Source organism: Neobacillus sp. D3-1R, from assembly GCF_052180215.1.
Lineage (GTDB): Bacteria > Bacillota > Bacilli > Bacillales > Cytobacillaceae > Pseudoneobacillus.
The window spans coordinates 4208338-4439023 of the sequence record NZ_CP197471.1 but is presented as its reverse complement, the minus strand read 5'-3'; the positions used below and the strand labels follow the sequence as shown (position 1 = coordinate 4439023).

Annotated in this window: 215 protein-coding genes, 28 tRNA genes, 3 rRNA genes and 2 riboswitches (2 of these 248 running past the window's edge); of the genes, 192 read left to right on the top strand and 54 right to left on the bottom strand. The window is 39.0% G+C overall.

The window, feature by feature from the left end; translation table 11 throughout:
- From ACSBPO_RS22295 to rlmH, 17 genes are all read left to right on the top strand, one after another.
- A protein-coding gene (locus ACSBPO_RS22295; protein ID WP_442597216.1) for a DHH family phosphoesterase crosses the window boundary here: on the top strand, positions 1–1464 show its 3' portion. Its footprint begins 510 nt before the window's first position; the window shows 1464 of its 1974 coding nt (coding positions 511–1974); the start codon falls outside the window, past its left edge; the stop codon is at positions 1462–1464.
- Positions 1461–1910: a 50S ribosomal protein L9 gene (gene rplI, locus ACSBPO_RS22290; RefSeq protein ID WP_442597214.1), complete on the top strand. Its 450-nt coding sequence runs from the start codon at positions 1461–1463 to the stop codon at positions 1908–1910. The genes ACSBPO_RS22295 and rplI overlap by 4 nt, the downstream gene beginning before the upstream one ends.
- Positions 1911–2038: 128 nt before the next feature.
- Positions 2039–3388 (top strand): replicative DNA helicase, encoded by a 1350-nt coding sequence (gene dnaB, locus ACSBPO_RS22285; protein WP_442597212.1) that lies wholly within the window; start codon positions 2039–2041, stop codon positions 3386–3388.
- Positions 3389–3685: 297 nt separating this feature from the next.
- A complete protein-coding gene (locus ACSBPO_RS22280; protein WP_442597210.1) occupies positions 3686–4978 on the top strand; it encodes an adenylosuccinate synthase in 1293 nt (430 codons plus the stop codon).
- 169 nt (positions 4979–5147) lie between these two features.
- Positions 5148–5220, top strand: a tRNA-Lys gene (locus ACSBPO_RS22275).
- A 16-nt stretch (positions 5221–5236) separates the two neighbouring features.
- Positions 5237–5308: transfer RNA gene (locus tag ACSBPO_RS22270), tRNA-Glu, on the top strand.
- An 88-nt stretch (positions 5309–5396) separates the two neighbouring features.
- Positions 5397–5472: transfer RNA gene (locus tag ACSBPO_RS22265), tRNA-Asp, on the top strand.
- Between the two features lie 6 nt (positions 5473–5478).
- Positions 5479–5551 (top strand) — tRNA-Phe (locus tag ACSBPO_RS22260).
- 434 nt (positions 5552–5985) lie between these two features.
- Entirely contained in the window at positions 5986–7440 is a 1455-nt protein-coding gene (locus ACSBPO_RS22255) for a peptidoglycan DD-metalloendopeptidase family protein (RefSeq protein WP_442597209.1), read from the top strand.
- Between the two features lie 148 nt (positions 7441–7588).
- Positions 7589–8296, top strand: a complete 708-nt coding sequence (gene yycF / locus ACSBPO_RS22250; protein ID WP_442597207.1) for a response regulator YycF — start codon at positions 7589–7591, stop codon at positions 8294–8296.
- A 9-nt stretch (positions 8297–8305) separates the two neighbouring features.
- Positions 8306–10132: a cell wall metabolism sensor histidine kinase WalK gene (gene walK, locus ACSBPO_RS22245; RefSeq protein WP_442597205.1), complete on the top strand. Its 1827-nt coding sequence runs from the start codon at positions 8306–8308 to the stop codon at positions 10130–10132.
- On the top strand, positions 10129–11451 hold the full coding sequence (locus ACSBPO_RS22240) for a YycH family regulatory protein (protein WP_442597203.1): 1323 nt from the start codon (positions 10129–10131) through the stop codon (positions 11449–11451). The genes walK and ACSBPO_RS22240 overlap by 4 nt, the downstream gene beginning before the upstream one ends.
- Positions 11438–12232, top strand: coding sequence for a two-component system regulatory protein YycI (locus ACSBPO_RS22235; RefSeq protein ID WP_442597201.1), 795 nt, complete (start codon positions 11438–11440; stop codon positions 12230–12232). Before ACSBPO_RS22240 ends, ACSBPO_RS22235 begins: the two co-directional genes overlap by 14 nt.
- Before the next feature lie 5 nt (positions 12233–12237).
- Positions 12238–13032 (top strand): MBL fold metallo-hydrolase, encoded by a 795-nt coding sequence (locus tag ACSBPO_RS22230; protein WP_442597199.1) that lies wholly within the window; start codon positions 12238–12240, stop codon positions 13030–13032.
- Between the two features lie 356 nt (positions 13033–13388).
- Positions 13389–14609: a S1C family serine protease gene (locus ACSBPO_RS22225; protein ID WP_442597197.1), complete on the top strand. Its 1221-nt coding sequence runs from the start codon at positions 13389–13391 to the stop codon at positions 14607–14609.
- Between the two features lie 145 nt (positions 14610–14754).
- On the top strand, positions 14755–14910 hold the full coding sequence (locus ACSBPO_RS22220) for a CxxH/CxxC protein (RefSeq protein WP_442597195.1): 156 nt from the start codon (positions 14755–14757) through the stop codon (positions 14908–14910).
- A 97-nt stretch (positions 14911–15007) separates the two neighbouring features.
- The gene (gene rlmH, locus ACSBPO_RS22215; RefSeq protein ID WP_442597193.1) at positions 15008–15487 is read left to right on the top strand and encodes a 23S rRNA (pseudouridine(1915)-N(3))-methyltransferase RlmH; all 480 of its coding nucleotides are present in this window, start codon (positions 15008–15010) and stop codon (positions 15485–15487) included.
- A 162-nt stretch (positions 15488–15649) separates the two neighbouring features.
- Here rlmH and ACSBPO_RS22210 read toward each other — a convergent pair whose 3' ends face one another.
- Positions 15650–16654, bottom strand: coding sequence for a DUF3231 family protein (locus ACSBPO_RS22210; protein ID WP_442600428.1), 1005 nt, complete (start codon positions 16652–16654; stop codon positions 15650–15652).
- 214 nt (positions 16655–16868) lie between these two features.
- Between ACSBPO_RS22210 and ACSBPO_RS22205 the strand changes: the two genes are divergently transcribed.
- Together ACSBPO_RS22205 and ACSBPO_RS22200 are read left to right on the top strand one after the other, a co-directional pair.
- On the top strand, positions 16869–17657 hold the full coding sequence (locus ACSBPO_RS22205) for a hypothetical protein (protein ID WP_442597191.1): 789 nt from the start codon (positions 16869–16871) through the stop codon (positions 17655–17657).
- A gap of 5 nt (positions 17658–17662) precedes the next feature.
- Entirely contained in the window at positions 17663–18121 is a 459-nt protein-coding gene (locus ACSBPO_RS22200; protein WP_442597189.1) for a hypothetical protein, read from the top strand.
- Positions 18122–18352: 231 nt separating this feature from the next.
- Here ACSBPO_RS22200 and ACSBPO_RS22195 read toward each other — a convergent pair whose 3' ends face one another.
- Positions 18353–19345, bottom strand: a complete 993-nt coding sequence (locus ACSBPO_RS22195; RefSeq protein WP_442597188.1) for an NADP-dependent oxidoreductase — start codon at positions 19343–19345, stop codon at positions 18353–18355.
- Positions 19346–19488: 143 nt separating this feature from the next.
- On the opposite strand from ACSBPO_RS22195, the gene ACSBPO_RS22190 reads away from it, so the two are divergent.
- Entirely contained in the window at positions 19489–21237 is a 1749-nt protein-coding gene (locus ACSBPO_RS22190; RefSeq protein ID WP_442597186.1) for an ABC transporter substrate-binding protein, read from the top strand.
- Between the two features lie 230 nt (positions 21238–21467).
- Here ACSBPO_RS22190 and ACSBPO_RS22185 read toward each other — a convergent pair whose 3' ends face one another.
- Together ACSBPO_RS22185 and yedE are read right to left on the bottom strand one after the other, a co-directional pair.
- On the bottom strand, positions 21468–21620 hold the full coding sequence (locus ACSBPO_RS22185) for a sulfurtransferase TusA family protein (protein ID WP_442597184.1): 153 nt from the start codon (positions 21618–21620) through the stop codon (positions 21468–21470).
- 96 nt (positions 21621–21716) lie between these two features.
- Entirely contained in the window at positions 21717–22946 is a 1230-nt protein-coding gene (yedE, locus tag ACSBPO_RS22180) for a selenium metabolism membrane protein YedE/FdhT (RefSeq protein ID WP_442597183.1), read from the bottom strand.
- Between the two features lie 370 nt (positions 22947–23316).
- On the opposite strand from yedE, the gene ACSBPO_RS22175 reads away from it, so the two are divergent.
- Complete coding sequence (locus tag ACSBPO_RS22175; protein WP_442597181.1) at positions 23317–24192, top strand: selenium metabolism-associated LysR family transcriptional regulator; 876 nt, start codon at positions 23317–23319, stop codon at positions 24190–24192.
- A 104-nt stretch (positions 24193–24296) separates the two neighbouring features.
- On the opposite strand, the gene ACSBPO_RS22170 is transcribed toward ACSBPO_RS22175, so the two are convergent.
- The gene (locus tag ACSBPO_RS22170) at positions 24297–24776 is read right to left on the bottom strand and encodes a PAS domain-containing protein (protein WP_442597178.1); all 480 of its coding nucleotides are present in this window, start codon (positions 24774–24776) and stop codon (positions 24297–24299) included.
- A gap of 343 nt (positions 24777–25119) precedes the next feature.
- Positions 25120–26565 (bottom strand): DEAD/DEAH box helicase, encoded by a 1446-nt coding sequence (locus tag ACSBPO_RS22165; RefSeq protein WP_442597176.1) that lies wholly within the window; start codon positions 26563–26565, stop codon positions 25120–25122.
- A gap of 317 nt (positions 26566–26882) precedes the next feature.
- On the opposite strand from ACSBPO_RS22165, the gene ACSBPO_RS22160 reads away from it, so the two are divergent.
- A complete protein-coding gene (locus ACSBPO_RS22160) occupies positions 26883–27506 on the top strand; it encodes a 2OG-Fe(II) oxygenase (protein WP_442597174.1) in 624 nt (207 codons plus the stop codon).
- Between the two features lie 137 nt (positions 27507–27643).
- Here the strand turns inward: ACSBPO_RS22160 and ACSBPO_RS22155 are convergent, their stop codons facing one another.
- A complete protein-coding gene (locus ACSBPO_RS22155; protein WP_442597172.1) occupies positions 27644–28507 on the bottom strand; it encodes a dimethylarginine dimethylaminohydrolase family protein in 864 nt (287 codons plus the stop codon).
- Positions 28508–28710: 203 nt separating this feature from the next.
- Positions 28711–29682 (bottom strand): NAD(P)H-dependent flavin oxidoreductase, encoded by a 972-nt coding sequence (locus ACSBPO_RS22150; protein WP_442597170.1) that lies wholly within the window; start codon positions 29680–29682, stop codon positions 28711–28713.
- A gap of 364 nt (positions 29683–30046) precedes the next feature.
- On the opposite strand from ACSBPO_RS22150, the gene ACSBPO_RS22145 reads away from it, so the two are divergent.
- The 3 genes from ACSBPO_RS22145 (at position 30047) to ACSBPO_RS22135 (ending at position 32793) form a co-directional block, all read left to right on the top strand.
- The gene (locus ACSBPO_RS22145; RefSeq protein WP_442597168.1) at positions 30047–30922 is read left to right on the top strand and encodes a GNAT family N-acetyltransferase; all 876 of its coding nucleotides are present in this window, start codon (positions 30047–30049) and stop codon (positions 30920–30922) included.
- Between the two features lie 80 nt (positions 30923–31002).
- Positions 31003–31794: an arylamine N-acetyltransferase family protein gene (locus ACSBPO_RS22140; RefSeq protein ID WP_442597166.1), complete on the top strand. Its 792-nt coding sequence runs from the start codon at positions 31003–31005 to the stop codon at positions 31792–31794.
- Positions 31795–31833: 39 nt separating this feature from the next.
- Entirely contained in the window at positions 31834–32793 is a 960-nt protein-coding gene (locus ACSBPO_RS22135) for a DMT family transporter (protein WP_442597164.1), read from the top strand.
- 154 nt (positions 32794–32947) lie between these two features.
- Here ACSBPO_RS22135 and ACSBPO_RS22130 read toward each other — a convergent pair whose 3' ends face one another.
- Entirely contained in the window at positions 32948–33844 is an 897-nt protein-coding gene (locus ACSBPO_RS22130) for a MerR family transcriptional regulator (protein WP_442597162.1), read from the bottom strand.
- 178 nt (positions 33845–34022) lie between these two features.
- Between ACSBPO_RS22130 and ACSBPO_RS22125 the strand changes: the two genes are divergently transcribed.
- From ACSBPO_RS22125 to ACSBPO_RS22110, 4 genes are all read left to right on the top strand, one after another.
- A complete protein-coding gene (locus ACSBPO_RS22125) occupies positions 34023–34847 on the top strand; it encodes a methyl-accepting chemotaxis protein (RefSeq protein WP_442597160.1) in 825 nt (274 codons plus the stop codon).
- A gap of 255 nt (positions 34848–35102) precedes the next feature.
- A complete protein-coding gene (locus ACSBPO_RS22120) occupies positions 35103–35672 on the top strand; it encodes a bifunctional transcriptional activator/DNA repair enzyme AdaA (protein WP_442597158.1) in 570 nt (189 codons plus the stop codon).
- Positions 35659–36567 (top strand): DNA-3-methyladenine glycosylase family protein, encoded by a 909-nt coding sequence (locus ACSBPO_RS22115; RefSeq protein ID WP_442597156.1) that lies wholly within the window; start codon positions 35659–35661, stop codon positions 36565–36567. The genes ACSBPO_RS22120 and ACSBPO_RS22115 overlap by 14 nt, the downstream gene beginning before the upstream one ends.
- Positions 36560–37039: a methylated-DNA--[protein]-cysteine S-methyltransferase gene (locus ACSBPO_RS22110; protein ID WP_442597155.1), complete on the top strand. Its 480-nt coding sequence runs from the start codon at positions 36560–36562 to the stop codon at positions 37037–37039. The genes ACSBPO_RS22115 and ACSBPO_RS22110 overlap by 8 nt, the downstream gene beginning before the upstream one ends.
- A gap of 278 nt (positions 37040–37317) precedes the next feature.
- On the opposite strand, the gene ACSBPO_RS22105 is transcribed toward ACSBPO_RS22110, so the two are convergent.
- Positions 37318–38325, bottom strand: a complete 1008-nt coding sequence (locus ACSBPO_RS22105; RefSeq protein ID WP_442597153.1) for a LacI family DNA-binding transcriptional regulator — start codon at positions 38323–38325, stop codon at positions 37318–37320.
- A 201-nt stretch (positions 38326–38526) separates the two neighbouring features.
- Here ACSBPO_RS22105 and ACSBPO_RS22100 point away from each other — a divergent pair, with 201 nt between their 5' ends.
- The 4 genes from ACSBPO_RS22100 to ACSBPO_RS22085 all read left to right on the top strand — a co-directional run bounded on the left by ACSBPO_RS22100 (position 38527) and on the right by ACSBPO_RS22085 (position 42689).
- On the top strand, positions 38527–39855 hold the full coding sequence (locus ACSBPO_RS22100) for an ABC transporter substrate-binding protein (protein WP_442597151.1): 1329 nt from the start codon (positions 38527–38529) through the stop codon (positions 39853–39855).
- Between the two features lie 78 nt (positions 39856–39933).
- Entirely contained in the window at positions 39934–40818 is an 885-nt protein-coding gene (locus tag ACSBPO_RS22095; RefSeq protein WP_442597149.1) for a carbohydrate ABC transporter permease, read from the top strand.
- Positions 40818–41654 (top strand): carbohydrate ABC transporter permease, encoded by an 837-nt coding sequence (locus ACSBPO_RS22090; RefSeq protein ID WP_442597147.1) that lies wholly within the window; start codon positions 40818–40820, stop codon positions 41652–41654. Before ACSBPO_RS22095 ends, ACSBPO_RS22090 begins: the two co-directional genes overlap by 1 nt.
- Positions 41655–41897: 243 nt before the next feature.
- Positions 41898–42689 carry a hypothetical protein gene (locus tag ACSBPO_RS22085; protein WP_442597145.1) on the top strand — a complete coding sequence of 264 codons (792 nt, stop codon included), beginning with the start codon at positions 41898–41900 and terminating at the stop codon, positions 42687–42689.
- A gap of 138 nt (positions 42690–42827) precedes the next feature.
- On the opposite strand, the gene ACSBPO_RS22080 is transcribed toward ACSBPO_RS22085, so the two are convergent.
- Entirely contained in the window at positions 42828–43964 is a 1137-nt protein-coding gene (locus tag ACSBPO_RS22080) for a DUF4179 domain-containing protein (RefSeq protein ID WP_442597143.1), read from the bottom strand.
- Between the two features lie 12 nt (positions 43965–43976).
- Positions 43977–44486 carry an RNA polymerase sigma factor gene (locus ACSBPO_RS22075; RefSeq protein WP_442597141.1) on the bottom strand — a complete coding sequence of 170 codons (510 nt, stop codon included), beginning with the start codon at positions 44484–44486 and terminating at the stop codon, positions 43977–43979.
- Positions 44487–44675: 189 nt separating this feature from the next.
- Positions 44676–44859, top strand: a riboswitch (Lysine riboswitch).
- Positions 44860–44964: 105 nt separating this feature from the next.
- On the opposite strand from ACSBPO_RS22075, the gene ACSBPO_RS22070 reads away from it, so the two are divergent.
- The 3 genes from ACSBPO_RS22070 to ACSBPO_RS22060 all read left to right on the top strand — a co-directional run bounded on the left by ACSBPO_RS22070 (position 44965) and on the right by ACSBPO_RS22060 (position 47381).
- On the top strand, positions 44965–45801 hold the full coding sequence (locus tag ACSBPO_RS22070) for a transporter substrate-binding domain-containing protein (RefSeq protein ID WP_442597139.1): 837 nt from the start codon (positions 44965–44967) through the stop codon (positions 45799–45801).
- A gap of 71 nt (positions 45802–45872) precedes the next feature.
- Entirely contained in the window at positions 45873–46622 is a 750-nt protein-coding gene (locus ACSBPO_RS22065) for an amino acid ABC transporter permease (protein WP_442597137.1), read from the top strand.
- A gap of 24 nt (positions 46623–46646) precedes the next feature.
- Positions 46647–47381 carry an amino acid ABC transporter ATP-binding protein gene (locus ACSBPO_RS22060; RefSeq protein WP_442597135.1) on the top strand — a complete coding sequence of 245 codons (735 nt, stop codon included), beginning with the start codon at positions 46647–46649 and terminating at the stop codon, positions 47379–47381.
- 130 nt (positions 47382–47511) lie between these two features.
- Here ACSBPO_RS22060 and ACSBPO_RS22055 read toward each other — a convergent pair whose 3' ends face one another.
- Together ACSBPO_RS22055 and ACSBPO_RS22050 are read right to left on the bottom strand one after the other, a co-directional pair.
- The gene (locus ACSBPO_RS22055; protein WP_442597133.1) at positions 47512–48150 is read right to left on the bottom strand and encodes a 3D domain-containing protein; all 639 of its coding nucleotides are present in this window, start codon (positions 48148–48150) and stop codon (positions 47512–47514) included.
- Positions 48151–48529: 379 nt separating this feature from the next.
- Positions 48530–50119: a serine hydrolase domain-containing protein gene (locus ACSBPO_RS22050; RefSeq protein WP_442597131.1), complete on the bottom strand. Its 1590-nt coding sequence runs from the start codon at positions 50117–50119 to the stop codon at positions 48530–48532.
- Positions 50120–50321: 202 nt separating this feature from the next.
- Between ACSBPO_RS22050 and ACSBPO_RS22045 the strand changes: the two genes are divergently transcribed.
- From ACSBPO_RS22045 to ACSBPO_RS22030, 4 genes are all read left to right on the top strand, one after another.
- Positions 50322–51314, top strand: a complete 993-nt coding sequence (locus ACSBPO_RS22045) for a DUF3231 family protein (protein ID WP_442597129.1) — start codon at positions 50322–50324, stop codon at positions 51312–51314.
- 191 nt (positions 51315–51505) lie between these two features.
- Positions 51506–52174: a TerC family protein gene (locus ACSBPO_RS22040; protein ID WP_442597127.1), complete on the top strand. Its 669-nt coding sequence runs from the start codon at positions 51506–51508 to the stop codon at positions 52172–52174.
- 110 nt (positions 52175–52284) lie between these two features.
- Positions 52285–53808 carry a sensor domain-containing diguanylate cyclase gene (locus tag ACSBPO_RS22035; RefSeq protein WP_442597125.1) on the top strand — a complete coding sequence of 508 codons (1524 nt, stop codon included), beginning with the start codon at positions 52285–52287 and terminating at the stop codon, positions 53806–53808.
- The gene (locus ACSBPO_RS22030) at positions 53805–54290 is read left to right on the top strand and encodes a hypothetical protein (protein ID WP_442597123.1); all 486 of its coding nucleotides are present in this window, start codon (positions 53805–53807) and stop codon (positions 54288–54290) included. Before ACSBPO_RS22035 ends, ACSBPO_RS22030 begins: the two co-directional genes overlap by 4 nt.
- A 48-nt stretch (positions 54291–54338) precedes the next feature.
- Here the strand turns inward: ACSBPO_RS22030 and ACSBPO_RS22025 are convergent, their stop codons facing one another.
- Positions 54339–54767, bottom strand: coding sequence for a MarR family winged helix-turn-helix transcriptional regulator (locus tag ACSBPO_RS22025; protein WP_442597122.1), 429 nt, complete (start codon positions 54765–54767; stop codon positions 54339–54341).
- A 186-nt stretch (positions 54768–54953) separates the two neighbouring features.
- Here ACSBPO_RS22025 and ACSBPO_RS22020 point away from each other — a divergent pair, with 186 nt between their 5' ends.
- From ACSBPO_RS22020 to ACSBPO_RS22010, 3 genes are all read left to right on the top strand, one after another.
- A complete protein-coding gene (locus ACSBPO_RS22020) occupies positions 54954–55409 on the top strand; it encodes a CBS domain-containing protein (protein ID WP_442600427.1) in 456 nt (151 codons plus the stop codon).
- Positions 55410–55454: 45 nt separating this feature from the next.
- A complete protein-coding gene (locus tag ACSBPO_RS22015; RefSeq protein ID WP_442597120.1) occupies positions 55455–56693 on the top strand; it encodes an MFS transporter in 1239 nt (412 codons plus the stop codon).
- A gap of 360 nt (positions 56694–57053) precedes the next feature.
- Positions 57054–57539 carry a PaaI family thioesterase gene (locus ACSBPO_RS22010; RefSeq protein ID WP_442597118.1) on the top strand — a complete coding sequence of 162 codons (486 nt, stop codon included), beginning with the start codon at positions 57054–57056 and terminating at the stop codon, positions 57537–57539.
- A gap of 44 nt (positions 57540–57583) precedes the next feature.
- On the opposite strand, the gene ACSBPO_RS22005 is transcribed toward ACSBPO_RS22010, so the two are convergent.
- The 3 genes from ACSBPO_RS22005 to ACSBPO_RS21995 all read right to left on the bottom strand — a co-directional run bounded on the left by ACSBPO_RS22005 (position 57584) and on the right by ACSBPO_RS21995 (position 61652).
- Positions 57584–59194, bottom strand: coding sequence for a DUF4179 domain-containing protein (locus ACSBPO_RS22005; protein ID WP_442597116.1), 1611 nt, complete (start codon positions 59192–59194; stop codon positions 57584–57586).
- Positions 59172–59738 (bottom strand): RNA polymerase sigma factor, encoded by a 567-nt coding sequence (locus tag ACSBPO_RS22000; protein ID WP_442597114.1) that lies wholly within the window; start codon positions 59736–59738, stop codon positions 59172–59174. Before ACSBPO_RS22000 ends, ACSBPO_RS22005 begins: the two co-directional genes overlap by 23 nt.
- 264 nt (positions 59739–60002) lie before the next feature.
- Positions 60003–61652, bottom strand: a complete 1650-nt coding sequence (locus ACSBPO_RS21995) for a M20/M25/M40 family metallo-hydrolase (RefSeq protein ID WP_442597112.1) — start codon at positions 61650–61652, stop codon at positions 60003–60005.
- A 186-nt stretch (positions 61653–61838) separates the two neighbouring features.
- Positions 61839–62021: riboswitch (Lysine riboswitch) on the top strand.
- A 108-nt stretch (positions 62022–62129) separates the two neighbouring features.
- Between ACSBPO_RS21995 and ACSBPO_RS21990 the strand changes: the two genes are divergently transcribed.
- The 5 genes from ACSBPO_RS21990 to ACSBPO_RS21970 all read left to right on the top strand — a co-directional run bounded on the left by ACSBPO_RS21990 (position 62130) and on the right by ACSBPO_RS21970 (position 66572).
- Positions 62130–62918, top strand: a complete 789-nt coding sequence (locus tag ACSBPO_RS21990) for an ABC transporter substrate-binding protein (protein ID WP_442597110.1) — start codon at positions 62130–62132, stop codon at positions 62916–62918.
- 37 nt (positions 62919–62955) lie between these two features.
- A complete protein-coding gene (locus ACSBPO_RS21985) occupies positions 62956–63639 on the top strand; it encodes an amino acid ABC transporter permease (RefSeq protein WP_442597109.1) in 684 nt (227 codons plus the stop codon).
- Complete coding sequence (locus ACSBPO_RS21980; protein ID WP_442597107.1) at positions 63636–64358, top strand: amino acid ABC transporter ATP-binding protein; 723 nt, start codon at positions 63636–63638, stop codon at positions 64356–64358. The genes ACSBPO_RS21985 and ACSBPO_RS21980 overlap by 4 nt, the downstream gene beginning before the upstream one ends.
- A gap of 438 nt (positions 64359–64796) precedes the next feature.
- Entirely contained in the window at positions 64797–65981 is a 1185-nt protein-coding gene (locus ACSBPO_RS21975; protein ID WP_442597105.1) for an Alp7A family actin-like protein, read from the top strand.
- Between the two features lie 9 nt (positions 65982–65990).
- Positions 65991–66572 carry a hypothetical protein gene (locus ACSBPO_RS21970; RefSeq protein WP_442597103.1) on the top strand — a complete coding sequence of 194 codons (582 nt, stop codon included), beginning with the start codon at positions 65991–65993 and terminating at the stop codon, positions 66570–66572.
- Positions 66573–66780: 208 nt separating this feature from the next.
- Here the strand turns inward: ACSBPO_RS21970 and ACSBPO_RS21965 are convergent, their stop codons facing one another.
- Together ACSBPO_RS21965 and ACSBPO_RS21960 are read right to left on the bottom strand one after the other, a co-directional pair.
- Positions 66781–67146, bottom strand: coding sequence for a VOC family protein (locus tag ACSBPO_RS21965; protein WP_442597101.1), 366 nt, complete (start codon positions 67144–67146; stop codon positions 66781–66783).
- Between the two features lie 53 nt (positions 67147–67199).
- Complete coding sequence (locus tag ACSBPO_RS21960; protein ID WP_442597100.1) at positions 67200–68060, bottom strand: helix-turn-helix domain-containing protein; 861 nt, start codon at positions 68058–68060, stop codon at positions 67200–67202.
- 162 nt (positions 68061–68222) lie between these two features.
- On the opposite strand from ACSBPO_RS21960, the gene ACSBPO_RS21955 reads away from it, so the two are divergent.
- Entirely contained in the window at positions 68223–68690 is a 468-nt protein-coding gene (locus tag ACSBPO_RS21955) for a DUF2243 domain-containing protein (RefSeq protein ID WP_442597098.1), read from the top strand.
- Between the two features lie 11 nt (positions 68691–68701).
- Positions 68702–68851, top strand: coding sequence for a hypothetical protein (locus tag ACSBPO_RS21950; protein WP_442597096.1), 150 nt, complete (start codon positions 68702–68704; stop codon positions 68849–68851).
- Here ACSBPO_RS21950 and ACSBPO_RS21945 read toward each other — a convergent pair.
- The 5 genes from ACSBPO_RS21945 to ACSBPO_RS21925 form a co-directional block, all read right to left on the bottom strand.
- Positions 68840–70522 carry a glycoside hydrolase family 13 protein gene (locus ACSBPO_RS21945; RefSeq protein WP_442597094.1) on the bottom strand — a complete coding sequence of 561 codons (1683 nt, stop codon included), beginning with the start codon at positions 70520–70522 and terminating at the stop codon, positions 68840–68842. The two genes, ACSBPO_RS21950 and ACSBPO_RS21945, sit on opposite strands and share 12 nt — an antisense overlap.
- A 105-nt stretch (positions 70523–70627) precedes the next feature.
- Complete coding sequence (locus ACSBPO_RS21940; protein WP_442597092.1) at positions 70628–71449, bottom strand: carbohydrate ABC transporter permease; 822 nt, start codon at positions 71447–71449, stop codon at positions 70628–70630.
- Positions 71449–72312, bottom strand: a complete 864-nt coding sequence (locus ACSBPO_RS21935; protein ID WP_442597090.1) for a carbohydrate ABC transporter permease — start codon at positions 72310–72312, stop codon at positions 71449–71451. Before ACSBPO_RS21935 ends, ACSBPO_RS21940 begins: the two co-directional genes overlap by 1 nt.
- Before the next feature lie 78 nt (positions 72313–72390).
- On the bottom strand, positions 72391–73641 hold the full coding sequence (locus ACSBPO_RS21930; RefSeq protein ID WP_442597087.1) for an ABC transporter substrate-binding protein: 1251 nt from the start codon (positions 73639–73641) through the stop codon (positions 72391–72393).
- 73 nt (positions 73642–73714) lie between these two features.
- Positions 73715–74719 (bottom strand): LacI family DNA-binding transcriptional regulator, encoded by a 1005-nt coding sequence (locus tag ACSBPO_RS21925; protein ID WP_442597085.1) that lies wholly within the window; start codon positions 74717–74719, stop codon positions 73715–73717.
- A 229-nt stretch (positions 74720–74948) separates the two neighbouring features.
- Between ACSBPO_RS21925 and ACSBPO_RS21920 the strand changes: the two genes are divergently transcribed.
- The gene (locus ACSBPO_RS21920) at positions 74949–76154 is read left to right on the top strand and encodes an MFS transporter (RefSeq protein ID WP_442597083.1); all 1206 of its coding nucleotides are present in this window, start codon (positions 74949–74951) and stop codon (positions 76152–76154) included.
- Positions 76155–76488: 334 nt separating this feature from the next.
- Here the strand turns inward: ACSBPO_RS21920 and ACSBPO_RS21915 are convergent, their stop codons facing one another.
- From ACSBPO_RS21915 to ACSBPO_RS21905, 3 genes are all read right to left on the bottom strand, one after another.
- Positions 76489–78144 (bottom strand): glutamine--tRNA ligase/YqeY domain fusion protein, encoded by a 1656-nt coding sequence (locus tag ACSBPO_RS21915; protein WP_442597081.1) that lies wholly within the window; start codon positions 78142–78144, stop codon positions 76489–76491.
- A 194-nt stretch (positions 78145–78338) separates the two neighbouring features.
- Positions 78339–78986 (bottom strand): glycoside hydrolase domain-containing protein, encoded by a 648-nt coding sequence (locus ACSBPO_RS21910; protein WP_442597079.1) that lies wholly within the window; start codon positions 78984–78986, stop codon positions 78339–78341.
- Between the two features lie 75 nt (positions 78987–79061).
- Positions 79062–80849 (bottom strand): TIGR04190 family B12-binding domain/radical SAM domain protein, encoded by a 1788-nt coding sequence (locus ACSBPO_RS21905; protein ID WP_442597077.1) that lies wholly within the window; start codon positions 80847–80849, stop codon positions 79062–79064.
- 545 nt (positions 80850–81394) lie between these two features.
- Here ACSBPO_RS21905 and ACSBPO_RS21900 point away from each other — a divergent pair.
- From ACSBPO_RS21900 to ACSBPO_RS21720, 37 genes are all read left to right on the top strand, one after another.
- Positions 81395–83260, top strand: a complete 1866-nt coding sequence (locus tag ACSBPO_RS21900) for a GAF domain-containing sensor histidine kinase (protein WP_442597074.1) — start codon at positions 81395–81397, stop codon at positions 83258–83260.
- The gene (locus ACSBPO_RS21895; RefSeq protein WP_442597073.1) at positions 83235–83882 is read left to right on the top strand and encodes a response regulator; all 648 of its coding nucleotides are present in this window, start codon (positions 83235–83237) and stop codon (positions 83880–83882) included. The genes ACSBPO_RS21900 and ACSBPO_RS21895 overlap by 26 nt, the downstream gene beginning before the upstream one ends.
- 406 nt (positions 83883–84288) lie before the next feature.
- Entirely contained in the window at positions 84289–86763 is a 2475-nt protein-coding gene (locus tag ACSBPO_RS21890) for a S8 family serine peptidase (RefSeq protein WP_442597071.1), read from the top strand.
- Positions 86764–86985: 222 nt separating this feature from the next.
- On the top strand, positions 86986–89448 hold the full coding sequence (locus ACSBPO_RS21885; RefSeq protein ID WP_442597069.1) for a S8 family serine peptidase: 2463 nt from the start codon (positions 86986–86988) through the stop codon (positions 89446–89448).
- A 245-nt stretch (positions 89449–89693) separates the two neighbouring features.
- Positions 89694–91361: a glycoside hydrolase family 13 protein gene (locus ACSBPO_RS21880; RefSeq protein ID WP_442597068.1), complete on the top strand. Its 1668-nt coding sequence runs from the start codon at positions 89694–89696 to the stop codon at positions 91359–91361.
- Between the two features lie 382 nt (positions 91362–91743).
- Positions 91744–93293 (top strand): 16S ribosomal RNA (locus tag ACSBPO_RS21875).
- Between the two features lie 219 nt (positions 93294–93512).
- A 23S ribosomal RNA gene (locus tag ACSBPO_RS21870) occupies positions 93513–96449 on the top strand.
- Positions 96450–96541: 92 nt separating this feature from the next.
- A 5S ribosomal RNA gene (gene rrf / locus ACSBPO_RS21865) occupies positions 96542–96657 on the top strand.
- The 16S, 23S and 5S rRNA genes sit together here with 24 tRNA genes alongside, the layout of an rRNA operon.
- A gap of 10 nt (positions 96658–96667) precedes the next feature.
- A tRNA-Asn gene (locus tag ACSBPO_RS21860) sits at positions 96668–96742 on the top strand.
- Between the two features lie 17 nt (positions 96743–96759).
- A tRNA-Glu gene (locus ACSBPO_RS21855) sits at positions 96760–96834 on the top strand.
- Positions 96835–96905: 71 nt separating this feature from the next.
- Positions 96906–96981, top strand: a tRNA-Val gene (locus ACSBPO_RS21850).
- A 97-nt stretch (positions 96982–97078) separates the two neighbouring features.
- Positions 97079–97151: transfer RNA gene (locus ACSBPO_RS21845), tRNA-Thr, on the top strand.
- A 10-nt stretch (positions 97152–97161) separates the two neighbouring features.
- Positions 97162–97237 (top strand) — tRNA-Lys (locus ACSBPO_RS21840).
- A gap of 33 nt (positions 97238–97270) precedes the next feature.
- A tRNA-Leu gene (locus ACSBPO_RS21835) sits at positions 97271–97355 on the top strand.
- Between the two features lie 27 nt (positions 97356–97382).
- Positions 97383–97457 (top strand) — tRNA-Gly (locus ACSBPO_RS21830).
- A gap of 6 nt (positions 97458–97463) precedes the next feature.
- Positions 97464–97552, top strand: a tRNA-Leu gene (locus tag ACSBPO_RS21825).
- A 71-nt stretch (positions 97553–97623) separates the two neighbouring features.
- Positions 97624–97700, top strand: a tRNA-Arg gene (locus ACSBPO_RS21820).
- 6 nt (positions 97701–97706) lie between these two features.
- Positions 97707–97783: transfer RNA gene (locus ACSBPO_RS21815), tRNA-Pro, on the top strand.
- Between the two features lie 22 nt (positions 97784–97805).
- Positions 97806–97881, top strand: a tRNA-Ala gene (locus tag ACSBPO_RS21810).
- A 39-nt stretch (positions 97882–97920) separates the two neighbouring features.
- Positions 97921–98013, top strand: a tRNA-Ser gene (locus tag ACSBPO_RS21805).
- A gap of 49 nt (positions 98014–98062) precedes the next feature.
- Positions 98063–98136, top strand: a tRNA-Met gene (locus ACSBPO_RS21800).
- Positions 98137–98167: 31 nt separating this feature from the next.
- A tRNA-Asp gene (locus tag ACSBPO_RS21795) sits at positions 98168–98243 on the top strand.
- 29 nt (positions 98244–98272) lie between these two features.
- Positions 98273–98348, top strand: a tRNA-Phe gene (locus ACSBPO_RS21790).
- A gap of 16 nt (positions 98349–98364) precedes the next feature.
- A tRNA-Tyr gene (locus tag ACSBPO_RS21785) sits at positions 98365–98448 on the top strand.
- 67 nt (positions 98449–98515) lie between these two features.
- Positions 98516–98591: transfer RNA gene (locus tag ACSBPO_RS21780), tRNA-His, on the top strand.
- A gap of 16 nt (positions 98592–98607) precedes the next feature.
- Positions 98608–98682: transfer RNA gene (locus tag ACSBPO_RS21775), tRNA-Gln, on the top strand.
- A 7-nt stretch (positions 98683–98689) separates the two neighbouring features.
- Positions 98690–98763 (top strand) — tRNA-Cys (locus ACSBPO_RS21770).
- Between the two features lie 13 nt (positions 98764–98776).
- A tRNA-Gly gene (locus ACSBPO_RS21765) sits at positions 98777–98850 on the top strand.
- A gap of 10 nt (positions 98851–98860) precedes the next feature.
- Positions 98861–98937, top strand: a tRNA-Ile gene (locus ACSBPO_RS21760).
- A 9-nt stretch (positions 98938–98946) separates the two neighbouring features.
- A tRNA-Asn gene (locus ACSBPO_RS21755) sits at positions 98947–99021 on the top strand.
- Positions 99022–99033: 12 nt separating this feature from the next.
- Positions 99034–99124, top strand: a tRNA-Ser gene (locus ACSBPO_RS21750).
- Between the two features lie 7 nt (positions 99125–99131).
- A tRNA-Arg gene (locus ACSBPO_RS21745) sits at positions 99132–99205 on the top strand.
- Positions 99206–99414: 209 nt separating this feature from the next.
- A complete protein-coding gene (locus ACSBPO_RS21740; protein ID WP_442597066.1) occupies positions 99415–100509 on the top strand; it encodes a PRK06851 family protein in 1095 nt (364 codons plus the stop codon).
- Between the two features lie 561 nt (positions 100510–101070).
- Entirely contained in the window at positions 101071–101526 is a 456-nt protein-coding gene (locus ACSBPO_RS21735; RefSeq protein WP_442600426.1) for a hypothetical protein, read from the top strand.
- Between the two features lie 283 nt (positions 101527–101809).
- On the top strand, positions 101810–102613 hold the full coding sequence (locus ACSBPO_RS21730; RefSeq protein WP_442597064.1) for an ABC transporter permease: 804 nt from the start codon (positions 101810–101812) through the stop codon (positions 102611–102613).
- A gap of 2 nt (positions 102614–102615) precedes the next feature.
- Positions 102616–103425: an ABC transporter permease gene (locus ACSBPO_RS21725; RefSeq protein ID WP_442597062.1), complete on the top strand. Its 810-nt coding sequence runs from the start codon at positions 102616–102618 to the stop codon at positions 103423–103425.
- Positions 103426–103521: 96 nt separating this feature from the next.
- A complete protein-coding gene (locus ACSBPO_RS21720; protein ID WP_442597060.1) occupies positions 103522–104523 on the top strand; it encodes an ABC transporter ATP-binding protein in 1002 nt (333 codons plus the stop codon).
- Positions 104524–104568: 45 nt separating this feature from the next.
- Here ACSBPO_RS21720 and ACSBPO_RS21715 read toward each other — a convergent pair whose 3' ends face one another.
- Positions 104569–105855: a short-chain fatty acid transporter gene (locus tag ACSBPO_RS21715; RefSeq protein WP_442600425.1), complete on the bottom strand. Its 1287-nt coding sequence runs from the start codon at positions 105853–105855 to the stop codon at positions 104569–104571.
- A gap of 187 nt (positions 105856–106042) precedes the next feature.
- On the opposite strand from ACSBPO_RS21715, the gene ACSBPO_RS21710 reads away from it, so the two are divergent.
- Together ACSBPO_RS21710 and ACSBPO_RS21705 are read left to right on the top strand one after the other, a co-directional pair.
- Positions 106043–106174, top strand: coding sequence for a hypothetical protein (locus tag ACSBPO_RS21710; RefSeq protein ID WP_442597058.1), 132 nt, complete (start codon positions 106043–106045; stop codon positions 106172–106174).
- 32 nt (positions 106175–106206) lie between these two features.
- The gene (locus tag ACSBPO_RS21705; protein ID WP_442597056.1) at positions 106207–106419 is read left to right on the top strand and encodes a hypothetical protein; all 213 of its coding nucleotides are present in this window, start codon (positions 106207–106209) and stop codon (positions 106417–106419) included.
- Positions 106420–106589: 170 nt separating this feature from the next.
- Here ACSBPO_RS21705 and ACSBPO_RS21700 read toward each other — a convergent pair whose 3' ends face one another.
- Positions 106590–106724 (bottom strand): hypothetical protein, encoded by a 135-nt coding sequence (locus ACSBPO_RS21700; protein ID WP_442597054.1) that lies wholly within the window; start codon positions 106722–106724, stop codon positions 106590–106592.
- A gap of 126 nt (positions 106725–106850) precedes the next feature.
- Between ACSBPO_RS21700 and ACSBPO_RS21695 the strand changes: the two genes are divergently transcribed.
- The 3 genes from ACSBPO_RS21695 (at position 106851) to ACSBPO_RS21685 (ending at position 109510) form a co-directional block, all read left to right on the top strand.
- Entirely contained in the window at positions 106851–107351 is a 501-nt protein-coding gene (locus tag ACSBPO_RS21695) for a GNAT family N-acetyltransferase (RefSeq protein ID WP_442597052.1), read from the top strand.
- A 209-nt stretch (positions 107352–107560) separates the two neighbouring features.
- Positions 107561–108424, top strand: coding sequence for a Cof-type HAD-IIB family hydrolase (locus ACSBPO_RS21690; protein WP_442597050.1), 864 nt, complete (start codon positions 107561–107563; stop codon positions 108422–108424).
- A 12-nt stretch (positions 108425–108436) separates the two neighbouring features.
- Positions 108437–109510 carry a PQQ-dependent sugar dehydrogenase gene (locus tag ACSBPO_RS21685; protein WP_442597048.1) on the top strand — a complete coding sequence of 358 codons (1074 nt, stop codon included), beginning with the start codon at positions 108437–108439 and terminating at the stop codon, positions 109508–109510.
- A 183-nt stretch (positions 109511–109693) separates the two neighbouring features.
- Here the strand turns inward: ACSBPO_RS21685 and ACSBPO_RS21680 are convergent, their stop codons facing one another.
- The 7 genes from ACSBPO_RS21680 to ACSBPO_RS21650 form a co-directional block, all read right to left on the bottom strand.
- On the bottom strand, positions 109694–110596 hold the full coding sequence (locus ACSBPO_RS21680; protein WP_442597046.1) for a FixH family protein: 903 nt from the start codon (positions 110594–110596) through the stop codon (positions 109694–109696).
- Positions 110593–111270 carry an ABC transporter ATP-binding protein gene (locus ACSBPO_RS21675; protein ID WP_442597044.1) on the bottom strand — a complete coding sequence of 226 codons (678 nt, stop codon included), beginning with the start codon at positions 111268–111270 and terminating at the stop codon, positions 110593–110595. Before ACSBPO_RS21675 ends, ACSBPO_RS21680 begins: the two co-directional genes overlap by 4 nt.
- Positions 111267–112064, bottom strand: a complete 798-nt coding sequence (locus ACSBPO_RS21670) for an ABC transporter permease (RefSeq protein ID WP_442597043.1) — start codon at positions 112062–112064, stop codon at positions 111267–111269. Before ACSBPO_RS21670 ends, ACSBPO_RS21675 begins: the two co-directional genes overlap by 4 nt.
- On the bottom strand, positions 112028–113368 hold the full coding sequence (gene nosD, locus ACSBPO_RS21665; RefSeq protein WP_442597041.1) for a nitrous oxide reductase family maturation protein NosD: 1341 nt from the start codon (positions 113366–113368) through the stop codon (positions 112028–112030). The genes ACSBPO_RS21670 and nosD overlap by 37 nt, the downstream gene beginning before the upstream one ends.
- Entirely contained in the window at positions 113365–113931 is a 567-nt protein-coding gene (locus ACSBPO_RS21660) for a hypothetical protein (protein ID WP_442597039.1), read from the bottom strand. The genes nosD and ACSBPO_RS21660 overlap by 4 nt, the downstream gene beginning before the upstream one ends.
- Positions 113932–114206: 275 nt before the next feature.
- A complete protein-coding gene (gene nosZ / locus ACSBPO_RS21655) occupies positions 114207–116078 on the bottom strand; it encodes a Sec-dependent nitrous-oxide reductase (RefSeq protein ID WP_442597037.1) in 1872 nt (623 codons plus the stop codon).
- Between the two features lie 44 nt (positions 116079–116122).
- A complete protein-coding gene (locus ACSBPO_RS21650) occupies positions 116123–116569 on the bottom strand; it encodes a cytochrome C (protein WP_442597035.1) in 447 nt (148 codons plus the stop codon).
- A 246-nt stretch (positions 116570–116815) separates the two neighbouring features.
- Here ACSBPO_RS21650 and ACSBPO_RS21645 point away from each other — a divergent pair, with 246 nt between their 5' ends.
- Together ACSBPO_RS21645 and ACSBPO_RS21640 are read left to right on the top strand one after the other, a co-directional pair.
- Complete coding sequence (locus ACSBPO_RS21645; RefSeq protein WP_442597033.1) at positions 116816–117559, top strand: Crp/Fnr family transcriptional regulator; 744 nt, start codon at positions 116816–116818, stop codon at positions 117557–117559.
- Between the two features lie 393 nt (positions 117560–117952).
- Positions 117953–118924: an NERD domain-containing protein gene (locus ACSBPO_RS21640; RefSeq protein ID WP_442597031.1), complete on the top strand. Its 972-nt coding sequence runs from the start codon at positions 117953–117955 to the stop codon at positions 118922–118924.
- Between the two features lie 221 nt (positions 118925–119145).
- Here the strand turns inward: ACSBPO_RS21640 and bshB2 are convergent, their stop codons facing one another.
- Both bshB2 and ACSBPO_RS21630 read right to left on the bottom strand, forming a co-directional pair.
- Positions 119146–119811: a bacillithiol biosynthesis deacetylase BshB2 gene (bshB2, locus tag ACSBPO_RS21635; protein WP_442597029.1), complete on the bottom strand. Its 666-nt coding sequence runs from the start codon at positions 119809–119811 to the stop codon at positions 119146–119148.
- 24 nt (positions 119812–119835) lie between these two features.
- Positions 119836–120183, bottom strand: coding sequence for a YojF family protein (locus ACSBPO_RS21630; protein ID WP_442597027.1), 348 nt, complete (start codon positions 120181–120183; stop codon positions 119836–119838).
- A gap of 190 nt (positions 120184–120373) precedes the next feature.
- Here ACSBPO_RS21630 and mobA point away from each other — a divergent pair, with 190 nt between their 5' ends.
- The 6 genes from mobA to ACSBPO_RS21600 all read left to right on the top strand — a co-directional run bounded on the left by mobA (position 120374) and on the right by ACSBPO_RS21600 (position 126079).
- The gene (mobA, locus tag ACSBPO_RS21625; protein ID WP_442597025.1) at positions 120374–120958 is read left to right on the top strand and encodes a molybdenum cofactor guanylyltransferase; all 585 of its coding nucleotides are present in this window, start codon (positions 120374–120376) and stop codon (positions 120956–120958) included.
- A gap of 111 nt (positions 120959–121069) precedes the next feature.
- The gene (locus ACSBPO_RS21620; RefSeq protein ID WP_442597023.1) at positions 121070–122299 is read left to right on the top strand and encodes a molybdopterin molybdotransferase MoeA; all 1230 of its coding nucleotides are present in this window, start codon (positions 121070–121072) and stop codon (positions 122297–122299) included.
- A gap of 12 nt (positions 122300–122311) precedes the next feature.
- Positions 122312–124234, top strand: a complete 1923-nt coding sequence (locus ACSBPO_RS21615; protein WP_442597021.1) for a molybdopterin biosynthesis protein — start codon at positions 122312–122314, stop codon at positions 124232–124234.
- Positions 124235–124325: 91 nt separating this feature from the next.
- Positions 124326–124793: a molybdenum cofactor biosynthesis protein MoaE gene (locus ACSBPO_RS21610; RefSeq protein ID WP_442597019.1), complete on the top strand. Its 468-nt coding sequence runs from the start codon at positions 124326–124328 to the stop codon at positions 124791–124793.
- Positions 124786–125019, top strand: coding sequence for a molybdopterin converting factor subunit 1 (moaD, locus tag ACSBPO_RS21605; protein ID WP_442597017.1), 234 nt, complete (start codon positions 124786–124788; stop codon positions 125017–125019). The genes ACSBPO_RS21610 and moaD overlap by 8 nt, the downstream gene beginning before the upstream one ends.
- 40 nt (positions 125020–125059) lie before the next feature.
- Positions 125060–126079 carry a thiazole biosynthesis adenylyltransferase ThiF gene (locus tag ACSBPO_RS21600; RefSeq protein ID WP_442597015.1) on the top strand — a complete coding sequence of 340 codons (1020 nt, stop codon included), beginning with the start codon at positions 125060–125062 and terminating at the stop codon, positions 126077–126079.
- A 104-nt stretch (positions 126080–126183) separates the two neighbouring features.
- On the opposite strand, the gene ACSBPO_RS21595 is transcribed toward ACSBPO_RS21600, so the two are convergent.
- Positions 126184–126507, bottom strand: coding sequence for a general stress protein (locus tag ACSBPO_RS21595; RefSeq protein WP_442597014.1), 324 nt, complete (start codon positions 126505–126507; stop codon positions 126184–126186).
- A gap of 538 nt (positions 126508–127045) precedes the next feature.
- On the opposite strand from ACSBPO_RS21595, the gene ACSBPO_RS21590 reads away from it, so the two are divergent.
- Together ACSBPO_RS21590 and ACSBPO_RS21585 are read left to right on the top strand one after the other, a co-directional pair.
- Positions 127046–127327 (top strand): YwdI family protein, encoded by a 282-nt coding sequence (locus ACSBPO_RS21590; protein ID WP_442597012.1) that lies wholly within the window; start codon positions 127046–127048, stop codon positions 127325–127327.
- A 32-nt stretch (positions 127328–127359) separates the two neighbouring features.
- Complete coding sequence (locus ACSBPO_RS21585) at positions 127360–127731, top strand: DUF423 domain-containing protein (RefSeq protein WP_442597010.1); 372 nt, start codon at positions 127360–127362, stop codon at positions 127729–127731.
- A gap of 50 nt (positions 127732–127781) precedes the next feature.
- Here the strand turns inward: ACSBPO_RS21585 and gerQ are convergent, their stop codons facing one another.
- Positions 127782–128276, bottom strand: a complete 495-nt coding sequence (gene gerQ, locus ACSBPO_RS21580) for a spore coat protein GerQ (RefSeq protein WP_442597008.1) — start codon at positions 128274–128276, stop codon at positions 127782–127784.
- Between the two features lie 267 nt (positions 128277–128543).
- Positions 128544–129287: a hydrogen peroxide-dependent heme synthase gene (gene hemQ, locus ACSBPO_RS21575; protein ID WP_442597006.1), complete on the bottom strand. Its 744-nt coding sequence runs from the start codon at positions 129285–129287 to the stop codon at positions 128544–128546.
- Between the two features lie 281 nt (positions 129288–129568).
- On the opposite strand from hemQ, the gene pta reads away from it, so the two are divergent.
- The gene (pta, locus tag ACSBPO_RS21570) at positions 129569–130540 is read left to right on the top strand and encodes a phosphate acetyltransferase (protein ID WP_442597004.1); all 972 of its coding nucleotides are present in this window, start codon (positions 129569–129571) and stop codon (positions 130538–130540) included.
- An 84-nt stretch (positions 130541–130624) separates the two neighbouring features.
- Positions 130625–131461 carry a lipoate--protein ligase family protein gene (locus tag ACSBPO_RS21565; protein ID WP_442597002.1) on the top strand — a complete coding sequence of 279 codons (837 nt, stop codon included), beginning with the start codon at positions 130625–130627 and terminating at the stop codon, positions 131459–131461.
- 261 nt (positions 131462–131722) lie between these two features.
- Here the strand turns inward: ACSBPO_RS21565 and ACSBPO_RS21560 are convergent, their stop codons facing one another.
- Positions 131723–132484: an RsfA family transcriptional regulator gene (locus tag ACSBPO_RS21560; RefSeq protein WP_442597000.1), complete on the bottom strand. Its 762-nt coding sequence runs from the start codon at positions 132482–132484 to the stop codon at positions 131723–131725.
- 339 nt (positions 132485–132823) lie between these two features.
- Between ACSBPO_RS21560 and ACSBPO_RS21555 the strand changes: the two genes are divergently transcribed.
- The 3 genes from ACSBPO_RS21555 to ACSBPO_RS21545 all read left to right on the top strand — a co-directional run bounded on the left by ACSBPO_RS21555 (position 132824) and on the right by ACSBPO_RS21545 (position 135063).
- Positions 132824–133045: a DUF1450 domain-containing protein gene (locus tag ACSBPO_RS21555; RefSeq protein ID WP_442596998.1), complete on the top strand. Its 222-nt coding sequence runs from the start codon at positions 132824–132826 to the stop codon at positions 133043–133045.
- 173 nt (positions 133046–133218) lie between these two features.
- A complete protein-coding gene (locus ACSBPO_RS21550) occupies positions 133219–134517 on the top strand; it encodes an HD domain-containing protein (protein ID WP_442596996.1) in 1299 nt (432 codons plus the stop codon).
- A gap of 36 nt (positions 134518–134553) precedes the next feature.
- Positions 134554–135063 (top strand): YwgA family protein, encoded by a 510-nt coding sequence (locus ACSBPO_RS21545; RefSeq protein ID WP_442596994.1) that lies wholly within the window; start codon positions 134554–134556, stop codon positions 135061–135063.
- A gap of 631 nt (positions 135064–135694) precedes the next feature.
- Here the strand turns inward: ACSBPO_RS21545 and ACSBPO_RS21540 are convergent.
- A complete protein-coding gene (locus ACSBPO_RS21540) occupies positions 135695–135880 on the bottom strand; it encodes a 2-hydroxymuconate tautomerase (protein WP_442596992.1) in 186 nt (61 codons plus the stop codon).
- Positions 135881–135995: 115 nt separating this feature from the next.
- Between ACSBPO_RS21540 and ACSBPO_RS21535 the strand changes: the two genes are divergently transcribed.
- Both ACSBPO_RS21535 and ACSBPO_RS21530 read left to right on the top strand, forming a co-directional pair.
- Positions 135996–136676: a site-2 protease family protein gene (locus tag ACSBPO_RS21535; protein WP_442596990.1), complete on the top strand. Its 681-nt coding sequence runs from the start codon at positions 135996–135998 to the stop codon at positions 136674–136676.
- Positions 136677–136697: 21 nt separating this feature from the next.
- Positions 136698–137207, top strand: a complete 510-nt coding sequence (locus ACSBPO_RS21530) for a YwhD family protein (RefSeq protein ID WP_442596988.1) — start codon at positions 136698–136700, stop codon at positions 137205–137207.
- A gap of 316 nt (positions 137208–137523) precedes the next feature.
- Here the strand turns inward: ACSBPO_RS21530 and ACSBPO_RS21525 are convergent, their stop codons facing one another.
- Positions 137524–139593, bottom strand: a complete 2070-nt coding sequence (locus ACSBPO_RS21525) for a transglycosylase domain-containing protein (RefSeq protein WP_442596986.1) — start codon at positions 139591–139593, stop codon at positions 137524–137526.
- A 252-nt stretch (positions 139594–139845) separates the two neighbouring features.
- Between ACSBPO_RS21525 and speE the strand changes: the two genes are divergently transcribed.
- From speE to speD, 6 genes are all read left to right on the top strand, one after another.
- Positions 139846–140673 carry a spermidine synthase gene (speE, locus tag ACSBPO_RS21520; RefSeq protein WP_442596984.1) on the top strand — a complete coding sequence of 276 codons (828 nt, stop codon included), beginning with the start codon at positions 139846–139848 and terminating at the stop codon, positions 140671–140673.
- Positions 140674–140773: 100 nt separating this feature from the next.
- Positions 140774–141646: an agmatinase gene (speB, locus tag ACSBPO_RS21515; RefSeq protein ID WP_442596983.1), complete on the top strand. Its 873-nt coding sequence runs from the start codon at positions 140774–140776 to the stop codon at positions 141644–141646.
- A gap of 172 nt (positions 141647–141818) precedes the next feature.
- Positions 141819–142250, top strand: a complete 432-nt coding sequence (locus ACSBPO_RS21510) for a DUF1934 domain-containing protein (RefSeq protein ID WP_442600424.1) — start codon at positions 141819–141821, stop codon at positions 142248–142250.
- Complete coding sequence (gene argS, locus ACSBPO_RS21505; protein ID WP_442596981.1) at positions 142247–143917, top strand: arginine--tRNA ligase; 1671 nt, start codon at positions 142247–142249, stop codon at positions 143915–143917. The genes ACSBPO_RS21510 and argS overlap by 4 nt, the downstream gene beginning before the upstream one ends.
- Positions 143918–144014: 97 nt before the next feature.
- On the top strand, positions 144015–144194 hold the full coding sequence (locus ACSBPO_RS21500) for an H-type small acid-soluble spore protein (protein ID WP_442596979.1): 180 nt from the start codon (positions 144015–144017) through the stop codon (positions 144192–144194).
- 186 nt (positions 144195–144380) lie between these two features.
- Positions 144381–144761, top strand: a complete 381-nt coding sequence (gene speD / locus ACSBPO_RS21495; RefSeq protein WP_442596977.1) for an adenosylmethionine decarboxylase — start codon at positions 144381–144383, stop codon at positions 144759–144761.
- Positions 144762–144843: 82 nt separating this feature from the next.
- Here speD and uvsE read toward each other — a convergent pair whose 3' ends face one another.
- Positions 144844–145797 (bottom strand): UV DNA damage repair endonuclease UvsE, encoded by a 954-nt coding sequence (gene uvsE / locus ACSBPO_RS21490; RefSeq protein ID WP_442596975.1) that lies wholly within the window; start codon positions 145795–145797, stop codon positions 144844–144846.
- A 20-nt stretch (positions 145798–145817) separates the two neighbouring features.
- Positions 145818–147026: a cardiolipin synthase gene (gene cls, locus ACSBPO_RS21485; RefSeq protein ID WP_442596972.1), complete on the bottom strand. Its 1209-nt coding sequence runs from the start codon at positions 147024–147026 to the stop codon at positions 145818–145820.
- A gap of 180 nt (positions 147027–147206) precedes the next feature.
- On the opposite strand from cls, the gene ACSBPO_RS21480 reads away from it, so the two are divergent.
- From ACSBPO_RS21480 to ACSBPO_RS21435, 10 genes are all read left to right on the top strand, one after another.
- Positions 147207–149318 (top strand): 4Fe-4S dicluster domain-containing protein, encoded by a 2112-nt coding sequence (locus ACSBPO_RS21480; protein WP_442596970.1) that lies wholly within the window; start codon positions 147207–147209, stop codon positions 149316–149318.
- Positions 149319–149753: 435 nt separating this feature from the next.
- Positions 149754–150941: an acetyl-CoA C-acetyltransferase gene (locus ACSBPO_RS21475; RefSeq protein WP_442596968.1), complete on the top strand. Its 1188-nt coding sequence runs from the start codon at positions 149754–149756 to the stop codon at positions 150939–150941.
- Positions 150942–150986: 45 nt separating this feature from the next.
- On the top strand, positions 150987–151838 hold the full coding sequence (locus ACSBPO_RS21470) for a 3-hydroxybutyryl-CoA dehydrogenase (RefSeq protein ID WP_442596966.1): 852 nt from the start codon (positions 150987–150989) through the stop codon (positions 151836–151838).
- Between the two features lie 86 nt (positions 151839–151924).
- Entirely contained in the window at positions 151925–153055 is a 1131-nt protein-coding gene (locus ACSBPO_RS21465) for an acyl-CoA dehydrogenase (RefSeq protein ID WP_442596964.1), read from the top strand.
- A gap of 119 nt (positions 153056–153174) precedes the next feature.
- Positions 153175–154314 carry an acyl-CoA dehydrogenase gene (locus ACSBPO_RS21460; RefSeq protein ID WP_442596962.1) on the top strand — a complete coding sequence of 380 codons (1140 nt, stop codon included), beginning with the start codon at positions 153175–153177 and terminating at the stop codon, positions 154312–154314.
- 346 nt (positions 154315–154660) lie between these two features.
- Positions 154661–155281 (top strand): TetR/AcrR family transcriptional regulator, encoded by a 621-nt coding sequence (locus ACSBPO_RS21455; protein ID WP_442600423.1) that lies wholly within the window; start codon positions 154661–154663, stop codon positions 155279–155281.
- 147 nt (positions 155282–155428) lie between these two features.
- On the top strand, positions 155429–158686 hold the full coding sequence (gene icmF / locus ACSBPO_RS21450) for a fused isobutyryl-CoA mutase/GTPase IcmF (RefSeq protein ID WP_442596960.1): 3258 nt from the start codon (positions 155429–155431) through the stop codon (positions 158684–158686).
- 227 nt (positions 158687–158913) lie between these two features.
- Complete coding sequence (locus ACSBPO_RS21445) at positions 158914–159063, top strand: hypothetical protein (protein WP_442596958.1); 150 nt, start codon at positions 158914–158916, stop codon at positions 159061–159063.
- Positions 159064–159194: 131 nt separating this feature from the next.
- Entirely contained in the window at positions 159195–159761 is a 567-nt protein-coding gene (gene rpoE, locus ACSBPO_RS21440; RefSeq protein WP_442596956.1) for a DNA-directed RNA polymerase subunit delta, read from the top strand.
- A 250-nt stretch (positions 159762–160011) separates the two neighbouring features.
- Positions 160012–161613: a CTP synthase gene (locus ACSBPO_RS21435; protein ID WP_442596954.1), complete on the top strand. Its 1602-nt coding sequence runs from the start codon at positions 160012–160014 to the stop codon at positions 161611–161613.
- A 257-nt stretch (positions 161614–161870) separates the two neighbouring features.
- On the opposite strand, the gene ACSBPO_RS21430 is transcribed toward ACSBPO_RS21435, so the two are convergent.
- Complete coding sequence (locus tag ACSBPO_RS21430; protein ID WP_442596952.1) at positions 161871–162410, bottom strand: DUF2529 domain-containing protein; 540 nt, start codon at positions 162408–162410, stop codon at positions 161871–161873.
- Positions 162411–162595: 185 nt separating this feature from the next.
- Between ACSBPO_RS21430 and ACSBPO_RS21425 the strand changes: the two genes are divergently transcribed.
- The 47 genes from ACSBPO_RS21425 (at position 162596) to ACSBPO_RS21195 (ending at position 207886) form a co-directional block, all read left to right on the top strand.
- On the top strand, positions 162596–162964 hold the full coding sequence (locus ACSBPO_RS21425) for a response regulator (protein ID WP_442596950.1): 369 nt from the start codon (positions 162596–162598) through the stop codon (positions 162962–162964).
- A 242-nt stretch (positions 162965–163206) separates the two neighbouring features.
- A complete protein-coding gene (locus ACSBPO_RS21420; RefSeq protein ID WP_442596948.1) occupies positions 163207–164064 on the top strand; it encodes a class II fructose-bisphosphate aldolase in 858 nt (285 codons plus the stop codon).
- A gap of 265 nt (positions 164065–164329) precedes the next feature.
- The gene (gene fsa / locus ACSBPO_RS21415) at positions 164330–164980 is read left to right on the top strand and encodes a fructose-6-phosphate aldolase (RefSeq protein ID WP_442596946.1); all 651 of its coding nucleotides are present in this window, start codon (positions 164330–164332) and stop codon (positions 164978–164980) included.
- Positions 164981–165161: 181 nt separating this feature from the next.
- Complete coding sequence (locus ACSBPO_RS21410) at positions 165162–166448, top strand: UDP-N-acetylglucosamine 1-carboxyvinyltransferase (protein ID WP_442596944.1); 1287 nt, start codon at positions 165162–165164, stop codon at positions 166446–166448.
- A gap of 90 nt (positions 166449–166538) precedes the next feature.
- On the top strand, positions 166539–167504 hold the full coding sequence (glpX, locus tag ACSBPO_RS21405; RefSeq protein WP_442596942.1) for a class II fructose-bisphosphatase: 966 nt from the start codon (positions 166539–166541) through the stop codon (positions 167502–167504).
- Positions 167505–167784: 280 nt separating this feature from the next.
- Positions 167785–169074: a transcription termination factor Rho gene (rho, locus tag ACSBPO_RS21400; protein WP_442596940.1), complete on the top strand. Its 1290-nt coding sequence runs from the start codon at positions 167785–167787 to the stop codon at positions 169072–169074.
- Positions 169075–169378: 304 nt separating this feature from the next.
- Positions 169379–169579, top strand: coding sequence for a 50S ribosomal protein L31 (gene rpmE / locus ACSBPO_RS21395; RefSeq protein WP_442596938.1), 201 nt, complete (start codon positions 169379–169381; stop codon positions 169577–169579).
- Positions 169580–169752: 173 nt separating this feature from the next.
- Positions 169753–170370: a thymidine kinase gene (locus ACSBPO_RS21390; protein WP_442596936.1), complete on the top strand. Its 618-nt coding sequence runs from the start codon at positions 169753–169755 to the stop codon at positions 170368–170370.
- A gap of 138 nt (positions 170371–170508) precedes the next feature.
- Positions 170509–170973 carry a hypothetical protein gene (locus ACSBPO_RS21385; RefSeq protein ID WP_442596934.1) on the top strand — a complete coding sequence of 155 codons (465 nt, stop codon included), beginning with the start codon at positions 170509–170511 and terminating at the stop codon, positions 170971–170973.
- Between the two features lie 212 nt (positions 170974–171185).
- Positions 171186–172259, top strand: coding sequence for a peptide chain release factor 1 (prfA, locus tag ACSBPO_RS21380; RefSeq protein WP_442596932.1), 1074 nt, complete (start codon positions 171186–171188; stop codon positions 172257–172259).
- On the top strand, positions 172252–173115 hold the full coding sequence (prmC, locus tag ACSBPO_RS21375) for a peptide chain release factor N(5)-glutamine methyltransferase (RefSeq protein WP_442596930.1): 864 nt from the start codon (positions 172252–172254) through the stop codon (positions 173113–173115). Before prfA ends, prmC begins: the two co-directional genes overlap by 8 nt.
- 435 nt (positions 173116–173550) lie before the next feature.
- Positions 173551–174363: a stage II sporulation protein R gene (spoIIR, locus tag ACSBPO_RS21370; protein WP_442600422.1), complete on the top strand. Its 813-nt coding sequence runs from the start codon at positions 173551–173553 to the stop codon at positions 174361–174363.
- 163 nt (positions 174364–174526) lie between these two features.
- The gene (locus ACSBPO_RS21365; protein WP_442596928.1) at positions 174527–174970 is read left to right on the top strand and encodes a GNAT family N-acetyltransferase; all 444 of its coding nucleotides are present in this window, start codon (positions 174527–174529) and stop codon (positions 174968–174970) included.
- Between the two features lie 177 nt (positions 174971–175147).
- Positions 175148–176191, top strand: a complete 1044-nt coding sequence (locus tag ACSBPO_RS21360) for an L-threonylcarbamoyladenylate synthase (RefSeq protein ID WP_442596926.1) — start codon at positions 175148–175150, stop codon at positions 176189–176191.
- A 181-nt stretch (positions 176192–176372) separates the two neighbouring features.
- Positions 176373–176924 (top strand): manganese efflux pump MntP, encoded by a 552-nt coding sequence (locus tag ACSBPO_RS21355; protein WP_442596923.1) that lies wholly within the window; start codon positions 176373–176375, stop codon positions 176922–176924.
- 158 nt (positions 176925–177082) lie between these two features.
- Entirely contained in the window at positions 177083–177514 is a 432-nt protein-coding gene (locus ACSBPO_RS21350) for a low molecular weight protein arginine phosphatase (RefSeq protein ID WP_442596921.1), read from the top strand.
- 55 nt (positions 177515–177569) lie between these two features.
- Positions 177570–178871 carry a methyl-accepting chemotaxis protein gene (locus ACSBPO_RS21345; RefSeq protein ID WP_442596919.1) on the top strand — a complete coding sequence of 434 codons (1302 nt, stop codon included), beginning with the start codon at positions 177570–177572 and terminating at the stop codon, positions 178869–178871.
- A gap of 225 nt (positions 178872–179096) precedes the next feature.
- Entirely contained in the window at positions 179097–179543 is a 447-nt protein-coding gene (gene rpiB, locus ACSBPO_RS21340) for a ribose 5-phosphate isomerase B (protein ID WP_442596917.1), read from the top strand.
- A gap of 17 nt (positions 179544–179560) precedes the next feature.
- Positions 179561–180136 (top strand): TIGR01440 family protein, encoded by a 576-nt coding sequence (locus ACSBPO_RS21335; protein WP_442596915.1) that lies wholly within the window; start codon positions 179561–179563, stop codon positions 180134–180136.
- Positions 180137–180549: 413 nt separating this feature from the next.
- Positions 180550–181791, top strand: coding sequence for a serine hydroxymethyltransferase (gene glyA / locus ACSBPO_RS21330; protein ID WP_442596913.1), 1242 nt, complete (start codon positions 180550–180552; stop codon positions 181789–181791).
- A gap of 364 nt (positions 181792–182155) precedes the next feature.
- Positions 182156–183196 (top strand): DUF5050 domain-containing protein, encoded by a 1041-nt coding sequence (locus ACSBPO_RS21325; RefSeq protein WP_442596911.1) that lies wholly within the window; start codon positions 182156–182158, stop codon positions 183194–183196.
- Between the two features lie 203 nt (positions 183197–183399).
- The gene (gene upp / locus ACSBPO_RS21320) at positions 183400–184029 is read left to right on the top strand and encodes a uracil phosphoribosyltransferase (RefSeq protein WP_442596909.1); all 630 of its coding nucleotides are present in this window, start codon (positions 183400–183402) and stop codon (positions 184027–184029) included.
- Positions 184030–184114: 85 nt separating this feature from the next.
- A complete protein-coding gene (wecB, locus tag ACSBPO_RS21315; protein ID WP_442596908.1) occupies positions 184115–185263 on the top strand; it encodes a non-hydrolyzing UDP-N-acetylglucosamine 2-epimerase in 1149 nt (382 codons plus the stop codon).
- Positions 185264–185429: 166 nt separating this feature from the next.
- On the top strand, positions 185430–187670 hold the full coding sequence (locus ACSBPO_RS21310; protein WP_442596906.1) for a S8 family serine peptidase: 2241 nt from the start codon (positions 185430–185432) through the stop codon (positions 187668–187670).
- Positions 187671–187997: 327 nt separating this feature from the next.
- Positions 187998–188219: an AtpZ/AtpI family protein gene (locus ACSBPO_RS21305; RefSeq protein ID WP_442596904.1), complete on the top strand. Its 222-nt coding sequence runs from the start codon at positions 187998–188000 to the stop codon at positions 188217–188219.
- A 6-nt stretch (positions 188220–188225) separates the two neighbouring features.
- The gene (locus tag ACSBPO_RS21300) at positions 188226–188600 is read left to right on the top strand and encodes an ATP synthase subunit I (RefSeq protein WP_442596902.1); all 375 of its coding nucleotides are present in this window, start codon (positions 188226–188228) and stop codon (positions 188598–188600) included.
- A gap of 23 nt (positions 188601–188623) precedes the next feature.
- Positions 188624–189337 carry a F0F1 ATP synthase subunit A gene (gene atpB, locus ACSBPO_RS21295; protein WP_442596900.1) on the top strand — a complete coding sequence of 238 codons (714 nt, stop codon included), beginning with the start codon at positions 188624–188626 and terminating at the stop codon, positions 189335–189337.
- Between the two features lie 70 nt (positions 189338–189407).
- Positions 189408–189620, top strand: coding sequence for a F0F1 ATP synthase subunit C (atpE, locus tag ACSBPO_RS21290; protein WP_026572680.1), 213 nt, complete (start codon positions 189408–189410; stop codon positions 189618–189620).
- A 160-nt stretch (positions 189621–189780) separates the two neighbouring features.
- Positions 189781–190311: a F0F1 ATP synthase subunit B gene (gene atpF / locus ACSBPO_RS21285; RefSeq protein ID WP_442596898.1), complete on the top strand. Its 531-nt coding sequence runs from the start codon at positions 189781–189783 to the stop codon at positions 190309–190311.
- Complete coding sequence (locus ACSBPO_RS21280) at positions 190308–190844, top strand: F0F1 ATP synthase subunit delta (protein ID WP_442596896.1); 537 nt, start codon at positions 190308–190310, stop codon at positions 190842–190844. Before atpF ends, ACSBPO_RS21280 begins: the two co-directional genes overlap by 4 nt.
- Before the next feature lie 24 nt (positions 190845–190868).
- Positions 190869–192377: a F0F1 ATP synthase subunit alpha gene (gene atpA, locus ACSBPO_RS21275; RefSeq protein WP_442596894.1), complete on the top strand. Its 1509-nt coding sequence runs from the start codon at positions 190869–190871 to the stop codon at positions 192375–192377.
- An 83-nt stretch (positions 192378–192460) separates the two neighbouring features.
- The gene (gene atpG / locus ACSBPO_RS21270; protein ID WP_442596892.1) at positions 192461–193318 is read left to right on the top strand and encodes an ATP synthase F1 subunit gamma; all 858 of its coding nucleotides are present in this window, start codon (positions 192461–192463) and stop codon (positions 193316–193318) included.
- Between the two features lie 138 nt (positions 193319–193456).
- The gene (gene atpD, locus ACSBPO_RS21265) at positions 193457–194878 is read left to right on the top strand and encodes a F0F1 ATP synthase subunit beta (protein WP_442596890.1); all 1422 of its coding nucleotides are present in this window, start codon (positions 193457–193459) and stop codon (positions 194876–194878) included.
- Between the two features lie 21 nt (positions 194879–194899).
- The gene (locus ACSBPO_RS21260) at positions 194900–195304 is read left to right on the top strand and encodes a F0F1 ATP synthase subunit epsilon (RefSeq protein WP_442596888.1); all 405 of its coding nucleotides are present in this window, start codon (positions 194900–194902) and stop codon (positions 195302–195304) included.
- A 520-nt stretch (positions 195305–195824) separates the two neighbouring features.
- Positions 195825–196163, top strand: coding sequence for a cupin domain-containing protein (locus ACSBPO_RS21255; protein ID WP_442596886.1), 339 nt, complete (start codon positions 195825–195827; stop codon positions 196161–196163).
- 554 nt (positions 196164–196717) lie between these two features.
- Positions 196718–197092 carry an NADH-quinone oxidoreductase subunit A gene (locus ACSBPO_RS21250; protein ID WP_442596884.1) on the top strand — a complete coding sequence of 125 codons (375 nt, stop codon included), beginning with the start codon at positions 196718–196720 and terminating at the stop codon, positions 197090–197092.
- Positions 197083–197595, top strand: a complete 513-nt coding sequence (locus ACSBPO_RS21245; protein ID WP_442596882.1) for a NuoB/complex I 20 kDa subunit family protein — start codon at positions 197083–197085, stop codon at positions 197593–197595. Before ACSBPO_RS21250 ends, ACSBPO_RS21245 begins: the two co-directional genes overlap by 10 nt.
- A gap of 3 nt (positions 197596–197598) precedes the next feature.
- Complete coding sequence (locus tag ACSBPO_RS21240) at positions 197599–198957, top strand: NADH-quinone oxidoreductase subunit C (protein WP_442596880.1); 1359 nt, start codon at positions 197599–197601, stop codon at positions 198955–198957.
- 4 nt (positions 198958–198961) lie between these two features.
- Positions 198962–200062: an NADH-quinone oxidoreductase subunit D gene (locus ACSBPO_RS21235; RefSeq protein ID WP_442596878.1), complete on the top strand. Its 1101-nt coding sequence runs from the start codon at positions 198962–198964 to the stop codon at positions 200060–200062.
- Positions 200062–201069: an NADH-quinone oxidoreductase subunit NuoH gene (gene nuoH / locus ACSBPO_RS21230; protein ID WP_442596876.1), complete on the top strand. Its 1008-nt coding sequence runs from the start codon at positions 200062–200064 to the stop codon at positions 201067–201069. Before ACSBPO_RS21235 ends, nuoH begins: the two co-directional genes overlap by 1 nt.
- A 70-nt stretch (positions 201070–201139) precedes the next feature.
- On the top strand, positions 201140–201559 hold the full coding sequence (gene nuoI / locus ACSBPO_RS21225) for an NADH-quinone oxidoreductase subunit NuoI (RefSeq protein WP_442596874.1): 420 nt from the start codon (positions 201140–201142) through the stop codon (positions 201557–201559).
- Positions 201556–202077 (top strand): NADH-quinone oxidoreductase subunit J, encoded by a 522-nt coding sequence (locus ACSBPO_RS21220; protein ID WP_442596872.1) that lies wholly within the window; start codon positions 201556–201558, stop codon positions 202075–202077. The genes nuoI and ACSBPO_RS21220 overlap by 4 nt, the downstream gene beginning before the upstream one ends.
- On the top strand, positions 202074–202388 hold the full coding sequence (gene nuoK / locus ACSBPO_RS21215) for an NADH-quinone oxidoreductase subunit NuoK (protein ID WP_442596870.1): 315 nt from the start codon (positions 202074–202076) through the stop codon (positions 202386–202388). Before ACSBPO_RS21220 ends, nuoK begins: the two co-directional genes overlap by 4 nt.
- A gap of 113 nt (positions 202389–202501) precedes the next feature.
- On the top strand, positions 202502–204364 hold the full coding sequence (gene nuoL, locus ACSBPO_RS21210) for an NADH-quinone oxidoreductase subunit L (protein WP_442596868.1): 1863 nt from the start codon (positions 202502–202504) through the stop codon (positions 204362–204364).
- Positions 204361–205881: an NADH-quinone oxidoreductase subunit M gene (locus ACSBPO_RS21205; RefSeq protein WP_442596866.1), complete on the top strand. Its 1521-nt coding sequence runs from the start codon at positions 204361–204363 to the stop codon at positions 205879–205881. Before nuoL ends, ACSBPO_RS21205 begins: the two co-directional genes overlap by 4 nt.
- A 6-nt stretch (positions 205882–205887) precedes the next feature.
- On the top strand, positions 205888–207405 hold the full coding sequence (gene nuoN / locus ACSBPO_RS21200) for an NADH-quinone oxidoreductase subunit NuoN (protein ID WP_442596864.1): 1518 nt from the start codon (positions 205888–205890) through the stop codon (positions 207403–207405).
- Positions 207406–207649: 244 nt separating this feature from the next.
- Positions 207650–207886 carry a DUF1146 family protein gene (locus tag ACSBPO_RS21195; RefSeq protein ID WP_442596862.1) on the top strand — a complete coding sequence of 79 codons (237 nt, stop codon included), beginning with the start codon at positions 207650–207652 and terminating at the stop codon, positions 207884–207886.
- Between the two features lie 513 nt (positions 207887–208399).
- Here ACSBPO_RS21195 and ACSBPO_RS21190 read toward each other — a convergent pair.
- On the bottom strand, positions 208400–208945 hold the full coding sequence (locus ACSBPO_RS21190) for a transposase (RefSeq protein WP_442596860.1): 546 nt from the start codon (positions 208943–208945) through the stop codon (positions 208400–208402).
- A gap of 327 nt (positions 208946–209272) precedes the next feature.
- On the opposite strand from ACSBPO_RS21190, the gene ACSBPO_RS21185 reads away from it, so the two are divergent.
- The 3 genes from ACSBPO_RS21185 to spoIID all read left to right on the top strand — a co-directional run bounded on the left by ACSBPO_RS21185 (position 209273) and on the right by spoIID (position 212649).
- Positions 209273–210016, top strand: coding sequence for a YwmB family TATA-box binding protein (locus ACSBPO_RS21185; protein WP_442596858.1), 744 nt, complete (start codon positions 209273–209275; stop codon positions 210014–210016).
- 32 nt (positions 210017–210048) lie between these two features.
- Positions 210049–211359, top strand: a complete 1311-nt coding sequence (murA, locus tag ACSBPO_RS21180) for a UDP-N-acetylglucosamine 1-carboxyvinyltransferase (RefSeq protein WP_442596856.1) — start codon at positions 210049–210051, stop codon at positions 211357–211359.
- Positions 211360–211611: 252 nt separating this feature from the next.
- Positions 211612–212649: a stage II sporulation protein D gene (spoIID, locus tag ACSBPO_RS21175; protein ID WP_442596854.1), complete on the top strand. Its 1038-nt coding sequence runs from the start codon at positions 211612–211614 to the stop codon at positions 212647–212649.
- A 109-nt stretch (positions 212650–212758) separates the two neighbouring features.
- Here spoIID and ACSBPO_RS21170 read toward each other — a convergent pair whose 3' ends face one another.
- The gene (locus ACSBPO_RS21170; protein ID WP_442596852.1) at positions 212759–213145 is read right to left on the bottom strand and encodes a VanZ family protein; all 387 of its coding nucleotides are present in this window, start codon (positions 213143–213145) and stop codon (positions 212759–212761) included.
- 136 nt (positions 213146–213281) lie between these two features.
- Between ACSBPO_RS21170 and ACSBPO_RS21165 the strand changes: the two genes are divergently transcribed.
- From ACSBPO_RS21165 to ACSBPO_RS21150, 4 genes are all read left to right on the top strand, one after another.
- Positions 213282–214166, top strand: coding sequence for a peptidoglycan DD-metalloendopeptidase family protein (locus tag ACSBPO_RS21165; RefSeq protein WP_442596850.1), 885 nt, complete (start codon positions 213282–213284; stop codon positions 214164–214166).
- A 329-nt stretch (positions 214167–214495) separates the two neighbouring features.
- Complete coding sequence (locus ACSBPO_RS21160) at positions 214496–216781, top strand: S-layer homology domain-containing protein (protein WP_442596848.1); 2286 nt, start codon at positions 214496–214498, stop codon at positions 216779–216781.
- A gap of 111 nt (positions 216782–216892) precedes the next feature.
- Positions 216893–218506: a gamma-glutamyltransferase gene (ggt, locus tag ACSBPO_RS21155; protein ID WP_442596846.1), complete on the top strand. Its 1614-nt coding sequence runs from the start codon at positions 216893–216895 to the stop codon at positions 218504–218506.
- 60 nt (positions 218507–218566) lie between these two features.
- Positions 218567–219163, top strand: coding sequence for a pyroglutamyl-peptidase I (locus ACSBPO_RS21150; protein WP_442596844.1), 597 nt, complete (start codon positions 218567–218569; stop codon positions 219161–219163).
- Between the two features lie 75 nt (positions 219164–219238).
- Here the strand turns inward: ACSBPO_RS21150 and ACSBPO_RS21145 are convergent, their stop codons facing one another.
- The 3 genes from ACSBPO_RS21145 to ACSBPO_RS21135 all read right to left on the bottom strand — a co-directional run bounded on the left by ACSBPO_RS21145 (position 219239) and on the right by ACSBPO_RS21135 (position 221161).
- Complete coding sequence (locus ACSBPO_RS21145) at positions 219239–220201, bottom strand: BsuPI-related putative proteinase inhibitor (RefSeq protein ID WP_442596842.1); 963 nt, start codon at positions 220199–220201, stop codon at positions 219239–219241.
- A 106-nt stretch (positions 220202–220307) separates the two neighbouring features.
- A complete protein-coding gene (locus ACSBPO_RS21140; protein ID WP_442596840.1) occupies positions 220308–220784 on the bottom strand; it encodes a LysM peptidoglycan-binding domain-containing protein in 477 nt (158 codons plus the stop codon).
- Positions 220785–220804: 20 nt separating this feature from the next.
- Entirely contained in the window at positions 220805–221161 is a 357-nt protein-coding gene (locus ACSBPO_RS21135) for a LysM peptidoglycan-binding domain-containing protein (protein ID WP_442596837.1), read from the bottom strand.
- Between the two features lie 525 nt (positions 221162–221686).
- Here ACSBPO_RS21135 and spoIIID point away from each other — a divergent pair.
- The 9 genes from spoIIID (at position 221687) to ACSBPO_RS21090 (ending at position 227481) form a co-directional block, all read left to right on the top strand.
- A complete protein-coding gene (gene spoIIID / locus ACSBPO_RS21130; RefSeq protein ID WP_442596835.1) occupies positions 221687–221959 on the top strand; it encodes a sporulation transcriptional regulator SpoIIID in 273 nt (90 codons plus the stop codon).
- Positions 221960–222183: 224 nt separating this feature from the next.
- Positions 222184–223185 carry a rod shape-determining protein gene (locus ACSBPO_RS21125; protein WP_442596833.1) on the top strand — a complete coding sequence of 334 codons (1002 nt, stop codon included), beginning with the start codon at positions 222184–222186 and terminating at the stop codon, positions 223183–223185.
- Positions 223186–223522: 337 nt separating this feature from the next.
- Positions 223523–224341, top strand: coding sequence for a flagellar hook-basal body protein (locus tag ACSBPO_RS21120; RefSeq protein ID WP_442596831.1), 819 nt, complete (start codon positions 223523–223525; stop codon positions 224339–224341).
- Between the two features lie 33 nt (positions 224342–224374).
- Positions 224375–225217: a flagellar hook-basal body protein gene (locus ACSBPO_RS21115; RefSeq protein WP_442596829.1), complete on the top strand. Its 843-nt coding sequence runs from the start codon at positions 224375–224377 to the stop codon at positions 225215–225217.
- Between the two features lie 15 nt (positions 225218–225232).
- A complete protein-coding gene (locus ACSBPO_RS21110) occupies positions 225233–225508 on the top strand; it encodes a DNA-directed RNA polymerase subunit beta (protein WP_442596827.1) in 276 nt (91 codons plus the stop codon).
- A 104-nt stretch (positions 225509–225612) separates the two neighbouring features.
- Positions 225613–226035 (top strand): 3-hydroxyacyl-ACP dehydratase FabZ, encoded by a 423-nt coding sequence (gene fabZ / locus ACSBPO_RS21105; RefSeq protein ID WP_442596825.1) that lies wholly within the window; start codon positions 225613–225615, stop codon positions 226033–226035.
- Between the two features lie 261 nt (positions 226036–226296).
- Entirely contained in the window at positions 226297–226674 is a 378-nt protein-coding gene (locus ACSBPO_RS21100; protein WP_442596823.1) for a hypothetical protein, read from the top strand.
- Positions 226675–226915: 241 nt separating this feature from the next.
- Positions 226916–227314, top strand: a complete 399-nt coding sequence (locus ACSBPO_RS21095) for a hypothetical protein (RefSeq protein WP_442596821.1) — start codon at positions 226916–226918, stop codon at positions 227312–227314.
- 35 nt (positions 227315–227349) lie between these two features.
- Positions 227350–227481: a hypothetical protein gene (locus tag ACSBPO_RS21090; RefSeq protein ID WP_442596820.1), complete on the top strand. Its 132-nt coding sequence runs from the start codon at positions 227350–227352 to the stop codon at positions 227479–227481.
- Positions 227482–227505: 24 nt separating this feature from the next.
- Here ACSBPO_RS21090 and ACSBPO_RS21085 read toward each other — a convergent pair whose 3' ends face one another.
- Positions 227506–227937, bottom strand: coding sequence for a YwpF-like family protein (locus ACSBPO_RS21085; RefSeq protein WP_442596818.1), 432 nt, complete (start codon positions 227935–227937; stop codon positions 227506–227508).
- 378 nt (positions 227938–228315) lie between these two features.
- Between ACSBPO_RS21085 and ssb the strand changes: the two genes are divergently transcribed.
- The 3 genes from ssb to ACSBPO_RS21070 form a co-directional block, all read left to right on the top strand.
- Complete coding sequence (ssb, locus tag ACSBPO_RS21080; RefSeq protein ID WP_442596817.1) at positions 228316–228867, top strand: single-stranded DNA-binding protein; 552 nt, start codon at positions 228316–228318, stop codon at positions 228865–228867.
- Complete coding sequence (locus ACSBPO_RS21075) at positions 228842–229042, top strand: hypothetical protein (RefSeq protein ID WP_442596815.1); 201 nt, start codon at positions 228842–228844, stop codon at positions 229040–229042. Before ssb ends, ACSBPO_RS21075 begins: the two co-directional genes overlap by 26 nt.
- Before the next feature lie 968 nt (positions 229043–230010).
- Positions 230011–230686, top strand: partial view of an S-layer homology domain-containing protein gene (locus tag ACSBPO_RS21070; RefSeq protein WP_442596813.1) — the 5' end (the start) only. It continues 1067 nt past the right edge of the window; 676 of the gene's 1743 nt are visible here — the first part of the coding sequence; it begins with the start codon at positions 230011–230013; its stop codon lies off the right edge, out of view.

The window sequence follows — 230686 nt, the reverse complement described above, 5'->3', positions numbered from 1 at the left end:
CATGATGAACGAACGGTCATTGCCATTATTTTTCTAGATAATTATGATGAGTTAACACAAGGTATGGATGACCAGATGCGAAGCAGCTTAAATAGTTTGGTTACGTCCATTCTTAATCATTGGGCAACGGAAAACGGCGTTTTTTTAAAGCGAGTTTCTTCTGAACGATTTATTGGTGTATTTAATGAACATATCCTCAATCAGTTAGAAAAGGGAAAATTCACGATCTTAGATGAAGTACGAGAAACAACAGCAAAGCAAAATGTTCCTCTTACATTAAGTATTGGTGTTGGGGCAGGTGTTACGTCTTTACCGGAATTAGGAACTCTTGCCCAATCAAGCCTAGATTTAGCGCTTGGTCGGGGTGGCGACCAGGTGGCAATCAAACAGCCTAACGGGAAAGTAAAGTTTTTCGGCGGAAAGACGAACCCAATGGAGAAACGAACAAGGGTCCGTGCGAGAGTAATCTCACATGCCTTAAAAGAGTTGATAATTGAAAGTGATAAGGTTATCGTCATGGGACATAAAAACCCTGATATGGATGCTGTGGGGGCCGCAATAGGGATTCAAAAGGTTGCTCAAATGAACCAACGCGAAGGCTTTATTGTGATGAATTTCCATGAAATTGATACTGGAGTTAAAAGGTTAATGGATGAAACCAAAAATAACGAAAAGTTATTCACTAGGTTCATTACACCAGAACAAGCTCTAGAAATAGCAACGGAAGATACCTTATTAGTTGTCGTCGATACCCATAAGCCTTCTCTCGTTATTGAAGCACGATTATTAACAAAAATAGATAAAGTAGTAGTGATTGACCATCACCGAAGAGGGGAAGAATTCATTGAGAATCCTCTTCTCGTCTATATGGAACCATATGCCTCATCTACAGCTGAACTAGTTACGGAGCTATTAGAATATCAGCCAAAACGGTTAAAGATTGAAATGCTTGAAGCAACTGCTTTATTAGCTGGTATTATTGTTGATACAAAAAGCTTCACTTTAAGAACAGGCTCAAGAACTTTTGATGCGGCCTCCTATTTAAGAGCACAAGGGGCAGATACCGTATTAGTGCAAAAGTTTTTAAAAGAAGATGTTGATACGTATGTGAAAAAGGCTAAACTAATCGAATCGGTCGAGTTTTTCCGTGAAGGTATTGCCATAGCTAAGGGAAAAGACCATGATATTTTTAATCAAGTGTTGATTGCCCAAGCGGCTGATACACTGTTAACGATGGATGGCGTACAGGCTGCCTTTGTCGTTTCAAAACGAAATGATCAGGTGATAGGCATAAGTGCTCGCTCATTAGGTGGAGTGAACGTACAGCTGATTATGGAAAGCTTGGACGGTGGAGGGCATTTAACGAATGCAGCTACTCAGCTTACGAATATGACGATGGATGAAGCGGAACAAAAATTAAAAACCGCCATTTCAGATTATTTTGAGGGAGGAAAAAAAGAATGAAAGTGATCTTTTTAAAGGACGTTAAAGGTAAAGGGAAAAAAGGTGAAGTAAAAAATGTCGCTGATGGATATGCACAAAATTTCCTTATTAAGCAAGGGCTTGCAGTCGAAGCAAATCAAGGGGCAATATCAAGCTTAAATGCTCAAAAAAAATCGGAAGAAAAGCAAGCTGCAGCAGAACTTGAAGAAGCTAAAAAGCTTAAAGTGGAATTAGAAAAGATTACGGTTGAACTAAGTGCTAAATCTGGTGAAGGCGGACGTTTATTTGGTTCTATTACAACCAAACAAATCTCTGATGAACTACAAAAGAAATTTAATATAAAAATAGACAAAAGAAAAATGGAACTAAACGATGCGATTCGTACGTTAGGATTTACTAAGGTTCCAGTTAAACTTCATACTGAAGTAACAGCCACATTAAATGTTCATGTAAAAGAAGGAAATTAATTTTTCGACCACAAACGACAAAAACATGATAAAATGATAAATGTTAATACAAATGTGATCGCTATTTTAGGCTGATCACATTTTTTTCTTGATAAAAATACTTTCCTCTATTGAAGGAGGTTTAATAGATGAGTGATTTATTTGCAGATCGTCTTCCGCCGCAAAATATCGAAGCGGAACAAGCCGTGTTAGGTGCTATTTTCCTTGAACCATCCGCCTTAACACCAGCAACGGAAATCCTTATACCAGAAGATTTTTATCGCGCTGCCCATCAAAAGATTTTTAATGCCATGTTGAATTTGAGTGACCAAGGGAAAGCGGTCGACCTCATCACCGTAACGGAAAATTTAGCAGCATCGAAAATTTTAGAAGATGTGGGTGGAGTTAGTTATTTAAGTGAATTGGCAGGATCCGTTCCTACAGCAGCCAATATTGAATATTACGCTAATATTGTTGGGGAAAAGTCTCTTTTAAGACGATTAATCCGAACAGCAACAGAAATTGCACAAGATGGATATACTCGTGAGGACGAAGTGGAATCCCTACTAGGGGAAGCAGAAAAAAGCATTATGGAAGTGGCACAGCGTAAGAACGCAAGTGCATTCCATAATATTAAAGATGTCCTTGTTCGAACATACGATAATATTGAAACATTACATCAACGTACAGGTGATGTTACCGGTATACCAACAGGCTTTGCCGAGTTAGACCGTATGACCGCTGGTTTCCAACGAAATGACCTTATTATTGTTGGAGCACGTCCATCCGTAGGGAAAACGGCCTTTGCCTTAAATATTGCCCAAAACGTTGCAACACGTGCAGGGGAAAACGTAGCTATCTTTAGTTTAGAGATGGGTGCCGAGCAGCTTGTTATGCGTATGCTTTGTGCTGAAGGGAATATTGACGCTCAACGTTTGCGTACAGGTACATTAACCGATGAAGACTGGGGCAAATTAACCATGGCTATGGGTAGTTTGTCTAATGCAGGTATTTTTATTGATGATACTCCAGGTGTTCGAATTAGTGATATTCGTGCCAAGTGCCGTCGTCTAAAACAAGAACACGGACTAGGAATGATCTTAATTGATTACCTACAGCTTATTTTAGGTAGTGGACGAGGCGGAGAAAACCGTCAACAGGAAATCTCTGAAATTTCTCGTTCCTTAAAAGGACTTGCCCGTGAGCTTCAAATTCCAGTCATTGCGTTATCACAGTTATCTCGTGGACTTGAGCAACGTCAAGATAAACGTCCGATGATGTCAGATATTCGTGAATCTGGAAGTATCGAGCAGGACGCTGATATTGTAGCGTTCTTGTATCGTGATGATTACTATGATAAGGAATCTGAGAATAAAAACATTATTGAGATTATTATCGCAAAACAGCGTAACGGCCCGACAGGTACGGTGTCACTCGCCTTTGTAAAAGAATATAATAAATTCGTCAATTTAGAGAGACGATTTGAAGATGTCGGATAGCACGATTTAAGAGATTAGCTTTTTAATAGAGCTAGTCTCTTTTTTTATGTGAATAAAGCTTTTTTAAGGAAAAAAAAGTAGGATAAACTTGGATAAAATGATGTCTTTGTCGGAAAACTAGTTTAAGAATAAAATGAGATAATATGGGTTTGAGTATAAAGTTATAATTAACGAACATATTTAGAAAAAATATAATAAAATGTTCGTGTTTCATTGACTTTTTAGTTCTGTTACTGGTAAACTAGGTATGGTTTTAGTGAAATTAATAACTTTTCCAATCATTTGGAGGTGCAGGGCGTGTCATCAGTTGTAGTAGTAGGAACTCAGTGGGGAGACGAAGGAAAAGGGAAGATTACAGATTTTCTTTCGGAAAATGCCGAGGTAATCGCTCGTTATCAAGGTGGAAATAATGCAGGCCATACCATTCGTTTTGGTGGTGAAACCTATAAGCTACACTTAATTCCATCTGGTATCTTTTATAAAGATAAGATTTCTGTTATTGGAAATGGAATGGTTGTGGATCCTAAAGCTCTTGTAAAAGAGTTAGCGTATCTACATGAAAGAGGAATCACAACTGATAATTTACGAATTAGTAACCGTGCTCATGTCATTTTACCTTATCATCTAAAATTGGATGAGGTAGAAGAAGAACGCAAAGGTGCAAATAAAATAGGAACAACCAAAAAGGGAATCGGACCAGCCTATATGGATAAAGCTGCGCGTGTAGGGATTCGAATTGCCGATTTACTTGATAAAGAAGTTTTTGAAGAAAAATTAATGAGAAATCTAGAGGAGAAAAACCGTTTATTCGAACGTATTTATGAAACGGCTGGTTTCCAATTAGAAGATATTCTTGATGAATACTATGGATATGGTCAACAAATTAAACATCTCGTTTGCGATACTTCCGTTGTCCTAAATAATGCATTAGATGAAGGCCGCAGAGTGCTGTTTGAAGGTGCCCAAGGTGTCATGTTAGATATTGACCAAGGTACTTATCCATTTGTTACATCGTCCAATCCTGTTGCAGGAGGCGTAACAATTGGCTCTGGTGTTGGCCCAACGAAGATTAAACATGTTGTCGGTGTTTCTAAGGCATATACAACTCGTGTTGGTGATGGTCCATTCCCAACAGAACTAAATAATGAAATCGGTAACCAAATTCGTGAGGTCGGTAGAGAATATGGTACAACGACAGGAAGACCACGCCGCGTAGGTTGGTTTGACAGTGTGGTCGTTCGCCATGCTCGCCGTGTCAGCGGCATTACAGACTTATCACTGAACTCCATCGATGTATTAACAGGTATTGAAACCTTAAAAATTTGTGTGGCTTACCGTTACCAAGGTGAAATCATTGAAGAATTCCCAGCAAGCTTAAAGGTTTTATCTCAATGTGAACCAGTTTATGAAGAATTCCCTGGTTGGACAGAAGATATTACTGGCTGTAAGTCATTAGATGAGTTACCTGCAAATGCGCGTCATTATTTAGAGCGAATTAGCCAATTAACAGGTATTCCATTGTCTATTTTCTCTGTTGGTCCTGACCGCTTGCAAACCAATGTGGTAAGAAGCCCATGGAGACAAAGTTAATAGGTAAATGATTTATTGGGAAGTTGGAGGGGATATTCTCCGACTTCCTTTATCTTTTAAATAGATCCTAAAAAAACATTTAATATTTTTTCTAAAAAAACATTGCAATTTAGTATTATATTATGTTAGTATAAAAAACGTCGTCATAAGACGTTAAGTTTTTTTGTATGAGCCATTAGCTCAGTCGGTAGAGCATCTGACTTTTAATCAGAGGGTCGAAGGTTCGAGTCCTTCATGGCTCACTTTTCAATAGAATATGGCCCATTGGTCAAGCGGTTAAGACACCGCCCTTTCACGGCGGTAACACGGGTTCGAATCCCGTATGGGTCATTGGCATTTGGTAGTCAGTGAGTGACTGGCTAGGACGGTTTCCGAGCTGGCTACCAATACTACATAACTTATTTTTTGTTTTTATACTGGTCCCGTGGTGTAGCGGTTAACATGCCTGCCTGTCACGCAGGAGATCGCGGGTTCGATTCCCGTCGGGACCGCCATTATATGGCTCAGTAGCTCAGTCGGTAGAGCAAAGGACTGAAAATCCTTGTGTCGGCGGTTCGATTCCGTCCTGAGCCATCCCATGAAAAAGAGGTTGATTCTCCATGAATCAGCCTCTTTTTCTATTTTTTTATATAAAATCGTACAATCTGTCATATTTGTAATGTAAATGTAATATAAGGACAAGCCTAATTTGTTTGACTCTGAAACTTGTCCTATTCCATAATGAAAAAAGTAATTCCTTATAGCTAGTCAACAATCAAGCTATTATGGTATAAAATAACTATCTGAAAGTTCAAAAACAAATTTTTCCTATTACCAATTCACTACCAATATTAGTTACAAAATGTCAGTATTTATACAATTTTGTTACATTATAAAGACTAGTAAACTTTTTTCCTATTTTTATGTTAAAGTTAAGAAGTGCTAAATTGCAGAAATATTCACATATAGTTATATAGCACTAGATTACGAGAAAATAAAAGGTTTCGTAGTTTAGGAGGATCGTAATAATGTTTAAGAATCTAAAAAATTTACCCAGGTGTCTAACAAAAGCAAGCTTACCTAGTATAAAAAAGGTGGCGTTTACGTCGTTAGTTGCCTCTTCTTTTGCCTTATGTATGGCTAACAATCCATTAGCAAGTGAAGGCCTAACAACTGTATACTACGTTTATTTAAATAATGAATACATTGGAACTATATCTGATAAAGATGTAGTAAAAGAAGTTGTAGAAGAAAAATCAGAGCAATTTAAAGAAATGTATAAAGAATATGACCTATCTCTAGAGTCACAATTGTCCTATATACCAGAACAAGTATTCAGATCTAATGCCGATAATGAATTGGTGAAAGATACTTTACAGGATGAATTAAAGCCTAAAGTTGATTCTGCGGCAGTAACCTTTGGGGATGCTTCTGTTTATCTCGAAAATGAACAAATGGCCCAAGAAGTTATTGACGGCCTAAAGTTAAAGTATGTAACAGAGGAACAATTGCAGGAGCTTGAATTAAGAAAGAAGGTTCCAAGTACTTCTTTACCAGCATTGAAGGAAAATGAGACTCGTATATTAGACGTTTATTTTTCTGAAAATGTTTCAATACAAAAAGAAAAAGTTTCCCCAAATAAAATATTTACTGTAGCAGAAGCGTTGAAATACATTCAAAAAGGCACTTTAGAAGAGAAGAAATACATAGTGCAAGATGGAGATGTGTTAGGATCGATTGCCAGTGACCATCAATTAAAGCTAAAGCAGTTATTGGATTTAAATCCAGGCATGACTGAGGATTCGATGATAAAAATTGGCCAAGAACTTAACGTAATGGTTCCAGAACCACTAGTAAGAGTAATGGTTGATAAGGAAGTATTTTTGAAGGAAGAAATCCCTTATCCAAAAAAAGTGGAAGAAAATGATAACATGTTCAAAGGGGATACGAAGGTTAAGCAGGAAGGCCAAACAGGTTTACGCGCTGTAACCTATAGAATCTCTCAACAAAGCGGTCATACGGTGAAAAAACAGGCAATCCAAGAAAAGGTTCTAAGTGAGCCAGTTGCTTATATCGTAATGAAGGGAACAAAAGTGATACCTTCCCGTGGAGATGGCAGCTTCGTTTGGCCAACGGTAGGCGGTTATATTTCCAGTAATATGGGATACCGCTGGAGTAAGATGCATAAAGGAATTGATATTGCTAGACCGAGCAACCGTACTATTAAAGCCGCGGATAACGGTGTAGTCGTTTTTGCAGGATGGGATGGCGGTTACGGTAACAAAATTATCGTTGACCATCAAAACGGTTACCGTACCGTTTACGCTCATTTATCTTCTATTGGGGTAAATGTTGGTCAGACGGTTCCAAAGGGCTCTCAAATTGGAGTAATGGGCTCAACGGGTGATTCGACTGGTACTCACTTGCATTTCGAAGTATATAAGAATGGCGCATTAGTGAATCCGTTAAATTATATAAGATAAAATAAAATATATGAGTCTCTAGACCCTTCTAGAGACTCTTTTTATTGCTACTAGATGAATTCAATTTAGAGAAATGGTAAAGTAATGATAAGTATGTGTTTTATTACAATGAAGTGATAATCAATTTTATTATAAGGGGAGAACATACGTGAAAAAGATTCTAGTTGTAGACGATGAGAAACCCATTGCAGATATATTACAATTTAACCTAAAAAAAGAGGGTTATGACGTCATTTGTGCTTATGACGGTAACGAGGCACTTAGAAAAGTTGAAGAAATACAACCGGACTTAATTCTGTTAGATATTATGCTTCCACAACGTGATGGTATGGAGGTATGTCGGGAAGTAAGGAAAAAATATGAGATTCCCATTATCATGCTGACGGCAAAGGACTCTGAAATCGATAAAGTTTTGGGCCTTGAATTAGGTGCAGATGATTATGTCACTAAACCATTTAGTACAAGAGAATTAATTGCTAGGGTAAAAGCAAATCTTCGCCGTCATCAGCAAGTGGCTACTGCAGCTGATTTAGAAGAGGAAACCAATGAAATTTCTATTGGCTCTTTAACCATACACCCTGATGCCTATGTTGTGTCTAAACGTGGTGAAATGATTGAATTAACACACCGCGAATTTGAGCTTCTTCATTATCTTGCCAAGCATATAGGCCAAGTGATGACAAGGGAGCACTTGCTACAGACTGTTTGGGGCTATGATTATTATGGAGATGTAAGGACTGTCGATGTAACAGTAAGAAGACTTCGTGAGAAAATTGAAGATAGTCCAAGCCATCCAACTTGGATTGTGACACGTAGAGGAGTAGGTTACTATCTGCGGAATCCTGAACAGGAGTAAGATTTTTAAATGAAAAAAGTAGGTTTTTTTCGATCTATTCATTTAAAGTTTGTTTTAATTTATGTACTACTGATTTTAATTGCTATGCAAATAATTGGAGTCTATTTTGTAAGGCAATTAGAAGACACGCTTCTAACCAATACCATTCATTCCTTTAATGAAAGAGTGGATTTATTAGCCTACGATATTGAAGAGGAATTGGTAAAGGAACGGGGAAAAGAGGATTTATCAAAAGAAGATGCGATCAAAAAAATATTAAGAGATTATCGGGCTGTCGATATTTCTGAAATACGTGTTATTGATGGTAGGACACTAAAGATTATAGGCACTTCGGATTCAGATAATCAAGGAATTGTCGGTCAAAGAACAACAGAGTTGATTGTTAAACGTTCTATTGCATTAGAAGCAGAGGAAAGTGAAATCCTTATTGATCCTAAAAGAGGATATCGAACATGGGTCTTAGCTAGACCGATCAAATCAAATCGTGAAGTTATAGGTTCGATCTATTTGGTAGCAAAAATTGAAAATGTTTTTACCCAAATGAAAACCATTAATAATATTTTGGCTACTGGAACCGCAATTGCCTTAGTCATTACAGCCATTTTAGGGGTTTTATTGGCCCAAACGATTACAAGACCTATTTCTGATATGAAAAAACAAGCCCTAGCCATGGCAAAAGGGAATTTTTCCAGGAAGGTTAAAGTGTATGGATACGATGAAATTGGGCAACTGGCGATCACTTTTAACAATTTAACAAAGAAGCTGCAAGAGGCTCAAGCTACGACCGAAGGAGAGAGAAGGAAGCTTTCGTCTGTCCTTTCTTATATGACAGATGGTGTGATAGCGACAGATCGAAAAGGGCGTGTCATTCTAATCAATGAACCTGCTGCCAAAATGCTTTCTGTTTCACGTGAAACAGTTCTTTCTCAATCCATTGTTTCTTTGTTAGGCCTTGAAGAAGATTATTCCTTTGAGGATTTATTGGAAGAACAGGATTCAGTTATTCTTGATTATAGTACGAAACATAAACATTATATCCTGAGAGCAAATTTTTCTGTCATTCAAAAAGAAACAGGATTTGTGAATGGACTAATTACGGTCTTACATGATATTACGGAGCAGGAAAAAATCGATATGGAACGAAGAGAATTCGTAGCGAATGTATCTCATGAGCTACGAACGCCTTTAACGACGATGAGAAGTTATTTAGAGGCATTAGCGGACGGAGCTTGGCAGGACGATGAAATTGCACCGAAATTCCTGGAAGTCACTCAAACCGAAACAGAGCGAATGATTCGTTTAGTAACAGATCTATTACAGCTATCAAAAATGGATAGTAAAGATTATCGTCTTTCAAAGGAATGGGTTAATTTTATTCCATATTTTCATCGGATTATTGACCGTTTTGAACTAACGAAGGAACAAAACGTTGTCTTTGAACGGAATTTACCAGAATACCCTGTTTTTGTAGATATTGATGAAGATAAAATGACTCAAGTCTTAGATAATATTATTTCAAATGCATTAAAGTACTCACCTGAAGGTGGACAAGTTACCTTCTCTTTAGAAGAAAAAACGGATGAAATTGTGGTTAGTATCTCCGATAAGGGAATGGGTATTCCAAAAGAAAACCTTGAGAATATTTTTGATCGATTTTATCGTGTGGATAAAGCTAGAACGAGAAAACTTGGAGGTACTGGTTTAGGACTAGCTATTGCCAAGGAAATGGTGAATGCACATGGTGGGGATATATGGGCGTTAAGTGAGGAAGGAAGAGGAACAACGATTTCTTTCACTCTCCCATACGAACGCTCCGAAGAGGATGATTGGTCATGACGTATGAAAATATTAAATCGACAATATTAACGTTCCTTGTATTAAGTAGTTTTTTTCTCACTTGGAATCTTTGGACCTATCAACCTAATTATGAGCTAATGGAAAATACAAAATATGTCCAAGAAGTGGCCATAGGGGAGAAAAGAGATATAAAGAAAGTGGTAAAACCGGATAAGGTGATATTTCATTATCAAAATTCACATTATGGAACGATCAATACCGTTGAAATTGATAAAATGATTCACGAGATGAGTGATTGGAATATCTATGATCTGAAAAACTATACCAATAAGGTGGAAGATTTTACACAAACGATCCATGGTAACGGTAATGTAGAAATCATATTTCCCGAGAAGGTCCCTATTGATATTTATAAAAATGTTTTAGATTTTGAAAATAAATCGTTACCAAGATTCAGTTTTGACCGAATTGTCATTGATATGGATAATATTCAAAAAGAGACTGGTACCATTTATTTTGTAGACTACGAGAAAAAAATTGTTTTTATTAGTCATGTTAGCAGTACGAATTTAACTAATTTTAATCGTAGTTTTTATAAGGTTGCGTATCGTTATCCATCCTATTTTCTATATCAGCCATCAAAGGAAAAAGCCTTATTTATTCCTGAAAATGATACGAACATGATACAGTACAAGTATTTCCCTGATTTTCTAGATTCCGATAAATTTAAGGAAGCTCTCTTTACTGACCCAAGCTTCGTTCAAAAATCACCTATTCCAGAGGGTGAAGAATTTACAAATGGATCTAGTAAGATGAACATTTATAAAAATTCAAATCTGCTTTTTTATGTAAATCCAATCGAGGAAAGTGAATTTGTAGGAAATTCCATTGAAATTTTACAAAGAGGAATTGAATTTATCAATGAACATGCAGGGTGGACAGATCCCTATCGTTATGTAGGCCTGGATTTACTCAATCAAAAAGTAACGTTTCGTTTATATAGTTCAGACGGGTATCCAGTGTTCAATGAAAGTGGAATGTCAGAGATTATTGAGGTCTGGGGCCGAAACGAAATTAATAAATATTTAAGACCAAATTTTTCATTAGATTTACCTTTACGTTCGGAGATGTCGGAAATCACTACCCCCTCAGGGAAAAAAATAATCGAATTTCTAGAAAAACAAAAAGGATTTAAACCAGAGTCGTTAACGGATTTAAGACTAGGATACCACATGGAAAAAGATCCAAAAGAACCCAAGCTTATTGTTCTAGAACCATCTTGGTTTTACCGGTATAATGACAAATGGGGACAAATACGTTTGGATGCTGTGAAGGGGGAGCGTAATGGATTGGAGTAAAATAAAAACCATATTCATTATCTCGTTCCTTATCCTCGACCTTTATTTAATGTATCAGTTCTTGTTAATACGCGATGCAAATAAATATGATTTGATATCTGAGGTATCGTTAGAAGACAATTTAAAGACAAACGAAATTACTTTTGGGGAACTGCCGAAAACGAACATAAATGATATGTATTTAACAGCAAAACCAAAAGAATTTGTGGATGAGGAAATACAAAATTTGAAGGGTCAATCCATTACAGTGATAGATAAAACGATGATTCATAGTGTATTGGAAAATCCCATTTCATTAAATCCTAATTTTGATGCTGCCGAAGCACAAAACTTTATCAAAACTTCTATTCTTTTTGGTGAGCAGTACGGCTTTTGGGAAATGGATGAGGAATCAAAAACCATCACCTTTTATCAAAAGTTCGATAATAAAATGTTCTATGAAAATATCAATGGTAAGGTTACTCTATTTTTAAATGATAAGCTTCAAATCATGTCATATGAGCAAACGTACTTAGATGAAATTGATAATCTCACAGAAAAAGAAGAAATATTGCCACCGATTAAGGCCATCGAAACTCTTTATCAAAAGGGTCTGTTAAAGCCTAAGAGTAGAATTACAAAGGTAGAGCTTGGATACTCAACACTTGTTCAGTTGGCTGCTTCTCAAGTTTTAACCCCAACTTGGCATATTGTTGTAGAAGATAAAGACCATTTATATGTTAATGCTTTTGAAGGACAAATCATTCAATTTAACAATGATGAAAAAATAAAAGTGGAGTGAAAAATATGTCTTTGAAGATGAGTGTTCTTGCTAGCGGAAGTACGGGGAATGCGATTTATGTGGAAGCAGAAGAACAATCATTTCTGATAGATGCAGGCTTAAGCGGGAAACAAATGGAAGGTCTTTTTAAGCAGATTGACCGAAAAATAGATGATTTATCTGCTATTTTTGTGACTCATGAACATAGTGATCATATAAAAGGAATTGGTGTTCTTGCGAGAAAATACCAGATTCCTGTTTATGCGAACGAAAAAACATGGAAAGCAATGGATCCTTTAATTGGAGAAGTTGCACTTGATCAGAAATTTATTTTTAAAATGGAAACCGTTCAAAGCTTTGGGTCTGTTGATGTGGAATCATTTGGTGTTTCTCATGATGCAGTAGAGCCAATGTTTTATGTCTTTCATCATGGTGGAAAAAAGATCGTGCTGATTACGGACACTGGTTACGTGAGTGAACGGATGAAGAAAACGATTGAGAATGCAAATGCCTATGTTTTTGAAAGCAACCATGATGTACAAATGTTAAGGATGGGTCGCTATCCATGGAATATTAAACGAAGAATTTTAAGTGATGTGGGTCATGTATCGAACGAAGATGCCGCTCTTGCGATGAGTGAAGTAATCGGTAATCAGACAAAAAGTATCTATTTAGCTCATTTAAGCTTGGATAACAATATGAAAGAGCTAGCCAGAATGTCTGTCACCCAAACCCTAGAAAGTACAGGCATTACCGTAGGTGAAACATTTCAGCTTTATGATACAGATCCAAAAAACCCGACTAAGCTAGTTGCTGTATAAAAATATGATTAATTATATTTTTAGAATCTGTTGATTGGAGCGGAGGCCGTTTGACTCCTGGGGGATTAGCGTTGCAGGCGAGACCCCGCAGGAGCATAAGCGACGAGGAGGCTCGACGAACGCCCCCCGGAAAGCAAGCGGCTGGAGCGGAAATCAACTCATGATTAATAGAGCCAAAATAATATAAAAAATACTGAAAAAGAGGAATAGAGCTGTTCTATTCCTCTTTTTATTGGGGAAAAATGATAGATATGATTTGCTATTTTTTAGAAATTGACAAGAGAATGAGTATAATAATGGGTATAGAGGCAAAATAATTTTTAGCTATTTTCGAGAATAGAAAGGGATGGTGACCATTGGGTTATTACGACCAAGATTATGATAATCGGTATAAACAAAAGGGGAATAGAGGGAATGTTTTCATAGCAAGTCTTGTCGGAGCCATTTTAGGTGCTATATTAGTGATCATTGCGATTCCCACCTTATCTAACTTTGATGTCTTGCCTTATACCATCCAACCAAATGAAAATCTAGCAGAAGAGGCAAATGAAGAGGCACCTGTAACTGCAGCCAAGACAATCAATGTAGATATTGATACCCAAATTACCAAAGCAGTTGACAAAGCTGGTGAAGCGGTAGTTGGGATTACAAATTTACAAACAGCCAGCTTTTGGACGGATGATACAGAGGCTGTTGAAGCTGGGACAGGCTCAGGAATCATCTATAAAAAGAAAGGCAATAAGGCTTATGTGGTAACCAACCACCACGTTGTAGAGGGAGCAAGTCAATTAGAGGTGACACTGGACGATGGAACAAAAGTAGCTGCCCGATTGCTAGGAAGTGATGTTTGGACTGACTTAGCCGTACTAGAAATTGACGCTAGTCATGTGAATAAAATTATTGAGTTTGGGGTTTCAGGAAAATTAAGAAGAGGTGAACCAGCTATAGCCATTGGTAATCCTCTTGGACCACAATTTTCCGGGTCAGTTACACAGGGAATTATTTCGGGACTTGAACGGACCATTCCAGTTGATATCAATCAGGATGGCGTGGAAGATTGGCAAGCCGATGTTATCCAGACGGATGCGGCGATCAATCCTGGAAACAGCGGAGGAGCTCTTGTTAATATTGACGGACAATTGATTGGAATTAACTCGATGAAAATTGCTCAAAATGCGGTTGAAGGTATTGGGTTAGCGATCCCGATTGATTATGCTAAACCTATTATCAATGACTTAGAGAGATTTGGAGAAGTGAAGCGGCCATATATGGGCGTAGAGTTAAAATCGGTGGCAGAAATCCCTGCTTATTATCAGCAAGAAGCCTTAAAGCTACCGAAGGATGTTAACTATGGGGTTGCCATTCGCCGTGTAGAACCAAATTCACCTGCTTCATTAGCTGGTTTAAAAGAACTTGATGTTATTGTGGAAATGGATGGAGTCGAAATCAATGATGTTATCGATTTACGAAAACATCTCTATAATAAAAAGAGAGTTGGAGACCAAATGACGGTTAAGTTCTACCGTGATGGAAACCTGAAACAGCTAACATTAAAATTAGGTGGAGAAACGATGTAATAAAGGGAGGAAACAGGAAGGCAAACAAGGCTTTCCTGTTTTTCTTTTTAAAATGAATAGAGAAGTGTTAACATATGGTTTGTGGATAAAGAAGTTGATATTGTTACAAAATGTTAATAAGTAAAAAATGAAAAGGATGATCAAGGTGATTTATTGTTGTGAAGAGCATGTAGAGTTAGCTTTAGATGTGGCTGTTGATGAATCAGGTACATTTCCAGAGTTAAATAAAGTGGAAAATCAGTTATCAACAACCTGTGAATATTGCGAAAAACAAGCTATATATATGGTAGGGAACGAATGATCCCATACTAAATGTGGATAATAATTGTGGATATGTGGATAACTATTGTGGATATCTTGTTTGTAAACTGTTTGTAACATAAGTGGGGTTGTGGATTGTGAATATTTCAATCATTACAGTAGGGAAACTGAAAGAGAAATATCTAAAACTGGGGATAGATGAATTTTTAAAACGACTAACAGCTTATGCCAAAATGGAAATTATCGAAGTCCCAGACGAAAAGGCACCTGAACAATTAAGTGATTTAGAAATGGAACAGGTCAAACAAAAAGAAGGAGAAAAAATACTATCCAAAATTTCTCCCGATACATATGTCATTGCGTTAGCGATTGAAGGAAAAATGAAATCTTCGGAAGAACTAGCCGATTCTCTTGATAAATTAGCCACATACGGAAAAAGTAAAATTGCTTTTGTAATTGGAGGGTCCTTAGGCTTGAGTAATGAGGTATTACAGAGGGCAGATGAGAAGTTATCCTTTTCAAAAATGACCTTTCCGCACCAGATGATGAAATTGATTTTATTGGAGCAGATTTATCGTGCTTTTAGGATTAATCGGGGTGAACCTTATCACAAATAGTGGTAAAACAGAGAGATGAAGTTACTCTTGATAAAGAGTGGTTAAACAAACTAATGATGTGACTTACAAGTAATTTATAACTTTTTAATGAGTTCGTTTCTGTCTATTTTAAAAACCAACCTCTAGAATAGAGGTTGGTTTTAAAATAGTAATGCCTGATTATTATTTTTGGCCTGCAATTTCTCCTCTATTTGGAGCAAGTGGTGGTTGTTCTAACCATTTATTTTTTACCATTAAATCAAACCATTTTTTTGTAACTATAAGATTTTTAAGAATTGTTCCCTCGTAAGCAGTAACAAGATCTGTTCGCATTGCTGATGCCAGACCTGCTCCATGATAATTTTGTGCTGCTTGAAATAAGAATCCAATATGATACAGCATTAATTTATCAGAAAAAGGAGAGTCTGTTGAGATTGTTACTTCTGTTTCTAAAGATTTTGGAACAGGTAAATTATCTGCTTGCATTATTTTTGAAAATGCTTTTATTTGCCCATCGGCTGTTTTCTCAGAATCGGTTAAAAATTTTCTTACTTCTGAAGTTTGAGCAACTTGACTAAAGGCAATAGAAAGCGTTTTTGCCATAATACTTTTTTTAAGGTTAAATGAGATACTAATAATTTCTGTTGCCGCTAATTTTCTACCTTTTCCGAAAAAACCATCTGTGAAGTCTTTACTTGAAATAAATTCAGGGTTTTCGGCAGGATAGAATAAAGGATCTTTTTGAAAATTACCTTTTTCAAGCAAGAGTTCAATCGTTTGGTGATACATCCTTTTTGCATCGTCATCACATGAATCATAAAAAAACCTTAAGTCTCTTCTTACCGACACACCTAACGAAATACTGTGTCCCAGCAAACCATGTAGTGTCATGATATGTAAGTAATTCAAACAAAATATATCCGTGAACAATCTCTGCTTTCCTTTAAAGAGGTCGGATTCTGAAAATCCAATTGGAACTGGAAAGCCCTCGTTCTTCAAAAATGCGCTAATTTGCTCTTTTTGCTTTTTGAATGTTTCAATAGCATCTGCAAAAATCGCTTTAATTCGCTCATCCTCAATGATTGTAAACATATATTTATTTACTACATCAGTCATCGTACCATTTACAAACTCTCCCCATAGTGAGCCTATTTCAGAAGATGTAAGTTTTAATTTATCTTTATCCAACATATTCACCTCATTTATTCAAAGATAATAACGCGTTTAATTAGATGGATTGATAAATAGTATATCCACACTTAATAATTCAAATGTATGGTACTCGTTGTATTCTGCTAAAACATTAATGTTCACTTATCTCTACATGAAGTTCGTTAACATTAAGCATAATAAAGATATCAGGGATAGTTTTAACCAAATATTGGTCAAAAGGTGTAATGATATGGATAACTATACGAATAACAATACCGCTAAACGTTATAAAGCCCATGTAAGTATTTTAGGGACAACTCAAATACATTTAAGGAATCCTTATATTATTGCTTGGTGGTCTGCAGCGTTTCCAGGATTTGGACATATGATTTTATCAAAATATCTCAGAGGTTTTACACTGTTTATTTGGGAAGTTGTAATTAATCTAAAAGCAAATGTTAATCTATCAATGAATTATTCATTTCAAGGGAATATTGATATGGCGAAGGAAGTTTTGGATACAAGATGGCTTTTGATTTATATCCCAGTATACATTTTTGCTATTTGGGATAGTTATCGTACTACTGTAGATATGAATAATGTTTATATGTTAGCAGAACATGAAAACCATCCTTTTAATACATTTAGTATAGGAGCACTGGAAATTAATTACCTTGATAAAAGGAATCCCGTTTTATCTTTTTTATGGTCCCTTTTTATGCCGGGATTAGGACAACTTTACATACATAGGATTGTTACAGCCTTCTTTGTTATTATTTGGTCTGTTGTATTTTTTTATTTTTCTCATGCACTTGAGGCGATATCCCTTTTGTTTTTAGGGGAAGTGCAACAAGCCACATCCATTATAAAACCTGAATGGTTACTGTTTTTCCCATCTTTATATGGTTTTGCTGTTTTCGATTCATATATAAATACAGTAGAGAACAATAAACTTTATGAAAAGGTACAAAGAGGTTTCCTAACAAAAAATTATCAAAATCCCAATTTCCAAATATTAAAAGGCCATAAAGTGGAGTGATTGCCATGCAACTTTTTTCTACATTTGAAAATCATATATATTTGGAAATGGCTATTTCAACATTAGAGAAGAAGGGAATTTTAAAAGAAAACATATTTGCTGTTCCATTAGATAATCGACTTGAGGAAAGTAAGTTGTTCGATACAATTCATCGGTCTGATGGAACATCCATAATTGATATCGGTATGGCCCTTGCAACGGCTTTTTCTGTAATTGGGGCAAGTATTGGATTCAAACTAGAATGGGGACCGATTTATTGGGGACTTATCGGTGCCTTTATTGGATTCTTAATAGGTTTTGTCATTAGGCTTTTTATAGAAAAAGTATTTAAAAAAAGAGAGAGAGTTTTAAAAGGAAAACATTCAGAGGTTATATTGATTATAGATTGTGACGAAACACAAGCAGAATTTGTTGAGAACGTTCTATTTAGACATTTTGCATTAGGGGTTGCTAAGATTAAATGAAAATAAGGTAACACTGTATGTATGCTTTACCATAAATACAATGGAGAACCGTACCATAAGTAAATGAGGTTTTTAGAAGTTATAAGATTGGGACTGTTTCTTAAGACTACTTTTCGGTAAAAAGGAGAGGAATTTATCCTCTCCTTTACTTATGGGAAAATACATTAAATTGATGTGCAAGATTAAAAAACGATATTATTGTTAAGCCTTTTAACTACTAAGGAAATGTATTTAATTGACTTTAACAAGAAGTTTACCGACATTTCCACCCTCAAATAACGATAAAAAAGCAGGTACTGTATTTTCAAATCCTTCAATAATTGTTTCCTTGCTTTTAATTTTACCTTGAAGAACCCATTCTCTTAATTGATTGTCTGCTTCTGAACGGAGTTGATCAAAATCATTTACAATAAACCCGTGTGCACTAGCACTTTTATTTAAAAGTGTGGGAAACAGTCTTGGTCCGACAGACACTTCAGCGGAATTATATTCTGATATAGCACCACAAATCACAATTCTTGCGCCAAAGTTAATAAGAGAAACTACTTGATCTGTAATGTCACCACCAACATTGTCAAAGTAAATATCTATTCCGTTTGGGCAATGGTGTTTAAGGGCTTTACGAATATTTTCCGTTTTATAGTTAACAACTGCATCAAAACCTAGCTCATTGATTAAATATTGTCCTTTTTCATCTGATCCACAGATACCAACTACCCGAAAACCTTTTAATTTCGCAATTTGACCTACAACACTTCCAACTGCTCCTGCTGCACCAGAAATAACAATGGTTTCACCTTCTTTTGGTTGACCCTTATACAGTAAACCAAAATAAGCCGTTCTTCCAGTCATACCTAGGATGCCTTGTGCAGTTGTATAAGGGAGCTCATGATTGAGTTTTCGAACGGTTAAATCAGTGCCTACATTGTACTCTGACCAGCTCATTACAGCAGACACTACATCCCCAACTTGGAAATTACTATTTTTTGATTCTATTACCTCCCCAATTCCGCTACAATCGATAGGTTTATTAAGTTGATAAGGAGGTGTATAGGACTCTCGATCTCTCATCTTTCCTCGCATAAATGGATCAACTGATAAATATGTAGTTTTTATTAATATCTCCCCATCCCTAATAGTTGGTATCTTATTTTCAACTATTAGAAAATCATTTAAAGTAGGCATCCCGACGGGTCTTTTTACAAGTGTAATACTTTTATTCATTTGAATCCCTCCAAAATGTTATATGTTTCCATTTTATTTGTTTTAAGATGAAGAAAAAGTGTAAACTTAAAATAATAATCTTTCACCTTTTTTGAAGGTAGTGATAAGACATGCAAGTTTATGAAGTTTATGAGGATTTATGTATGCATTTCAAAGAGGAACTAGAGGTACCTATTTCAGTAACACTTGAAACAGTATCTAATCTTTTAGGATGTTCCAAAAGAAATGCTAATTTTGCATTAAAGAGATTAGTAGAAAAAAATTGGATTTCATGGCAACCAGGAAGAGGAAGAGGAAAGACATCGGTTATAAAATTTCATTTATTCATCCAAAGCATGTATGTCCAAGTAGCAAAAGAGAAGGTGAAAAATGGTGATATTAGTGGGTCATTACGATTCGTCGAAAATAAAGTAAAAGACTTAATTGAAAAAGAAAAATATTTCCAGTGGTTATATCATTCGTTTGGTGTTCTTTCAGAAGAGAAAAATAGTAAAAATGTAGATATGTTACGAGTTCCGATGGTTAAGGAGATAGGTAGTTTAGATCCTATTCTCACAACTTGTGGGATTGAGGCCCATCTTGTTAAACATATATTTGATACGCTAGTCGTATTTCATCCCGTACAAAATCAGATTGAACCAGGATTGGCCCATTTTTGGGAGTCTAAGAACAATCTAGAGTGGACACTATATTTACGAAAAGGAGTCCTTTTTCATGATGGAAATGAATGCAACGCCAAGGATGTGTTGTATACTTTTCAACGGTTGAAAAATGAGCAATCTATCTATAGCTGGATGGTAAGTGATATTGCGCATATCGATGTATTAAATAACTGGACAATACGATTTCAATTATCTAAATCCAATCTATACTTTTTACATTATCTTGCTGCTCATCCACTATCGATTGTACAAAAAACCAGCACGTTTCAAGAATTTTTACATCCAGTTGGTACGGGTTCATTTAAAGTCGTTCAAAATGATACAGATAAATTAATTCTGCAAGCAAACAGTAATTATTACGCAGGGAGACCTTTTTTAGACAAAATCGAATTATGGAAAACGGTTGAAAATACTAACTCTGTAAATGGTGTTCGACCCGATGTGTTTCAACTGGAAAAGCTAATATTACAAAAACCTGAAAATAAAGAAATGAAGTTTCATAGGGCAGATCGATTGGAGAATGGATGCAAGCTACTAACATTTAATTTAAATATTGAGGGTCCACAACAAAACATACTATTTCGTAAGGGAATGCAAATCCTTTTAAAAAATGAAGAATTGATAAAACAGATTGATTGGGAAATCTATTATCCTGCGTATTCATTGTTGCCTAAGGAGAGTATCATAGAAGAATTTAACTTAGACTATAAAAGCATCGCAAAACAATACATAAAAGAATCAGGTTATTCAGGTGAACCTATTGTTTTGTACTGTTCCATTTATCATGAAAATGATGCTTTATTACTTCAAAGAGTATGTAAGGAAATAGGGATTAATATGATTGTCCGATTCATACAAAAGAAAAACGATGCTCCCTATCCGAAAATAGTTGATGCACAACTGATTTTGTTTGAATGCTTAATAGATCATGATACAACTTTTTCACTTTTAGACGTTTATATGACCGAGGAAAGTTATATCCGGAGGCATCTGTCACCTGATTTAGTATCGGATATAGAGAAAAAGATTACTAGTCAAATTTACGGTTCGAATAGAGAGAGAAATTTAATAGAAATACTAGATGAAATTGAGCAATCTTTACTTGAAGATTATGCCTTGATTTATTTGTATCGAAGAAAAAAAACGATTCAATATTCCGTTGGTTTGGCTGGAATTCAAATAGAACCTCTAGGATGGGTGAATTTCACAAAAATTTGGTGCTTGGAATGACATTTTCCAGAGCACTATTTTGTTTAATGGATAGCTAATATAGAAAAAGGCGTATAAGATTTAAGGTCGAAAGAATGCTAATCATCAATAAGAAAATACATTATTAAACCTCATTTAGATAAATCATGGTGAACCGTACCATAAGTAAATGAGGTTTTTAGGGAAATAATGAACTGCACCTCCATTTTGGGTCTTATCTTATAATTGTAGGTGCAGTTTTTTACTATTGGCTAATTTACTACTTTAATATAAAAATAAATATCGTGCCCAACCTTTTCCGGTTCTATCAGGAGCTGGTAGCCATGTTTGACAGCTTCTTCCGGAACACTTCGAAAGGATTGAGGACAATCTGCGATGACTTTTAATACTTCTCCGATTTTCATCGTTTTTAGCGCATCCAGCGCAAAAATGACAGGATAGGGTCAAGGCTCCCCACGAATATCAAGGGTATAGTTGACATCAATCACTTGGGACATGTATTAAGCCTCCTTTGTAACTTGAGAAATCCGTTCCGTTTTTTGATGATTGATGCCTTTTCCGTAACGAAACCGCTTTTGCCACCAATTTGATAAGAAGAACCAAGCGGACAACATGGCCAGTGTCCCGAATAAAGCTCCCATAGGCCCCCATTGTTCCATTAGGTTGACTTTTGGCCAATTCTCCACAAGTGAGTTGTAGATGCCAAGATGGTCCCAGCCATAGGCAAGAACTGTAGCACCGACGATATTTCCTAAGCCTACGACCCAGAATAACAATTGACCTTCCATTGCTCGATACATCATGCCAGTCTCACAGCCGCCGGCAAGTACAATACCGAACCCAAAAAGGAGTCCGCCGATTGCTGTGCTAGGAGCAGCCAATTTGATAAGGGCGACAGAGCCATTTTGAATATAGATAAATGTTACGATAACACTGATCATCATGCCAACAGCAATTGCTTGTGACATTACAGCCCTTCCGCTGACCCATAAATCTCGAAAGGCAGAAGTGAAACAAATTTGTCCACGTTCGATAAGAATCCCAAAAAGGGCTCCAGCTATACAGGCAACTGCGAGGAGTGGTTTGCCTGTTGCGAAAAAGTAAAGAACAAGTGCGAGATACAGGCAGGCAAAAATTAGACCAAGTATCGGTTGGATATTCCTTATTTTCACAAGCGAGGTGTTATCAGGGTTCATTGAGCCTTTCGTCAAGATAGGTTTTCCCCTCCACCATTTAGTACTTACAATTTTAACGCCAAAATAGGTTCCAATCGCAGTGGTCAACATAAAGATCCAGGAATGGAACGAGAACTGAGGCACGCCCGTAAAAAAGGCAGCCAAGTTGCATCCAAGGGCAAGGCGTGCACCAAACCCTGCGATGATTCCGCCAATAAAACCTTGAACTAAACGGCGTTTTTGTTTTGGTACGCGGATTTTAAAACTGTTGCTTAGTAAAATCGTTATTAGTGCGCCAACGAGCATCCCAATGACAATCCATCCATCCGTACGGCTGATGGGAGTCCCTTCCATTCCTACCAATTGAAAATACGCCCATTGAGAGACATCGACACCGAACCATTGTAAGATATGCCCGCCTAATCTGGTGAATTCCCCCGTAACTGCCCAAACTGTACCTGTAATCCCGAAGTACAATGCACTGATCAGACCTGCAATACTGATGGCTATGTAGGGATTCCAATATTCCTTGAAGATTTTTTGATAAAGATTCATTAAATGTATCTCCTCCTTTTTAGGCAAAGGCGATAGGGGTGCCCTTGGCCAATATTATGATCAAAAGTTGCTATGAAATTGTCCAAAAATCCTGATGCTAAAAAATGCCCGAAGATATACAGGGCATTCTATGGGCTTCATTTATTCACTAATATAAAGGTTAGTTTGGCTTTAGGGCAATTCAAATTATCGATAAGATAGATTAATAGATATCGAAATATTAGATGAATAGATCTCAAAGGTGGTATCATTTAGATAAATTAATTTAACTATCTTATCAATATATATAATCGTTTAATTAGATGTAAATACGTTAAAGTTTGTATGTTGTTTGGGTTCAAAGTAACAGCAACATAAAGGAGATAACCGAATGGATTTACACCAGCTATTTGTCTTTACAAAAGTGGTGGAGAATAAAAGTTTTTCCAAGGCAGCAGAGGATATATTCTTGAGTCAATCCACCGTAAGCACGCATATACAAGCATTAGAAAAATCATTGAATATGAAACTGTTTGACCGGGTTGGGAGGGAAATCATTCTTACACCTCATGGGAGCCGTTTATATCAATGGGCATTAAAATTACTTCAGTTAAAAGATGAAGCCATGCTTGATCTAATAGAGGGAATGAATGAACTGCGGGGAATAATTCGGTTTGCGGCAAGTTCGGTTCCGGGACAATTTATACTTCCCAAAATGATTAAGCACTTTCGGAATCAATACCCGAATGCCGTTTTTCACATTGAACAATCTTCTTCAAAGGTTGTGATGGAGAAGGTGTTAAATGGTGCTGTTGATTTGGGGTTTTTGGGCAAAAAGTTTGAAAATGATAAACTTTGTTTTGTTCCATTGGTAAAAGAAAAACTGGTCCTAATTACCTCAAATAACATAGAGATAAACGAACCAGTGACTATTCAGGAGCTCCTGAAATATCCATTTATTATGAGAAATTCTGGATCAGGAACAAATGCCATTCTTGAGCAATTTATGAAAAAAAATAATATCTCAAAAGAACAAATGAACATCATTGCCTATACAGAAAGCGGACAAAATTTAATTCAGTTTGTTATGGAGGACATTGGGATTGCCATAATCTCAGAAATTGCGGCCAAGGATTATGCTAAAAAGCAATTGCTTCAAATGCATGAAATTAATGGCTTTGAGGATGAAAGATATTTCTATCTTGTTTATAACAAAAATAAAACTCTGTCACTGCTTTCCAGATTATTTATTGACCATGTTAAATAGGTTCCTGTTTTGCGGCTGTGCAGGTTTCTATAAATAAAGAAAAACACATTGAATCGGGCGATTCAGTGTGTTTTTCAGCGTTCTCTCAAATCGAAAGATCTTTTTTATTCAGGCATAACAGCGATAAATTCGTCAATAGTTTCAGGGGTGTGTTTACCTTTTTTTCCTTTGAAAAGGTCGAGATTAATGGTCACATCCATACAGCCAAGGTATTTTCCATTTTCATCACGTACTGCCATAAACTTTTGGTAAATTTGACCGGTTTCTTCACCAGAGCGTTTTGGAAACCAAAACTCCCATTCGTCGCGTGCTCCTGAACGGAAATCATTCAACAATTTTTCAACATGATGAGCCACTTTTGGGTGAAGCTCAAGCACATGGCGACCAATTGCTTCGTTACGACGACCATGGACACGGTTTGGATTATTTGAATACCAGCGGAAAATATCGTTAGCATCGCAAAAACCCATTTCAAATGGTAAAAGATTGATAATTGAATCCAAAGTGCTCGCTTTAATTGCACCAGTTTCAAAATTAATGATAGCTTCAGGACTAATTAATTCTGACAATTTATTTTCAGACATTTATAACACTCCTTTATGTAATTATCTTTATGTAAAGTAATAGTACAAATAGCAGTGAGAAAAATTTAGGTGATTATTATTATCTAACTCATTAATAATGATAGCATTAGTAATCCTAGCGAATTGTGATTTATATCACAAAAATGGTTCTGATCATTACCTGCAATTAAGGGACCGGCCCTTTTTAAACTAAAAGGGAAAAAATACCAAAATGTGCGAGGGACGATTAATAGGGAACAAACAACTAATAATTGGTTTCTGTGAACTTTAAATTCTAATGGAAGCAAATATCCCCCTCATCTTTTTTAAATGAGGGGGATTTAAGGTTTTTCTATAAAACTTTTTATTTAATTGCTTTGCTCACTTTTAACTTTTTTCCTTTGATAGTCGCATTCTCCATGGCTTGTAAAACTAGTGAGCCCTTTCCATTCAGAATATCAACATATGACATATGATCTTGGATGGTTATGATGCCGATATCATCTGCTGTGACTCCAGGGATTTTTGCGATTGTTCCAACAAAATCAACAGCACGAATTTTCTTTTTTTTACCACCGCTGAAATGGAGTTTCATAATATCTTGATTGATTCGGGCTGTTTTATTATTTCTTACTACTCGTCTGCCGCTAAGTTTTTCTTCGAAAGCTGCTTTTCCAGAAACCACTTCTAGATGGCTAGGAGCTTCTATAGTAGGTATCTCAAAGCCGATGTATTTTTCAATTGCTTTAATGAACTTTTCTTCAAAAGGTGTTGAAAACGTAATGGCTTTTCCTTTATTTCCGGCACGGCCGGTTCTTCCAGTTCTGTGCACATAGCTCTCTTTTTCCATAGGAACGTCATAGTTGATGACAAGATTCACATTATCAATATCAATACCTCTTGCAGCTACATCGGTGGCAACCAGATAGCGGAAGTTCCCTGATTTGAAACCCTCCATAACAGCAAACCGGTCATCTTGTTCTAGTCCCCCATGGAGTCTCTCACAAGAATACCCAACTTTATCCAGTTCACTATACACACTATCTACGTGTTCTTTGGTTCGGCAGAAAATGAGGCAGCTGTCTGGATTTTCTACAACCGTGATGTCTTTAAGGAGTGAAACCTTTTCTTCTTCTCTCACTTCAATGAGAAAATGTTCAATGGTATCGGCGGTTACCCCAGTTGATTCAATCTCAATATGAATAGGATCTTTCATATATTTATGGCAAAGACTTTCAATATCTTTAGGCATGGTAGCTGAAAAAACCATTGTTACTCTGGTTGAGGGCACCTCTTTAATGATCGCTTCCACTTCATCGATGAAACCTCTATTAAGCATCTCATCAGCTTCATCTATGATAAGATACTTTATTTGATCCAAAACTAGGGTTTCTCGTTCAATATGGTCCATGACCCGTCCAGGCGTACCAACGACTACATGAGTTTTTTGTTTCAATTCATCCTTTTGTTTCGTAAAAGGCTCCTTTCCATAGACGGCCACTGCTTTAATGCGTTTAAACCTTCCGATATTCGTAATATCGTCGCGGACTTGAACCGCAAGCTCCCTAGTTGGGGTAAGAATTAAGACCTGTGGTTTTTTTTCCTCCCAGTCAATCATATCGGAAACAGGAATACCAAAGGACGCAGTCTTTCCACTTCCTGTTTGAGCCTTTACGACAAGATCTTGATTTTCCATTACTAATGGAATGACTTTACTTTGAACTTCTGTTGGAGTTTCGTATTTTAAAACAGATAGTGCTCTTTTTATTTCTTCACTTATATGATAATCCGCAAAACTTTTTTTACTCATTTTTCAACCTCGTTTTTGGTTTTTTATTCATATGTATAGAATCCTCTCCAGGATATATTATATGCATATCTGAATATGGTTCATTATACTTGAAAAATGCTGGACAAATCGGTTTTTATTTTAAAAGGTTGTTTTCGTATAGATTGTGGTTTTTGGTAAAAAGAGAAGTTTAGGAAAATACGGCTAATAATATTCAAGGGATTAGGAATCAACCATTCAACTTTTTCGGGTTATTTGAGGAATTTGGGTATCATTTAGTACTTGGAGTATTCACAACAAATACTTTCACCGCATAGGATAAAGGACAAGTTAATTCAATGGAAGCGGTGAATAGAGTGAAAAAACCTTCTATTATTTACCATGGTAAGGATCCCTTTATAGCCTATTATGAAAACGTAGCGAATCAGATAGAGTGTCAGCAATTGCAAGATTTGGCTAAAGGAAAGCTTCAACAGTCTGCTGTAATTGGGCATTCAAAACAAATATTATCAGAAACAAGGAAGTCAGAACAGGCTTGGTTCGCCCACAATACTAACACAGGTGTTCAACAAATATGTGAGCGAATTGCAACGATTGTTGGTCAACCACTTAACCATGCTGAGAAGTTACAAATTGTTAGGTATCAAACTGGTGGTAAATTTGATATACATTTTGATTCCTTTAGTTCTACTAGTAAACTAGAAAGAGAGTACTTACTTAAAGGAGGACAACGAATTCTTACAGCGATTCTTTATTTAAATACAGTAAATGCTGGTGGAGAAACTTTTTTTCCTTCCCTTTCGCTTGAAGTTTCACCTACTCAAGGGAGCTTGTTGGTTTTTGAAAATTGTATTCATTCAACAAATCAAGCCCATCCACTTTCCATGCATGGATCTCACCCGTTAAAAGAGGGGGAAAAATGGATTGCAACTTTATGGTTTCGAGAAAAACCACAATATTGATTATTTTATAAGGAGATAGGCTCTCATTGGGGAAAGTGGTAGTAGTCGTCAAGAATTTTTAAATTATGTATTTCTGACCATATAAACAACCTAACCTTGGAGAAGGTTAGGTTGTTTATATGGTCATTTTTAAGTTTTTACTTTACGTCTTCTCGTAAAATAGGAAGAGTACAACAACGGAAGGATCCACCAGATTTAATGATTTCCGTAATATCTACTTCAATAACTTCAAAGCCCCGAATACGAAGCTGTTTGTTTACTTTTTCATTGACCGGCAAACTTAATACCTTTTTGTTTCCGATACTCAATACATTTGTACCTAATTGAAATTGTTCTTCTTCCGAAACTTCAATTAAATCATAGCGGGAAGCAAAAAGATCGATGTTTTCTTTCGTTAAGGCATTTGGGTAAATAAGGGCCACCTCAGATGAAACGACATTAAATACACAATCTAAATGCAGGTATTTTTCTTTAAATGGGATGGGAATAACATTGAATTGATTTAAAAGACGCTGTAATTGTTCAGCAGCTTTTTGGTCTGTCCGATTGCTCAGCCCTACGTAAATGGTTTCCCGATCAATGACAACATCTCCGCCTTCAATGAGTTCCTCAGCTAAATTATAATAAGAGATTTCTTCGTCCTCCAACCATTGTTTTAAAACATCTTCCTCTCCTGCACGAATATCTGTTGCCATCTTTGCAACAAAAATGGTTTGCCCTAATGTAAAACCAATATCCCTTGTAAAGACCTGTTCAGGGTATTTTTTATGATAAGGTAATAAAATAACTTCAATACCATTACCTTTTAGAGTTTTGACAAATTCAGCATGCTGCTCTAATGCACGCTCAATATGAATACCTTCATTCTTAAAATGCTCTTGCGTTTCATTAATTACTTCGCGAATTGTCATATATTGAGGCTGACAAAGAATTACTCGTTTTAATACATCGTATTCACTCATGCAAAAAGTCTTATTGTTTGTCTTTGGACTTTCTACCATTATTTGCACTCCTATCTTATCTATTTAAAGTTAGGTTTTCCTAAATAACTGTTTTTATTTACAAACTACATTAGGAACAGTTTAGGATATTTATAAAACAAGAAGGGGAATAATAGTAAACCGATAGATTAATAGGGTAGGAGTACCATACATAAAAAAAGCCTGACCAATATACTCTATAGGGTCAGGTCATATATTTTCATTCACATACAAGTTTCATATTCTCTCATAATGTTGTTGATGATTGTTTTGACTGGCAGGATTTCTTTGATTTCACTTACTCTTGCACCGGCAAAAACAAGGCCATTTTCGCAATCTCCATTCATAGAGGTAACCAAAGAATCAAGTGTACAGAAACGATAAGAACAGTTCTTTAGGCAATCAATGCACTTCTTAATTTTCACCTTTTTATCATCACTAATAAGTTCAGTGAATTGGTTCTTAATAGCACGACCTTGGAGACCAACCGTTGTTTTTACTAAAATCGTATCTTCCTTTTGAGCGTGTACATATTTTTCTTTAAATGATAACGGCGCATCGCACTCTTCACTAGCAACGAATCGCGTTCCCATCTGTACTCCAGAAGCTCCCATTCTTATGGCGCGTGCAAGATCTTCTCCGGTCATAATTCCTCCAGCCGCAATAACTGGAATCTTCACTGCTGCAACCACTTCCGGCAATATGTCAAATAAAGGTCTATCCGTACCAAGGTGTCCACCGGCTTCATGTCCTTCTACCACAACAGCAGAAGCACCAAGACGTTCTGAAAGCTTCGCAAGCTTTGCTGAAGATACAATCGAGATGACTGGTACGCCCGATTCTTTGCCCCAGGTATACATATCTCTTGAAATTCCAGCACCTGATATAATGAAATCCACTTTTTCTTCTATGGCTACTTTCATTTTTTCAGCAAAGTCATTCATGGCGAAAAGAACGTTTACTCCAAAAAAGCCGGAATCCTTAATAGCCTCTTTTGTCTTCCTTATATGTGATCTCAATTCATCGACTGTAATCCCTGTTCCGGATATGATTCCAATTCCCCCAGCGTTTGCAACAGCAGTTGCAAGTCCACTTAAAGAAATACCTACACCCATACCGCCTTGCATGATTGGAACATTTGGCATAATGCTACCTATTTTCAACTGTGGCAAATTCAACGGAAAACCCCATTTCATTCATATTTTTGAAAGTCCATAAGACTCCTTCATTGTAGCAATAAGGTTTCAATAAAACAGTGAGCTAATTAACACCTACTCCTAATAGTTGATAATATTTAACCGTTGTCACAAAATATTCAAATTTATAGTTTAGAAGGTATAATCAGTTGAAAAATTTCACTGCATTTTACTTTATTTGGATCTGTGACACAGATTTCAATTTTGCTAACAGGATTTTTATTAAAATTTACATCTGCCCAAATACTTGGTATTTTCTTTGGGAGTTTTTGTATCATAGTAAGTCTTATATGGATAATAGTTGTTAATAGATGTAAAATATGGTTTGGAAATCCAAAAAATATTGGAACGGAAGGTTTTTTAGATGATTAAGATAAAGAGATTAAGTGAATGTACGTTATTAGAAGCGACGCAAGCTTGGAACGAAGCATTTTCAAATTATAGCCTTAACATGGAAATTACCGTTGAACAGTTAACAAACATGTTGGGAAAGAAGGAATTATCACCTTCCTTATCCATTGTTGCGTTTATCGATGATAAACCAGTTGGATTTGTCTTTAATGCGGTAAAAGTAATTGACGGGGTAAAAACAGCTTGGGACGGTGGAACAGGCGTTTCCCCACATCATCAAGGATTAGGAATTGGGAAAGTATTGATGGAAGCAACATTAGACATCTACAAGAAATCTTCAGTTGAAATGGCAACACTCGAAGTTCTGACCAATAATGTCCCAGCGATCAAGTTATATGAAAGATTTGGTTATAAAAAGGAGAATACAACCTGGACATTTACTAATGAAAACTTGAAGCTTGCTAATATAGTAGAGGAACAATTTTCTAACTATACATTAAAGCTAGGATATGTTTCAGATGTAAAAGCTCTATCCTTTTATAACAACGATGTTACTTGGGAATCAAGGCCAGAGAATATTTTTAACGGATATTCTCTCATCGTTTATGACAAAAAAGGAAATCCATTAGGCTATGCCTTATTTAAAAGATTCCCAGGGGAAAGAGGAGAATCTAATGTATTGTTATTTCAATGTGAAACGGATGTAAACATCGATCATATAGAGCAGGAATTAATAATAAATTTAATCTTATCAAATGTTTTTCAGCAAAATGGTCAGCCTGGAAGAACAGGAGATTTTATAAGTGGCAATAAACTAGTCTATGACTTGCTTAAGCAAAAGGGGTTTTCGATTACGGCTGAAAGGTATTTAATGAACAAACCATTTTAACTAACAGTGTAGGAATAAAAAGGTAAAGAAATACTAATTGGCTAAGGACTAGTTTGTGTGAAATGAGGTTAGTGATTAAGATGCTCGATAAAATAACAGAAAATGAGATGGGAAATGAAAGAGAAATAGACCAGTATCTAGAACGAATCAAAATGACTGGGGAGATAAAACCAGACTTTAATTCATTACAAAAAATTCAAGAACATCATATTCTAGCGGTTCCATTTGAGAATATCGACATTGCGAATAATAAACCAATCATACTAGATATTGAAACATTGTTTGAAAAGATTGTGAGAAGTAAACGCGGTGGATATTGCTATGAGTTAAATGGGTTATTAGCATGGTTTCTAGATAATGTAGGTTTCACTTCAACTATACTATCCGGTAAAGTTAGTCGAGATAACGGAACCTTTGGCCCTGAATTCGATCATATGCTTATTCTAGTCGAACTCGAAAAGAAGTATATTGTCGATGTGGGATTTGGTAATTTTGCTCGAAGCCCTTTGCCGTTATCAGGTGAAGTGGTAACAGATATAAGTGGAATGTACCGTATAGCGTCTAATCAAAGTTCGGATGTTTACTATTTTCAGAAAATAATAGCTGGTCAATGGGTTTCTGGGTATGAATTTACACTAGAGCCTCGACAAATGCAGGACTTTAACGAAATGAATGTCTATCAACAAACATCCGTCAATTCACATTTTACTCAAAACCTAATTGTTTCTATTGCCACAGCTGAAGGGAGATTGACCATTTCAGGTAATTCATTTATAGAAACAAATAAATTTGGTAAAAAACGAAAGCAGATAGAGACCAACGATGAGCGAAACAGTCTGTTAAAATGTTATTTTGGAATGGATATGTATTAACTGAGGGTAAAAATTAACTTAAAAAGGAATAGAAGCTAAGTGAAAAATTCTTTAATCTATGCTGCAGCCATAATGAATGCGAGTATTATAGGGTTATCTTTTTTATTTACAAAACTGGCTTTAGAATCAACATCTCCAGCAGATACACTGGGCTATCGCTTTTTATTAGCTTGGATTGCCTTAAGTCTCTACATGTTCATGTTTAAAAGGGGAAAAAGGATTGTTATAAAGTGGAATAAAAAAACGATTCTCGCATTAGGTGCATTAGCCCTTTTTAACCCTACTCTTTTTTTTGGTTTTCAAGCAATTGGTTTAGAACATGCTAGTTCGGTAGAGTGCGGGATTATTATTGCGCTATCGCCTGCTCTCACAGCCGGGCTTTCCGTTCTATTTCTTAAGGAAAGAGTGAATAAAATTCAAGTTATGTTCATGTCCCTCTCGATTTTAGGTGTCATATATATATCTTGGATGAATGGGTTTGAACTTGAGGCAACAACAACCAAATGGATAGGGATTTTATTCCTATTCATATCTTGTTTATCTATTTCCAGCTATTCAGTGTTATCCAGACACTTATCAGGGATTTTTACACCTGTGCAATTAACATACATAATGGTTACATTTGGAGCTTTGTTTTTTAATGGCTTTTCGATATTCAAGAAGGTAGTGGAGGGGGATATTTTAGGCTATGTCCTCTTATTTAAAAATATAGATTTTCTCCTCTCGATTTTATTTCTTGGAGTCTTATCCACCTGGATTTCATCATTACTATCTAATTATGTTCTATCAAAGTTATCAGCTACCAAAGTTAGTATTTTCTCTAATCTTTCCACTGTTATCTCAATCATTGCAGGAGCTATTTTCCTTAAGGAAGAAGTGCATCTGTATCATCTAATTGGTTCGATGATGATTATCCTTGGAGTATTAGGGATGAATTGGTATAAGGCAAAGTCAGACGAGAAGAATAGGTCGGAACTGGAGCTAGTAAAAGGGGCTTAATATATCATCATTTTTAAGAGAAGTTAAGAACTTTAAAAGTATCTCATTTAAATGTGTTATGGTAATAGTAAATAAAAAAATGTGGTTATTTAATAATGGATTAAGCCAAAAATAGGAGTTTGTTAGAAACTTTCTTATTTTTGGCTTTTTAAATTTAATAGTTAGTCATTTGTAACTTGTAGAAGTTTTCCCAGTCTTGTGCCTCAGGTATAAAAACTTGATCTGTTAATTGAATTTGAGTATTTTCGAAACCTTTTCCACCTAATACAAATTTCAAATGAGGATTTTCTTGTAGGCATTTTTTTACCCAGTTCATTATATTTTCAATCGAATTTGAATTCGTGGTAGATATAGCAATGACGGAAATATTTTTCCTTTTTATTATTTCCGTTAAACCTTTATAGGGTGTGTTCGCACCTAAATAAATGACTTCGTTTCCTTTTTTTCGAAGAAATAAGCTAAAGAGCATGAGTCCTATGTGATGAAGTTCTGCTTCGGGACAAAATGCCAATACTTTTGGGAGATGATCATGTAAAGGCAATACTCTTAAAAAATTTGTGAACCGATGCATAATTAACTCAGATGTGAAGTGTTCCTCGGCAACCCCGATAGACCCAGCCTCCCATTCATCTCCAATCCGAACAAGTACAGGGGCTAATATGTGAAGAAATACATCTTCAATAGCATGCAAGGAAAATGCCAAATCAATGATTTCGTTAGCTTGAACAAAATCTAATTCTATTAATCTTCGATAGAGTGTATCTTGAAGTTCCTCATAGTTTCCAATAACCTTGGTTCTATGTTCATATTGTTTTTCAGTGAGATTATTTTGAGTTTTTACTCTTAACAATCGTACAGCTTCACTGATTTTTATACCTCTTTCTTCCATTTGTTTTTTTAACCATTTTAGTGTGTTGATGTCATCTTGACTATATAAACGGTGACCCCCATCGCTTCTTTGCGGAGAAATGATATGATATCTATTTTCCCAAGCACGAATGGTAACGTTAGGGATATCTACCAATTCGGAAACTTTTTTTATAGTGTACAAATCTCTTTCCTCCCCTCCAAAAACATTCTACATAAGTTATACAAAAAAGACTAGAGATTTCGAGTGATAAAAGAAATAAAGGTTTTATCCTTGTGATTTTTGTATAATTTCCCTATAATTATAGTACATTAGTTATACAAAAATTATACATAAAAATTTAAATATAGGGAGCTACTTTATGAGCGTCGATTATATGAATATAAGTACTCAAGTATTGGATCATCATTCTGTTTTAGCAGCTTTAGAGTCTAATTTGGCCATGATAGAATTTAATAAAAATAGGGAAGTTATTTGGGTTAATGAGATTTTTGCAAAAACGATGGGATATCATGTTGCTGAAATGAAAGGGATGGACCATAAACAATTTTGCACGCAAGATTTTAAAAATAGCAAACACTACAATGATCTCTGGGATAATCTTCGTCAAGGAAAGAAGTTTCAAGAAAAAATCCAAAGGATAGACAAGACAGGAAATCTTCTTTGGCTTGAAGCTACTTATATTCCCATTCTAAATCAAGAAGGTACTGTCGAGGCCATTCTTAAAATCGCAACAGATATTACCGAACGTGAAAATAGAACAGTAGAAATCATTTCGCAATTAAAAGATATGCCCGTTGAATTAGCTACGGTAGTTGTTGAAAATTCAAATGAAACGATACAAGCTGTTCAAGCACTAAAGAAACAGACTGATTTAATCAGCGATGTTTCTAAAACGATACGCAATATTTCCTCTCAAACAAATATGGTAGCATTAAATGCTGCTATAGAAGCTGCACGTGTAGGAGAGCAAGGAAGAGGTTTTAAAGTTGTCGCTGATGAAGTACGAAAATTAGCAAGTAACGTAGATGATGCTATCAAAAATGTAAACTCAAATGTAGAAAACATTACTAGAGAAGTAGGAAAAGTTAGTGGGAAGACCGAAGATTTACAAAAAATAGTCTTAGAAACTCAAAGTAAATTTAAGGAGACTATTGAAGAATTTGAAGGTGCATTAAATAGTTGATTAACTTATAAAAGAATTCAATGAAATTGACTTAAAGTGGAGCGCCCTTTCAGCTTCACTTTTTTTGTTGTATGAAATAGACCATAAGAGCAAGAATGAGGACGAATTGGAGGTCGATTGCTTGTTAAAATGGGTGCAATAACTTTTAGGTGAAACTAAAAATGAACAAGATGTAGAAATGTAATAAGGTGCATTCTATAAAGGCTTGTATTAAGCTAAAAGAATGAGACCAGGAAGATAGAAGGTGGCTATTGGATGATGGATATCAATCTAACATTTGAAGAGATGTGGGAGAAGATTATCGCATGTGACCGTAAATATGATGGATTATTTTTTACAGCTGTTAAAACAACTAAGATATATTGCCGTCCTTCCTGTAAATCAAGAAAGCCCAAAAAAATGAATGTAGAATTCTATCGTGACATGAAGGAAGTTGAAATTGCTGGTTATCGTCCTTGCAAAAGATGTCAGCCGGAAGTCGAGCAATCTCCGCATATGGCGATTGTCAGGAATATTATTACGTTCCTAGTCAATCATTATAAACAAAATTTGAAATTAAAAGATATAGCCGATCAAGTCGGATTAAGCCCTTTTTATTTAGAACGTTTATTTAAACAAGAAACCTCTGAAACTCCGCGTTCCTATTTAGAAAAAATACGTATCGATAAAGCAGCCTATCTTCTTAAAGCCACAAACCTGACGAATCTTGAGATTTGCTATGAAGTGGGGTTCCAGAGCTCTTCCAATTTTTATAAAGTATTTCGAAGCATAAAAAACTGTTCTCCTAGTGAATATCGAAAGGAACTCGCAGATGAATTGGATTGATCACGAATCTTATATAGAGATTTATCCTCCAAAGGAATTTAATTTTGAAGAGTGTTTAATTTTTTTAGGTAGGTCAGATCAGGAAGTGACTCATCAAGTTAAAAAGGGAATTTTATATAAACTAATAAAAGTGAACGAGTCATTGATACTATGTAAAATTAAATTCGTCAATCATTACCTGCATGTTGAATTCCTAATAAGCCCTACATCTGTTTACTCAAGGAAAAAAGTAGCGGAGTATATTTGGGAATGGTTTGATTTAGATCAGGATTTAAAGGAATTTTATCAATTGGCAAGTCAAGATAAAATTTTAAAGGAAATTGCTTGTAAATATGATGGTTTACGGATTATGTGCATACCGGATTTATTTGAAGCGCTAGTATGGGCGATTATGGGACAGCAAATTAATTTAACCTTTGCTTACACATTAAAGAAACGCTTTGTCGAACAATTTGGAGAAAGTCTCATTTTCGAAGGAGAAACATTTTGGTTATTTCCCTCATTTGAAAAAGTAGCTTCATTAAGTGTAGATGATTTGAGGAAACTTCAATTTACTAGTAGGAAAGCGGAATATATAATGGATATTGCAAAAGCAATGGCAAATGGTGAATTAACAAAAGAGCTTTTGCTTCAGAAAAAAGATCATCAACAAATACATAAAACATTAATGATGAGAAGAGGTATCGGAGCATGGACGGCAGATTATGTAATGATGAAATGCCTACACTATACCTCCTCCTTCCCAATAGCGGATGTCGGACTTCATAATGCTATAAAAAATCTATTAGGACTTGAGAAGAAACCGACTATTAAAGAAATACAAGAATATGCAGCTGGTTGGGATGGCTGGCAGGCGTATGCTACCTTTTATCTTTGGAGGTCTTTATATGACTAAAATATATCAATTAGACTATGAATCACCAATTGGCATCATAGAAATAACCGGAACGCATGAAGCGATCCGATCTATTTTGTTTTCTGAAGAGAGTCAAAAGGCGAATGCTTTAAATGCTGACACTCCTTCGGTTTTAGCAGAATGCTATAACCAACTTGGTGAATATTTTAAAGGAAATCGACATGAATTTACCTTCCCGTATGAATTCGAAGGGACTGACTTTCAAAAAACAGTATGGGGTGCTTTAAAAGAAATTCCCTACGCGGAAACGGGGTCCTATAAGGATATTGCGGTTGCTATTAGGAATGAAAAGGCCATCAGAGCTGTTGGGAGTGCAAATGGAAAAAACAAGCTAAGCATTGTCATACCTTGTCATAGAATTATCGGTTCCAATGGGAAATTAACCGGTTATGCAGGAGGTCTATGGAGAAAAGAATGGCTGCTTCAACATGAGAAATCTTGCAAAAGGTAACTTAAAGCTTTTCTATAAAAGCTGTTTTCGTATAGATTGTTGTTTTCGTAAAAATCCCTAAAGCCGGATTTTTACAGGCACTCTTAATAAGTGCTCAGCTCTTTTCTTTATTTTCATATGAGTTTAATACCCTATATTGTCAAATGCCTATTTATTAGTTAGAAAAAGCAACAAAGTTTCAGAAAAGAGCCTTATAAAAAAGGATACAAGGAAATAAATCATAAAAGGGGCTTCCCAAAGGTCGGTTACCTGACTTTTGGGAAGCCCCTTTTGTTAAATTATATAGATTTAGTACTTTCACGAATAACAAGGTGGTGCAGGACATTGATATGAGGGGCGATATACTCCAGTTCATTTTTACATAGCTTGATTAAATTTCGTGTAGCTGTCATCCCAATTTCAACGGCAGAGTATTCGATGGTTGATAGAGTGGGGCGAACCAGTTTGGAAAGTCCAATTCCATCAAATCCAAATACCGAAATATCTTCTGGAATTTGGTATCCATGGTCCATCAGATAATTAGTGGCACCAATCGCAATGGAGTCAGTCGAACAAAAAACAGCAGACGGTTGAACATCATTCGCCAGGAGCTCCGCCATTGCTTGACTTCCACCCTCAAGTGTTAAGTCACTTTCTACTACCCAATTTTCCTCTACGGTGATTCCTGCATCGTTCATTGCCTTCAAATAACCTTGAAATCGGTCTTCTCTAATCGTTTGTCCATGCGTTCCGCGAATCATGGCAATTTGTCTATGACCATTTTGTATGAGGTAGGTGACGGCCTCGTAAGAAGCTGTTATATTGTCCACATGAACCGATGGAATGGATGGAATAGATGAAATCTGACCTACGAGAACAACAGGGGTAAGATTTTTTTTGATGATTTCTATATGTTCTTCATCCCATTCCTGTCCCATAAAAATCATACCTTGGACAGATAATTTATTACTAAATAAATCAATATAATGAAGTTCGTTTTCGGTTGTGCCATCCGTTAATCCCATGACGGTATCAAAGCCATATAATTTGCATACTTTATTGATTCCAACAATTAAATCATCCAGAACAGTATTACTGTATTGAGGACAAATGACACCTATCAATTGCTGAGATTGTTGAAGAGTCAGATGTTGAGCGACAAAAGGAAGGTAATTGGTTTCTTTTAAAACATTCAGTACCCGTTTACGTATGTCTTCATTAACAGGCTTACTATTGTTTATAACCCTAGAGACCGTTGATGTTGAGACACCTGCTCGAGTAGCAATCTCCTTTAACGTGATTTTCAAGCCGACCACAACCTTATTTTAGGATAATTTTTTATATAAAAATCATTTTTAGTTGTTTATAGATTTAAGATTAATAGATAAAGTATGGGAAATGTTAGAAATTTTTCAATTGACCTAGGAAATATAATGTCATATAATCTGCATATAGGCAAGAAAATTTCCTAAATAGGAAAAAAGTTCTTATAAAAGGGGGAAAACTTAATGAGCAATTTTATGAAAACGCTTAAAAAAGCAGCAGTGCTTGGTATGACTGGCGCTTTAGCTTTTTCGTTAGCTGCATGTTCAGGCTCAACGGAAAAAACTTCAGAATCAAAAGACAAAGATTCAAAGGATTCAAATTCACCAGTAAGCATCATTCTTACAAATGGTAAAGGTGAAATTGACGCTCAGTTCAAAGAAGCAGCACAAGCATTTATGGACGCTAACCCTGATATTAAAGTGGAAGTAAATTCATCTGCAGTTGGGGATACACTAAATGTTTTTGATAAATTAACTGCTTCAGGTAAAGTTGTTACATTGGCTATGTTTGAACCATATGCAGCTTTACATAAATACAAAGATGTTGCAGCAGACCTTTCAGGTGAAAAATGGAATGATGAAACAACATCTGCACTAAAAAACTCAGATGGCCAAGTAATTGGTTTCCCATTTGCAGTTGAAGGTATGGGTTTAGTTTATAACCAAAAGGTTCTTGATAACGCAGTAGGTGGAACATTTGACCCATTCACAATTAATACACGTGATAAATTAGTAGAATTATTAGATAAGGTAAAAGCATCTGGTGTTGAATTCCCTGTAGCTTATCAAACAGAAGCATGGTCTATGGGAAATCACTTCAGTTCACTATTCTTAAACCAATCTGATGATCCTTCTTCTATTTTACCTCAGATTGCATCTGGTGAATTTGACCTTACAAGTAATGATACTTGGAATGGATACTATGATACTTTAGAACTATTAACTTCTAAAAAATATAACAAGTTCGGCGAACGCCCTATCGGCCAATATTATGACGCTGCTCACGTAGCTGTTGGTAAAGGTGAATCTGCTTTCTTATTTAATGGTAACTGGGCTTATGATTCCCTTCAGGCTGTTGCTGGTGATACATTCGGATTTATGCCAGTTCCTGTAGATAACAATGCGGATAATCCACTAAACAACAAAATTGCTGCTGGTCCAACTCAAGTATTTGTTGTGAATAAGAAAGCTTCTGATGCAGAGCAAGCTGCTGCAAAGAAATTCCTTGATTGGTTAGTATATGATGCTGCAGGTCAAGACTTTGTTGTGAATAAAGCACAAATTATTTCAGCTTTCAAAAACAATCCAAATACAGTAACAAATCCACTTGGTGTTGCAATTAGTAATGCAATCGGTAAAGATCAAACAATGCCATTCAGCACTGACTTTATCAATGCTGGGGATTGGTCTACTATGATTGGTCCAGATGTTCAAAAGTATATTGCTGGAGAACAAAGCAGAGAAGATTTAGCGAAAGTATTTGTAAATTACTACAAAGAACATCAAGAATAATTTTATAAAACCACTAAAGTGGGCGAGTAGTAGGATATCTCGCCCACTTGTTTTAATTTTAGAAAGGGTGTGAAATAAATGACACAACGGAAAAGAAGCCTGGCAAATTTCGGGAACTCTCTATTATTCCTAGGACCTACTACACTATTTTTTGCCATCACGGTTCTAATCCCTTTCATTTTTGGAGTTTATATAACACTAAATAAAATGGCAACTCCAGTTGATCCGATGGAATTTTCGGGACTATATAATTACTTGAATGCATTTAAAGATAAGGAATTTTGGGAGTCACTTTGGCTAACACTTAAATTTGTGGTTGCAACCGTCGTATTTGTTAATTTAGTAGGATTTGGTTTAGCTTACTTAGTCACTTCCGGTATTCGCATTCAAAACTCCATGAGAACAGCCTATTTCACTCCTAACTTAATCGGAGGATTAGTTCTCGGTTATATTTGGCAATTTATTTTCGTACAATCTTTACCCTCAATTGGATCAAAGCTAGGTATTAAGTTTTTAGAACTTGGCTGGCTGGGAGACCCCAAAATGGCTTTTTGGTCACTTGTTATTGTCACAATCTGGCAAACATCTGGTTATATGATGATTATCTTTATTGCTGGATTGGTGAGTATTCCAAAGGATCTTATTGAAGCGGCTAAAATAGATGGTGCTAGTCCTTTTCGAAGACTCATTAGTGTGACTATTCCTCTAATGATTCCTTCTTTTGTCGTAACGATTTTCTTGTCTTTAAAGAACGCCTTTATGGTATATGACTTAAACTTTTCTTTAACAAAAGGTGGACCTTTCGATAGTACGAAAATGGTCTCCATGCATGTCGTGAATAAGGCATTTATTGAATCGAATTACGGAACAGGGCAAGCAGAGGGGATTATTCTCTTTATTATCGTTGCTGTTGTGACTGGAATTCAGGTGTACTCAAGTAAGAAAATGGAGGTTGAGGCATAATGACTAAAACCAGAGTGGTGTCTTCTACCTTACTATATATTGTTTCTATTATTGCGTTTGTTTGTTTTGTTTTTCCTTTTGCTTTGCTTATTATTAACTCCTTCAAGACAAATGGGGAGATATTAACCAGTCCATTTTCATTACCAACAACTTGGAATTTTGCCCATTTTGCAGAAGTCATTGAAAAAATGAACTTTGTGGTAACCTTTAAAAATACATTTGTTATCACTACTTTAAGTACGCTATTTATTGTGATCTTTTCTGCAATGGCTGCCTATCATATGGTTAGAAAACCAACGAAGTATAACAAAATATTTTTTACTATTTTAGTAGCTTCTATGGTTATTCCGTTTCAAACATTGATGATTCCACTTATGTATATTTATGGTGCAAAGCTTCATTTCATTGATATGATGCCGATTCCTTTATTAATTTTCTTTTATATCGGCTTCGGAAGTGCTCTATCGATATTTATTTTCCACGGGTTTATCAAATCGATTCCAATGGAAATTGAGGAAGCTGCTAGAATTGATGGCTGTAATACGATTCAAACCTTTTTTATCATTGTTTTTCCAATGCTTAGACCGATTACGGTTACAGTGGCCATTCTTAATGTTCTATGGATTTGGAATGACTACTTACTTCCATCATTAGTGTTAAATAATGAAACGGTCTATACAATGCCGGTTATGATGAAAGTGTTCAACGGTACGTATATGAATAACTGGGAGTTGCTGATTCCTGCGATTCTCTTAACTGTTATTCCGATTTTGATTATGTATATTATTGGTCAACGATCTATCATTAATGGAGTCATGCAAGGATCTATTAAATAATATTGACAATAATAAATTAGAGGAATCCTTTATAGGATTAGTAGTTTCATTTCGGTGATAAGAAATAAGACACAAAGTAGAAGACCAAATCGCATACTGATTTGGTCTTTTCTTCATCCTAATAATCAATAATGACTAATAAATGATTTGTCATACGAAATTTTTAATTAAGAATTGTTTAAACTAATTGGAACAGTCTACTTGCGCAGGGAATTTTTGAGTAATGGAGAGAGGGTTGCTAAAATGAGAGAAGAACTTTTATTAGAAAGACTTAATCAGATTGGTAAAAGTTTAGAAAAAACTGGAGATGCCTTGCTTTTACTAGGGCTCGGTTCAGTTGGAGATGAGATTGGACGTCTAGATGAATATTCGGATTTGGACTTTTTTGTTATCGTAAAGCCTAGCTTGAAAAAAAGATTTATTGATCAATTAGATTGGCTTGAGACGATTCATCCTTTAGCTTATTCATTTAGAAATACAAAGGATGGTTATAAGATTTTATTTGAAGATGGAATATATGGTGAATTTGCAGTATTCGAAGAAGAGGAGATGGGAGATATTCTTTTTTCTCCTGGACGGATTGTATGGAAAGATCCTTCCTTTCATAATCTAGAAATTATATCACCTTTAAGAAAAGCCCCATCGATACGCCAGGAGTCCCTAGACTTTGCTATAAACGAAGCTTTGACTAATTTATATGTAGGGCTTTGCAGGTATGCTAGAGGCGAAAAGTTATCTGGTATGAAGTTTATTGAAAACTACGCGTTAGATAATATCCTATCCGTGCTTCATTTAATTGAAAAGGAAGTAGAATATTACCCAGATATTTTTGGTAATGAAAGACGCGTGGAAAAAAGGTTTCCCGAATTTGCAGCAAAGATGGGTGATATGTTGCAAGGATATCAGCAAGTTCCAGAATCTGCTCTTAAAGTTTTAGCGTATTTGGAAGAAGTTTATCCTGTTAACCAAAATATGTGTAAGGAAATTAGACGATTAGCCGTTATTTGTAATCAGTTGAATGAACAGGAATACTAAATTTGATGAGTTATAAAAAACAGAACGCTTGGATAGATCCAAGCGTTCTTGTATGATATTTGAACTGTTATCGGTGATATAAACGTTTTAAAATGTTTCATGTGAAACTTTTTTGCTAGATTACTTAGAAGTTTAATGCTACTTCCTTAATGGTATTTTTAAATCTTCTCCAACTTCAAGAATACATTCTTGGCGGTCTTTAACGGGACCAAAGACCATTACATATTGCCCGAGTGGCGCTGGAATTTCATTTTTACTAAAAATAGGCTCTACTTTTTCCCCGGCTGATTTTAAAAACACACCAGTTTTAGTAGGGTCAACAGAATAACCAAAGCCTTTTTTAAACTTCCTTGCATTAAGAAGTTGGCTTTCCACTTTACTCATAACATCGTATTGCTTTCCATCTTCATCAGTATAAGGGCCTGTATCCGTTCCAGTTACGACAACCCTTGTTTCAAGCTCTGAAAATTCTACTTCATGAATGGTGTATGTTTCATTTTGGAAAGTGAATTCCTTATTTAATTGGATCATTTCTCTTTCTGAAATTGCAGACTTGTCGAGTGTAAATGCTAGTGGCCAGATGGTCTCAAGCTCTTTTCCTTTTCCTTTTTTATCGTATATGGTTATATTTTTAATTTCTAATTGAATATTTTTCCCCTCAAGGTCTTTTAGTGATTCAAAGGATAAGGCTTCAGCGACTTTATTTTCTTTGCTATCATAATATCTGCTTCCCCAACCAACATTTTTAAGTTTTTTCTTTTGAGCATTTTCATCAATTAGGTTGATGGAACTATCGCCTTCAAAGATATCTAAATAATAATTTTCTAAATCTGTCTTATTGCTTTGGAAGGTTAAGAGGAGTTTCGTTTCTTTATCATCTGTCATGATGTTTTGAAAAAAGACAGTAATATCATGTTCTTGATCATAATAGGTTTGGTTAATAAACTGACCGTGACCTAGATCAATAGCGGCTTTTAAACCTGAATCATCTATATGATCACTGGAAAAGATTTTGTCGTACATTTGTTGAATAGTCGCCAAAGCCGGTGTGAAAGTTAAAGTTGAAATGGAAAGTAAACAAACCGCTGCCGCAACGGCTAATCTTTTATAAATCGTTTTCTTTTTGTTAGGCCCCTTGCGATTCATTATTAACAGTTTTTCTTGATTTCCTCGTTTTTCCGCTGCCTTTATTTTACTTTGTATATCAACCCAGACATCTGGGACTTGTTTTTCAATAGCTTTATTTAGATGTTTTTGTGTTTTTTCTTTTTCCATCTGATTTCCTCCTTAGTCTAATGCTTTGCGAAGTTTTTTCATGGCAGCATTATACTTCCAAAGAACTGTACCCAACGGCATTTCCGTGATTTTAGCAATTTCTCGATGCTTTAGACCTGAGATATCCTTTAAAATGACGATTTGCCTTTCCTCTGTATTCAACAATTCCAAGTATTTTGATAAGACCATTTTGTCGATAGGGTCCTCCGATAAATAATGGATTTGTTCAAAATAGTTTTGATCAAATCCGGTTAATTCCCGATTTTTTTTTCGATAAAGGTCTAATGCTGTGTTTCTTGATACACGAATGAGCCATGCCTTAACATTTTTAATTTCATGATTCTTCAGCTGCTGATAAAGTTTAATATAAACTTCTTGAAGCACGTCTTCAGATAGTTCAAAGTCTCTTAGAATGGAAAGTGCTATCGCAAATACATGTTTCTTATGTTGATCAAATAAAATCTTAAATTCAGCAAGGCTTTCATCATATTGTTCTGATTGGTGTAAAATAGGTTGAGCCATTTTTTTCCTCCCTTCACCTAATAGACGTTTGAATGTTTCTTTTTATTGGAAAAAAGATTAATTTTTTAAATGAATTTCCACTATTTTACCATGCAACCAATTTATATTAATATAGTTAATCAGGTTGACAGATTGATGGGCGTGTTGTAGCCTTATAAATATAATTTAATAGAAACCTCACTTTTTAATAGGTGAGGTAGAGGCGCGATATTTAACAGTCTTTAGTGGAGTTTGAGAAGCTTTGATGCTAAGGAGAAGGAAATGTCGCCGAAGTGAGTAATATTCTCCGTATTACTTGCTGGGTCTGCAGTTAAGAGCTGCAGGACTGTCTCAGTAAACTTTCCTGGTTTATCTGAGTTGTGCTATCTCATTTGAGAAAAGAGAGGAATTTAGGGCAACTATGCATAGTGCGACCTGAGTTTATCTCAGGTCGTTTTTTGTTGTAAAAAAAGCTCAAAAAAATAGGGGGAGAATGAACATGAGAAAGAAAGCATCATTATTTTTAGTATTAATCCTGTCCGCTATGATTCTATTAGCTGGATGTGGGACAAGCAGTCAATCCACTTCTGGGTCAGAAGGAGAAGATACATTTAAGGTAGGTCTTGAAGCTGGATATGCGCCATTTAACTGGACTCAGAAGGATGATTCCAATGGCGGTGTAAAAATAGATGGAGCGGCTGAATACGCTGGTGGTTATGATGTGGAGATTGCTAAAAAAATTGCCGATGGGTTAGGCAAAAAACTAGTGATTGTGAAAACCGAATGGGATGGTCTAGTACCAGCATTAACATCTGGAAAAATTGATGCCATTATTGCAGGGATGTCACCAACAGCAGAACGTAAAGAAACCATTGACTTCTCAGATAACTATTATAAGTCTAATCTAGTGATGGTTGTTAAAAAGGGTGGAAAGTTTGAAAATGCGACATCTATCCAAGATTTCAAAGGTGCAAAGGTAACGGCTCAATTAAATACATTCCACTACTCTGTGATTGATCAAATTGAAGGTGTATCTAAACAGACAGCAATGGATAACTTCCCAGCAATGCGAGTAGCACTTCAATCAGGAATGATTGATGGTTATGTATCAGAGCGTCCGGAAGCAGTTAGTGCCGCATCAGCAAATGAAAACTTCGCAATGGTTGAATTTGAAGATGGATTTAAAACATCAGAGGATGATACAGCTATCGCTGTTGGACTTGAAAAAGGAAGTAAATTAACAGAAAAAATGAATGAAATCTTAAAGGGTATCTCTGAGGAAGAACGTACTCAAATTATGGATACGGCTATCAAGAACCAACCTGCAGCAGAATAATGTTCGAGCAAACCGGCTGTATTCAATTATACAGTCGGTTTTATGATAATGAGGAAAAGGGGGAAGGAAAGATGAGCTTTGAGTGGGTCGTAAAGATTGTATTGGAAAACTGGCCAATGTTCCTACGCGGTGCTGGTATGACACTCTTTATAGCGCTGATTGGGACCATATTTGGGGCAATCATTGGATTATTGGCTGGAGTTATTCGTACGATTCCTGTTCCTGAACGTGGAGCAAAAAAAGTTATTCTTAAAATTATTAATATCATTCTTTCTATTTATATAGAGTTCTTCCGTGGAACACCTATGATTGTTCAGGCGATGGTTATTTATTATGGTTCTGCTTTAGCTTTCAATATCAATATGAATGTTATAGTTGCGGCCCTAATTGTTGTATCGATTAATACGGGGGCTTACATGGCGGAATATGTTCGCGGTGGGATTGTTTCCATTGATAAAGGACAATATGAAGCTGCCCAAGCCATCGGGATGAACCATATTCAAACGATGTTAAATGTGGTATTACCACAAGTAATTCGAAATATTTTACCGGCTACCGGAAATCAATTTGTCATTAATATTAAAGATACATCTGTCCTAAATGTTATTTCAGTATCAGAATTGTACTTCTTAACAAAGTCAGTTGCAGGTAATAATTTTAGATATTTTGAATCCTTCTTTGTGGCTTGTGTGATTTATTTTGTCATGACGTTTATCGTAACGAGAATTTTACTTTATGTAGAGAAAAAATTAGAAGGTCCTGATAATTACACGATGATTGGAAATGAAACGCCATTAGAAGCAACAGGTACAAGAAACTAATTAAAAGCGGAAGGAGGAGCATATATGGAAAAAGTCATTGAAGTTCAGCATCTAAACAAATCTTTTGGAACTAATGAAGTGTTAAAGGACATTGATTTTACTGTTAACAAAGGAGAAGTTGTGAGTATTATTGGTTCCTCAGGTTCCGGAAAATCTACTCTTCTGCGTTGTATCAATCTTTTAGAAAAGCCAAGCGGTGGCCAGATTATTTATCATGGAGAAAATATATTAGATGACAAGCATGATCTATTTGCTTACCGTAGACATTTAGGAATGGTATTCCAACAGTTTAATTTATTTAACAATCATAATGTCTTGAATAATTGTGTAGTAGGTCAAACCAAAGTATTAAAAAGATCTAGAGATGAAGCAGAAAAAGTGGCAATGAAATACTTGAAAGTCGTTGGTCTGGATAAATACGTCAACGCAAAACCTAAACAATTATCTGGCGGTCAAAAACAACGTGTAGCTATTGCTAGGGCGCTATCGATGGAACCAGATGTCATGTTATTTGATGAACCTACCTCTGCGTTAGATCCTGAAATGGTCGGAGAAGTGCTAAAAGTTATGAAGGAGTTGGCTGAATCTGGGCTAACCATGCTAATCGTAACGCATGAAATGGAGTTTGCAAGAGAAGTGTCAGATCGTATCGTCTTTATGGACAAAGGGGTTATTGCTGAAGAAGGAAATCCAGAAGAAATCTTCAATAATCCTAAACATGAACGTACAAGGGAATTTTTAAAACGCACATTAAGATAATCCTAGGGAAGTCTAAAGTGAAAATGAACAGCTATTGATTCATTTTTACTTTAGACTTTTTTTCGTTTCTTTAAAATGAAAAACACTGCAAACTCTTTTGCAGTGTTTATATATATAGACCGTTACTAGTCTAATTTAAGATGGTTACGTTTAATTTTTTGACCCCAAAGCGAATGGCTGCTTTTTTTGAAGGGATAAAAATATCAATTCTTTTTCCTTTGATGGCTCCACCAATATCACCCGCAATGGCGGGACCGTATCCTTCCACATAAACTTTGCTTCCTAATGGTATAACCTTAGGGTCAACGGCAATAACCTTTTTGTGTGGGTTTGCTTTTATGTTAATTCCGGTTTTGGTAATACCGGAACATCCTTTACATGAAGCTGTATAGGCTGTCGCAGTTACCGTTATTTTCTTTTGTTTTGTCTTTTTTGGAGCAGGAGTTTTTGCGGTAGTAGGCTTATCCTTTTTAGCTTTTACAATAGGACTTTTCGCTTTCGCTGTTGACTTATTTGTCACCTGTGGAGTAGCCTTCGTTGACGCTTTCGTCTGTTTTTTCGATGAAGTTAAAAGGATATCTCCTGGGTGAATAAGGTCGGTATTTAGTTGATTCAACTTCTGAAAGTTTTCTACTGAAGTATTATGTACTTGTGAAAGACTCCAAAGCGTATCTCCTTTTTTTACTGTAATCGTAGCAGCTTGTACATTAGCACTTACAGTTCCTGAGAGTACAGCAACTGCTATCAATGATTTAATGGTCTTAAGCATTCTTTTACCCTCCATGTTCTTTGGTTGCTAATTTTCAACTATCGTAACATGGATTTTTCTGAAACAAAGAACAGGGAGATGTTAAATCGGTTACATCTATGGCATTTATATTGCGATAATATTTCTTGGAAAATGAGTTTTTGAATATATTCAATGGCTTCCCAGCTATAAACCTTAGCATGTAACTATTAATCTTAGTTTTAGAATATTACAGGAATGTTACCTAATATCGTCTGGTTGTCTATTTTTTACAGACATACCATAAATTTTATAGTTTAAAATAATGAAAAAAGCTTGTCCTTATAGGAAAAAGGCCACCTATTTGTAAAAGGTGGCCTTAAATTGAAATATAAAGTAATTAAAAGGAATTTATAGCTGTTTATTGTTTAGGATATCTCCAAGCAAAGTCAAATTCTAGATTAATAACACCATTTACTTCAATAAAATTGACTAAACCATATTCTTTAGTCAAAAATTGATTTCCCTCAATGGCTCTTCCTATAAGCTCCATGCTCATTTGAAGGTCTTTAATCACGAGAGTATCGCCATTTATCGATACTTCATAAGATTCTTTCCCATTGCTAAAAGTCCCTACCCAGTTATTCCAATCCTCTGGATTAGGTGTATAGGTCAACTTAAATTCAGGACATGCTTTACTGTTTACCACAATACAATTGATCGTTTGCCCATTAATAGGTGCAGGAAAACCGATGGTGAAAACGGTATTCCCTTGTTCATCCTTTGCTAGATAGGTATCTTTGTTGAAAGGACTTAATTCGTATTGGGTGTGATTATGATTCATTACAACTTTCTCGGAAGTGATATGGATATCAAACAGCCCGTAATAACTGTGCAGATAAGTACCCTCATACGAGGACAAATCCATTTTTTCATCAGATAACCTATTCTCTGGCGTATTTCCTATATGACTATCCTCTTTTAAAAGCTCATCAATGATTTCATATCCAGCTTGGAAGATATTTTCGCCATTTGCTAAGGCAATTACCGCAATACCCTTTTCAGGGACAAGGATAAATTGGCTTGAATACTGATTACTATACTGTCCATAATGCCAATATCGATCGATTCCATCCTTTGTTTCCTTGAAAAAGTTAATTCCACATCCTGCATCTGTTAAGGTGTACCATCTAATTTGCTGAGTTCTCATCTCTTTTATAGAAGAAAAGTCGAGTATTTTTTCCTCAGAATAAACCCCGTTTTGCAAATGCATCAAAGCAAACGTACTAAGGTCCTCAATAGAGGAGAAAGCATAATAAGAAGGATAATTCCCACTGTTATCATAGAACTGGTGCGAAATAGACAAATCACCATTAGGACTCTTATCATGCGGCAAGGCTAATGGATACGTCATGGCCTTTAATGGGTCATACGTCGTTTGCGTCATCTCTAAAGGATCAAAAAGCATTTCCTGCATAAGTGTGGCGAACGGCTTTTTTGTGACTTGCTCAGCTACAAAGCCGGCAATATTTAAGGAATGATTACCATAGGAATAAGCCGTTCCTGGATGAAAAAGAATGGGAAGCGTTGGAACAACTTCTTTCATGTAATGATAAAGTCCTGCTTCTTTATAATCGGTGCTTACATTTTCCCCTGTTGGTAAACCGGAGGAATGGGTTAACAGCATACGAATCGTAATCCATTTAGATAGTTCAGGATTAGCTGTAGTAAACCAGGGAACATAATATTGTACAGGTTTATCTAGCTCAATTAAGCCCTTTTCAACAAGCATCATCATAAGTGTTCCAGTAAAAAGTTTACTTACGGATGCGATTCGAAATAATGTATTGGGACGAATAGGAGAACCCCAATTTTCTATATTTGTTTTTCCATAACCTTCAGATAAGATCACTTCATTGTTTTTAATCACCGCCACGGCTGCCCCGGGGATGTTATTGGTTTTCATCGACTCATCGATCATTCGATGGATATTTTTAATCAACTCTGACATTTCGGTATACTCCTTTTTATCTACTTTTGCGCAAACTATTAATAATTCAACATTTGATAAAGATATTCCTCCTTATCTAATCAAAGCTAATAGATAAAGACATGAATTCTATTAGAAAAAAATGTTTACACTAATCTCAAGTACGTTTGACTCCATTATAGTTAATCGCGTAACAAACTAATGATTATAGGAGGGAAAATAAATGCCAGAAAAACCTGTCATTACGTCATCTGAAATCGGGACGCTTTGGATAACCTATCAACAAAAAACGATGATTTTACAGATGTTAGAATATTTTATTGATAAAGCGGATGATGAAGAGGCAAAAAAGATTATGAAAAGTTTACATGAAGATGTTATTTCATTCATAGTTAGAATCAAAGATATTTTTCAGAAAGAAGGCGCGGTTATCCCTGTTGGGTTTACGGCAAATGATGTCAATGTAGGGGTTCCAAAACTTTATGAAAATGGTTTCGATATCATGTTTGTTCGGATGATAAAAGAAATAAGTATGGCCATGCATACCTTAAATTTAACGATGTCTTACCGAGAAGATATTATTATGTTATATCGAGAATTAACGACTATGACTCAAAAGTATTATGATCAATGTACAAAATACTTAATTGAAAAAGGTCTAATGGCTAGACCACCTTATACTTCCATGCCTAAATCAGTAGAGTTTATAAGAGATATTAGCTATTTAAGTGGACTAAATCCATTTAGTGAAAAACGACCATTAAATACGGTTGAAGTTGCTCATATTTATCATGGAATCGAATCCAATGTGACGGGAATGCAAATGATCTTTGGATTTGCTCAATGTGCCCAGCAGGAAGAAGTACAGAAATTTTTTATAAAAGGAGGAGAGTTGGCGAAGAGCATTATAAAAGAAATGAGTGAAGTACTATTAAAAAGTGATATTCAAGTGCCGAGTACCTCAGGGGGAAATATCACAAAATCAATGGCAGCTCCTTTTTCTGATAAAATGATGATGTATTGTGTGAGTCTTTTCTGCAGTTTCTCGTTAGGTGGCAATTCCCTTGGGACTGCCTTTAGTTTTAGAAATGATTTACCAATCAAAATGACAAGCTTTATGAAGGACATTTTTGATTATGCACATTATGGAGCCAAAATGATGATTAAAAATGGTTGGATGGAAGAGCCGCCGCAAATGAATAAACAAAGTGATTAAAGCTATTACAAAGGATAATGGAGCATTTGTGTAAAATCATTTACCACAGGTGCTTTTCTTTTTTTAACAGGAAATTAAGTATTTAGGTTGTCTAAATAAAATGCCTCTAAACATTTACTTACTAAAGGAAAATGGGTATATTAAACTTATTGTACATACTGTTTACTAGTGTTAAGAGGGGGATATTTTCATTGGATAATGAACTTCTATTAGGCTTATTGCAAATCATACTAATTAATATAGTGTTGAGTGGCGATAACGCTGTTGTCATTGCGCTTGCTTGCCGTAATTTGGATGTAAAATATCAAAAGAAAGCGATCTTTTTTGGAAGCTTTGGAGCTATTGCTCTACGGATCATTTTAACCTTTGTTGCCGTTTATTTATTAAAAATTCCTTTCTTAAATTTTATTGGCGGAGTCCTTCTTTTATGGATTGCCATTAAATTATTAAAGGGTGAAGATGAAGAAGACATCAAAGCCAGCTCTAATCTAATGGGGGCGATTAAAACCATTATCTTTGCTGACTTGATTATGAGCTTAGATAATGTAGTAGCCGTTGCCGGAGCAGCACATGGAAATATGTTACTGATCATAATCGGACTAGCTATTAGTATTCCATTAATTATTTGGGGAAGTCAGCTGTTAATGGCGATCATGGGCAGGTTCCCAATCATTGTTATTTTGGGAGCTGCACTACTGGGGTATACAGCGGGTGAAATGATGTTAAGTGATAAAGCAGTAGGTCATTTCCTTGAAGATATAAGTCCAGCATTGCATACGATACTTCCTATTCTTTTAGCTGCCTTTGTTGTGATTGTTGGTAAGTTTAGCGGAAATTCTAAAAGAATTCAGCATAATTAATGACAAATAGTCAGCCTTTGGTACATTTGATGTACCAAAGGCTTTTTTAATGCTTCCATCCAAATTATATAGTGGTAAAATATAGTAAAGAAGTACTAGGAGAGATTCTAATGCTCATTCAATATATTCCATTCTTTTTTTATACATTAGTCATTGCCATTATCGCTAACTATTTTAGATTTAAAGTTGGTGATACGCTCAATAAATGGATTCTTATGACTTCAAGTCTTGTGATAGTGGAAGTACATGGTTTTTTATTTGAGTCTATACATACAAGTTGGCTGAATTTATTGTTTATCGGTGTTTCAGTGCTATGCTTTAATATTTTAGGCGGCTTAATCAGTATTCCATTAGCTTGGATCTTTCTCTTGAATGGGAATGAGAGCGATTTCATTATATTGATAAGCTATTTTCTGTTTGCGATTGGTTTATATTTTATAATGGAATACATTAGGGAAATCAAAAACGAAAGTGAGTACAGGCTTACAAAACTACTTGAAAATTCCAAGCAACTAAACGTTTTTAAAGAAGTCAGTATCAATATGCAGGAAACCCTTCAATTAGAAAAGCTGTTAAAAACCATTCTAACCTCTGTAACGGCTGGACATGGATTAGGATTTAATAGAGCGATGATATTGCTTATTAATGAAGATGGAACGAAATTAAATGGAATTATGGGAACGGGCCCTATGACAGCAGAAGAGGGTTATGCCACTTGGGAGAGAATCACGAAAAAAAAGTATAAACTCAAGGATTTAATTGAAATAAAGGAAACGGAAAAATCCACAGATTTATTACTCAATGAACGAGTAAAGAAGCTAGAAATTCTACTAAATGAAAATCATTTTCTTTTTAAAGCATTAGAAAGTGGAACTCCCTATCATATAAAAAATATTGATCATCATGATGAAACGCTGATGCTCTTTGTAAGAGAATTCAATATGGATGAGCTAGCAATTTTTCCTTTAATGAATCAAGGTATAAAGGTTGGAGTTCTAATTATTGATAATCCCGTTAATAAAAAACCAATTACTGCAGACGGTATGGAAAGTGTTATACCTCTGGCCAACCAAGCTGCGATTGCTATTCATCATGCAAGCCTTTATTCAAAAATTGAGGAAATGGCGCTTAAAGATGGATTGACAGGACTATATAATCAGCGCGCTTTTCAAAATTCATTTGAAAAGTACTTTCTAAAAGAGAGTCATGCGCAGTTGTCCTTAATCCTTATTGATATAGACTCTTTTAAACACTTTAATGATACGAATGGGCATTTGTTAGGAAATCAAGTATTAATCCAGCTAGCTGATGTGATTAAACATTCACTATATCAAAAAGAAATAGCCTACCGTTTTGGCGGTGAGGAATTTGTCATTGTTTTACCAAATGCAAATTTAGAAGATGCTTCGATTTTAGCGGAACAAATACGTCAAAATGTAGAATCCACATCCTTCCCATGTGGAGAAAAACAACCGACAGGCCGCTTAACGATTAGTCTTGGTGTGGCTTCAACAAGGGAACTGGAATCTCTAACCGCTGATCATCTATTCGAAGCAGCAGATAGGGCGCTATACAAAGCAAAAGAAACGGGTAAAAATAAAGTTGTGACCTATGAGGGAGTATGGAACTTATGACTGAGTTCAGTATCATCATTTCTGCCATTATTTTCATAAGCGTCCTTTTACTTAGTAACAGGTATTTTTATTTTTTAGAATTAAAGGCATTCACGAATAGGGTATCACGTACCTTGGGATTAGATGTCTTACAATTAGACTATTCTTTTGAACAAATGGTTTATTTTATTTCCCTACCTAGTAACATACCCGTGATTAAAAAAGCAAAACAAGAAGATATTTTAATAAAGTGTGTGTATACTTCGCTCTTTTTTCCAAGATTATCGGGTATAAAAATACTGATAAAATCAAATGAAGAGAACAGAGTGGTCGCTTATTTACCGATTAAAGATTTTCGCCTGCCAACACTTGACCGAATACAAGAAGAAGGCAAAATAAATGAATCATCTTATCTTAAAATAAGTACTTATAAGTTAAGCCATTCTACAACTTTAAAAGAGATTTCAGAAGAAGTCTTTAAACAAATACATGGTAATCAGTAAAAAGTTAGAGGGTGTCCTATAATGGACACCCTCTATTTATGATCTTCCTTATTTTTCAATAAGTGCTTTATTTAGTTTTTTTAGAAGATGTCCAAAGCTTTCACATTCTTCTTCCGTCCAATCATCGAGCAATTCCGAAAATCGATCTATCCGTGCTTGTTTATATTCGACTAATTCCTGTATACCAAAGTCCGTAATGGTATAGAAAAAAGCTCTGCCATCTAAAGGGTCCGAAACCTTTTCTAAATAGCCTTTGTGCTCAAGAGATGAGGCTTGTCTACTAACAGTAGAAATATCTAAAGAAAATTCATCGGCTAAAGCTTTCACACCAGATGAACCTTTTGTATATAAGTGGTGAAGTAATAGATAGGCGGAGCGATCTAGTTTGCCAATTTTCTTAACAGAAGAAATAGACGTGACTCGGCGTACAAAGACAGCCATTTCAAGCTCGATCATTTCTAATAACTGTTTATTCATAGTTAACCACCTCAGGTTGTTCTTCTAAATTATGATATCGTATCACTAATTTTTGTCAAATCTGATTGACATTTTGGAATTTAATTGTATTATACAATTAAGTAGTTGTATGATACAATCAGTTGGTCAACTTGATGAAATTTAGACACAATATAGATATAACTCTAGTCCCGGGGGATGAAAATGATGCAAGCTCATGAAATAATGAATACCCAAGTGATCAAAGTAAAGGAACAGGATACTGTTCGTTCTGTCATTGAAAAATTTATTGAGCACAGAATCAGCGGGCTTCCAGTCGTTAACGACAGAAATGAAATCGTTGGTTATATCAGTGACGGGGATATTTTACGTTATATCGGCAAGCATGAGGATCGTGTCGTTGACGCCTTTTACTATACGTTTGTCATTAATGGCGATGATGATGATTTTGAGGAAAGGGCACGTAGACTCCTTGATATTAGTGTATTAAAAATCGCCAAAAGGAAAGTCTTTACCGTTCAATGGAACGAAGAAATGGAGAATATTGCGGCAAGTCTTGGAAAAAAACAAATTAAAAAACTACCTGTAGAACGTAATGGAGTCTTAGTTGGAATCATTAGCCGTGGGGATGTTATTAGAAATTCCTTTAAGACATTTCTCTAACAGTTAGATAGATTTAAAAAACAAAGGGGTAAAGGAGTAGTGAGAATGGCATCAACTTCAAAGTCTGTTTCAGCAACAGATCTAGCATCAATGGAAAAGGAAAAAACAAGCTTGCTCAGTCAGCCTAAAGCTGTTTGGGCAGTCTTTTTTGCATGTATCATCGCTTTTATGGGTATCGGTTTAGTAGATCCTATTTTACCAGCGATTGCTGAAAAATTACACGCTTCACACAGTGAGGTAACGCTTCTTTTTACAAGCTATAATGCGGTTATGGCAGTAGCGATGTTAATCACAGGGGTTATTTCCTCTAGATTAGGTATTAAATGGACCCTGCTTAGTGGGATTATCTTAATTGCCCTATTTGCGGGACTCGGGGGATTATCAAACGGTATTTGGACTCTCGTATCTCTGCGAGGCGGTTGGGGATTAGGGAATGCCTTGTTTGTTGCGACATCCTTAGCAGCGATTGTGTCTCTTTCCAATAGTGGAACTGCAAGAGCGATTATTTTATATGAAGCTGCCATCGGGCTAGGTATATCAGTGGGTCCTCTGTTGGGGGGCTGGCTAGGTGCCATGTCATGGAGAGGACCTTTTCTAGGCGTTGCTGCACTAATGGTTGTCGCTTTTATCGGCCTTTCCATCTTAATGCCAAGTACGGCAGGTAAAGGGGGAGCTAAGGCAAAAACGTCTTTACGCGATCCATTCCGTGCTTTAAAGCACCGTTCTTTATTGGTATTCGGTATTACAGCAGCACTATACAATTTTGGATTCTTCACTTTATTGGCTTACGCACCTTTTGTGATGGGGCTAGATGAGCACGGACTTGGCTTTGTATTCCTAGGATGGGGGATATTATTGGCGGTAACTTCCGTTTTCATGGCACCAAAAATGCAAAAATGGTTTGGTACGATTAAATCCATGAGTGCGATGTTAACTTTATTTGCTTTGCTTTTAGTTGTAATGGGTATCTGGACATCCACACAATGGGTAATCATCGTTGCGGTCATTCTTGCCGGTGCTTTATTAGGAAATAACAATACTCTTATTACCACAGCAGTAATGAATGCTGCACCTGTAGAACGCTCAACAGCATCAGCGGCGTATAGCTTCCTTCGTTTCATCGGAGGAGCCATTGCCCCTTATACTGCAGGAAAGCTTGCTGAAATTTATAATCCATCCGTACCATTTATTGTCGGAGCTGCATTTGTTCTTGTTTCCGTAATATTTATCGCAAGCAATTACAAGCATGTAAAGCATGTTGATTCCGTGGAATCATCACATTAATCTCAATAATTGTGACAAAGTCGGAAACATTTGTGAATTTGACGGATATCTCATCAAAAAGGACGGATATCTCTTCTTGAAAGTCGGATAACTCGGTGACAAAGTCGGAAACACTATATTCTAATCATCATTTCCACTGATTCAGACCTGTGGAGACCTGCCTTTTTGGTGGGTCTTTATTTAGATAAAGCTTATGAAGAACAAAAAGTATACAAAGTTAAGGGGGAAAGTATTTCATAACACCTATGAAGAACAAAATGACCTCAAAAACAGAAGAAAAAGTATTTCATCATACATATGAAGTGTAACCTGTTTAAAATCAAAACATGTTATACTATTCTGAAAAAGGGAGGGGATAACATGGAAGAGAAAGTATTGAAAGCAATACAAGATGAGTATCCGGATGATTTTGCATGGTGTTATGGGTGTGGAAGGTTAAATGAAGAGGGACATCATTTTCGTACCGGTTGGAATGGAGAGCAAACGGTCACTATTTATCAACCAGAAGCGAAACATGCTGCACTTCCAGGGTTTGTCTACGGTGGAGTGATGGCATCCTTAATCGATTGTCACGGAACGGGGTCTGCCTCATTAGCCTTACATAGAAAAAATGGCCATGAGCCTGGAGATGGTGCAGAACCACCACGATTTGTGACAGCTTCTTTAAAGGTAGACTTCATGAAGCCAACTCCGCAGAATATCCCATTAAAAGCCGTAGGGACTATTCAAGAAATCCATCCAAAGAAGTGGAAGGTTGAAACAGAGGTTTTTGCAGGGGATACTCTTTGTGCCCGTGGTGAAGTGGTTGCGGTTGTCATGCCTAGTACATTTTTAGTAAAAGAGTAATTTAAAAAAGCGTGAATTCTAAAAGAAATTCACGCTCTTTTCTTCTAATACAGTGGCACTTTCCATTTATCCTTCAGTTCGTGATATCGAGTAACGGAAAGTAATTTCAACGTTAACTCATCTGGCACCTCATCCAAGCCATATGTCATTAACTCCGTCGTTGTTTTAAAGCGGCCATTTTCATCCTTTTCATCAAGAATGGAACCACTATGGAACGTTTCATAGGTTTTTCCAGTTTGGTCAACCAGAGTCCATACACCTAGAGCAGAAGAAAGTGCTTCTTTTCCACCTTCCATTTCTATTTTAAAAATGGTTTTCTTTTCAATTGGAATGAGTGACTTTCTTAACGAGAATTCACTGTCTTTTTCAGCTTTTTTAATGGTCACAAAGTTACCTTCGTATTCAAAACTGATCGGATGTTTTTTTAATTCTTTCGGTTTAATTTTAATGAAAAAATCAGATGGCTCTGTTTTAAAAATTCCATCTAAAACGAAGGAAAGTTTTTCTTTATCCTTTTTAGGAATAAAGGATTGATTCCATAATACATGTCCGATGTCCTCAGGAATATCTTCTCCACTTCCCTGTAAAGTTCCTGAATCACTAGGGTGTCCTTTTCCGTTGAAAAAGGTATTATGGTGCAATATAGCTTTACCTTCTTCATTTTCAATATGATATTGAATGTCAGTTCCAAAATTGGCCAAACTGTTTTTTCCATACTGTTCCTCAAGTTGGCTTATTTTCGGAATCAATTCGGCTTTCGCTTCATCCGTTAAAGCAGTCTCGTAAATAATTTCAGTAGTAGATGGGGCAAATCGAATTTCCTTCATGTTAACAGAAACTCCTTGGAAACTGATCTGTTTCCCTTTTAATGGAACAGTGGTTGTGGCCTGAAGACTTTCTTTCAAGTTAATTGGAACATCGAGCTGCCAATTACCATCTCTTCCGTCTAATTCACCTAACTGAATTTTAACCATCAGTTGTTCTGGTGTAGGGATATCCCTTAATGAAAACTCAATTAACCCATATTCATGTTGGTTTCCCCAGCTCATATTGTTTAGCTCTAGCTTTTTTCCCCCATCATCGAAAACAGTAATGGAATTTTGGGGATGACCAAGTTCAAAATAAGGGTTTTTTACTTTACCAGTTTCAGATAAGATCTGGTAGGATAGGGCGATTCTTGAAGAGTCTGCCATCACATCTTCAATTTTAAAGGTTAATCCTTTATCCGTTACTTCTTGATTGAGGCGTTTTACAAAACCTGCTTCATTTGCCACTCTTAAGCCTTCGTCCACTTGACTGGATGAAAATAATCCATCAATCCATTTTGCAAAAGCTGGATTTAAACTTGTGCTTACCCCAATAGCCAACACGACTCCAGCTGCTGAAAACAGCATTTTCTTCCATGGCGCTTTTTTTAGTCGAATCGATTTCTGCTTATAGGGCTCGACTTGTTCAAGAACAAGTGAAGCAAAATCGTCTGGCAACGTCGGAGTTTGTAAAGTTTCTTTTAGGAATTGCTGTTCATGTCTAAAAGCCTCTATAATCAGTTGGCATTCCTTACACGTTTCAGTGTGACTTTTTATATCAATAAGTTCCTGCCCTACTAATAGTTCATCTACAAATTGCGAGAGTTTATCTGTCGTTGGACACTTCATGAAAGTAACCTCCTTCTCGTTTAACCGTTTCTCTCATTTTCTTTTTCGCTCGATGTAATTTGTTGCGGACATTGGAAATCGGTGTGTCGACCATCTCACTTATTTCTTCATAGCTCAGATCGTTGATGTAACGTAAGAGGATAATCATTCGTTCATCTTCAGGCAGGGTGGCAATTAACCTTTCCAACTGTCTATGCTTTTCTTTTTTGAGAAAAATGACTTCTGGATGATTGGGATTATCGAGTTTTTCTTCAGTTAATTCGACTTGTTTCATTTGATAACGTTTTTTACGAAATTCGTCCATACAGTGATTGACCGTAACACGATAAATCCAGCCTGCAAACTCTCCTGTACCATCATATTTTCCTAACTGATGGTACACCTTGATAAAGGCTTCTTGGACAAGATCTTGTGCATCCTGCGGGTTTTTCGTCATCCGTAAAATCGTTGCATATAATGGATTTTTATATTTATTGATAATGTGAGCAAAGGCTTGTTTGTTCCCTGCTAGAACTTCGCGGATCCATTGGATTTCTTCCTGCATAATAACCTCCTAACTCAAACGTACATGCGCATGTTTCGTTTTTGTTTGTGTTTCATCAAGTATAACGAGTCCTTCATCGGAAAAATTTCAAGGCTAATGAAAATTTTTTAAAAAAATTGGGGGATTTTTCAATAAACTTCCCGGGAAATAAGGTTTCCCATAGATTGATCTCCGCTAAGTAACATCTCTTTTACAATATAAGGAAACTGATTAGCTCTGTAAACACAAAAAAGCCCAGCATGCAAATCATGTTGGGCATAAACATTATTTTAAAAGATCTCGGATGACCTCATTGGTTAAGTTCGGTACAACCTCAAGAGAATAGGTCATTTCCATTCGCTCTAATTTTTTATGAGCATCAATACCATAAGGACCTATGTTAATGACAGGTACATTTATATCACGGATATCCTGAAATTCAATGAAGTGTTTTGTGCCCCAACCAGGATTATTTTTAGAAACGGCATTAATTCCTTCTTCATCATCACTTAGAGCGACAAAGCTCATGTCCGAGATATAAGGGAAGAAGTTTCTCGTCACGATTGGATGTTCATAGGTTGGTTGGACGGTTTCAACAGCACGATCCAAGGCATCAATTAAAGCTTGCTCATCATCTGTTTTCCCCGATAACTCAATACGTGGGGAATACAGAGAAGAGTAGAATACAATAATGGCTGGGTTTTTATCCTTCATCCATTTCCATGCCTCTTCTACGACTCTAGCGGCAAACATACGGATATCTAAATCCTTATTGTCCAAAAGTGCTTTTTTAAAAGAATCCATATGGGAAGTAAAGGCTTCGCCATTTTCTTTGATTAAAAGCTGTTCCATTTCTTCGTAAATAAAGACTCTCGGCTTCCAAGTAGGAGCAACATACTTTTCGCCGCTTAACGCGCAATATTTTTGATAACGCTCATCAAAAGAAGTGAGTGTATTTTCAAAGGCAGTGGTCGCTTGCTCCTTTAATATTTCTAGAACCTGTTTTGGTGACCAAGAATGGATAAAGAAATTGTAATAGACATACGCCGATAACGCAGTTTGAACCGTATAGGATGGCTTCAAATCAGTTTGCTTTAATGATACCGGAGGAACAGTTGTTTCCCCGAGAGCTTCATTACAAAGATCTGGATTATAGTTAATCTGCTTTGTCAGTTCAGCTGCAATAAAGTTAGGGTCTAAACCTTCAAATGCAGAACCAACGTGAGTTTCAGCCCCTGTGATAAAGAAGGATGGAAGGAGCTTTCCAACAGTACCTTTGTAAATATAGCGGTTTTGATCACCTTCATAACGAGGGGAAACAAAATCAGCATTGATAGCTGCAACATATTCAAAGCCATGCTCTTCCTTCCAGGCCTTAAGTGTTTTTAGAGCAGAAAGGACACCATGTGAGCTATCCTCTTCATCACATTCTGCTAGTAGTACCAGATTTCCATCCAGTTCATCAGGATGCTCAGAATAATATTTTAATAGATAAAGATGACTAGCAACGCCACTCTTCATATCAAGGACACCACGGCCAAATAACCAGTCTCCTGAGTTTAACTGCTCTTTAGCAGAAGCAGGCAATTCTTCACTTTTAAGTGCTTCCATCAGTTCATCTGGATAGCATGCCTTATCTTTTAATTGAGTAAAATCATCAATTCCAACAGTATCGATATGCCCCATTAAAATAACCGTTCTTTTGCTAGTTCCTTTTGTCCCTTTTACAAAAGCAAGGACATTGTATCTTTCAAAATCATCGTTTATCGTTTGGGAAACGGTGACGTAAGAAGGATTTTTTGAGAAGTATGGGAAAGAAGAAATCATCTTATGTAAGGAATCGGCAATAACCTTTTCGCCCTCTGTGTTAACAATACTCTCAATGTTAACAAGTTGATTCGTAAAAGCGAGTACTTCTTCACGACAGTTCAACATACATTTAGCCCCCATTTTCTGAGAATTGGTATTGTACAAAATGTATATCATGGATGAAATAAACGTCAAGGATTTTATTTTTATAATAAACTGTAAATTTTTACTATTGTAATATATCAAATACTGTGTATATAATTTGTATATTGTTACAAAAATGTGAATAAAAATCCTCATCTTGCAAGCATTAGATGGGGTAGAGGTCGCGATTTATAAGAGTATCCTATTTGAGATGAAGTGAAATCTATGAAAATAGGAAAAAGGATAAATCGCCGAAGCTGCTGAATCTCACTGTTTCAGAAAGCTGGGGCTGCACTCGAAAAGGGGCAGAACTGTCACAATTCTTTTGAATTGTGGAGAACTATCTTCACCAATGCTTATAGAACGAGGGTGTATAGGACACCGTCATACCCAGAAGGGGACGGTGTTTTTTTATTTTTAAACGTTTTTTAAATTTTGAAAAAAGGGGACAGTACAACGATGAAAAAACTTACGATTATCTTGATTTCAGCATTGCTAGTCATTTTATCTGCTTGTGGTGCAAAGGGAAGCAACGGTTCAGGAAAAGAAGAGAATGGTCTGCAATTAGTAAAGGAAGGTTCTTTAACATTCTCGATGACGGGTATGTACCCGCCATTAAATTTTAAAAAAGATGGAAAATTAACTGGTTTTGATGTGGAAATTGGAACAGAAATTGCGAAGAGAATTGGTCTTGAAGCAAACCCTGTAACTAACCCGTGGGAAACGATCATTCAAGGTTTAAAAGCGAAAAAATATGATGCAATCATAGGAAGTATGACTGCTACACCAGAGCGTGATAAGCAAGTTGACTTTACAAATCCTTACTATCTGTCAGGTGCACAGATCTTTATTGCAGAAGATAACACCGATATCCAATCAAAAGAGGATTTAAAAGGTAAAAAAATTGGTGTGATTCAAGCTAGTACTTGGAAGGATATGGCCGATGAATTATCGGATGATGTAAAAGGGTATCCAACTGACGTAAATGCTCTACAGGATTTAGCGTTAGGCCGTTTAGATGCGGTAATCACAGATAAAATTGTTGGTGTAAACGCAATGAATGAAAAGGGCCTTAAGATTAAAGCAGTTGGTGAATTATTAAATGAAGACCGCGTAAGTGTCGCTGTAAATGAAGGTAACAAAGAGTTGGCAGATAAAATTAACGAAGCAATTCAATCCATGATTGATGATGGAACATATGAAAAAATTAGTATGAAATGGTTCAATACCAATGTTATGGAGAAATAATGGAACAAATTCCACGCAATCTTAAGGAGGCTTAATCATGAGTTTTTTCCACAATATAATCGGCATCCTAACCGAGCATGGAATAGCCTTCTTACAGGCTTCATGGATGACGATATCGATTACAGCAATCTCACTACTATTTGCAACCATAATAGGGATAATATTTGCAGGTTTTAAAATTTCTTCTATTAAACTATTAAATCGAATAGCGGATATATATATTGGAGTAATTCGTGGGACACCGCTAATCGTTCAAATTATGTTTTTATACTATGGACTAGCTAATTTTGTCACGTTAGATAGTTTTACAGCGGGAGCATTAGCTTTAGGGATTCATACCGGCGCTTATATCGCTGAAATATTTAGAGGAGCCGTCCAATCGATTGATCGCGGTCAGATGGAGGCAGCAAGATCGCTTGGAATGTCTTATTCACTAGCCATGAGACGAATCATTTTTCCACAGGCGCTAAAAAGGGCAGTCCCATCCTTAGCCAATCAGTTTATCATTAGCTTAAAGGATTCCTCGCTGGTAGCTTATATTTCCGTTACAGATTTATATAATACAGCCCTAACGGTGCAAGGTGAAAACTACATGCCGTTTGAAACATACTTTGTCGTTGGACTATATTACCTAATTATTGTTCTCATTTTCACTTGGTTTGCTAACCGTCTTGAGAAAAAATTAGACGTAAGTAAACCGAAGGAGGTTAAAATCGCATGATAACGATAAAAAACCTTTCAAAATCCTTCGGTTCATTACATGTTTTGAAAAATATCGATTTAGAGATAAAGGAAAAAGAAGTAGTCGTTTTAATAGGAGCAAGTGGTTCTGGGAAAAGTACGCTTCTTCGTTGCTTGAACTTTTTAGAGGTAGCAGAGAGTGGAGATATTGTCATAGATGCTGAAAAAATCGATGCTTCTAAGACCAATTTAAATAAGATAAGAGAAAAGGTCGGCATGGTATTTCAGCATTTCAACCTGTTTCCACATAAGACGGTATTAGAGAATATTATGGAAGCACCTATGTTTGTACGGAAAGAAACGAAGGCTGATGTCAGTAAAAAGGCTATGAACCTTTTGAAAAAAGTAGGTTTGGAGGATAAAGCAAACTATTATCCTGATCAGTTATCCGGTGGGCAAAAGCAGCGTGTCGCCATTGCTAGAGCTTTAGCTATGGAACCGAAAGTCATGCTTTTTGATGAGCCTACTTCTGCATTAGACCCAGAATTAGTTGGAGAAGTATTACAGGTTATGAAGGATCTTGCGCGTGAAGGTATGACGATGGTGATCGTGACACATGAAATGGGATTTGCAAGGGAAGTGGCTGATCGTGTTGTGATGCTAGCAGATGGAAATATCATTGAACAAGGTCATCCAGATGATATATTCAGTAATCCTAAGCATGAACGAACTAAACGGTTCTTAAAGCAAATTTTATAAAAAAACAGAAAAAGCCGTAGGTGTGACGAATTTCGTTGTCTACGGCTTTTTTACTTTCTAAAAAAATATCTATTAAAGAAACAGTACTAAAATAATAGAATGAAATAGGTAATAAAGTAATGTTTTTTTATAGGATTATGTTTTGTATACAAGTATACAAAACGTAATCTTGATGTATACAAAAGTGTATTCTTGTGTACAAAACCGTACACTTCTAGTTGTAGCGCTATGTATACAGCTTTGTAATCGTGTAAACAACTTTGTCGTTTATGTACACAACTTTTTAATCATGTATACAATTTTCAAAATAGGTGTTCCTCTTGATACACAACTTTCGCATTATTGATTCATCTATTAAGCTTCTATACCCTTTTAATAAAGGATCGTTTTTATAGAAATGACCTATATGAATAGATTAAGAAGGAAAGGGATGATTCGATGAATACTTCGAGAATTACAGCAATTGACGTAGGAAATGATTGTGTAAAGGCACTTTTTGGGAAACCTGCTTATGAGCTATACATACCTAATGTGATTGCAAGGGATACGGAGGATAGACCTGTCATTGGGATTGAAGATTTAAATGATAAGGATCCGTTGGATGGTATTCATATAAGAGTTCATTCCCCCGCTTTAAAAGAAAATAATGTGATTTACCGTGTGGGAAATTTAGCGACGAAAAGTGATAATGCCTCTGAATTAGACCCTGGAAGTAGCAAGTCTGAAGAGGATCAAACCTTAGTTATGCTATTTGCGACGCTGGCATTAGATGCCGTAAGAGACGAAAACGCCAATCTTTTTAAAAAAATAAATAATGTGATTGATGCAAACTATACCCTTGGAACCGGCTTACCACTTAGAGAGGTAAAAGAAGGAAAGGACGTTGGCTATCGATCACAGCTCCTCAGTTCCGTCCATCAAGTAGAATTCCTCGTCACGCCTAAATACCAAGGTTTAAAAGTCAATATTAAATTTGATCAGGTAAAGGTCTATCCTGAAGGCTTTGCTGCTTATATCAACTTAGTTATGGATAATGATTTAAATATTATTAACCGTGACTTAATCGATAAAAGTATACTTATTCAGGATATTGGCGGATTATCAACCGATGTGGCTGTGATTAAAAACCGCAACGTCGATGATGATAAAGCACAAGGCTTTAATATTGGAGTATCCGAATCTCTAGAAGCCATTAGAGAAGAGATCCGAACGAAACATGGAATTGAATTAGATAGCCGTCGTGATGTAGTGGAGATTATTACGAGAAAAAATGATCGTAACCATATTATGGTCAAAGGCAGTCGTACAAGCGTACATGATATAACAGACCGAATTCTTTTAGAATTAGCGAAAAAACAATATCGCCACCTGCGCAATGTTTGGCAAAAGAATTCACAAACGGAAATCTGCTATTTTGTCGGCGGTGGAGCAATGGTGTTAAAGGATTACCTGAAAGCACTAAACAATGGTCTTGATGGCTACAATATTGAGTTTTTTGAGGATGAAAAGGAAAGCATCTGGATGATGGCTAACGCTTATTATAAATTGATTTCCGACTATGTTCGAAAAAACAATAAAGAGCCTGAAGTGAAAGAGAAAGAGAAACAACCAGCGGGGAAATAGGGTGATTTCATGACAAATAAGGGAACGACTCGAATACAGAGAGGACAAGCGATAACCTTTCGTCTCCCTTCTGATACCCCTGACCACATCATTAAGCAATTACAAAAATTAAAAGAAACAGAAAGACGTAACTTTTCTAGTAAAATTGCTCAATTCACGATAGAAGGCGTCACCAAATCCATGGCAAAGGAAAGAGAGACGATTACGATTCCCCTTCCCAAGCAGCTAAGTAAAGAACAACGTAACTGGCTTAGACATTCACACTCAGAAGCCCTTTTAGGAAGTATCGTCTATCAATTATTAGCAGACCCAGTGCGGGCTACTACAGTTTTAGCATCTTTAAATAGCCATTCTCTTGATATTAACGAAGCCCTTTATTTGCAGGAAAATGATAATGTGGAAAAGGAAATGGTCTTTGAAACAGAAATCATCTCCCCTGAAGTGAATGACTTTGAAGATGATATGCTTGATTTTGATTGGGAAAAAGCAAAGCAAGAGATCGCGGTTTCAGAGGATGATTCAAGTGACCATGATGAGGAATTGGATGCGGACGACCTGCTGGGCGGTTTTCTAGCCAATATGAATAAATAAAGGTTGTTTTTTTGGAGAGAATTCCTAGTTTGGAGATAGAGAGGTTCTGTTATCAACCGTATTTTCGATTTTATCAACCGGAATGGGAACTTTATCAACCGCATTTCGAGATTTATCAACCGTTATAAGAATTTATCAACCTCCGCACTGCCCTGCTATACAATAAAAAAATCCCAAGTGCCATCTAATCAGCACTTGGGACTATTTATTACGCTTCCACTTCACTCATTAAAGCATGAGTGTTATCTTCTGTATCCTTAAAGAAGGCCATCCAAATTTCAGTCGAGCCCATTTTACCGACAATATGTGGTTCATCGATAAACGTAACCCCTTTTTCTACTAAGTTTTCATACTTTTCCTTTAAGTTTTCCACTTGAAAATAAATAACAGAACTGGACGTTGAAAACTCCTCTTTTTCTGGCAGGCTCAGCATTAATCTTAGGCCATTACACCCAAAAAATGCCAAGCGGTCTGTATTAAATAAAAGTGGCAACTCTAATTTTTCTTGATAAAAAGTAACCGCAGTCTCGATATTTTTTACAGGTACTCCAATTTGTCCAACCTTTTGAATCATATGTATCTCTCCCCTTCATTCATCTACTTTTTCATCATAAAATAAATTTCAATCTAATTCTTATCCAATATCACCTTTTTCCGAAATTGTAAGGGCGAAATTCCTACGTGCTGTTTAAACATTTTGCTGAAGGAGACAGGGTTTTGAAAGCCCACTTGAAAAGTAATTTCGGTCATATTTAAATCTAACCTGCGTAATAGCTCCATAGCCTTCGAAATTCTTAGAATAGAAATATGTTGGTGCGGTGTTTTACCGTATATTTCTGAGTAGTTTCTTAACAAATGGTTAGGCGATAAACAAGCTATATGTGCAATATCTTGTAATTGTATCGGCTGATGGTAGAACGATCGAATATAATCATGAGCGATACTAATTCTTCTATATATTTCTTCTCGTGTAGCGACTCGATGAGCTTTTAAAGAGTGAACTTCCTTTATGGTATCTCTATGAATAAATAAAATAGTCTCCATGATTTTATGGAATTGTTCCTCAAGCCAGTGTAGATCATCCTTGAAAAAATGGTAATTCATTTTGAAAGTCTCAATTTGATAGGATAGTGTTGGATGATCTTCGTATGTTTTTTCAAAAAAGCCAATAGAACCAAAAGTTTTAAAAGGATCATCAAGGAGTTTATCCGAAGATTCTTCAAATGTACGAGAAATCTCTTCAGCAAAGCCATTTTTAAAAAATAGGCAAAAGGACTGTACCTCGTTTTCTTCCTCAATGGAAATGGTGTAGGGTCCTTCGTTAAGTAAAAGATAACGTGACTCTTCCACCGTAAAGAAACCTTTATTCGTTTTATATTGTACATTTCCATTTTGAAAAGTTTTTATTGAAAGCTGCCCAGTACCTTCCCAGAAAAACTGGTTACTCGCTGCATGTAATACAAAATTGGTTGAGCCTTTGTTTCCCATGTTATCCCTACTAACCATGATAGATTCCTTGGTTAAATATTCTTTACCTACTGTAAAAAACCTCTTTAAGATTGGAAAAAGACTAAATTTGATTAATAAATCCATTTTGTGGTGAAGCTGAATCTATTCAAAATTTTTAAAAATTGAGGTGTAAGTACTGAAATGGTTTTGAGTACAAAACGAAAACTCATTTATATTGGAAGCTTTATTTTAGGGTTTGGCTTTATGGGAGCATTGGATGGAATTATTTTTCACCAACTGCTGCAATGGCATAGTGTCATTATGAATACGGATCGTCCAGGGCAAATTGCCAGTGATGGCATTTTCCATTTTGCTGTAACGGTTACTCTAGTAGTTGGAGCGATTATTTTATGGGTTGGCGGAAATCCGATGGATCATAAAAGAGGCATAAGAGTGCTAATCGGCGGGTTTTTACTAGGGGCAGGCATTTTTAATTTGGTAGAAGGAATAATTGACCATCACCTATTACAAATCCACCATGTTAAGCCAGGTGATCCCAATGAATTAGCCTATGATTTAGGTTTTCTGGCTATTGGACTTCTTTTAGCATTAATCGGATATATCCTTCAAAGAAATCAAAAAGAAAGTACCCGTACAGCAGAAGTATAGGAGGAAGGAATATGTTATATAGAATCATAAGCTTTATTGTTCTCTTTCTCTTTGTCTTTGTTATGCTTTATTTCCATAATGAATCAGGCCATCATCATGAAGATGCTATTGAAAAAGCTATCTCTACAAAAGAGATAGCTTTTACCATTTTATTTCAATAGATATACTCTTGCTTCGTATGGCTTTAATTCAATACGATCAATAGCTTCGTTTTCGTCGACTTCGTAGTTGTGGATGAACAGTTGCTTTTCAGTGTATTGAATATCGCTAGGAAGTTCAAAAACTGGCTTTTCAGCAGAGAAGTTTAACATTACTACCATCGTTTGATCTTCATATTTTCGAACATAAGCATAAATTTGTTCATGGTCTGGAAGGATCAGGTCATATGATCCGTAAACCATGATCGGATTTTGCTTTCGCAGTTGAATTAAATTTTTATAATAATGGAAGACAGAGTTTGAATCTGCCACCGCCAGTTTTGCATTAATTTCTTTATAATTTGGATTTACTTTTAACCATGGCGTGCCTGTTGTGAATCCAGCATGTTCACTGTCATCCCATTGGATAGGAGTACGAGCATTGTCGCGTCCTTTTACATAAATAGATTGCATTACCTTTTGTTGATCTTCGCCATTTTCGATGACTTTTTCACGATACATATTTAAAGTCTCAATATCTTGATAATCATCGATGGAATCAAAAACAACATTGGTCATTCCAAGTTCTTCCCCTTGGTAGATATAAGGTGTTCCTTTCAGTGTATGTAGGAACGTCGCAAGCATTTTAGCTGATTCGAGACGGTATTCTTTATCATTTCCAAAGCGGGATACCATGCGCGGCTGGTCATGGTTATTTAAGTATAGGCTATTCCAACCGACGGTCTCTAACCCTTTTTGCCATTTTGTAAAACTATCACGGAGAGCAGAGAGCTTTAATGGACGTAAATCCCATTTTCCTCCTGGACCAGAATCTAAATCGACATGCTCGAATTGGAAGACCATGTTTGTTTCATGACGATTTTCATCTGTATAGAGTTGTGCTTGCTCCACATTCGCACCAGGCATTTCCCCTACCGTCATCACATCATAACGAGAAACGGTTTCTTTATTCATTTCTTGAAGGAACTCATGGATACGAGGACCGTTAATAAAATAATCTCCACCCGGAGCATAGCGTTTTCCTTCAGGGTTTGGCGCATCCGGAAGACCAGGTACTTTAGAGATAAAGTTAATCACGTCCATACGGAAGCCGTCGATTCCCTTTTCTAACCAGAAGTTCATCATATCGTATACTTCTTGACGAAGTTTAGGATTTTCCCAGTTTAAATCAGGCTGTTTTTTGCTGAAAAGATGGAGATAGTATTCACCCGTTGCCTCATCATATTGCCAAGCCGAACCACTGAATACAGATTCCCAGTTATTCGGTTCCTTGCCGTCTTTCCCTTCATGCCAAATATAGTAATCACGATAAGGATTATCTTTAGACTTACGAGATTCAATGAACCATGAATGTTCATCCGAACTATGGTTGACCACCAGGTCCATAATCAGCTTGATTCCACGGTTGTGCATTTCTTCTAAAAGCTTTTCCCAATCCGCCATCGTTCCGAATTCATCCATGATGTCACGGTAGTCACTAATGTCATAACCATTATCATCATTTGGTGATTTATAAACTGGTGATAACCAAATCACATCAATTCCTAATTCTTTTAGGTAGTCTAGTTTGGAAATAATCCCTTGAATATCGCCAATTCCATCGCCATTTGAATCCTTAAAGCTTCGAGGGTAAATTTGGTAGATAACCGCTTCTTTCCACCATTGCTTTTTCATATTTGATCACTCCAATATTCTTTTTAAAAATAAAGCTGTGTTAAATTTGGTTGATTTCCTCATAAATATCATAAAGGAAGTGGAGGAGTGCTCCCCCACTTTTTATTATTTGATTGCCCCTTTTGTAACCCCGCTGATGATCCATTTTTGAGCGAAGATATAAACAATGATCATTGGTGCTAGAGCCATTAAGTAAGAAGCGAATGCTAAATTGTAATCTGTACTAAATTGTCCTTGGAACATATATTGAACAAGTGGTAATGTTGCCATATCGCTGTCACTTAATAGAACAAGCGGAAGCATAAAGTCATTCCAAGCCCAGAGACAAGTTAAGATTCCAACGGTTGCATTCATAGGAGTTAATAATGGGAAAATAACTTTCCAAAAAACTCCCCAAGTACTTGCTCCATCGACAATGGCTGCCTCTTCAAGCTCTTTTGGTATCGATTTCACATAGCCTACATACACAAAAATATTGAAAGCTAATCCATAAACGATATATAACAAAATTAATCCGTATACATTATCCATGCCCCAAGCACTTGTTTGTTTGACGATTGGAAGCATGATGATCGGAAATGGAATAAACATCGCACTAACAAAATAGTAGTACAAAAATTTAAAGAACTTTTTATGCATATTACGAGCGATGGCATAAGCGACCATAGAATTCGTAAGAAGTGTAAAAATCACCACGACCACTGTAATTAAAAAACTATTTTGGAATGCATTAAAAAAGTTTGTTATTTCAATGGCATCTAAAAAGTTTTGGAATCTCCACTCTTTCGGTAATGCAATTAACGAATTGGCTGTCTCCTGAGGAGTTTTTAGCGCGATTGAAATGGTGATATAAAGTGGAAATAAAATCAGTAAAGAACCTAAAATTAAAAGGGTTGTAATGAGCCAGTTGTTTTTTGAGGTCTGCATTACATATCCACCTCTCTTCGTTGTAACACTCTAATTTGAAAGACAGAAATAACGACAATGACAATAAAATAGATAACAGCGTTAGCAGACTGATAAGCAAATTCCCCACCCTCAAATCCGCCTCGGTAAATAAGTAGTGAGATGGATTCGGTTGATTGTCCAGGTCCACCGCCGGTCATCGCTATAATTTGGTCAAAGACCATTAAGAAGCTTTTCATTGCTAAAACCATGTTAATCGTGAAAAATGGTGCAATCATCGGGAAGGTAATGCTCCAAAATTTTCTCCACGTACCAGCTCCGTCAATGCTTGCTGCTTCGTAAACATCAGAAGGAATGGTCACAAGTCCTGCTAAATAGAGAATGGTATTAAAGGCCACGGACTGCCAAACAGCTACAATGACAATCCCCCACCATGCTAAGTCAGGGTTCCCGAGTATATTGTTTGTTAAAACTTCAATCCCCAATTTTTCCCCTAATAAAGGAATTAATTGAGAAAAAAGAAAGTTAAAGATATAACCGATAATTAAAATACTTAAAATATTAGGCAAGAAATAAATGGCACGTAAGGTTTTTTGAAACTTTATTTTTGAATTTAACCCCATGGCAATTAATAAGCTAATTACATTTACAAGGATAGTCGTAACGATCGCAAATTTAAAAGTAAATAAATAAGCATGTAAAGCACGATCATCCTTAAATACATTGAAATAATTTTTTAATCCAACAAAGTTATAATCGCCGTATCCACGCCAATCCGTAAAGCTGTAAAAAATACCTTGTAACGCAGGATATGTATGGAAAACAAAGAAGAAGACTACTGCAGGAATGGCCATTAGTAAATAAGCTGTTTTTTGCTTTTGCATCGAATCACATCCGCTTTTCATGTTGTTTTAAAGGAAGAAAGGATAAGCAGTCTTATCCTTTCTTCCTTTTTTTAAATGTTAACGACTTTGAACTTTTTCCCACTCTTTATCCATTTTTCCTAAGAACTTGTCTGTATCTTTTTTCATAAGGAATTCTTGGATAAGGTTAGCTGCTTGCATACCTGCTGGATAGTAGTGATCAGGGAAGCTTGTAATGGCACCTGTTTCAAAGTTGGTTTTAATTCCTTCAAATGTTGGATCTTCTTGGAATACCCCTTGAACAGCAGAGAATGCAGCTTGTTCATTTATATAGGTTGTAGCAGTTTCTTCATTTGTCATGAATTCGATAAATTTCATTGCTTCCTCAGGGTGCTTAGCATCCTTATTCATGGTTAATAACACGTCAACACCAGATACTAGTTTATTTTGTGCTGGGTCATTATTCACAGGCATTGCAAATACTCCTAATTGAATATCTGGGTTCGCTTTTTTAATTTCAGGAATCGCCCAGTTACCTTGTAAATACATCACGCTTTCACCTTTTGCAAAACCAGTGTTACCATCACCATAAGCTTTACCAAAGATATCTTTTTGACCATATTCCGTAAGCTTTAACATTTTTTCAGCTACTGGTTGATAGTCCTTTTTAAAGCTTGCATCACCAGCGTTTTTCTTACTTGCAAAATCAGAACCAGCCGCATTTGCTGCAATAGAGTTCCATGGAATCATCGCTGTCCAAGCATCTTTTAATGTTAAATAGAAGGCAGGTTGTCCAGCTGCTTTTGCTTTATCCGCAATGGCAATAAATTCATCCCAAGTTGTCGGAACGGTTACACCAAGCTCATCAAACTTTGCTTTATTGTAAATAACCGCATTTGCGTTTGTAGCGTAAGGGATACCAAATACGCCTTTCTTTTCATCTCCTACAAGCTTTCCAACCATTTCAATGTAAGCCGGTTGAATTTTTTTCACTATATCAGAATCTGAAAAATCCTTTAATACGCCGGCACGTGCGATTTCACCGTAAGTTGCATTTCCCCCGATAGACATAAGGTCTGGAAGGTCATTCTTAGTTAAGCGTGTTTTAAGAACGGTTTCAGCTTCAGGTGGTGCATTTAATTCAATATCGATATTTGGGTTTTCAGCTTCGAATTTCTTAATAAGTGCTTTGTAAGTATTAATACTTTCTACTTTGTTAGAGAAAAGCTCTAATTTAACTTTTCCATTTGCACCTTCATCATTATCCCCGCCGCCACAGGCAGCTAATAAGGAAGTAGATAGGGCTGCTACAGCTAAAACAGAAGCGAATTTTTTTGTTTTCAATTTCATGTTGATTTCCTCCTCATTTTCACTTTGTGTTTAGTATGTTTACGTAAACGTTTACGTAATTCACGAAAAAAAATTATTTTACACTTTTTCTCTCTATAATCGTATGAGGCATAATTCTGCTTTCTACGGATTCACCCGTTTCGAGCATTTTAAAAAGCATTGTTGCTGCTTTTTCACCCATTTCTTCTAATGGCTGGGAAACGGTAGTCAGCGGAGGAATCGTCATTTCCGCCAATGGCAGATTATCATATCCAATAACAGATAATTGATCTGGGACATTGATTCCTTTTTCGGTTGCGGCTGATATCGCGCCACAAGCCATTTCATCACTAGCAACGAATATAGCGGTTAAATCAGGTGCCTTTTCAAGTAATTGAGGCAATGCCTGATAACCATCTGCAAATAAAAAATTATCTCTGCATACAATATTTTTTTCGTTTTCATTCAATCCATGAAGGCGTAAGGCATCTAGAAAACCATCCATTCTTGGCTGACCTGCTATGATATCTTTTGGATTTCCACTAATCATACCAATCTTTTTATGTCCCTTTTTTATTAAGTAATCGGTTGCAGAAAATGCTGCATGTCGATCATTTACTTTTACATATGGGATAGAATATTGGTAGGATTCAGTGGACACGAGAACAACGGGAATTTTCATACTGGAGATAACCTTATAATATTCCTCAGTAATCATTTCACTGACAAATATGATTCCTTCAATCCGTTTTTCTTGTAAAACCTTCAAATATTTTAGTGTTTTTTCTCCATCAGCTGAAGTATTACAAACAATCACACTTGATCCCCTCTGATGGACCGTTTCCTCTACACCTTTGAGTATTTTAGAGGAAAACATACTTGATACTTCAGGAAAAAGAACCGCAATGGTTTCCGTGCGTTTACTAATTAAGCCGCGTGCCAATGCATTTGGTTGGTATTCTAATTCTTCGATTGCTTTTAATACTTTTTCTTTCGTTGCGGGTGAATACCCCCCAAGATTATTAACCACTCGTGAGACCGTTGCTATCGACACATTTGCGTGCTTAGCTACATCTTTAATATTTTTTATGTTTGTCACCTACCTTTAGGTAAACGTTTACGTTACTCTTTACGTTTACATCTTAGCACTTTGTGCAACCCCTTACAACTATTTTGTTATTGATATTTGTGACAACCTATTGAAATGTTGGTGACTAGTGTAAAGACACCTGTTAAAATGAGTGTGAACTTATAGTTTTGAAAGCAATCATTATATTTGGACAAACTACTATTGGAATAGAATAGTGATATGTCAGTGGGAGGACAACATGGGAAAAAGAGGCGAAATTTCTAACCGAAGACTCTTAAGTATTGCTGGTCTTGGTTGGATGTTTGATGCGATGGATGTAGGAATCTTATCCTTCATTATTGCAGCATTAAAAGTCGAATGGGATTTATCTGTGGAGCAAATGGCTTGGATTGGAAGTATCAATTCGATTGGGATGGCTGTCGGGGCCTTTATTTTTGGAGTAATGGCTGACCGTATTGGTAGAAAAAGCGTCTTTATCCTCACTTTATTACTCTTTTCTGTCGGAAGTGGCGCTTCAGCTTTTGCGACTAGTTTATCGGTATTTTTGATCTTACGTTTTCTGATTGGGATGGGATTAGGAGGAGAACTTCCGGTTGCTTCCACCTTAGTTTCAGAATCCGTTCCGGCTGAAAAGCGAGGAAAAGTGGTTGTGTTATTAGAAAGTTTCTGGGCAGGAGGATGGCTAGTTGCTGCTATTATTTCTTATTTTGTCATTCCAAAGTTCGGCTGGCAGGCGGCCCTTTTAATTAGTGCCATTCCTGCATTCTACGCCTTGTACTTACGGTTGAAGTTACCTGACTCACCGAGATTTACTTCTATACAATCAAAAGAGAGATTATCGGCGTTTCAAAGTTTAGCGAAATTATGGTCGAAGGAATATGTTCGTGAAACGACCATGCTTTGGATTCTTTGGTTCTGTGTCGTGTTTTCATACTATGGAATGTTTTTGTGGTTACCAAGTGTGATGGTTATGAAAGGTTTTAGCTTAATAAAAAGTTTTCAATATGTGCTGATTATGACTTTAGCTCAATTACCAGGCTATTTTTCAGCTGCTTGGTTAATTGAAAGAAAAGGAAGAAAGTTTGTTCTTATCACGTATTTAATCGGTACCGCTATCAGTGCTTATTTCTTTGGTTTTGCTGAAAATTTACCATTGCTGATTACATCAGGGATCTTTTTATCCTTTTTCAATCTTGGTGCATGGGGGGCTTTATATGCCTACACACCAGAGCAATATCCAACGGTGATTCGTGGAACGGGAGCGGGAATGGCGGCATCCTTTGGCCGAGTTGGTGGAATCCTAGGTCCTCTTTTAGTCGGTTACATGGTTGCTAGGGAAATTGAAATCACCATGATCTTTACCATTTTCTGTGTATCTATCTTAGTTGGAGTTGCGGCTGTTTACTTCTTAGGGAAAGAAACGAAGAATAAAGAGTTGGTATAAGAGGGATGTTTGATTGTTTATTTGTTTGTTGCCACAGTCCTGTTTAGGGGCTGTGGTTTTTATATTGTTTGGAAGTATTTTGAAAATGTGTGACAAAGTCGGAAACATTGCTCATTTATACGGATAACTCCTTTGTAAAGTCGGATAAGTGGGTGAAATGGTCGGATAAGTCAGTCAAAAAGTCGGATAACTAAAATGAAAGGTTTATCTAGGCCTCTTGGAGGGCATAAACACCTCTTTTTTTGGAAAAAGATCAAACAAAACGTTAAACATACAAAAAAATCCCGAAAACGATTCAGATTCGTGAACGTTTTCGGGATTTTTCATCTAATTTTTAAAGTTTAAACGAACTTTTTAATGACACGATTCGGTTGATGACGATTTTTTCAGCTGATGTTAGCTTTGAATCAACATTGAAGTAGCCGTGTCTAAAGAATTGGAATTTATCTTGTGGTTGAACATCCTTCATATTTGGCTCTACAAAGCCTTGTAGGATTTCTAGAGAGTTAGGATTTACCTTATCTAAGAAGGTTTTATCTTCCTCATCATCAGAAGCTTCCTCATCTAAAATTAATGGTTCGAATAGACGGAATTCAGCTGGTACCGCTTGTGTAGCTTCTACCCAGTGAATGGTTCCTTTTACTTTACGGCCGGTAAAGCCTGTGCCACTCTTGGTTTCAGGGTCATACGTACAACGTAATTCAATCACATTTCCATCTGCATCCTTGATAACTTCCTCACACTTAATAAAGTAAGCATGCTTTAGACGCACTTCATTTCCTGGGAACAATCTGAAATACTTAGCTGGAGGATTTTCCATAAAGTCATCCTGCTCAATGTAGATTTCTCTTGAGAATGGGATTTGTCTCATACCCATTTCAGGAACCTCTGGATTAATTTCTGCATCTAACATTTCAACTTGACCTTCAGGATAGTTTGTAATCACAACTTTTAATGGATTTAAGATCCCCATGGTACGTGGAGCTTTTAGTTTTAAATCTTCACGCACAAAATGCTCAAGCATTTGTGTATCCACGACTCCAGTCGTCTTCGCGACTCCGAGCTCACGAACGAAAGTTTTAATGGCATCTGCTGTATAGCCTTTTCTTCTTAAACCAGAGATAGTTGGCATACGAGGATCATCCCATCCATCGACAAATCCTTCTTCGACTAACTGCTTTAATTTACGTTTACTCATAACCGTATTCGTTAAATTTAAGCGGCCAAATTCAATTTGTTGTGGTTGGCTGTCCATTTCGCAGTTTTCAACCACCCAGTTATAGAATGGACGTTGGTCCTCAAACTCTATGGTACAAATCGAATGAGTAACATCTTCCATGGCATCTTCCAAAGGATGAGCGAAAGCGTACATAGGGTAAATGCACCACTTATCCCCTGTGTTATGGTGGTGTGTATGTGAAATACGGTAAATAACAGGATCACGCAGATTGATGTTAGGGGATGACATATCAATTTTCGCACGTAATACTTTTTCCCCGTTTTGGAATTCACCTTTACGCATGCGTTCAAATAGGTCTAGGTTTTCTTCGATGGAACGGTTGCGATAAGGGCTTTCCTTACCAGGCTCTGTTAAAGTTCCACGATATTCACGAATTTCATCCACGCTTAAATCGTCGACATAAGCGAGTCCTTTTTTAATTAAAAGAACAGCACGATTATACATTTCTTCAAAATAGTCCGAAGCAAAGAAAAGTCCTTCCCAATCAAAGCCGAGCCATTTTACATCTTCTTTAATCGCTTCAACAAACTCTGTGTCCTCTTTTAATGGGTTTGTATCATCGAAACGCAAATTGGTTTTCCCATTAAATTCGTCTGCTAAATCAAAGTTAATCACGATGGATTTCGCATGGCCAATATGTAAGTACCCGTTCGGTTCAGGAGGAAATCGAGTGACAACTTTCTCTCTCTTTCCAGTCTTTAAATCATCAATCACAATATTTCTTATAAAATTTGCTGGATTGTGCTCCAAGTTTTTCAACCTCTTTCGCTAAGCATTCAATAACTGTATATATAACATAATTCACAACAATTTTCCATGGACCTTAAGGAAAAATCCCTTCTTTAGGTACATCATAAGGAAAAGGCCAATCTATTTGATTAGCCTCTATGATCAATTGGATATTGTCATTCTACCATTTTCCTCTTTTTAAAAACAAATAAGGGTTACCATAATTGGCTAAATAGCCTTTGGTCGATTAAGTTGGTATCAATCGGACATGTGGCGGAGTCACGTCCATATTGCCATCCCCAAACATTTGCTATACACGGAGGTTTTTTAGGCTGGTAAGCAGGTGCCTGACGTGATTTGGTGACACCTGTTTGTGGCTCTGCACTCCAAAGAATTAATTGTTTGGCCACTTCTTTATTTTCCTGAACAGCTTGACAATAGGCTGCTGCAAATTCACCTTGAATCGGATCATGATAAATGCCGGCTTTATAGGTGCTTTTGTACATGACATCAACATAACCCTTGATCCAATCTTTATCTACATTGAAAAATCGCTCCACATTAGCAAAAATAACCGTTCCTGTTGGGACACCAATTCTTTTGGCATGGAAGGTCGCATTTTGAGCCACCACCCTGCCTTTATCATAGCCTATGGCTTCGCTAAAGTTATTGTAAATCGGTACAATCTTTGTGCCGCTATTGTGAAGTAACTGGACTTCCTCCTTGGTTAATTCCTCCGAGGCATTCTCCACTCTTGTTAAATATCTGCCCCAATAGGCAGGCTTTCCGTATTTTTTCAAAACACAGTTATAAAGGTCTGTTGTCACCTTTGCTGCTGAATCAACTCCCCAAATATATCTCAATATTCATCTTCCTTCCGTCTAACAAAATCTCCACTCTACGATATATATGAAGAAAAAGAAAATAATTGATGAATTTTATGCATCTAAATTTATTTGTTTCCTTGCAGCGGGATAAAGCTGTTGCTTTAGTTTATTTTTATGCTCCTCAAAAAGCAGCTCTAAGCCAACCATTGCTAAGGAAAGGAAGTTGGCATAATTCTTTTTTACCTCCCATTTCAGTTCGTTTTTACCGCAAATACTATATTCATTTAATTCCTTAAATTCTCGTTTCAAGGATTCAAGGTCTTTAGGGTCTATACTTGGGGATTTCTCCATTAGTTCATCGATGCTCCTAATATAGGCTTGAGATTTTTCAATCTTTGATTCGATATCCGCATGAGTATGCTTGTCAATGAGCTGGTATTGTAATTTAAAATCATTTAATCGTTTGGCAGATTCATAAGTGGCATCGACGATTGTGTCTCGATTCATTTCTTTTGTTTCATAGCTGAGCATATGCTTCCACGAAGGCTGAGTAATGGCCTTGCGATGGTCTTCTAATGTATGACAGTGTTTAATATAGCCATATCTTTCAGGATTTTCGAAGGCGGCGCTTGCTGGATCTAAAAAAGGTGCTAAGGGGGCAACAAAATAAGCTAATCGGCTGTCATGATGACAATGATTATGGATTTCTTCACAGAAATCGATATTGGCGACCGCACTTTCCTTTGTTTGCCCAGGGATCCCAATCATAAAAAATAAATCAATTTTGGAACAGCCGTGTTTCAGTGCTGATTGTAGGGTTTCGATTACCTTTTCATTCGTACAGTGAAATTTACCATTCAGCAATCTGATGTTTTCATCAAAGGTTTCCAGTGTCAGCTCTAGGCTATACTTGGGAACAGCGGACTGAATTTTTCTAAAAAACTCTTCATCTGCATATTGAAATAATTCAAAAACTAATTCATTTTTCAAATGGATGTTCTTTAAGCCTTCCATTAATTCGTCTACGTAGTTTGCGCCGCCTTGACGGATATCGTGAAGAATAAAAATAGGTGCACGGCTAAATCGCTGGATAAAAACAATATCTTCTATTAATTTGGTGGGTGATCGTAAGGCTAAGGACTGGCGCTGGCAATTCTGGTGGTAGGCATCTTTGGAGCCGCCGCAAATTAAACAATTTTGCGTACAACCCCGAGCGGTTAAGATCGCCGTATTTGGATATTGGAGCCATTCTTTATAGGGAAGAGGATCTAAAAAGTTACGATATTTAAAAACAGAACGAATCGTATAGCGATAACCTGGTATATCGAACTCATCAAGATGGCTTGGAACATAGGTGAGCGGATTCACGTTCATTTCATGTCCCCTTTTCCAGGTTAAATTAGGGATCAAATCAAATTCATCTACTTGGTCTTCGAGGTCATTCATCAGCATAAGCATTAATTTCTCCGTTGAATCGCCGCGGACAACAAAATCAATAAATGGGTATTGGATTAATGCTTTATGGAAGTAGGTTGCGGATAAGCCGCCAAATATGATGGGAGTGGTGGGATGTAAGTTTTTGACTAACTTGGCCAGTTCAATACTTCCATGTGCATGGGGAAGCCAGTGCAAATCAATGCCAAATGCTTTTGTTTTGATATGGGTTAATTTCTTTTCTACATCAAACTTATCATCAAGAAGCATTCTGTTAGCGATATTGATGATTTTCACCTTTAATCCAAAGCGTTCAAGGTAATCGGCAATACTTGTTAATCCAATAGGATACATTTCAAAGACGGGAGAAGATGGTACAACATCACTAATGGGGCCAGCTAGAATAGAATTTTTACGAAAATCATAGACGCTCGGCGCATGTAAAAGAACTAAGTCATATTTCATGCTAAATCACCCTTTAGAAGCAAATTTTATAAAATCGGAATGCAAGTGGCTGGAGAGGAAATTAATTTACAATATAACAAAGCCTTATGAAAAAAAGATTTCTTTTTTCAATCCTTTTGTTAGGGAAGGATGTCTGATTATGATCTAGGAGATTATTCTCATATTGTTCAGAACTGTTGGAGGGATCTTTTGAGGGGTTAATAAGATAATTCAATAATCAATTAATTCCTGTTTATTATTATTTTACCATATAACTTTGCAAGGAAATGTGTCGAATAAGAGAAGGTTTTTTAGTACAAAAGTATTATTAAATATATTCCATTTGCTGAATAGGCAAGAGATGGATGTCTTGAGATAATAAGAGAAACAAATCATCTTTGGTTTGTCCCAGCATCGGTCAGTGCATTGTCATTGGACTGGTCTGGGTTTTTTGTCCTATTTTTCCATATATCCATATTTTTGGTTTGAGCTTTTGGTTATTAGGGTATAGGATTATATTAATTTACTGAATATTTGGAATTAGCATGGCCGTAAGGGGGGAGAAAATGCCTAACACTGCAATCATACAAAAGAAGGAACGTAGGGCTCGGATTAATATCTTTGTCATCTCTTTAATCGGGTGGGTCCTTATTTTTACATATGGGTTTATGGGGCTTCAGGAACCTAGAAATGTAGGGATTCTGATTCTATTGTTTCTTTTTTTAGTGACGGTAGAATTTTTCCCAATACCTGTATGGCGAGGTTTTACATCGATCGCTTTTCCCATTGTTTATGCCATTTTAGTCATGCAGGGAATATCGTTTGCTATTACGGCTTACTCCCTAGTTGTGTTTGGCGGATATTTGTTGAAAAGGCGTCCGCTTCGGATTGTCTTTTTTAACCCTGCACAGCTGGCTATTAGCTTTTTGGGCGCTTATTGGTTGGCAGAAGCGTTTCTTCCTTTTTTTAAGGAGTTTAATGAGTCTAGAATCATATTAGGAATCATTCACTTTTCTCTCATGATTGTCCCATTTTATTTCTTTAATAATTTAATTGTTGATTATATTTTATTTCTACGACCACAAACGTATACGTTTGCAGCTTGGAAGCAAAAAACGTTACAGGAGTTAAATAGTTTAGTTATTTCGTATATCTATTTAGTTCTTTTTATTGTGTTAGGCAATCAAAATCGCGGTGAGATTGATTTTGTTGCTTTCTTTTTCTTTTTTTCACCTTTAGTTGGTTTAGCATTGTTGAGCTCCAGCATCGTGAAGCTTAGAAAGGAAAAAGCACGATTAAAAGCTCTTTTTGAGATGTCCTCTGAATTAAATAAAATCATGCCTTCAAAGGAATGGCTGCATTTTTTACAAAATAGTTTACAAGAGTTTATTGATGTAGATGCATCGATTCTCTGGATTTGCGAAGACGGAGAATGGAAAAGAAAATTTTCAATGGGCTCAACTAAAGGGCAAAACCCTTTATCCCAATCGGCCATTGAAGCTTTTGAACAGATGAAACAAATTACCATTTATCATGATACAAGGAAAAATCCTGGTCCCTGCGCAGATTCCTTTGATAAAGAAATAGTAGCTAGTTTATATGCGCCTCTCTTATTTGAGGATGAGATTGTCGGAATGTTTGTCTTTGGCCGTAGCCGGACGCGAAGCTTCAACGAAGAAGATATCCAGTCTGGGGCTACCTTAGCCAATCAGTTAGCCATTGTGATCAAAACAAAAATGCTTTTTTCCGAGCAGGAAAAACGTCTCATCCTTGAAGAACGTAATCGTATTGCACGAGACATCCATGACGGTGTCGCCCAGTCTCTTGCTGGTGCTGTCATGAAATTAGAAACAGCCGAACGGAAATTTTTCAAAACACCTGAAGATTCCTTAAAACTTATGCAGGAAAGTAATGAAAAATTAAGAAAGAGTTTAAAAGAGGTTCGGGAATCAATTTATGCTTTAAGACCGTATCCTACGGAGCGAATTGGGTTGATGTCGGCTATCCATTCTCGTATTGCCTTAATCCAAAAGGAGAACAATGTCGCCATCTATCTGGAAAGGAGAGGCGTTGAATATTCTTTAAGCTCCATGGTTGAAAAGGTTATTTTTGATATTTTTCAAGAAAGTGTTCAGAATGCTATAAAGCATGCAAAAGCAACAACGATTGATATTTTAATAAGCTATCAAAGCGAGCATATATTTTTAAAAATTAAAGATAACGGCTTAGGATTTTCTTTATTCCAAGCGATGATAAAGGCACGGAACGAACCTCATTTTGGCATTTTACAAATGAATGAATCTGCGGAGAGAATTCATGCCTCTTTACAGATTGATAGCAAAGAAGGGGAAGGGACAGAGATTAGTTTAACCGTTCCCCGTATGGGAATTGAAGGGGGAATGGAAAGTGATCAAGCTTATGCTAGTCGATGATCATGCGGTGTTGCGTGATGGTTTGAAAAATATATTGGGGATGGAAGAGGATATGGAGGTGGTTGGAGAAGCCGTATCTGGCAACGATGCCCTTCAAAAGCTAGAGGGTTTTAATCCTGATGTCATTCTGATGGATATTAATATTCCTGAGAAAAATGGAATCGAAGTGACGGGGCTTATTAAAAAATCACACCCCCAAATCAAAATTCTCGTCTTAACGATGCATGACCATGATGAATACTTTATGTCTGCAATTCGCGAGGGTGCGGATGGATACTTGCTGAAGGATGCTCCTTCTCAGCATGTGGTCGATGCGATTCGTTCCGTTGTCAAAGGCCAATCGGTGATCCATCCGTCCATGACCAAGAAGTTTTTAAACTTCCAACATGAGAAGCCGGAACCGGAAAGGGTCGATAAGGATTTACAACTCACCGAACGTGAAAAAGAAGTCCTGCTTTGCCTCGTTCAAGGGATGAACAATAAAGAGATTGCTTCAAGCTTGTTTATCAGTGATAAAACAGTGAAAATTCACGTCAGTAAAATTTTTAAAAAGCTTGATGTTAAAAGTCGTTCGCAAGTCGTGATTTATGCGGTGCAAAATCAGCTGGTGCCGCTGCCATAGGTTTGTGTGTGAAGGCCCCCTTTGTTTGTTGAAGGGGGCTTATTACTTTTTTCTGAAAAGTGGTCATTTTAGGTTGTTAATTGTGACAAAGTCGGAAACATTTTGATTTTAGACGGATATCGGGTGAAAAAAGTCGGATAAAACGTGTCGAAAGTCGGATAACTGCTCATGAAAGTCGGATAACTCATTTTTTCAGAAAAGGAGCTTTATAAAAAAGGTGTCCTATTACCCTCAAAATCCCTCCACTAAACCAAAAACAGAGTGGAATCTCGTAAATTTGCTCATTTACTACTTTGGTTGTATGGAAGATAGTACATTTGCAAAGCCAAGATATAGCCTCTGTAGAATAGGACTCCATACCCAAGGGTGCGATAATGAAGAAAATGGGGAAATAGGAGGTTGTTCTATGAAAATATCATCCGTTATATTGGCCATTCTGTTAATAATGGGGACGATTTTTAGTACCATCGTTCCGATTCAAAAGGCTAACGCTACGATATCATCAGCTATCATTGATGAGCAGTTAATTTCTAAGTTTACAGATTCGATTACACCTCAAGAGGTGATTGTCACCTTCAAAGATGATTCAATTTTACAAGGTGAAAAACTTACGATTTTAAAAGAGATAGGAATTTTACAAGGAATAGTACTAAAAGAACTGCCGATTGCAGGGGTTCTTGCGACAAAAGCGCAAGTAGAAGAGTTAGCCAAAAATGAACATGTGTTATCGATTTACTATAATAAGCCATTGAAATACGAAAACAAAGAAGCAACGGAATTAACGGGAGTGGACCGTCTTCGTGAAGAAGCTGCTTTTCAAAAGGCGAATGGAGGATTACCGGTTTCAGGAAAGGGTATTGGCGTTCTGATTAATGATAGCGGGGTGGACGGAACCCATAAGGATCTTGAGTTTGGTTCGCACCTTGTTCAAAACGTGCTGGGTGCGACGAATTTACATGCGCAAAATGAGTTATTACCTATTACGTATGTTGAAAATGTCCCCAATACAGACTCCAGTTCTGGACACGGTACACATGTGGCTGGGATTGTAGGTGCAACGGGTGCTATGTCTAACGGGGAATACGAAGGTGTTGCTCCAGGTGCCAGTCTAATTGGTTATGGATCAGGAGCGGCTGTAGCCATGCTTGATACATTGGGCGGTTTTGAATATGCCTTAACCCATCAAGCTCAATATAATATCCGCGTGATCACGAATTCATGGGGTGACACAAGTGACTCCAATACAGATTTTGATCCATATAATCCGATTAACATTGCCACAAAGAAGCTGTTTGACCGCGGAATCGTAACCGTATTTTCAGCTGGAAATTCAGGTCCAACAGATTCTACGATATCAGGAAACTATAAAAAGGCACCATGGGTCATTACCGTAGCGGCGGGAACGAAGCAAGGCAAGCTGGCCGATTTTTCCTCCAGAGGGGTGAAAAATAAAGGTGGTACGATAACAGTGGATGGTGAAACATGGAACTGGGCGGATGAGCCAACGGTCACATCCCCGGGAGAAGCCATTGTGTCAACGCGGGTGATTGCGCCGGTTGCTACATTAGGTGCGCCGGATGATGTAAATCTTATTCCGCCAGCCTACCTTCCGTACTATACAACGATGAGCGGAACATCTATGGCTGCACCACATGTGGCAGGAATTGTTGCTCTACTACTAGATGCAAATCCAGAATTATCTCCACTTGAAGTGAAACAAATTTTACAAAATACAGCTACGAATATACCAGGCTATGAAAGCTGGGAGGTTGGTGCAGGTTATGTCAATGCTTATGCGGCTGTTGATGTCGCTTTGAACCAACGAGCTTATGGTGAAACTTTAAATATCACACGTACCTTTAACGCCAATGCTAAAATGACAGAAACGAAGCAGTCTTTTTCGGTGGATTACAATCCGTTAATTACAACCTCCAATCAAACAACCTTTAAAGTCGGGGATGGGCAGACAGAACTAGTGGCGCGTTTTAACGCCAAAGGTCTTTTAGAAACAACAGGTAATACACTGAACCTAGCTTTAATTAGTCCAGATGGCACGAAATATTCATCGGGAATTTCGGTACTATTCCCGCTTTATATGGATCGTGCGGTACAGGTAATCAATCCAATGCCGGGTACATGGACGCTAAGCATTGAAGGGCTCGAAGGTAGTATTGCGCTTCCTGAAACGATTGAAGGGGAGATTGTATTAAAGCAATCGAGTGGATACACCGGATTAAATGATATTGCTGGACATCCAGCTGAATCCGCGATCCAGCTTGCTGTAAGTGAAAGATTAGTAGATAGCAAAAATACGAGGAACTTTGACCCAGATAAGGCATTAAAACGTGTAGAATTAGCTGATTTCTTATTGATGGGCGCGGGCGTTCGTCAGTTTTTACCGCTAGATGGTTCTAAGACTGTTACGGATGTAAAATCAGATGATCAACCTTTTGCTGAGGCAGTTTTGGCGAAAGGGGCTGCTTTAAAGGATATGGCACAGGCTACGAAAGGTGTTATGCTACCAACAGCAAATGGTTCCTTCTCTCCTGATGCAAAAGTAGACCGTCTGCAAATAGCGTATTCGTTAGTTCAAGCGCTTGGTTTAGAAGCAGAAGCAATAAAACGTTCAACGGACACTTTAACGGTTCAATATGGCGATAAGAGGGTAGCAATAAAGGATGCTTCATTAGTTCCTGCTGAATTAAGAGGATACGTTCAATTAGCGCTCGATTTAAATATTTTAAATGCCTACTTTACGGTATACCAAGGACCTTATGATTTAACTCCGACCATTGAAGCAAAGTTTGATCCGTATAAAACCGTGACACGTGCCGACTACGCTGTTACGATTACTAGATATTTTTCTAATTATCATTATTAAAAATATTATCTGAAGCTGATTGCGCTTGTTGGTGCAGTCAGTTTTTTTATAGAGATTTTTTACTGGGTGTGCATTAGTACTAAGCTTATCTACAACTTTTGGATAATAAAAGATAGGACCGACTGAACGACTATTTACATCCTTTGCTGAATAGGATTCGATACCTATTTTTCAGATAATAAAACTATGAAAATATATTTCCTTTGAAGGAGGAAGCGGAAGATGAAAAGGTTAACGGCCGTATTGTTTAGTATCCTATTGTTATTGACGCCATTATTTATTGGAATGTCTATCGTAAAAGCAGACACAACATCTGCCAAGCTTGATGCTGCACTAGTAGCTGCTTTTGAAACGACAACAGGACCGCTGCAGGCGATTGTGACATTTGAAGGAAATGAAGCCCCTTCAGCTAGTCAGCTAGACTTATTGAAAGCAGTTGGCATCACAACAGGTGTATCGATGAAGTCCTTGCCGATAGCTGGAGTTTTAGCCACAAAAGAGCAAATTCAAGCTCTTGCAAGCAAGCCAGGAATTAAGTCCATCTATTTAAATAAAAAGCTAGAGTACTATAACTATGATGCAACAGCCTTAACAGGAGTTGATAAAGCAAGAACAGATGCTGCAATGCAAAAAGCAAATGGTGGTTTCCCGTTAACAGGAAAAGGCATTGGAGTCGTTGTCAATGATAGTGGGGTGGACGGTACCCATAAGGATATCGAATTTGGGACGCATCTTGTTCAAAACGTGATGGGATCGACCAATTTAAATAGTCTAGAGCCAAGTTTATTACCAGTTAGCTATATTGAAAATGTTCCGAATACAGATTCTAACTCTGGACATGGAACTCATGTTGCTGGTACGGTCGGCGGAACGGGAGCCATGTCAGGTGGCAAATACGAAGGGGTAGCACCTGGGGCTGATTTAATTGGATATGGTTCAGGAGCAGCATTGTTTATCTTAGATAGTATTGGTGGATTTGACTATGCGCTTACCCATCAAGCTCAGTACAATATTCGTGTCATTACCAACTCTTGGGGATCATCAGGAGACTTTGATCCTAATGACCCAGTCAATATTGCTAGTAAGAAGGCATATGACCGAGGGATTACCGTCTTATTTGCAGCAGGAAATGAAGGACCAGGAGAGAATACACATAATCCTTATGCAAAAGCGCCTTGGGTCATTTCGATTGGTGCAGGTGAGAAGGATGGAACATTAGCAGACTTTTCATCACGTGGAACAAAAGGGGTTGGCGGTACGTTTGAAATGGATGGAAAGGTTTGGACATGGGAGGACCGCCCAACGGTTGTAGCTCCAGGTGTCAATATTATCTCCACCCGAGTACTGGCGCCAGTATCATCCTTAGCTATAACAGATGATGCTTCCTTAATCGAGCCAGCCTATTTGCCTTATTATACTTCGATGAGCGGAACGTCCATGGCTACTCCGCATGCAGCCGGAATTGTCGCTCTTTTGTTAGAAGCCAATCCAACCCTTACTCCAGATGAAATTAAGCAGGTTCTTCAAGACACAGCAACGAACATGCCTGGCTATGAAACTTGGGAGGTAGGCGCAGGTTATATTAATGCTTATGATGCATTGGATGCTGTATTATTTGGAACGAAATATGGTCAAACGGTAAATGCTTATCAAACGTTTAACAGCAACGCAGAGTCAACCGTTGAAAGATCGGCTTTCGAGGTAGAATATAATCCCGTTACGCTTTCTAGCAATCAATATACATTTCAGGTAGAAAAAGGACTTTCTCAGCTTGTTGGGAGAGTAGATGGAAAAGGGCTGCTCGAGCAAACAGGGAATCCTATTAATTTGGTTTTAATTGCCCCAGACGGAACGGAGTATAGTTCAGGTGTAAGTCTACTTTTTACCCTTTATTATGATCGGACTGTTTCCGTAAATTCACCAATGCCAGGAGAGTGGAAGGCGGAAATAAGAGGGTTAAGAGGCGATGAGCTAAATCCAGTTGGAGTAGCTCTTCCAGAAACGGTGCAAGGAAGCCTTGCTTTTTCAAAAGTAAGCGGGTTTTCTGGATTAAATGATATTAGTGGTCACCCGGCAGCGGATGCGATTAAGATGGCAGTTAACGAAAGACTGCTTGACGGGTATAGTGATGGTACTTTTAAACCTGACCAACTTCTTTTGCGCAATGAGTTAGCAAAATATTTAGTAATGGGCACAGGAATTCGTCAAGCTAAAGGAACAGGGGATTTAAGTGATGTTTCTGCTGCTGATACTCCCTTCGTGCAAGCGGTTTTAGCAAAAGGTGCTTCTATTCGAGATCATTCGTATACAGAAAACGGGGTTATGCTTTTAAAAGTGGATGGAACATTTGGGGCAAATGGTGAGGTAAATCGGGCTGAACTGGCTTATTCGCTTGTTCAGGCATTAGGACTTCAAGAAGAGGCTGCTGATTTTACCGGTGACCTAACCGTACAATATAAGGACAGTCGTATTCCGATAAAGGATGCTGCTACTATTCCTGCTAATTTAAGAGGTTATGTTCAACTAGCATTAAATTTGAATATCTTAAATGCCACATTTACTGTAAAGCAAGGTCCATATGATCTACAGCCTACTGTGGAAGCCTATTTTAAGCCAGAAGCAAAGGTAACACGCGGAGACTATGCAGTGGCCGCAACACGCTATTTTCAAGCGTGGTTTCAATAACCAAAACATGAGCTGATTCAAGGATTATCTTGAGTCAGCTTTTTTTAATTCCTATAGAAATAAAATGGTGCTAACCGTTCTTTTTTTTGTTAAAATTTACTAACTGAGGATTGAATCCTCATTTTTCCAATGGATAAAGATTGAAAAAAGGGAATGTAAGCGTTACACTACTATATATGTTTGAATGTGCAATCGATTGCACTTGGAATAATAACTGAAAATATACAAGTAATGAGGTAATGGTTATGAAAAAGATATGGTGGAAAGAAGCGGTAGGATATCAAATTTATCCACGCAGCTTTCAAGATTCCAACGGAGACGGAATTGGCGATTTACAAGGAATCATCTCACGTTTGGATTATATAAAAGACCTTGGTATAGATGTAATCTGGATTTGTCCAATGTACAAATCACCAAATGACGACAATGGGTATGATATTTCTGATTATCAAGATATCATGGAAGATTTCGGAACAATGGCAGACTTTGACCAGCTATTATCAGAAGTACATGCGCGCGAAATGAAGTTAATCATCGACCTTGTTCCAAATCATTCAAGTGATGAGCACCCTTGGTTTGTAGAATCTCGCTCTTCAAAAGACAATCCGAAGCGTGATTGGTACATTTGGCGTGACGGGAAAAACGACGCTGAGCCAAACAACTGGGAAAGTATCTTCGGTGGTTCAGCTTGGAAATATGATGAAGTAACGGATCAGTATTTTATGCATATTTTCTCTACCAAGCAGCCTGATTTAAACTGGGAGAATCCAAATGTACGTCATGCGATTTATGCCATGATGAGATGGTGGTTGGATAAAGGAATAGATGGCTTCCGCATTGATGCGATTAGTCATATTAAAAAACGTCCAGGTCTACCGGACATGCCAAATCCAAAAAACCTTAAATACGTTCCTTCTTTCGAAATGCACATGAATCAAGAAGGTATTCATGAATTCTTAAAAGAATTTAAAGAAGAAACGTATGGTAACTACGATGTGATGACCGTTGGGGAAGCGAACGGCGTTAAAACGCATGATGCTCATCTATGGGTAGGCGAAGAAGAAGGAAAAATGAATATGGTATTCCAATTTGAACATTTAGACCTTTGGGATGCTGAGAAAAAGAAGAAGCTTGATGTGGCTGGTTTGAAAAAGACGCTTACTCGCTGGCAAAAGGGCCTTGAAGGAAACGGTTGGAATGCTCTTTTTATTGAAAATCATGACAAGCCACGTATCGTATCTACTTGGGGAAATGACGACGAGTACTGGTACCAAAGTGCGACCTCTATGGCAGCTATGTATTTCTTAATGCAAGGCACACCGTTTATTTATCAAGGTCAAGAAATTGGGATGACGAATGTACAATTCCCTTCTATTGATGATTATGATGATGTAGCTTTGAAAAATATGTACCGTTTAAGAAGAGAAGCTGGTGTATCACATCAAAACATTATGGAAGTTATTTGGGCTTCTTCCCGTGATAACAGCCGTACACCGATGCAATGGTCTGATGAAGTGAATGCTGGTTTTACAACAGGAACTCCATGGATGAAGGTAAATCCGAACTTCAAGGAAATTAATGTTGAAAAACAAGAACAAGATCCAAATTCCATTCTTCATTTTTATAAGAAGATGATTCGTCTAAAAAAAGAGAACGACGTCTTTACGTATGGAATATATGATTTGTTACAAGAGGAAGATACACAAGTATATGCTTACACAAGAACAAGTGAGGATGATGATCAAGTGATCGTCATTGCAAACTTATCTGACGAAGCAGCTAAATTTGTTACAAATGGAATCAGATTAGATTCTGACCAACTATTATTAAATAACTATCCAGTTACTGATGCTGTAGTTGAGGAAATACTGGATCTTAAACCGTTTGAAACAAGAGTGTATCGTTTAAAATAGTATTTAAGGGCAAGCACTTATTTAAAGTGCTTGCTTTTGTATTATATTGAAATAATATTTTTTATTGAAAAGGTGTTGACGAATGGTTGGTAAGATTGTATGATAATAAACGTCGCTAAGAGATGCGAGTGATTAACAAAAACATTTTAAATAGTTCTTGATAATTTTAAATGAATTTGGTAATATTAAATCTCGTCGCAAAAAAGCGATATCGCTTTTTTAGAAAAGTGATTGACACACCGAGGGCAAGATGTTATATTAATATCCTGTCTTGAAAAATTGCTCTTTGAAAACTAAACAACCAAACATTAACAAAGGTAAGGCTTCTATTATAGAAGTTTTAAAAAAGCCAGAGTAAACTTTATGAGCTATATCAAACACTTTATTGGAGAGTTTGATCCTGGCTCAGGACGAACGCTGGCGGCGTGCCTAATACATGCAAGTCGAGCGAATCTTTAGGAGCTTGCTCCTGAAGGTTAGCGGCGGACGGGTGAGTAACACGTGGGCAACCTGCCTGTAAGACTGGGATAACTTCGGGAAACCGGAGCTAATACCGGATAATCCTTTTCCTCACATGAGGGAAAGCTGAAAGACGGTTTCGGCTGTCACTTACAGATGGGCCCGCGGCGCATTAGCTAGTTGGTGAGGTAACGGCTCACCAAGGCGACGATGCGTAGCCGACCTGAGAGGGTGATCGGCCACACTGGGACTGAGACACGGCCCAGACTCCTACGGGAGGCAGCAGTAGGGAATCTTCCGCAATGGACGAAAGTCTGACGGAGCAACGCCGCGTGAGCGATGAAGGCCTTCGGGTCGTAAAGCTCTGTTGTTAGGGAAGAACAAGTACCGGAGTAACTGCCGGTACCTTGACGGTACCTAACCAGAAAGCCACGGCTAACTACGTGCCAGCAGCCGCGGTAATACGTAGGTGGCAAGCGTTGTCCGGAATTATTGGGCGTAAAGCGCGCGCAGGCGGTCCTTTAAGTCTGATGTGAAAGCCCACGGCTCAACCGTGGAGGGTCATTGGAAACTGGGGGACTTGAGTACAGAAGAGGAAAGTGGAATTCCACGTGTAGCGGTGAAATGCGTAGAGATGTGGAGGAACACCAGTGGCGAAGGCGACTTTCTGGTCTGTAACTGACGCTGAGGCGCGAAAGCGTGGGGAGCAAACAGGATTAGATACCCTGGTAGTCCACGCCGTAAACGATGAGTGCTAAGTGTTAGAGGGTTTCCGCCCTTTAGTGCTGCAGCTAACGCATTAAGCACTCCGCCTGGGGAGTACGGTCGCAAGACTGAAACTCAAAGGAATTGACGGGGGCCCGCACAAGCGGTGGAGCATGTGGTTTAATTCGAAGCAACGCGAAGAACCTTACCAGGTCTTGACATCCTCTGACAACCCTAGAGATAGGGCTTTCCCCTTCGGGGGACAGAGTGACAGGTGGTGCATGGTTGTCGTCAGCTCGTGTCGTGAGATGTTGGGTTAAGTCCCGCAACGAGCGCAACCCTTGATCTTAGTTGCCAGCATTCAGTTGGGCACTCTAAGGTGACTGCCGGTGACAAACCGGAGGAAGGTGGGGATGACGTCAAATCATCATGCCCCTTATGACCTGGGCTACACACGTGCTACAATGGATGGTACAAAGGGCTGCAAGACCGCGAGGTTAAGCGAATCCCATAAAACCATTCTCAGTTCGGATTGCAGGCTGCAACTCGCCTGCATGAAGCTGGAATCGCTAGTAATCGCGGATCAGCATGCCGCGGTGAATACGTTCCCGGGCCTTGTACACACCGCCCGTCACACCACGAGAGTTTGTAACACCCGAAGTCGGTGGGGTAACCGTAAGGAGCCAGCCGCCTAAGGTGGGACAGATGATTGGGGTGAAGTCGTAACAAGGTAGCCGTATCGGAAGGTGCGGCTGGATCACCTCCTTTCTAAGGAATATAAGTGACTATTGGTCACAAAAAAACATTTAAATCTTTGGTGTTAATTGTTTGGTGTTTAGTTTTGAGAGAGCAATCTCTCGGTAGCTATTTATGTAGCTACTACTTGTTCCTTGAAAACTAGATAATCGTATAGAAGAAACCAAGTAAAAACCGAGTAATTGCCATTTTAGTTTCTCTCTTATTTTATAGTAAGAGAATTAACCTTTAGGTTAAGTTAATAAGGGCGCACGGTGGATGCCTTGGCACTAGGAGCCGATGAAGGACGGGACTAACGCCGATATGCTCCGGGGAGCTGTAAGTAAGCTTTGATCCGGAGATTTCCGAATGGGGAAACCCACTGCTCGTAATGGAGTAGTATCTTTACCTGAATACATAGGGTACTGATGGCATACCCGGGGAACTGAAACATCTAAGTACCCGGAGGAAGAGAAAGCAAACGCGATTCCCTGAGTAGCGGCGAGCGAAACGGGACATAGCCCAAACCAAGAGGCTTGCCTCTTGGGGTTGTAGGACACTCAACATGGAGTTACAAAGGAACGGGGTAGATGAACAGATCTGGAAAGATCGGTCAGAGAAGGTAAAAACCCTGTAGTCGAAACTTCGTTCCCTCCTGAGTGGATCCTGAGTACGGCCGGACACGAGAAATCCGGTCGGAAGCAGGGAGGACCATCTCCCAAGGCTAAATACTCCCTAGTGACCGATAGTGAACCAGTACCGTGAGGGAAAGGTGAAAAGCACCCCGGAAGGGGAGTGAAAAAGATCCTGAAACCGTGTGCCTACAAGTAGTTAGAGCCCGTTAATGGGTGATAGCGTGCCTTTTGTAGAATGAACCGGCGAGTTACGATTACATGCAAGGTTAAGTTGATAAGACGGAGCCGCAGCGAAAGCGAGTCTGAATAGGGCGAATGAGTATGTGGTCGTAGACCCGAAACCAGGTGATCTACCCATGTCCAGGGTGAAGTCCAGGTAACACTGGATGGAGGCCCGAACCCACGCACGTTGAAAAGTGCGGGGATGAGGTGTGGGTAGCGGAGAAATTCCAATCGAACTTGGAGATAGCTGGTTCTCTCCGAAATAGCTTTAGGGCTAGCCTCACGTAGTAAGAGTCTTGGAGGTAGAGCACTGTTTGGACTAGGGGCCCTCATCGGGTTACCGAATTCAGACAAACTCCGAATGCCAAAGACTTATCCGTGGGAGTCAGACTGCGAGTGATAAGATCCGTAGTCAAAAGGGAAACAGCCCAGACCACCAGCTAAGGTCCCAAAGTTTACGTTAAGTGGAAAAGGATGTGGAGTTGCTTAGACAACCAGGATGTTGGCTTAGAAGCAGCCACCATTTAAAGAGTGCGTAATAGCTCACTGGTCGAGTGACTCTGCGCCGAAAATGTATCGGGGCTAAACGTAACACCGAAGCTGTGGATTGACACCATATGGTGTCAGTGGTAGGAGAGCGTTCTAAGGGCGTTGAAGCTAGACCGTAAGGACTGGTGGAGCGCTTAGAAGTGAGAATGCCGGTATGAGTAGCGAAAGATGGGTGAGAATCCCATCCACCGTATGCCTAAGGTTTCCTGAGGAAGGCTCGTCCGCTCAGGGTTAGTCGGGACCTAAGCCGAGGCCGAAAGGCGTAGGCGATGGATAACAGGTTGATATTCCTGTACCACCTCTTTATCGTTTGAGCAATGGGGGGACGCAGAAGGATAGGGTAAGCGCACTGTTGGATATGTGCGTCTAAGCAGTTAGGCTGGTAACGAGGCAAATCCCGTTACCGTGAAGGCTGAGCTGTGATAGCGAGGGAAATATAGTACCGAAGTTCCTGATTCCACGCTGCCAAGAAAAGCCTCTAGCGAGATAAAAGGTGCCCGTACCGCAAACCGACACAGGTAGGCGAGGAGAGAATCCTAAGGTGTGCGAGAGAACTCTCGTTAAGGAACTCGGCAAAATGACCCCGTAACTTCGGGAGAAGGGGTGCTTTTTGGGGTGAATAGCCTCGAAAAGCCGCAGTGAATAGGCCCAGGCGACTGTTTAGCAAAAACACAGGTCTCTGCGAAGCCGTAAGGCGAAGTATAGGGGCTGACGCCTGCCCGGTGCTGGAAGGTTAAGAGGAGGGGTTAGCGCAAGCGAAGCTCTGAATCGAAGCCCCAGTAAACGGCGGCCGTAACTATAACGGTCCTAAGGTAGCGAAATTCCTTGTCGGGTAAGTTCCGACCCGCACGAAAGGCGTAACGATCTGGGCACTGTCTCAACGAGAGACTCGGTGAAATTATAGTACCTGTGAAGATGCAGGTTACCCGCGACAGGACGGAAAGACCCCGTGGAGCTTTACTGTAGCCTGATATTGAATTTTGGTACAGCTTGTACAGGATAGGTAGGAGCCTGAGAAGCCGGAGCGCCAGCTTCGGTGGAGGCGTCGGTGGGATACTACCCTGGCTGTATTGAAATTCTAACCCGCACCCCTCTATCGGGGTGGGAGACAGTGTCAGGTGGGCAGTTTGACTGGGGCGGTCGCCTCCTAAAGAGTAACGGAGGCGCCCAAAGGTTCCCTCAGAATGGTTGGAAATCATTCGTAGAGTGTAAAGGCACAAGGGAGCTTGACTGCGAGACCTACAAGTCGAGCAGGGACGAAAGTCGGGCTTAGTGATCCGGTGGTTCCGCATGGAAGGGCCATCGCTCAACGGATAAAAGCTACCCCGGGGATAACAGGCTTATCTCCCCCAAGAGTCCACATCGACGGGGAGGTTTGGCACCTCGATGTCGGCTCATCGCATCCTGGGGCTGTAGTCGGTCCCAAGGGTTGGGCTGTTCGCCCATTAAAGCGGTACGCGAGCTGGGTTCAGAACGTCGTGAGACAGTTCGGTCCCTATCCGTCGTGGGCGTAGGAAATTTGAGAGGAGCTGTCCTTAGTACGAGAGGACCGGGATGGACGCACCACTGGTGTACCAGTTGTCTTGCCAAAGGCATCGCTGGGTAGCTATGTGCGGACGGGATAAGTGCTGAAAGCATCTAAGCATGAAGCCCCCCTCAAGATGAGATTTCCCATAGCGCAAGCTAGTAAGAACCCTGAAAGATGATCAGGTTGATAGGTCAGAGGTGGAAGCGCGGTGACGTGTGGAGCTGACTGATACTAATCGTTCGAGGACTTAACCAAAACATTTGGATATCCAAATTAGGCAAACTCGTTTTTACTTCTTCTAATACATTATCTAGTTTTGAGGGAACAAAAACCTCAACAAAATATAGTCTGGTGGCGATGGCGAGAAGGTCACACCCGTTCCCATACCGAACACGGAAGTTAAGCTTCTCAGCGCCGATGGTAGTTGGAGGATTCCTCCTGTGAGAGTAGGACGTCGCCAGGCATAATATTGTTCCGCAGTAGCTCAGTGGTAGAGCATTCGGCTGTTAACCGAACGGTCGTAGGTTCGAGTCCTACCTGCGGAGCCATATAAACAGTTTAATATGGCCCATTGGTCAAGCGGTTAAGACACCGCCCTTTCACGGCGGTAACACGGGTTCGAATCCCGTATGGGTCACCAATCTTTTTTCACGATAGTGAAAAGAAGTTTCATTAAATCGCGACAGCGAAAAGAAAGTTCCTTATTATTTTGGAGGATTAGCTCAGCTGGGAGAGCATCTGCCTTACAAGCAGAGGGTCGGCGGTTCGATCCCGTCATCCTCCACCATAGATTTTTTACGATAGTAAAAAGATCTATTCTTAATTTCGCGAGAGCGAAAAGAACTTTCCTTAAAATTATGATATTGAAGATTAGCTTATATTATGCCGGTGTAGCTCAATTGGTAGAGCAACTGACTTGTAATCAGTAGGTTGGGGGTTCAAGTCCTCTCGCCGGCATTTTTTATTGGAGCCATTAGCTCAGTCGGTAGAGCATCTGACTTTTAATCAGAGGGTCGAAGGTTCGAGTCCTTCATGGCTCACCAGATTTTTTACGATAGTAAAGGAAATTATCATATGCGGGTGTGGCGGAATTGGCAGACGCACCAGACTTAGGATCTGGCGCCGCAAGGCGTGGGGGTTCGACTCCCTTCACCCGCACCATGTTTTTTTTCATAGCGAAAAATGTGCGCGGAAGTAGTTCAGTGGTAGAACACCACCTTGCCAAGGTGGGGGTCGCGGGTTCGAATCCCGTCTTCCGCTCCAACAAATGCCGGGGTGGCGGAACTGGCAGACGCACAGGACTTAAAATCCTGCGGTAGGTGACTACCGTACCGGTTCGATTCCGGTCCTCGGCACCAAAGTTTTTTCGCGATAGCGAAAAGAACTTTCCTTAAATCTTTTAATAGATAAGAAAAGATGAGAATAAAATGCGCCCGTAGCTCAATTGGATAGAGCGTCTGACTACGGATCAGAAGGTTATGGGTTCGACTCCTTTCGGGCGCGCCATATTTACGGGAAGTAGCTCAGCTTGGTAGAGCACTTGGTTTGGGACCAAGGGGTCGCAGGTTCGAATCCTGTCTTCCCGACCACTAATTTAATTATAACTATCCTGGGGTCTTAGCTCAGCTGGGAGAGCGCCTGCCTTGCACGCAGGAGGTCAGGGGTTCGATCCCCCTAGACTCCACCAAATATTTTTCGATAGAAAAATAACTGTCCTTAATATTACGGAGGAATACCCAAGTCCGGCTGAAGGGATCGGTCTTGAAAACCGACAGGCGGGTTAAACCGCGCGGGGGTTCGAATCCCTCTTCCTCCGCCATATTTATTTTAAAATGGTGCATGTATAAAGCGAAATATATTATTATCGACGCGGGGTGGAGCAGCCCGGTAGCTCGTCGGGCTCATAACCCGAAGGTCGCAGGTTCAAATCCTGCCCCCGCAATAATCCATTTTTTTAAGTAAAATGTATCTATGGTCCCGTGGTGTAGCGGTTAACATGCCTGCCTGTCACGCAGGAGATCGCGGGTTCGATTCCCGTCGGGACCGCCATTTATATTTTTGATAGAAATTAATATATTGGCTCAGTAGCTCAGTCGGTAGAGCAAAGGACTGAAAATCCTTGTGTCGGCGGTTCGATTCCGTCCTGAGCCACCATTTTTCCATATTTTATGGAGGGGTAGCGAAGTGGCTAAACGCGGCGGACTGTAAATCCGCTCCTTTGGGTTCGGCGGTTCGAATCCGTCCCCCTCCACCATGTATTTTTGTGATAGCAAAATAATTATGGCTTTTTTTGCGTTAATGAAAATAAACTATTTATAATGGCGGTTGTGGTGAAGTGGTTAACACGCCAGATTGTGGCTCTGGTACTCGCGGGTTCGATTCCCGTCAATCGCCCCATTTTAACTAATATGATTGGGCTATAGCCAAGCGGTAAGGCATCGCACTTTGACTGCGACATGCGTTGGTTCAAATCCAGCTAGCCCAGCCAACCTTAAGGCAGCATAGCCAAGTGGTAAGGCAGAGGTCTGCAAAACCTTTATCCCCGGTTCAAATCCGGGTGTTGCCTCCAAATTTTAATATATGCGGGTGTAGTTTAATGGTAAAACCTCAGCCTTCCAAGCTGATGTCGTGGGTTCGATTCCCATCACCCGCTCCAATTTTAATAGGGGCCTATAGCTCAGCTGGTTAGAGCGCACGCCTGATAAGCGTGAGGTCGATGGTTCGAGTCCATTTAGGCCCACCATAAAATTGTTCCGCAGTAGCTCAGTGGTAGAGCATTCGGCTGTTAACCGAACGGTCGTAGGTTCGAGTCCTACCTGCGGAGCCATTTTTTTTATTTGGGGAAGTACTCAAGAGGCTGAAGAGGCGCCCCTGCTAAGGGTGTAGGTCGGGTAACCGGCGCGAGGGTTCAAATCCCTCCTTCTCCGCCATAAAATTGCGCCTTTAGCTCAGCTGGATAGAGCATACGCCTTCTAAGCGTACGGTCAGAGGTTCGAATCCTCTAAGGCGCGTAAACAACTTTTAACGTCTCATACATAAAAATAAATGATTAAAGATTTAAGAAACAGCATCCTTTACGATGCTGTTTTTTTGCCGTTATTCAAGTTCTTAGAAATCGGTATGCATTAACTTTGTAAAAAATAGGCATTCACCTATATTTACTTCATGCATAACATAGTTTGTGAAGTGATGACAATGTCACAGAAAAGGAGTGTTGAACGTGGCAGGTAAAATTTTAAACTATTATGCAGGAGGAAACACGGCACGCGGTTTCCATAATCTCTACAACTCTAACTTACAAGGGTTAGATCGATTATTCATTTTAAAAGGTGGACCTGGAACGGGAAAATCATCTCTAATGAAAAAAGTAGGCAATGAGTGGATGAAAAGAGGCTTTGATATTGAGCTTTTACATTGTTCTTCTGATAATGATTCCATTGATGGTGTAATTATCAAGGGATTAAATGTTGGTATTGTGGATGGTACGGCCCCTCATGTGATTGAACCAACTGCTCCAGGAGCTATTGAGGAGTATATAAATTTAGGTGAAGCTTGGGATGCTAGCAAATTAAAACTAAAAAAAGACAATATATTAAAAATTAGCGGGAAGATTTCAGAGTCTTTCCAAACGGCTTATTCAACGTTTGCAGAAGCGTTAAAAATCCATGATGAGTGGGAAAAAATTTATATTAATAGCATGGACTTTGAAAAAGCGAATGACCTCACAGATAGCTTAATAGAAAAACTTTTTGGGAAAATGCGATTGCATAAAAAGGCAGACGTTAGACATCGTTTCTTAGGAGCAGCTACTCCAAAAGGAGCAGTAGATTATGTTCCAAATCTAACTGAAGATGTAGCAAAACGTTATTTTATTAAAGGCCGTCCTGGCTCTGGAAAATCTACTATGTTGAAAAAGTTAGCAACTGCTGCGGAAGAAAGAGGCTTTGATGTCGAGGTGTACCACTGCGGATTCGATCCTAACAGCCTTGATATGGTAATTGTAAGAGAGATTGGTTTTGCTATATTTGATAGCACAGCACCACATGAATATTTCCCAAGTAATAGTTCAGATGAAATTATTGACATGTATGAATCCTTAATTGCACCAGGAACTGATGATATTTTTGCAGAGGATTTAGCTGATATCGCTAAACGATATAAGGATAAAATGACTGAAGCTACATCCTTCTTAACCAATGCCAAGGCATTGCACGATGATTTAGAAGAAATTTATATCAATGCAATGGACTTTGGAAAAGTAGAAGAGATCCAACAAAAAATCCAAAATGAAATTTTGAAGCTGGCTGAAAAATAATACATCATATAGCAGGGTCCCAACTGGGCTCTGCTTTTTTTATCACGATTGAAAGGCTAATTGATTCAATCAGCTCCAATCTGATTTGGGGATGAAAACTCGAGCATTACCCTTGGAAAGTCGAGCATAAAATTTAAAACTCGAGCATTTCCTTTGGAAAGTCGAGCATAAAATTTAAAACTCGAGCATTTCCTTTGGAAAGTCGAGCATAAAATTTAAAACTCGAGCATTTCCTTTGGAAAGTCGAGCATAAATTTATAAAAACTCGAACATTTCTTTTCGAAAGACGTGCATATTGTGTCAAAGTAAGAAAATTCTTCAGTTATATTACCAATTTAGTCAGATATAAATCCGAAAAGGCTTGATAAATTTATTTATTGCCTTATAGAAGGCTTCTAATCTATTGAAAATAGTAGGAAACTACCAGTTATTTAAGAATTTACGCACCCATCTAGGCTTTTTGCATACATTACAGGGAAGAAAAGGAATAAAAAGGAGGATTATGCCTTGGATTATCGTCAATTTTCTAATTTCCCATTCTTTGGTGGGAATCAATCTCAAATGCCGCCTTTTGGACAGCCAAGTCAGTTTCCGTCACAACCCGGATTTCGATTCCCAGGCGGTGGCCCAGGAGGATTTCCAGGTGGTTCCGGAGGATTCCCCGGCGGCCCAGGTGGTTTCCCTGGAGGACAACCGGGCTTCCCACCAGGACAACAGCCAGGTTTCCCGGGCGGTCAGCCAGGCGGTGGCCAACAACAACAAGGAGCTCCAACAAGTCCACCTCCAGCTTTTACACCGCAACAAAGTCAGGCATCTTTATTCGCCGTTGATCCAGGCGGAATCCGCAGATGCTTATACCGAAATACGTTCATTTGGTTAAATAATGGCCGCAGTTTTTGGTATTTCCCTACCTTTGTAGGAAGAACATCCGTGGCTGGTTGGAGATGGAGAAGAAGGCAAGGCTGGGTTTATTATGGAATTAATTTAAATCAGATACAATCTTTCCAATGTTTTTAAAAAAAATGGTCTGTTATCCATAGTGGTAACAGACCATTTTTCAATAGGTAAGAAAGTATAACTTTTTGGGACTTCGAAAATTGTCTAGCTCCAGCGCCTAGCCCCTCGAGGTCAAATAACCTCTCGCGTAAGAAGTCAAAGTTCAGACTTCTTACGCGAGAGAACATTTGCTTGTCGGGTCTTACCAAGGCGCTTGCGCTTTTCTAATTTTCTTTAATTAAAGTAAAAATATGTTAATATATATAATAGTCAAAAAAATCACAATTTTAGTTGCGGGTGAATTATGTTAAATCTAAAAATGTATTGGACGTTTACGAAAAAGGCTTTTCTCCGTTCAGCTGTCTATCGTTTTGATGTGTTTTCACGAATGGGATATAACCTCATTTTCTTATTGATGTGGGGTTCGATTTGGACTGCTTTATATGCAGGGAAAGAGGAAGCGGGCGGAGTAAGTTTTGCGGCCATGTTAACCTATATCGTCGTCAATCAATTTTTATCAGGAATAAACGGAGCAGGAACGCCGCTCTGGGACATGCAAGAGAAGGTTCGAACTGGTGATATTGCTTTGGAATTGATGAGGCCGTTTGATGTGCCTCTCCGTTATTTATTTGCGGATTTCGGCAGTGTCGCTTTTTACTTCCTATTTGCTTTGTTGCCGGTGTACGTCTTAGTCTTTTTGTTTATTGATCTAACCTTGCCAACATCTTGGGAAACGTGGTTGCTTTTTTTAGTGGCAGCGATGATTGGATTTCTGATTCGATATTGTATTGAAATGTCCTTTAGTTTTCTATCCTTCTTTTTAGTGGAAACAGGTGGAATCGTAGATATTTTTTATTTTGCGATGTCATTGCTATCAGGGTCAGTGATACCGCTTTGGTTTTTCCCAGATTGGCTTGAAAAATTAGCCATTTACATGCCGTTTCAAGGAATCTATTTTATTCCAACATCCATTTTCATCGGCAAGATAACAGGTGTAGAAATTGCTTTTTCCATTGCGATTCAGTTATTTTGGCTGGCAGTTTGTTATGGAATATTACGATTTGTGTGGCATAAAGCATCTCAAAAAGTCATTGTACAGGGGGGTTAAGCTTGAGGACCGCAATAAGTTATTTACCATTATATTTTAAGCTGGTAGCTGCCGGTGTACGGGCTCAGCTTCAATATCGCTTTGCATTCGTTATGAGAATCATAGGTTTACTCACCGCTTATGCCGGGATGGCGGCCACGATGTGGGTGATGCTCTATCGCTTTGATGCCCTAGGGGATTGGACCTTTTATGAAATGTTGTTTTTACTGGCATTGGCTGTCGTATCATGGGGTTTCTGTGTGATGCTATTTTTTCATTTTAAGAGTTTAGATACGTATATTGTAAATGGGACGTTTGACCGTTTTCTTGTTCGTCCCATTCATCCCTTTTTTCATTTCATGTCGATGAAATTTGATATCGGTGCTGTTGGCCAGTTTGTATTCTCAGTGGTTGTGTTTCTTTGGGTGAGCTCTGTCATTGATATTCAGTGGACCGCAGCTAAGGTATTGTTTTTAATTGCTACCATTATCGGCGGAGTTTTAATTCAAGGTGGTATGCTTGTTATCATTTCGGCACTTGCCTTTTGGACGACCAAATCCGAGCAGTTTTACTGGGTGGCCATGTATCCAGCACGTAATTTAACCAATTATCCATTAGTGATTTACCCTAAGGTTGTCCAAATGATTACCGCGTTTATTATTCCATTTGGGTTCGTTAATTATTTTCCATCAACCGTTCTATTAGAAAAAGAAACGCCATACTTTCCTGATTATATCGGCTACCTTTCACCATTAGTAGGATTAGTCTTCTTTTTATTAGCCTATTGGTTTTGGATGGCGGGATTAAGTAGATATAAGAGTACGGGGTCGTAGAAAAGAGAAAGAAAGGGTGACAGGCATCACGTCATTTTCGTTGAGTTTTTCGACAAATTTCGGGTAGTGCCTGTCACCTATAGAGGGGGAAGTAGAATGCCAATCATCGAGGTAGAGCATTTAAATAAGGATTTTATGGTGGCAAAACGTGAGACTGGCTTCTTAGACAGTATGAGAAGTTTGTTTAAGCGAGAGTTTATTAAAAAAGAGGCGGTAAAGGATATTAGTTTTTCGATTGAACAAGGGGAAATGGTTGGTTATATCGGACCAAATGGGGCTGGAAAATCAACGACGATTAAAATGCTAACAGGAATACTAGTACCGTCAAGTGGAACAATTAAGGTTAATGGAATTGTTCCTTATGAGGAACGTCAGAAGAACGCGCAAAATATTGGAGTGGTTTTTGGACAACGAACACAGCTTTGGTGGGACTTGCCGACGATTGAATCCTTTGAGTTATTAAAAGAAATTTATAAGGTTAGTAACGAACGCTACATACAAAATATGGATATATTCCAAGAGATATTAGGACTAGATGAATTTTTAAATACACCTGTCCGCCAGCTTTCATTGGGACAACGGATGAGAGCAGATATTGCGGCTTCATTGCTTCATGATCCGCCAATTTTATTTTTGGATGAACCAACCATAGGTCTCGATGTAGTTGCCAAGGAAAAGATGCGTACCTTTATACAAGAAATTAACCGCGATCGCAAGGTAACGGTTATTTTAACCACGCATGATATGGAAGACATTGAGAAGCTTTGTAACCGAATGGTCCTGATCGATCATGGTCAAAAGGTGTATGACGGCGATATCATGGCGGTTAAAGAACGATTTGGAAAAATTAGAACACTGGTTGTTGACGTAGAAAACAGCGAGGCAAAGTTCGATATTGCAGGGGCAGAAGTGTTTAAGCAGGAAAGCAACCGAATTTGGCTGCGTTTTAATCGTGATGAGATTTCTGCTTCGGAGTTGATTGGGCGAATAACCCAGCAACACAATATTAAAGATTTAACGGTAGAAGAGCCAGAAATTGAATCGATTATTAGCCGAATTTACCAGGAAGGCTTTGAACAAGAGACGGTGACGGTATAAAAAAAGGGTTTCCGCTGTATGTGACGCGGAAACCCTTTCTTATTTTTAAAAGAATAACAACCCTAGTGAAATGACCACTCCACTTACGAATAAAACTAAAACGCAGTAGCCCATAATATCTTTTGCCTTTAAGCCTGCGATAGCTAATGCTGGAAGGGCCCAGAACGGCTGAATTAAGTTCGTCCAAGCGTCACCCCAAGCGACAGCCATAGCGGTCTTTGGAATCGAGACATTTAAGGCTTGTGCGGCTTCTAGCATGACAGGAGCTTGAACGGCCCACTGACCGCCACCAGATGGAACAAAGATATTCACAAGCCCCGCACTTAGGAATGTAAATAATGGGAAAGTAAACTCATTTGAGATTGATACGAACGCTTCAGACATCACAGCAGCTAAGCCTGAAGTGACCATCATTCCCATAATCCCTGCATAGAATGGGAATTGAATAATAATGCCACTTGCTCCTTTAACCGCATTTAATACGGCATCAAGGAAGTTTTTCGGTGTACCGTGGAAGAGAATTCCTAAGAATAAAAATAGGAAGTTAACGATATCTAAGTTCAATTTAAACCCGTTGGTAGCAAAATAATAAAATAAAAAGACAAGACCGAAAATACCGATAAGGAAAGAGACAATTTTGCTGTTCTCCAGACGTTCAGCTGGAGTCATTTTTCCTTCTAATGCAGCGGCTTGGAAGTTATTTTCCTCAAGTAACGCTGGATCTACTGTAACGGTTTGGTCTTTAGTAGGCATCATAAGACGGTTAATAACCGGTAAGACGATAAGTAGAGCAATAACAATTACCACATTAAAGGTGGCGAATATCGTTTCATTTGTTGGAATAATGCCAATCATCGCTTCCGAAAAATGACCCTTTGTTGCAATGGTTAATGGAACAGATCCAGAAATTCCTCCATGCCACACAATGAATCCGCTGTAAGCGCTCGCGATTAACAGTCTGTAATCGACATTTTGCACTTTTTTAGCTAGTTCTTTTGCAAAAAGTGCCCCGATCACAAGACCGAATCCCCAGTTAATCCAGCTAGCAATAACAGATACGACCGTTACGTAAATGATCGCTTGCCCTGGCGTTTTTGAAAGACTAGCGAGTGCCCCTAATCCCTTTTTAAAAATGGCACTGCTAGCTAAAACATGTCCTGTCACCAAAACAAGCACCATTTGCATCGAAAACGTTAAAAGTCCCCAAAAACCAGTTCCCCAATGCTGAACCATTTGATAAGGTCCATTATCGGTAAAAATAAGCCCTAATCCAAATACAACAAATGTTAAAATAATAACAAATAAGAATGGGTCTGGCAGATAGCGTTGCATGACCCGATTAAAGAAAGATACGACTGCTTTCAATCCATTAGCCCCCTTTGTTTATTGGTAAATCCACCCAATTTTAGTATTCTACATTATTCAATATATTCCTTCTTTTCTGAAAATATTATCGGATTGTCCATCTTTCGAATAAGGGCTAGAGGACGAATCATACTAAGGAAAAGGAGGTAGAAAAATGGATAAGAAATATAATACCCCAGGGGAAACAAGTCAGGAGTTAAAAAAGGCATTAGCGAATAGTAAGGGTAGAACGAACCCCAATATGAGTGAAGCAGAGGCAAGATTGAAGTTTCAAAATAAAAAATAGGGTAAAGTCTTTTTCATACAGGAGTGATTTTTTTGGATAAAAAAATGAGTACGACAGATGCAAACATGGAAATGAATAAATTTTTTGAAGTAAAGGAAATTCATGAACCAAGCTCCAAAATGAGTATTTCAGATACAAATCTAGAGCTGCAGAATGCGTTTTACAGAGACGATCACTCAGAAAGAAACCCGACATATGTGTACAGTGGGGTTCCGTCCTTAAGAATTAATAGTGATGATCAATAAAATATAGCGTTATCCGTTTTTTTCGGTTAGTTATCCGACTTTGGAGACGAGTTATCCGACTTTTTTGAGGAGATATCCGTCTAGTTCACAAATGTTTCCGACTTTGTCACAATTGGCTTATCTATAAAATAGAAAAAGTCGGCTTTTTTTAAGAGCCGACTTTTTCAATATTAGTCTACATCTGTTTTATCATTTTGATCTTTGTTGTGTCTGTTACCTTTACTATTATCACCGCTTACAAAACCAGTTCCGTGGTTTTTAGGAGAGTTTTGATTTTTGCTCCCTTTATTAAACTTCTTTGTCATGTTTTTCGCCCCCTTTATTCATGTTCACCTCTATTTTGTCTAAATTGCCTAGTTTGTATGTAAAAAGAGGAGTTTTCCAAAAGAAAGAGAATTACAATTTATGACAAAGTGAAGGAGAACAGACAGATGGAACTAATGAAAGCAACGATAGAGGACAAAGCTCTGTTAAAAACCTTATATTCTTTTTATCTTCATGATTTATCAGCTTATAATCCGACATTAACGACAAATGAAGAAGGCGCTTTTGAATTTGATTCCTTTCATCTATTTTGGGAAAAAGAAGGGATAAGTCCTTATCTCATAAAGGATGGAGCAGAATTAATTGGCTTTTTTCTATTATTAGAGAAACCTTTGATGAAACAAGTTGATTATTGTATCAATGACTTTTTCATTTATAGTCGCTACCGCGGAAAAGGTTATGGTGAGAAAGTATTAGAGCAATTATTTGAAGAAAAGCAGGGAGTCTATTTTATTGAGCAGATGGTCAATAATAAAAAGGCTGTTTTCTTTTGGAAGAAAATTTATAAACAATTTAACATCGAGTTTGAAGAAGAACTACATATGGAAGATGACATCGAAGTGATTAGTCAAACGTTTGAAATGAAGAAAACTCAAGCTTCTGTTTAGAAATATGACTTGACCATTAAAAAAGGGATGAGGCTGCTCATCCCTTTTAAGCATTAATTTGGAAATTCAAAAAATGACATCATACTTGAATTTAACGGGGAAAATGTGTAAATTGTGTTAAGGTTATAGTTCTCTTTTTAGCGTATATTTTTAAAAGAATTGGACGAAAAATGAATAGAACACTTTAGGTTCTAAGAGAAGGTGACAGCATGATTAAATGTATAGCAACAGATATGGATGGGACACTTGTATCGAGTGCTCATATTATTAGTGAGGAAAATAAAAAAGCGATCCTAGCCGCACAAGCAAAAGGGATAGAAGTGGTCGTGGCGACAGGAAGGTCCTATCAGGAAGCAGCATTTGTGTTAGCGGATGCGGGGCTAGAATGCCCGATGATTCTTGCAAACGGGGCTGAAATTCGGACAAAAGATGGCGAAATTATTGGAGAAAATCCGATTAGTAAAACCGAAGCCATTGATATTGCGAAATTACTCAATGAGCTTGATGTTTATTTTGAGGTTTATACCAATCATGGAACGTATACAAATGATCGTGAGAAGGGCCTTGCTCTGATTGTCGATATCTTTTTAAGCATCAATCCCGATTCGGACCGAGAATTTGTAAGTAAAGCGGCAAAGGATCGTTTTGAAGAGGGTCATATTCATGTCGTTGACAATTATGATGAACTTTTTCAAGGAGAAGAACATAAAATCTTAAAGCTGCTTGCTTTTTCCTTTGATATGGATAGATTAGATGCTGCGAGTAAGACGTTGGCTGAATTCCCGCAGATTGCGATTAGTTCTTCCGCAAAAGGCAATCTTGAAATTAATAGCAGCCAAGCTCAAAAAGGAGTAGCCTTAGAGCAATTTGTAGAAAAAAGAGGGATATCACTGGAGGAAACGATGGCCATCGGTGATAACTTTAATGATGTTTCCATGTTCCAACGGGTAGGCCGTTCGGTGGCAATGGGAAATGCGGTTGATGAAATCAAGGCGATGTGTGATTTTGTTGCCGCAACGAATGAAGAAAGCGGCGTTGGAAAGGCAATTATGGAAGCAATGGAAGTTGAATAAGGAGAGTGGCCGATGGCAAGGTTTGTTGTTTTCTACATAGTGATGTTGTTTATGTTAGTGGCTTGTTCCAATCATCCGCAACCTCATTTGGATGAGGACATGGATGTCGCATTAACTCAAGCAGCACCAACTATTTTAGCTGAAAATCTTCAAACCCCATGGTCCATTCAAAAAATAGGTTCCACTTTTTATATAAGTGAACGTCCAGGTTCGATTGTAAAATTAGAAAACGGTCAGCTAACAAGGCAAAAGGTGAATGTAAGCAGATCATTGTCAAAGGTGGCTGAAGCGGGTTTACTAGGCTTTGTGCTGCATCCAAATTTCAAGGAAAATAAGCAAGCCTATGCTTATTACACGTATGAAGGAAATGGCGGGCCATTGAATCGAGTGGTTCTCCTAACGCTAGCGGGTAACGTTTGGAATGAAACTCAAATTCTTTTAGATGGAATTCCGAGTGGAGCATACCATCACGGCGGACGATTGAAGATTGGTCCAGATGGAAAGCTTTATATCACAGCAGGGGATGCCACAAACCCTGAAAACGCTCAGAATTTGAATACACTCGCCGGAAAAATTTTACGAATGAATCTGGACGGTTCGATTCCAAGGGATAATCCTTTTGCGAATTCCTATGTCTATAGTTTTGGGCATCGCAATCCACAAGGACTGGCATGGGATGAAGCGGGGACGACTTTATACGAAAGTGAGCACGGGCAATCGGCACACGATGAAATTAATCAGATACAGGCTGGGGCGAATTACGGCTGGCCGATTATTCAAGGATATGAAAAAGAGCAGGGGCTCGTCACACCGATTTTTCAAACAGGAGAAGTGACCTGGGCACCATCGGGCATTGCTTATCACGATGGAAAATTGTATGTAGCTACTTTAAGAGGGCAAGCGCTTCAAGAGGTTGATATAGCTACGAAAACGACTCGTGCCTTAATTACCGGACTTGGCCGAATTCGTGATGTCATGATCGATGGAGAGTTTCTTTATTTTGTGAGTAATAATACGGATGGGCGAGGCAGACCTTTACAAGGTGACGATAAGCTGTATCAGATACGGTTAAGTGAGTTGCAGTAAAAAGGCTTGGGTTTTGTGGACCCAAGCCTTTTTAAATGTGGTAAATTTTTGAAAATGTGTGACAAAGTTAGTAATAATCGAGTTTTAGTCAGATATATTGTGAAAACGGTCAGATAAAACCGTGAAACAGTCAGATATATCGCAAAAACAGTCAGATAAAAGTAGCACCCACCAATTTACACTTTAAAAGATCTCAATTTTCAACGAGTTAACCTGTGAAACTAGCAGATCCTCGTATTCTTTTTGCGCTAAATAATTGATTTCTTGATCATTTACCTTTGGATTTTCTTTTTTAACCTTCGCGATGAGATCTTGTTGGACTTTTTGAGAGAGAACAATCATCTGATATTGTTTTTCTTCAATGCTCCAAAACTTGTCTTCACCGAATTCTTTAATCATCTTACCAGCAATTTCATGTCCAGCATATTGTTGTCGGACTGTTTCAATAGCTGTTTTGACTTCTTCAGGAGTTGCTTTATGTCCTTTTTCTTCCCCTAATATGGCCATGGCGCGAAGTCGGATTATTTGCGTTAATAATTGGTTTTGATTTTCGTTCATTTTTTCTTGGGTATCCCAGTAAGCTTGAGCTTCTTCTAATTCTTTACCGCTAAGCTTTTGTTCGTCAAGGGAGCGGCTGATGGCGATATGAAGCTTATTGATGAAACTGTAAAACTCGATATCCTCGGATGTGATCACTTCTCCATTAACTGTCGCTACCCCTTTACTTTTTTCCACTTTGTATTGCACCACTTTTTCAAACGTTTTACCGTCTCTTTCAACGGTAAAAACGGCTTCCCAGTTTCCAGCCATCGACAATTTAGTTGTAGTTGCATATGTTCCTGCTTTTTGTTCTTCAAACTGAACATCAAAGGTTCCGTGGTCCATATCAACCATGGATAAGGAGGCGCTAATGTCGAGCCCTTTTACAGCCTTTCCATCCTCGGTAATGTTAATTTCAAACGGCATTTCTTTTTCGCTTGAAAAAGTAAGTGGTTTCGTTACCTCTATATCGATATTTTGAGTGTTGCTGCAGCCTGCTAACAAGGCAAATACGGCGATGATACTGAACATTAGCCATTTTTTCATGCTTCCATCTCTCCAAGTCGTTGAATTTTTAAAAATTGCCCAACGGTATATTTTTCTATTTTTCCATTCTCTAAAAAGGCAACATGCGTGCAGACCTGCTTAATTTCATCCAAATGGTGGGACGATAGCAGGATCGTTTTATTTTTTAAGGTTTTTAATACTTCAAGTATTTCAATACGGCCAATTGGGTCAATGCCACTGGTTGGTTCGTCTAAAATTAAGATTTTGGCATCTTGATAGAGAGTGATCGCTAGACCTAAACGTTGCAGCATCCCTTTGGAATACTTTTTAATCGGAAGATCACGATCCTCCCATAGGCGAACGGATTTCAACACTCCTTCTATTTTTGCTTCATCAAGTTGTTTTGTGGTCGCTTTGGCAAAAAAAGCGATATTTTCATAGCCGGTCAGAGTTGGGTAAAGAGTGAACTTTTCCGGCAGGTAGGCAATCCCACTTTTCCAGATTTCTTTTCCACTTTTTTGTTTCACGCCGTGGATGGTAATCGTTCCAGATTTAGCAGGGATTAACCCAAGTAAACTATTTAAAAGAGTCGATTTCCCGGCACCATTTCGACCGACTAGGGCACAAACCTCATTGGTGCCGATCTCTAACTGGACATCATCTAAGACCACTTTTTTTCCAAAGACTTGAGTAAGATTTTGTATGTGAATCATTCGACACCCTCCTTACGATGGAAAAGCACTGATAGTAAATAAGAGATAACCACCCAAAAGACAAGACTGCCACCTAGAAAGATGGATGGCTTTGTCCAAAGGAAGGTTTGCAGTAGTTTGGACATATGGCCCACGGATAGGACGCCGATCCCGCCTTCCAAATAGACTCGAGCCGCCTGAAACGGATTTAAAAAGTAAAAGAACGAAAATATCTTTACATTTTCATAGGTCACTTTTTCTAAAAACGATAGCATCATAAAGTCATGTAAAAAGAAAAAGTAGAACCAGACAAAAACGGTTAAACCAACAATCTGCATTCGTGACCGGCTAATGCTGCCGATGAGCGCACCAAGCTGCAGGAAGATGATAATGATCGTACTTAATGCGACGAGAAAGTATAGATAGCTTTTGAAATCGATAATCAATAAGAACTTTAGTGGGACAAGATAGATGAAAAACCAAACTAGAATGGGCACAAGTAAGGTCACCCAAATACTGATTGATTTTTTCCATAAAAAACTAGCAAAGGTCTCTCGTTTTGTTAAAAGCATGATGAGTGTTTTCTGCTCTTTTTCCTGGAAAATAGAGAAGGCTCCAAGGAACAGACTTAACACGGGAATAAAATAAACGAGACTATCAAATAGATGTAATAGTAAAAAGTAAAAGCCTTGATCCACGGAAAGAACAGAGGATTTGAACATCATGCTGATGGATAAAAGGATAATGATGCCGCTTGCTAACCAAAGCCCTTTGCCTCTTATATTTTCCTTCCATTCCTTCTGAATGTAGTACATAGCCAATGTCTCCCTTTGTATAAAATCAAGATAAGAATGAAACCGACAAATCCATATAACCCTAAACGATGATGATTCTCACTAGAGCCCATAAGAGGATGCGGATCTTCAAACATGACCTTATCTTCATTTAAAAATTCATTCATTTTTTCATAGATTTTGATAGCAGGGCTTTTTAAGAAAAAATAGGTGAGCTCTTGGTCCTCAATCAATTGATAAAGGGAAGAGCGGTAGGTTACCGAAAAGTCGCCTAAGCCGTCTTGGTTTAAATCTGTTAGTGGAAAGGAGCTGCCCCAGTCATTTCCGCGACCCTTTTCACTCCAAGTGTTTTGCCCTTGACCACCTAAGGCCACTGCAGGGATGGTGTTTTCAGTAATGCTATTTCCTGTAAAAATCTGTTGGTTGGAGCTTGCCCAAAGCTCAATACCAATTTGGTTTTGGATAATTTGATTATTTTTAATGCTGTTGCCAGTAGATTGATCAATATATAAACCTCTTTGATTTAAATAAAAGGTATTATTTTCAACGGTAATATCATTAGCTGATAGCAATAATAATCCAAAGGAGCGATGGCCGTAATTAAATAGGAATTTATTATTTTTTAACGTAATAGAGTTCGAATTCATAATGGCTGCTCCGCCTGTATTCATCGTAAACGTGTTGCCAATAAAGTGGTTGTCATTGGAGTACATATAATGCAGTCCATATCTAGTCTTCGAGATGGTGTTGTCAATGGCCGTATTTCCATCTCCGTAATCAAAAAACATGCCATCTCTCGTGCCTTCAATATTGTTATTTTCTAGTACATTGTCATTGGCATAATAGATGTGAAATCCGTTCCCCTGGGCAGCAATTTCACCTTTACCCATTCCTTTAATGTCGGTGTAGCGGATCGTATTATGATGCGCCTGGCTTAAATAAATTCCATGGAAGGAATCGCGGACAATGATGTGCTCGATGGTGTTTCCATTCGAGTGAACTTTAATCGCCGCGAATTCTTCGGGGGAATTCCGATTCATAGAGCTGTCAATGACAGTTAAGTGGCTAATTTTCACACCTGGTGCTGTAATTGAGATAACATTCCCAGTTTTGTCGCCTTTAATAATCGTCTTATCAGTGCCTATGATTTCAATCGGTTTATCAATCGTGATATTTCCTTCATACGTTCTGCTCTCCAGCTTTAATATGTCCCCTGCTTTTAAAGTATTAATTTTTTCTTGAAGCTCGCTGGCAGCATGGCTCGTTGATGGAAAAAACATGATGATAAAAGGGACGATGAAAAGGAAGAGCTTCACATGTTTCATTTTTTTCGATCCTTCCATAACGGAATTAATAGTAAAACAAAAGCAGCAATGACCAGAAAGGCACCCATTTCCACGGTACTATAGGTCACAAAATTGGCTAACGTATTTTCTCCGATAATCGGTGGTATAAATGGGTCAATTTTAATTGGAGCTTGTGGGCTTAAGTTCGTACCGAAATTTTTTAACCATCGATGCAGATCATATACGCCAAGAGCTCCACCTAACACAAATAAACCAATTAATCCATATAAGATGCTTTTTTTTCGTAAAATGGCGGTAATAGCCGTAATCGCAGCTAAACCTCCGATAAGATAGTTCAAATAGTTTAACTCTGGAAAGTTTTCTTCACTGAAATTGGCCATCCCAATGTAATGGTTTAAACCATTCACGATATCAATTTGACCTTCTAAATGATCAGGAAAAACAATGATGTTTAAACCTTCAGGATATTGGGGTGCAATAAATTTCATCGCCCACCAAGGAAAAAATAAACTTGCGACAATTAAACCTGCTGCAATCAAGATTAGAATACTAGATGTAACCGATAATTTTTTATCATTCAAAATAACCACACCTTTCCGAACAGTGGACCAATGTCACGCTGTCTAAATGTTCGTGTCGTCAGGTTGGCGGCGGCACTAAGTTTTTTTCTTATACCTAGATTACTAACTAAACGATTAATCAAGGTAAATAGGTTATAGTTGTGACTTAAGGCTGAAGCTATAAGAAAAAGAACTTTCTTTTTCAACCTTAATAACTACCTAAACAATTTGTATAGGTTAGTAACTATTCAAAAAGGAAGGGGGGTATCGTTCGAAATGATACCCACCACCTTTTTTTATTTTTTAGGCTTAACTAGGAAGTAGCCTGTCATTTCTTGGTGTAATGCTGAACAGAAATTTGTACAGTATAGCGGGTAGGTACCAACTTTATTTGCTGTAAATTCAAGGGTATTGGTTTGACCTGGTTGAACCTCCATGTTTAGGTTGTAACCATTGATAGCAAATCCATGGGTAATATCCTGGTCAAAGTCAATATTGGTTAAGTGAATGAATACTTTATCTCCTTCATTAACTTCAATGGTATCTGGACGTTTTGCTTTTGCATCAAAGATGAATTTTGAACGCATCGCAATACCGTAAACGTGAACCTCATTGCCTTTACGAACAATTTTTGTATCATCCTGTTTGTATACAGCGTCTGGATTCTTTTCATCTTTTGGATAAACGGTAATCGTCTTAATTTTGTCAGCCTTAATCATTTGCGCATAGTGTGGCTCTGGGTTAACTGGAGCAGATTGAACGACTTCCATTTTTCCGCTGATATCAATTAATTGCATAGATTCTGGATGAGAAGGGCCTACAGATAAATAGCTATCTTTCGCAATTTTGTTTAATGCCACTAACCATTTACCATCTGGAGCAACAGTGTCGCCTTCAGCTGCTACAGAGTGACCTGGTGAATATTGAACAGGCACACGGTCTAATGTTTCACCTGTGTTCGGATCCCATTTGACAATTTCGGATGAAATGAACATCGTTGTATAGGCCATACCTTTTTCATCAAACTGTGTATGAAGAGGCCCAAGGGCATTTTCAGGGTTAACTTCTCTTTCCATAACAGATTCATACTTTAAGATTGGAATCCCATTACGTTCGCCCGCGAAATCTTTGTTTTCAACCGCTTTGAAGGCTTTTTCAAAAGAGAAGACCGTCATTGTTGGTGCTAGTTTTCCGGAAGCGATGAAGCGTGTTCCATCTGGAGTTACGTCTACACCGTGTGGTGATTTTGCAACTGGTACTAAGTAAATTCCACCTTTTTGCTTTTCAGGGAAAATCATTTTTTGGCCAGTTACAGTGTCGTACTTACCATCTGCAACCATTTTCTCAAGCTCTTTCCAGTTGAAAAGAACGATAAAGTCACGGTCAGCTTGTGATGCGTTGATTTCTAGGTTTGTTGTCGCTTCTTCTGTGTTGTAAGTTGTCATGACAGCCCAGTCACCAGACATCTTTTTACCAGCATCAGATAAGTCATAGGACCAAGGTGGAAGTGCCACTTGATAGGCAATACTTAGCTTTTCTGTCTTTTCATCAAAAGTAACCGCAGACATAACGCCACGATACTTGCTGCTATAGTCATCTAAAGGTGCATATTCTTGGCCAACTGGTACCGCAAAGCGTGTTGGTAAGAACATGTACTCAGTATTCTGTGTAACGAATGCAGCACAGTGTGGACCGCTTGTGTTTGGTACTCTAATAATGTCACGTGTTGTAAATGTTTCTAAATTCATCACGGCTGCACGGCTATTCCCTACATCCGTTGCAAACATGTACTTACCATCATAATCACCATTTGTTTCTGAAAAAGCAGGATGGTGAAGGTCACCCCATGTATAATCACCCATCATTTCTTTCGAGTGTTTATCAAATCCGTACCCCGTTGCGGAGTCTGGTGAAAATACTGGAATGGTTCGAATGTGACGCATGGACGGAACACCGTAAATGAACATTTGACCTGAGTGACCGCCTGATGCAAATAAATAATAGTCATCTTTTTCGCCGAATGGCACATACACCTTTTCTGCATTGCTTTTGTTCGAGTTATCCTTTGCAGCCTCACCTTTTGGTCCTGGGGAGAAATCTGCGAAGAATACGGTTGCTGCCATTAGCCCGGCCACTAAACCGGATGCTGCAGGAATCCATTTCTTCATTAAACAAGCACCACCTTCATTAATTTTTTATGGTAAAAATAGGGTTACTTAGATGCAGCTTCTTTTAATAGGTCCAACACTTGAGTGATTTCATCATCAGTCAGTGGGTTACCACCAATAACACCTGACATTACAGCGGATGTTGGTTGCTTTAAAAATTCGTTGATTGGCTTACCATGTTTACCTTCTACGTTGTTAAACGCTTGAGAGAGGTCAGGACCTACGGCACCACCTTTAATATTTAAGGCTCCAACAGAGTGGCACTGTAAGCAGCCTTTTGCCGCTAAGATTCCGCCATCGGTAGAAACCTCTGTTGCTTCTTCGGTGTCTTTATTTTCAGATTCAGCTTCGTTTTCGGTGGCTTGTGTTGTATCGGGTGAAGCTACCTTTTGGTCATTGCTAGATTGACCGCCAATTACTTCAAAGCCGATATATCCTAGGCCTAACCCCAACAATGCACTGATGACAAATTGAATAATCGCCTTTTGCACTTTTTTCCCTCCTGTAATTAGAATTACACTATTATCCTAATGGGTAGAGGGGTTGAGAAAATGTGATTATTGTCACGTTTGTGGAGGTGTTTGTGAAGATTCTGTGTGCCTTCTGTGAAGAAACTGTGAAGAGCTAATTTTTTGGGGGATTTAGCTTTATTTGTATATTTTGTGAACAATATCACTACATAATTGAAAGATGTCCGTTACTATTTTTATAAGGGTATCAGTAACGGAGGTGGAGATATGGGTCAGTTAGAGCGCATTAGTCCGCATTTATCAATGATTCCATTTGCAGAAATGGAGCCTTTTATGAGAAAGATCGAGATTTTTAAGAACTTGCCAACTAGTGTTTTGGCTGGAATCGTCAAGAGGACACAACGGTTTGAATATAAAAAAGGCCAGCGGATTATTGTAGAAGAATCGAAGGCAGAAGGAGTCTTTTTCATCTTAGCTGGTTCCGTAAAGTTAACAAAACAAAATGAACATGGAAATGAAATTATCGTCTGTATTAAAAAGCGTGGCGATATTTTTGCAGAGGCTTGCTTGTTCAATCAAAAGAATAACTGTTATCCTGCGACCGCCGTCATGCTTGAAGACGGGGAAATTGTTTTTTTAAACAAAAGAGAATTAGAAAATGAACTATTAAGCCAACCGGAACTGGCGATTGAGATGATTCGTTATATGAGCGAGCAGCTGCAGGATTTCACTTCTACGTTAAGGGACATTGCCTTGTTGGACGTGTATACCAAAACGGTCCGAACATTGGAAAAGCTGGCAGAGAAATTTAGGGGCGAAGGATATACACGCCACAATATTGAAATTCCATTGAATGTCCAGGAATTTGCCACCGTGGTAGGGGTATCACGCGAGAGTATTAGTAGAGTGTTTTCGAAGCTAAAGAAGGACGGTTTAATCGATTTACGCGAACGAAAGATTATTATTTTAGATTGGTGCCTGTTTTGTGCGTTGATTAAGCCGGGGTATTGATTTGATAGTTAGGGGATGGGAGAGTGACCTGGGGGGGTTGCTCTTTTTTTTGTTTGGGGCGGGGAGGTGGTGGGTGATTAATTTACAGTTTTATCTAGAGTTGTGACAAAGTCGGAAACATCCCTAATTTATACGGATAACTGGCTAAAAAAGTCGGATAACTTGTCCAGAAAGTCGGATACCTCGGTGACAAAGTCGGAAACACGGCAAAAAAATCAATTTACAGAGTGGAGAGATGAAAACATAGTTAAAAACACCAGGTAATTTGTACTTCGAATACACACTGAATGTGTGAAAGTCGTAAAATTGTCACTTTTTTAAGCAGTTACTGATAGGAAAGCGACCACTTTTTATGGAAACTCTACTAAAACTAAAAAAGAGGTGATTGTCTTTATGTCTTTGTTTTTAAAAGAGAGGTTAATTCCGCTCAAAATACTGTTACTAGAGGTAATATTAAGGAGATTACCGCTGAATCATCCTAAAAGAAGTTTGATAGAAAAAGAACTCTATCGGCGGAAGGCGGGATGGTGGGGAGAAAATGAAGTAGATAAGAAATTAAAGCTCATGAACCACGATAAGTATTTTATTCTTGCTGATCTTCGTCTACCAAATGGCGATACTTTTTTTCAAATTGATACATTATTACTTACGACGAGGTTCGCCCTTATTATTGAAGCGAAGACCATTTCTGGTACCCTGTATTTCGACCTTGATAACCATCAGCTTATTCGGAAAAATAACGATGGTACTACTGAAGGTTTTGGCGACCCTGTTTCCCAAGCTAGATTCCACCAACAACAATTAAGAGAGTGGCTCCTAAAACACAAACTCCCCCTATTCCCAATTGATTTCCTCATAATTATCACCAATCCAAGTACTATTTTTCACCTAACACCTCCGGGACATCCTTTTGCGAAAAAAATCCAAAGTATTTCTGGGCTAACTTGGGAAATTGATAAACTCGAAGATTTTTACCAAAAAGAGGTAATCAGCGAAAAGGAAATTCGTAAAATAGGTAAAGCCCTTATCAAAGATCATACCCCTTTAACCTCTGAAATTCTCCAACAATATGATATTTCCAAGTCAGAACTATTAACAGGTGTCCAATGCCCAGACTGTCAGTCACTTCCGTTAACCTATCATAGAGGGAAATGGCATTGCCCGAATTGTAAGGGCGCCTTCAAAGATGCTCACCTGCCAGCTCTTCAAGATTATGCACTTCTTTATAAGCCTACCATTACAAATTCTGAATTCCGAGAGTTTCTCCATATACCAAACCCATATATGGCAACAAAAATGTTAAAAGAGTTGGATGGAGAAGTTTCAGGCATTAATAAGGGGAGGGTCTATCACTTAAAATACTAGAATTGTTTTTTTGGGGAGAGTGTGCAGTTGTAAGATATTGTAAAAGTTGTGACAAAGTTAGTAATAATGAGGATTCAATAAGATATATTGGGGAAATAGTCAGATAAAACGCTAAAACAGTCAGATATATCACGAAATGCGTCAGATAAAATTTTTAGTGAACTTCATATTACCTTTTTTTGGGAAAAAAGCAGCCCTGCGCAAACCGCAGGGCCACCTATTTAAAATTTATAGGTCCAAAAGCGTTCGTTTTGGATCCAGTTTAGGATTTGTTCGTCACCTTTTTCGAGTTTTTCCTCGAGTTCAGCTGCCATTTGCTCCGTTTGGGAGCGGTGTGCGCGTAGGCAAGCGAGCTTCTGAGGTAAAACGTCGGAAATTCGGTTAATGATGTCTGGTTTTCCTAGCTCCTGCTCACAGCCTTTAGCAAAAGCGACGCAATGAAGCTTGGGACGCTGTTCTTCCTGCAGTAATTCTACCGCTTTTACCACTGCTGCCCCACAGGCTTCATGGTCCGGATGTACAGAGTAGCCAGGGTAGAAGGTAATGACAAGAGATGGCTTTAACTCTTCTAATAAAGAGGACATCATCCCAACTAATTCGTCTTCTTTGATGAATTCGACGGTTTTATCGCGAATGCCCATCATGCGTAGATCGGTAATTCCAATCGCAGCCGCCGCTTCCTGAAGTTCTCTTTTTCGAACATGCGGTAACGTCTCACGGTTTGCGAAAACAGGGTTTCCCATATTTCTGCCCATTTCACCTAAAGTGAGGCAAGCGTAGGTTAAAGGGGTCCCATTATTGATATAGGTAGCGATGGTTCCAGATACACCAAATGCTTCATCATCTGGGTGTGGAAAAACCACTAGCACTTGTTTTTCTTTTTCCATGGGTGATGCACTCCTTTCTATCGGTTATTCAAAAGGGGTTTGACTGATTTCAAGGGCAACAGCGAGTTTCCCTTTAAAGTCATGCCCCGCCAGTAAGAGGCGTCCTTTTTCGTCAACGGTGTAGTGGGTAATGCCTTCTGCATATATCCAGCCTAGTGGAATTTTAATCCCGACACGGTACGGTCCAGGGCCGGTAATCTTTCCGTATTCTAACTCTACTTGTGCATTGCGAATATAAGCACCAGAAGAGAAAAATGATTCATCGTTGTGGGTAGCGTAAGCGCCATTCGTCGTTTCCAAATGGACATAAACGGATTGGTTTGAAAATTGGTCGATTGCTTTTTGTACAAGCTCTTTGTTCACTATTTCCACGTTTTTCCCTCCTATTCTAACGGGATATTTCGTCTATATGAGCGTATTTACTAATCACAATAAATTATAACAATAATTTTTTCACAAACAAAATTTCGTGTACTCAAAGTTTAAACTTTTTCATTCTCATGCAGCCGAATCTACAATCATGGTTAAGGAGTGATATAATTGGCAAAACAAGGAAAACGGGGTGAAAACGGTGATCGCAACAGGAATTATTTTGGCTGGAGGAAATTCGAGTCGAATGGGGACCAATAAAGCTCTTTTAAAAATCGGCCAAAAAACGGTTATTGAAAAAGTGATAGAAGAGATAAGGCCAATTACGAGTGAGTTGATTGTGGTCACCAATCATTTTGATGAATATGAGTTTCTCGGTCTGCCGCTTGTAGCAGATAAGCGGAAAGGGATGGGGCCACTAGCAGGATTAGAGGCGGGGCTGCTTGCATCGAGCACAGAAAAAAACTTACTTGTTGCGTGTGACATGCCATTTATTTCGCAAACATTAGCACAATTATTGCTAGAACAATTATCTCAAAACGATGCAGCTGTGCCTTATGTGGAAGGAAGAATGCATCCCCTTTTCGCGGCCTATCGAAAAAGCTGCTTACCGGAAATTCAAAAATCACTAGATGAAAATCAGTTAAGAATGCGATCTTTTTTTGAGAGAATACGGTTAAAAGTCATGGATGAGTTGAAAATTGATACGATGACGTTATTTAATATGAATGAACCATCAGAATATGAAAAGGCCGTCCAATACAAACCATTTAAATAACATGTTCCAAGAGGGAAAATGACATTTTGGCAGGATATAACCAGACTCTTCTAGAATAAAGAACCTTATGAGAAATATAATTTCTTACTTTTAAAAAAGGAAGAGGTTCGTATGAAATTTTTCCAAGTCAAAACAGTCGAAGAAACGCATCAATTAATAAAAGAATATGTGAAACCGAACCTAGAAATAGTGAGAAAGTCGCTTTATGAAGCGCTTCATTTCGTGTTAGCTGAAGATATAGTAGTAAAAGAAAATGTTCCGAACTTTAGACGTTCCTCGGTGGATGGCTATGCGGTTCAGGCAAGCGATACCTTTGGGTCATCTGAAAACATGCCTGGGTTTTTAACGGTAACAGGCGAAGTGAAAATGGGAGTAGTGCCTCCAAGTCCTGTTCTTGGTGGAGAGGCCATGTATGTACCAACGGGTGGAATGATTCCCGAAGGCAGCGATGCTGTAGTAATGGTGGAGCATTGTGAGGATTTAACTGGTCTATTAAATGTGTTCAAACAGGTAGCACCGGGGGAAAATGTAATCTCCGTTGGCGAAGATTTGCTAGAAGGGGAGCTTTTACTAACTAAGGGTACTAGATTGCGTCCGCAGGAGTTAGGAGCACTCGCTGCTCAAGGAATTCTAGAAGTGGGGGTCTATCGAAAACCAGTGATTGGTTATATTTCAACTGGTGATGAGATTGTTCCGATTGAAAAGGCAGAGCCATCATTAGGGGAAATCCGCGATATGAATGGAATCACCATCGGTTCCATGGTACAGGAATGGGGCTATGAATTTATTCATGATGGAATTGTTCATGATGAGGAAGAGGAGCTTTCCAACAGAACGAAAGCATTGCTTGAAAAAGTAGATTGTTTGATTCTTTCTGGTGGCAGCTCTGTTGGAACAAAGGATTACTCGGTGGATGTGATTGAATCTTTGGGGCAGCCTGGAGTTTTTGTCCATGGTATATCGATAAAACCAGGGAAACCAACGATTCTATCAATGGCAAACGGAAAACCGATTATTGGTTTACCAGGTCATCCAGCCTCTGCTATGGTGATCTTTCAATTATTTGGGAAGTCCATACTAGATGAATTGCAAGGCTACAACCGCCAAGATATACAGTTAGCAAAAGCGATGATCACCAAGAATATTCCTTCTTCACCGGGAAGAACGGATTATATTCGTGTTCGTCTTTTTCAAGAAAATGAACAGTGGTATGCAGAGCCGATTTTCGGAAAATCCAGTTTGATCTCTACTCTTGTGAAAAGTGAAGGATTGATAGAGATTCCTTCGCAAAATGAAGGAGTTCAAAAGGGAGATTTTGTTTCGGTTAGACTCTTTCGATAAGGTGTGAACAGTATGATACAAACGACATATAAACGAAAAATCTATCTGCAAGACAAGCCGCGCCAAGAGGCACTTCAAGAAATTTTATCCCACTTTGCGCCGACGCGGAAAATGGAATGGGTCGATAGTGTTGAAGCATTAAACCGCATCACAGCGGAGCCGATATTTGCGAAAACGTCTATGCCTCATTATCATGCTTCCGCGATGGATGGAATTGCTGTTGAAGCGGAAAAGACGTATATGGCGCATGAGAAGAATCCGATTCAGCTAAAACGAAATGAAGATTTTATCTATGTGGATACAGGGAATGCTGTTCCAAGTCCGTATAATGCGGTCATTATGATTGAAAATATAGAAGAAATAGATGAGAATACACTAGAAATTATCGAACCTGCGTCACCTTGGCAACATATCCGTCCGATTGGTGAGGATATTGTTCAAGAGGAAATGTTATTTCCACAAGGTCACACGATCAGACCTGTGGATATGGGGGCTTTATTAGCTTCGAAGGTGTTAAAGGTTCCGGTTTGGGAAAAACCAGTGATAACGATTATTCCAACTGGGAATGAACTTGTTCAGCCTCATGAAGACCTTTCCGCTGGTAAATTAATCGAATTTAATGGTTCTGTATTTGCAAGTTATATTTTAGATTGGGGCGGACAACCGCTTTTAACGGAGATTGTAAAGGATGAGCCGGATAAAATTCGCGAAGCGCTTTTAAAAGCAACGGTGGAATCTGATATTGTTGTCATTAATGCTGGTTCCTCGGCTGGGTCAAAGGATTATACTGTTCATATTATCGAGGAATTGGGTGAAGTGTTTACACATGGTGTAGCGACAAGACCCGGTAAGCCTGTTATTCTTGGAAAAATTAATGGGACTATCGTAGTTGGAGTCCCAGGATACCCAGTTTCAGCCTATATGGCGTTGGAATGGTTTATCCGACCATTAATTTGCGATTACTATCAAATTCCAGTTCCGAAAAGACAAACTCTAGAAGTGAAGCTCGGTCGCAGGATTGTATCTACCATGGGTGCGGAAGATTTTGTGCGCATGAATATTGGCTTTGTGGATGGGCAATATGTGGCTAATCCATTGACGAGAGCTGCGGGTGTGACGATGTCTCTTGTTCGGGCAGATGGTTTATTAGTCATTCCGCCGGAAAACAGCGGTTATGAACAAGGCGAACTAGTTCAAGTGGAATTATTAAAGCCTGTAGAGGAAATAAGCCAGGCCATCGTTTTTAATGGCAGTCATGATTTAACCATCGATTTACTGTCCGTTCAGCTGAAAAAGGTGAATCTGCATAGTAAAATTATCTCTTCCCATGTTGGTAGTATGGCCGGATTAATGGCGATTAAAAAAGGGGAGGCCCACATTGCGGGTGTCCATTTATTAGATCCTGAAACCAATCAATACAATTTACCATATGTGGAGCGTTTTTTAGCAGGACAAGAGATCGTTCTTTATCCATTTTTAAAAAGAAAACAAGGCTGGTTCTTGCCAAAAGGAAATCCGTTGGCTATTGAATCGGTTACGGATATTGCCGATAAAGGAGCTCATTTTGTCAACCGTCAAAAAGGGGCAGGGACACGGGTTCTTTTTGATAAACTATTAAAAGAGAATCAGCTTACTCCAACCAATATTACCGGCTATTCACGGGAAATGTTTTCGCATTTAAGTGTTGCAGCAGAAGTGAAAAACAGTGATAATGCAGTAGGACTTGGAATTTTCCCAGCCGCGAAGGCAATGGATTTAACCTTTATTCCAGTAGCCGATGAAGAATACGATTTAGTGATGACCAAATCATTTTATGAAAGCTCTCAAGGGCAGCTTTTACTAGACGTGATTCAATCGGAGGAATTTAAAAAGGAAGTCGACAAAATTGGCGGCTATGCAGTGGTCGAAAAGGCTGAGCCGAGATTTATAGGATAATTGGTTAATACTCATAGTTGATATCACAATGTTAATGAAGATCATCAGACGAGTGTAACAGAAATCATTTTTTTAGAAAACGGGTGAACACATGAACCTATTTGAAATATCAAAAGAGCCGATTAACACACAGTCCGTCATCGATAAGGTCGTTCAACGTGAAGCGGGAGCGATTACAACCTTTATTGGGACGGTTCGAGAGTTAACCCATGGAAAAAAGACGCTCTATTTAGTCTATGAAGCGTACGAATCTATGGCGGTGAAAAAATTAGCTCAAATTGGCGCAGAAATCGAAGAACGCTGGAAAGGCTCAAAGGTGGCGATTACACACCGAGTTGGCAAGCTAGATATTACCGATATCGCGGTGGTAATTGCTGTTTCAACACCCCATCGTGCAGATGCTTATGAGGCAAATCGATATGCGATTGAAAGAATTAAAGAAATTGTTCCTATTTGGAAAAAGGAACATTGGGAAGATGGGGACGAATGGATTGGCAATCAATTAGAGACTGTTGCTTATCCAAGTGGAAAGCCTGAGGAGGGTGATCTGAATGAATAAGGTTTTATTTTTTGCTCATCTGCGAGATGTAGCCGGCAGTGAATCCGTAGAAATAGAGGCAGCTGGAAAAACGGTTGCTGAGTTAAAGGAAGAAATCGTCACTAAATTTGGCTTTCAAAAATTAGATACAGTAATGACGGCCATTAATGAAGAATTTGCTTCCGATGAGGATATCATTGAAGAAGGCGATACAATTGCGTTTATTCCGCCAGTAAGCGGTGGTTGATATAGCATTGGTTGAGTTGTAACAAGGGGGAGGGCTAATAGTGCAAGACCGATATTCAAGACAAGAACTTTTTCCACCGATTGGAAAAGAAGGACAAGCAAAAATTCGTTCAAAGCATGTGCTATTAATTGGTGCCGGAGCCCTTGGATCAGGGAATGCTGAAGTTCTAACTCGTGCGGGAGTTGGAAAATTAACGATTATCGATCGTGATTATGTGGAAGCTAGTAATCTTCAAAGACAGCAGCTCTACACGGAAGAAGATGTTTTAGAGAAGCTGCCCAAAGCAGCCGCGGCATTTAAAAGATTAAGAGCGATTGACTCTTCTGTTGATATTAGGCCGATTATAGGCGACGCGAACGTCGAAATGCTAGTAGAATTTATCCAAGATATCGATTTAATGATCGATGCGACGGATAATTTTGAAACAAGAATGATGATCAACGATTTGTCGCAGAAATATAAAATTCCTTGGATTTATGGAGCTTGTGTCGGGAGCTTTGGCATGAGTTTTACGATTATTCCGGGGAAAACACCTTGTTTAAATTGTCTTTTGCAATCGATTCCGATTCAAGGTATGACCTGTGATACAGGGGGCATTATTGGGCCAACCGTTCAAATGGTCATCGCCCAACAATCTGCGGAAGCTTTAAAGATATTAGTAGAAGATTGGGAAGCAGTAAGAACATCCTTTGTCAGCTTTGATATGTGGCGAAACCAGTATACCTCTATGAAAATGTCGAGAGCGAAAAAGCAGCATTGCCTCTCCTGCGGTGAAGCGCCAACCTATCCATACTTAGCGGTAGAAAATCAAACGAAAACAACCGTCTTGTGCGGTCGTGATACGGTTCAAATTCGACCGCCCCAACCAAAGCAGCTCGTTTTGAGTGAGTTGGCTGAACAATTAAAAAGACTAGGGTATGAGGTAAAGGGAAATCCATATTTACTATCAGTAGAGTGGGCAGAAAACCGCCTCGTTATTTTTCAGGATGGACGCGCGCTCATTCATGGCACGAAGGACCTTACACAGGCCAAGACCATATATCAGAAGATTTTAGGATAATGGCATAGTAAAAAAGCGAGGCAATCTCCGGGGATTGCCTCGTTTTACTTTTTATATCTAGCATCTAATGTGCTTTGCTAAACGGGTCCCTGACGCTTTGTCCATTAATGGGAAGTCCCAATTAAAACGACTTTCCCTCTATCAAGTTCTTCTTCATATTTTTCAGCTTCCATATGGGATAATCCTAATGACTCGAATTTGGATCGCAGATCGTCTCCACGCTTTTTAAACATGTTTCCAATGGAACCGAGCAAACCTTGTTCCTCAAAGCCTACTTCACTAGTATTGGTAGCTTCCGTTAAATGTTCCGAGCGGTTTTCATCATGGGCAAATAAATAAATTTGATCCTGGGAAAACCCTTCATTCACAAGAGTCGAGATTTTTTCTGTTGCTTGTACTCCATTTTCAACGACAAATACACGATACATATGAAAATCTCCTCCTTTGGTTTTTGCCCGAAGAGAAAGGAATGCCTTGTCCCTTGGGTACTAGTTATTTAACCTATCAAGAAGAAAATAAACATGATTTAGCAGATTTAAGAGAATGGTACTAGTTATTGGAATGGGGGTCATTAAAATCAAGGGAATATAGGACACAGAATCCGTTATTATCACAAAAACCTACAAAATCAAGGTAATATAGGACAGAGAATCCGCTATTCGCTGAATAATACAAGAATACCGCCTGATTTTACCTCATAACGGAACCACGGTCCTATAACAACTAGAATTCCTCTATTTTGATCAATATAACGGAACCAGAGTCCGATAATTTTCTGCCTGCATTACTTTTTATAAGGTTAGAGTTCGAAAAAGAGCAAGCTAAGTCATTTTCAGCACCATTCGACCCGTTTCACGTGGAACAAGTCGAATGATGGCGCTTGAATTGATATAGTTGGTAATCGTCTTTGTTTATGGTTAAATAGATTAGGTAGAAGAATGAAATCGGTCAAAAAGGATGAAGAAGATGGATATCTCTGTGAACCAGCTTTTAAAGAAAATGGAAAAGGAATTGCAAAAAGCCAAATTGCTAGAAAGCTCTTCAAAGGTAAGAGAAAGCATCCATTCCATTAAAATACTATGTGAGCTTATTTTAGAAGAAAATGATAGAGAAATAAGCAGCTTCAGCCAACCAGTTGTTGCACCACCAAAGCCACAAATTTCTCAAGTGTTAACAACCACTTCACTACCATCCAAAAAGCTTGATATGGATGAAGAAGCAAACGGCGATTCTTTATTTGATTTTTAAATTTTAATAAAACAGCTTAAAAGGAGAAAAAAATGAAAACATTTATAATTTTAGGGGCGATAAATGCCTTTTTATCAGTGGCACTTGGTGCTTTCGGGGCACATGGATTGGAAGGTAAGGTAGAACCAAAATATTTGGACGTTTGGAAAACGGGTGTAACGTACCAAATGTTCCATGCAACTGGATTATTGATTATCGGCGTTCTGTTAGGGAAACTTCCTGCCAATGTCCTTCTTTCTTGGTCTGGCTGGTTAATGCTCATTGGAATCATTCTATTTTCGGGAAGCTTATATGCTTTAACGCTAACTAAAATTAGCGTATTAGGAGCGATCACACCTCTTGGAGGAGTGGCCTTCCTAGCCGCATGGGTTTTACTTATCGTTGCTGCAGTTAAATACTTATAGTAATAAGAAAGGGACTAAATCATCACGATTTAGTCCCTTTTACATTGCTTTTATCTAGGCGGATATTTTACTAAATTTGGAGCTCCGCCAAACGGATACTCATATTCAATTTCCTCATCAAACGTTACATAATCTAAGTATACCATTGGAAGTAAAATCCGCTGACCAGTTTGTGGGTCACTTAGGATCAGATGGTCTCTTCCAGCGGCTTCAATAATTCCTTTGAATATTTTCGCATTCCACTGTGTATTATTTTCGAATGTAGCATATACCGTTGCAAGCTTCCCTTTATTGAGGCGTAGAATGTTTTCAATATAGGATTCTTCTATTGGAAGTTGGCCTCCTGGTCCCGGTTGTGGACCTGGCATACCTTGAGGTGGTGTTTGCCCAGGGAACCCAAAACCTTGCCCCGCCGGAAATCCAAAACTTTGACCTGATGCTGTTGGTATAGTTGGTGTTTGAGGCTGGTAGTATGGAGTTTGCTGACCTGCACCTGTGTAAGGCTGGAAGCCGGTTTGGCCACCTTGTGTAGAGTATGGATACATTATTTTTCCCCTCCTATTAATCTTAATTTATTAGAGGTCCCCAATCTTGAAAAAATAGACAAAAGAAGCAGTGAAGTTGCTCATTCACCTCTTTTCACTGTTAGGTATGTCGGCAATGGTGAAAATTGGGTAATCCTTCAATAGCAAATTTCGTAAAGACCCACTAACTAATGAATATGATAAGGAGGGAAAAGTTATGACTGATAATTAGGATAAGTATTTTTAATAATAAAAAAAGCCCATAGCGATTAGCTATGAGCTTAGAGATTACACGTTTAGGAATGTTCCTACTTGATCTTCTGTTAACAGGTTACCTACGAAGAAGGAACCAAATTCACCGAAACGAGCACTTACTTCATCAAAACGCATTTCATAAACAAGCTTTTTGAATTGTAGTGAGTCGTCTGCGAATAGAGTTACGCCCCATTCGTAATCATCAAAACCAACAGAGCCAGTAATGATTTGTCTTACTTTGCCAGCATACCCACGGCCAATCATACCATGGCTGCGCATCATTTTGCGGCGGTCTTCCATAGATAACATGTACCAGTTATCATTGCCTTGACGACGCTTATCCATTGGATAGAAGCAAACATATTTTGTTTTTGGTAGTGTAGGGTAAAGGCGTGCTAAGAACTCTGGGCTTTGTAATGGATCTTGGCCGGCAGGTAAATAGTTACTTAACTCGACAATAGATACATAAGAATGCATTGGAATCGTGTATTCTGCTAATTTCGTTTTATTAAATTCTGTTTCAATTGCATTTAATTCTTCTAAAGTTGGACGTAAAATCATCATCATAAAATCAGCTTTTTGACCAACAATGGTATAAAGGGCATGGCTGCCTTCTTTAGCAGTTTGTGTAGTATTCCATTTTTCAAGAAGGTTTAAAAACTCATGAATAGCTTCTTGACGCTCTTCGCTAGAAATCATTTTCCATGTTGTCCAGTCGATCGAACGGAAGTCATGCAAGCTGTACCAGCCTTCATATGTTTGTGCTACTTCTGACATTAAAATCACTCCTAAAATTTCTATGTACAACATAACTATATCATAGTTTTACCTATAGTCACCTCTCTAAACCTTAGGAACGGAGGAAATCGTTTTTTCTGATAAAAATGGATAATATAAGAAAATAAGTAAAAATTAGAAGAGGATAGAATCAAAGTATTTCCTGATTTTTATGAAAACAAGAACATTTCTATGAAAGCGTTGTCTGTGATAGATGTTGTTTGAAATTTTAAATAGGAAGAGTATGCTATTGATATAGTAGGACTTAGGAGGTCATGATTGTGAGCGATTTATTCAGTGGTTTAAAAACGAAATTAACGGGCAAAGGGTTAAAAATTGTTTTTCCGGAAGGGACAGACGAGCGCATTCTAAAAGCTGCAGGACGTCTGGCAGCGGAAAACATTTTGACGCCGATTTTAATAGGAAATGAAAAGGAAATTACCGAAAAAGCACAAGGACTTGGTGTGACACTTAATGGAGCAACGATCTTTGATCCACATCATTATAGCGGAATGGATGAAATGGTTGCCTCATTTGTAGAACGCCGTAAAGGAAAAGCAACCGAAGAGGATGCTAGAAAAGTGTTAGTGGACGAAAATTACTTTGGAACGATGCTTGTACATATGAACAAAGCGGATGGATTGGTCAGTGGGGCTGCCCATTCAACAGCTGATACAGTACGTCCAGCGTTACAAATTATTAAAACAAAGGAAGGGGTTCGTAAAACTTCTGGCGTTTTTATCATGGTGCGCGAGGATGAAAAGTATGTATTTGCAGATTGCGCGATCAATATTGCTCCGGACAGCCAGGATTTAGCTGAAATAGCGATTGAAAGTGCAAAAACGGCGGATATGTTTGATATTGAACCGCGTATTGCAATGCTTAGCTTTTCAACAAAAGGGTCTGCCAAATCTCCAGAAACAGAAAAGGTGGCAGAAGCCGTAGCAGAAGCAAAGCGTCGTAATCCAGCATTAGTGTTGGATGGTGAATTCCAGTTTGACGCGGCGTTTGTTCCATCCGTAGCAAAGTCAAAAGCACCTGATTCTGTGATTAAAGGGGACGCGAACGTCTTTATCTTTCCAAGCCTGGAAGCAGGGAATATTGGTTATAAAATCGCGCAACGCCTTGGAAACTTTGAAGCAGTCGGTCCAATCCTCCAAGGCTTGAACAAACCGGTTAATGATTTATCCCGTGGCTGCAACGAAGAAGACGTTTATAAACTAGCATTAATTACAGCAGCACAGGCTTTATAGTAGTGATTAAGAGGGTGATCCGTTTATCAGATGGGTCACCTTTTGTTATAATAAAGATAGTTTATTTTCCAAGGAGAATTATGGATGACATTGGATCTTTTAAAGCAAAAACAGTGGAGAATTATTGATCAATCTAGTGTGGGTCCTCATTTTCATGCCTTACAATCATTCGGAACGGATGATACTCTCTGCGAGGCTGTTGGAAGCGGGAAATCTCCTTCAACAGCAAGAGCATGGGTTCACCATCGAACCATTGTATTAGGCATACAAGATACAAAGCTCCCATTTTTGGACAAGGGATTAGCTTACCTTGAGGAACAAGGTTTTCAATATATCGTCCGCAATTCGGGTGGACTAGCTGTTGTATTAGATGAAGGGGTGTTGAATTTAACACTCGTTTTTCAAGAGGCGGAAAAAAAGATAGATATCAATAGTGGTTATGATGCCATGTGGGAATGCGTGAAAGAAATGTTTGCTGATTTCCCAGTTGATATAGAAGCAAAAGAGATTGTTGGCTCCTACTGCCCAGGAAGCTATGACCTTAGCATTAATGGAAAAAAATTTGCCGGTATCTCTCAGCGAAGACTACGGAACGGTGTCGCTGTTCAAATTTATTTATGTGTAACAGGAAGCGGTAGTGAAAGAGCAGGTCTCATTCAAAACTTTTATTCTATTTCAAAAGCAGATGAGCAAACCAAATTTCATTTTCCTAACATTGAACCGGACGTGATGGCGAGTTTATCAGAATTATTGCAGGTAGAACTTTCGATGGCCGATGTCATGTTTCGGTTTTTAACTACTTTAAAAAATAATAGTAATCACATCTTTGCGGGTTCCCTTTCGCAAGAAGAATTAACCTTTTTTGATGCTTACTACAAAAGAGTGATAGAAAGAAATGAAAAAATGCTAGAGCGTGAATAAACATATAAAGGGTCTGTCGGATAGGAAGAAATGAACTTACTTCTTCCAATGACAGACCCTCTTTTATGGGATGTTGCGCTTTCTTCTCTCAAATGTTACTCTCTCTATTTGTCTAGCTTCAGCGGCTAGCCCCTCGAGCGAAGAAGAAAAACCACTTCTTCCTTGGTCAAATAACCTCTAAGCTATGAAGTCAAAGAACGACTTCTTAGCTTAGAGAACATTTGCTTGTCGGGGCTAAACAAGCCGCTTCCGCTTTTCTATTTACTCTGCAACTTTTTCAAGGTTTCCGTTTCGGTCCATTTTAAATTTAGTGGCTGGACGTTCTTCTTCCTCGAATAGAACCAGCTTTCTTGCACGGTTCATTATTTTCATTAATGTTTCGTAATCCTCTTGAACCATAACGGTTTGTTGTTCTAATTCCTGCACTTTTGCTTCTAATTCAGCATTGCGCTTTTTAAGTTCGGCTGTTTCCAACTTTAATCTTTCATTCTCAATTTTCAATGCATCCTTTTGAATGCTAGAGTTTCCAACATTTTGTAAGAAACGAATAACCATGTCCATTGTTAAGCTATCTTTTTGCACAAATTGCGGTTGGGGCTTTGGTTGTAGCATTGGTTGTACAACTGGTTGTTGTGGTGGAACTTGATAGTTAGGCAGATTCGTTTCAACTGGAATTTCTTCAGCCTCTACCATTTCCATTTCTCCAACTTCTACCATTGTCTCTAATTCTTCCAAAGGTGTGACTGGTGGAGTATATAATAGTTTTTTCTTGCCGCCTTGCTCTTTTCCGAGAATACGATTCTTTTGTTTACGTTGTTTCTTCGCAAGCTGTAACGCTTTTTCATAGCGATGACGTACAACGGCATTCCAACGGAACCCACATGCTGCAGAAGTACGGTTTAGCTTATCTCCTACCTCTTCAAAGGCATTTAATTGAGTACTGCCTTCTCTAACGTGTCTTAATACCGTCTCTGCTAATAGTAAATCGTCTTCATCTGTCCATGCATCTTGTCTTACTTTCATTTTTTCATCTCCTAAATCAAATAAATTTAATATGTTTCAAGAAACCGGTCACTTCTAATCTAGTGGTTCATGATTTTAATAAAGGATTTCTTGAGTTGATAATTTCATTTTCACCATTTTTTAAAAGTTTTATACTAAATGGGATAAAAGGATAATAGATTTTTTTTGAAATGAATGGAATTAAGAGGTTAATACAGTCTCTATGTTGCTTATTTAGCTTGCTTGCATTAGAACGAAAGAAACTGTAAAATACGTTGGTAGTAGAAAAAATTATTCATTTTAATCAAGGTCATTCAGGACTAGAAATATATATTTTGTACCGAAAGGGTTGTATTCAAGATGGCAAACGAATTTCGTGTTTGCGATGACTGCCAAGCAGTCAACTTAAAAACACTCATTCCTCGGTTAGAAAAACTAGATCCAGACGCAAAAATAGAGGTTGGCTGTCAATCCTATTGTGGTCCTGGACGAAAAAAGACATTCGCCTTTGTCAATAATCGTCCACTAGCAGCTCTTACAGAAGAGGAACTAATGGAAAAGATTGAGAAGAAATTAAAGTAAAACTGGAATTCATTTTAAAAGATCACCTTTGCTTTTGCGGCTTAGGTGATTTTTTTTCCAATGGGTAGTTGATCCTTGTAAAAATAGGTCAAAAATTGCCGAAATTTGGATGAAATTAACTGACAATTTGGGTATAATAGAAGGAAGTAAGTGCGCGGAAAAGAGGGAAAACGATGGGATACGCCACGGAAAAGCTTAGTGAGGAAAAGGTTTTTAAAGATCCTGTTCATCGCTATGTCCATGTTCGAGATCGAGTCATATGGGACTTGATTGGGACGAAAGAGTTTCAAAGACTGCGACGCATTAAACAGCTTGGGACAACTTATTTGACCTTTCACGGTGCAGAGCATAGCCGATTTAATCATTCTCTTGGAGTTTACGAGATTATTCGTCGTATTGTCGATGATATTTTCAAAGGGCGTCCGGAATGGAATGAGGAAGAGCGGTTGTTATGCCTTTGTGCCGGCCTGCTTCATGATTTGGGCCATGGGCCATTTTCTCATTCGTTCGAAAAGGTATTTGATCTAGATCATGAATATTTTACCCAAGCGATTATTCTTGGGGATACAGAAGTGAATAAGGTGCTTTCAAAGGTAGGGACAAACTTTCCTAGAAAGGTCGCAGAGGTGATTGCCAAAACCTATCCAAATAAGCAGGTGGTTAGCTTAATTTCCAGTCAAATTGATGCCGATCGAATGGATTACCTTCAGCGTGATGCTTATTTTACAGGGGTAAGCTATGGCCATTTTGATATGGAGCGGATCTTGCGCGTCATGCGTCCTCGAGAAGATCAAGTGGTCATTAAGCATAGCGGGATGCACGCGATTGAGGACTATATTATGAGTCGCTATCAAATGTATTGGCAAGTCTATTTTCATCCTGTTTCCCGAAGTGCCGAAGTTATTTTAACGAAAATTTTGCATCGGGCCAAGCATCTTCACCAACAATATTATTCTTTTAAACATCATCCGATTCATTTTTATTCTTTATTTGAAGAGGAAACCTCTCTGCAAGATTACCTAAAACTAGATGAAGCTATCATTCTTTATTATTTTCAAATGTGGCAGGAAGAAGAGGATACGATCTTAAGTGATCTCTGTACGCGTTTTATGAACCGGAATCTTTTCCAATATGTTGAATTTGACCCAGCAAAAGAATATAAGAAAATGGCTGAGTTAAGTTTATTATTTAAAAAGGCAGGCATAGACCCGGAATATTATTTAGTAGTCGATTCATCCTCTGATTTACCGTATGATTTCTATCGGCCAGGTGAAGAAGAAGAACGGTTACCGATTCAGTTATTAATGGATAACGGCGATATTCGTGAGCTTTCCCGGGAATCCGAAATTGTGGATGCTATTTCAGGAAAAAGAAGAACAGACCATAAATTGTATTTCCCGGCCGATTTTCTTTTTGATCTATCAACAAAGAAAACCATTAAAAAACAAATACAAGCCCTTTTAGGCATATAAACACTTTTTTAATAGATGGAGTAGGAGTGACGAGCATTGCTGAAGGATCATGCAAAATTAATGAACGCAATTGAAGCAACCGGGGAAATTATCGGACGGAAAAAACTGCAAAAAATCATTTATATTGCGAAGAAATTATCTTTTCCATTCCAAGAGAGATTTCAGTTTCACTTTTACGGACCCTATTCCGAAGAACTGACACTTCGAATCGAAGAGCTGTGCAATATCGGATTTATTGAAGAAGTTAAGGAGAAAAAAGGCGGATATTTTCAATATCGCTATACATTAACCGATACAGGTAAAGAGTTTTTGAGTTTAAATGAGGTGGAAATGCCTCATATTAAAGATTGTTTAACAGATATGAATGAGCAAAGTGCTAGATTCCTTGAATTAGTTTCCACCGTGTTATTTTTTGATAACTTACCAAGAGCAGAAGTGGCAGAAAAGATTTTCACTTTAAAAAGCAAGCAGCGCTATACAGAAGACGAAATCGATGAAGCGTATTCCTATATTGAATCATTAAAAAACAAAGCTAAGACCCATTAGAAGGGACTTAGCTTCAGAGTGTCGACAAAAGGCAGTGAGAGAATCTATCTCGTTGCCTTTTTGTTATTTATTTGGAAGAAATTGTGGTCGAAGCGCTGATTTCCGTTCCAGGTGCTTGCTTTCCGGGAAGAATTATGAAAAAGCCCTACTGCCGGCTTTTTCAAAAACCAAATTCTTCCTTGGGGGGCATTCGTCGAGCCTCCTCGGCGCGAGCGCCTGTGGGGTCTCGACTGGAACGCTGTATCCCCCAGGAGTCAAGCACCCTCCTCTCCAATCAGCTAATACAATCTTTGAAATTGGATATAAAAACATGTCAACTAGCAGACTTCCAAGTCCATTTTGTATGTCACCTCTTATATTTTAACAGGTAACTAGTTGATTGGAGTGGAGGGCGACGACTCCTGCGGGAGTAGTGTGAAGCTTGAGACCCCACAAGGAGCGTAGCGACTGAGGAGGCTCAAGTCACACCCCGCGGAAAGCGTTCGCCCGGAACGGAAATCAACGGATTTCTAGTATATAAAGTAATTTTAAAAGAAAAAAACTGTAGGCAAACTCGTATTTCATCAAGTTTGTCTACAGTCTGAAGTTAAGATCCATTAAGAATAGGGCTTAGCTTTTTTAATACTTGATTCTATTCGTCACTTAATCGTTTTCCACCAACGGCATAGTGGTTCTTTGTCATTTCTTCGATAAAAACCACGACTTTTTCTGCTGGGGCACCCGTTGTTTCTGTTACAGCGGCAGTCACCTTTTCAACAAGGGCCTTCTTTTGTTCTTCCGTACGACCTTCTAGCATTTTAACTGTTACGTATGGCATGATGGGACCTCCTTATCTATGTATGAGGATAGTTTTTCATATCTTAAGCTAGAATGCAAGTTCGGGATGGTGAAATTTCCATTCGCTTTCATTTCCATGTATACTTGGAAGTAGAATGCCATTAAAAAAGGAGAACAAATACGTGGACTTTTTAGCTTATCCATTAAGGGAAATTCCGTTTGTGGCGATTACATTAATGATTGCTTTTACGATTCATGAGTTTGCCCACGCATATGTAGCCTATAAATTTGGTGATGAGACGGCAAAACGTCAAGGTCGATTAACATTAAATCCAATCCAGCACCTAGACCCTATTGGGACTTTATTGATATTAATCGCTGGTTTTGGTTGGGCACGACCTGTACCCGTTAATCGCTTTTTTTTCAAAAATCCAAGATTAGCAGGAATTCTCGTTTCCGTTGCTGGACCTATTAGTAATCTGTTATTAGCTAGTTTAGGTTTTTTCATTTGGTATGCCTTATTAGGGACCGGAGTTGCTGCTCAGCTGCCAGATTATGTTGCTGATTTCTTTAATGTTTTTATTAATTTAAATCTTGTCTTATTTGTGTTTAATTTAATTCCTCTGCCGCCGCTAGATGGCTATCGAATTATTGAGGACTTGGTGCCCAATCAAACTCGGGCTAAGATGACACAGTATGAGGTATATGGATCTGTTATCTTTTTAATTCTGGTTTTAACACCTTTAGACCAATATACGATTCAACCGATATTTCAAACGATTATCCCCGCAGTGGCTGGGACGTTAAATGAATTTTTCTATCAAATGTTTTTATGATCGTTGAAAGGAGTTTTATCAATGGAAGAAAAAAAGAAAAAAGTAGGCTTTAATATTATTAAAAATGATAGCACCGATGGCCATGGCGGTTTTGGAGTAGGTGCCTTGAGTTTAAATAATGTTTCTCCGGTTATTATTGATGTCGAAGCAGAAACGGCATCGATTGAAATTGGAGCGTTGCATGCACGCAGTGATGTAGAAAAAGGGATCAAGTTTCTTCAGGATAAGGAGCAGGTTCCAAACGGAAAACCTTATTGGCTTGTATGGGTCACCATTGATCGAAAGGTGGAAGGGCCATATTATGCAGGTGTGACCGCTTGTGAGATGACGGTTGAACGTGAAATTCGCAGAGGGTACAAATCACTTCCAGAGCATGTGAACAACCTGGATAAATCAATTAAGCGAAAAATTATTGTAGAACAGATGGACAACAATTCTAAAAAAGTATTAAGCAACTTTTTGAAAAACCATAATGAGGAAATGTGGAATAATTCCTCTGTGGAATTAAAAAACCAATTAGATGTGGAATAACCGTTAACAGGAAAAAAAGTTTTTTTAGAAAAATATAAGTACTTGATGAATTTTGTAAAAAAAAGTAGAATTATCAATAGCATGGACGTAAAATGTACATGTAGAACTAGGACACGAAAAACCTCGGGGAAAACCCCGAGGTTTTTCACTTTATTTAATTGTCTTGCCATGGCCAAGGCGCTTCCGCTTTTCTAGTGTCTAGCTCCAGCGCCTAGCCCCTCGAGGTCAAATAACCTCTAAGCTATGAAGTCAAAGAACGACTTCTTAGCTTAGAGAACATTTGCTTGTCGGGGCTGACCAAGGCGCTTCCGCTTTTCTAGTTCCAATCCCATATCTTCTTATACCACGGCTTTTTCTTAGGAGCTTCTTTGTGTTTGGAATTGGTTTGCTTTGTATTGGTTAAATGATCCGTACAATAATCAGTTGGTTCTGTGCCGGCAACAAAATAGGTAAAGCGTTTCACAGGGCATTCTTTGGATGCGAGCTTTCCGTTGGCTGGATTGACATAAACACCGATCACGCCATTTTTAGGGCGTTTAAAGTTTTTAATCGGCTCATTTTTTAGGGAATCTTCCATAAAATGAATCCAAATGTTTTTAGCATAGGTTTTGTCGACCGTTAAATAAATGGCCTTACCTGAATCATAACCTGTCCAAACAGCCGTAACGAGTTGCGGCGAGTACCCAATCATCCAGTTATCGGAGTTGGTTGTTCCGGATTTCCCAGCATAAGGTCTTGTCATACTTTTGATCATGGTGCTTCCTGTTACACTTGCGTATCCATTGAGCTTTGAATCAAAGATACCTGTTAACATTTGAGTCATGACATACGTTTGTTCAGGCTGGAGAACTTGTTTATGTTCCGATTGATTTTCGTATATAATATCACCTTGGAAATTTTCTACCCGGGTGATAAATATAGGATCTACTTCTTTCCCGCCGTTTGCAAAATGACTGTAAGCATTAGCCATTTCAATCACGCGCACTCCGGATGTCCCGAGGGCAAGTGAAGGAACCTTTGCCATTTTTGAGGCGATTCCAAAACGTTTCGCCGTGTCGATCAACACTTCTTCTCCTAAAAAGAGATGTGTTTTAACAGCAATGACATTATCAGAAAGCGCAAGGGCTTGTGCTAAAGTAATTTCTTCATTGGCATATTGGCTATTATAGTTATGCGGTGCATAGTCAGGCTGTCCATCCTGAAACTTAAAGGTGGTTGGTTCACTGCGCATCATGGTCGAAGGAGTAAAGCCTTGCTCAAGTGCTGCATAGTAAAGAAGCGGCTTTACGGTAGATCCAGGTTGGCGAACGGCTTGAATCGCTCGATTAAATGGACTTTTTTCATAATTTCTGCCGCCGACCATGGCCTTTACATAACCATTTTTAGGGTTCATCGAAACTAGAGCGACTTCTATTTCGGAATCTTTCGCAACTAATTTACTTATTGTTTCTTCAGCTATTTTTTGTTGTTCTAAATCGATCGTTGTGTACACTCTTAATCCACCTAAAGCAATCGTACGATCATCTAAGTGAAGCTGATTTTTTAATGCATTTCGCACCGCATCCTGATAGTAAGGTGCAATCTCTTTTTTAGCATGAGGATATTTTCCAACGAATTTCAGTGGTGCTTGAATGGCCGACTCGGCCTCTTTTTTATCAATATAATGATTTTGAACCATTGTATTTAAAATAATTTTTTGGCGTTTCTTTGCTTTTTCTAATGAAATAAAGGGTGAGTATATACCTGGTCCTTTTGGAACACCTGCCAATAAGGAAGACTCCGCCAACGTTAAATCGGATGCGTTTTTCCCAAAATAATATTGACTGGCTGCTTGAACACCGTAGGCACCATGGCCATAGTAAATTGTATTGATATAGCCTTCTAAAATTTCTTTTTTCGAATAGTTCATCTCTAGCCGAATGGTATAAAAGGCTTCTGTCAACTTACGCTTCCAGGTTTTATCATGCACTAGGTAAAGGTTACGTGCATATTGCTGAGTAATCGTACTAGCACCCTGTACTTTGGATAATGCTTTGACGTCGGCTAAGGCAGCCCCGATAATGCGTTTAAAATCAAAGCCGTTATGGTCGTAGAATTTTCGGTCTTCAATGGCGACGGTTGCTTCGAGAATGGGTTCAGCAATTTTATCGTAAGAAACCCAATATCTCTTTTGACCGTTATTACTCTCACCAATGACTTCACCATCAGCAGAGTAATATAGGGTTGATTGCGGAACAGAAAGTGGCGGTGGGCCAAGGACTTTAGCATAAATAAACACACCTGCGATAAACAGGATTGATAAGACCATACCGATTAAACTAATAAAAAATAAAGCTCGTATATATTTAAGCGTCTTTCGAAACCTTTGGTCTGTCATCAATTCCATGCCTATCACCACCTTCTAAAATTTACCTTGATAGTAATAGTATGAAAAAAATGGTAGTGTTTTAAACATAGCCTAGTGAAAATTCTACTAACTCTTCCCCTTTTTGAAGAAAAAAGAAAATTTTTCTTGTATTTTTGCTAGATTCCTCTATACTTTTTATCGTGTTTGTAAATAGTAATACTAGGTAAAAATGATGAGTAATGGTAAAAAACGTAAGTTCAATATAAATAAACAAAAGAAAGGAAGATCAATATGGGTCTTTGGTTTACAGAAAAACAAACGGAAAATTTTGGTATTACAATGAAAGTGAACAAAACTTTACATACAGAACAAACGGATTTTCAAAAGCTAGATATGGTAGAAACAGAAGAATGGGGTAACATGCTTTTATTAGATGACATGGTAATGACTTCTATTAAAGATGAGTTCGTGTACCACGAAATGGTAGCGCACGTGCCTTTATTCACTCATCCAAATCCTGAAAACGTTCTTGTTGTTGGTGGGGGAGACGGAGGAGTAATCCGTGAAGTATTAAAGCACCCAAGCGTAAAAAAAGCTACTTTAGTTGAGATCGATGGCAAGGTAATTGAGTACTCTAAAAAATTCCTTCCTGAAATCGCTGGTAAGCTTGAAGACCCACGTGTAGAAGTAAAAGTAGACGACGGTTTCATGCATATTGCACAAAGTGAAAATGTATATGACGTGATTATGGTTGACTCCACTGAACCAGTAGGACCAGCAGTAAACTTATTTACAAAAGGTTTCTATGCAGGGATTTCAAAAGCGCTAAAAGAAGATGGTATTTTTGTTGCTCAATCAGACAACCCTTGGTTTAAGGCTGACTTAATCCGCCAAGTTCAAAAGGACGTAAAAGAAATCTTCCCTATCACAAAGCTTTATATTGCAAACATCCCAACATACCCAAGTGGAATGTGGGCATTCACTGTAGGCTCTAAAAAGCATGATCCATTACAAGTGAGCGAAGATCGTTTCCACGAAATCGATACAAAATACTATACAAAAGAACTTCACAAAGCAGCTTTCGTATTACCGAAATTTGTGGATGATTTAACGAAATAATAATTGATTATTACTATTTGAATGAATATAAAAAGGAGTCACTTGTTATTAAGTGGCTCCGCTTTTTCGTAAAAAAAACATATAAGTGAGGGAAAATAATATGCGTTTTGATGAGGCTTATTCAGGTAATGTATTTATTAAAAGCCATCCAAGTTACGAAGAAAGCCAAGCGGTACTTTACGGAATGCCGATGGATTGGACAGTAAGCTACCGTCCAGGTTCACGTTTTGGTCCAACTAGAATTCGTGAAGTTTCGATTGGACTAGAAGAATACAGTGCATACTTAGACCGTGAATTAGACGATGTGAAATATTTTGATGCAGGTGATATTCCACTTCCGTTCGGTAATGCGCAAAAAAGCATAGATATCATCGAAGATTACATTGATAATCTTTTAGCAGATGGCAAGTTCCCACTAGGAATGGGTGGAGAACATTTAGTTTCTTGGCCAGTAATGAAAGCTGTATATAAAAAATATCCAGATTTAGCAATCATTCATATGGACGCTCACACGGATTTACGTGAGCAATATGAAGGAGAGCCTTTATCTCACTCTACACCGATTCGTAAAATTGCCGAATTAATCGGACCATCCAATGTTTATTCTTTTGGAATTCGTTCAGGTATGAAGGAAGAATTCGAATGGGCAAAAAGCGTTGGCATGCACATCTCTAAATTTGATGTTCACCAACCATTAAAAGAAATTTTACCAAAATTAGCAGGTCGTCCTGTCTATGTAACGATTGATATTGACGTATTAGACCCTGCCCATGCTCCTGGTACAGGAACGGTTGATGCTGGAGGGATTACTTCAAGAGAACTTCTTGCATCGATTCATGAAATTGCACATTCTAACGTAAAAGTAGTCGGCGCTGATTTAGTTGAAGTCGCACCAATCTACGACAACTCAGAACAAACAGCAAACACAGCAAGCAAACTCATCCGCGAAATGATCTTAGGCTGGGTGAAGTAATATTGGAGAAATAGGTGACAGGCACTTAGTAATTTTCGGCAATTAGAAAATTATCTGTCGAAAAATCTTTGTCTATTAGATAAAATTCGGAAAGGAATTCTAAACGACAAAAATTCCCCAGTGCCTGTCACCTTGTATTGCTTTTTGAAGGGAGTGGAGCTCAGTGGTTGGAATGAAGGCAGAGCAAATTCCTGTAAAGGTTTGGGTGAAGACGGATATTTTTCAAGGGGATCAAAAGGAAACTTTTGAATTGGTGACTTTTGGTCGATATTATAATAAGGGCCAATCTTCGTATCTTCTTTATGAAGAAGTAATGGATGTTGGGAATATTAAGACGTCTGTTAAGTTTTCAGAAGGGGAAGCGGTCATTTTACGTTCGGGTGCCTTGAATATGCGCCTAGCTTTTAAACAAGACCATCAAATGCGAGGCCATTATGATACTCCTTATGGGGCAATGGAGATGTTAACGGATACAAAAAGAATGGCTCATAACCCCTCCAGTGAAAGAGACGGGGAGCTTGACCTTGTATACGATTTAACCACTCAAGGAGAAGTGGCCGGTACTTATCATATGAAAATAACGTATAAGGAGGATGCAAAGTGAACATCGCTCAAGAAGTACAAAATAAATTAAAGCAAGAAATAAAAGCGGCTGTCATCAAAGCAGAGCTTGCAACCGAAGAGCAAATTCCAGATGTAATCCTAGAGATTCCAAAGGAAAAAGCGCATGGCGATTATTCCACGAATATGGCGATGCAATTAGCACGAGTAGCGAAAAAAGCACCGCGCGCGATTGCGGAAGCACTTGTTCAACATTTTGACCAGACAAAGGCTTCGATTGAGAAAATGGAAATTGCCGGACCTGGATTTATTAATTTTTACATGAATAATACGTACTTAACGGACTTGATTCCGAGCATTTTAGAGGCAGGTTCAAATTACGGAAGTACAACGATTGGACAAAATCAAAAAATCCAAGTTGAGTTTGTTTCAGCGAACCCAACAGGTGATCTTCATTTAGGTCATGCACGTGGGGCGGCAGTTGGGGATTCACTATGCAATATTTTGGCTAAAGCAGGCTATGATGTGAGCCGTGAATATTACATAAACGATGCAGGAAACCAAATCAATAATCTCGCTCTATCAGTTGAGGCTCGTTATTTCCAAGCACTTGGCAAGGATAAACCAATGCCGGAAGACGGTTATCATGGTGAAGATATTATTGGAATCGGTCAAACGCTAGCTGACGAATTTGGCGATAAATATGTCCATATGGATGAGCAGGAGCGTTTCGATTTTTTCCGTGAATACGGTTTGAAATACGAAATGGCGAAGCTGAAGAAGGATTTAGAAGATTTCCGTGTTGGTTTTGATGTTTGGTATTCAGAAACTTCTCTTTACCATAATGGGAAAATTGATGCAGGCCTTCAAGCTTTAAGAGACAATGGTCATATTTTTGAAGAAGGCGGAGCAACCTGGTTCCGTTCTACGGCTCTTGGTGATGATAAGGATCGCGTGTTAATTAAGCAGGATGGTTCTTACACGTACTTAACACCGGATATCGCTTATCATAAAGACAAGCTGGAAAGAGGCTTTGAAAAATTAATCAATATTTGGGGTGCGGATCACCACGGATATATCCCTCGTATGAAAGCGGCGATTCAAGCTTTAGGTTATGATCGCGACGCTTTAGAGGTTGAAATCATTCAGCTTGTACATTTATATAAAAATGGCGAGAAAATGAAGATGAGTAAACGTACTGGTAAAGCTGTTACAATGCGTGACCTTGTCGAAGAGGTTGGTCTGGATGCGGTTCGTTACTTCTTCGCGATGAGAAGCGCGGACACACATATGGATTTTGACCTTGATTTAGCGGTATCACAATCCAATGAAAACCCAGTATTCTACGCACAATACGCACATGCTCGTATTTCTAGTATTCTTCGCCAAGGCGAAGAGCAGGGCTTTACAGTAGATACAAATGCTGATTTTACTTTAATTGAAACAGAAAAGGAAATCGATGTTCTGAAAAAATTAGGCGAATTCCCGCAAGCCGTTGGGGAAGCAGCAACCAAACGGATGCCGCACCGCATTTCCAATTATATTTTTGAATTAGCGTCGGCTTTCCATAGCTTCTATAACGCAGATAAAGTTTTAGATGCAGATAGCCCTGAACGTTCTAAGGCGCGTTTAGCATTAATTAAATCGGTTCAAATCACATTGAAAAATGCATTAGCATTAATCGGAGTTTCAGCTCCAGAAAAAATGTAAGCTCTCAATTTTTGAGGGCTTTTTTTCATGGATAGTTGGATAAAAATTTTGCCTTCTTCAAATAATAGGATGGAAGCTTTTTAGGAGGAATGAACGAATGAATGTTGGTCGCGCAAAGGAAATTTTAGATTCCATGGAAATGTTTAATGTTACATACGAAGGTACACCTGTCATCATTCAAAACGTCGACGAAAAATCAAAAATGGCACGAATTTATTCAAGAGTGAATCCGGAAAATGAAATAGATGTACCAGTTTTGAACTTAATCGAGGAATAAATAGCGAAAAGGAGCTATCGTTAGCTCCTTTTTTGATGGGGTGGAGCAGATATGAGACTGTTTGGAGGATATATCTGACTGTTTCACCATTATATCTGACTACTTTTTTAATATATCTGACTAAATCGGCATTATTACTAACTTTGTCACAAGTTTGGTAATAGGTTGAAATTGAGGAGATGTATAGTGGATTACAAAACGTATGGCAGGCATATTATTGCTGATGTTTGGGGTATTGAATTTAATAGAATTAATGATATTGAATTTTTGAAGCAGCATATGCACAAAGCAGCGGAAAAATGCGGAGCGACCATCCTTGCAATGGAATATAAGGTATTTCAGCCTTGTGGGGCAACGGTGTTCCTTTTATTATCGGAAAGTCATTTATCGATTCACACGTATCCTGAAAAAGGATTTGCCGCCATTGATGGATACACATGTGGAGAAAAGGTCAATCCCGAAGTCGCCATCCACTATTTATTATCGGTTTTGGAACCTCAAAAGGTGTATTCCAGTAAAATTATCCGCGGAACAGGCGAATTTGACATAACGAAAGAATCTCCATAAAAAAAGGATGCTGTCCATGTCAGCATCCTTTTTACATCTCAAAACTGTTTAGTATCTAACAATTGGCGATTAACGAGCTTTCCTAAAACTCCACCGCTCCACCGCTAATCCGTTTAATCCCACGAATTTTACTGATATCCTCAATTAATTTTAACATCGCCAAATCCTTCATTTTGGCTTCGATCATAAAATCAACGTCCTTTTTCAGTTCTCGAAGCACCTCGATTAATGGCATTAAAAAATTGAGGTCTACAAAATCGGCATGAGAGCGAAAAGCCTTTTCGGATTTTGGTGAGGAGATATGTATTTTGGGCGGGTGATTTTTTCTCTCCCAGGTAGGGAAGGTCCTTGAGAGAATCACATCTAAAGGAAGCTCCCCAAGATTGGCCATGTGATGATGATAATCGAAGACAAATGGAATATTTTCTTTTTCGCATGCTAAAAGGGTTTCGTCGGCGTTGTAGGTTTTATCATCGTTCTCAAGCGTCATAACCTCTTTTACCTGGGGCGGCAGCCTTTTTACATTATCATGAAAGCGATGAATCGTTTTACCTTTATCACCATAAGCACCACCAATATGAATATTAAGCACAGAGTCTTTTTCGACTCCCATTGCTTCTAGCATGCGATAGTGGAATTCCATATCTCCGACCGCATTGGTGGTGACTTCATCACGCGGTGAAGTAAAAAGGGTGAATTGATTTGGGTGAAAGCTGACCCGTAAATGATTTTTTCGAATAATGTCCCCAAGCTCCTTCCATTCCTCCAAAAAAGGGGAAACAAAATCCCACTTGACTTCAGGATGGGTGGCAAGGGGGACGATAGAGCTTGAGAGGCGATAGACCTCTATTTCATTTGCCAAATTATAATACAGCATTCTTCGTGTGCTTTTTAGATTAAGGGAAGTGACCTGCAGTAATTTAGCATACCGCTCGTCCTTTTCTAGTTGTTTATAGCGGGTAAAAGTAACCGTTCTGGCCGGTGATGCTTCCCATAAGTGGACGGCAGTGGAAACATAACCAAAGCGAATTTTCATGATGTAAGCTCCTTGTGATTTTATAAAAATTGCGAAAAGAGGGTAGCTGTCTTTTCTTTAACGGTCCGTAGAATATTTGGCTGATTCAATTCTTCCAGCGTAAGGATTTTGGAATCCTTTATATCCTTTTCAATGGTATTTCGCAGCTGTTTAATAAAATCTTTGTCGTACATATAGCAATTAATTTCATGGTTGAGGAACATACTTCGTTTATCAAAATTAGCAGTTCCGATATCACATACCCGATCATCGATAATAAGGGTTTTTGCATGATAAAAACCATTTAAATATTGATAAACGGTTGCGCCTTCACGAATTAATCTTCGAAAAAACGGAAATGACGCTTCTTTTACCAGCATATGATCTGGGATTTTAGGAACGAGAATGGTCACTTTAACGCCTCTTCTTAACGCAGCCATTAAGGCAAAAAAAGTTCTCTGGCTAGGAATAAAATAGGGACTACCAATCATAAGGCTATCTTTAGCAGAGTCAATTAGTTTTAAGAAAGTGGTTTCAAGATAAACACCTTCTGAAGGAATGATTTCATGTTCAACAGGCCCTGATTTTTGATTGGGAAAATAAATAGGGTTTTGCAGCAAATCTGTTTTTGTACATTGACGCCAATCCATTAAAAACTCTCGTTGAAGATCATTGACTCCTTCGCCGGTTATTTTTAATTGATAATCTCGCCAAGGACTTAATTTTTGATCTTTATTCACGTATTCTTTTCCAATATTAAATCCCCCAATACAGCCTATTACCCCATCTATGACGGAGATTTTTCGATGATTTCTCGTTTGGGAGGAATAGAAAAGAAACGGAAGCTTTGGAATATTACTAAACGAAAATTGTCCACCTGCTGCTTTGAAATCGTTAATCATCTTTCGATTGACTTTAAGGCTACCTAAGAAGTCTAACAGAAGGCGAACTTCCACACCTTCCTTTGCCTTTTGGGTAAGGATTTGAAAAAACTCTTTGCTAAATCGATCATTTTTGACGATGTAAAATAGGATATGGATATGCTTTTTTGCATTTTTTAACTCTGCAAAATAATCTTTAAAAAACACTTCCCCATCTGTAAAAAGCTCCATTTGACTTTGTCGTTTAGGAGCATTTGGAGGGACAAATTTTTTTAAATGGTGGGTTCGACCTAACCAATAGTCCAACGTTAACCATAAAAAAATTAAAAATAGCACACCCAAAACACCGAGAGTAAAATTCAAGGTCATCTGCTCCTCCGGTAAAGTATCTAATTGTTTTCTTTAGTATTCCCGTGATTTCCTAATTATGAAACCTAAATTGCGAAAATAAAATGGTTGACTGAATGCTCATTCACCTTATAATTAAAAGTAGGTATATAATTCAGAAGATTTATTTGGTTCAAAATTTTTCTACCAAAGGGGAAGAGAATGGAAATGTTACTTTTAATCAATCTTATTGCGTTCCTTCTTGTAACCGCTTACGCAATCAGTTTGTTTGTGTATGTAGTGAAAACAAGAATTGAATTTATCAAGCTTGGAAAAAAGGTTGAGTTTGATAATCGTGTTAAAGAACGTTTAGAAAAGATTTGGGTAAATGTGTTTGGGCAGAAAAAGCTCCTGAAGGATAAAAAGAGTGGAGCCATTCACGTTATGTTTTTTTATGGCTTTATCCTTGTTCAATTTGGAGCGCTTGATTTTATTTGGAAGGGACTTAAGCCAGGTTCACACCTGCCGTTAGGTCCGTTATATGCAGGGTTTACGTTTTTTCAAGAAATCGTTACGTTAATGATTTTGGTAGCGGTTGTTTGGGCTTTTCACCGCCGTTATGTTGAAAAATTAGTCCGTTTAAAAAGAGGCTTTAAAAGCGGTTTAGTATTGCTGTTTATCGGAGGCTTAATGCTTTCGGTATTAGTTGGTAACGGGATGGGAATCATCTGGCATGGGGAAGAGGCATCTTGGACAGAGCCGATTGCGTCTTTGATTTCCGGTGTTTTTGGCGGTATTGGTGAAACGGCTTCTGTTGTTGTTTTTTATATCGCATGGTGGATTCACTTACTGTTCCTATTAGCCTTCTTAGTATATGTACCACAATCCAAGCATGCCCACTTAATTGCTGGGCCGGCAAACGTGTTTTTTAATCGTTTAGAAAAACCGGGCAAATTAAAAAAAATTGATTTTGAAGATGAGTCTCAAGAAAGCTTCGGAGTTGGAAAAATAGAGGATTTTACACAGCATCAATTAATTGATTTATATGCATGTGTGGAGTGCGGACGCTGTACGAATATGTGTCCAGCAACCGGTACAGGGAAAATGCTGTCACCGATGGACTTAATTGTGAAGCTTCGTGATCATTTAACGCTGCATGGTGCGGCTATTACGCAAAAGCAGCCTTGGGTACCGACCTTTGCTTTTTCAGGAACAAAGGGGAACCAAATCGCTTTAGCAGCTGCTGGTCAAGGTGCGCAAGAGTCTGCTGCTGGTTTAGCATATAGCCCAAGCTTAATTGGCGAAGTCATTACGGAAGAAGAAATCTGGGCATGTACAACTTGCCGTAACTGTGAGGACCAATGTCCAGTTATGAACGAACACGTGGATAAGATTATTGACCTTCGCCGTTATTTAGTTTTAACAGAAGGAAAAATGGATGCGGATGCACAGCGTGCGATGACTAACATTGAACGTCAAGGAAATCCTTGGGGACTTAACCGTAAAGAGCGTGAAGACTGGCGCGAAGCTCGTGAGGATGTTCATGTTCCAACCGTAAAGGAAATGAACAAAGCGGGCGAAGAGTTCGAGTACCTATTCTGGGTTGGTTCGATGGGTTCTTACGACAATCGCAGCCAAAAAATCGCGTTATCGTTTGCGAAGCTTTTAAACGAAGCTGGCGTGAGCTTTGCCATTTTAGGAAACAAAGAAAAGAACTCTGGTGATACACCACGCCGTTTAGGTAATGAGTTCTTATTCCAAGATTTAGCTGCGAAGAACATTGAAGAATTTGAAAAAGCTGAGGTCAAGAAAATCGTGACGATTGACCCTCATGCTTATAATATTTTCAAAAATGAATATCCTGATTTCGGCTTAACAGCTGAAGTGTACCACCATACAGAAGTGTTAGCGAAGCTGGTGGAAGAAGGAAGATTAGTTCCGAAGTACGAAGTGAACGAAACGATTACCTTCCACGATTCTTGTTACTTAGGACGCTATAACGAAGTGTATGATCCACCACGTGAGATTTTAAAATCGATTCCAGGCGTGAAGTTGGTTGAAATGGAACGTAACCGCGAAACAGGTATGTGCTGTGGAGCCGGCGGCGGACTAATGTGGATGGAAGAACACACAGGAAACCGCATTAACGTAACAAGAACAGAACAAGCCTTAGCCGTTAATCCATCGATCATCAGCTCAGGCTGTCCATATTGCTTAACGATGCTATCAGATGGCACAAAAGCAAAAGAAGTCGAAGAAAAAGTTTCCACATATGATGTAGCAGAAATCCTAGAGAAAGCCGTAGTAGGCGAACAACAACAACTAGTATCTTAAAAAATAGAGCTTGGCGAGCTTAAAAGGTTTTTCGCGCTTTAAAACGCTTTAAAGTACTTTAACACACTAACGCACCGGGGGTCAGACCCCCGGTGGTTTAAAGCGTTAAAGTGAATGGCTGTGTTCAAATTGTAAAAATAGTAGGGTGGATTTTATGTTAAATATTTCTATTTCTACGATTTTTAAAGTAAAATAGATTTAAAGCGCTTACAAACATTTAGGAGCGTATTTTATACCTTTCTTTTTTTTCTTCTTTCACCCGAGCGAGCGTTCAGTCGCTTGTCTTCCACATCTTAGATGACTGCATCTAGTTTTTTAGTTATAACATCGATTTTTTTCAAGAATTTTAAATAGAAGTTTCATAGTTTTATATAGCGCCAAAAGGGATTTTTTTCACGAAAGCTTTCTACACATCAAACAAAGGAGAGGTTTTAGATGGGGAAAACAGTCATTATTGCAGGAGCAAGAACACCATTTGGGAAATTCGGCGGATCATTAAGCCAGTTTACAGCATCAGAACTAGGAGGTTTTGCTGTTAAGGAAGCACTTCAACGAGCAGGAGTGCAGCCTGAAGAGGTAAACGAACTCATTATGGGATCCGTTTTACAAGGCGGACAAGGACAAATTCCTTCTCGTCAAGCTGCTCGTCAAGCTGGCCTTCCTTGGAGTGTAAAAACCGAGACAATCAACAAAGTGTGTGCTTCAGGTATGCGCAGTGTCACGCTTGCTGATCAAATCATTCGTGCTGGTGATGAAGAGGTGATTGTCGCAGGTGGAATGGAATCGATGAGCAATGCACCATATATCATGCCAAAGGCGCGTTGGGGATTACGTATGGGTGACGGTGCTGTTAAGGACTTGATGCTAACAGATGGATTATCCTGTGCCTTCACTGGCGTTCACATGGGGACATATGGAAACGGAACGGCAAAAGAGTTGGAATTAACACGCGAGCAACAGGATCAATGGGCGTTAAGAAGCCATGAGCGAGCGATTGTTGCGATTGAAACTGGTACTTTTTCAGAAGAAATCGTGCCTGTTCAAATCCCACAAAAGCGCGGCGAACACGTAGTTTTTGAACACGACGAAGCACCTCGCAAGGATACTTCTATTGAAAAATTAACCAAACTTGCACCAGTGTTTAACTCAGACGGAACGATTACAGCAGGTAACGCACCTGGCGTAAACGATGGGGCAGCAGCGCTCGTGTTAATGAGTGAAGAACGTGCGAAGCAAGAAGGAAAACAACCAATGGCATACATTTTGGGTCATGCAGAAGTCGCGATTGAAGCAAAAGATTTTCCGAAAACACCTGGACTTGTCATCAATGAACTTTTGAAAAAGACAGGCAAAAGTGTGGAGGAAATTGACTTATTTGAAATTAACGAAGCCTTTGCAGCTGTCTCACTTGCAAGTGAAAAAATTGCCGGTCTAGACCCTGAAAAAATCAATGTAAACGGCGGTGCCATCGCATTAGGCCACCCAATCGGGGCAAGCGGTGCGAGAATTATTTTAACCTTAATGTACGAATTAAAGCGTCGCGGCGGTGGAATTGGAATAGCAGCCATCTGTTCAGGCGGCGGTCAAGGCGACGCCATCATGATCGAAGTTCCGAAGCAGTAATTTTAAAAAAATAGACTCTGAACGTTAATAGGGGGAGGAATAGCAGTGAATATCAAAAAAGTAATGGTCATTGGAGCAGGGCAAATGGGTTCTGGTATTGCCCAAGTTTGTGCGCAAGCAGGATACGAAGTCCTTTTAAATGATTTAAAACCAGAATTTGTCGAGCGCGGATTAGGTATCATTAAGAAAAACCTTTCTCGTCAGGTGGAAAAAGCACGTATGACAGCAGATGAAATGGGCGAAGTGTTAAGCCGTTTAGCAGCATCAACAGAATTAGCGGATGCCGCTAGTGTTGACCTTGTGATTGAAGCAGCAGTTGAAAACATGGAAATTAAAGCAAAAATCTTTGCTCAGTTGGATGAACTTGCACCTGCACATGCGATTTTAGCTTCGAATACTTCTTCTTTACCGATTACAGAAATTGCAGCCGCAACGAAGCGTCCTGAACAAGTAATCGGAATGCACTTTATGAATCCTGTACCAGTAATGAAATTAGTTGAAATCATTCGCGGACTGGCAACAGCAGATGAAGTATATCAAGCGATTGAAGATATGACGAAAACATTAAGTAAGGTACCAGTGGAAGTGAATGATTTCCCTGGATTTGTTTCTAACCGAATTTTAATGCCAATGATTAACGAAGCGATTTACACACTTTATGAAGGTGTTGCGACGAAAGAAGCGATTGATGAAGTGATGAAGCTGGGAATGAACCACCCGATGGGACCTTTAACCTTGGCTGATTTTATCGGCTTAGATACTTGTCTTTATATCATGGAAACCCTTCATGAAGGCTTCGGTGATGACAAATATCGCCCATGTCCACTTTTAAGAAAGTATGTAAAAGCAGGCTGGCTTGGACGTAAATCTGGCCGTGGCTTTTATGAGTATAACTAAGCTAACGGGTGCTTAGACTCCGATGGCGGGTTGGTGGTAGTTTTTAGATTGCAACTAAGAGGGCATAGAAAAGGAGGTTTTCGAATATGGATCTCCGTTTTACGGAAGAACAAGAGATGATGCGGAAAATGGTACGTGATTTTGCTCAAAGTGAAATTGCGCCATTTGTAGAAAAAATGGAACAAGGAGAATTCCCACGAGCGATTTTAAACAAGATGGGCGAATTGGGCTTAATGGGAATTCCAGTTCCTGAAGCGTATGGCGGCGCAGAAATGGATTTCATGTCCTATATCATCGCCATTAATGAATTGTCACGAGTAAGTGCGACTGTTGGGGTTATTTTATCGGTGCATACTTCGGTTGGAACAAACCCGATTTTATACTTTGGAACAGACGAACAAAAACAAAAATATGTACCGAAGCTCGCAAGCGGTGAGTCTTTAGGAGCATTTTGTTTAACAGAGCCCAGTTCCGGTTCAGATGCGGCTAGTTTAAAAACAAGAGCGGTGAAAGATGGCGATCATTATGTTTTAAACGGCTCTAAGGTGTTTATTACAAATGGCGGAGAAGCAGATGTGTATATCGTCTTTGCTTCGACCAACCCTGAATCAGGCTCAAAGGGAATTTCTTGTTTTATTGTGGAAAAAGGAACATCAGGACTAGTTTTTGGAAAAGATGAGCATAAAATGGGTCTCCATGGCTCACGTACCATCCAATTAACCTTTGAAGATATGAGAATACCAGCAGCTAATTTGCTTGGTGTAGAAGGAGAAGGCTTTAAAATTGCCATGGCTAATCTGGATGTTGGTCGAATTGGCATTGCAGCACAAGCGTTAGGGATTGCGGAAGCTGCTTTAGAAGCGGCAAGGGGCTATGCTAGGGAACGTGTTCAGTTTGGTAAACCGATTGCAACTCAACAAGGTATTTCCTTCAAGTTGGCTGATATGGCTACGAATGTAGAAGCTGCTAGATTACTAGTTTATCGTGCTGCTGATTTGCGCATGAAGGGTCAAAAGTGCGGTAAAGAAGCCTCGATGGCTAAATTGTTTGCGACTCGAACAGCTGTGGGAGTGACGACAGAAGCGATTCAAGTTTTCGGAGGTTACGGCTACACAGAGGACTACCCAGTCGAACGCTACTTCCGCGATGCGAAAGTAACCGAAATCTACGAAGGAACAAGCGAAATTCAACGAATCGTGATAAGTAAGCATCTATAAAAGTTGTAGCTGCTGTTGTTGTTGCAGTAACGCGGTAAAGCACCGGGGGTCTGACCCCCAGCGCGGTGATGCGATAAAGTGAATCGGAGGGAACTCCGTAAAAATAGGGGGAAATTAGGATGAATTTTCAATTAAGTGAAGAGCATGAAATGATACGTAAAATGGTTCGCGATTTTGCTAGAAACGAGGTAGCTCCTACAGCTGCAGAGCGTGACGAAGAAGAACGTTTTGACCGTGAAATTTTCGATAAGATGGCTGAGCTTGGTTTAACAGGTATTCCTTGGCCGGAAGAATACGGCGGAATCGGCAGTGATTATCTTGCTTACTGTATCGCCGTAGAAGAGCTTTCTCGTGTGTGTGCTTCAACAGGGGTAACACTTTCTGCCCACACTTCATTAGCAGGATGGCCGATCTTCAAATTCGGTAACGAAGAACAAAAGCAAAAATATCTTCGCCCAATGGCTGAAGGGTCAAAAATTGGGGGCTACGGCTTAACAGAGCCAGGAAGTGGTTCTGATGCAGGCGGCATGAGAACAACAGCACGTCTTGAAGGCGACCACTATGTATTAAACGGAAGCAAAATTTTCATCACTAACGGTGGAATCGCTGATATCTATGTCGTTTTTGCGTTAACAGATCCATCTTCTAAACAAAAAGGAACAACAGCTTTCATTATCGAAAGTGACTTCCCAGGCTTCTCTGTAGGTAAAAAAGAGAAAAAGCTAGGCATTCGTTCATCACCTACAACTGAAATCATTTTCGAAGATTGCAAGGTTCCAGTTGCAAACCGTCTTGGTGAAGAAGGCGAAGGCTTTAAAATCGCGATGATGACGCTTGATGGAGGACGCAACGGTATTGCTGCTCAAGCAGTTGGTATTGCACAAGGTGCCCTTGATGCGGCTGTTGATTATGCAAAAGAGCGCGTTCAATTCGGTAAGCCAATTGCAGCGCAGCAAGGTATCTCTTTCAAACTTGCAGATATGGCGACAAGTGTAGAAGCAGCAAGACTATTAACTTACCAAGCTGCATGGAAAGAATCTGCTGGTCTTCCATACGGAATGGAGTCAGCTATGTCTAAATTATTCGCGGGCGATACAGCCATGAAGGTAACAACAGAAGCGGTTCAAGTATTTGGTGGTTATGGATATACAAAGGACTATCCAGTAGAACGCTTTATGCGTGATGCAAAAATCACTCAAATCTACGAAGGAACTCAAGAAATCCAACGTTTAGTTATTGGACGTACATTGACGAAGTAAATTCTTGAATGGGGCAGGAGTGCATGGAGAGAAAAACATCTAGACACCTAACTCGGCCATACTTATAGGACAGAGGATCCGTTATTTACGTATAAAAGCACGTTTTTGCAAAATTATCGGACACAGGAGTACCTTATTTACTAGAAATGAAGAGAAATAACCCTTTTTTCTTAAAATAACGGAATGAGAGTCCTATAAATCGATAAAATGGGTACTTTTTACGGAAATAACGGAACCAGAGTCCTATAAATCAATTTAATGTCCTTAACGTACTAATAAATCACGATTATTCGCACCAAGTCACATCCATCACCCAAAGGAGATGAAAAGGGCGGTAGAAACGATGATGAAAAAACGGGAAGTTCAGGCGTCGGTGAAAGATGAACGCCTGGTGAGAAAACGAAGAACAGAAATGATTAAGGGAGCGGTTAATCTCTTTATTCAAAAGGGGTTCCACCGCACCACTACGAGAGAAATTGCGAAGGCTTCCGGTTTTAGTATAGGCACGCTCTATGAATATATTAGAACAAAGGAAGATGTTCTCTATCTTGTATGTGATAGCATCTATGACCAAGTTCGAGACAGACTCCATAGCGACCTCAACAATAACCAAGGTACACTCGAAAGCCTCAAGACTGCGATCGCCTACTATTTTCGCGTAGTCGATGAAATGCAGGATGAAGTGCTTGTGATGTATCAAGAAGTGAAATCGTTATCAAAGGATGCCTTGCCGTATGTATTGCGGAAGGAGCTGGAAATGGTAGCGATGTTTGAAGAAGTCATCGCGAAATGTGTGGAGAACAAGGAATTAGATTTGACTGAAAAACAAATTAAAATGATCGCCCATAACATCTTTGTTCAAGGACAAATGTGGGGCTTCCGCCGCTGGGCACTTCATAAATTATACACGCTCGATGAATATATTGAATTGCAAACGAATTTGCTTTTATCAGGAATTAAGGGGTAAGAAACAAGATTGGGTCAGTGAACGCTTACGTAAAAGACCCAACTAGTTTGAAGCAACAAAGGGGTAACTAAAGTAAATAGGTTCTGCTGCCACTCCAAAAGCAGGACTCAAACCAGTCATTTTTTCACGAAAGTAAGGGGGATAAGGATGAATACGAAAGAAACGTATAAGCCGAAGCATCATATTCGCTTTGTGACGGCTTCGAGTCTTTTTGATGGGCATGATGCCTCCATCAATATTATGAGAAGAATCCTTCAATCACTTGGGGCAGAAGTGATCCATCTTGGACATAACCGTTCTGTAGAAGAGGTCGTGAATGCGGCGATTCAAGAAGATGTTCAAGGGATTGCCATCTCTTCCTACCAAGGCGGGCATGTTGAATATTTTAAGTATATGTATGACCTATTAAAAGAAAAGGGTGCTTCCCATATCCGCATTTATGGCGGTGGCGGTGGTGTAATCCTTCCAAAGGAAATCAAGGATCTTCATGAGTACGGGATCGCAAGAATTTTTTCACCAGAAGACGGTCGTCAGCTCGGTCTTGATGGAATGATTCAATTGATGATCAAGGAATGTGATTTTGCAACGATCACGCCTGAAACGGTTCCGCAATTAACGGAATTACAAACAGAAGATGTCAATACGATTGCCAAGCTGATCACCTTAGCTGAGCATCAAGTGGACCTTGACCGTGAAGCCGCAGCAGCTGCTCAGAATGTTATGGAAAAAGTAAAGTCATTAACAAAATCCGTTCCGGTTGTTGGTATCACAGGTACAGGCGGTGCTGGGAAAAGCTCATTGACAGACGAATTGATTCGTCGCTTTATCAATGAAATTCCTGATAAAAAGGTTGCCATCCTTTCTGTTGACCCGACGAAACAAAAAACGGGCGGAGCGTTACTTGGTGACCGTATCCGCATGAACGCAATTTTTAACCCACGCGTGTACATGCGCAGTTTAGCGACAAGAAATTCAAAGAGCGAGCTTTCGCTTGCCATTAAAGATGCAATCAGCGTAGTAAAAGCAGCAGGCTTTGATTTAGTTGTCGTAGAAACAAGCGGTATCGGTCAAGGGGATGCAGAGATTACAGAAATTTGTGATCTATCTCTATACGTGATGACAAGTGAATTCGGAGCACCATCTCAGCTTGAAAAAATCGATATGATCGATTTTGCTGACTTAATCGTTATCAATAAGTTTGAACGTAAAGGCTCGGAAGATGCGAAGCGTCAAGTTCAAAAGCAATATCAGCGTTCCCACATGCTTTTTGAAAAAGATCCTTCCGAAATGCCAGTGTACGGCACGATTGCGAGCCAATTTAATGACCCAGGGACAAACGCATTATTTGCCGCTTTAGTCGATACGATTAATGCGAAAACTGGTACGAACTGGACGACTTCTTTTGAAAGAAATGCCTTAGTAGAAAAGCAAAATGTCATTATTCCAAATGACCGCCGTTACTATTTAAGAGAAATTTCCGAAACGGTTCGAACTTATCATAAGAAGGCAGAAGAGCAAGTAGCACTAGCTCGCAAGCTGTTCCAACTAGAAGGTGCTATTGAGGCAGTTAAGGCACAGCCTGAGATTGCCGAAGCTCTTGAAAAAATTAAAGCTGAAACAGAAGGTAAATTAACACCAGAAACACTAAAAATTTTACAAACATGGGAGCAAACAAAGGCAGCTTATGCCGCTGACCAGTTTGTGACACGAATCCGTGATAAAGAAATTATCACAGCCCTTAAGTCAAAGAGCTTATCTGGATTAGATATTCCTAAGGTTGCTCTTCCTAAATATAAGGATTATGGTGAAATCATCCGTTGGGTCTATCGTGAAAATGTTCCTGGTTCATTCCCGTATACAGCTGGTGTATTCCCATTCAAGCGTGAAGGGGAAGATCCGAAGCGTCAGTTTGCGGGAGAAGGTACACCGGAGCGCACGAATCGCCGTTTCCATTACCTATCAAAGGATGACAATGCAAAACGTTTAAGTACGGCATTCGATTCAGTAACTTTATATGGTGAAGACCCAGATTACCGTCCTGACATCTATGGTAAAGTTGGCGAAAGCGGTGTAAGTATTTGTACATTAGATGATATGAAAAAGCTGTATGCGGGCTTTGACTTATGCCATCCATCAACATCAGTTTCGATGACGATTAATGGTCCAGCACCAATCATTCTAGCGATGTTTATGAATACAGCGATCGAGCAGCAGGTAGAAAAGAAGGAAGCGGAATTAGGACGCGTTTTAACGTTTGAAGAGTTCAATGAAGTAAGGGCTTATACGTTAAAAAATGTTCGCGGTACGGTTCAGGCTGATATTTTAAAAGAAGATCAAGGCCAAAACACTTGTATTTTCTCAACTGAATTTGCGCTACGTATGATGGGAGATATTCAACAATACTTCATCGATCAACAAGTTCGTAATTATTATTCTGTTTCAATTTCTGGATACCATATTGCAGAAGCGGGAGCTAATCCAATTTCTCAATTGGCGTTTACGTTAGCAAACGGATTTACGTATGTAGAATATTATTTAAGCCGCGGTATGAATATTGATGACTTTGCACCGAACTTATCATTCTTCTTCTCGAATGGTTTGGACCCAGAATATACAGTAATTGGCCGTGTGGCTCGTCGTATTTGGGCATCGGTTATGCGCGATAAATATGGGGCAAATGATCGCAGCCAAAAGCTGAAGTACCATATTCAAACATCTGGACGTTCTTTACATGCTCAAGAAATTGATTTTAATGATATCCGCACAACGTTACAAGCGTTGATGGCCCTTCATGATAACTGTAACTCTCTTCATACCAATGCGTATGACGAAGCGATTACAACGCCGACTGAAGAGTCCGTACGCCGTGCGATGGCGATTCAGATGATCATTACGAAGGAGCATGGATTAACAAAGAACGAAAATCCACTTCAAGGTTCTTTTATCGTCGAAGAATTAACTGACCTTGTCGAAGAAGCTGTTTTACAAGAGTTTGACCGCATGAATGATCGTGGCGGTGTATTAGGTTCAATGGAAACTCAATACCAACGCGGAAAAATTCAAGATGAATCGATGCACTATGAAATGAAAAAGCACACAGGTGAACTTCCAATTATCGGGGTAAACACTTACTTAAATCCAAACCCGCCTTCTGAAGAAGAAGTAGATAATATGGAAATTGCTCGTGCAACAAAAGAAGAAAAAGAATTACAAATTAACAACCTAAGAGAATTCCAATCAAGAAACCAAGCGCAAACAGCTCAGAGCTTAAATCGTCTAAAAGAAACAGCTGTGAGCGGCGGCAATATCTTTGCGGAATTAATGGAAACCGTTAAAGTAGCAAGTCTTGGTCAAATTACCCGTGCCCTTTATGAGGTTGGCGGACAGTATAGACGTAATATGTAAAAAAGATGCTCTCGTTAATAAACGAAGAGCGGAATGAGACTCGAAGTAACATTCAATTTTTTATTTTTCCTCCCCGGGAAAAATAGATGAAAAGGGCGGGTAGCTATTAGCTATCGGCCCTTTCCATTCATTCGCTTGAAAATATTTTTGCAAAAGAGATAGAATTTAAAAGGATTTCCATTATAATCAAGTTAAGATAGACTAACTGGGGGCAGGGTGGGAATGAATTGAGGCAAATTATCTATTTTGCAGCAGCCATTGCGCTGGGTTGGGGAATGTTTTACCTTTACCAACGGCAACTTGGAGCCATTTCCTTTTTAATTTTATCGATACTATTTTTTATCATCGGTTTTAGAATGTTAAGGAATCGGAAATAAAAGAGGGGTAAATGCGTTTTTTTATAAAAAATGGACAAAGTTTTGGTAAACAGCCCTGTTAAAACTAGCATAAAGCGGAAGAATTTGTTTATAATGAAGAGTATGTATTTGAGTGGAAGGAAGTGCGGATATTGAGTTTGGATCAATTCACAAAAGAGCAAATTGAAGACATGTCTCTTATTGAAATGACATACGTATTACTTGAAGGTAAAAAGCAAGCTTTACCATTTAGAGAAATCATGGATGAAATTGTGAAAGTATCAGGTCTAACACAAACCGAAGTTAGAGCGAAAATTGCCCAATTTTATACGGATTTAAATATAGACGGTCGCTTCCTTGGTTTAGGTGATAATGTTTGGGGCTTAAGAAGCTGGTATCCAGTTGACCAAGCCGAAGAAGATACGATCACCCAAATCAAGCCGAAGAAGAAGAAGGCTAAGAAGGTCGATGACGAAGATCTTGATGATTACGAAGATGAAGATCTGGATTATGAGGATCTGGATGAATTCGATGACGAAGATCTTCTTGACGATGAAGAAGAGGACTTCGATGATCTCGATGAATCAGCAGAAGAGTTTGAGGATGAAGAACTCCTCGACGACGATGAGGAACTGCTAGATGATCTGGAAGACGATGAAGACGACCTCGATGAAGAAGAGGATGACATTGAATTAGAAGATGAAGAAGAGGAGTTCTAAACTTCTTGACTTTTTAATTCTTGGAATGTAGAATCTTTTTTGGGCTCCTTTAAAAAGGAACGGTATAAATGATGATAAACGCTCCCCTTACTACGGTAAGTGGGGCGTTTTTTATTTTTGTAAAAGGAAGAGAGATACGTTTCTTACAAAAATCATTCTCCCGCTTTCATATGAATGATATAAAACGGTAAATCTAAGAAGAGAATATGCACGAAATGTGTACATAAATTAAGAGGGGGACTTATTAAACATGACAAAGTATATATTCGTTACAGGCGGTGTGGTTTCGTCTTTAGGGAAAGGGATCACAGCTGCATCACTTGGTAGATTATTAAAGAATCGTGGATTAAAAGTAACGATTCAAAAATTAGACCCATATATTAACGTGGATCCAGGAACAATGAGTCCCTATCAGCATGGGGAAGTATTCGTAACGGACGACGGTGCAGAAACAGATTTAGACTTAGGTCACTATGAACGTTTCATTGATATTAACTTAAATAAGTTCAGCAATGTGACAACTGGTAAAATTTATTCAACGGTTTTGAAAAAAGAAAGACGCGGCGATTATTTAGGGGCAACGGTACAGGTTATCCCGCACATTACCAATGAAATTAAAGAAAAAGTGTTCCGTTCAGGGCGTGAAACTGGCGCGGATGTCGTGATTACTGAAATCGGGGGAACGGTTGGGGATATCGAATCACTTCCATTCTTAGAAGCGATTCGTCAAATCAAAAGCGATGCAGGTCGCGACAATGTTATGTATATCCATTGTTCCTTAATTCCGTATTTAAAGGCAGCTGGCGAATTAAAAACGAAGCCAACACAACACAGTGTAAAAGAACTGCGCAGCTTAGGTATTCAACCAAATGTGATTGTCGTGCGTACCGAAATGCCGATTTCTCAAGATATGAAGGATAAGCTTGCTTTATTCTGTGATATCCCTGCAAATGCAGTCATTGAAGCACCGGATGCAGATACATTATATGCGATTCCTTTAATATTACAAGATCAAAACCTAGACCAAATTGTTTGTGACCATTTAAAACTAAACACACCGAAAGCGGACATGACCGAATGGACAGCCCTTCTGGATAAGGTTAGAAATTTATCTAATAAAACTAGAATCGCTCTTGTTGGTAAATATGTTGAACTGCAAGATGCCTATATTTCCGTTGTAGAAGCATTAAAGCATGCAGGTTTTGCGTTTGATTCTGATGTGGAAATCAAATGGGTCAATGCTGAACAGGTAAACGAAGAAAATGTGAGCGAATTATTATCAGATGTAGATGGTATCCTAGTTCCTGGTGGATTTGGTGATCGCGGTGTCGAAGGGAAAATTTTAGCAACACAATATGCACGTGAACAAAAGGTACCTTTCCTCGGAATCTGTTTAGGAATGCAATTAGCGACCGTTGAATTTGCACGTAACGTCCTTGGCTTAAAAGGTGCACACTCATCTGAATTAGATCCAAATACACCTTACCCAATCATCGACCTTTTACCAGAACAAAAGGATATCGAAGATCTTGGTGGAACTCTTCGTCTAGGCTTGCAGCCATGTAAGATTGAAGAAGGAACAAAAGTGTATGAAGCTTACCAAGATGAGGTTATTTATGAGCGTCACCGCCATCGTTATGAGTTTAACAACGAGTATCGTCAAGCGATGGAAGAGAAAGGTTTTGTCTTCTCTGGTACAAGCCCAGACGGCCGTTTAGTGGAAACAATCGAGATTACTGATCATCCTTGGTTTGTAGCATCTCAATTCCACCCAGAGTTTACATCCAGACCAAATCGTCCACAACCGCTATTCCGTGACTTTGTGGAAGCTTCTTTAAAAATGAATAAATAATCGTGTGATATGCTCCAATCCTTGTTAAGGGTTGGGGCTTTTTTTATGGGTAACTTTTCGGGAAATGTGACAAAGTCGGAAACATTTCCATTTTAGACGGATAAGTCACTCGGAAACTCGGATAACTCAACAAAAAAGTCGGATAACTCGTCTGGAAAGTCGGATAATGTGTTAGGTTATACAAAATTTAGTTTGAATTTAGATCTTCCCCCAAAAAGAACAAACAAAAAGCCCGGAAATCCGGGCTCAAAACTTCATTATTCTTCCTCTTCATCCTCATATTCTGCTAAAATCTCATCAAAAGTAAACTTTAACCCGTAATAAGCGAAAAGTGCGGCCATACTGGATGGGAATCCGAAGCGGTTTCCGAATTCGTCAGGCAATAATCCTTTAGCAAGCTGTAAATGAATCGACACATCCGCTAAATCAAATAAATCTTCCTTAGATGCTTCTACCTTTGTGGCGATGGCTACAAACGGGACTTCCAGCATCTCAAGATTTTTTGCACAGGCTATAGCTTCCGCATCTGTCGAGAAACGTGTAATAATTAAGGCTCGATCAGATTCTTTGATTTCAGCTAGGTCAGCAGGGAATTTTTTTGCAAAGCGGAAAGGTTCAGCTCCAAATGTTGCTTCCAAAGTCACAGCTTCCATCTCTTTATTTCCAAAAATAAAAATGGATCCTTCACTTACAGCAGCTTGAGCTAATAAACGAGCACTATCCTCGAAAGCAAATTCATCTTTTTCGTGTATGCGTTTAAACAATCCAGTTAGTTGAGTTGAAAACATTTTTAACATCTTAAGCCCTCCATATCAAGAAATCCCGCTTCCTATTATAGACTTATATCTAAAAATGGCAAAAAACAAGGGAATTTGGAAATAAAAAGAAGGAAAAATGCATGTGGATATAGAATGTATTTGAGGGGAAAAAAACTGCGTAAATACAATAAAAATATTTCTAATCTAAGTTAGGGGCGGTAACGTTGAAAGAGAAAATATTAATCGTTGATGATCAATTTGGGATTAGAATTTTATTGAATGAGGTATTCCAAAAAGAAGGATACCAAACATTCCAAGCAGCAAATGGTGTTCAAGCTCTTGAAATTGTGAAAAAACACTCTCCTGATTTAGTATTGTTGGATATGAAAATTCCAGGTATGGATGGAATTGAAATTTTAAAAAGAATGAAGGTTATTGATGAGGACATCCGTGTCATTATCATGACTGCGTACGGCGAGTTGGATATGATCCAAGAGGCGAAGGATCTGGGTGCCTTAACCCATTTTGCAAAACCTTTTGACATTGATGACATTCGTGCTGCAGTGAGAGAACATTTACCTATGAGGGCTTAAAAAAAGCCTCGATTTTTATCGAAAATTCTAGCATTTCCGTATGGTTCCGCTTTCATTATGACATTTTTCAAAACTGCGTGATGAATGTTGGTAATTCCTATTTTCTTTTGGTATGATACTAATGGATTTTCAAAACCAGTTCTTTTTTTAGCGTGAATCTTTTTACATTACATAATGATAAAAAAGGTTGGTAAACCTAACATGAAGATTGCTAAAAAGATAGAGCATGAGGAGGAAATAAAATGCCTTTAGTTTCAATGACAGAAATGTTAAAAAAAGCAAATGCAGAAGGCTATGCAGTAGGTCAATTTAACTTAAATAACCTTGAGTTTACTCAAGCAATTTTACAAGCAGCAGAAGCTGAAAAGTCTCCAGTTATCCTTGGAGTTTCTGAAGGTGCTGCTCGTTATATGGGTGGTTTTACTACTGTTGTGAAAATGGTAGAAGGACTACTACACGATTACAAAATTTCCGTTCCGGTTGCGATTCATTTAGACCACGGTTCAAGCTTTGAAAAATGTAAAGAAGCGATTGATGCAGGTTTTACATCTGTTATGATCGATGCTTCTCACCATCCATTTGAAGAAAACATAGAAATTACTACTAAAGTAGTGGAATACGCTCATGCGAAAGGCGTTTCTGTAGAAGCAGAACTAGGAACTGTTGGCGGTCAAGAGGACGATGTAGTCGCTGACGGCGTTATCTATGCAAACCCACAAGAATGTGTGGAACTAGTGAAGCGTACAGGAATTGACTGCTTAGCACCAGCGTTAGGTTCTGTTCATGGACCATACAAAGGTGAACCAAACCTTGGTTTTACTGAAATGGAAGAAATCCAAAAGTTAACGGGTGTACCTTTAGTATTACACGGCGGAACTGGTATCCCAACAAAGGATATTCAAAGATCAGTATCTTTAGGTACTGCAAAAATTAACGTTAATACGGAAAACCAAATTGCTTCAGCGAAAGCAGTTCGTGAAGTATTAGCAGCAAAACCTAATGAGTACGATCCACGTAAATACTTAGGACCAGCACGCGATGCGATTAAAGAAACTGTAATCGGCAAAATGCGTGAATTCGGTTCATCAGGAAGAGCATAAACCGAAAAGCGGAAGCGGCTCGCATAGCCCCGACAAGCAAATGTTCTCAAACCAATGAAGTCGTTTTTTGACTTCAATGGTTTGAGGTTATTTGACCTCGAGGGGCTAGCCGCTGGAGCTGGACAAATAGAAAAGCAGCATAAGCTTGAAAGTTAGCTCAATAATTTGATAACCTTTTAGTGAAACCGCCCTTTTGAAAATGGCGGTTTCAGTTCTTTTTAAAAGTTTTGAAAATACTGTCGAAAAATGAACGGGAGGAAACAACATGAAATTTTTTATCGATACAGCTAATATGAAAGAAATTCGCGAAGCTCATTCTCTTGGAATTCTGTCAGGAGTGACGACCAACCCATCTCTTGTTGCAAAAGAAAAAGGAATTTCTTTTCATGATCGCTTAAAGGAAATCGCAGAATTAGTCGATGGTTCTGTGAGCGGCGAGGTTATTGCCCTTGATGCAGAGGGTATGATTAAAGAAGGAAAAGAATTAGCGGCTATTCACCCAAATATTACGGTGAAATTACCGATGACACCGGATGGCTTAAAAGCAGTCAGCGTTCTATCTAAAGAAGGAATTAAAACAAATGTAACGTTAATTTTTAGTGCAAACCAAGCATTAATGGCAGCAAGAGCTGGTGCTACATACGTTTCTCCATTCTTAGGTCGTTTAGATGATATTGGCCATAATGGCTTAGATTTAATCTCAACGATTGCCGAAATTTTTGCGATTCACGGAATTGAGTCAGAAATCATTGCAGCTTCCATCCGACATCCTCAACATGTAACAGATGCGGCGTTAAGAGGAGCGCATATTGCCACTTGTCCGTATAAGGTGATTATGCAAATGTTTAAGCACCCGTTAACTGACCAAGGAATTGAAGCCTTCTTAAAGGATTGGGGCACTCGTACCGAGAAATAGGTCTTTTTGCTTATTTCAAAAAAAAATAGGTTTTGATACATGAAAAGTATATTTTCGTGTACACTAAATAAATAGAGACTGTCGGATTCTGTCTATAGGTGTTGGAAAAATATACTAAATGTGGTATTCTCCAATAAAAAAGCCAGTCTTAAAAATATGTGGGCTTAGAAAGGAGTCGAACATGGAAAAGCTTAAAATCGCAGGCGGTTACCCATTGAAAGGGACAGTTCGAATAAGTGGGGCAAAAAATAGTGCGGTTGCGCTAATCCCGGCAACTATTTTAGCAGATTCACCTGTTTCTATTGAAGGATTGCCTGATATCTCAGATGTAAGAATCCTCAAAGCACTTTTAGAAGAAATTGGTGGGACTGTCCAATTTTCGGATAATGAAATGACCGTCGATCCATCCTCGATGATTTCGATGCCACTGCCTAATGGAAAAGTAAAAAAACTACGTGCCTCCTATTATTTAATGGGAGCCATGCTAGGTCGTTTTAAAAAAGCAGTCATTGGTTTACCTGGCGGATGTCATCTAGGACCAAGACCGATTGACCAGCATATTAAAGGATTCGAAGCTCTTGGAGCAAGAGTCACCAATGAACAAGGGGCCATTTATTTGCGCGCCGATGAACTTCGTGGTGCCAGAATCTATTTAGATGTTGTCAGTGTGGGAGCAACGATTAATATCATGTTAGCAGCGGTACGTGCTAAAGGACGTACGATTATTGAAAATGCGGCGAAAGAACCTGAAATTATTGATGTTGCTACGCTATTAACTAATATGGGTGCTAAAATTAAAGGGGCAGGAACCGATGTTATTCGTATTGATGGCGTGGATCATCTTCATGGCTGTCGTCATACGATTATTCCGGATCGCATTGAAGCTGGAACGTATCTAATTTTAGGAGCAGCTGTCGGAGAAGGAGTTATCATAGATAATGTCATTCCTGTGCACCTTGAATCTTTGATTGCGAAACTTAGAGAAATGGGTGTCCATATTGAGGCACATGATGACCAAATTTATGTCGATGGTTCGCAAAAACTAAAAGCCGTTGACGTTAAAACGCTTGTTTACCCTGGTTTCCCAACCGATCTTCAGCAGCCAATGACCACACTGTTAACGAAAGCAACTGGCTCAAGTATGGTGACAGATACCATTTATGGAGCTCGTTTCAAACATATCGATGAATTGAGACGAATGAATGCCAATATTAAAGTGGAAGGTCGTACGGCGATTATTAACGGTCCTATTCAGCTGCAAGGAGCAAAGGTAAAAGCAAGTGACCTGCGTGCTGGAGCAGCATTAGTGATTGCTGGACTTATGGCAGAAGGAATTACGGAAGTAACAGGGCTTGAACATATAGATCGTGGCTATAGTAACCTCGTTGAAAAATTAAATGGGTTGGGTGCCACTATTTGGAGAGAAGATTTAACAAAAGAAGAGATCGAGCAACTGAAAAACGCATAAAGCTGAGCTGAGGTATTTCATTTGGCTTTTTTAAACAAAGGCCTAACTAAAAATAGATAAAGTTTTAAACAAGGGGAAGGATGAAAACCGATGGAAAGAAGCTTATCGATGGAGCTTGTCCGTGTCACAGAAGCAGCAGCCTTAGCATCCGCACGTTGGATGGGTCGAGGTTTAAAAGACGAAGCAGATGGAGCAGCGACTTCTGCCATGCGCGATGTATTTGATACGGTCCCAATGAAAGGGACAGTTGTAATTGGGGAAGGCGAAATGGATGAAGCGCCAATGCTTTATATTGGCGAAAAGTTAGGGACAGGCTATGGCCAACGCGTCGATGTAGCAGTGGACCCGCTTGAAGGCACCAATATTGTTGCTTCTGGAGGATGGAATGCACTGGCTGTTTTAGCAGTTGCTGATCATGGTAATCTACTCCATGCACCAGATATGTATATGGATAAAATTGCGGTAGGACCAGAAGCAGTTGGTCAAATTGATATCAATGCATCTGTACTAGATAATTTAAAAGCTGTTGCCCGTGCGAAAAATAAGGACATTGAAGACGTGGTAGCAACGGTTTTAAATCGTGATCGTCATTCTCATATCGTGGCCCAACTTCGTGAAGCTGGAGCACGTATCAAGCTGATTAACGATGGAGACGTTGCAGGTGCCATTAATACGGCGTTTGATTTTACGGGTGTCGATATTCTTTTTGGTTCTGGTGGAGCTCCTGAAGGTGTAATCGCGGCTGTTGCGCTAAAATGTCTTGGTGGAGAAATCCAAGGAAAGCTTCTTCCGCAGAACGATGCAGAATTACAGCGCTGTATTAAAATGGGCTTAGATGTGAGCCGTGTGTTACGCATGGAAGATTTAGTCCGAGGCGATGACGCTATTTTTGCTGCAACAGGTGTAACCGATGGTGAACTTTTAAAAGGAGTTCAATTCAAAGGTTCTTATGGTTCTACCCATTCTGTGGTTATGAGAGCAAAATCAGGTACTGTTCGTTTCATTGACGGCAGACATAGCTTGAAAAAGAAACCAAATCTAGTTATTAAACCTTAATATTTTTTAATAGAATAAAATGCAAACCCTTTCAAATTATTTTGTTCCTGGTTCGTTAAATTAGCGGGCTGGGAACTCCACTTAAATTAGGTGTTGATTATTTTCCGTAAAAAAGGGTAAAATATAAATTGTTTTGCCTTAACATAATATCTACCTTAGATCACTTTCTTCTGAAACAACTTCAACGTATTCTTCTATTTTTCCTTTCCTTACTTACCTTAAACTTTTTTGTATGGGGGAAATTCTGTTTTATTGCAAATAAATAAAGAGTGGTGTCAAAATGGATTTATCAATTACAAATTTAGAAAATATGAAGCTGAAAGAACTTTATGAGCTTGCGCGCGAGTATAAGGTTTCTTACTACAGCAAACTAACAAAAAAAGAATTAATTTTTGCGATTTTAAAAGCAAGAGCAGAGCAGCAAGGCTACTTTTTCATGGAAGGTGTTCTGGAAATTATTCAGTCAGAGGGATTTGGATTCCTTCGTCCGATTAATTACTCGCCAAGCTCTGAAGATATTTATATTTCTGCTTCCCAAATCCGTCGTTTTGATTTACGAAATGGTGATAAGGTTTCAGGGAAGGTCCGTCCGCCTAAAGAAAATGAACGCTATTTTGGATTATTACATGTTGAATTGGTTAATGGAGATGACCCAGAAACGGCAAAGGAACGTGTTCACTTTCCAGCGTTAACACCTCTATATCCTGATCGTCAAATGAAGCTAGAAACAACTCCTAAGGCCATTTCAACTCGAATCATGGATTTACTCGCACCTGTTGGTTTTGGTCAACGTGGTTTGATTGTGGCTCCGCCAAAAGCGGGTAAAACGATGCTCATTAAAGAGATTGCCAACGCGATTACAACGAATCATCCGGAAGCAGAATTAATTGTTCTATTAATTGATGAGCGTCCAGAGGAAGTAACGGATATTGAACGTTCAGTCGCAGGGGATGTTGTCAGCTCAACATTTGATGAAGTGCCGGAAAATCATATTAAAGTTGCTGAGCTAGTATTAGAAAGAGCGATGCGTCTTGTTGAACACAAACGTGATGTCATTATTTTAATGGATAGTATTACTCGTTTGGCTCGTGCCTACAACTTAGTTATCCCGCCTAGTGGACGAACTCTATCTGGTGGTATTGACCCGGCTGCGTTCCATAGACCGAAGCGCTTTTTTGGGGCTGCCCGTAATATTGAAGAGGGCGGAAGCTTAACCATTTTAGCGACAGCCTTAGTCGACACAGGTTCTCGTATGGACGATGTCATTTACGAAGAATTTAAAGGGACAGGAAACATGGAGCTTCATTTAGATCGTTCTCTTGCTGAACGCCGTATTTTCCCTGCGCTTGATATTCGTCGTTCCGGAACTAGAAAAGAAGAGTTATTAATTCCGAAGGTACACCTAGATAAATTATGGGCGATCCGTAAATCCATGACCGATTCCCCAGACTTTGTCGACAAATTCCTTCGTAAACTAAAAACAACCAAGTCCAACGAAGAATTTTTCAACATCATTGGCGAAGAAATGAAAAGCAAACGCTCAACAAGCTCGGCTAGCAGGGAATCATAGTTATTAGGAAAAGCTCACTCTGAGTTGATTGGAGCGGAAGGTGCGAGACTCCTGCGGGAAAAAGTGGGACAGGTGAGACCCCGCAGGCGCAGTAGCGCCGAGGAGGCTCACCGCCCACCCCGCGGAAAGCGAGTATCCTGGAGCGCAAATCAACTTTCAAAAAAGGTGAAAAATCCCAGGTTGCAAAACCTATTAGCCCTTGTTATAATGATAGCAGTGTGTTTTTACTAAATGGTACAAACTTATTTGTATCATCGATATAACTCTGTTTCGAAAGACTCAGGGCAAAAAGGAGATGAAAAGAATGAAAGCAGGAATTCATCCTAACTATAAAAAAGTAAATGTGACTTGTGCTTGTGGTAACACGTTTGAAACTGGTTCTGTTAAAAACGAACTACGTATCGAAACATGTTCTGAATGTCATCCATTCTACACAGGACGTCAAAAATTCGCTGAAGCTGGCGGACGTGTTGACAAGTTCAACAAAAAATACGGTATTAAATAATTTTACTTTCAAAAACAGGCAAGGGATTTTGCTACTTGCCTGTTTTTTATTTAGTAAAATTTCAAAACGTACAAAACATAAGGTTTACTAATAAATACATCTAGTCAAATTTCGATAAAAAACATAAACTTTAAATATAGATTTTTTTTAGGCAAGGAAGGAGAGGCCGCACAATGTATGTTATGAAGCACAGCGGATGGGTAGAGGTCATCTGCGGAAGTATGTTTTCCGGAAAATCAGAAGAACTCATTCGTCGAGTAAGACGCACACAATTTGCAAAACAAAATATTGTCGTCTTTAAACCACAGCTGGATAATCGGTATGCGGACGAAGCGGTTGTGTCGCATAATGGCACATCTACGATGGCAATTCCTATTGCTCACTCTAAGGAAATTTTTGATCATATAGATGCGTCTATTGATGTCATTGCGATTGATGAAGTGCAATTTTTCGATGATGAGATTACAAAAGTCGTTCAACAACTTGCAGATAGCGGCCATCGCGTCATTGTCGCTGGTTTAGACCAAGATTTCCGCGGGGAACCATTTGGTCCGATTGCGAATCTTTTATCGATTGCTGAGCTTGTCACGAAGCTTCAAGCAGTATGTGCTGTATGTGGCTCACCTGCAAGCCGTACGCAACGATTAATTAACGGTCGCCCAGCTTCCTTTCATGACCCAATCATCCTTGTGGGTGCTTCTGAAGCATATGAACCACGTTGCCGTCACCACCATGAGGTTCCAAGAACGCCAAGCGCTTTGGAAGCCGTTGAAACAGTAAGTACAAAATAATATGAAAAAAATAAACCGCCATTCTCTATAGAACTTAACCTGCCGCAACCAGGGAAAGTATAGAGATGGCGGTTTTTCCTCTATTTGCTATGAAAACTCTATTCTTTTCTCGGACACGATAAGAATGGAGGTGTAAGAATGAAAAAGAGCTATCTATTACTGATTATTTTGGTTGTCCTAGCTGGTTGTAGCAGTGGTATGAAAGGCAATGAAAATGTCGATGTTAATCATAATGCGGTTGAATTTATGAGTTATGGTCATCAAAACAAAGACCAAGTTGTGGATAAAGATAAGGATAGGGACAATTTTAATAAAGATGAAGTAACCGAGCAAAATCCCAATTTTTTAAACTTAAACACCGATAATGAAACACATGTAAACAACCAAGGGATAAAAGTAAATAAGATTAAGGATATTGTGAAAAAAAGTAATAAATTTGAAGCTGGCCCTGTTTGGACAAACGGACAAGATATGTTTGTAACGGTTTATCCGAAAGGCCGATTAACTGCAGAAGAAAGAAATGCAGCCAAAACACAATTACGTAAGGATCTAGTAAGAGCGTTGCCAACTTACCATATCGAAGTAAGAGTGAAAAATAGATAAAAGCTTTAGAGGATGGCCATAATGCTATCCTCTTTGTTGTTTAGAGGAGGTTGATTGGAGCGGAAGGTGAGTGCCTGGAGTGGAAATCAACTACATGTCATAAACAAAAATGGAAAATATTTTTATCTCTTTCTGATTTGGCTTTGACCTTATTTTTCGCCTATACTATAATTATAATGTTATGCCTGTAAATAAAATAGAGGTGAAGAACTTTGTTTGATCGTCTTCAAGCAGTAGAAGATCGTTATGAAAAATTAAATGAGCTTTTAAGTGATCCGGATATCGTCAACGATCCTAAAAAGCTTCGTGACTATTCAAAGGAACAATCTAACATTCAAGATACAGTGTTAACGTACCGTGAGTATAAGGAAACGAAGGAACAGCTACAGGACGCAAAGGCGATGCTAGAGGAAAAACTAGATGCTGATATGCGTGAAATGGTGAAAGAGGAAGTAAACGGGCTATCTTCCAATTTAGAAGAGCTAGAAGCGCGTTTAAAAATCTTACTCATTCCAAAGGATCCAAACGATGATAAGAACGTTATCATGGAAGTCCGTGGTGCGGCAGGTGGAGAAGAAGCAGCGCTATTTGCTGGAACACTTTATCGTATGTATACCCGCTATGCTGAATCACAAGGTTGGAAGGTAGAAGTAATGGATGCCAACCCAACTGGTTTGGGTGGCTACAAAGAAATTATTTTTATGATCAATGGTGAAGGTGCTTATTCCAAAATGAAATTTGAGAATGGTGCACACCGTGTTCAACGTGTTCCAGAAACAGAATCTGGTGGACGAATTCATACTTCCACTGCAACCGTTGCTTGCTTACCGGAAGCGGAAGAAGTAGAAGTAGAAATCCATGATAAAGATATTCGTTTTGATGCCTTTGCATCTTCTGGTGCCGGCGGACAGAGCGTTAACACAACGATGTCAGCGGTTCGTTTAACGCATATTCCAACTGGGATCGTTGTATCCTGTCAGGATGAAAAATCGCAGCATAAAAACAAAGACAAGGCGATGAAAGTTTTACGTGCACGTGTTTACGATAAGTTTCAACAAGAAGCGCAAGCTGAATACGATGAAGTTCGTAAGTCAGCAGTTGGAACAGGTGACCGTTCTGAACGTATCCGTACGTACAATTTCCCGCAGAACCGTGTAACGGACCACCGTATCGGTTTAACGATTCAAAAGCTTGATCAAATCATCGAAGGCAAACTAGATGAAATTATTGATGCTTTAATCGTGGAAGACCAATCAAGTAGACTTGAAGCAGCATCTGATGTCTAAAAAAGTGTATGAGGCCCTAAATTGGGCTTCTTCTTTTTTAACGGAAAAAGGCCGGGATGAAAATGCGGGAGAAATCATGCTGCGCCATTTAACCGGAATGAGTCGCGCGCAATTGTTTGCGAATATGCGTGAGGATTTGGCGGAAGATGTATGGGTGAAGTTTGAAGAGTATGTGTTTCAGCATGGAGAGGCCGGCGTACCGATTCAATATTTGCTCGGGTTTGAGGAGTTTTATGGTCGCAGGTTTCGGGTTTCTCCAGCGGTATTGATACCGAGGCCAGAAACGGAAGAATTAGTGCTGGGTGCTTTGGGACGGATGAAGCGCCTTTTTGGTGAAGAAGCTGCTGTGAAGGTCTTAGATGTTGGGACTGGAAGCGGTGCAATCGGAGTAATGATGAAGCTAGAGGCTCCAGCCGCTAACGTGGTGCTGTCGGATTTGTCGTCGGCTGCGTTACAGGTGGCTAAAGGGAATGCGGCTGAGTTGGGTGCGGACGTTGAGTTCGTGCACGGTGACCTGTTGCAGCCGTTTATTCAGGAGGGTGTCAGGTTCGACGTGATTTTATCGAATCCACCTTATATTCCCGAGGGAGACCGCTCTTGGATGTCAGTCGTGGTGAAGGAACATGAGCCCGAGACTGCCCTGTTTGCTGGGGAAGATGGTCTTGATCTGTATCGTCGTTTTATGGACGAACTTCCACTCGTTTTGCGTGAAAAGGCGTTGGTCGGCTTTGAAGTGGGTACTGGGCAAGGGGAATTGGTTGCGCGGATGTTGAAGTCGAGGTTTCCTGAAGCTCGTGTAGAGGTTGTGAATGATATTAATGGCAAGGACCGAATGGTGTTTGCTGAAATAGGATAGAGTTTTGGAGCTGCTCCTTTGATGGGGGCGGCTTTTTGTTTATGGGTGGTGTTTTCTAGGGTTATTTGTTGGCGCTGAGCTGGGAAATTAATGGTGTAATTGTGACAAAGTCGGAAACAAAGCCCATTTAGACGGTTAAATGCTTGAAATCGTCGGATATTTTGCCAAAATAGACGGATAACTCCCTAAAAAAATCGGATAAGTGAAATGTTCGAGGTAAAAGAATCGAAGTAAGTCGGCCCCAAAGCTAGTTTTACAGCAAAAATTTCACGAAAAAATCGGATAAGTGGACTACTGAAGGTTATAGGATTGAAAAAAGTAGCTCCAAAGCCAATTTTAATAGCAAATACTTCTCAAAAAACTAGATTCGTAGATTTTTTTTCATTTGCTAGTTTAAGATTTCGATTTTCTGTCCACAATGAGGATGTGAAAGGGATGGTGGCAGAAATGACAAAGACTTTTAAATTGAAAACATTGGCATTATCTTATATCTTAATTTTATCAATCGGAACTATCTTAAGTTTATATATACCAAAGAATGAAGTGACCGCTAGTGAAGCGGTGGTGATTCCAAAGGAAGCGATTCGCCTACGGATTCTAGCAAATAGTGATTTAGAATCAGATCAAGCTTTAAAAAGAATGGTAAGAGATGAAGTGAATAAAAATATCACGCAATGGGTTCAGGAATTAACATCTATCAATGATGCAAGAACTACTTTACAAACAAAACTACCAGAAATTCAAAAGATTGCGGAAGAGGTAGTAAAACGAGAAGGCAGCCAGCAAACGGTCAATGTAGAGTTTGGTAAAGTGCAGTTTCCTACGAAGTTATATGGACAGTTTTTATACCCAGCTGGTGAGTACGAGGCCATCTTAATTACGTTAGGAGAAGGAAAAGGCGCCAATTGGTGGTGCGTATTATTTCCTCCACTATGTTTCTTGGATTTTTCAAACGGTGTAGCGGTTAGTGATGGGTTTGAAGATGAGAAAAAGGTATTAGCCGCTGAAAAAACAAAGGAAGAACAAAAAGTAGAAGAGCAGCCACAAGAAATAGTAGAGAAACCAAAAGAAACACAAACGGAAGAAGTCAAAACAGAAAAACTAGAAAAGAAAGAAATCAAAACAGAACAACCATCTGAACCAAAACAAGTTGAATCTGAAAAAGAAGAACCGGTTTTTGTTGCAGATGCAGAGGAAAAAGTAGAGGTAAAGTTCTTCTTAAAAGAGTTGTGGATGAGATTGTTTTAAGAAATATAGGTGGTAGCGTCGATAAACAGGCGTTACCACCTTTTCTATTATGAAGAACGGATTTATGTGGATAAGTTGTGAATTCTATTTTTTAAAAACTAGTTCTACTTTTCCTACTTTTTCATATTCATAGAGTAAATAGGGAAAGAAGGAGTGGGGAAGGATGGAAACAATGATTCGAATGGCGTGTGAGCAGGACTTGCCGACTTTAGTACAGTTTTTAGAGAAGGCAAACCTTGGAACAGAAGGTCTAAAGGAAACAATCGAGTATTTTCTTTTACTAGAAGATGAAAGTGGTAGATTAAGAGGAACGATTGGAGTAGAGCCATTTGGAGAGAACGGCTTGCTGCGATCTCTAGTTGTTACAGCTGGAATGACCGAAAAGGATATTCTATTATTGTTCCAACAAATTTTACGATTAACAAAAGAAAAAGAGATGACATCCTTGTTTTTAGCAACAAATAAGAGGGAATCTGTCTCTTTTTTTGAAATGCTAGGGTTTACCATCGTGCCGGAAAGTAGTTTGCCAGAAGATTTATACCGTTCAGAGCATATTAAAAACATTTTAAATGTGGATAACTCGATATTTTTAAAGATAGAGATGTAAATTGTGGATATATCCTCAAAGTTATCCACTAAATAACCCTTTTTATCCACAAAATGTGGATAACAACTTGTGTTCGCATTTGAAATCTTTTATACTTGCAAACATAAATAGCCGAAAACCTACGGAAATTGTAGATTTGTGTCGTTTTTATGACAAGTATTAAAGGTGGATTGTTCGATGAATACAAAGTATTGGAAAGTGGATAACTCTGTGGGTAATTTGGAGGAATATCCACAGGTGCTGGAGGCTAGCGAATTTTTAAAAAAGAATGAAGTGGTAGCGATCCCAACAGAAACCGTATATGGACTAGGTGGAAACGCTGAAAGCGATGAAGCGGTGGGTAAAATTTTTCAAGCAAAAGGCCGCCCAAGTGATAATCCACTGATTATCCACATTGCAGACAAAAACCAACTGAATGCTTTTGTTAAGAGTATTCCGGATAGCGCAGCCCAATTAATGGGTGCCTTTTGGCCAGGGCCGCTGACGATTATTTTTCAAAAAAAAGACGGAACTCTTTCGGAAAAAGCAACAGCTGGACTTGAGACAGTAGCGGTAAGAATGCCGAATCATCCTGTGGCATTGGCGGTGTTAAAAAGCTGCCAGCTTCCGATTGCCGCACCAAGTGCCAATACATCAGGTAAGCCCAGCCCAACAACGGGTGCTCATGTGTTGGAGGATTTAAATGGGAAGGTAGCTGGGATTCTGGATGGAGGGGCAACGGGAGTTGGGGTAGAGTCGACGGTCATCGATTGTACGGAAGGAATCCCTGTGATTTTGCGCCCGGGTGGTATCACGAAGGAGCAGGTGGAAGCGGTAATAGGTGAAGTGCGGATGGACAAGGCGTTAACCGATTTGGCGAGTGCCCCGAAATCTCCGGGAATGAAGTATCAACATTATGCGCCGAATGCTCCGTTATATTTAGTGAATGGGTCGAAGTTGTTTTTGGACAGCCTTGTGGCTGAGAAAAAAGCGGAGGGGCTTCGAGTGGGCGTTTTAACGACGGAAGAACAGGTTGGAGCGTATGAAGCAGACGTGGTATTGGCTTGTGGATATCGTTCGGACCTTGAAACGGTTGCCAGCCGTCTTTATCAAACGTTGCGAAGCTTCAATGATGCTGGTGTGGATATCATTTTTAGTGAGATGTTCCCAAACGAGGGTGTGGGCCAGGCGATTATGAATCGTTTGGAAAAGGCAGCGGGGCATCGAGTGTTAGTGGAATAGGATTGAAGGAGGGGCTTCCTTTTAAAAAGGGGAGCTTTTTCTTATGTCTGTGCTTGGTTTTTATCAGGCGTGAATGGACTTGGCGGATAATTCCTAAGAGGGTTGTATTCATTTTTTTCTTCTAAAAGCCTTTGGACGTGCATATCTTGAATTAGCAAGTCCAAGGGGGCGAAGATTGAATATGACAGCAGTCGTGGGAGAGTTGTTGACACTCATTTTAATGGCGTTTGCATTAGGAATGGATGCCTTTTCTGTAGGCCTTGGAATGGGAATGTTTAAACTGAGATTAAGACAAATTTTTAAGATTGGCATCACAATAGGTTTTTTCCACGTGTGGATGCCGTTACTTGGAATGATTGCTGGAAAGTTCTTGTCTCACCAATTTGGGACAATTGCCACATACATAGGCGGTGGATTGTTAATTGTCTTGGGAGTTCAAATGATTTGGTCCAGCTTTAGAAGTGATGATGATAGTTCTGTCATGACGCCAGTTGGATTTGGTTTACTCGTTTTTGCCTTTAGTGTTAGCTTGGATAGTTTTTCCGTCGGCTTAACCTTAGGGATATATGGGGCAAAAACAGCGCTAGTGTTGATCTGCTTCGGAGCGGCTGCTACCATCTTAACGTGGAGTGGATTGCTGGTAGGGCGCAAAGTGCAAAATTGGCTTGGTAAATACAGCGAAGTCTTAGGTGGAAGCATCCTGCTCGCCTTTGGCTTAAAATTACTGCTTTAACGAATTAACGCGCCGGGGGTCTGACCCCCGGCGCGTTAATTCGTTAAAGGAATGTGTAAATTTGCTAAAATTTTAACAATATTCCTACTGAAATGGGGAATATTGACTTATAATGAAGAAATGTAAGAATGAAAACGTTTTAGGTAGGAGGCAGCTAGATGGTTCGTATTTTATTTGTATGTACTGGAAATACATGTCGCAGTCCGATGGCAGAAGCGATTTTAGCAAGCAAGAAATTGCCGGATGTAGAAGTTAAATCTGCTGGAGTATATGCAATGGATGGCTTACATGCCTCTGAAAATGCAAAAGTGGTTTTATCGGAAAATCAAATTAAACACGATCATCGCTCAAGCTTACTGACTCAAGAAGATGTTGAGTGGGCTACATTCGTCCTAACCATGACAGGGTCTCATAAGGAAGCAATTTTATTTAACTTTCCTCAAGCGAAGGATAAGGTTTTTACCATTAAAGAGTTTGCAGGGGAAGGATTGCAGGATGTGATGGACCCTTATGGCGGAAATGTCGAAATATATCGAAAAACATATCAAGAATTGAGCCAAGTGGTCGATAAAATAATAAAGAAACTTTAAATTAGATAAAAATCACTTTTAAAAGAGAGAGAAACTGACGAGGGAGCAATTGAAAATGGACAAACCGAAACGAAAGCGATACAAAAATGGACTTAGAAAAAAGCTTGTTTTCTTTACCACGATATTGGCCATCATTACGTATACAACCAGTGCTTTATTTATTTACTTTTTGTATCCAATGGTAAAAGATAGCCTGCAAATCGGGGAATCACTTTTTACCACAATCACATTGGGAATGGGTGTCATTTGGTCGGGGATTCTAACCTTCATCGCGGCTGGAATTATTACAAAGTCACTGCAAAAGCTTGAAAAAGTGGCACTTGAAGCGGCAAATGGTGATTTAAGTGTGGATGTGGAGATTTCGAAATCGGATGATGAAATCCGTGCATTGGGATTAGCTTTTAACCAAATGCTTGGTAGTTTAAGAGACATGGTACATAAAATTGAAGAAAACTTTTCTGAAACAAATGATAAGGTGATTACGATTTCGAAAGAATCATCCTTTGCAGCGCAACAAGCAGAATCCATCGGAAGAACCATTTCCGAAATCGCAGTGGGAGCTGATAATTCCGCAGTGGCCATCCAAACAACGGTTGAATCATTAGATGATGTCATTCGAATTGCAGCTGAAGTTCAGGAAAAATCTAAAGCAGCTGAACAAATTTCTGAAGATATGATGGATGATTTACAAAACTCTCGTGATGTGATTCACTCGTTAATATCTGGTATTGTTAAATTAGCAGAAGATAATCAGCAATCATTAGAAACGGTTAAACGATTAGAGGAAAATGCAAAAAAGGTAGAAGAGATTATTCAGCTAGTTGGCGATATTGCGGCACAAACGAATTTATTAGCGCTAAATGCTTCTATTGAAGCAGCTAGAGCGGGAGAGCACGGTAAAGGATTTGCTGTAGTAGCGGATGAAGTTCGTAAACTGGCAGACGAGAGTGCAAAAGCTGTTCAAGGTATTTCTGAATTAATTCAAAATATCCAGCTAGAAGTTCAAAACGTGGTGAAACAAATCTCACTACAAGTGGAAACGGCTAACAAAGAAGCTACTAAAGGTACCAAAACAAACGAAGTGATTGAAGAAATGACAAAAACGGTGCATGACATGGCAACAAGTGTTAGCACGATTACAACTTTAGTAGATAATCAGATGGGAAGTATTCAACAAACCTCAAACCAATCACAAGAGGTAGCGGCTATTGCCCAAGAAACGTCTGCAGGTGCACAAGAGGTGGCTGCATCAACTGTCCAACAAACCTCTGTGATCGAAAGTGTCGAAACCTTAGCACAGGATTTAAAAGGACAAGCAGAGAAATTAAAAGAAACGATTACAAGATTCAAACTATAACTAGAAGAAAGGCTGACCTTAAGGAGATTTCAAGGTCAGCTTTTTTTATTTGCTGGCTGGTGACTTTACCGCATTAACGCACCGGGGGTCAGACCCCCGGTGCGTTAATGCGGTGAAGAGGTGGACTGTTTTTTCGTTGTTGCTCCTTTTGCTTGGCTTTCTTTTTTAAGATGACTATGACAAAATATAGAGTAGAAACGTTTACATTTGGGGAGGCTTTTTTACATGAAAGTAGCAATTGCATCAGACCATGGCGGGATCAATATTCGTAATGAGATTAAATCTTTGTTAGATGAAATGGGAGTTTCGTATGAGGATTTTGGCTGCGATTGTGAAACTTCTGTTGATTATCCGGACTACGCTTTACCAGTGGCTCAAAAGGTGGCTAGCGGTGAGTTCGATCGAGGCATTCTTATTTGCGGCACAGGTATCGGCATGAGCATTGCAGCCAATAAAGTAAAAGGAATTCGTTGCGCGTTGGTACATGATACGTTTAGTGCAAGAGCAACAAGAGAGCATAATGATAGTAATATTATCGCCATGGGCGAACGCGTGATTGGCCCTGGATTGGCACGTGATATCGTAAAAATTTGGTTGGGAACGGAATTTGAAGGCGGACGCCACGCAAACCGCGTTGGTAAAATTACCGAAATCGAAAACAACAATTTGTAAAAGAAGGGGTGAGCAAATTGACTCATACCATTCAACACTGGGAACAACAATTACAGACGATTCTAGATGAATTTCTTGAGCAAGCTACATTAACAGAAAAAAATGTTCTTGTTATAGGCTGCAGCACGAGCGAGGTAATTGGTCAAAAAATTGGTACAGCAGGAACGCTTGAGGTAGCTGAAATGATTTATCGCAAGCTTCAGCAAGTTCAAAAGAAAACAGGAGTTCAATTGGCATTCCAATGCTGTGAACATTTAAATCGTGCATTAGTGATCGAACGAGCTACGCTTGAGCAAAAACAACTTGAAGAGGTATCGGTGGTCCCGGTAAGAACAGCCGGTGGAGCGATGGCAACTTACGCTTACGAACATTTTCAAGATCCTGTTGTCGTGGAATTTATTAAGGCGGATGCTGGCATTGATATTGGTGACACTTTAATCGGGATGCATATGAAGCATGTGGCTGTCCCTGTTCGTACTTCTCTAAAAACAGTTGGAGAAGCCCATGTGACCCTAGCAAAAACAAGGCCAAAATTAATTGGTGGACCAAGGGCGGTTTATGAGAAAAAGAAAGAGAATAATAGCTGCTCATAACGTTAAGAAGGTCTGCCTTACAATAGGGTGACCTTTTTTAAAAGGTAGTTTCGAAAAGTTTGTTGCTTTTAAGTTTTTTTTTTATTTTCACTATGAGTTGATTGGAGCGGAGGGCACTTGACTCCTGGGGAAATAGAGGGAAGTGGGAGACTCCACAGGCTGTAAGCGGAGGAGGCTCCCATTCCTCCCCTCGGAAAGCAAGTGCCAGTAGCGGAAATCAACGGGCAAAACGATGAGCTAAAGGCAACAATTATGCGAAAAGAGCCTTTTTATAAATAAATGTTTGTCTAATAGAGTGATGAACAACCTTCTTTTAATCGAAAATTCATGTTAATATAGTATTGGAAATTTTCGAAATATAGCAATTCGTTTTTGATTTACATAACCGAACAGTCAGACAAAGGGGGATTATCATGAAACACTTAGAAAAACAAGATCCAGAACTTTATGCATCGATTCAAAAAGAGCTTGGTCGCCAACGCGGAAATATCGAGTTGATTGCGTCTGAAAACTTTGTAAGTGAAGCTGTTATGGAAGCACAGGGTTCTGTGTTAACAAATAAGTATGCGGAAGGCTATCCAGGCAAGCGTTATTATGGTGGCTGTGAATTTGTCGATGTAACAGAAGATTTAGCAAGAGACCGTGCAAAGAAAATCTTTGGGGCAGAGCATGCGAATGTTCAACCGCACTCTGGAGCCCAAGCAAATATGGCTGTATATTTTACCATTCTTGAGCAAGGTGACACGGTGCTTGGAATGAATTTATCTCACGGTGGTCACTTAACACATGGTAGCCCAGTGAACTTTAGTGGTATTCAATATAATTTCGTAGAGTATGGGGTGGATGAAGTTACTCACCGCATCAATTATGAGGACGTTCGTGAGAAAGCGCTTACTCATAAACCGAAATTAATCGTTGCGGGTGCAAGTGCTTACCCTCGTGCGATTGATTTCGCGAAGTTCCGTGAAATTGCGGATGAAGTGGGAGCATATCTAATGGTGGATATGGCTCATATTGCTGGATTAGTAGCAGCTGGTTTACATCAAAACCCAGTACCATATGCTGATTTTGTCACAACTACTACGCATAAAACACTTCGTGGACCGCGTGGCGGATTAATCCTTTGTAAAGAAGAATGGGCAAAGAAGATCGACAAATCGATTTTCCCTGGAATTCAAGGTGGCCCATTAATGCATGTGATTGCGGCTAAAGCTGTGGCATTCGGTGAAGCTCTTCAAGATAGCTTCAAGGATTATGCTAAGCAAATTATTGACAATGCGCACCAATTAGCGGAAGGTTTGAAAAAAGAAGGCATTAACCTTGTGTCTGACGGTACAGATAATCACTTATTATTAGTGGATCTACGCAGTTTAGATTTAACAGGGAAAGTGGCAGAGAAGGTATTAGATGAGGTCGGTATTACCGTGAACAAAAATACGATTCCGTTTGATCCGCAAAGTCCATTCGTCACAAGTGGTATTCGTATTGGAACAGCAGCGGTTACGTCTCGCGGATTTGGTTTAGCAGATATGGATGAAATCGCATCAATTATCGCGACAACCTTAAAGGATCACGAAAATGAAGCAGTGCTTGAAGAAGCAAGACAACGTGTTGCGGCTTTAACTAGTAAATTTACATTATATCCTGAGAAATAATATTGGTTTAGGGTCTGTCCTTTTTATGAGGGCGGACCTTTTTTGGGCTTGAATAATTTTTTAGTGGGGATTTTATCATCGGACTCTGGTTCCGTTATTTGTGAAAAAAAGGCACTTTTTCCTAACTTATCGGACCCCTATTCCGCTATTCGCTATATTTCATACTAAAAAGGCCAGTTTTGATGCGATAACGGATCCAGAGTCCTTTAATTTTAAAAAAGCACTGGTTATTAGTAAAATAACGGAATGAGTGTCCGATACGAATCTTTAGCGGATTTTATTGGTCTTGATGCGATATTTTTTGTGGAGCTAGACCAATATTAAAAACATTCTCTTGGGAAAGATAACCCATGAGGTGATTAAAATGAAGAAACGTTATGGTGCGTTGACCATTTTTTTATTCCTACTATTGTCCCCGATTTCGGTAACGAAAGCTTCGGAACATAAGGCTGACCCTGATAAAGTAACACGAGAGGCCAATGGACTTGTTACCTGGTATGGGGATTGGGTCTATTATTGGGGAAGAAATGAATCGGAAAAGGAAACGAAAGTGACGAATGCCTTTTTTCGTGAAAAATTGGATGGCAGTGGGAAAGAGATGCTCAGTGATTGGGGAGAGCTGGTTTGGAGTCCAGAGTTCGAAATCGAAAATAACTCCATTTATTATCTGGGCTATGAGTATTCAGGGGAGAAGAAACGATTTTTCTTAAAAAGGATGGACTTAGACGGAAGAAATAAGGAGATTGTCTTGGATCATCTTCCTGTTGGAAGTTTTGAAGTGGAAGGAAAGTGGTTCTATCAAATCGGCTACGACAACACCTGCCCAGACAATTACAAGAATGGAGTCATCTACCGAACCAACTTAGAGACGAAAAGAACGGATGTTTTAAAAAAATGTATTTACCCAAGACTTTGGCCGATTACCGAAAAAGGTACGTATGTGGAGGATGATTTTTATCCGGTTAACAGTACTAAACCACACAAGTCCAACTTAAAAGATGTCTGGAAACAAATCGGTCATAAATCTCCTGTGTTTTTAGAAGTGATTAGGGATGAGGTTTTCCCTGATCGTGGAAACATCTATTATATGATTTGGAGCCGACAGGCATTGATGCAGTATTTAGTGAAATACAACGAAAATAGCAAAAAACCCACTTTAATTAAGGAGCTGCCGAGGTATAACCCGCATTTACGAATGGTGAATGTTTATCGAGGCTACGCCTATTTCGAATCTAGTCCTTTTAAAGGGCATAAAAGAGAAATTCATCGCGTGCCATTAACTGGCGGAGAAATAAAAAAGGTCATAGACATCCCGAATAAAACCTCATTCTCCATTATTAATGGTAATATTTACTTTTACGACGAAAACGTAAAGGTAATCTCCAGAATCCCTTTACCACATTAACGCGCCGGGGGTCTGACCCCCGGTGCGTTAATGCGATAAAGCGTACTTCCTTTTACCATCAAATAAACTCTATTGATTATTAGTTGAACTGGCTGAACTTTTTCTGTAAAATTAGACGAAGTGTGTTATGCGATAGATACATACATATAATGACAGGTTCTCACAAATTCTATTAACAAGATTAACGAAAAGGGGCGAAAGCTGTGGCAAAGGTTTACGTTTTTGATCATCCACTGATTCAGCACAAACTTACATACATCCGTGATAAGCATACAGGAACGAAGGAGTTTCGCGAGCTTGTTGATGAAGTTGCAACTCTAATGGCATTCGAAATCACGAGAGATATGCCTCTTGAGGATATTACAATTGAAACGCCAGTTAGCCAAACAAAATCAAAGGTTCTTTCAGGTAAAAAATTAGGGATCATTCCAATCCTGCGTGCAGGAATCGGTATGGTAGATGGGATTTTAAAATTGATTCCAGCTGCAAAGGTTGGCCATATTGGTCTTTACCGCGATCCTGAAACATTAAAACCGGTTGAATATTATGCTAAACTTCCTAGCGATGTGGAAGAAAGAGATTTCATTGTAGTTGATCCAATGTTAGCAACTGGTGGCTCAGCGATTGAGGCGATTAACTCATTAAAAAATCGCGGTGCGAAGCATATCAAATTTATGTGCTTAATTGCGGCTCCAGAAGGTGTAAAAGCGGTGGAAGAAGCACATCCAGATGTGGATATTTACATCGCAGCACTTGATGAAAAGTTAAATGACCACGGTTATATCGTTCCTGGCTTAGGTGATGCGGGCGATCGATTGTTTGGAACAAAATAAAAGAAAAAAGGTGCCAGGAGCCAACGAATTTCAGCTACATTAAATTCCTTGGTTTCTGGCACTCTTATTAGAAGAGGTGTTCTTTTTGAATAGACCAATTAAAGTCATGACGATTTTTGGGACAAGACCAGAAGCGATTAAAATGGCGCCACTTGTTTTAGAACTAAATAAACACCCAGAGCATTTTGAATCCATTGTTACAGTAACGGCACAGCATAGACAGATGCTAGACCAAGTGTTAAATATTTTTGAAATTACTCCAGATCATGACTTAAATATCATGAAAGACCGCCAAACATTAGTGGATGTGACCACAAGAGGTCTTGAAGGATTAGACAAAGTAATGAAGGAAGTAAAGCCTGATATCGTCCTTGTTCACGGTGATACGACGACGACTTTTATTGCTAGCTTAGCAGCTTATTATAATCAAATTGTGGTCGGACATGTGGAAGCGGGCTTACGCACTTGGAATAAGTATTCTCCATTCCCAGAGGAAATGAATCGCCAGTTAACGGGTGTAATGGCAGACTTACATTTTGCGCCAACGGCGATGTCAGCGGAGAATCTTTTAAGAGAAAACAAGCAAAAGGAAAACATCTTTATCACTGGGAATACAGCCATTGATGCTTTAAAAACTACGGTGAAAGAGGAATACCATCAAGAGGTTCTTGATAAAATTGGCACTGACCGCCTGATTTTATTAACCGCCCACCGTCGTGAAAATTTAGGTGAACCAATGCGCAATATGTTCCGCGCGATTAAACGCATTGTCGAGGAGCAGCCAGATGTTCAAGTGGTTTATCCTGTGCATTTAAATCCTGTGGTTAGAGAAATCGCTGCAGAAATTCTTGGAGATGACCCTAGAATTCAATTAATTGAGCCGCTTGATGTGATTGATTTCCATAACTTTGCTTCAAGAGCGTATTTAATTTTAACCGATTCTGGCGGCGTACAAGAAGAAGCACCTTCACTTGGCGTTCCAGTATTGGTACTGCGTGATACGACCGAACGTCCGGAAGGAATTGAAGCAGGTACATTAAAGCTTGCGGGTGTCGATGAACAAACCATCTACAACTTAGCAACAGAATTATTAACAGACCGTGTAGCTTATGAAAAAATGGCGAAAGCAACGAATCCGTATGGTGATGGAAATGCGTCAAAACGTATTGGAGAAGCGATTCGTTATTATTTTAAGCAAACGGAAGATCGTCCAGAAGATTATATTACAAAGTAAAAGATGCCAAGCACTATCCAGAAATTTGGGTGGAGCTGGCATCTTTTTTTTAAAAAAATTTGTTCTTGGAAAAATTACTTTGTACCAGTAGCATCCTTTTTTATCCCTCGCCTGCATACTCTTCCATTTTCAACACAAACTGAAGGAAAAAGAGGAGGAATTTGGAATGAAGCGAGTTTTCCTATTAACAGCTGGCTTAGCATTACTTTTTCAAAGCAGTGCTATCAGTAAACAGCCCCTTACTCACCCGCCTATCCCTGCAGAATCACCAAATGCGGAAAAGGTGGCGATTATTTTACTAAAAGAAGAAAGCTCTCATTCTGACATTCAAAATTTAATAAAGCCATATCGCCATTTAACCGTAAGGCATGTTTTTCGTGAGGTTTTGAACGGATTTTCGGTAAAAGGTCCGGCCGAACAGATAGAAAAACTGAAGCAGCACCATGAGATACTAGGTGTATCGCCCGTTCAAACGTATAAGGTCGAAAGCAGTGAAGGGATCAAATTGATTGGCGGTGATAAGGTTCGAGGCTATTTTGATCAACAGGATCAGCGTTTAACGGGGAAAGGGGTAACCGTTGGGGTGATTGATACAGGTGTGGATTACACCCATCCGGATTTAAGACGAAATTACAGCGGTGGGTATGATTTAGTGGACCATGACAAGGACCCAATGGAGACTAATGCCAAACAAGGTGAACCAACCTTGCATGGAACGCATGTGGCTGGTGTAATTGCGGCAAATGGAAGAATGAAGGGCGTTGCTCCAGAAGCGAAAATTATTGCCTATCGTGCACTTGGTCCGGGAGGCAGTGGAACCACCGAGCAAGTTTTAGCGGCAATCGACCAAGCTGCCAAGGATAAGGTGGATATTGTGAATCTATCGCTGGGAAACGCGATTAATGGCCCTGATCTTCCCATCAGTATGGCTCTGAACAAGTTAACGGAAAAAGGAATTGTCGCGGTGACTTCGTCTGGGAATTCGGGGCCGAATAAATGGACGGTAGGCTCTCCAGGTACTTCTGCTAAGGCAATTTCTGTTGGAGCATCAACACCGGAATTGAAAGTCCCGTATTTATTAATAGAAGGCAATCGTGAAAAAACCGACATGCAACCGATGATTGGCGCGGAAAAATGGGTGAAAGACCGTTCATTGGAAGTGATTACCGGTGGGATTGGTGAAAAAGCGGAGCTAAAGAACGTGAACGGGAAAATCGTCCTTTTAAAAAGAGGGAAGTTAACGTTTACCGAAAAAGCTATGAATGCCCAAGAAGCGGGTGCCAAAGGAGTGATTATTTACAATAATACAGCTGGTCATTTTATCGGCAATCTTCAAGTCGATGTAGGAATTCCAGTTGCTTCAATCTCAAAAGCCGATGGCGAATTATTGGCGAGACAAATAGAGAAAGGAAGAAATCATATTCGAATTAAGGAAGAAACGGAGCAGGATGTGTTGGCTGCTTTTAGCTCAAGAGGCCCGGTGACAAGAACATGGGAAATTAAGCCCGATGTTTTAGCACCAGGGGTAGCGATTAATAGTACGGTTCCGGGTGGATATTTATCACTTCAAGGAACGAGTATGGCAGCTCCGCATGTAGCAGGTGCCGCTGCGTTAATCAAACAAGCCCATCCCGATTGGACGCCGGAGCAAATTAAAGCCGTATTAATGAATAACGCTCTTCCTTTGCAAAAGCAGAACGGACAACGATATCGAACGTATGAACAGGGGGCAGGGCGCATTCAAATCGACGAGGCGCTTCAAGCAGAATCCATTATTTCCCCGGGCTCGCTGCAGTTTGGGAAGTTTCAGCTGGAAGATCAAAATCATGAACATCGTGCTAGAGTGACAATCGAGAATGTAAGTGATGAAGTCATTCATTACCATTTTGAAACGCCAAAGCCAAGAGATGGAATGAGTTGGCATTTACCTCTCATGTTTTCGTTAAAGCCTAAGGAAAAAAGAAGCGTGGATTTGGAGCTTCAGGTGGATTCAGGACACTTAAAGGAAAAAATTCAGGACGGCTATTTAAATGTGAAGGCCAATGGCAAGAGGATTCACCTTCCCTATATTTATGTGTTGGAGGAACCAGATTACCCAAGAGTGATGGGCTTTGAATATGGAGCTGGAGATGCCCCGAATACATTGCGTTATCAAGTATATTTACCTGGGGGGGCGGACGAATTTGGGATTGCACTCTTTGACCCAGGCGATTATCGTTTTTTAGGATTCCTAGATTCAGGCAGAAATGTGAAGAAAGGAATGGTAGAAAAAGAAATCCCTCTAACAGATACGTTTAAAAACGGAGTCTATCTAGCAAAAGTTTTTGCTAAAAAAGCAAGAAAAGAAGATATGGTAGAAATGATGATCGAGATTCAAAAAACGGATGATAGGGGTCTTGGGAAATAAACCCGTTTTCAATAAGAAGACGGGTTTGTTTTAAATAAAAATTAGATGATAATCATTATAATTTAAGTATACTAAAGAGTGTTTTTCTTGGGAAATTATTTGTGAACAAATTGTGAACAAAGTGTGAACTAAACGGTGACTAGATTGTGAACTTTTTCACTGTAAATGGATTGACATTGACAAGTCACTATTGTATGCTTATCTAGGTGTGAAATGGTAGGGTTTTCAAAACGATTCGACAAATTTCGTCCTAAGCTAATTTGCTAGGAAATAAATCTTACATAATTCATACTTTGTGTTCATTCTCAAAGGTGAGGATGCGATCAAATGAGTCAAAAAAAGCGCCACCCAATGCAAGCAATGGCTTTAATGTCCGCGATACTTTCTCAATTAGTAGGGTCCGTATTGATAGGCATTTTCTCTGGAAGATGGGTCGATCAAAAAATAGGAACCGAACCACTTTTTCTTATTCTCGGATTACTTATTGGATTGGCTACAGGGATTTATGCCATGCTCCGTCTAATCCAACACTTTTTTTCAGGAGAATAGCCACCCATGTCAGATCTTAACCAATTGTTTCAACGACAACGCAGATATATGTTTTTATTGCTAGCTGTTTATGTTCTGGGCTGGGGTTTTACTTCCTATCAATCAATCTTTGCGGGCTTAATTCTTGGAACGGTTTTTAGTTTCATGATTCTATTGCTTCTAGCAAGAAGAGCGCAAAGCTTTGATAAAGCTGTTACTCAAGGCAAGAAGGTCCGTTCACTCGGTTCCCTTTCTCGTTTAGCGACGGCGGCAATCGCGATTATGATTGCTTTAAAATATGAAAACTATTTTCATACCGTAAGCGTAGTAGTGGGACTAATGACAACTTATGTTGTTATTATCATAGATTATTTTTTACTAACATTTTTACAACGTAAATAGCGGGGGAAGAGAGGTGAATACTGTTGCATCATGAAGCTCCATTAGTTCATTTTTTAGGACTTACTTTTAACTTAGCTAATGTCTTAATGATTACAATAGCAAGTGTTATTGTTTTTCTAATTGCGGTTCTTTCCACTCGTCGGATGGCGATGAAGCCTACTGGAATTCAAAACTTCTTTGAATGGGTTATGGATTTCGTTAAGGGCATCATTAACAGCACGATGGATTGGAAGGATGGAGGAAGATTCCATATTCTTGGACTAACTCTATTAATGTATATTTTTGTATCAAATATGCTAGGTCTTCCATTTGCAATCGTTATAGACGAAACATTGTGGTGGAAATCACCAACTGCAGACCCAATTATTACTTTAACTTTAGCAGTAATGGTGGTAGCACTATCTCATTATTACGGAATTAAGTTAAAGGGTGGAAGAGAATATGCGAAGGGCTTCTTTAGTCCGATGAAATTCTTATTCCCATTAAAAATTATTGAAGAGTTTGCAAATACGTTAACACTTGGTTTGCGTCTCTACGGTAATATTTACGCTGGTGAATTACTACTATCTCTTTTAGCAGGCGGTTTAGCTGCTTCGGGGATTGTTGGAACAATCGCTGCGATTCCTTTAACATTAGTATGGCAAGGATTCTCAATCTTTGTAGGTTCAATCCAAGCTTACATTTTCACAATGTTAACAATGGTTTATTTGTCACATAAAGTGGGACATGACCATTAATATAAACCTGTTCATTTGAACAAATTTTTTTAAAAAAATTATTCATACATTTTTAAGGAGGAACTTTATAATGAATCTTATAGCAGCAGCAATCGCAATCGGACTAGCAGCAGTAGGCGCTGGTATCGGTAACGGATTAATCGTAGGTCGTACAGTTGAAGGTATCGCTCGTCAACCAGAAGCTCGTGGTTTATTACAAACTACAATGTTCATCGGGGTTGCGTTAGTAGAAGCATTACCGATCATCGGGGTAGTTATTGCGTTCATGGTTTTAGGTCGTTAATTTTAGAAAAAATGTTCAAATGGCGAAGACGATTCTATTTGACGCTTCGCCATTCCTATGTACCAACTATTATTGAAAATTATTCAAATTGATATAATCACCCGGTTTTTTAACGAGTGTTGAAAACAAGGGAAAGACTCTTGAAGGGAGTGAACCTGAGGTGTTAACAAGCCAATTTGTTTTAGGTGCGGCAGAAGCTGCACACGAAGGAATCAACGGTGGCGACATCGTGTTCCAGTTAGTAATGTTCTTAATCTTGTTAGCATTGCTTAAAAAGTTTGCTTGGGGTCCATTAATGGGGATCATGAAACAACGTGAAGAGCATATTGCTGGCGAAATCAACGCTGCAGAACAAGCTCGTCAAGAAACAAGCAAGCTTTTAGCAGAACAACGTGATCTATTAAAGCAAGCACGTACTGAAGCACAAGAATTAATCGAAAATGCGAAAAAGCAAGGCGATGTTCAACGTGAAGAAATCATAGCGGCAGCTCGTGCTGAATCTGAGCGCGTAAAAGAATCTGCGAAGCGTGAAATCGAACAACAAAAAGAACAAGCTGTTGCAACCATTCGCGAACAAGTTGCAAGTCTTTCTGTTTTAATTGCGTCTAAGGTAATTGAAAAGGAACTGACGGCAGCGGATCAAGAAAAGCTTATTAATGAATATATTCAAGAGGCAGGAGAAGGGCGATGAGCAACTCCATGGTAGCAAAACGCTATGCGTTGGCTCTTTTCCAATTATCGAAGGAAAATAATCTTCTAACTCAAATTGAAGAAGAACTTCGTGTAGTTAAGTCTGTATTAGTTAATTCTAGTGATTTAAATGCAGTTTTAAAGTCTCCTAAAGTATCAGTGGCAAAGAAAAAAGAGATCATCAAAGACTCTTTTTCAAAGGTAAATCCTTTCGTATTGAATACTTTAATGATTTTAGTTGACCGTCACCGCGACGATCAAATCGTTGATGTGGTTGATCAATTTATCGAACTTGCAAATGAAGAACATGGCATTGCTGAAGCGAAAGTGTACAGCATTCGTCCATTAACAAAAGAAGAAAGTGAAACATTATCAACGAGCTTTGCAGCTAAAGTTGGTAAAAAATCACTTCGTATTGAAAACATTGTAGATACCGATTTATTAGGTGGATTAAAAATCCGTATCGGTAACCGCATTTATGACGGCAGCTTACGCGGTAAGCTAGAACGTTTAGAACGTAAATTGTTAGTCTAGATTTCGTAGATAGGGGTGAAACTCATGAGCATCAATGCTGAAGAAATTAGTGCGCTGATAAAAAAGCAAATTGAAAACTATCAGTCTGAAATTCAAGTGAGTGATGTAGGTACGGTTATCCAGGTTGGTGACGGTATCGCTCGTGCTCATGGCCTCGACAATGTCATGGCTGGAGAACTTGTTGAATTTTCAAACGGCGTTATGGGTATGGCACAAAACCTTGAAGAAAATAACGTTGGTATTATTATCCTTGGTCCTTTCACTGAAATTAAAGAAGGTGACGAAGTTCGTCGTACAGGTCGTATCATGGAGGTTCCGGTTGGTGATGAGTTAATCGGACGTGTAGTAAACCCTCTTGGACAACCAGTTGATGGAATGGGACCTATTAACACAACTAAGACTCGTCCAATCGAAGCTCTTGCACCAGGTGTAATGGCTCGTAAATCCGTTCATGAACCACTACAAACTGGTATCAAAGCGATTGACGCACTTGTACCAATCGGACGTGGACAACGTGAGTTAATTATCGGTGACCGTCAAACAGGTAAAACATCTGTTGCGATCGATACGATCCTTAACCAAAAAGACCAAAACATGGTGTGTATCTATGTGGCTATCGGTCAAAAAGAATCAACTGTTCGTAACGCAGTAGAAATGTTACGTAGAAATGGTGCATTAGATTACACAATCGTTGTAACTGCATCAGCTTCTCAACCAGCTCCATTATTATTCTTAGCGCCTTACGCTGGGGTAACAATGGGTGAAGAATTCATGTACAATGGCAGACACGTTCTTGTTGTATATGATGATTTAACAAAACAAGCTGCGGCTTACCGTGAGCTTTCACTATTATTACGCCGTCCTCCAGGTCGTGAAGCATATCCAGGGGATGTATTCTACTTGCACAGCCGTTTGTTAGAGCGCGCTGCTAAGCTTAGCGATGCATTAGGTGCTGGTTCAATCACTGCACTTCCATTCATCGAAACTCAAGCTGGTGACGTTTCTGCTTACATTCCAACAAACGTTATCTCCATCACTGATGGACAAATCTTCTTACAATCTGACTTATTCTTCTCTGGTGTACGTCCAGCGATCAACGCTGGTTTATCCGTATCCCGTGTAGGAGGATCTGCACAGATTAAGGCGATGAAGAAGGTATCTGGTACATTACGTCTTGACCTTGCTTCTTACCGTGAACTTGAAGCATTCGCTCAGTTCGGTTCTGACCTTGATAAAGCAACACAAGCAAAACTTAACCGTGGAGCTCGTACAGTTGAAGTATTAAAGCAGGATCTTAACAAGCCGTTAAAGGTAGAAAAGCAAGTTGCGATTCTATATGCATTAACACGCGGTTTCTTAGATGATATTCCAGTTCAAGATATCCGTCGTTTTGAAGCTGAATTCTTAACATGGTTAGACCACAACCAAAAAGCGTTGTTAGACCATATTGTGAATACAAAAGATCTTCCTTCTGACGAAGATATGGCTGCTGCAATTAACGGATTCAAAAAGACGTTTGCAGTATCTGAATAAGATTGATGAATAGGAGGCGATTCTTGCCTTCTTTTATCCTAAAATATGGTTCGGACAAACTTGAGTAAGGGTGGTGAGAACTTATGGCATCATTACGCGATATAAAATCACGGATCGTTTCAACGAAAAAGACGAGCCAGATTACAAAAGCGATGGAAATGGTATCCGCTTCTAAATGGAACCGTGGGGTTATGAATGCGAAATCATTCGTACCTTACATGGAAAAAATTCAAGAAGTGACTGCTTCCGTAGCTGGTGGTAGCAAGGGTGTTAACCATCCAATGCTAGTCAGCCGTCCCGTGAAGAAAACTGGTTACTTAGTAATAACATCTGATCGTGGTTTAGCAGGTGCGTACAACTCTAACGTTTTACGTAATCTTTACCAAACGATTAAAGATCGTCATCAATCAAATGATGAATTTGCAATCATTGCTATTGGTCGTGTTGGCCGTGACTTTTTCACAAAGCGTGGAATGTCTGTTGTCCTTGATGTTGTTGGTATTGCGGATCAACCAAGCTTTACTGAAATTAAGGATATTGCTAGCAAAACAGTAGGAATGTTCGCAGACGGAACATTTGATGAATTATATATGTATTACACACATTACGTCAGTGCGATTCAACAGGATGTAACAGAAAAGAAGCTTCTTCCTTTAGGGGATATTACAACTTCTTCTAAGTTAACTTCTTATGAATTTGAACCATCTGCGGAAGAGATTTTAGAAGTTCTCCTTCCACAGTATGCGGAAAGCTTAATTTACGGTGCTTTACTTGATAGTAAAGCGTCTGAACATGCTGCCCGTATGACGGCAATGAAAAATGCAACCGATAATGCGAAGGAGCTTATTAACGCTCTTAGCCTTAGCTATAACCGTGCACGTCAAGCAGCTATCACACAAGAGATCACTGAGATCGTTGGTGGAGCTGCAGCTCTAGAGTAGAATCTAAGTGCGTTTGCTCCTGAGATGCTAACGCACTGCGCGTTGGCGCGAAGCAATTTTTATAAAAAATAATCAGGCAGAAGGACCCCGATGGTTCCTTCTTGCCTTTTCGTCAAGAGTACGTTAGGAGGGAAAACGATGAACATAGGACGCGTTCTTCAAGTTATGGGTCCGGTTATTGACGTAAAGTTCGAAAGCGGTCAATTACCTGAAATCTATAATGCATTAGTAATTAATCATAAAGCGCGTAACGAATCAGAAGTTAACATCAACTTAACTCTTGAAGTAGCCCTTCATTTAGGTGATGATACAGTTCGTACAATCGCGATGTCTTCTACTGATGGTGTTACTCGTGGAATTGAAGCAGTTGATACAGGTAAGCCAATCTCCGTTCCAGTTGGAAATGTGACACTTGGCCGTGTATTTAACGTATTAGGAGAAACAATTGACCTTGCAGACGAAATTCCTGCTGCAGAGCGTCGTGACTCTATCCACAGAGATGCTCCAACATTCGAACAACTTTCTACTGAAGTAGAAATTCTTGAAACTGGAATTAAAGTAGTAGACCTTCTTGCTCCTTACATCAAGGGTGGTAAAATCGGTCTATTCGGTGGTGCCGGTGTAGGTAAAACCGTTTTAATCCAGGAATTAATCAATAACATCGCTCAAGAGCACAGCGGTATCTCTGTATTCGCTGGTGTAGGTGAGCGTACTCGTGAAGGTAATGACCTTTTCCACGAAATGACGGATTCTGGAGTTATCAAGCAAACAGCGATGGTATTCGGACAAATGAACGAACCACCTGGTGCTCGTATGCGTGTTGCTCTAACTGGTCTTACTATGGCTGAATATTTCCGTGATGAGCAAGGACAAGACGTTCTTTTCTTCATGGATAACATCTTCCGTTTCACGCAAGCAGGTTCTGAGGTTTCTGCCCTATTAGGTCGTATGCCTTCAGCGGTAGGTTACCAACCAACTCTTGCTACTGAAATGGGTAAATTACAAGAACGTATTACGTCTACTAACGTTGGTTCTGTTACTTCTATACAAGCGATTTACGTTCCTGCCGATGACTATACGGATCCGGCTCCAGCAACAACATTCGCTCACTTAGATGCTACAACAAACTTAGAGCGTAAACTTTCTGAAATGGGTATCTACCCTGCGGTGGATCCACTTGCTTCGACTTCTCGTGCATTATCACCTGAAATCGTTGGCGAAGAGCACTACAATGTTTCTCGTCAAGTACAGCAAACATTACAACGTTACAGAGAATTACAAGATATCATCGCAATCTTAGGTATGGATGAATTATCTGATGATGATAAATTAGTCGTTCTTCGTGCACGTCGTATCCAGTTCTACCTATCTCAAAACTTCCACGTTGCTGAACAGTTTACAGGACAAAAGGGTTCTTATGTTCCTGTTAAAGAAACTGTTAAAGGCTTCAAGGAAATTCTTGAAGGTAAATACGATCATCTTCCAGAAGATGCATTCCGTCTAGTTGGACGCATCGAAGAAGTAATCGAAAAAGCTAAATCGATGGGTGTAGAGGTTTAATACTAGCCAGGAGGGTAAAAAATGAAGACGATTAGTGTCAGTGTTGTTACTCCTGATGGCCCGGTGTATGAATCAAATGTGGAAATGGTCAGTACGAAGGCTCAAAGTGGAGACCTTGGTATCTTACCTGGACATATTCCATTGGTTGCACCATTAAAAATTGGTGTCGTTCGTTTAAAAAATGGCGGCAATACAGATTTCGTTGCAGTGAGTGGAGGCATTCTTGAAGTTCGCCCTGATAAAGTAACGATCTTAGCGCAATCCGCTGAGCAATCAAGCGAGATTGATGCAGAACGTGCTTTACGTGCAAAAGAGCGTGCTGAGCAACGCTTACGCGAAAGTCAGCAAGCGAACGTCGATTTCCAACGTGCTGAACTTGCTCTTCAACGCGCAATCAATCGCCTTTCCATTGTGGAGAAAAGATAATTATTTTTTATATAAAAACACCTTCGGCGTTTATGGCGCTGGGGGTGTTTTTTTATGTTATTTGAGAGTTAGGGCAGTCCTTCGGACTTTTGGGTGGGATGGAGAGTGGAATTTGTGACAAAGTCGGAAACACGGGGTGTGGGAGAGGTTTTCTTTGGATTTTGGGATGGGAATGAGTGGGGAATTTGTTACAAAGTTAGTAATAATGGGAATTTGGTCAGATATATTGCTAAAACGGTCAGATAAATTGCGGATTTAGTCAGATATATTGGAAATTTGGTCAGATATATTTGGGATGGGGTAGTTTGATTGGATGAGTAGGGAGGGTAAAATGGAAATTTGTTGATGAACGCTAGACCTTTCGGTCTTAAAATTTAATGATAGAGTTTGAAACTTGTTAGGTTTCTTCATTTATATATGCACTTCTTAATATTATCGATAAGTATTCACAATTTATCGTGATTGTGGCTCAAAATTACTGATATATTTTTTATATAGGTAATAAGAGGGAGTTGGTTGTTTGAAAATTTTTAAAGAAATAGCTTTGCACTATAACTGGGGGGATCAATGTGATGGGTGGCACCTAGTGAAGAATGACCAGTTAAGTGTGATTTTTGAAAGAATGCCACCAAATACTAGAGAGATGAGACACTCTCATAATAGATCAAGGCAATTTTTCTTCATTATAAGAGGAACGGCGGTAATGGAGATGGATGGGGAGGAATTTGTTTTGGAGCCTGAGCAGGGAATAGAGGTTCCGCCGCAAACTCTTCATCAAATGATGAATCGTACTGATCAGGATGTTGAGTTTCTCGTAATTTCTCAGCCGAACTCTCATGGTGATAGAGTGTTAGGTTAAATAGACAAATTTAATAGAAGAAACTCTATTAAAATTATGTGAGAAAAATAACAGGCAATGATAAACCTCACTGACAAGCACGGAGGGATTCGTGTTAAATGGGGGAGGACGGATCTTGCGAACCTTTTTCTAGGCACGTCATCTTCCGCTATCGCTTCAGATCACGTGCGGCTCAAAGGTCACTTGCACCAAGTGTCTGCAGCAGTTCGCTCTTGCGTCATCTCTGGTTTGCCTTTCGGGGATGTTTGGCATTCGAGATCACGCAAACGCTCAGAAAAAGGGAATGTGTGTCGACGACAAGGCTACTGCGCTTGGAATTTCACTCGTGGTGCTGTCGCACTACGCCTCGGCTAACGCCGAAGCTAGCCAAATTGAGCCATTTTTCCGCTTACCGCGAGCGAGCTCTCGGACGCTCCAAAATGTCTAAATTTGGCCTACGAGTGAAATTCCAATAAGTGAGAATGGCTTGTCGACACGCATTTGGAACAGTGATATAATGTTATCGGTTACAAGTTTAAAAAGTGAGAAATTTTACAACATTGGAGGGGATAGGCATGGAACTATTGAATTTATATCAGAATAACTATCTGATAGTGTTTGTGTTCTTATGTCTCGGGGTTTTGTTGCCTGTGGTGGCGCTTTTTTTAGGTAAGCTATTACGCCCTTATAAGCCGAGTGAGGCGAAGTACACCACATATGAGAGCGGTATTGAACCATTCCATGATTCTAGGGTCCAGTTCAATGTCCGCTATTATATTTTTGCCCTGATGTTTGTTATTTTTGATGTAGAAACAGTGTTTTTATATCCTTGGGCAGTAGCGTATGATAAACTTGGTCTTTTTGCACTTATTGAAATGTTAATTTTTGTATTCATGCTCATCATTGGTTTAGTCTACGCATGGAAGAAGAAGGTGTTGAAATGGATTTAAAATTAGATAACCTAACGCCAGAAGAGTTAGAAGAATTGAAGAGAAATGTATTTATGACGACTTTAGAGCAGGTCAAAGCATGGGCTAGAAGTAATTCTTTATGGCCGATGACGTTTGGTCTTGCTTGTTGTGCGATCGAAATGATGGGTGTAGGTTCATCCCATTATGACTTGGATCGTTTCGGGTCGTTTTTCCGTACGTCTCCACGTCAATCGGATTGTATGATTGTTTCGGGTACGGTAACGAAGAAAATGGCGCCAATTTTACGTCGTTTATATGATCAAATGCCAGAACCTAAGTGGGTAATCGCGATGGGTTCATGTGCAACAGCTGGTGGTCCATATGTAAAATCGTATTCGGTTGTAAAAGGTGTGGACCAAATTGTTCCTGTTGATGTGTATATTCCAGGATGTCCGCCGAACCCAGCTGCTTTAATCTATGGAATCAATAAATTAAGGGAAAAGATTCGATACGAGGCGAAAACTGGGAAGAAGGTGATCTAATCCATGAGTGGGGAAAAGGATCTTGAACAATTAAAAAAGGAAGCTGCCGCGAAAGCGAAGGCTGCTGCATTAGCCAAGTTAAAGGCGAAAGAACAAGGGCAAGTAGCTGCTGAAGCCTCTGAGTCCCAGGAAGTTAAAGCCGAGCCTACTTCTGAAGTGGAAGTGCCAAAAGAGGAAGCACCAGCAACAGAGGCTCCAAAAACGGAAGCTGGAAGTGACTTAGATTTAGCGAAGCAAAAAGCTGCTGCTGCTGCGAAAGCAAAAGCTGCCGCCGCTGCAAAGGCGAAAGCTGCTGTATTAGCAAAACAGCAAGGTACTGAAACGACTGAAACGGTTTCGGAACCTGCTGCTACTGAAACTCCTGCAGCAAGTGAACCAGCAGGAGCAGATGAAAAAGCGAAAGCTGCCGCTGCTGCGAAAGCAAAAGCCGCTGCCGCTGCAAAAGCCAAGGCTGCTGCACTTGCGAAACAAGCCGCTGCCGGTGAGGCAAACGATTCCACAACGGATGCTGGAGCAGGAGCAGATGAAAAGGCGAAAGCCGCTGCTGCCGCAAAAGCAAAAGCTGCTGCCGCTGCGAAGGCAAAGGCTGCCGCACTTGCCAAACAAGCTGGTGGAGATACCACAGCTGCTGGTGGAGATACCACAGCTGCTGGTGGTGACGATGAAAAAGCGAAAGCGATTGCTGCTGCCAAGGCAAAAGCCGCTGCCGCTGCAAAAGCAAAGTTAGCCGCACAAGGTGGAGATTCAGCTGCTGGTGGTGACGATGAAAAAGCGAAAGCGATTGCTGCTGCGAAAGCAAAAGCTGCTGCTGCCGCTGCTGCAAAAGCAAAAGCTGCCGGTGCTGGAGCAGAACCTGTGGTAGAAGCAGAACCTGCTAAACCATCACCGAACCAAGTATACCTTGATAAATATGTAAAAGTGATTGGAGAACATTTAGGAAGCGATGTATTAGAAGACTCCTATATTAATAAACTTTCGAAGGATGTTCCAACACTTGTAGTAAAGAAGGAAAACTACTATAAAGTGGCTGAATTTTTTAAGTATAATGAGCAGTTAGGGTTCGATTATTTATCAGAAATTCATGGTTCTGATTTCGAAACCCATATGGAAGTATATGTTCATTTATTCTCATACAAAAATCGTCAGTCTGTTGCTTTAAAAGTGAAGTTGGACCGTGATCAACCAACCATTTCATCTCTTGTACCGCTATGGGTAGGAGCCAATTGGCCAGAATGTGAAGCCTATGATTTATTAGGTATCAAATTTGAAGGCCATCCGGATCTTTACCGCATTATGTTGGGTGAAGAATGGGTTGGTCACCCTCTACGCAAAGACTATGAGCAGTATGATGTGGAGGTGTAAGTAAGTGTTAAGAACAGAAGAGATGCTACTAAACGTAGGACCTCAGCATCCTAGTACCCACGGTGTTTTCCGTATCGTGTTAAAAATTGACGGGGAAACAATCGTTGAGGCAAAGCCAGTAATCGGTTACTTGCACCGCGGAACAGAAAAAATTGCTGAAAACCTACAGTATACACAGATTATTCCTTATACAGACCGTATGGATTATCTAGCTGCGATGACAAATAACTATGTTCTTGTTCATGCAGTAGAAACCATGATGGGCTTACAAATTCCGGATCGTGCAGAATATTTACGTATCATATCCATGGAACTGGGCCGTGTTGCGAGCCATCTTGTATGGTGGGGGACGTTTTTATTGGATATCGGGGCAGTCAGCCCATTCTTGTATGCGTTCCGTGAACGTGAAATGATTATCAATCTCTTAAATGAACTTTCAGGTGCTCGTTTAACCTTTAACTACATGCGTGTAGGCGGAGTAAAATGGGATGCGCCAGAAGGCTGGATTGAAAAAGTAAGAGACTTTATTCCATACATGCGCGAACAACTCGAAGGCTATCATAGCCTTGTAACGGGAAATGAAATCTTCATGAGCCGTGTTAAAGGAGTAGGAACGTACACGAAGGAAGAAGCGCTTCAATATTCGTTAAGTGGTCCGAACCTTCGTTGTACAGGTGTGAAATGGGATTTACGTAAAGATGAGCCATATTCGATCTATGATCGTTTTGATTTTGATGTGGTTACACAAGAGGGCGGAGATGCATGGGCTCGTTACCATGTGCGCCTAGGTGAAATCGAGCAATCGTTAAGAATTCTTGAGCAAGCAGTTGAACAGTTCCCTGCTGAAGGTGAAATTTTAGCAAAAGTGCCTAAAATTATTAAAGCACCAAAGGGAGAAGCTTTTGTTCGTATTGAGTCTCCGCGTGGAGAAATCGGTTGTTATATCGCGAGTGACGGCAAGAAAGAACCTTATCGCTTAAAGTTTAGAAGGCCATCATTCTATAACCTTCAAATTCTCCCTAAGCTATTAGAAGGCGAAAATATTGCAAACTTAATTGCTATTTTAGGGGCAATTGATATTGTCCTTGGGGAGGTTGACGGCTAATGGTTCAAGATTTACTACAATCAAGTCCCGGGCTTTTGAACTTTGGAATCTTCTTTTTACTAGCAACCGTTTTACTTTTAGTGGTATTAGGGTTCGTAACCTACGGTATCCTTGCTGAACGTAAGGTAATGGGTTTCATGCAATTACGTCATGGTCCAAACCAGGTTGGGGGTCGTTGGGGACTTTTACAAACAGTTGCCGACGTTTTAAAGCTTCTATTAAAAGAAGACAATATTCCAAAATTAGCAGATAAACCATTGTTTATTTTGGCACCAGTAATCGCTTTTGCACCAGCTTTTATGGTGCTAGCAACGATTCCATTTACAGACAAATTCCAATTTGCTGATATTGGTGTTGGATTATTGTATTACATCGCTATTTCAGGTTTAACCACTATCGGTGTAGTAACGGGTGGTTGGGCTTCTAACAATAAGTACGCTCTACTTGGTGGAATGCGTGCAGCAGCCCAGATGATTTCTTATGAAATCCCGCTTGTTATGTCCGTATTAGGTATTATTTTATTATCAGGAAGCTTAAACTTAAATGAAATCGTTCATGCTCAAGAACATGGCTGGTTTATTTTATGGCAGCCAATCGCGTTTATCGTATTCTTAATTGCGGCAACAGCGGAATTAAACCGTACTCCATTCGACTTACCTGAAGCGGAATCCGAGCTAGTTGCGGGTTTCCATGTTGAGTATTCTGGTTTCCGTTGGGCGTTCTTCATGCTTGCCGAGTATGTTTATTTATTCGCGATGGCATCATTGGTAACGGTTCTTTTCTTCGGCGGATGGTTACCACTACCGTTTTTAGGCTTTATTCCAGGAGCGGTTTGGTTCGCGCTTAAATTCAGTTTTGTGCTATTCATTTTTATCTGGTTCCGTGTGACCTTCCCGCGTTTACGTGCAGACCAACTGATGGAGTTTGGCTGGAAGATCCTTTTACCAGTAGCACTTGCCAATATTTTCTTAACAGCATTAGTGAAAGAATTAATCGACTTATTCTAAGGTCAATGCACCATTTTTGAAAAATCAAACTGCAGGTGCTGTCCAATTTTTCCTAAAGGGGTGAAAAAACGTGCTTGGATTAGCAAAAGGCTTGAAATATACCCTAAAACAATTAACGAAAGAAAAAGTAACGTATGATTATCCAAATAAACCGCTTCCATTACCGGATCGTTTCCGTGGAATTCAAAAGTTTTATCCGGAAAAGTGTATTGTATGTAACCAATGTGCGAATATTTGTCCGACAGAGTGTATCAATCTGACAGGTAAAAAGCATCCTGATCCATCGAAAAAAGGGAAAATCATTGATACGTATGATATTAACTTCGAAATTTGTATCCTATGTGACCTTTGTACAGAGGTTTGTCCGACAGAAGCAATTGTCATGACTAATAATTTCGAGTTAGCAGATTATAGCCGTGATATGTTATTTAAAAACCTAGAATGGTTAGATGAAAATGATCAAAACATTCGGAAGGAGAATAAAGCATGACGTTGTCAGGAGAGTTTTTAGCGTTTATATCTCTTGCTTTAGTAGCGGTGATCGGCGGCGTGCTTTTATTAAACCTTTCCAAAGTGATTCATATGGTGATTGCTTTAGTGTTTACGTTTGTCAGCATCGCAGGAATTTATGTCATGCTTTCTGCTGAATTCGTTGCCGCTGTTCAGATTTTAATTTATTCTGGGGCGATCACAATCATCATGCTATTTGGAATCATGTTAACGCGTCACGATGACACAAGTGAAACAGAAGGAAGCAAGTGGAGAAAGTTCGCTCTATTCTTAGGGGTACTTGGTTTCGCTGGTGCTTTCTATTTAGGAATTTACAATTTGGATTTAGTTTCAATGCCAAATACGCTTCACGAAAACAATACGTTCCAAATCGGGGAAGCTTTATATTCCAAATTCATTATTCCGTTTGAAGTAACATCAGTGCTTTTATTAGTCGCTCTTATTGGTTCAATTATTTTGGCCAAGAAGGATGATGAGAAGGAGGCGGATAAGGAATGAGTGCAGTTCCAGCTTCAGCCTTTCTAGCATTAGCATTAATCTTGTTCTGTATCGGACTTTACGGTGCGTTATCCAAACGCAATACGGTAATTGTCTTAATTTCCATCGAGTTAATGCTGAATGCAGTAAATATTAACTTAGTAACATTTAGTAAATATGGGGCCACTCCTAATATTTCTGGTCAAATCTTCGCATTATTTGCGATTACGGTAGCAGCTGCAGAAGCAGCCGTGGGCTTAGCGATTTTGATTGCGTTATACCGCAACCGTAAGACCGTTAATATTGATGAGATGGATCAGTTAAAACATTAAACGTTTCGCATTAAAATGTAGGTCAAGCGAAATGAAAAAAGAGAAACTTGAACGCGCTTTTAGATGAATAGCAACTTAGCTTACGCGCGTCTCAGGAAAAGGGGAATGTGATAGTGATGGAAAATGCATGGATCATACCGCTTTTCCCGCTTTTATCGTTCTTGTTCCTTCTTCTATTTGGTAAACGGTTAAAAGAATCAAGTGCATATGTTGGGATGATTACAACACTTGCTTCTTTAGTTTACTCCTTGTTGGTGTTGTTTGAGCGTTTCTCAAGCCCAACCTTCAAGGCGGAAGCCGTTTGGCTTACGATAGGAGATGTTCAATTAACAGCGGGCTTTGAAGTGAATCAATTAAATGCATTAATGCTGTTTATTGTATCGCTCGTAAGTTTTCTCGTACATACATATTCGAAAGGGTATATGCATGGCGATGAGCGATTTCCAGTCTTCTACGCTTACTTAGGATTATTTACTTTTGCAATGCTTGGCTTGGTATTATCACCAAACCTATTGCAAACGTATTTCTTCTGGGAACTTGTCGGCGTCGGTTCCTTCCTATTAATTGGCTTCTATTTTTACAAGGAAGAAGCGAAGGCTGCAGCGAAAAAAGCGTTTATTATGACACGTATCGGGGATGTCGGCTTACTAATCGGAATGATTCTATTGTTCTGGCAGGTTGGCAGCTTTGAATATGATCAAATTTTTGCAGCAGTGGCTGCAGGCGAAGTCGCACAAGGCATCGTTACGCTAACAGCAATCTTAATTTTTATCGGGGCGGTCGGAAAATCCGGTCAATTCCCGCTTCATACATGGTTACCGGACGCGATGGAAGGTCCTACACCAGTATCAGCTTTAATCCATGCTGCAACGATGGTTGCCGCAGGGGTATACTTAGTAGCTTCTTTATTCCCGTTATTCCATGCGAGTGAAACAGCTTTAATGACAGTAGCGGTTATTGGGGGCTTCACAGCCATTTTTGCAGCAAGTATCGGTCTTGTTCAAAAGGATATTAAGCGTGTATTAGCCTACTCCACTGTGAGTCAGCTTGGTTATATGATGTTGGCGTTAGGTTCTGCAGGTTATGTAGCAGGTGTGTTCCACTTGATGACACACGCTTTCTTTAAAGCATTGCTATTCTTAGCTGCAGGTAGCGTCATCCATGCTGTTCATACGCAAGATATCGAAGAAATGGGTGGATTATGGAAAAAACTTCGTGTCACTGGACCGTTATTCTTAATCGGAACATTGGCAATCAGCGGGGTACCATTATTCTCTGGTTTCTTCTCAAAAGATGAAATTTTAGTTGCTGCTTGGGAAGGTGGTCATCCGATCCTATTCTTATTAGCGGTTGTGGCTGCGTTCTTTACAGCATTCTATATGTTCCGTTTATTCTTCATGGTCTTCACAGGTCAGCCGCGTAAAGAAATCAAGAATGTTCATGAGTCACCTAGCTTGATGACATTACCAATGATCGTTCTTGGAGTATTAGCAGTCGTTGCTGGTTATGTGAATACTCCATGGTTTGGAACATTTTTAGGTGATTGGTTAGTGGAAGGCAATGAGGCTTTAGGTCACGGTCATATGGAAGGTCCAGCTTGGATCATGCTTGTAGCAACTCTAGTTTCATTAGCTGGTATTTTCCTTGCTTACTTAATCTACGGAAAGCGTTCAATTTCCCGCGATTGGCTTGGCGCACCAACCCTATATAACATCTTGTATAACAAGTATTACATTGATGAGTTCTATAAAGTTTCCATTGTCTATATCACAAAAGGAATCAGCTTATTCCTACAGTTCATTGAAACCTTCTTAGTAGAAGGTTTGGTGAAGCTTGTTACGGGGATTGTTCAATCTCTTGGAAGACTTGGTTCTAAGCTTCAATCTGGTCAAGTTCAAACGTATAGTGCTGTAGCATTCGTCGGACTTGCGATTCTAGTTGTCATCTATGCCGTAACAGGGGGGTATTTAAAATGAATCTAACATACGTTTTATCACTTTTAGTATTCGCCCCTCTTTTAGGTGTTGTGGTTTTAGCTTTTGTTCCTAAAACGCAAGAGAAAACGATTAAACTAGTTGGATTCTTAGCTACTCTTCCGACTTTGTTAATATCTTTAGCGATTTACTTCCACTACCTAGCAGGAAAAAGTTTAAAAGACTTCTCCGTGTCAGCAGAGTGGATTCAGTTTGGTGGATTCAAAGAGTTTGATAAAAACTTCTTTGCCGTTCATTATGAGCTAGCGGTCGATGGTTTTTCGATGATCATGGTGTTATTAACAGCCATTGTCGCAACACTTGCTGCAGTCGCTTCCATTCATATTAAAAAAGAATGGAAAGGCTATTTCATGTTATTCCTTATTTTAGAAGTAGGGATGCTTGGAGTCTTCGCAGCACAAAACTTAATTCTATTCTTTATCTTCTTTGAAGTAACGCTTGTTCCAATGTTCTTCTTAATTGGGAAATGGGGTTATTTTGAAAAAGAAAAAGCGGCTTATAGCTTCTTAATCTATAACGGATTAGGGTCTGCGATTTTATTAATCGTTATTATGATTTTGTTCTCTCGTACAGGGACTTCCAATATTGAAGTATTACGAGAATTTGTGAATTCACCAGATGCGAAATGGGTTGCTCCGATTTCAGAAGCTGGAAAATACGGATTATTGTTTGCTTTACTAGTTGCGTTTGGCGTAAAGCTTCCAATATTCCCATTACACAGCTGGATGCTGCGCGTTCACGTGCAAGCACCACCATCTGTTGTTATGATTCACTCTGGTATTCTTTTAAAAATTGGTGCCTTCGGTTTAATCCGTTTTGGTATGGGAATATTTCCTGAGCAATTTAAAACATTAGGATTGTTATTAGCTGTCTTAGGAGTTATCAATCTTCTATACGGCGCATTCCTAGCGTTTATCCAAAAAGATTTTAAAATGGTTCTGGCGTATTCATCGATTTCCCATATGGGTATCGTGCTGATTGGGCTTGGAGCATTAAATGAAGCAGGAATCCAAGGGGCTATTTTCCAAGTGGTATCACATGGTTTAATTTCAGCATTCTTGTTCTTCCTGGTAGCTGTGTTCTATGAACGTACAGGTACAACTCTTATTGAAAACCTAGGTGGTATTGCCAAGGGAATGCCGCTTGCTGCAGGCTTCTTGTTAGCAGGTGCAATGGCTTCTTTAGGATTACCAGGTATGTCTGGATTCGTCAGCGAATTCATGGCTTTCTTAGGATTATTTAAAGAAGTTCCAGTGCTTGCCGCCGTCGGAACACTTGGAATTATTATGACAGCTGTTTACTTATTACGTGCTGTGCTTGGTATGACTTTTGGTCAATCTCATCGTGAATTTGTCGGAATTACCGATATTAAATCATTTGAATGGGTACCAGTAATCACGTTAATGGCATTGATCGTGTTAATTGGAGTTTTCCCTAGCGTTTTAAGTGGACCACTTCAAAAAACAGTAGAAGCGATCATGCTTGGGTTAGGAGGGTGATGAAGGATGGACTTTGCACAATTACTAGAATTTAAATGGAGCATCATGACACCTGAGTTCATCATCCTAGGTGTAGCAACATTACTATCACTTTTAGATTTATTTATGCCAGGAAAGACGGATCGTAAAATTCTTGGATGGATTGCTGTGGCAGGGATTGCTGCTGCTACCGTCTCCTTAGCAGGATTGGTAGGAGAAGAAACGACTTCGATTCTATACGATACGTTCCGTCTGGACTCTTTTGCAAAAGCGTTTAAATTTATCTTGTTAATTGGTTCTCTATTCGTTTTATTATTAGCAATTAGCTATGATAAAAAAGATGGTTTGGCTGAATTTACAGGTGAATTTTACTACTTGTTCCTAACCGCGTTACTTGGAGCAATGTTCATGTCTTCAAGCGGCGACCTAATCACCTTATTCGTTGGTTTAGAGCTTTTATCCATTTCTTCTTATATCTTAGCGGGAATGCAGAAGAAAAATCTAAAATCCAACGAATCAGCGATGAAGTATGTGATTAACGGTGGAATTTCCACAGCCATCACACTGTTTGGTATGAGTTATATTTACGGGTTAACAGGAACAACAAACATTAAAGGGATGGCAAGTGTTCTTTCGGCTCTTTATGATTCACAGCAAATTTATCTGTTGGGCTTAGCGTTTTTCATGTTATTAGTGGGTCTTTCCTTTAAGCTTGCGTCTGCTCCATTCCATATGTGGGCACCGGACGTTTACCAAGGAGCACCAACTCCAGTAACAGCATTTTTAAGCGTTGTGTCTAAAACAGCCGGTTTCATCATTATTATCCGAATCTTAGTTGCAGTATTTGGTTCAACACCTTCTTCTATGGAACAAGGGTCTGCACCATTACTAATTCATCTTCAAGATTATATTGGATTCTTAGCAGGGGTTACGATGATCGTCGGAAACGTCGTGGCCTTACGTCAAACGAACATAAAGAGAATGTTTGCCTACTCCAGTATTGCTCACGCTGGTTATATCCTAGTGGCATTTACAAGTATGGGATACTTCACTTTTGATGCGATTTGGTTCTATCTACTAGCCTATGTGTTTATGAATATCGGTGCCTTTGCGGTGATTCAGCTAATTGGTGCTAAAACGGGTTCAGAGGAAATCGCTGATTTTGCAGGGCTTTATCGCCGTGCTCCAATCTTAGCGATTACTATGGCCGTGATGATTTTATCACTTGCTGGTTTTCCAGGAACAGCCGGTTTCATCGGAAAATTAAACATCTTTATGGGTGCCTTTGCGGGTGAACCAGCACATTATGTGTTAGCATCCATCATGATTGCTACAACAGTCGTTTCTTATTTCTACTATTTTGGCATCATGACACAAATGTTCTTTAGACCAGCGGCCGATTCAAGCAAATTTAACATTCCGGTTGCATTGGTTGTTGTATTAATTGGAAGCGTCATTGGCACAGTATTGCTAGGAATCGCTCCAAACATTGCATTAGACTTTTTACATGATAACTTCAATCAGTTCAAAGACTTTTTGCAGTAATACGTTTGAACAATTGGGAGAAATAATGGATTTTTAAAAGGGGTAAAATAAATGGATGGCAGCTCTTAAGGGGAGAGTTGCCTCTATGATTGAATACGTACGGTAAAGGAAGGAGTATAGGGGCTCCTTCCTTTTTTTTTATTGGGGTTTTGTAGGGGAATCGCGGAAAAGCAATGCACGACTCTATTAGCGTATATGGTAAAATATAATGGATCATTTTTAAAAAGGGAGGTATTCAACTTAGATGATGTCTTCATTTGGATTAGATTCGTTAGTGAGCATCCTGGCCAATTTGTTTTTTATTGCGATTTCATGGTGGGCACTACAAGCGATAAAATTAGATCGATTCTTAAAGCCAAACAAAGTCATGCAGTCGCGTGCTTTATACATATTATTATCCATCGCCCTGGGGTCCATCGTCAGCGACTTCTTCCTTAACTATCTCCTATGGTCCAGACAGCTTCCGTATATCTTTAAATAGGTATGGAGTGTGTGGGGGACGTACAAATGGATAGTGCTTTTTGAGGGGCCCCAGAGTTTAGTGTTGGTGTTTTCGAAGTTTTATCGGACACAAGTTCCGTTATTTCTGTAAATTAGACGCTTTTTCCTTGTCTATAGGACACAGATTCCGTTATTCACAATAATTCATTGGAAATAGACATACTTTTGAAGCAATAACGGAACCATAGTCCGATAATGTTTTAAAAAACAACCATTTTCGTAAAATAACGGAACGTATGTCCGCAAAATGAAACGTTATCGTTTTCATAAGGCATTAGCCGCCATTTTTTCAAAATGATTTATTTTTGTCTCAGATTAACCAAGTAAACTAACACAGCCATTCTTAAAATAGTTCTTCTTTTCTTATATTGCTTCATCGGAAATGTCTTTATTATCCTTTAAATCCAAAATGGTTATGGCTACTCATAAAAAATCCTCAAATAACCCTCCATACCTCTTAATCCAATGCTATTAATCACAACTGACAACATGATCACTCCTTTGGCTTTGGGCTTAATAAAAATTTCAAATAGTTTTCTTTTTGTGGCGCTTGGAAAAAGGATAAAGTTTTCTCTGTGGTAACCAAGGGGTTTGGGGTAGAAGTAAAGTAAGCAGGATAACTGCTCCAGGGATAGTCTTGGATTTCCGAGGTAATTTCGGCTTCGAGTGGATTTGTATGAATATAACGACTTGTATTAAGGAAATGACTGGCATCCTTAATGAGATCTGATTTAAACCTTCCTTGAAAAACATGTCCGACTAAATCGTAACGTTTGTTAAAATAAACAGCATAATGGGTTTGGATTGTTTTCATTATTTCAGTGATGGGAATGTTCTGGGTTTCTAATAGCAGGTGGATATGGTTGCTCATGAGGCAGTAGGAATGAAGGTAGTAGGGGAGTTGCTCTTGGGTTTCTTTCAAAATGGACAGGTATTGCTGATGATCTTTGTCATCATAAAAAATAAAAAATTTCCGGTTTCCACGTGCAGTAATATGATAACTTGCACCAGGGAACCATATTCGGTGCCGTCTAGCCACTATAAATCCCTCCTAAATTTCTATACTTATTATTTCTTTTACAAATCCAAAATCCCTTCAAAGAAATGAAATATAATCGTCATTTTTGCAATAAATAGGACTTCGTACATGTTCCCTAAACCTGACTTTTTGAGTAATATGAATAAGGTGTCAACATTTGACAATAACTTTAACGCATTAACGCACCGGGGGCCTGACCCCCGATGCGTTAATGCGTTAAGGTGGCAGGGTCCGTACCCCTTGTTAAATGTCAAAAAGTGACGAGAATTCCTATGTATGCTCTTTCCCCCATTGGAAACAATGGTAGTAAGGGGAGGAGTTATACAGATGAATAGAATAATTACCTTATTATCAATTTTTGGTATTGTTGGTTTTGTTTTCTTGCAATGGGGGAATAGAACGATTGTAGCTAGCGAACGTAATGAATTATTGACCATTGCTTCTGTATTTGAAAAAGAGCAGGTAGAAGTTGGAGAATGGGCTATGCATTCCCGCGAGCATCTAACCTCTTTGAAAAATAAAGAAGAAGTTGAACAATTACAAACAAAGATAATGAAAGAATACCCGAATTGGGACTGGTCTATTCATCAAGATAACGAAAAGTGGAAAGCAATTGCCACACATGCAGCTCATAATTACAAAGAAACTATCCAAATTATGGCAACCCTCACAAATGAACAAATTCATACGTATATCATATATGAGGTCAAAGGAACTAAATGGAATAAACAGACAAAGGATTTTTTTGATAAAAAGTGGAAATCAAGAACTTCCAACATTTTTCGAGGAAATCCCACAAATTTCTCTTGTATGAAAGCGGATATCAGTGATAAGATGGAATCGTCTTTGACAAAAACAGTAAATAACTGGTTAACTGCCTTTGATGCAAAAGAAATAGAATCACTCCAAGAATCATCTTTTGTCTCCATTTCGGCCTCTTCGCCATTATTTGCCGGTGTAATTCAAACTAAAGATGAAAAAATGAATGTACAATTAGCGATAAGATCGAACGGATTGGGCTCGAACACTACCTTGGTAGTTGGCACACCCATCATCACGATTGAATATTAATATAGAGAAATTGGACGCGGAGGGGAATACACTTGGAAAAAATCATTGTCCGTGGCGGACAGCGCTTAAACGGTACCGTCAAAGTTGAAGGAGCAAAAAATGCCGTTTTACCTGTGATTGCTGCAACATTATTAGCCAGTGAAGGGAAGAGCATTATTCGAGATGTGCCAACTCTCTCCGATGTATATACGATCAATGAAGTATTAAGATATCTAAACGCCGAAGTGGAGTTTAAAAATAATCAAGTTGTTGTAGATGCATCCAGTGAGTTAAAAGTAGAAGCACCATTTGAATATGTACGTAAAATGCGAGCTTCCGTATTAGTTATGGGTTCTTTATTAGCACGCAACGGTCGTGCGCGCGTTGCCTTACCTGGTGGCTGTGCTATTGGTTCACGTCCGATTGACCAGCATTTAAAAGGCTTTGAAGCAATGGGTGCGCAGGTTAAGGTGGGGAATGGCTTTATCGAGGCTGAAGCTACAAATGGTCGATTACACGGTGCGAAAATTTATTTAGATTTCCCGAGTGTAGGCGCCACCGAGAATATTATGATGGCTGCAACCTTGGCAAAAGGAACAACCATTCTTGAAAACGTTGCAAAAGAACCTGAAATTGTCGACTTAGCCAATTTCTTAAATGCAATGGGTGCAAATGTACGTGGTGCTGGAACTGGTACCATTCGAATTGAAGGCGTAGATCGTATGTACGGAGTAGAGCATACTATTATACCTGACCGTATAGAAGCAGGAACATTTATGGTCGCAGCTGCAATTACGGAAGGAAATGTTTTAGTTAAAGGAGCAGTTCCTGAACATTTATCTTCTTTAATTGCAAAGATGGAAGAAATGGGAGTTATGATTATTGAGGAAGAAGACGGCGTTCGTGTTATTGGTCCTGAAAAATTAAAGGCCGTTGACATTAAAACAATGCCACATCCTGGATTCCCTACTGATATGCAATCACAAATGATGGCTCTTTTACTTCGTGCTCAAGGCACAAGTATGATTACCGAAACTGTTTTTGAAAATCGTTTCATGCATGTGGAAGAATTCCGTCGTATGAATGCGGATATTAAAATTGAAGGCCGTTCTGTCATTTTATCAGGCCCATCTGACCTTCAAGGGGCAGAAGTGTCAGCAACAGACTTGCGTGCTGCAGCAGCTCTCATTTTAACGGGCTTAGTAGCAGAAGGTGTAACGCGTGTGACAGAGCTAAAACATTTAGATCGTGGCTACGTTGACTTCCATCAAAAATTAGCAAGCCTTGGCGCCGATATTGAACGCGTGAAAGAGCATGATGCTGTGGAATTAGTAGAAGAAATCGTGACAGATTTAAATGCATAAAAACAATTAAGAAGTAAGCTCTGCCACACCTGGCGGGGCTTTTTTACTTTAAAGCGCTGGGGGTCAGACCCCCGGTGCTTTAAAGTGGTAAAGTTTTTTGTTTCGCTGATTTTCCCACACTTTATTCCTCGTTTTCAACGTCTTCATTTTCTTAAAAGTATTTGTCATAAATGCTTGTCCTCCTCCATAGAAATGAAAAGAGACATAGCCTAGCAGTGGCCAATGTATAACTTCAAATGGAGGATCGATATCATGAAAAACTTCAAACCTTTAGTCCTACTAGCTGCAGTTCTATTTACGATCACTTTATTAGTTCCAGCGCTTCTGGTATTACCATTTTCAGGGGATCATGCAAGTGGTAAGCTTGGTGAAAATCTTCGCTCAGACAAACCGGAGGCAGTCCCTGTGGACAGTAAATTATTGGATTCATCCATTGAGGTGGCTGTATACCGTACTTCCAAAAAGGAGATTGAAAAATTCCCGCTTGAACGTTACGTCGTGGGAGTGGTGTCAGCGGAAATGCCAGCTGAATTTGAATTGGAAGCATTAAAAGCACAGGCCTTAACAGCCAGAACCTATATTGTTAAACAGTTATTAAGTGATGGCCAATTAGGCGTTCCTAAAGGAGCTAATGTAACGGACACCGTTATCCATCAAGTTTTTAAAAATGATGAGGAATTAAAAAGAATTTGGGGAAAAGACTACGAAGCGAATCTTCGAAAAGTTCAAGAAGCTGTCATTGAAACAAGAGGACAGATTCTAACATACGAAGGCAAACCGATTTATACAACATTTTTCTCGACCAGCAATGGGTATACGGAAAACTCAGAAGATTATTGGTCTGATTCCTATCCTTATTTGAGAAGTGTGGCGAGTCCATGGGACGTAAAGGAATCCCCGAAGTTTAATGCACAGGTTGTTATTACCGTTCCGGAATTTGAACAAAAGCTTGGTGTAAAATTATCAGGTTCCGATAAAATTGGTGAGATTGTGGAAAGAACAAAAGGAAATCGTGTGGCCAAAGTGGATTTCAATGGAAAAACGTTAAGTGGAAAAGATATTCGGGAGAAGCTTGACTTAAAATCATCTGATTTTTCATGGGTAAAAAAAGGTGACCATATTGTGATTAATACAAAAGGATATGGTCATGGAGTAGGGATGAGCCAATACGGTGCCAACGGAATGGCAAAGGAAGGTAAAAACTACGAGGATATTGTGAAACACTATTACCAAGGGGTAGCCATCTCATCAGCTGAACAGCAGTTAACAACAGTGACGGCAAAGAAATAAGTTTAGATATCTGGGACAGTAAACATCATCTTTAACACTTTAAAGCGCCGGGGGTCAGACCCCCGGCGCTTTGCAGTATTAACGCAGTGGGGGTCTGACCCCCATTGCGTTAGTGTGGTGAAGTGGCAGCTACTTTTCTTTTGATGATGAGGTAGCTGATGGTGACGCCGATGATGTCTTTTAGGACGTCGATGAGGCTGGAGGAGCGGGCTGGGACGAAGCTTTGGTGTATTTCATCAGTGATTCCGTAAAGGCACGCCAGGACCGCAAAAACCACATTAGACACAGGTGTTAACTTTCCATTGAAATAAGCTGCCAACACAAACAATAAATAGAGAATGGCAAACTCAATCAAATGCAACGATTCCTTTATAAAGGCGTCGGTAGAGGAGTCAGGCAGCTCTACGAAGGTGTCATCCGGTAAACTGGACATGGTCCAAACCATAGCCATGTAAATGACCGGTAACACCCATAAAAGTCTTCTTATAATCTTCACAAAAATACCTCCAAAAATAATTTTTAAAATCATGCATAAAAGAATTCTCTTTGTCGAAAAATAAGTGTAAAAAAATTTTTAGATAATTGTATATAATCACCAAAATGCGTTAAGACTGATTGCTGAGGTGATGAAAATGAGAGAGGAAGAAAAGAAACGATCTTCTCAAGACTCCAGTTTTAAGCGCTTTTTCCAAAAGCGTTGGGTATTTCCAGCCATTTATATTGCAAGTGCAGCCATTATTTTAACAGCAGTGCTTTGGTATCAAACTAGCAGCACAAACAATGCTGCAAAGGACAACAAGTATGATTATAACGCAACGGATATTGCAGGTAAAAAATTTAACGAACCTGCGATTGAAGTAAACAGCGCATTAGAAAACTTCAAGTGGCCAGTAGCAAATCCTGACACAGCAGTCATTCAAAAGCAATTCTATGATTTTGATGGCAAAGCAGAAGATCAGGAGGCTGCGTTAGTATCTTACAACAACTCGTACCACCCGAATACTGGTATCGATATCTCGATGAAAAACGGGGAAACCTTTGATGTCCTAGCGGCTCTTAGCGGTACCGTAACCGATATTCGTGAAGATTCTCTACTTGGCAACGTCATTATGATTGAACATGATAAAGGCGTTGTGACACAGTATTCATCTGTAAAAGATTTTGCTGTAGAGGTTGGCGCGCAAGTAAAACAAGGACAAGCCATTGCAAAGGCTGGGCAAAGCTTGTTTAATGAAGAGGCTGGAGTGCATGTACACTTTGAAATCCGTAAAGATAAACAACCTGTAAACCCAATTTCTTATTTCGATAAGCCAGTGAGTTCTTTACAGGTAGAGAAGCCTGCGGATGACAAAGCAAACTTAACAGAAGAATCTGCCGATGACCAAACGACCACAGACAATCCTGAAGGTGCTGGTACAGGAGCAGGATCTGACAAAGATAAAAAAGAAGACGGAAACACTTCTGATAAAAAATCAGAAGGTGAAGAGTCTACTGATTCTAATTCAAGCGAATCCTAATATTTGATAAGAATGAATGCCAAAAGAGTAAGTGCAAATCTTAAGCGCTTGCTCTTTTTTTGTTAAGGCTGTATTTGTATAGATTGAGGTTTTCGTAAAAATCCCAAAAGCCGGATTTTTACAACTTCCCTTAATGTGTGAGCAGCTCTTTTCTTGATTTCCCAAAGAATTTTAATCAAATTTTTATGTAAAACATTCTATATTAGTTTTAAAAGGAACAAAGTTTTAGAAAAGAGCCGTTTAAAAAAATTTCCAAATATTGATTAAGGAAAATATACCATTTCTCCTCTATATTTACTATATATAGATAGATGTTGGGGGATAGGTAGATGGAGAGGATAAACAAAGGTTTTTTCACGTTCCTAATGGTTTTGGCATTGATTTTTCCAAACATAGGAACAGTTTCAGTAAAAGCAGCAACAAAGTTTCCAGACGTGACTAGTTTTCGAGATGAGATCTTGTACTTAAATGAACAAGGGATTATTAACGGTTATAGCGATGGGAATTTTGGTCCTAAGGATCCAATTAAGAGGGTTCAAGCGATTATTATGATTATGCGTGAATTAAAGTTGGATACCACTAACGTGAAGGATCCTGGTTTTAAAGACTTACGCCCAGGTGATTTTGGCTATAATGAAGTGGCAAAGGCTACCGAGGCAGGCATTATCTCAGGGGTTACAAAGGACCAATTTAATCCGAATGGGCAGTTAACCCGTTCGCAAATGGCTAAAATTTTAGCCAAGGCATACGACCTTAAAGGTGTAAGTCCTTTTGAATTTACTGATGTAAGTTTTGAATCGTGGGCATATTCTTTTGTAGACGCATTAGCTGCACATAATATTACCACGGGTTATCCGGATGGGACATTCCGTCCGAATGAAACGATGACTCGTATGCATTTCTCTGCGTTTATGGCTCGCTTTTTAAATGAGGAATTTAAGCCTGTATACGAACCCATTGCCTATACAATGGAAGAGATGGCGTTAAATGAGCAAAGTGTTGTGACGATTGAAGTTTATGATGACAAAGAGGAACTGATTTCCCAAGGAAGCGGATTTATCGTTGCTAATCAATTGGTTGCCACGAACTTCCATGTGATAAGCGGTGGCGTGAAAGCGAAAGTGGTAACAGCGACTGGTCAGAAATTTGACCTTGCAGGGGTTGTTGCCTACGACGATTATTTGGATGTTGCTTTATTAAAACCTGTTGTTCGTACAGGGTTTCCATCCTTAACATTAGCAAGCTTTGATAAAGTACGTCAGGGACAATCCGTGGTTGCTATCGGAAGCCCATTAGGCTTTCAAAATTCGATTTCAGATGGAATTGTTTCTGCTAAACAAGTTTTTGAAGATGAAACGGGCTCTGTGAAGGTCATTCAGACGACGGCAAGTATTACGTTTGGAAGCTCAGGTGGTCCATTAATGAATATGAATGGGGAAGTCATTGGACTAAACTCATTCGGTATCGAAAAGCTTAATTTTGCCATTTCTTCAGATTACATTATCAATCTATTAAACCCATATAAAGCGGTAAATTTTAATGACATACAAGTGAAAAGTTTTGCCTCGATGCCAGTTTTGGAGGAAGAAGAGGTTCCTAATGATGGCTGGGAGGAAGAGGTTATTGACGGTGGTACAACTGAAGAACCTCCTGCTGAAACGCAGCCAGAAGTTAACCCAATTGAAGCTTTACCAGGCACGAAACAAACGTTAAGCGATATTTTTATCGATGCTGTTCATGACCCTGAACTGCCAGTTGTTTACGGGATTAACGAAGACGGGGAACTACTATCCGTAAACTATGAAACAAAAAGTATCAAGCGTTTGCCTTTCAGCTATCCTGCCGAATCCATTTATTACGAGAATGGAGAAATCTATGTAACCCTTTTAAAAGGTGAGCACAGTTCTTATTTGTGGAATGAACAACAAAAGGGTGGCATCGCTATTGTTGACCCATCAACATTAAAAGTGAAAAAGACCATAGATATTGCCCTCGACCCTTACGATATTGTAGCGGATGGACAATATATCTATGTTTCGTCAGGCTCTGGACAGTGGACGTATATTAAAAGCTATGACCGTGTGACAGGGGCAGAGGTCTCTTCTGCAGGCATTAGACAGCAAAGCTTGATCGAAATGCATCCTAGTGAAAATCGAATCTATGCGGTCAACTCTGATACATCTCCACGAGACATTGAAGTATTCTCTATTAACAATGGTGTCATTACGGCTGGCTATGACTCTCCTTATCATGGAGATTATACGATGGATGAGTGGATGTTTATTTCACCAGACGGAAAGTATATCTTCAATGCGGCTGGAACTATTTTTAGAGCATCAGCCTTAAAAGAAACGAATATGCAATATGTGACGGATATCGGGACACCTTTCTATTCCGTTTCCTTTAGCGACGATGGAACAGTATTCTATGTGACGACTGAGGATCAGTTTATAGTCTATGACTATGAAACCTTCCAACCGGTTAAGTCCTATAGTTTGGGAGGAGACGGTTACTTTACCTTCAACCACAAAGGAAATATTATTGTCGTGGGTGAAGAAGTGCCGACGGGCTCAAACATCTTAAAAACGTATATTTTAAAAGCAGATTTACAATAAACAAGAGCAGTCTTTGCTCTTGTTTTTCTTTTCTTCAAAACTTTTCGACAATTAGGATAATCCTTGGTATAATATTTCGCAAGACGAAGAAAAAACTAGGGGGAATCTAAAATGCCTAATCTTAACTATCCGTATACTTCACAGCGTATGGCAACCATTGCTCGCAACGGGATGGTCGCTACTTCACAGCCATTAGCGGCTCAGGCTGGCTTAGATATTTTAAAAAAGGGTGGAAATGCCGTTGATGCAGCCATCGCTACAGCAGCTTGTTTAACGGTCGTAGAACCGACTTCAAACGGGATTGGCGGGGACGCATTTGCTTTAGTCTGGATGAAGGATGAAGGGAAGGTCCTTGGATTAAACGCAAGCGGTCCAGCACCTAAGAGCATTTCGATTGAAAAATTAAAGGAAAAAGGCCATGAAAAAATGCCGGTTCATGGTTGGACTCCCGTAACGGTTCCGGGTGTACCTTCAGCATGGGCAGCTCTTTCAGAACGTTTTGGACGCTTACCGTTAAGTGAAGTGTTAAAACCAGCGATTGAATATGCGCGTGGCGGTTATCCGCTTTCCCCAATTCTCGGAAAGTACTGGAAGCGAGCACATGAAATTTTTAAACAACGCTTTGAAGGACAGCCGGAATACGAAGAGTGGTTCCGCGTGTTTGCTCCAAATGGGAAAGCACCGGAAATCGGTGAAATGTGGAGCTCAGAGGATCATGCAAAAACATTAGAAGAAATCGCTGAGACAAAGGCTGAAAGCTTCTACCGCGGAGCTCTTGCGGATAAAATTGCTGCGGCATCTGAAAAGTTTGGCGGTTATTTAGGTAAAGAAGATCTAGAAAGCTACCAACCAGAGTGGGTGGAACCTATTTCGGTAAACTATAAGGGCTATGATATTTGGGAAATCCCTCCGAATGGCCAAGGTCTAGTTGCCCTTATGGCATTAAATATTTTAAAAAATGATGAATTTAAACATCGTGAAGACGCCAGCGCGGTTCACTTACAGTTAGAAGCGATGAAGCAAGCTTTCACGGATGGTAAGGAATATATTACAGATCCAAAAACAATGAAAACACGAGTGGCGGATCTTTTATCAGATGAGTACGGAAGAGAATGCCGCGCTAAAATTACCGATAAAGCCCAATTACCGGTTCCTGGTACCCTTCCAAAGGGTGGAACGGTGTATTTAGCAACAGCGGATGGGGAAGGAAACATGGTTTCCTATATCCAAAGTAATTATATGGGATTTGGTTCGGGAGTTGTCATTCCAGGTACAGGAATTGGCTTGCAAAACCGCGGTGCTGATTTCTCATTGGACCCTGAGCATGAAAATTCCTTACAGCCTGGTAAAAGAACATACCATACGATTATCCCTGGCTTCATGACAAAAGGAAAAGAAGCGGTAGGACCGTTTGGGGTAATGGGTGGCTATATGCAGCCGCAAGGTCATATGCAGGTTGCCATGAATATGATTGACTTCGGATTAAACCCACAAGCGGCTCTAGACGCGCCTAGATGGCAGTGGATCGAAGGAAAGAAGATTGAAGTAGAATATACCTTCCCGAATCATCTCGTAAAGCAGCTGGCTGAAAAAGGCCATCAAATCACGGTTGCCTATGATTCAGGTGGTTTTGGCCGAGGTCAAGTGATTGTTCGTAATCCTGAGACGGGAGTATTAACGGGCGGTACTGAACATCGTACAGACGGTAGTGTAGCAAGTTACTAGAATAGTAGGTGGAGTGGGCGTCAATGAGCGTCCACTTCTTTATAAAAGGGGGAGAGACATTTGAAAAAGCTTTTACTTAGCGGATTTGAGCCATTCTTAGGATTCCCAATCAATCCGACAGAATCGATTGTAAAAGAACTTGATGGCAAAGTCATTGGTAACTATCAGGTTCATGGTTTACTGCTACTGGTAGATTTCGAGAATGCGGGTCCGAAAATTTTAGAAGAGATGGAAAAGGTTCAACCGGATGCGGTGATTTCCTTAGGATTAGCGGGAGGAAGGTCTTCGATTACCCCTGAACGCATTGCGGTTAATTGCCGTGACGGAGAAGCCGATAATCGAGGCGTGGCTCTACAGGATAGTCCGATTTATGAGGACGGGGCAGATGGCTATTTTTCCACATTACCGATTCGTAAAATGGTCAATGTGTTAAATGAAAATGGCTTTCCGGCAAAGGTGTCAGATACGGCTGGAACGTATCTTTGCAATAATGTCATGTACACCGTTTTACATGCCACAGGGAAAAGAATACCAGCAGGCTTTGTTCATATTCCAGCTTCCCATGAGTTGGCCGTAGCCTATAAAAAGGAAATGCCAAGCTGGTCCCAAAAGGATTTAACAGCGGCAATTGAAAAAATTATCGAGATGCTTGAATAAAAGGCGATATCTCGACAAATTTCTCGGGAAATAAATGAAAGGGCTAGGTTGCATCATGCACCTAGCCCTTTGTTTTTATTTTACTTCGAATTCCATCTTTGTTTTGGCATCTGGCCAGTTTTTATCAATCAGCCAAATTTCAAGCTCGTATTTCCCTTTTTCTAAGCCTTTTAAGTCACCTTCAAAGGTTAATTCTTCACCTTGTTTAAGGGTTTTTTCTACATAAATCATGATGAAATTTTTACCTTCTGAGTACTGCTCGATTTTCTTGCCGTCTTTTTTCAAAATATAATCAAATTTACTGCCGCTTATATTCAACGTTTGTTCTTTTTCAGTTTGATTTTTCACTGTGTAAGTCCATTTATAATCTTGATCCTTCGTATTGGAGATTGTTACTTTCGGTTCTAGAGTTCCAGCCACAATACCACGATCCTTGTTCATGAAATGGTAAACTTCATATAAGCTATACACTAAATGAGATCTAAGTGCAGTCTCACGATAGTTTTCTTCACTTGTTAAAAATCCTTCAGCCAATGCCGCTGCTAGATAAGGTTTCGCCCAATTGCTAGCATTTAATTCAATAGACATATAGGCATCTTTATCTAACTTCGTGACTTTTGTTAATACATGGGCTACTTGTTCGATTGTCATCTTTTTATTGGGATTAAATTTGTAGCCTTTTTCGCCAACCATCCAGCCTTTTTTGTAGATAGCTTGGATTTCTTTTTGGGCCCAATGCTTCTTAATGTCCTTTAAAGGAGTGCTTTCTTTTTCATCCTTCAAGTGATACATCCGATACAGGCTAACCGCTAATTCGGCTCTTGTTAAAGATTTATCAAAGTTTGCTTTTCCATCGGCTTTCCCTTTTAAAATCCCTTTCTCTACCAAAAATTCATAGCGTTCCTGTAAGGATACATCTTGTGTTGCGCGGAATAATTGAATCTGTTCATTTTTACTGATATTCCCTTCTGCACTTGCTGAAGCAGAGGTGGGAATAAGTAGAGCCATTGCTGATAATAATACAAACCATTTTTTCATGTTTACTTCACCTCCGAATATTCAAACAAGTAGACGGAGGAAGATGAAGATCTGTTACAAAAATATTGGAAAAAAATTCTTTGGAATTTTGAACAGGAGAAAATTCTTAATAAAAACTAATTAAAGCACCGTTTTTATAGGTAATAAAAACTTCTTGATTCGTGATTTTTTGAAAAAGAACAGAGGTTCCGTGGCTGACCTTAAGTGGCAGCGGTTCACCGTGAGTATAAAATTCTACCGTTGTATTATCCGTAGCACCAATGATGATTGCGGTGGCAAAGTATTTATCACCAGGTATGTAGAGTTTTTGATCAGCTTGAATATGGTTGGTATTTAAATGATTGACCCTCTTAAGTTTTGCAAAAGGTACTCCAAAACGTTCGGAAAGACTCCATAATGTATCACCAGGAACAATGGTATAAAATTCACTGTAGCCTTTTTCTTGTTCTTCTGAAGAGAATATTTCCGTTTCAACGTTTGGCTGAAGTTGATTGTTTTGAGGACCCTGATTTGGAACGGTTAGTACCTGACCAATAAGAATTTTATCGGATGTTAGTTTATTTTGTTTTTTCAATTCTTTCATTGGCAAACCATATAGCCTAGCTATGGAATAGACCGTCTCACCCTTTTTAACCACATGATGGGAGGGTGAATTTTGTTTTGGAATAAGGAGCTTCTGCCCTTTTCGATTTTATTAGATTCTAACTTATTGATTCTCTGAATATCTTCAATATCGATATGATACTGGTTTGAAATGGAAAATAAGGTTTCTCCTTTTTGGATAGTATGCTCTTTCATAGTAGCCTTGGCTTTTGTTTTGTCTAGAAAAAAATAAACGGCAGCCACTAATAGGGAGGTAATTAAAATCATTTCAATAATAGCTAGTACTCTTTTCTTTACGTTGCAATGACGCTGTTCTTTCCTTTTATCTCTTCTCGTCCTCGTCACAAATTCATTCATCTAAAATCCCCATCCCCGAAGCTAAATAACAAAACTAATAAAAAATTCGACAAAAATCAGCTTTTTATGTCATACAAATTTAAAAATTCTTACATAAGAATATAAAGGAGATAATTCAATCACTTTAGCGCATTAACGCGCCGGGGGTAAGACCCCCGGCGCGTTAATGTGATAAAGAAAACTCCCATTTTTTGTCCAATTTTCAAAAAACTTTCATAAAACCTTGTCCCTATTGACTCATTCGTGCATATATCCACAACCAAGCTAATAAAATGTTACAAACCTATCAAAGAGGGGTTTGAGGTGAGGAATCGTTTGTAGAAACTCTAGGATCCAGTCGGGGACATGATTATTCATGGCAAATTCAGAAAGTGAGTACTGCATTTAGCACTTTCTGCCGCATGATAAAACAAGTGATGGCGCCATATTTCACTTAACATCATGCGGAAAGGTAGTAGGACGTCGAAGCGAAAAGCGAGTCTCATTTCACACTTCTCACATCCGAATCTAGGGAGGGCGAGTGGTGTGCACGATTACATCAAAGAGAGAACTATCAAGATTGGAAAGTATATCGTGGAGACGAAAAAAACAGTTCGCACAATTGCGAAGGAGTTTGGCGTATCCAAAAGTACAGTCCATAAAGATTTAACGGAAAGGCTTCCTGAAATTAATCCTGAACTGGCAAATGAAGTGAAAGAAATCTTGGATTATCATAAATCAATCCGCCATTTACGTGGAGGGGAAGCGACAAAGCTGAAATATCGTCGCGAAGAAAAAGAGGGAGAAATGGTTCAGTAAGTAGGCCATTTTCTTTTTAAAAAGAAAAAAGGACAAAATTCTACAAAATGATTTAAGTATTCCTCCTGAATATGATAAAATATTCAATTAGAGTAATCACGGTTCGTCTAGATAATTGAACATACTAAAATGGAGCATATATTTCATTACTTTGCAGGAGTGACAGATACGTTCCGAAAGACGCTGCTGCTAGACAAACCCGTTTTGAGGAGGAAAGAAAGACAATGTTTGCTAGGGATATCGGAATTGATTTAGGGACAGCGAACGTGCTGATTCACGTTAAAGGTCGCGGGATCGTCTTAAACGAGCCATCTGTTGTGGCCATTGATAAAAACACAAATAGAGTCTTAGCAGTTGGAGAAGAGGCACGCCGCATGGTTGGGCGTACGCCTGGGAACATCGTGGCGATTAGACCATTAAAAGACGGAGTCATTGCGGACTTTGATGTAACAGAAGCGATGTTAAAGCACTTTATTAACAAGTTAAATGTAAAAGGCTTTCTATCAAAGCCACGCATTTTAATTTGTTGCCCAACGAATATTACAAGCGTTGAGCAAAAAGCGATTAAAGAAGCGGCTGAAAAAAGCGGCGGTAAAAAGATCTATTTAGAAGAAGAGCCAAAAGTGGCTGCCATCGGCGCAGGTATGGATATATTCCAACCGACCGGAAATATGGTAGTGGATATTGGAGGAGGAACAACAGATGTTGCTGTTCTTTCTATGGGTGATATCGTAACCTCCTCCTCCATTAAAATGGCGGGTGATAAGTTCGATATGGAAATATTGAACTATATCAAGCGTGAATACAAGCTCTTAATTGGGGAAAGAACAGCCGAGGATATTAAAATTAAAATCGGAACAGTTTTCCCAGGCGGACGTAAAGAAGAAATGGAAATTCGCGGACGTGATATGGTAAGTGGTTTACCTCGTACACTATCGGTTCATTCTGATGAAATTGAACAAGCTCTTCGCGAATCTGTTTCTGTGATCGTTCAAGCAGCAAAAACGGTATTGGAACGTACTCCACCAGAATTATCAGCGGACATCATTGACCGCGGTGTGATTTTAACAGGTGGTGGCGCATTATTACATGGTATCGATCAACTTCTTGCCGAAGAACTGAAGGTGCCAGTATTAGTTGCTGAAAATCCAATGGACTGTGTAGCGATTGGAACAGGTATCATGTTAGATAACATCGATCGTTTACCACGTCGTAAATTAGGATAAGCCATCCAAAATCAAACTCTGTGACTATTAAAAGTTGCAGAGTTTTTAAATTTTATAAAGTAAAGTCAAAGTGAAAACACAAGGTCTTTACCGCATTAACGCACCGGGGGTCAGACCCCCGGTGCGTTAATGCGGTAAAGTAGGCGCTGCTAAATTAAGTTGTTGGGAAAATTTAACGTTGGCCCCGAACCCCTTTGAAATCAACATATCCTGAGCATTTTGGAGGATTTTTTACAAAAATTGACGGAATTCGGCAAATAGTTAATGTCGAAACAGGAATTTTTTTTTATAATAGAAGTTAAGTATATGTTCGGAATATTAGAACGGAGGAATTTTGATGTTTAGAGGATTTTACACAGTCGCTTCTGGAATGCTCTCCCAACAGCGCCGTACGGAAATGTTAACAAATAATATGGCTAATGCGAATACTCCAGGATTTAAAGCCGATCAGTCTGCCATGAGAGCATTTCCTGAAATGCTGCTACAGCGATTGGACCATACATCAATTCCAACGGAAAAACCATTAAACCTACCGTTTAACAAAGAGGTAGGACGCCTTAATACCGGTGTCTATATGCAAGAAGCGATTCCACAGTTTGTTCAAGGTGCTTTACAATCAACAGAAAACAAAACGGATGTTTCCCTTGTGAACACGAATCTAACTAAAGACCAATCCGTGTTTTTCACCGTTCAGAACCCAAACGGGGATCTTAGATACACTAGAAATGGCAACTTCGCCGTGGATGGAGAAGGATTTTTAACGACATCAAGCGGATTATATGTTTTAAATGACCAAGGCAATCGTATACCTTTAACAAGTGACCAATTCACGATTAATGAAGATGGAATTTTAACAGAGGCAAATGGCCAGCAAACCCGATTAGGAATCGGTTTTTCAGATAATGCCCTAAGAATGGTAAAAGAGGGTGACGGCTTATTCCGTACGGAAGATGGTGCAGCTTTACAAAGTGCCTATACATCAGCGAACGGGCAATTCACGCTTCAACAAGGATTTCTTGAGCGTTCTAACGTCGATGTAAGCCGTACCATGACAGATATGCTGTCAGCCTACCGCGCGTTTGAGGCAAACCAGAAAGTACTACAGGCTTATGATAAAAGTATGGAAAAAGCGGCCAATGAAATCGGTCGAATTTAATTTTTAAAAATCTCATAAAAAGGAGGGTATCCCATGAATCGTACCATGATTACCGCCACTAATACATTGAGTCAGTTGCAAAAGCAAATGGATATCATCAGTAATAATATGGCGAATATTGATACAAACGGTTTTAAAAGAAGAGATGTTCAATTTACTGACTTGCTTTTTCAAGAGTTTAAAAACCAAACCACGGATACGGCCGAAACAAACCGATTAACGCCAAATTATATCCGCCAAGGAACGGGAGCAAAACTTGGGCAAGTACAGGTTAATATGAAACAAGGTAACTTAAAAGCAACCGCCCGCCCGTTAGATACCGCTTTTTCAGCAGAAGGGCAGCTTTATCGTGTGCTAGTCACAAATGAAAGTTCAAGCTCAGTTCAGTATACGAGAAATGGAGCGCTGTATTTGAGCCCAGTCTCCGAAACGGAAGTCATGTTAGTCAATAGTGATGGATATCCTATACTTGATGAGAATAATCAACAAATTACGGTTTCTGGAAATGTTCAAGACTATTCGATTTCTAAAAATGGGACACTAACTGCAAAGATGGCGGACGGTAGCCAACAATCCTTTGAACTAGGGGTTGTGCAAGTGAAAAAACCTCAATTTTTAGAGCAAAAAGGAAATAATTTAGTCGGACTTCCTGCTAACATGGCTCAGCTTGGGGTAACTGAGGCTGACATTGTAACAGATTTAAATGGCCCTTTACGCGGGCAAATTAGCCTTGAACAAGGCGTTTTAGAGCAATCAAACGTAGATATGTCAAAAGAAATGACAGAACTAATTAATGTTCAACGTTCGTACCAGTTTCAAGCCCGTTCCATTACCATGGCAGACCAAATGATGGGGCTAGTAAACGGAATTCGTTAAAAGGAGTTACAAACAATGGCTTTAGACCAAGAAAAGGTAATGACCCGTGAGGAAATGAAAAAAATTCGTTCCGAAGAAAAAGAAAATACGACGATGAACGAAAGACGAAAGAAGATTCGCGTTCGTCTTATACCGGTGTGGGTCAAAGTTTTAATTGTTGTAATTCTTGTCTTTGCTAGTCTTGCAGCCGGTTTGATGGTAGGGTACGGTGTGATCGGGAACGGTAAACCCTTTGATGCACTTCAAAAAGGAACATGGGTGCATATCGTAGACATTATTAATAAAAAATAAGATTTGTGACAAGGAAGGGAGTTTTCCCTTCCTTTTTGTATGGAGTATTTAGTACAATGGAGGAAAGTTAAATTAAAACCTATTATTAGTAGGAGGTCATAATTATGATGGATGTAACGCAAATAAAAGAAATTATCCCACACCGTTATCCCTTTTTATTAGTCGATCGTATTTTAGAAGTAGAAGAAGGTCAAAGGGCTGTCGGCATCAAAAATGTAACAGCGAATGAAGAGTTTTTTAATGGGCATTTTCCTGATTATCCCGTTATGCCAGGCGTGCTGATTGTTGAGGCATTAGCACAAGTGGGTGGAGTAGCGATGCTAATGAAAGAAGAAAACAAAGGCAAATTAGCCTTTTTTGCTGGTATTGATGGTTGCCGTTTTAAAAGACAAGTAAAGCCAGGTGACCAGCTAAGACTAGAAGTAGAGATTATTAAAATAAAAGGTCCAATTGGAAAAGGCAAAGCAGTCGCTACCGTTGACGGCGAACTTGCTTGTGAAGCAGAAATTACATTTGCGATAAAATAAGCTCTATGGAAATGTTGCTTTAACACATTAACGCACCGGGGGTCTGACCCCCGGTGCGTTAATGCGTTAAATTAGTTCTTTTTCCCCTTTTTTGTCTGATTTTGTTTAAGTGGAGTGGAAAGTGTTTAAATACTTATTAAACAAGCTTTCGAATGAAAAAAAAATCTTTCGAGAATGCAAACTTTTTAAGCGTTTGGGGCAACATAACACCAGACCAATGCTTGAGGTCGAAAATTTCCAATCAGAAAGGGGCTTTTAACAATGGGCAAAAAGCTTTTAACATTAATTGGAGGATCCGCTTTAGCTGCGATGTTACTTGCAGGTTGTGGGAATAATGACGACAATCAAAATCCACCGCCAGAAGATGTAAATAATAATAACGGAGTAGTAAATCCTCATGATGGTACGGATCTTGACAATAATACGGATAATGACATGAATGACAACAACGGTGTAAATAACGGAGTTGACAACAATGGAGTAAACGACAACAACGGTATTACTGGTAATGATTTACCGGAAAGCGAAGACGTCAATACTCCGAACGATAAAGACCCAGGAAAAGACAATAACACTCCACAAGAAGATGTTATTGAAGACGATATTGATGTAAATGATAACGACAACAAAGACGAATAAAACAAAAGGGGACAGGAATACACCTGTCCTTTTTCTATAAAAATTAGGAATGGCATTTTTTGGCTATTTTATAAAAAATGGACAATATCCGACATCCATTTACTAGAATTTTTTGAAATTTTATAAAAAAATTATTAAAAATGGATAACTTTTTTTGTACCTTGTCGATATTTGTGGTAATGTAAATATGGTATAAAGGTTGACAGGGTAGAGATAAAGTTTGGGAGGTACCTTTACAAGTATGTTTAAAGATCTTTCACCAGGCATAAAAAGAAGTATTACACGCTCGATCACGGTAGCGTTTGAACAATATATGAACCGAATTGACTGGTCAGAATCAAAATTTGATTTATCTACCTTTATTTCGGAATGGCGCGATTATATTCAAAATCAAGCCACTTGGTACGATAAGGTAGAAAATGATACAAAAAATAATTCTCAGTTCCATCAGGAATTGGCTGTAAAAATTAACGAGACTATTGAAAAAATCCTATCCGAAGAACCAACTAAAGAACAAATGGATGAAATAGAAGCTTTACAAACTGAATTGAACCAAGAGTATGACTACTCATGTAAAACAGAAGCTAAATATGTCATCGAAAAGTTAAAGGAAGAATTAAAAAAAAAGCGGAGCAATTAAGACCAGCTTCTGAAAAGGAGCTAAAATACGCAGCCTTGCTTTATTTTAGAACCTTTGAACAAGAGCTTCCTTTGCTAGACTATCGAAAGCAGGATATCGATTACATTATTGAACAATTAGAAACAAAACCTAAAGATGAAGTCTTTATCAGTTATATACTTCATTAAAAAAACTCCCAAGTTGTTGGGAGTTTATTTTTTCGTTTCCTCCAGTCGAGGTTTCGATTTCATCTTTTCTTTGAATTCTACTAATAATGCGTTGCCGCCAAGCCCTTTATTTAAAAGGTTATCGAGTAAAAGCTCAGCATAATTATTTCGTGAACGTTGAAGCTTCCCTTGCAGTAAGACACTAACGTGTCCGTCCAATCTTTTCACGGAGCAAACTTTTGTTAAAAAAGCTGCAGGGTCGTTTTCTTTTTTTGAGATAACAACTTGGACTATGAGGTCTTGTTGTGTTTGAAAGGCTTTTTGAAAAACATCAAAATGGATATCATCTGTAAATGCTTCAAGAAGCCAACTATTTTGATCATCTTCTTTATTAATGATAAGCCCATCCTCTAAGCGAACATCCACCAACCGATATTCTTCAACAATTTGCAACGAAATTAACTTAAAGGTCTTCATCATCAACCTCCTGCACACGTTTTTTTCTCATTATAACATATGTAAAAAGCGAAATGAATTTGCCCAGGAATGGAAGGGCAGAGGTTGGGATCATCAATCTCGCTTTACTGCATTAACGCACCGGGGGTCAGACCCCCGGTGCGTTAATGCGGTAAAGTGTCTATTGGAGTACCACTTCCGAAAATTTGTCGAAAAAAATTGGTTAGATTTTGTAAAATAGTACTAAATGGCAGATTTAAGGGGTGAAAATGGCATTTCTCTTGGAGAAAATGACATTTTCAAATAAAAATAAGCTTGAAAATGCTATTTTCTCAATTTTACTAAGGTGGTTTAAAAGGACTATGATGGTTTCATCAATAGAAAGGAGATGAGACATTTATGATTAACCAGGTGACACTAGTTGGACGTTTAACCAAAGACCCAGATCTAAGGGTAACTCCGGAAGGGACTCCAGTAGTAAATGTGACCCTAGCGGTAAATAGGCAATTTAAAAATCATAATGGGGAATACGAAACGGATTTTGTTCACTGTACCTTATGGAGGAAAACGGCTGAAAATACAGCCAACTATTGCCGTAAAGGTTCAGTCATTGGAATCACTGGGAAAATTCAAACCCGAAATTACACGAATCAGGAAGGAAAAAAGGTTTACCTAACAGAGGTGGTGGCCGAAACCGTCCAATTTTTAAGTCGAAATACAAATGATGAACGATCTTCTGCTGGAGGACCTTCAGGGAATGCATCTTCTGCTTTCCAAACGGAAAGAAGGAATTCAGGTGATTGGCCTATCTCAGGTGAACGGACAGGGTCCATGGATTGGCCACCGCCAAATTATAGCAATCGACAAGATAGTAATTCGACAGTAAATCAGGCAACAGAAAATCAGGTTCCAGAGGAGAATACGAATGCAACAGCTGCAGGAATCCGCTAGTCAACTTGAAACCTTGCTAGGCAGTTTAATAAAAATGGTAGGAAGGACAAATGAAAGGATAGATAGTCTTGATAAGCGAGTTCGACAGATGGAATGGGTAATTCGTGAAACCCACATGATTACACATGAAGAGGGTGGGCCACGGTTATACGCATACATGGAACGGAAAAATTAAAAAGGTAATACATTATCCTCAAATAGAAAAAATCAAAATATCCCCCGATTACCCCCTATTATTTTATGCTTCTGTTGAGAGAGTGTTTGATCTCGATAGTTGCTTCTTTTTTCACATATTACCTCTATATGAAGTGTATTAAAGGTGATATCTTTAATAAAAGTCCATTGCTTAAATTGTCAAAATCTTTTCACAAAGTATATAAGAGAATCGTCTGAAAAGTATAGTAAAATAATAAAGCGGATTAGTGCTATTTTACTATTTAGGGGGAATCTCACAGTATATGGATGACAGTTCAAAAGATATTACATTTAATAATGATAGCTTAAACATTATCTTTATTGGGAAACATAAATCAACTTCAGAAATACATATAGATAGACTTCCAACGTGGCATGATGTCTTATATTTCATGTGTAAAAAAAATAATCAGGATTTACATTTAAATCGCTATAAGTATATAAATTTAACTAAAGATAAAATGATCTATTTTCAATATGAAGATGGAATTAGAAAAAATAGAGGGAGAATTTTATATTATAAACATAATTTGACTATCATTTTGGATGAACCAATTATGTCCATATGTAATTACTTTCTAATCCAGAAGGGAAATATAGTAACATTTCTTTCGTGTCCCCCTTATAACAAGATAAAACTAGGATATAAGGATTCATGGATGATATGTGCAGAGAAAATGAACATACCTATTGCTTAAATAAGAGATGGATTTAAAAACGACCTTTAAAAAAACATCCCATTTCCTTTTAATGGAGTGTTTTTTTTATTATACCCTGCTGTCATTTCACTTTAGTATTGTACAGCATTACCTCACTGGGGGTCAGACCCCCGGTGAGGTAATGCTGTACAGTGATAAATTGATTAAATTCGCTACAATGTCTGATTTTATACATAAGTTGCTCCTTTTTCATCCATGATAAATTTTAGGATGGAAAGGGGATATCAAGTTGAAAAGTAAAGTTTATGTAATACTGATTACCTTTATTATTAGTATTCTTTTATCGAGTCAACCGACTGAAGCGAAATCTTTTGCTGATGTCACACAATATGAAAGTGAGATTGGCTTTTTAACTCAACGCGGAATCATTAAAGGTTACAATAGTGAGTTCCGTCCGAAGTCACCGATTAAACGGCTTCAAGCGGTGCAAATGATTCTGAGGGAAAAACAAGGTTCCTTAGGCGGTGCTCCGAATCCAGGTTTAATGGATATGAAGCCTGGTGACTACGGTTATGAAGAAGTGGCAAAAGCCATTGAGATGGGATTCATCGGCGGAAAAACAGATCCCAAGACAGGGAAAAAGTATTTTGACCCTAATGGAACTCTCACTCGAGCACAAATGTCCAAAATATTAGCGATTGCTTATGGCTTATCTGGGATCTATCCTGGGGACTTTAGTGATGTGCCAAAAGACAATTGGGCTCATGAGTATGTCGAAGCTTTAGCTAAAAATAATATCACTACCGGCTATCCAGGAAATGTATTTAAGCCAAACCTGGCTTTATCTCGCCAACATTTTGCTTTATTTATGGCACGGATGTTAAACGATGAGTTTAAACCACTCCCTGATTTCCAGGTGCATTTTTTAGATGTCGGTCAAGGAGATAGTATTTTGGTACTTTTCC

Coding starts and splice junctions, on each gene's coding strand:
- rplI (WP_442597214.1), top strand. CDS start 1,461: ATGAAAGTGATCTTTTTAAAGGACGTTAAAGGTAAAGGGAAAAAAGGT.
- dnaB (WP_442597212.1), top strand. CDS start 2,039: ATGAGTGATTTATTTGCAGATCGTCTTCCGCCGCAAAATATCGAAGCG.
- ACSBPO_RS22255 (WP_442597209.1), top strand. CDS start 5,986: ATGTTTAAGAATCTAAAAAATTTACCCAGGTGTCTAACAAAAGCAAGC.
- walK (WP_442597205.1), top strand. CDS start 8,306: ATGAAAAAAGTAGGTTTTTTTCGATCTATTCATTTAAAGTTTGTTTTA.
- ACSBPO_RS22240 (WP_442597203.1), top strand. CDS start 10,129: ATGACGTATGAAAATATTAAATCGACAATATTAACGTTCCTTGTATTA.
- ACSBPO_RS22235 (WP_442597201.1), top strand. CDS start 11,438: ATGGATTGGAGTAAAATAAAAACCATATTCATTATCTCGTTCCTTATC.
- ACSBPO_RS22230 (WP_442597199.1), top strand. CDS start 12,238: ATGTCTTTGAAGATGAGTGTTCTTGCTAGCGGAAGTACGGGGAATGCG.
- ACSBPO_RS22205 (WP_442597191.1), top strand. CDS start 16,869: ATGGATAACTATACGAATAACAATACCGCTAAACGTTATAAAGCCCAT.
- ACSBPO_RS22200 (WP_442597189.1), top strand. CDS start 17,663: ATGCAACTTTTTTCTACATTTGAAAATCATATATATTTGGAAATGGCT.
- ACSBPO_RS22195 (WP_442597188.1), bottom strand. CDS start 19,345: ATGAATAAAAGTATTACACTTGTAAAAAGACCCGTCGGGATGCCTACT.
- ACSBPO_RS22190 (WP_442597186.1), top strand. CDS start 19,489: ATGCATTTCAAAGAGGAACTAGAGGTACCTATTTCAGTAACACTTGAA.
- ACSBPO_RS22185 (WP_442597184.1), bottom strand. CDS start 21,620: ATGAAAATCGGAGAAGTATTAAAAGTCATCGCAGATTGTCCTCAATCC.
- yedE (WP_442597183.1), bottom strand. CDS start 22,946: ATGAATCTTTATCAAAAAATCTTCAAGGAATATTGGAATCCCTACATA.
- ACSBPO_RS22175 (WP_442597181.1), top strand. CDS start 23,317: ATGGATTTACACCAGCTATTTGTCTTTACAAAAGTGGTGGAGAATAAA.
- ACSBPO_RS22170 (WP_442597178.1), bottom strand. CDS start 24,776: ATGTCTGAAAATAAATTGTCAGAATTAATTAGTCCTGAAGCTATCATT.
- ACSBPO_RS22165 (WP_442597176.1), bottom strand. CDS start 26,565: ATGAGTAAAAAAAGTTTTGCGGATTATCATATAAGTGAAGAAATAAAA.
- ACSBPO_RS22160 (WP_442597174.1), top strand. CDS start 26,883: ATGGAAGCGGTGAATAGAGTGAAAAAACCTTCTATTATTTACCATGGT.
- ACSBPO_RS22155 (WP_442597172.1), bottom strand. CDS start 28,507: ATGGTAGAAAGTCCAAAGACAAACAATAAGACTTTTTGCATGAGTGAA.
- ACSBPO_RS22150 (WP_442597170.1), bottom strand. CDS start 29,682: ATGAAATGGGGTTTTCCGTTGAATTTGCCACAGTTGAAAATAGGTAGC.
- ACSBPO_RS22145 (WP_442597168.1), top strand. CDS start 30,047: ATGATTAAGATAAAGAGATTAAGTGAATGTACGTTATTAGAAGCGACG.
- ACSBPO_RS22140 (WP_442597166.1), top strand. CDS start 31,003: ATGCTCGATAAAATAACAGAAAATGAGATGGGAAATGAAAGAGAAATA.
- ACSBPO_RS22125 (WP_442597160.1), top strand. CDS start 34,023: ATGAGCGTCGATTATATGAATATAAGTACTCAAGTATTGGATCATCAT.
- ACSBPO_RS22120 (WP_442597158.1), top strand. CDS start 35,103: ATGATGGATATCAATCTAACATTTGAAGAGATGTGGGAGAAGATTATC.
- ACSBPO_RS22115 (WP_442597156.1), top strand. CDS start 35,659: ATGAATTGGATTGATCACGAATCTTATATAGAGATTTATCCTCCAAAG.
- ACSBPO_RS22110 (WP_442597155.1), top strand. CDS start 36,560: ATGACTAAAATATATCAATTAGACTATGAATCACCAATTGGCATCATA.
- ACSBPO_RS22100 (WP_442597151.1), top strand. CDS start 38,527: ATGAGCAATTTTATGAAAACGCTTAAAAAAGCAGCAGTGCTTGGTATG.
- ACSBPO_RS22095 (WP_442597149.1), top strand. CDS start 39,934: ATGACACAACGGAAAAGAAGCCTGGCAAATTTCGGGAACTCTCTATTA.
- ACSBPO_RS22090 (WP_442597147.1), top strand. CDS start 40,818: ATGACTAAAACCAGAGTGGTGTCTTCTACCTTACTATATATTGTTTCT.
- ACSBPO_RS22085 (WP_442597145.1), top strand. CDS start 41,898: ATGAGAGAAGAACTTTTATTAGAAAGACTTAATCAGATTGGTAAAAGT.
- ACSBPO_RS22080 (WP_442597143.1), bottom strand. CDS start 43,964: ATGGAAAAAGAAAAAACACAAAAACATCTAAATAAAGCTATTGAAAAA.
- ACSBPO_RS22075 (WP_442597141.1), bottom strand. CDS start 44,486: ATGGCTCAACCTATTTTACACCAATCAGAACAATATGATGAAAGCCTT.
- ACSBPO_RS22070 (WP_442597139.1), top strand. CDS start 44,965: ATGAGAAAGAAAGCATCATTATTTTTAGTATTAATCCTGTCCGCTATG.
- ACSBPO_RS22065 (WP_442597137.1), top strand. CDS start 45,873: ATGAGCTTTGAGTGGGTCGTAAAGATTGTATTGGAAAACTGGCCAATG.
- ACSBPO_RS22060 (WP_442597135.1), top strand. CDS start 46,647: ATGGAAAAAGTCATTGAAGTTCAGCATCTAAACAAATCTTTTGGAACT.
- ACSBPO_RS22055 (WP_442597133.1), bottom strand. CDS start 48,150: ATGCTTAAGACCATTAAATCATTGATAGCAGTTGCTGTACTCTCAGGA.
- ACSBPO_RS22050 (WP_442597131.1), bottom strand. CDS start 50,119: ATGTCAGAGTTGATTAAAAATATCCATCGAATGATCGATGAGTCGATG.
- ACSBPO_RS22045 (WP_442597129.1), top strand. CDS start 50,322: ATGCCAGAAAAACCTGTCATTACGTCATCTGAAATCGGGACGCTTTGG.
- ACSBPO_RS22035 (WP_442597125.1), top strand. CDS start 52,285: ATGCTCATTCAATATATTCCATTCTTTTTTTATACATTAGTCATTGCC.
- ACSBPO_RS22030 (WP_442597123.1), top strand. CDS start 53,805: ATGACTGAGTTCAGTATCATCATTTCTGCCATTATTTTCATAAGCGTC.
- ACSBPO_RS22025 (WP_442597122.1), bottom strand. CDS start 54,767: ATGAATAAACAGTTATTAGAAATGATCGAGCTTGAAATGGCTGTCTTT.
- ACSBPO_RS22020 (WP_442600427.1), top strand. CDS start 54,954: ATGCAAGCTCATGAAATAATGAATACCCAAGTGATCAAAGTAAAGGAA.
- ACSBPO_RS22015 (WP_442597120.1), top strand. CDS start 55,455: ATGGCATCAACTTCAAAGTCTGTTTCAGCAACAGATCTAGCATCAATG.
- ACSBPO_RS22010 (WP_442597118.1), top strand. CDS start 57,054: ATGGAAGAGAAAGTATTGAAAGCAATACAAGATGAGTATCCGGATGAT.
- ACSBPO_RS22005 (WP_442597116.1), bottom strand. CDS start 59,194: ATGAAGTGTCCAACGACAGATAAACTCTCGCAATTTGTAGATGAACTA.
- ACSBPO_RS22000 (WP_442597114.1), bottom strand. CDS start 59,738: ATGCAGGAAGAAATCCAATGGATCCGCGAAGTTCTAGCAGGGAACAAA.
- ACSBPO_RS21995 (WP_442597112.1), bottom strand. CDS start 61,652: ATGTTGAACTGTCGTGAAGAAGTACTCGCTTTTACGAATCAACTTGTT.
- ACSBPO_RS21990 (WP_442597110.1), top strand. CDS start 62,130: ATGAAAAAACTTACGATTATCTTGATTTCAGCATTGCTAGTCATTTTA.
- ACSBPO_RS21985 (WP_442597109.1), top strand. CDS start 62,956: ATGAGTTTTTTCCACAATATAATCGGCATCCTAACCGAGCATGGAATA.
- ACSBPO_RS21980 (WP_442597107.1), top strand. CDS start 63,636: ATGATAACGATAAAAAACCTTTCAAAATCCTTCGGTTCATTACATGTT.
- ACSBPO_RS21975 (WP_442597105.1), top strand. CDS start 64,797: ATGAATACTTCGAGAATTACAGCAATTGACGTAGGAAATGATTGTGTA.
- ACSBPO_RS21970 (WP_442597103.1), top strand. CDS start 65,991: ATGACAAATAAGGGAACGACTCGAATACAGAGAGGACAAGCGATAACC.
- ACSBPO_RS21965 (WP_442597101.1), bottom strand. CDS start 67,146: ATGATTCAAAAGGTTGGACAAATTGGAGTACCTGTAAAAAATATCGAG.
- ACSBPO_RS21960 (WP_442597100.1), bottom strand. CDS start 68,060: ATGGGAAACAAAGGCTCAACCAATTTTGTATTACATGCAGCGAGTAAC.
- ACSBPO_RS21955 (WP_442597098.1), top strand. CDS start 68,223: ATGGTTTTGAGTACAAAACGAAAACTCATTTATATTGGAAGCTTTATT.
- ACSBPO_RS21950 (WP_442597096.1), top strand. CDS start 68,702: ATGTTATATAGAATCATAAGCTTTATTGTTCTCTTTCTCTTTGTCTTT.
- ACSBPO_RS21945 (WP_442597094.1), bottom strand. CDS start 70,522: ATGAAAAAGCAATGGTGGAAAGAAGCGGTTATCTACCAAATTTACCCT.
- ACSBPO_RS21940 (WP_442597092.1), bottom strand. CDS start 71,449: ATGCAGACCTCAAAAAACAACTGGCTCATTACAACCCTTTTAATTTTA.
- ACSBPO_RS21935 (WP_442597090.1), bottom strand. CDS start 72,312: ATGCAAAAGCAAAAAACAGCTTATTTACTAATGGCCATTCCTGCAGTA.
- ACSBPO_RS21930 (WP_442597087.1), bottom strand. CDS start 73,641: ATGAAATTGAAAACAAAAAAATTCGCTTCTGTTTTAGCTGTAGCAGCC.
- ACSBPO_RS21920 (WP_442597083.1), top strand. CDS start 74,949: ATGGGAAAAAGAGGCGAAATTTCTAACCGAAGACTCTTAAGTATTGCT.
- ACSBPO_RS21905 (WP_442597077.1), bottom strand. CDS start 80,849: ATGAAATATGACTTAGTTCTTTTACATGCGCCGAGCGTCTATGATTTT.
- ACSBPO_RS21900 (WP_442597074.1), top strand. CDS start 81,395: ATGCCTAACACTGCAATCATACAAAAGAAGGAACGTAGGGCTCGGATT.
- ACSBPO_RS21890 (WP_442597071.1), top strand. CDS start 84,289: ATGAAAATATCATCCGTTATATTGGCCATTCTGTTAATAATGGGGACG.
- ACSBPO_RS21885 (WP_442597069.1), top strand. CDS start 86,986: ATGAAAAGGTTAACGGCCGTATTGTTTAGTATCCTATTGTTATTGACG.
- ACSBPO_RS21880 (WP_442597068.1), top strand. CDS start 89,694: ATGAAAAAGATATGGTGGAAAGAAGCGGTAGGATATCAAATTTATCCA.
- ACSBPO_RS21735 (WP_442600426.1), top strand. CDS start 101,071: ATGCCGCCTTTTGGACAGCCAAGTCAGTTTCCGTCACAACCCGGATTT.
- ACSBPO_RS21730 (WP_442597064.1), top strand. CDS start 101,810: ATGTTAAATCTAAAAATGTATTGGACGTTTACGAAAAAGGCTTTTCTC.
- ACSBPO_RS21720 (WP_442597060.1), top strand. CDS start 103,522: ATGCCAATCATCGAGGTAGAGCATTTAAATAAGGATTTTATGGTGGCA.
- ACSBPO_RS21715 (WP_442600425.1), bottom strand. CDS start 105,855: ATGCAACGCTATCTGCCAGACCCATTCTTATTTGTTATTATTTTAACA.
- ACSBPO_RS21710 (WP_442597058.1), top strand. CDS start 106,043: ATGGATAAGAAATATAATACCCCAGGGGAAACAAGTCAGGAGTTAAAA.
- ACSBPO_RS21700 (WP_442597054.1), bottom strand. CDS start 106,724: ATGACAAAGAAGTTTAATAAAGGGAGCAAAAATCAAAACTCTCCTAAA.
- ACSBPO_RS21695 (WP_442597052.1), top strand. CDS start 106,851: ATGGAACTAATGAAAGCAACGATAGAGGACAAAGCTCTGTTAAAAACC.
- ACSBPO_RS21690 (WP_442597050.1), top strand. CDS start 107,561: ATGATTAAATGTATAGCAACAGATATGGATGGGACACTTGTATCGAGT.
- ACSBPO_RS21685 (WP_442597048.1), top strand. CDS start 108,437: ATGGCAAGGTTTGTTGTTTTCTACATAGTGATGTTGTTTATGTTAGTG.
- ACSBPO_RS21680 (WP_442597046.1), bottom strand. CDS start 110,596: ATGAAAAAATGGCTAATGTTCAGTATCATCGCCGTATTTGCCTTGTTA.
- ACSBPO_RS21675 (WP_442597044.1), bottom strand. CDS start 111,270: ATGATTCACATACAAAATCTTACTCAAGTCTTTGGAAAAAAAGTGGTC.
- ACSBPO_RS21670 (WP_442597043.1), bottom strand. CDS start 112,064: ATGTACTACATTCAGAAGGAATGGAAGGAAAATATAAGAGGCAAAGGG.
- nosD (WP_442597041.1), bottom strand. CDS start 113,368: ATGAAACATGTGAAGCTCTTCCTTTTCATCGTCCCTTTTATCATCATG.
- nosZ (WP_442597037.1), bottom strand. CDS start 116,078: ATGAAGAAATGGATTCCTGCAGCATCCGGTTTAGTGGCCGGGCTAATG.
- ACSBPO_RS21645 (WP_442597033.1), top strand. CDS start 116,816: ATGGGTCAGTTAGAGCGCATTAGTCCGCATTTATCAATGATTCCATTT.
- ACSBPO_RS21640 (WP_442597031.1), top strand. CDS start 117,953: ATGTCTTTGTTTTTAAAAGAGAGGTTAATTCCGCTCAAAATACTGTTA.
- bshB2 (WP_442597029.1), bottom strand. CDS start 119,811: ATGGAAAAAGAAAAACAAGTGCTAGTGGTTTTTCCACACCCAGATGAT.
- ACSBPO_RS21620 (WP_442597023.1), top strand. CDS start 121,070: ATGAAATTTTTCCAAGTCAAAACAGTCGAAGAAACGCATCAATTAATA.
- ACSBPO_RS21615 (WP_442597021.1), top strand. CDS start 122,312: ATGATACAAACGACATATAAACGAAAAATCTATCTGCAAGACAAGCCG.
- ACSBPO_RS21610 (WP_442597019.1), top strand. CDS start 124,326: ATGAACCTATTTGAAATATCAAAAGAGCCGATTAACACACAGTCCGTC.
- moaD (WP_442597017.1), top strand. CDS start 124,786: ATGAATAAGGTTTTATTTTTTGCTCATCTGCGAGATGTAGCCGGCAGT.
- ACSBPO_RS21595 (WP_442597014.1), bottom strand. CDS start 126,507: ATGTATCGTGTATTTGTCGTTGAAAATGGAGTACAAGCAACAGAAAAA.
- ACSBPO_RS21590 (WP_442597012.1), top strand. CDS start 127,046: ATGGATATCTCTGTGAACCAGCTTTTAAAGAAAATGGAAAAGGAATTG.
- ACSBPO_RS21585 (WP_442597010.1), top strand. CDS start 127,360: ATGAAAACATTTATAATTTTAGGGGCGATAAATGCCTTTTTATCAGTG.
- gerQ (WP_442597008.1), bottom strand. CDS start 128,276: ATGTATCCATACTCTACACAAGGTGGCCAAACCGGCTTCCAGCCTTAC.
- hemQ (WP_442597006.1), bottom strand. CDS start 129,287: ATGTCAGAAGTAGCACAAACATATGAAGGCTGGTACAGCTTGCATGAC.
- ACSBPO_RS21565 (WP_442597002.1), top strand. CDS start 130,625: ATGACATTGGATCTTTTAAAGCAAAAACAGTGGAGAATTATTGATCAA.
- ACSBPO_RS21560 (WP_442597000.1), bottom strand. CDS start 132,484: ATGAAAGTAAGACAAGATGCATGGACAGATGAAGACGATTTACTATTA.
- ACSBPO_RS21555 (WP_442596998.1), top strand. CDS start 132,824: ATGGCAAACGAATTTCGTGTTTGCGATGACTGCCAAGCAGTCAACTTA.
- ACSBPO_RS21550 (WP_442596996.1), top strand. CDS start 133,219: ATGGGATACGCCACGGAAAAGCTTAGTGAGGAAAAGGTTTTTAAAGAT.
- ACSBPO_RS21540 (WP_442596992.1), bottom strand. CDS start 135,880: ATGCCATACGTAACAGTTAAAATGCTAGAAGGTCGTACGGAAGAACAA.
- ACSBPO_RS21535 (WP_442596990.1), top strand. CDS start 135,996: ATGCCATTAAAAAAGGAGAACAAATACGTGGACTTTTTAGCTTATCCA.
- ACSBPO_RS21530 (WP_442596988.1), top strand. CDS start 136,698: ATGGAAGAAAAAAAGAAAAAAGTAGGCTTTAATATTATTAAAAATGAT.
- ACSBPO_RS21525 (WP_442596986.1), bottom strand. CDS start 139,593: ATGGAATTGATGACAGACCAAAGGTTTCGAAAGACGCTTAAATATATA.
- speE (WP_442596984.1), top strand. CDS start 139,846: ATGGGTCTTTGGTTTACAGAAAAACAAACGGAAAATTTTGGTATTACA.
- speB (WP_442596983.1), top strand. CDS start 140,774: ATGCGTTTTGATGAGGCTTATTCAGGTAATGTATTTATTAAAAGCCAT.
- ACSBPO_RS21510 (WP_442600424.1), top strand. CDS start 141,819: ATGAAGGCAGAGCAAATTCCTGTAAAGGTTTGGGTGAAGACGGATATT.
- ACSBPO_RS21500 (WP_442596979.1), top strand. CDS start 144,015: ATGAATGTTGGTCGCGCAAAGGAAATTTTAGATTCCATGGAAATGTTT.
- uvsE (WP_442596975.1), bottom strand. CDS start 145,797: ATGAAAATTCGCTTTGGTTATGTTTCCACTGCCGTCCACTTATGGGAA.
- cls (WP_442596972.1), bottom strand. CDS start 147,026: ATGACCTTGAATTTTACTCTCGGTGTTTTGGGTGTGCTATTTTTAATT.
- ACSBPO_RS21480 (WP_442596970.1), top strand. CDS start 147,207: ATGGAAATGTTACTTTTAATCAATCTTATTGCGTTCCTTCTTGTAACC.
- ACSBPO_RS21475 (WP_442596968.1), top strand. CDS start 149,754: ATGGGGAAAACAGTCATTATTGCAGGAGCAAGAACACCATTTGGGAAA.
- ACSBPO_RS21465 (WP_442596964.1), top strand. CDS start 151,925: ATGGATCTCCGTTTTACGGAAGAACAAGAGATGATGCGGAAAATGGTA.
- ACSBPO_RS21460 (WP_442596962.1), top strand. CDS start 153,175: ATGAATTTTCAATTAAGTGAAGAGCATGAAATGATACGTAAAATGGTT.
- ACSBPO_RS21455 (WP_442600423.1), top strand. CDS start 154,661: ATGAAAAAACGGGAAGTTCAGGCGTCGGTGAAAGATGAACGCCTGGTG.
- icmF (WP_442596960.1), top strand. CDS start 155,429: ATGAATACGAAAGAAACGTATAAGCCGAAGCATCATATTCGCTTTGTG.
- ACSBPO_RS21435 (WP_442596954.1), top strand. CDS start 160,012: ATGACAAAGTATATATTCGTTACAGGCGGTGTGGTTTCGTCTTTAGGG.
- ACSBPO_RS21430 (WP_442596952.1), bottom strand. CDS start 162,410: ATGTTAAAAATGTTTTCAACTCAACTAACTGGATTGTTTAAACGCATA.
- ACSBPO_RS21420 (WP_442596948.1), top strand. CDS start 163,207: ATGCCTTTAGTTTCAATGACAGAAATGTTAAAAAAAGCAAATGCAGAA.
- fsa (WP_442596946.1), top strand. CDS start 164,330: ATGAAATTTTTTATCGATACAGCTAATATGAAAGAAATTCGCGAAGCT.
- ACSBPO_RS21410 (WP_442596944.1), top strand. CDS start 165,162: ATGGAAAAGCTTAAAATCGCAGGCGGTTACCCATTGAAAGGGACAGTT.
- glpX (WP_442596942.1), top strand. CDS start 166,539: ATGGAAAGAAGCTTATCGATGGAGCTTGTCCGTGTCACAGAAGCAGCA.
- rho (WP_442596940.1), top strand. CDS start 167,785: ATGGATTTATCAATTACAAATTTAGAAAATATGAAGCTGAAAGAACTT.
- rpmE (WP_442596938.1), top strand. CDS start 169,379: ATGAAAGCAGGAATTCATCCTAACTATAAAAAAGTAAATGTGACTTGT.
- ACSBPO_RS21390 (WP_442596936.1), top strand. CDS start 169,753: ATGTATGTTATGAAGCACAGCGGATGGGTAGAGGTCATCTGCGGAAGT.
- ACSBPO_RS21385 (WP_442596934.1), top strand. CDS start 170,509: ATGAAAAAGAGCTATCTATTACTGATTATTTTGGTTGTCCTAGCTGGT.
- prmC (WP_442596930.1), top strand. CDS start 172,252: ATGTCTAAAAAAGTGTATGAGGCCCTAAATTGGGCTTCTTCTTTTTTA.
- spoIIR (WP_442600422.1), top strand. CDS start 173,551: ATGGTGGCAGAAATGACAAAGACTTTTAAATTGAAAACATTGGCATTA.
- ACSBPO_RS21365 (WP_442596928.1), top strand. CDS start 174,527: ATGGAAACAATGATTCGAATGGCGTGTGAGCAGGACTTGCCGACTTTA.
- ACSBPO_RS21360 (WP_442596926.1), top strand. CDS start 175,148: ATGAATACAAAGTATTGGAAAGTGGATAACTCTGTGGGTAATTTGGAG.
- ACSBPO_RS21355 (WP_442596923.1), top strand. CDS start 176,373: ATGACAGCAGTCGTGGGAGAGTTGTTGACACTCATTTTAATGGCGTTT.
- ACSBPO_RS21350 (WP_442596921.1), top strand. CDS start 177,083: ATGGTTCGTATTTTATTTGTATGTACTGGAAATACATGTCGCAGTCCG.
- ACSBPO_RS21345 (WP_442596919.1), top strand. CDS start 177,570: ATGGACAAACCGAAACGAAAGCGATACAAAAATGGACTTAGAAAAAAG.
- rpiB (WP_442596917.1), top strand. CDS start 179,097: ATGAAAGTAGCAATTGCATCAGACCATGGCGGGATCAATATTCGTAAT.
- glyA (WP_442596913.1), top strand. CDS start 180,550: ATGAAACACTTAGAAAAACAAGATCCAGAACTTTATGCATCGATTCAA.
- ACSBPO_RS21325 (WP_442596911.1), top strand. CDS start 182,156: ATGAAGAAACGTTATGGTGCGTTGACCATTTTTTTATTCCTACTATTG.
- ACSBPO_RS21310 (WP_442596906.1), top strand. CDS start 185,430: ATGAAGCGAGTTTTCCTATTAACAGCTGGCTTAGCATTACTTTTTCAA.
- ACSBPO_RS21305 (WP_442596904.1), top strand. CDS start 187,998: ATGAGTCAAAAAAAGCGCCACCCAATGCAAGCAATGGCTTTAATGTCC.
- ACSBPO_RS21300 (WP_442596902.1), top strand. CDS start 188,226: ATGTCAGATCTTAACCAATTGTTTCAACGACAACGCAGATATATGTTT.
- atpE (WP_026572680.1), top strand. CDS start 189,408: ATGAATCTTATAGCAGCAGCAATCGCAATCGGACTAGCAGCAGTAGGC.
- ACSBPO_RS21280 (WP_442596896.1), top strand. CDS start 190,308: ATGAGCAACTCCATGGTAGCAAAACGCTATGCGTTGGCTCTTTTCCAA.
- atpA (WP_442596894.1), top strand. CDS start 190,869: ATGAGCATCAATGCTGAAGAAATTAGTGCGCTGATAAAAAAGCAAATT.
- atpG (WP_442596892.1), top strand. CDS start 192,461: ATGGCATCATTACGCGATATAAAATCACGGATCGTTTCAACGAAAAAG.
- atpD (WP_442596890.1), top strand. CDS start 193,457: ATGAACATAGGACGCGTTCTTCAAGTTATGGGTCCGGTTATTGACGTA.
- ACSBPO_RS21260 (WP_442596888.1), top strand. CDS start 194,900: ATGAAGACGATTAGTGTCAGTGTTGTTACTCCTGATGGCCCGGTGTAT.
- ACSBPO_RS21250 (WP_442596884.1), top strand. CDS start 196,718: ATGGAACTATTGAATTTATATCAGAATAACTATCTGATAGTGTTTGTG.
- ACSBPO_RS21245 (WP_442596882.1), top strand. CDS start 197,083: ATGGATTTAAAATTAGATAACCTAACGCCAGAAGAGTTAGAAGAATTG.
- ACSBPO_RS21240 (WP_442596880.1), top strand. CDS start 197,599: ATGAGTGGGGAAAAGGATCTTGAACAATTAAAAAAGGAAGCTGCCGCG.
- nuoH (WP_442596876.1), top strand. CDS start 200,062: ATGGTTCAAGATTTACTACAATCAAGTCCCGGGCTTTTGAACTTTGGA.
- ACSBPO_RS21220 (WP_442596872.1), top strand. CDS start 201,556: ATGACGTTGTCAGGAGAGTTTTTAGCGTTTATATCTCTTGCTTTAGTA.
- nuoK (WP_442596870.1), top strand. CDS start 202,074: ATGAGTGCAGTTCCAGCTTCAGCCTTTCTAGCATTAGCATTAATCTTG.
- ACSBPO_RS21205 (WP_442596866.1), top strand. CDS start 204,361: ATGAATCTAACATACGTTTTATCACTTTTAGTATTCGCCCCTCTTTTA.
- nuoN (WP_442596864.1), top strand. CDS start 205,888: ATGGACTTTGCACAATTACTAGAATTTAAATGGAGCATCATGACACCT.
- ACSBPO_RS21195 (WP_442596862.1), top strand. CDS start 207,650: ATGATGTCTTCATTTGGATTAGATTCGTTAGTGAGCATCCTGGCCAAT.
- ACSBPO_RS21185 (WP_442596858.1), top strand. CDS start 209,273: ATGAATAGAATAATTACCTTATTATCAATTTTTGGTATTGTTGGTTTT.
- spoIID (WP_442596854.1), top strand. CDS start 211,612: ATGAAAAACTTCAAACCTTTAGTCCTACTAGCTGCAGTTCTATTTACG.
- ACSBPO_RS21165 (WP_442596850.1), top strand. CDS start 213,282: ATGAGAGAGGAAGAAAAGAAACGATCTTCTCAAGACTCCAGTTTTAAG.
- ACSBPO_RS21160 (WP_442596848.1), top strand. CDS start 214,496: ATGGAGAGGATAAACAAAGGTTTTTTCACGTTCCTAATGGTTTTGGCA.
- ggt (WP_442596846.1), top strand. CDS start 216,893: ATGCCTAATCTTAACTATCCGTATACTTCACAGCGTATGGCAACCATT.
- ACSBPO_RS21145 (WP_442596842.1), bottom strand. CDS start 220,201: ATGAAAAAATGGTTTGTATTATTATCAGCAATGGCTCTACTTATTCCC.
- ACSBPO_RS21140 (WP_442596840.1), bottom strand. CDS start 220,784: ATGAAAGAATTGAAAAAACAAAATAAACTAACATCCGATAAAATTCTT.
- ACSBPO_RS21135 (WP_442596837.1), bottom strand. CDS start 221,161: ATGAATGAATTTGTGACGAGGACGAGAAGAGATAAAAGGAAAGAACAG.
- ACSBPO_RS21125 (WP_442596833.1), top strand. CDS start 222,184: ATGTTTGCTAGGGATATCGGAATTGATTTAGGGACAGCGAACGTGCTG.
- ACSBPO_RS21120 (WP_442596831.1), top strand. CDS start 223,523: ATGTTTAGAGGATTTTACACAGTCGCTTCTGGAATGCTCTCCCAACAG.
- ACSBPO_RS21115 (WP_442596829.1), top strand. CDS start 224,375: ATGAATCGTACCATGATTACCGCCACTAATACATTGAGTCAGTTGCAA.
- ACSBPO_RS21110 (WP_442596827.1), top strand. CDS start 225,233: ATGGCTTTAGACCAAGAAAAGGTAATGACCCGTGAGGAAATGAAAAAA.
- fabZ (WP_442596825.1), top strand. CDS start 225,613: ATGATGGATGTAACGCAAATAAAAGAAATTATCCCACACCGTTATCCC.
- ACSBPO_RS21100 (WP_442596823.1), top strand. CDS start 226,297: ATGGGCAAAAAGCTTTTAACATTAATTGGAGGATCCGCTTTAGCTGCG.
- ACSBPO_RS21095 (WP_442596821.1), top strand. CDS start 226,916: ATGTTTAAAGATCTTTCACCAGGCATAAAAAGAAGTATTACACGCTCG.
- ACSBPO_RS21085 (WP_442596818.1), bottom strand. CDS start 227,937: ATGAAGACCTTTAAGTTAATTTCGTTGCAAATTGTTGAAGAATATCGG.
- ssb (WP_442596817.1), top strand. CDS start 228,316: ATGATTAACCAGGTGACACTAGTTGGACGTTTAACCAAAGACCCAGAT.
- ACSBPO_RS21075 (WP_442596815.1), top strand. CDS start 228,842: ATGCAACAGCTGCAGGAATCCGCTAGTCAACTTGAAACCTTGCTAGGC.